The 230,686-nt window shown below is 58.2% G+C and carries 205 protein-coding genes and 1 pseudogene (2 of these 206 running past the window's edge); 101 read left to right on the top strand and 105 right to left on the bottom strand.

Annotated features, from left to right (window positions below; all coding sequences use genetic code 11):
• On the bottom strand, nucleotides 1-201 hold the 5' portion of the coding sequence (locus tag DFT_RS04265; RefSeq protein WP_054029975.1) for a THUMP domain-containing class I SAM-dependent RNA methyltransferase. Its footprint begins 990 nt before the window's first position; 201 of the gene's 1,191 nt are visible here — the first part of the coding sequence; it begins with the start codon at nucleotides 199-201; the stop codon falls past the left edge of the window.
• Nucleotides 202-305: 104 nt separating this feature from the next.
• On the opposite strand from DFT_RS04265, the gene DFT_RS27440 reads away from it, so the two are divergent.
• The 7 genes from DFT_RS27440 to DFT_RS04230 all read left to right on the top strand — a co-directional run bounded on the left by DFT_RS27440 (nucleotide 306) and on the right by DFT_RS04230 (nucleotide 7,465).
• Nucleotides 306-1,511, top strand: coding sequence for a DUF362 domain-containing protein (locus tag DFT_RS27440; RefSeq protein WP_083453310.1), 1,206 nt, complete (start codon nucleotides 306-308; stop codon nucleotides 1,509-1,511).
• Nucleotides 1,512-1,759: 248 nt separating this feature from the next.
• Complete coding sequence (ssb, locus tag DFT_RS04255) at nucleotides 1,760-2,206, top strand: single-stranded DNA-binding protein (RefSeq protein WP_054029973.1); 447 nt, start codon at nucleotides 1,760-1,762, stop codon at nucleotides 2,204-2,206.
• A gap of 566 nt (nucleotides 2,207-2,772) precedes the next feature.
• Nucleotides 2,773-4,035, top strand: a complete 1,263-nt coding sequence (locus tag DFT_RS04250; protein ID WP_054029972.1) for an ABC transporter substrate-binding protein — start codon at nucleotides 2,773-2,775, stop codon at nucleotides 4,033-4,035.
• 103 nt (nucleotides 4,036-4,138) lie between these two features.
• Nucleotides 4,139-5,002, top strand: coding sequence for a branched-chain amino acid ABC transporter permease (locus DFT_RS04245; protein WP_054029971.1), 864 nt, complete (start codon nucleotides 4,139-4,141; stop codon nucleotides 5,000-5,002).
• Between the two features lie 4 nt (nucleotides 5,003-5,006).
• Complete coding sequence (locus tag DFT_RS04240) at nucleotides 5,007-6,011, top strand: branched-chain amino acid ABC transporter permease (protein ID WP_054029970.1); 1,005 nt, start codon at nucleotides 5,007-5,009, stop codon at nucleotides 6,009-6,011.
• Nucleotides 5,998-6,762 (top strand): ABC transporter ATP-binding protein, encoded by a 765-nt coding sequence (locus DFT_RS04235; protein ID WP_054029969.1) that lies wholly within the window; start codon nucleotides 5,998-6,000, stop codon nucleotides 6,760-6,762. The genes DFT_RS04240 and DFT_RS04235 overlap by 14 nt, the downstream gene beginning before the upstream one ends.
• Nucleotides 6,755-7,465 (top strand): ABC transporter ATP-binding protein, encoded by a 711-nt coding sequence (locus DFT_RS04230; protein WP_054029968.1) that lies wholly within the window; start codon nucleotides 6,755-6,757, stop codon nucleotides 7,463-7,465. Before DFT_RS04235 ends, DFT_RS04230 begins: the two co-directional genes overlap by 8 nt.
• A gap of 37 nt (nucleotides 7,466-7,502) precedes the next feature.
• Here the strand turns inward: DFT_RS04230 and DFT_RS04225 are convergent, their stop codons facing one another.
• The 6 genes from DFT_RS04225 to DFT_RS04200 form a co-directional block, all read right to left on the bottom strand.
• On the bottom strand, nucleotides 7,503-8,444 hold the full coding sequence (locus DFT_RS04225) for a 5-oxoprolinase subunit C family protein (protein WP_054029967.1): 942 nt from the start codon (nucleotides 8,442-8,444) through the stop codon (nucleotides 7,503-7,505).
• The gene (pxpB, locus tag DFT_RS04220) at nucleotides 8,444-9,151 is read right to left on the bottom strand and encodes a 5-oxoprolinase subunit PxpB (protein ID WP_152971848.1); all 708 of its coding nucleotides are present in this window, start codon (nucleotides 9,149-9,151) and stop codon (nucleotides 8,444-8,446) included. Before pxpB ends, DFT_RS04225 begins: the two co-directional genes overlap by 1 nt.
• A gap of 12 nt (nucleotides 9,152-9,163) precedes the next feature.
• Nucleotides 9,164-9,955 carry a LamB/YcsF family protein gene (locus DFT_RS04215; protein WP_054030083.1) on the bottom strand — a complete coding sequence of 264 codons (792 nt, stop codon included), beginning with the start codon at nucleotides 9,953-9,955 and terminating at the stop codon, nucleotides 9,164-9,166.
• Nucleotides 9,956-9,972: 17 nt separating this feature from the next.
• Nucleotides 9,973-11,271, bottom strand: coding sequence for a TRAP transporter large permease (locus tag DFT_RS04210; RefSeq protein WP_054029965.1), 1,299 nt, complete (start codon nucleotides 11,269-11,271; stop codon nucleotides 9,973-9,975).
• Between the two features lie 39 nt (nucleotides 11,272-11,310).
• On the bottom strand, nucleotides 11,311-11,859 hold the full coding sequence (locus tag DFT_RS04205; RefSeq protein WP_054029964.1) for a TRAP transporter small permease subunit: 549 nt from the start codon (nucleotides 11,857-11,859) through the stop codon (nucleotides 11,311-11,313).
• 150 nt (nucleotides 11,860-12,009) lie between these two features.
• Complete coding sequence (locus tag DFT_RS04200) at nucleotides 12,010-13,002, bottom strand: TRAP transporter substrate-binding protein (protein ID WP_054029963.1); 993 nt, start codon at nucleotides 13,000-13,002, stop codon at nucleotides 12,010-12,012.
• A 401-nt stretch (nucleotides 13,003-13,403) separates the two neighbouring features.
• Between DFT_RS04200 and DFT_RS04195 the strand changes: the two genes are divergently transcribed.
• The 13 genes from DFT_RS04195 to DFT_RS04135 all read left to right on the top strand — a co-directional run bounded on the left by DFT_RS04195 (nucleotide 13,404) and on the right by DFT_RS04135 (nucleotide 33,239).
• Nucleotides 13,404-14,375, top strand: a complete 972-nt coding sequence (locus tag DFT_RS04195) for a hypothetical protein (protein WP_054029962.1) — start codon at nucleotides 13,404-13,406, stop codon at nucleotides 14,373-14,375.
• Between the two features lie 308 nt (nucleotides 14,376-14,683).
• On the top strand, nucleotides 14,684-15,199 hold the full coding sequence (gene tpx / locus DFT_RS04190; RefSeq protein WP_054029961.1) for a thiol peroxidase: 516 nt from the start codon (nucleotides 14,684-14,686) through the stop codon (nucleotides 15,197-15,199).
• 103 nt (nucleotides 15,200-15,302) lie between these two features.
• Complete coding sequence (locus DFT_RS04185; protein ID WP_054029960.1) at nucleotides 15,303-16,871, top strand: ATP-binding response regulator; 1,569 nt, start codon at nucleotides 15,303-15,305, stop codon at nucleotides 16,869-16,871.
• The gene (locus tag DFT_RS04180; RefSeq protein ID WP_054029959.1) at nucleotides 16,868-18,595 is read left to right on the top strand and encodes a sigma-54-dependent Fis family transcriptional regulator; all 1,728 of its coding nucleotides are present in this window, start codon (nucleotides 16,868-16,870) and stop codon (nucleotides 18,593-18,595) included. Before DFT_RS04185 ends, DFT_RS04180 begins: the two co-directional genes overlap by 4 nt.
• 335 nt (nucleotides 18,596-18,930) lie before the next feature.
• Nucleotides 18,931-19,365: a response regulator gene (locus DFT_RS04175; protein WP_054029958.1), complete on the top strand. Its 435-nt coding sequence runs from the start codon at nucleotides 18,931-18,933 to the stop codon at nucleotides 19,363-19,365.
• 2 nt (nucleotides 19,366-19,367) lie between these two features.
• Nucleotides 19,368-22,817, top strand: coding sequence for an FAD-dependent oxidoreductase (locus DFT_RS04170; protein WP_054029957.1), 3,450 nt, complete (start codon nucleotides 19,368-19,370; stop codon nucleotides 22,815-22,817).
• 183 nt (nucleotides 22,818-23,000) lie between these two features.
• Nucleotides 23,001-23,423: a hydrogenase iron-sulfur subunit gene (locus DFT_RS04165; RefSeq protein WP_054029956.1), complete on the top strand. Its 423-nt coding sequence runs from the start codon at nucleotides 23,001-23,003 to the stop codon at nucleotides 23,421-23,423.
• A gap of 34 nt (nucleotides 23,424-23,457) precedes the next feature.
• Nucleotides 23,458-24,597: a 4Fe-4S binding protein gene (locus DFT_RS04160; RefSeq protein ID WP_054029955.1), complete on the top strand. Its 1,140-nt coding sequence runs from the start codon at nucleotides 23,458-23,460 to the stop codon at nucleotides 24,595-24,597.
• A complete protein-coding gene (locus DFT_RS04155) occupies nucleotides 24,597-28,037 on the top strand; it encodes a response regulator (protein WP_083453309.1) in 3,441 nt (1,146 codons plus the stop codon). Before DFT_RS04160 ends, DFT_RS04155 begins: the two co-directional genes overlap by 1 nt.
• A 48-nt stretch (nucleotides 28,038-28,085) precedes the next feature.
• Nucleotides 28,086-28,661 carry a 4Fe-4S dicluster domain-containing protein gene (locus DFT_RS04150; protein WP_054029954.1) on the top strand — a complete coding sequence of 192 codons (576 nt, stop codon included), beginning with the start codon at nucleotides 28,086-28,088 and terminating at the stop codon, nucleotides 28,659-28,661.
• 71 nt (nucleotides 28,662-28,732) lie between these two features.
• The gene (locus DFT_RS04145) at nucleotides 28,733-29,722 is read left to right on the top strand and encodes a CoB--CoM heterodisulfide reductase iron-sulfur subunit B family protein (protein ID WP_076750334.1); all 990 of its coding nucleotides are present in this window, start codon (nucleotides 28,733-28,735) and stop codon (nucleotides 29,720-29,722) included.
• A 21-nt stretch (nucleotides 29,723-29,743) separates the two neighbouring features.
• The gene (locus DFT_RS04140; protein WP_054029953.1) at nucleotides 29,744-32,044 is read left to right on the top strand and encodes a PAS domain S-box protein; all 2,301 of its coding nucleotides are present in this window, start codon (nucleotides 29,744-29,746) and stop codon (nucleotides 32,042-32,044) included.
• 49 nt (nucleotides 32,045-32,093) lie between these two features.
• Nucleotides 32,094-33,239, top strand: coding sequence for a sensor histidine kinase (locus DFT_RS04135; RefSeq protein WP_054029952.1), 1,146 nt, complete (start codon nucleotides 32,094-32,096; stop codon nucleotides 33,237-33,239).
• A 61-nt stretch (nucleotides 33,240-33,300) separates the two neighbouring features.
• On the opposite strand, the gene DFT_RS26680 is transcribed toward DFT_RS04135, so the two are convergent.
• Together DFT_RS26680 and DFT_RS04125 are read right to left on the bottom strand one after the other, a co-directional pair.
• Nucleotides 33,301-34,074: a lytic transglycosylase domain-containing protein gene (locus DFT_RS26680; protein WP_235506166.1), complete on the bottom strand. Its 774-nt coding sequence runs from the start codon at nucleotides 34,072-34,074 to the stop codon at nucleotides 33,301-33,303.
• A gap of 220 nt (nucleotides 34,075-34,294) precedes the next feature.
• A complete protein-coding gene (locus DFT_RS04125; protein ID WP_054029950.1) occupies nucleotides 34,295-35,839 on the bottom strand; it encodes a methylenetetrahydrofolate reductase C-terminal domain-containing protein in 1,545 nt (514 codons plus the stop codon).
• Nucleotides 35,840-36,163: 324 nt separating this feature from the next.
• On the opposite strand from DFT_RS04125, the gene DFT_RS04120 reads away from it, so the two are divergent.
• Nucleotides 36,164-37,108, top strand: coding sequence for a DNA polymerase beta superfamily protein (locus tag DFT_RS04120; RefSeq protein ID WP_076750376.1), 945 nt, complete (start codon nucleotides 36,164-36,166; stop codon nucleotides 37,106-37,108).
• 354 nt (nucleotides 37,109-37,462) lie between these two features.
• On the top strand, nucleotides 37,463-37,645 hold the full coding sequence (locus tag DFT_RS04115) for a hypothetical protein (protein WP_054029948.1): 183 nt from the start codon (nucleotides 37,463-37,465) through the stop codon (nucleotides 37,643-37,645).
• 93 nt (nucleotides 37,646-37,738) lie between these two features.
• Here the strand turns inward: DFT_RS04115 and DFT_RS04110 are convergent, their stop codons facing one another.
• Nucleotides 37,739-38,638, bottom strand: coding sequence for a hypothetical protein (locus tag DFT_RS04110; RefSeq protein ID WP_054029947.1), 900 nt, complete (start codon nucleotides 38,636-38,638; stop codon nucleotides 37,739-37,741).
• Nucleotides 38,639-38,697: 59 nt separating this feature from the next.
• Nucleotides 38,698-39,432, bottom strand: coding sequence for a rhomboid family intramembrane serine protease (locus tag DFT_RS04105; RefSeq protein ID WP_054029946.1), 735 nt, complete (start codon nucleotides 39,430-39,432; stop codon nucleotides 38,698-38,700).
• Nucleotides 39,433-39,782: 350 nt separating this feature from the next.
• On the opposite strand from DFT_RS04105, the gene DFT_RS04100 reads away from it, so the two are divergent.
• Both DFT_RS04100 and DFT_RS26115 read left to right on the top strand, forming a co-directional pair.
• On the top strand, nucleotides 39,783-42,296 hold the full coding sequence (locus DFT_RS04100) for a RecQ family ATP-dependent DNA helicase (protein ID WP_083453307.1): 2,514 nt from the start codon (nucleotides 39,783-39,785) through the stop codon (nucleotides 42,294-42,296).
• Nucleotides 42,193-42,711, top strand: coding sequence for a hypothetical protein (locus tag DFT_RS26115; RefSeq protein ID WP_235506165.1), 519 nt, complete (start codon nucleotides 42,193-42,195; stop codon nucleotides 42,709-42,711). Before DFT_RS04100 ends, DFT_RS26115 begins: the two co-directional genes overlap by 104 nt.
• A 46-nt stretch (nucleotides 42,712-42,757) precedes the next feature.
• Here DFT_RS26115 and DFT_RS04090 read toward each other — a convergent pair whose 3' ends face one another.
• Nucleotides 42,758-43,027, bottom strand: a complete 270-nt coding sequence (locus DFT_RS04090; protein ID WP_054029943.1) for a hypothetical protein — start codon at nucleotides 43,025-43,027, stop codon at nucleotides 42,758-42,760.
• Between the two features lie 131 nt (nucleotides 43,028-43,158).
• Here DFT_RS04090 and DFT_RS04085 point away from each other — a divergent pair, with 131 nt between their 5' ends.
• Nucleotides 43,159-43,422: a hypothetical protein gene (locus DFT_RS04085; RefSeq protein WP_054029942.1), complete on the top strand. Its 264-nt coding sequence runs from the start codon at nucleotides 43,159-43,161 to the stop codon at nucleotides 43,420-43,422.
• Between the two features lie 55 nt (nucleotides 43,423-43,477).
• Here DFT_RS04085 and DFT_RS04080 read toward each other — a convergent pair whose 3' ends face one another.
• From DFT_RS04080 to DFT_RS04060, 5 genes are all read right to left on the bottom strand, one after another.
• Nucleotides 43,478-45,040, bottom strand: coding sequence for a B12-binding domain-containing radical SAM protein (locus DFT_RS04080; RefSeq protein ID WP_200907008.1), 1,563 nt, complete (start codon nucleotides 45,038-45,040; stop codon nucleotides 43,478-43,480).
• Between the two features lie 12 nt (nucleotides 45,041-45,052).
• Nucleotides 45,053-46,348 carry an MFS transporter gene (locus tag DFT_RS04075; protein ID WP_054029941.1) on the bottom strand — a complete coding sequence of 432 codons (1,296 nt, stop codon included), beginning with the start codon at nucleotides 46,346-46,348 and terminating at the stop codon, nucleotides 45,053-45,055.
• Nucleotides 46,349-46,742: 394 nt separating this feature from the next.
• On the bottom strand, nucleotides 46,743-47,879 hold the full coding sequence (locus DFT_RS04070) for a hypothetical protein (protein ID WP_054029940.1): 1,137 nt from the start codon (nucleotides 47,877-47,879) through the stop codon (nucleotides 46,743-46,745).
• A gap of 355 nt (nucleotides 47,880-48,234) precedes the next feature.
• Nucleotides 48,235-49,137 (bottom strand): ATP-grasp domain-containing protein, encoded by a 903-nt coding sequence (locus tag DFT_RS04065; RefSeq protein WP_054029939.1) that lies wholly within the window; start codon nucleotides 49,135-49,137, stop codon nucleotides 48,235-48,237.
• Between the two features lie 137 nt (nucleotides 49,138-49,274).
• Complete coding sequence (locus DFT_RS04060) at nucleotides 49,275-51,098, bottom strand: GNAT family N-acetyltransferase (protein ID WP_054029938.1); 1,824 nt, start codon at nucleotides 51,096-51,098, stop codon at nucleotides 49,275-49,277.
• 238 nt (nucleotides 51,099-51,336) lie between these two features.
• Between DFT_RS04060 and DFT_RS04055 the strand changes: the two genes are divergently transcribed.
• Both DFT_RS04055 and DFT_RS04050 read left to right on the top strand, forming a co-directional pair.
• On the top strand, nucleotides 51,337-52,080 hold the full coding sequence (locus DFT_RS04055) for a formylglycine-generating enzyme family protein (RefSeq protein ID WP_161807072.1): 744 nt from the start codon (nucleotides 51,337-51,339) through the stop codon (nucleotides 52,078-52,080).
• A gap of 12 nt (nucleotides 52,081-52,092) precedes the next feature.
• Complete coding sequence (locus DFT_RS04050; RefSeq protein WP_054029936.1) at nucleotides 52,093-55,299, top strand: Npt1/Npt2 family nucleotide transporter; 3,207 nt, start codon at nucleotides 52,093-52,095, stop codon at nucleotides 55,297-55,299.
• Between the two features lie 37 nt (nucleotides 55,300-55,336).
• Here the strand turns inward: DFT_RS04050 and DFT_RS04045 are convergent, their stop codons facing one another.
• The 9 genes from DFT_RS04045 to DFT_RS04000 all read right to left on the bottom strand — a co-directional run bounded on the left by DFT_RS04045 (nucleotide 55,337) and on the right by DFT_RS04000 (nucleotide 63,357).
• Nucleotides 55,337-55,987, bottom strand: coding sequence for a PAS domain S-box protein (locus tag DFT_RS04045; protein ID WP_161807071.1), 651 nt, complete (start codon nucleotides 55,985-55,987; stop codon nucleotides 55,337-55,339).
• A complete protein-coding gene (locus DFT_RS04040; protein ID WP_161807070.1) occupies nucleotides 55,954-56,466 on the bottom strand; it encodes a PAS domain-containing protein in 513 nt (170 codons plus the stop codon). Before DFT_RS04040 ends, DFT_RS04045 begins: the two co-directional genes overlap by 34 nt.
• Before the next feature lie 23 nt (nucleotides 56,467-56,489).
• The gene (locus DFT_RS04035) at nucleotides 56,490-56,780 is read right to left on the bottom strand and encodes a hypothetical protein (RefSeq protein ID WP_054029933.1); all 291 of its coding nucleotides are present in this window, start codon (nucleotides 56,778-56,780) and stop codon (nucleotides 56,490-56,492) included.
• Nucleotides 56,781-56,954: 174 nt separating this feature from the next.
• The gene (locus tag DFT_RS04030; protein ID WP_054029932.1) at nucleotides 56,955-57,290 is read right to left on the bottom strand and encodes a DUF5320 domain-containing protein; all 336 of its coding nucleotides are present in this window, start codon (nucleotides 57,288-57,290) and stop codon (nucleotides 56,955-56,957) included.
• A gap of 3 nt (nucleotides 57,291-57,293) precedes the next feature.
• Nucleotides 57,294-57,923, bottom strand: a complete 630-nt coding sequence (locus DFT_RS25405) for a NifB/NifX family molybdenum-iron cluster-binding protein (RefSeq protein WP_152971847.1) — start codon at nucleotides 57,921-57,923, stop codon at nucleotides 57,294-57,296.
• A gap of 333 nt (nucleotides 57,924-58,256) precedes the next feature.
• The gene (locus tag DFT_RS04020; protein ID WP_054029930.1) at nucleotides 58,257-58,619 is read right to left on the bottom strand and encodes a hypothetical protein; all 363 of its coding nucleotides are present in this window, start codon (nucleotides 58,617-58,619) and stop codon (nucleotides 58,257-58,259) included.
• A gap of 140 nt (nucleotides 58,620-58,759) precedes the next feature.
• Nucleotides 58,760-60,079, bottom strand: coding sequence for a (Fe-S)-binding protein (locus DFT_RS24785; protein WP_083453306.1), 1,320 nt, complete (start codon nucleotides 60,077-60,079; stop codon nucleotides 58,760-58,762).
• Between the two features lie 284 nt (nucleotides 60,080-60,363).
• Complete coding sequence (locus DFT_RS04005; protein WP_054029927.1) at nucleotides 60,364-61,755, bottom strand: sigma-54 interaction domain-containing protein; 1,392 nt, start codon at nucleotides 61,753-61,755, stop codon at nucleotides 60,364-60,366.
• 240 nt (nucleotides 61,756-61,995) lie between these two features.
• Nucleotides 61,996-63,357: a sigma-54 interaction domain-containing protein gene (locus tag DFT_RS04000; RefSeq protein WP_054029926.1), complete on the bottom strand. Its 1,362-nt coding sequence runs from the start codon at nucleotides 63,355-63,357 to the stop codon at nucleotides 61,996-61,998.
• A gap of 174 nt (nucleotides 63,358-63,531) precedes the next feature.
• On the opposite strand from DFT_RS04000, the gene DFT_RS03995 reads away from it, so the two are divergent.
• The 9 genes from DFT_RS03995 to DFT_RS03960 all read left to right on the top strand — a co-directional run bounded on the left by DFT_RS03995 (nucleotide 63,532) and on the right by DFT_RS03960 (nucleotide 69,203).
• Nucleotides 63,532-63,909 (top strand): NifB/NifX family molybdenum-iron cluster-binding protein, encoded by a 378-nt coding sequence (locus DFT_RS03995; protein WP_054029925.1) that lies wholly within the window; start codon nucleotides 63,532-63,534, stop codon nucleotides 63,907-63,909.
• Between the two features lie 60 nt (nucleotides 63,910-63,969).
• Complete coding sequence (locus tag DFT_RS03990) at nucleotides 63,970-64,899, top strand: Mrp/NBP35 family ATP-binding protein (RefSeq protein WP_054029924.1); 930 nt, start codon at nucleotides 63,970-63,972, stop codon at nucleotides 64,897-64,899.
• Nucleotides 64,900-64,955: 56 nt separating this feature from the next.
• On the top strand, nucleotides 64,956-65,534 hold the full coding sequence (locus DFT_RS03985) for a class I SAM-dependent methyltransferase (protein WP_054029923.1): 579 nt from the start codon (nucleotides 64,956-64,958) through the stop codon (nucleotides 65,532-65,534).
• Nucleotides 65,535-65,550: 16 nt separating this feature from the next.
• A complete protein-coding gene (locus DFT_RS03980) occupies nucleotides 65,551-65,961 on the top strand; it encodes a pyridoxamine 5'-phosphate oxidase family protein (protein ID WP_054029922.1) in 411 nt (136 codons plus the stop codon).
• A 75-nt stretch (nucleotides 65,962-66,036) separates the two neighbouring features.
• The gene (locus tag DFT_RS03975; protein WP_054029921.1) at nucleotides 66,037-66,387 is read left to right on the top strand and encodes a DsrE family protein; all 351 of its coding nucleotides are present in this window, start codon (nucleotides 66,037-66,039) and stop codon (nucleotides 66,385-66,387) included.
• Nucleotides 66,388-66,436: 49 nt separating this feature from the next.
• Nucleotides 66,437-66,571, top strand: a complete 135-nt coding sequence (locus DFT_RS26925; protein WP_268750661.1) for a hypothetical protein — start codon at nucleotides 66,437-66,439, stop codon at nucleotides 66,569-66,571.
• A gap of 45 nt (nucleotides 66,572-66,616) precedes the next feature.
• Nucleotides 66,617-67,792: an FAD-dependent oxidoreductase gene (locus DFT_RS03970; RefSeq protein ID WP_235506164.1), complete on the top strand. Its 1,176-nt coding sequence runs from the start codon at nucleotides 66,617-66,619 to the stop codon at nucleotides 67,790-67,792.
• A gap of 16 nt (nucleotides 67,793-67,808) precedes the next feature.
• Nucleotides 67,809-68,222: a tRNA (N6-threonylcarbamoyladenosine(37)-N6)-methyltransferase TrmO gene (gene tsaA / locus DFT_RS03965; RefSeq protein ID WP_054029919.1), complete on the top strand. Its 414-nt coding sequence runs from the start codon at nucleotides 67,809-67,811 to the stop codon at nucleotides 68,220-68,222.
• A gap of 15 nt (nucleotides 68,223-68,237) precedes the next feature.
• Entirely contained in the window at nucleotides 68,238-69,203 is a 966-nt protein-coding gene (locus DFT_RS03960; protein ID WP_054029918.1) for an MBL fold metallo-hydrolase, read from the top strand.
• Nucleotides 69,204-69,377: 174 nt separating this feature from the next.
• On the opposite strand, the gene DFT_RS03955 is transcribed toward DFT_RS03960, so the two are convergent.
• Together DFT_RS03955 and mutY are read right to left on the bottom strand one after the other, a co-directional pair.
• On the bottom strand, nucleotides 69,378-70,784 hold the full coding sequence (locus DFT_RS03955; RefSeq protein ID WP_161807069.1) for a YncE family protein: 1,407 nt from the start codon (nucleotides 70,782-70,784) through the stop codon (nucleotides 69,378-69,380).
• Nucleotides 70,785-70,816: 32 nt separating this feature from the next.
• Complete coding sequence (gene mutY / locus DFT_RS03950; protein ID WP_083453332.1) at nucleotides 70,817-71,932, bottom strand: A/G-specific adenine glycosylase; 1,116 nt, start codon at nucleotides 71,930-71,932, stop codon at nucleotides 70,817-70,819.
• 349 nt (nucleotides 71,933-72,281) lie between these two features.
• Between mutY and DFT_RS03945 the strand changes: the two genes are divergently transcribed.
• Nucleotides 72,282-73,922, top strand: a complete 1,641-nt coding sequence (locus DFT_RS03945; RefSeq protein ID WP_054029916.1) for a HEAT repeat domain-containing protein — start codon at nucleotides 72,282-72,284, stop codon at nucleotides 73,920-73,922.
• A gap of 7 nt (nucleotides 73,923-73,929) precedes the next feature.
• Here the strand turns inward: DFT_RS03945 and DFT_RS03940 are convergent, their stop codons facing one another.
• The 10 genes from DFT_RS03940 to DFT_RS03895 all read right to left on the bottom strand — a co-directional run bounded on the left by DFT_RS03940 (nucleotide 73,930) and on the right by DFT_RS03895 (nucleotide 82,781).
• Nucleotides 73,930-74,736 carry a rhodanese-like domain-containing protein gene (locus DFT_RS03940; RefSeq protein ID WP_054029915.1) on the bottom strand — a complete coding sequence of 269 codons (807 nt, stop codon included), beginning with the start codon at nucleotides 74,734-74,736 and terminating at the stop codon, nucleotides 73,930-73,932.
• A 24-nt stretch (nucleotides 74,737-74,760) separates the two neighbouring features.
• Nucleotides 74,761-76,611, bottom strand: coding sequence for a thioredoxin domain-containing protein (locus tag DFT_RS03935; RefSeq protein ID WP_054029914.1), 1,851 nt, complete (start codon nucleotides 76,609-76,611; stop codon nucleotides 74,761-74,763).
• Nucleotides 76,612-76,793: 182 nt separating this feature from the next.
• Nucleotides 76,794-78,419, bottom strand: a complete 1,626-nt coding sequence (locus DFT_RS03930; RefSeq protein WP_076750371.1) for a SagB family peptide dehydrogenase — start codon at nucleotides 78,417-78,419, stop codon at nucleotides 76,794-76,796.
• Nucleotides 78,420-78,539: 120 nt separating this feature from the next.
• A complete protein-coding gene (locus tag DFT_RS03925) occupies nucleotides 78,540-79,085 on the bottom strand; it encodes a nitroreductase family protein (RefSeq protein ID WP_054029912.1) in 546 nt (181 codons plus the stop codon).
• A gap of 53 nt (nucleotides 79,086-79,138) precedes the next feature.
• Nucleotides 79,139-79,318, bottom strand: coding sequence for a hypothetical protein (locus DFT_RS03920; RefSeq protein WP_054029911.1), 180 nt, complete (start codon nucleotides 79,316-79,318; stop codon nucleotides 79,139-79,141).
• 80 nt (nucleotides 79,319-79,398) lie between these two features.
• Nucleotides 79,399-80,307 carry a TIGR01777 family oxidoreductase gene (locus DFT_RS03915; protein WP_054029910.1) on the bottom strand — a complete coding sequence of 303 codons (909 nt, stop codon included), beginning with the start codon at nucleotides 80,305-80,307 and terminating at the stop codon, nucleotides 79,399-79,401.
• 35 nt (nucleotides 80,308-80,342) lie between these two features.
• Nucleotides 80,343-81,062 (bottom strand): enoyl-CoA hydratase/isomerase family protein, encoded by a 720-nt coding sequence (locus tag DFT_RS03910; protein WP_054029909.1) that lies wholly within the window; start codon nucleotides 81,060-81,062, stop codon nucleotides 80,343-80,345.
• 158 nt (nucleotides 81,063-81,220) lie between these two features.
• Complete coding sequence (locus DFT_RS25400; RefSeq protein ID WP_054029908.1) at nucleotides 81,221-81,424, bottom strand: hypothetical protein; 204 nt, start codon at nucleotides 81,422-81,424, stop codon at nucleotides 81,221-81,223.
• Nucleotides 81,425-81,710: 286 nt separating this feature from the next.
• Nucleotides 81,711-82,241 carry an O-acetyl-ADP-ribose deacetylase gene (locus DFT_RS03900; RefSeq protein ID WP_054029907.1) on the bottom strand — a complete coding sequence of 177 codons (531 nt, stop codon included), beginning with the start codon at nucleotides 82,239-82,241 and terminating at the stop codon, nucleotides 81,711-81,713.
• A gap of 48 nt (nucleotides 82,242-82,289) precedes the next feature.
• Complete coding sequence (locus DFT_RS03895; protein ID WP_054029906.1) at nucleotides 82,290-82,781, bottom strand: FmdB family zinc ribbon protein; 492 nt, start codon at nucleotides 82,779-82,781, stop codon at nucleotides 82,290-82,292.
• 562 nt (nucleotides 82,782-83,343) lie between these two features.
• Here DFT_RS03895 and ndk point away from each other — a divergent pair.
• The 8 genes from ndk to DFT_RS03855 all read left to right on the top strand — a co-directional run bounded on the left by ndk (nucleotide 83,344) and on the right by DFT_RS03855 (nucleotide 90,516).
• Entirely contained in the window at nucleotides 83,344-83,757 is a 414-nt protein-coding gene (ndk, locus tag DFT_RS03890) for a nucleoside-diphosphate kinase (RefSeq protein ID WP_054029905.1), read from the top strand.
• Nucleotides 83,757-84,539, top strand: coding sequence for an RNA methyltransferase (locus DFT_RS03885; protein WP_054029904.1), 783 nt, complete (start codon nucleotides 83,757-83,759; stop codon nucleotides 84,537-84,539). The genes ndk and DFT_RS03885 overlap by 1 nt, the downstream gene beginning before the upstream one ends.
• Before the next feature lie 257 nt (nucleotides 84,540-84,796).
• Nucleotides 84,797-85,192 carry a phage holin family protein gene (locus DFT_RS03880; RefSeq protein WP_054029903.1) on the top strand — a complete coding sequence of 132 codons (396 nt, stop codon included), beginning with the start codon at nucleotides 84,797-84,799 and terminating at the stop codon, nucleotides 85,190-85,192.
• Nucleotides 85,193-85,378: 186 nt separating this feature from the next.
• Nucleotides 85,379-85,798 carry a DnaJ domain-containing protein gene (locus DFT_RS03875; RefSeq protein WP_054029902.1) on the top strand — a complete coding sequence of 140 codons (420 nt, stop codon included), beginning with the start codon at nucleotides 85,379-85,381 and terminating at the stop codon, nucleotides 85,796-85,798.
• Nucleotides 85,799-85,809: 11 nt separating this feature from the next.
• Nucleotides 85,810-86,199 (top strand): YajD family HNH nuclease, encoded by a 390-nt coding sequence (locus DFT_RS03870; RefSeq protein ID WP_054030079.1) that lies wholly within the window; start codon nucleotides 85,810-85,812, stop codon nucleotides 86,197-86,199.
• Nucleotides 86,200-86,290: 91 nt separating this feature from the next.
• The gene (locus DFT_RS03865; protein ID WP_054029901.1) at nucleotides 86,291-86,647 is read left to right on the top strand and encodes a hypothetical protein; all 357 of its coding nucleotides are present in this window, start codon (nucleotides 86,291-86,293) and stop codon (nucleotides 86,645-86,647) included.
• A gap of 310 nt (nucleotides 86,648-86,957) precedes the next feature.
• Nucleotides 86,958-89,129, top strand: a complete 2,172-nt coding sequence (locus DFT_RS03860) for an acetyl-CoA hydrolase/transferase C-terminal domain-containing protein (RefSeq protein ID WP_054029900.1) — start codon at nucleotides 86,958-86,960, stop codon at nucleotides 89,127-89,129.
• A 199-nt stretch (nucleotides 89,130-89,328) separates the two neighbouring features.
• Nucleotides 89,329-90,516 carry a trans-sulfuration enzyme family protein gene (locus tag DFT_RS03855; RefSeq protein ID WP_054029899.1) on the top strand — a complete coding sequence of 396 codons (1,188 nt, stop codon included), beginning with the start codon at nucleotides 89,329-89,331 and terminating at the stop codon, nucleotides 90,514-90,516.
• On the opposite strand, the gene DFT_RS03850 is transcribed toward DFT_RS03855, so the two are convergent.
• From DFT_RS03850 to DFT_RS03830, 5 genes are all read right to left on the bottom strand, one after another.
• A complete protein-coding gene (locus DFT_RS03850; protein WP_054030078.1) occupies nucleotides 90,513-91,745 on the bottom strand; it encodes an aldo/keto reductase in 1,233 nt (410 codons plus the stop codon). The genes DFT_RS03855 and DFT_RS03850 overlap by 4 nt on opposite strands.
• A 97-nt stretch (nucleotides 91,746-91,842) precedes the next feature.
• On the bottom strand, nucleotides 91,843-93,777 hold the full coding sequence (locus tag DFT_RS03845) for a 4Fe-4S binding protein (protein ID WP_054029898.1): 1,935 nt from the start codon (nucleotides 93,775-93,777) through the stop codon (nucleotides 91,843-91,845).
• Between the two features lie 25 nt (nucleotides 93,778-93,802).
• A complete protein-coding gene (locus DFT_RS03840) occupies nucleotides 93,803-94,798 on the bottom strand; it encodes a DUF362 domain-containing protein (protein WP_054029897.1) in 996 nt (331 codons plus the stop codon).
• Nucleotides 94,788-95,831: a DUF6599 family protein gene (locus DFT_RS03835; RefSeq protein ID WP_054029896.1), complete on the bottom strand. Its 1,044-nt coding sequence runs from the start codon at nucleotides 95,829-95,831 to the stop codon at nucleotides 94,788-94,790. Before DFT_RS03835 ends, DFT_RS03840 begins: the two co-directional genes overlap by 11 nt.
• Before the next feature lies 1 nt (nucleotide 95,832).
• Entirely contained in the window at nucleotides 95,833-96,771 is a 939-nt protein-coding gene (locus DFT_RS03830; RefSeq protein WP_054029895.1) for a GGDEF domain-containing response regulator, read from the bottom strand.
• 269 nt (nucleotides 96,772-97,040) lie between these two features.
• Here DFT_RS03830 and lepA point away from each other — a divergent pair, with 269 nt between their 5' ends.
• The 3 genes from lepA to DFT_RS03815 are packed head-to-tail and all read left to right on the top strand — an operon-like array spanning nucleotide 97,041 to nucleotide 100,708.
• The gene (gene lepA / locus DFT_RS03825) at nucleotides 97,041-98,837 is read left to right on the top strand and encodes a translation elongation factor 4 (protein ID WP_054029894.1); all 1,797 of its coding nucleotides are present in this window, start codon (nucleotides 97,041-97,043) and stop codon (nucleotides 98,835-98,837) included.
• Between the two features lie 11 nt (nucleotides 98,838-98,848).
• Nucleotides 98,849-100,138 (top strand): 3-isopropylmalate dehydratase large subunit, encoded by a 1,290-nt coding sequence (locus DFT_RS03820; RefSeq protein ID WP_054029893.1) that lies wholly within the window; start codon nucleotides 98,849-98,851, stop codon nucleotides 100,136-100,138.
• Between the two features lie 45 nt (nucleotides 100,139-100,183).
• On the top strand, nucleotides 100,184-100,708 hold the full coding sequence (locus DFT_RS03815; RefSeq protein ID WP_054029892.1) for a 3-isopropylmalate dehydratase small subunit: 525 nt from the start codon (nucleotides 100,184-100,186) through the stop codon (nucleotides 100,706-100,708).
• A 172-nt stretch (nucleotides 100,709-100,880) separates the two neighbouring features.
• Here the strand turns inward: DFT_RS03815 and DFT_RS03810 are convergent, their stop codons facing one another.
• The 6 genes from DFT_RS03810 to hcp form a co-directional block, all read right to left on the bottom strand.
• Nucleotides 100,881-101,327, bottom strand: coding sequence for a periplasmic heavy metal sensor (locus tag DFT_RS03810; RefSeq protein ID WP_054029891.1), 447 nt, complete (start codon nucleotides 101,325-101,327; stop codon nucleotides 100,881-100,883).
• A gap of 16 nt (nucleotides 101,328-101,343) precedes the next feature.
• Entirely contained in the window at nucleotides 101,344-101,883 is a 540-nt protein-coding gene (locus DFT_RS26110) for an anti-sigma factor (RefSeq protein WP_054029890.1), read from the bottom strand.
• Nucleotides 101,880-102,512 (bottom strand): RNA polymerase sigma factor, encoded by a 633-nt coding sequence (locus tag DFT_RS03800; RefSeq protein WP_054029889.1) that lies wholly within the window; start codon nucleotides 102,510-102,512, stop codon nucleotides 101,880-101,882. Before DFT_RS03800 ends, DFT_RS26110 begins: the two co-directional genes overlap by 4 nt.
• 283 nt (nucleotides 102,513-102,795) lie before the next feature.
• Nucleotides 102,796-103,539, bottom strand: coding sequence for an ATP-binding protein (locus DFT_RS03795; protein ID WP_054029888.1), 744 nt, complete (start codon nucleotides 103,537-103,539; stop codon nucleotides 102,796-102,798).
• A gap of 22 nt (nucleotides 103,540-103,561) precedes the next feature.
• Nucleotides 103,562-104,263 (bottom strand): hypothetical protein, encoded by a 702-nt coding sequence (locus DFT_RS03790; protein ID WP_054029887.1) that lies wholly within the window; start codon nucleotides 104,261-104,263, stop codon nucleotides 103,562-103,564.
• Between the two features lie 160 nt (nucleotides 104,264-104,423).
• On the bottom strand, nucleotides 104,424-106,049 hold the full coding sequence (gene hcp / locus DFT_RS03785) for a hydroxylamine reductase (protein ID WP_054029886.1): 1,626 nt from the start codon (nucleotides 106,047-106,049) through the stop codon (nucleotides 104,424-104,426).
• A gap of 349 nt (nucleotides 106,050-106,398) precedes the next feature.
• On the opposite strand from hcp, the gene DFT_RS03780 reads away from it, so the two are divergent.
• Complete coding sequence (locus DFT_RS03780) at nucleotides 106,399-107,106, top strand: Crp/Fnr family transcriptional regulator (protein WP_054029885.1); 708 nt, start codon at nucleotides 106,399-106,401, stop codon at nucleotides 107,104-107,106.
• Between the two features lie 162 nt (nucleotides 107,107-107,268).
• Here the strand turns inward: DFT_RS03780 and DFT_RS03775 are convergent, their stop codons facing one another.
• The 4 genes from DFT_RS03775 to DFT_RS03760 all read right to left on the bottom strand — a co-directional run bounded on the left by DFT_RS03775 (nucleotide 107,269) and on the right by DFT_RS03760 (nucleotide 109,945).
• On the bottom strand, nucleotides 107,269-107,745 hold the full coding sequence (locus DFT_RS03775) for a ferritin family protein (protein ID WP_054029884.1): 477 nt from the start codon (nucleotides 107,743-107,745) through the stop codon (nucleotides 107,269-107,271).
• Nucleotides 107,746-107,805: 60 nt separating this feature from the next.
• Nucleotides 107,806-108,015 (bottom strand): hypothetical protein, encoded by a 210-nt coding sequence (locus DFT_RS26430; protein ID WP_054029883.1) that lies wholly within the window; start codon nucleotides 108,013-108,015, stop codon nucleotides 107,806-107,808.
• A gap of 77 nt (nucleotides 108,016-108,092) precedes the next feature.
• Nucleotides 108,093-109,478, bottom strand: coding sequence for a class II fumarate hydratase (locus DFT_RS03765; protein ID WP_054029882.1), 1,386 nt, complete (start codon nucleotides 109,476-109,478; stop codon nucleotides 108,093-108,095).
• A 197-nt stretch (nucleotides 109,479-109,675) separates the two neighbouring features.
• A complete protein-coding gene (locus tag DFT_RS03760; protein WP_054029881.1) occupies nucleotides 109,676-109,945 on the bottom strand; it encodes a hypothetical protein in 270 nt (89 codons plus the stop codon).
• Between the two features lie 317 nt (nucleotides 109,946-110,262).
• Between DFT_RS03760 and DFT_RS03755 the strand changes: the two genes are divergently transcribed.
• From DFT_RS03755 to mltF, 4 genes are all read left to right on the top strand, one after another.
• Nucleotides 110,263-111,990 carry an adenylate/guanylate cyclase domain-containing protein gene (locus DFT_RS03755; protein ID WP_054029880.1) on the top strand — a complete coding sequence of 576 codons (1,728 nt, stop codon included), beginning with the start codon at nucleotides 110,263-110,265 and terminating at the stop codon, nucleotides 111,988-111,990.
• Nucleotides 111,983-112,987, top strand: coding sequence for a polysaccharide deacetylase family protein (locus DFT_RS03750; RefSeq protein WP_083453299.1), 1,005 nt, complete (start codon nucleotides 111,983-111,985; stop codon nucleotides 112,985-112,987). Before DFT_RS03755 ends, DFT_RS03750 begins: the two co-directional genes overlap by 8 nt.
• On the top strand, nucleotides 112,984-114,309 hold the full coding sequence (locus DFT_RS03745) for a hypothetical protein (RefSeq protein WP_054029878.1): 1,326 nt from the start codon (nucleotides 112,984-112,986) through the stop codon (nucleotides 114,307-114,309). Before DFT_RS03750 ends, DFT_RS03745 begins: the two co-directional genes overlap by 4 nt.
• A 138-nt stretch (nucleotides 114,310-114,447) precedes the next feature.
• On the top strand, nucleotides 114,448-116,082 hold the full coding sequence (gene mltF / locus DFT_RS03740) for a membrane-bound lytic murein transglycosylase MltF (protein WP_083453298.1): 1,635 nt from the start codon (nucleotides 114,448-114,450) through the stop codon (nucleotides 116,080-116,082).
• Nucleotides 116,083-116,163: 81 nt separating this feature from the next.
• Here mltF and DFT_RS03735 read toward each other — a convergent pair whose 3' ends face one another.
• Nucleotides 116,164-116,967: a crotonase/enoyl-CoA hydratase family protein gene (locus tag DFT_RS03735; protein WP_054029876.1), complete on the bottom strand. Its 804-nt coding sequence runs from the start codon at nucleotides 116,965-116,967 to the stop codon at nucleotides 116,164-116,166.
• Nucleotides 116,968-117,260: 293 nt separating this feature from the next.
• Here DFT_RS03735 and DFT_RS03730 point away from each other — a divergent pair, with 293 nt between their 5' ends.
• From DFT_RS03730 to DFT_RS03715, 4 genes are all read left to right on the top strand, one after another.
• On the top strand, nucleotides 117,261-118,397 hold the full coding sequence (locus tag DFT_RS03730) for an NADH:flavin oxidoreductase (protein ID WP_054029875.1): 1,137 nt from the start codon (nucleotides 117,261-117,263) through the stop codon (nucleotides 118,395-118,397).
• Nucleotides 118,394-119,938, top strand: a complete 1,545-nt coding sequence (locus tag DFT_RS03725) for an acetolactate synthase large subunit (protein ID WP_054029874.1) — start codon at nucleotides 118,394-118,396, stop codon at nucleotides 119,936-119,938. The genes DFT_RS03730 and DFT_RS03725 overlap by 4 nt, the downstream gene beginning before the upstream one ends.
• 61 nt (nucleotides 119,939-119,999) lie before the next feature.
• Nucleotides 120,000-122,222 (top strand): molybdopterin-dependent oxidoreductase, encoded by a 2,223-nt coding sequence (locus tag DFT_RS03720; protein ID WP_054029873.1) that lies wholly within the window; start codon nucleotides 120,000-120,002, stop codon nucleotides 122,220-122,222.
• Nucleotides 122,219-122,785, top strand: coding sequence for a 4Fe-4S dicluster domain-containing protein (locus tag DFT_RS03715; protein ID WP_054029872.1), 567 nt, complete (start codon nucleotides 122,219-122,221; stop codon nucleotides 122,783-122,785). The genes DFT_RS03720 and DFT_RS03715 overlap by 4 nt, the downstream gene beginning before the upstream one ends.
• Before the next feature lie 128 nt (nucleotides 122,786-122,913).
• On the opposite strand, the gene DFT_RS03710 is transcribed toward DFT_RS03715, so the two are convergent.
• The 18 genes from DFT_RS03710 to mraZ form a co-directional block, all read right to left on the bottom strand.
• Nucleotides 122,914-124,614 (bottom strand): acyl-CoA dehydrogenase family protein, encoded by a 1,701-nt coding sequence (locus DFT_RS03710; protein WP_054029871.1) that lies wholly within the window; start codon nucleotides 124,612-124,614, stop codon nucleotides 122,914-122,916.
• A gap of 124 nt (nucleotides 124,615-124,738) precedes the next feature.
• Nucleotides 124,739-125,161 carry a MarR family winged helix-turn-helix transcriptional regulator gene (locus DFT_RS03705; protein ID WP_054029870.1) on the bottom strand — a complete coding sequence of 141 codons (423 nt, stop codon included), beginning with the start codon at nucleotides 125,159-125,161 and terminating at the stop codon, nucleotides 124,739-124,741.
• Between the two features lie 163 nt (nucleotides 125,162-125,324).
• Nucleotides 125,325-125,765 carry an Hsp20/alpha crystallin family protein gene (locus tag DFT_RS03700; protein ID WP_054029869.1) on the bottom strand — a complete coding sequence of 147 codons (441 nt, stop codon included), beginning with the start codon at nucleotides 125,763-125,765 and terminating at the stop codon, nucleotides 125,325-125,327.
• Between the two features lie 509 nt (nucleotides 125,766-126,274).
• Nucleotides 126,275-127,999, bottom strand: coding sequence for a radical SAM protein (locus DFT_RS03695; protein ID WP_054029868.1), 1,725 nt, complete (start codon nucleotides 127,997-127,999; stop codon nucleotides 126,275-126,277).
• Between the two features lie 131 nt (nucleotides 128,000-128,130).
• Nucleotides 128,131-129,336, bottom strand: coding sequence for a cell division protein FtsZ (ftsZ, locus tag DFT_RS03690; RefSeq protein WP_054029867.1), 1,206 nt, complete (start codon nucleotides 129,334-129,336; stop codon nucleotides 128,131-128,133).
• An 81-nt stretch (nucleotides 129,337-129,417) separates the two neighbouring features.
• Nucleotides 129,418-130,647 carry a cell division protein FtsA gene (gene ftsA, locus DFT_RS03685; protein WP_054029866.1) on the bottom strand — a complete coding sequence of 410 codons (1,230 nt, stop codon included), beginning with the start codon at nucleotides 130,645-130,647 and terminating at the stop codon, nucleotides 129,418-129,420.
• An 8-nt stretch (nucleotides 130,648-130,655) separates the two neighbouring features.
• The gene (locus tag DFT_RS03680) at nucleotides 130,656-131,525 is read right to left on the bottom strand and encodes a cell division protein FtsQ/DivIB (RefSeq protein WP_054029865.1); all 870 of its coding nucleotides are present in this window, start codon (nucleotides 131,523-131,525) and stop codon (nucleotides 130,656-130,658) included.
• Between the two features lie 64 nt (nucleotides 131,526-131,589).
• Nucleotides 131,590-133,002 (bottom strand): UDP-N-acetylmuramate--L-alanine ligase, encoded by a 1,413-nt coding sequence (gene murC / locus DFT_RS03675; protein ID WP_054029864.1) that lies wholly within the window; start codon nucleotides 133,000-133,002, stop codon nucleotides 131,590-131,592.
• Nucleotides 133,003-133,043: 41 nt separating this feature from the next.
• The gene (gene murG / locus DFT_RS03670) at nucleotides 133,044-134,162 is read right to left on the bottom strand and encodes an undecaprenyldiphospho-muramoylpentapeptide beta-N-acetylglucosaminyltransferase (protein WP_076750331.1); all 1,119 of its coding nucleotides are present in this window, start codon (nucleotides 134,160-134,162) and stop codon (nucleotides 133,044-133,046) included.
• Nucleotides 134,146-135,270, bottom strand: coding sequence for a putative lipid II flippase FtsW (gene ftsW / locus DFT_RS03665; RefSeq protein ID WP_054029862.1), 1,125 nt, complete (start codon nucleotides 135,268-135,270; stop codon nucleotides 134,146-134,148). Before ftsW ends, murG begins: the two co-directional genes overlap by 17 nt.
• Nucleotides 135,267-136,634 (bottom strand): UDP-N-acetylmuramoyl-L-alanine--D-glutamate ligase, encoded by a 1,368-nt coding sequence (gene murD / locus DFT_RS03660; RefSeq protein ID WP_054029861.1) that lies wholly within the window; start codon nucleotides 136,632-136,634, stop codon nucleotides 135,267-135,269. The genes ftsW and murD overlap by 4 nt, the downstream gene beginning before the upstream one ends.
• A gap of 5 nt (nucleotides 136,635-136,639) precedes the next feature.
• A complete protein-coding gene (gene mraY, locus DFT_RS03655; RefSeq protein WP_054029860.1) occupies nucleotides 136,640-137,719 on the bottom strand; it encodes a phospho-N-acetylmuramoyl-pentapeptide-transferase in 1,080 nt (359 codons plus the stop codon).
• An 88-nt stretch (nucleotides 137,720-137,807) separates the two neighbouring features.
• Nucleotides 137,808-139,223 (bottom strand): UDP-N-acetylmuramoyl-tripeptide--D-alanyl-D-alanine ligase, encoded by a 1,416-nt coding sequence (locus DFT_RS03650; RefSeq protein WP_054029859.1) that lies wholly within the window; start codon nucleotides 139,221-139,223, stop codon nucleotides 137,808-137,810.
• 9 nt (nucleotides 139,224-139,232) lie between these two features.
• Nucleotides 139,233-140,807, bottom strand: coding sequence for a UDP-N-acetylmuramoyl-L-alanyl-D-glutamate--2,6-diaminopimelate ligase (locus DFT_RS03645; protein WP_054029858.1), 1,575 nt, complete (start codon nucleotides 140,805-140,807; stop codon nucleotides 139,233-139,235).
• Nucleotides 140,804-142,534, bottom strand: a complete 1,731-nt coding sequence (locus tag DFT_RS03640; RefSeq protein WP_054029857.1) for a peptidoglycan D,D-transpeptidase FtsI family protein — start codon at nucleotides 142,532-142,534, stop codon at nucleotides 140,804-140,806. The genes DFT_RS03645 and DFT_RS03640 overlap by 4 nt, the downstream gene beginning before the upstream one ends.
• Nucleotides 142,524-142,805, bottom strand: a complete 282-nt coding sequence (locus DFT_RS03635) for a cell division protein FtsL (RefSeq protein ID WP_054029856.1) — start codon at nucleotides 142,803-142,805, stop codon at nucleotides 142,524-142,526. The genes DFT_RS03640 and DFT_RS03635 overlap by 11 nt, the downstream gene beginning before the upstream one ends.
• A 50-nt stretch (nucleotides 142,806-142,855) precedes the next feature.
• Entirely contained in the window at nucleotides 142,856-143,797 is a 942-nt protein-coding gene (gene rsmH / locus DFT_RS03630) for a 16S rRNA (cytosine(1402)-N(4))-methyltransferase RsmH (RefSeq protein WP_054029855.1), read from the bottom strand.
• Nucleotides 143,798-143,799: 2 nt separating this feature from the next.
• The gene (gene mraZ, locus DFT_RS03625) at nucleotides 143,800-144,246 is read right to left on the bottom strand and encodes a division/cell wall cluster transcriptional repressor MraZ (RefSeq protein ID WP_054029854.1); all 447 of its coding nucleotides are present in this window, start codon (nucleotides 144,244-144,246) and stop codon (nucleotides 143,800-143,802) included.
• A 276-nt stretch (nucleotides 144,247-144,522) separates the two neighbouring features.
• Between mraZ and DFT_RS03620 the strand changes: the two genes are divergently transcribed.
• The 3 genes from DFT_RS03620 (at nucleotide 144,523) to DFT_RS03610 (ending at nucleotide 147,646) form a co-directional block, all read left to right on the top strand.
• Nucleotides 144,523-145,233 carry an HD domain-containing protein gene (locus tag DFT_RS03620; protein ID WP_235506163.1) on the top strand — a complete coding sequence of 237 codons (711 nt, stop codon included), beginning with the start codon at nucleotides 144,523-144,525 and terminating at the stop codon, nucleotides 145,231-145,233.
• 468 nt (nucleotides 145,234-145,701) lie between these two features.
• Nucleotides 145,702-146,382 (top strand): hypothetical protein, encoded by a 681-nt coding sequence (locus DFT_RS03615; RefSeq protein WP_054029853.1) that lies wholly within the window; start codon nucleotides 145,702-145,704, stop codon nucleotides 146,380-146,382.
• A 13-nt stretch (nucleotides 146,383-146,395) separates the two neighbouring features.
• Nucleotides 146,396-147,646 carry an IMP cyclohydrolase gene (locus DFT_RS03610; RefSeq protein ID WP_054029852.1) on the top strand — a complete coding sequence of 417 codons (1,251 nt, stop codon included), beginning with the start codon at nucleotides 146,396-146,398 and terminating at the stop codon, nucleotides 147,644-147,646.
• Between the two features lie 6 nt (nucleotides 147,647-147,652).
• Here the strand turns inward: DFT_RS03610 and DFT_RS03605 are convergent, their stop codons facing one another.
• The 3 genes from DFT_RS03605 to DFT_RS03595 all read right to left on the bottom strand — a co-directional run bounded on the left by DFT_RS03605 (nucleotide 147,653) and on the right by DFT_RS03595 (nucleotide 151,603).
• On the bottom strand, nucleotides 147,653-148,582 hold the full coding sequence (locus DFT_RS03605) for a calcium/sodium antiporter (protein WP_200907007.1): 930 nt from the start codon (nucleotides 148,580-148,582) through the stop codon (nucleotides 147,653-147,655).
• A gap of 549 nt (nucleotides 148,583-149,131) precedes the next feature.
• Nucleotides 149,132-150,352, bottom strand: a complete 1,221-nt coding sequence (locus DFT_RS03600) for a GNAT family N-acetyltransferase (protein ID WP_083453296.1) — start codon at nucleotides 150,350-150,352, stop codon at nucleotides 149,132-149,134.
• A gap of 249 nt (nucleotides 150,353-150,601) precedes the next feature.
• On the bottom strand, nucleotides 150,602-151,603 hold the full coding sequence (locus DFT_RS03595) for an amidohydrolase family protein (protein ID WP_054029850.1): 1,002 nt from the start codon (nucleotides 151,601-151,603) through the stop codon (nucleotides 150,602-150,604).
• Between the two features lie 314 nt (nucleotides 151,604-151,917).
• Here DFT_RS03595 and DFT_RS03590 point away from each other — a divergent pair, with 314 nt between their 5' ends.
• The 4 genes from DFT_RS03590 (at nucleotide 151,918) to DFT_RS03575 (ending at nucleotide 156,089) form a co-directional block, all read left to right on the top strand.
• The gene (locus DFT_RS03590) at nucleotides 151,918-153,228 is read left to right on the top strand and encodes an MFS transporter (protein WP_054029849.1); all 1,311 of its coding nucleotides are present in this window, start codon (nucleotides 151,918-151,920) and stop codon (nucleotides 153,226-153,228) included.
• A gap of 49 nt (nucleotides 153,229-153,277) precedes the next feature.
• Nucleotides 153,278-153,991 carry a DUF1847 domain-containing protein gene (locus DFT_RS03585; RefSeq protein ID WP_054029848.1) on the top strand — a complete coding sequence of 238 codons (714 nt, stop codon included), beginning with the start codon at nucleotides 153,278-153,280 and terminating at the stop codon, nucleotides 153,989-153,991.
• A gap of 107 nt (nucleotides 153,992-154,098) precedes the next feature.
• Nucleotides 154,099-155,817 (top strand): aldehyde ferredoxin oxidoreductase family protein, encoded by a 1,719-nt coding sequence (locus tag DFT_RS03580; protein ID WP_054029847.1) that lies wholly within the window; start codon nucleotides 154,099-154,101, stop codon nucleotides 155,815-155,817.
• Nucleotides 155,818-155,819: 2 nt separating this feature from the next.
• The gene (locus tag DFT_RS03575) at nucleotides 155,820-156,089 is read left to right on the top strand and encodes a ubiquitin family protein (protein WP_054029846.1); all 270 of its coding nucleotides are present in this window, start codon (nucleotides 155,820-155,822) and stop codon (nucleotides 156,087-156,089) included.
• Nucleotides 156,090-156,162: 73 nt separating this feature from the next.
• Here DFT_RS03575 and DFT_RS03570 read toward each other — a convergent pair whose 3' ends face one another.
• Together DFT_RS03570 and DFT_RS03565 are read right to left on the bottom strand one after the other, a co-directional pair.
• A complete protein-coding gene (locus DFT_RS03570) occupies nucleotides 156,163-156,984 on the bottom strand; it encodes a class I SAM-dependent methyltransferase (protein WP_054029845.1) in 822 nt (273 codons plus the stop codon).
• 115 nt (nucleotides 156,985-157,099) lie between these two features.
• Nucleotides 157,100-157,570 (bottom strand): HAD family hydrolase, encoded by a 471-nt coding sequence (locus tag DFT_RS03565; protein ID WP_054029844.1) that lies wholly within the window; start codon nucleotides 157,568-157,570, stop codon nucleotides 157,100-157,102.
• Between the two features lie 263 nt (nucleotides 157,571-157,833).
• Here DFT_RS03565 and tsaA (DFT_RS03560) point away from each other — a divergent pair, with 263 nt between their 5' ends.
• Nucleotides 157,834-158,550 (top strand): tRNA (N6-threonylcarbamoyladenosine(37)-N6)-methyltransferase TrmO, encoded by a 717-nt coding sequence (gene tsaA, locus DFT_RS03560; RefSeq protein WP_054029843.1) that lies wholly within the window; start codon nucleotides 157,834-157,836, stop codon nucleotides 158,548-158,550.
• A 1-nt stretch (nucleotide 158,551) separates the two neighbouring features.
• On the opposite strand, the gene DFT_RS03555 is transcribed toward tsaA (DFT_RS03560), so the two are convergent.
• Nucleotides 158,552-159,703 (bottom strand): PQQ-dependent sugar dehydrogenase, encoded by a 1,152-nt coding sequence (locus tag DFT_RS03555; protein ID WP_200907006.1) that lies wholly within the window; start codon nucleotides 159,701-159,703, stop codon nucleotides 158,552-158,554.
• Between the two features lie 137 nt (nucleotides 159,704-159,840).
• Between DFT_RS03555 and DFT_RS03550 the strand changes: the two genes are divergently transcribed.
• Nucleotides 159,841-160,815, top strand: coding sequence for a thioredoxin family protein (locus DFT_RS03550; RefSeq protein ID WP_054029841.1), 975 nt, complete (start codon nucleotides 159,841-159,843; stop codon nucleotides 160,813-160,815).
• Between the two features lie 12 nt (nucleotides 160,816-160,827).
• On the opposite strand, the gene DFT_RS03545 is transcribed toward DFT_RS03550, so the two are convergent.
• From DFT_RS03545 to DFT_RS03530, 4 genes are all read right to left on the bottom strand, one after another.
• Nucleotides 160,828-162,468 (bottom strand): DNA recombination protein RmuC, encoded by a 1,641-nt coding sequence (locus DFT_RS03545; RefSeq protein WP_083453295.1) that lies wholly within the window; start codon nucleotides 162,466-162,468, stop codon nucleotides 160,828-160,830.
• A gap of 139 nt (nucleotides 162,469-162,607) precedes the next feature.
• The gene (locus tag DFT_RS03540; RefSeq protein WP_054029839.1) at nucleotides 162,608-163,762 is read right to left on the bottom strand and encodes a TRAP transporter substrate-binding protein; all 1,155 of its coding nucleotides are present in this window, start codon (nucleotides 163,760-163,762) and stop codon (nucleotides 162,608-162,610) included.
• A 138-nt stretch (nucleotides 163,763-163,900) separates the two neighbouring features.
• Complete coding sequence (locus DFT_RS03535) at nucleotides 163,901-165,226, bottom strand: TRAP transporter large permease (protein WP_054029838.1); 1,326 nt, start codon at nucleotides 165,224-165,226, stop codon at nucleotides 163,901-163,903.
• A complete protein-coding gene (locus tag DFT_RS03530) occupies nucleotides 165,226-165,765 on the bottom strand; it encodes a TRAP transporter small permease subunit (RefSeq protein ID WP_054029837.1) in 540 nt (179 codons plus the stop codon). The genes DFT_RS03535 and DFT_RS03530 overlap by 1 nt, the downstream gene beginning before the upstream one ends.
• Nucleotides 165,766-166,644: 879 nt before the next feature.
• On the opposite strand from DFT_RS03530, the gene DFT_RS03525 reads away from it, so the two are divergent.
• The 5 genes from DFT_RS03525 (at nucleotide 166,645) to DFT_RS03505 (ending at nucleotide 175,057) form a co-directional block, all read left to right on the top strand.
• Nucleotides 166,645-168,222, top strand: a complete 1,578-nt coding sequence (locus tag DFT_RS03525; RefSeq protein WP_054029836.1) for an acetyl-CoA decarbonylase/synthase complex subunit delta — start codon at nucleotides 166,645-166,647, stop codon at nucleotides 168,220-168,222.
• 68 nt (nucleotides 168,223-168,290) lie between these two features.
• Nucleotides 168,291-170,309 carry an anaerobic carbon-monoxide dehydrogenase catalytic subunit gene (gene cooS / locus DFT_RS03520; protein WP_054029835.1) on the top strand — a complete coding sequence of 673 codons (2,019 nt, stop codon included), beginning with the start codon at nucleotides 168,291-168,293 and terminating at the stop codon, nucleotides 170,307-170,309.
• Between the two features lie 35 nt (nucleotides 170,310-170,344).
• Nucleotides 170,345-172,558: an acetyl-CoA decarbonylase/synthase complex subunit alpha/beta gene (acsB, locus tag DFT_RS03515; RefSeq protein ID WP_054029834.1), complete on the top strand. Its 2,214-nt coding sequence runs from the start codon at nucleotides 170,345-170,347 to the stop codon at nucleotides 172,556-172,558.
• Nucleotides 172,559-172,633: 75 nt separating this feature from the next.
• Complete coding sequence (acsC, locus tag DFT_RS03510) at nucleotides 172,634-173,980, top strand: acetyl-CoA decarbonylase/synthase complex subunit gamma (RefSeq protein ID WP_054029833.1); 1,347 nt, start codon at nucleotides 172,634-172,636, stop codon at nucleotides 173,978-173,980.
• 180 nt (nucleotides 173,981-174,160) lie between these two features.
• Entirely contained in the window at nucleotides 174,161-175,057 is an 897-nt protein-coding gene (locus DFT_RS03505; protein ID WP_054029832.1) for a dihydropteroate synthase, read from the top strand.
• 274 nt (nucleotides 175,058-175,331) lie between these two features.
• On the opposite strand, the gene DFT_RS03500 is transcribed toward DFT_RS03505, so the two are convergent.
• The 11 genes from DFT_RS03500 to DFT_RS03450 all read right to left on the bottom strand — a co-directional run bounded on the left by DFT_RS03500 (nucleotide 175,332) and on the right by DFT_RS03450 (nucleotide 182,700).
• Nucleotides 175,332-175,757: a DUF3617 domain-containing protein gene (locus tag DFT_RS03500; protein ID WP_054029831.1), complete on the bottom strand. Its 426-nt coding sequence runs from the start codon at nucleotides 175,755-175,757 to the stop codon at nucleotides 175,332-175,334.
• 83 nt (nucleotides 175,758-175,840) lie between these two features.
• Nucleotides 175,841-176,437 (bottom strand): sulfurtransferase-like selenium metabolism protein YedF, encoded by a 597-nt coding sequence (yedF, locus tag DFT_RS03495; protein ID WP_054029830.1) that lies wholly within the window; start codon nucleotides 176,435-176,437, stop codon nucleotides 175,841-175,843.
• Between the two features lie 33 nt (nucleotides 176,438-176,470).
• Nucleotides 176,471-177,517 carry a selenide, water dikinase SelD gene (gene selD, locus DFT_RS03490; protein WP_083453294.1) on the bottom strand — a complete coding sequence of 349 codons (1,047 nt, stop codon included), beginning with the start codon at nucleotides 177,515-177,517 and terminating at the stop codon, nucleotides 176,471-176,473.
• 5 nt (nucleotides 177,518-177,522) lie between these two features.
• Nucleotides 177,523-177,768: a hypothetical protein gene (locus DFT_RS03485; RefSeq protein WP_054029828.1), complete on the bottom strand. Its 246-nt coding sequence runs from the start codon at nucleotides 177,766-177,768 to the stop codon at nucleotides 177,523-177,525.
• 171 nt (nucleotides 177,769-177,939) lie between these two features.
• Nucleotides 177,940-179,172 (bottom strand): DEAD/DEAH box helicase, encoded by a 1,233-nt coding sequence (locus DFT_RS03480; protein ID WP_054029827.1) that lies wholly within the window; start codon nucleotides 179,170-179,172, stop codon nucleotides 177,940-177,942.
• A gap of 93 nt (nucleotides 179,173-179,265) precedes the next feature.
• Nucleotides 179,266-179,550, bottom strand: a complete 285-nt coding sequence (locus DFT_RS03475; protein ID WP_054029826.1) for an RNA recognition motif domain-containing protein — start codon at nucleotides 179,548-179,550, stop codon at nucleotides 179,266-179,268.
• A gap of 242 nt (nucleotides 179,551-179,792) precedes the next feature.
• Nucleotides 179,793-179,993 (bottom strand): cold-shock protein, encoded by a 201-nt coding sequence (locus tag DFT_RS03470; protein ID WP_054029825.1) that lies wholly within the window; start codon nucleotides 179,991-179,993, stop codon nucleotides 179,793-179,795.
• A gap of 200 nt (nucleotides 179,994-180,193) precedes the next feature.
• Complete coding sequence (locus DFT_RS03465) at nucleotides 180,194-180,850, bottom strand: outer membrane beta-barrel protein (protein WP_076750330.1); 657 nt, start codon at nucleotides 180,848-180,850, stop codon at nucleotides 180,194-180,196.
• Nucleotides 180,851-180,979: 129 nt separating this feature from the next.
• On the bottom strand, nucleotides 180,980-181,555 hold the full coding sequence (gene rbr, locus DFT_RS03460; RefSeq protein WP_054029823.1) for a rubrerythrin: 576 nt from the start codon (nucleotides 181,553-181,555) through the stop codon (nucleotides 180,980-180,982).
• A 15-nt stretch (nucleotides 181,556-181,570) separates the two neighbouring features.
• A complete protein-coding gene (locus DFT_RS03455; protein ID WP_054029822.1) occupies nucleotides 181,571-181,762 on the bottom strand; it encodes a ferredoxin in 192 nt (63 codons plus the stop codon).
• A 278-nt stretch (nucleotides 181,763-182,040) separates the two neighbouring features.
• On the bottom strand, nucleotides 182,041-182,700 hold the full coding sequence (locus DFT_RS03450; protein ID WP_054029821.1) for an HAD family hydrolase: 660 nt from the start codon (nucleotides 182,698-182,700) through the stop codon (nucleotides 182,041-182,043).
• Between the two features lie 137 nt (nucleotides 182,701-182,837).
• Here DFT_RS03450 and DFT_RS03445 point away from each other — a divergent pair, with 137 nt between their 5' ends.
• The 3 genes from DFT_RS03445 to DFT_RS03435 all read left to right on the top strand — a co-directional run bounded on the left by DFT_RS03445 (nucleotide 182,838) and on the right by DFT_RS03435 (nucleotide 184,728).
• Nucleotides 182,838-183,308, top strand: a complete 471-nt coding sequence (locus DFT_RS03445; RefSeq protein WP_054029820.1) for a universal stress protein — start codon at nucleotides 182,838-182,840, stop codon at nucleotides 183,306-183,308.
• A gap of 176 nt (nucleotides 183,309-183,484) precedes the next feature.
• The gene (locus DFT_RS03440) at nucleotides 183,485-184,360 is read left to right on the top strand and encodes a glycerophosphodiester phosphodiesterase (protein ID WP_161807068.1); all 876 of its coding nucleotides are present in this window, start codon (nucleotides 183,485-183,487) and stop codon (nucleotides 184,358-184,360) included.
• Nucleotides 184,357-184,728: a hypothetical protein gene (locus DFT_RS03435; protein ID WP_054029818.1), complete on the top strand. Its 372-nt coding sequence runs from the start codon at nucleotides 184,357-184,359 to the stop codon at nucleotides 184,726-184,728. Before DFT_RS03440 ends, DFT_RS03435 begins: the two co-directional genes overlap by 4 nt.
• A gap of 120 nt (nucleotides 184,729-184,848) precedes the next feature.
• On the opposite strand, the gene DFT_RS03430 is transcribed toward DFT_RS03435, so the two are convergent.
• The 3 genes from DFT_RS03430 to argJ all read right to left on the bottom strand — a co-directional run bounded on the left by DFT_RS03430 (nucleotide 184,849) and on the right by argJ (nucleotide 188,175).
• A complete protein-coding gene (locus tag DFT_RS03430; RefSeq protein ID WP_083453292.1) occupies nucleotides 184,849-186,159 on the bottom strand; it encodes a nucleotide sugar dehydrogenase in 1,311 nt (436 codons plus the stop codon).
• An 84-nt stretch (nucleotides 186,160-186,243) separates the two neighbouring features.
• Nucleotides 186,244-186,972, bottom strand: coding sequence for a pseudouridine synthase (locus DFT_RS03425; RefSeq protein WP_054029816.1), 729 nt, complete (start codon nucleotides 186,970-186,972; stop codon nucleotides 186,244-186,246).
• Between the two features lie 15 nt (nucleotides 186,973-186,987).
• Nucleotides 186,988-188,175 carry a bifunctional glutamate N-acetyltransferase/amino-acid acetyltransferase ArgJ gene (argJ, locus tag DFT_RS03420; protein WP_054029815.1) on the bottom strand — a complete coding sequence of 396 codons (1,188 nt, stop codon included), beginning with the start codon at nucleotides 188,173-188,175 and terminating at the stop codon, nucleotides 186,988-186,990.
• A gap of 257 nt (nucleotides 188,176-188,432) precedes the next feature.
• Between argJ and DFT_RS27175 the strand changes: the two are divergent.
• From DFT_RS27175 to DFT_RS03405, 4 genes and pseudogenes are all read left to right on the top strand, one after another.
• A pseudogene (locus DFT_RS27175) lies at nucleotides 188,433-188,540 on the top strand (hypothetical protein); the annotation flags it as partial.
• A gap of 206 nt (nucleotides 188,541-188,746) precedes the next feature.
• Nucleotides 188,747-189,691, top strand: coding sequence for an AEC family transporter (locus DFT_RS03415; protein WP_054029814.1), 945 nt, complete (start codon nucleotides 188,747-188,749; stop codon nucleotides 189,689-189,691).
• 9 nt (nucleotides 189,692-189,700) lie between these two features.
• Nucleotides 189,701-190,444 (top strand): tRNA pseudouridine(38-40) synthase TruA, encoded by a 744-nt coding sequence (gene truA / locus DFT_RS03410; protein WP_054029813.1) that lies wholly within the window; start codon nucleotides 189,701-189,703, stop codon nucleotides 190,442-190,444.
• A gap of 305 nt (nucleotides 190,445-190,749) precedes the next feature.
• The gene (locus DFT_RS03405; protein WP_054029812.1) at nucleotides 190,750-191,241 is read left to right on the top strand and encodes a Crp/Fnr family transcriptional regulator; all 492 of its coding nucleotides are present in this window, start codon (nucleotides 190,750-190,752) and stop codon (nucleotides 191,239-191,241) included.
• A 40-nt stretch (nucleotides 191,242-191,281) separates the two neighbouring features.
• Here the strand turns inward: DFT_RS03405 and DFT_RS03400 are convergent, their stop codons facing one another.
• Nucleotides 191,282-192,595 carry an aminotransferase class I/II-fold pyridoxal phosphate-dependent enzyme gene (locus DFT_RS03400; protein ID WP_054029811.1) on the bottom strand — a complete coding sequence of 438 codons (1,314 nt, stop codon included), beginning with the start codon at nucleotides 192,593-192,595 and terminating at the stop codon, nucleotides 191,282-191,284.
• A gap of 88 nt (nucleotides 192,596-192,683) precedes the next feature.
• Nucleotides 192,684-192,962, bottom strand: coding sequence for a PxxKW family cysteine-rich protein (locus DFT_RS03395; protein WP_054029810.1), 279 nt, complete (start codon nucleotides 192,960-192,962; stop codon nucleotides 192,684-192,686).
• A gap of 205 nt (nucleotides 192,963-193,167) precedes the next feature.
• On the opposite strand from DFT_RS03395, the gene DFT_RS03390 reads away from it, so the two are divergent.
• Both DFT_RS03390 and DFT_RS03385 read left to right on the top strand, forming a co-directional pair.
• Nucleotides 193,168-194,166: a KpsF/GutQ family sugar-phosphate isomerase gene (locus DFT_RS03390; RefSeq protein WP_054030075.1), complete on the top strand. Its 999-nt coding sequence runs from the start codon at nucleotides 193,168-193,170 to the stop codon at nucleotides 194,164-194,166.
• 23 nt (nucleotides 194,167-194,189) lie between these two features.
• Complete coding sequence (locus tag DFT_RS03385; protein ID WP_054029809.1) at nucleotides 194,190-195,512, top strand: ATP-dependent 6-phosphofructokinase; 1,323 nt, start codon at nucleotides 194,190-194,192, stop codon at nucleotides 195,510-195,512.
• 15 nt (nucleotides 195,513-195,527) lie between these two features.
• Here the strand turns inward: DFT_RS03385 and DFT_RS03380 are convergent, their stop codons facing one another.
• A complete protein-coding gene (locus DFT_RS03380; RefSeq protein ID WP_054029808.1) occupies nucleotides 195,528-196,835 on the bottom strand; it encodes a 3-deoxy-D-manno-octulosonic acid transferase in 1,308 nt (435 codons plus the stop codon).
• The gene (locus DFT_RS03375; protein WP_054029807.1) at nucleotides 196,832-198,916 is read right to left on the bottom strand and encodes an ABC transporter substrate-binding protein; all 2,085 of its coding nucleotides are present in this window, start codon (nucleotides 198,914-198,916) and stop codon (nucleotides 196,832-196,834) included. The genes DFT_RS03380 and DFT_RS03375 overlap by 4 nt, the downstream gene beginning before the upstream one ends.
• A gap of 267 nt (nucleotides 198,917-199,183) precedes the next feature.
• Here DFT_RS03375 and DFT_RS03370 point away from each other — a divergent pair, with 267 nt between their 5' ends.
• The 4 genes from DFT_RS03370 (at nucleotide 199,184) to DFT_RS03355 (ending at nucleotide 202,031) form a co-directional block, all read left to right on the top strand.
• Nucleotides 199,184-199,699, top strand: coding sequence for a DUF4124 domain-containing protein (locus DFT_RS03370; RefSeq protein ID WP_054029806.1), 516 nt, complete (start codon nucleotides 199,184-199,186; stop codon nucleotides 199,697-199,699).
• Between the two features lie 12 nt (nucleotides 199,700-199,711).
• Nucleotides 199,712-200,998, top strand: a complete 1,287-nt coding sequence (locus DFT_RS03365) for a class II fructose-bisphosphate aldolase (protein ID WP_054029805.1) — start codon at nucleotides 199,712-199,714, stop codon at nucleotides 200,996-200,998.
• A gap of 192 nt (nucleotides 200,999-201,190) precedes the next feature.
• Nucleotides 201,191-201,616, top strand: coding sequence for a DVU0524 family FlgM-associated protein (locus DFT_RS03360; RefSeq protein ID WP_054029804.1), 426 nt, complete (start codon nucleotides 201,191-201,193; stop codon nucleotides 201,614-201,616).
• A gap of 124 nt (nucleotides 201,617-201,740) precedes the next feature.
• The gene (locus DFT_RS03355; RefSeq protein WP_054029803.1) at nucleotides 201,741-202,031 is read left to right on the top strand and encodes a hypothetical protein; all 291 of its coding nucleotides are present in this window, start codon (nucleotides 201,741-201,743) and stop codon (nucleotides 202,029-202,031) included.
• Between the two features lie 18 nt (nucleotides 202,032-202,049).
• Here DFT_RS03355 and mazG read toward each other — a convergent pair whose 3' ends face one another.
• The gene (gene mazG / locus DFT_RS03350; RefSeq protein WP_235506162.1) at nucleotides 202,050-202,910 is read right to left on the bottom strand and encodes a nucleoside triphosphate pyrophosphohydrolase; all 861 of its coding nucleotides are present in this window, start codon (nucleotides 202,908-202,910) and stop codon (nucleotides 202,050-202,052) included.
• Complete coding sequence (locus DFT_RS03345; protein WP_054029802.1) at nucleotides 202,889-203,419, bottom strand: CvpA family protein; 531 nt, start codon at nucleotides 203,417-203,419, stop codon at nucleotides 202,889-202,891. Before DFT_RS03345 ends, mazG begins: the two co-directional genes overlap by 22 nt.
• Before the next feature lie 294 nt (nucleotides 203,420-203,713).
• On the opposite strand from DFT_RS03345, the gene DFT_RS03340 reads away from it, so the two are divergent.
• From DFT_RS03340 to DFT_RS03315, 6 genes are read left to right on the top strand one after another with little or no spacing between them, the layout of a single operon-like run.
• Nucleotides 203,714-204,841: a PhoH family protein gene (locus DFT_RS03340; RefSeq protein WP_083453289.1), complete on the top strand. Its 1,128-nt coding sequence runs from the start codon at nucleotides 203,714-203,716 to the stop codon at nucleotides 204,839-204,841.
• A gap of 14 nt (nucleotides 204,842-204,855) precedes the next feature.
• Nucleotides 204,856-207,273, top strand: a complete 2,418-nt coding sequence (locus DFT_RS03335; protein WP_054029801.1) for an HD family phosphohydrolase — start codon at nucleotides 204,856-204,858, stop codon at nucleotides 207,271-207,273.
• Nucleotides 207,173-207,625, top strand: a complete 453-nt coding sequence (gene ybeY / locus DFT_RS03330) for an rRNA maturation RNase YbeY (protein WP_054029800.1) — start codon at nucleotides 207,173-207,175, stop codon at nucleotides 207,623-207,625. Before DFT_RS03335 ends, ybeY begins: the two co-directional genes overlap by 101 nt.
• Nucleotides 207,626-207,654: 29 nt before the next feature.
• Complete coding sequence (locus DFT_RS03325; protein ID WP_054029799.1) at nucleotides 207,655-208,374, top strand: pyridoxine 5'-phosphate synthase; 720 nt, start codon at nucleotides 207,655-207,657, stop codon at nucleotides 208,372-208,374.
• Between the two features lie 22 nt (nucleotides 208,375-208,396).
• Nucleotides 208,397-209,977: a bifunctional ADP-dependent NAD(P)H-hydrate dehydratase/NAD(P)H-hydrate epimerase gene (locus DFT_RS03320; RefSeq protein ID WP_054029798.1), complete on the top strand. Its 1,581-nt coding sequence runs from the start codon at nucleotides 208,397-208,399 to the stop codon at nucleotides 209,975-209,977.
• Between the two features lie 13 nt (nucleotides 209,978-209,990).
• On the top strand, nucleotides 209,991-211,763 hold the full coding sequence (locus DFT_RS03315) for an aspartate kinase (RefSeq protein WP_083453288.1): 1,773 nt from the start codon (nucleotides 209,991-209,993) through the stop codon (nucleotides 211,761-211,763).
• A 236-nt stretch (nucleotides 211,764-211,999) separates the two neighbouring features.
• Here DFT_RS03315 and pyrF read toward each other — a convergent pair whose 3' ends face one another.
• Nucleotides 212,000-212,743: an orotidine-5'-phosphate decarboxylase gene (gene pyrF, locus DFT_RS03310; protein WP_054029797.1), complete on the bottom strand. Its 744-nt coding sequence runs from the start codon at nucleotides 212,741-212,743 to the stop codon at nucleotides 212,000-212,002.
• A 291-nt stretch (nucleotides 212,744-213,034) separates the two neighbouring features.
• Between pyrF and DFT_RS03305 the strand changes: the two genes are divergently transcribed.
• The 9 genes from DFT_RS03305 (at nucleotide 213,035) to DFT_RS03265 (ending at nucleotide 225,176) form a co-directional block, all read left to right on the top strand.
• On the top strand, nucleotides 213,035-214,393 hold the full coding sequence (locus tag DFT_RS03305) for an HDOD domain-containing protein (RefSeq protein ID WP_076750328.1): 1,359 nt from the start codon (nucleotides 213,035-213,037) through the stop codon (nucleotides 214,391-214,393).
• A 22-nt stretch (nucleotides 214,394-214,415) separates the two neighbouring features.
• Nucleotides 214,416-215,870: an L-seryl-tRNA(Sec) selenium transferase gene (gene selA / locus DFT_RS03300; RefSeq protein WP_054029795.1), complete on the top strand. Its 1,455-nt coding sequence runs from the start codon at nucleotides 214,416-214,418 to the stop codon at nucleotides 215,868-215,870.
• Entirely contained in the window at nucleotides 215,870-217,198 is a 1,329-nt protein-coding gene (locus tag DFT_RS03295; RefSeq protein ID WP_054029794.1) for a tetratricopeptide repeat protein, read from the top strand. The genes selA and DFT_RS03295 overlap by 1 nt, the downstream gene beginning before the upstream one ends.
• A gap of 456 nt (nucleotides 217,199-217,654) precedes the next feature.
• Entirely contained in the window at nucleotides 217,655-217,885 is a 231-nt protein-coding gene (locus DFT_RS03290) for an FmdB family zinc ribbon protein (protein WP_054029793.1), read from the top strand.
• The gene (gene hemC / locus DFT_RS03285) at nucleotides 217,885-218,814 is read left to right on the top strand and encodes a hydroxymethylbilane synthase (protein ID WP_054029792.1); all 930 of its coding nucleotides are present in this window, start codon (nucleotides 217,885-217,887) and stop codon (nucleotides 218,812-218,814) included. The genes DFT_RS03290 and hemC overlap by 1 nt, the downstream gene beginning before the upstream one ends.
• Nucleotides 218,807-220,351: a uroporphyrinogen-III C-methyltransferase gene (gene cobA / locus DFT_RS03280; protein WP_054029791.1), complete on the top strand. Its 1,545-nt coding sequence runs from the start codon at nucleotides 218,807-218,809 to the stop codon at nucleotides 220,349-220,351. Before hemC ends, cobA begins: the two co-directional genes overlap by 8 nt.
• A gap of 366 nt (nucleotides 220,352-220,717) precedes the next feature.
• On the top strand, nucleotides 220,718-221,875 hold the full coding sequence (locus DFT_RS03275; RefSeq protein ID WP_054029790.1) for a M28 family peptidase: 1,158 nt from the start codon (nucleotides 220,718-220,720) through the stop codon (nucleotides 221,873-221,875).
• 29 nt (nucleotides 221,876-221,904) lie between these two features.
• Nucleotides 221,905-222,891 carry a glucosyl-3-phosphoglycerate synthase gene (locus tag DFT_RS03270; RefSeq protein WP_054029789.1) on the top strand — a complete coding sequence of 329 codons (987 nt, stop codon included), beginning with the start codon at nucleotides 221,905-221,907 and terminating at the stop codon, nucleotides 222,889-222,891.
• A 257-nt stretch (nucleotides 222,892-223,148) separates the two neighbouring features.
• Nucleotides 223,149-225,176, top strand: coding sequence for a PilZ domain-containing protein (locus DFT_RS03265; protein WP_076750367.1), 2,028 nt, complete (start codon nucleotides 223,149-223,151; stop codon nucleotides 225,174-225,176).
• A 61-nt stretch (nucleotides 225,177-225,237) separates the two neighbouring features.
• Here DFT_RS03265 and DFT_RS03260 read toward each other — a convergent pair whose 3' ends face one another.
• Together DFT_RS03260 and DFT_RS03255 are read right to left on the bottom strand one after the other, a co-directional pair.
• Nucleotides 225,238-227,694 carry a glycosyltransferase gene (locus DFT_RS03260; RefSeq protein ID WP_054029787.1) on the bottom strand — a complete coding sequence of 819 codons (2,457 nt, stop codon included), beginning with the start codon at nucleotides 227,692-227,694 and terminating at the stop codon, nucleotides 225,238-225,240.
• 96 nt (nucleotides 227,695-227,790) lie between these two features.
• The gene (locus DFT_RS03255; protein ID WP_054029786.1) at nucleotides 227,791-229,083 is read right to left on the bottom strand and encodes a radical SAM protein; all 1,293 of its coding nucleotides are present in this window, start codon (nucleotides 229,081-229,083) and stop codon (nucleotides 227,791-227,793) included.
• 318 nt (nucleotides 229,084-229,401) lie between these two features.
• On the opposite strand from DFT_RS03255, the gene DFT_RS03250 reads away from it, so the two are divergent.
• Both DFT_RS03250 and DFT_RS03245 read left to right on the top strand, forming a co-directional pair.
• Complete coding sequence (locus DFT_RS03250) at nucleotides 229,402-229,668, top strand: hypothetical protein (RefSeq protein WP_152971844.1); 267 nt, start codon at nucleotides 229,402-229,404, stop codon at nucleotides 229,666-229,668.
• Between the two features lie 305 nt (nucleotides 229,669-229,973).
• A protein-coding gene (locus DFT_RS03245; protein WP_054029784.1) for a bifunctional lysophospholipid acyltransferase family protein/GNAT family N-acetyltransferase crosses the window boundary here: on the top strand, nucleotides 229,974-230,686 show its start. The gene runs 1,168 nt beyond the window's last position; only the first 713 of its 1,881 coding nucleotides appear in the window; it begins with the start codon at nucleotides 229,974-229,976; its stop codon lies off the right edge, out of view.

Raw genomic sequence — 230,686 nt, 5'->3', positions numbered from 1 at the left:
CATCAGGTCCTCCAGCCGTCCGCTGAATCCGACGCCGCCCGGGGTCACCGATAGCACGGCGATCGTGTCCGACAAACGCGCCACCTCCCGGGCGCACATCTCCTCGAGGCCGGGCGTGCACATCGCGTAAAAATCGTGCGATCGGCCGATCACATGGCGTTTGATCTGTTTTTCCAGATTGGCGGGTGGTACCGTATCCATTGGCATTTCCCAGAAAGCCCTTGATAACGACGGGTATCAATAATAAGGTGCCCCGAAATCGCCGGAGCTCTATCAGCCGCCCAAACAATTGTAAACGGGATTGAATGGCTCGCAATGAAAAGGCGTCACCCTGTAACAGAGCCGCCTCGGTTCCGACACCGGACAACATGACCAAAGTCTTCGTCAAAAAATCGGCCTACGATTCCGCCCGGATTCGATCCCAGGTCACGGAAATGCTCGACAGCATGGGGGCGGATTGGATCGCTCCAGGCGCCCGCGTGCTGATCAAGCCCAATCTTCTTCTTCCGGCCGCACCGGACAAGGGCATCGTCACGCACCCCATGATCTGCCGGGCCGTGGTGGAATACCTGCTCGACCGGGGCGCCAAGGTCCAGGTGTCCGACAGCCCCGGCGTCGGCAGCTTCCGCAAGGTCATCACCGAAACCGGCTACAAGGCGGCCCTCGAAGGGCTGGATGTCGAGCTGAAACCTTTCGAGGAATCGATCGACGTGGACATTGGCGAACCGTTCGGTCGCATCCCCATCGCCCGAGACGCGGTCGAGGCCGATCGGGTCATCAACCTGGCCAAACTCAAAACCCATGCCCAGATGTATCTTACCCTGGGCGCCAAAAACCTTTTCGGTTGCATCGTCGGCCTGCGCAAGCCCGAATGGCATATGCGCTCCGGCGTCGACCGCCAGCTGTTCGCCCGACTGCTGGTGCAGATCTGCCAGGCGGTTCGTCCGGCGTTTACCATCGTCGACGGCATATTGGCTCTGGAGGGCCAGGGGCCGGGCAAGAGCGGTACACCGCGTGAACTGGACCTGCTGGTAGGCGGTACCGATCCACATGCGGTGGACAAGACCATTTGCACGCTGCTCGGTCTCAATCCCGGCCAGCTGCTGACCAATGCCATCGCACGCGACATGGGGTTCTTCGACGGCCACGTCCACGTCAACGGGGATTTGCGTATCGTCGAGGACTTCAAATTTCCCGAACTCAACTCGCTGAGCCTGGGCCCCGAGTCGTTCAGCCGCTTCATGCGGCGTTACATGCTCCAGAAACCGGTGGTGGACAACAAAAAAATGCAAATTGTGCGGAGAGTGCTGGAGGATTTGCCCGGCCAAAGCCATCAGTCACGACACCCGGGGCATCCAATTCGATTACGATCTTTGTATCCGTTGTTATTGCTGCCTCGAAGTGTGCCTGCACGGCGCGATCCGCGCCAAAGAGCCTGTTCTGGGCCGATTGCGGCGGCGCCTGATCCGCTGATTTTTCAAGGGCAACACATCAAGCTCGACCACAATTAGGGGTTGACAAAAAGGCCCCATCCAATAAAACATGGGCCTGACAACCATTCGGTCGAACCGTTTCATTTCAACCCGAATCCCATCCGGTTGCATTCTATAAAAAAAAGCAGTAGGTTCGGCAATCCACATCCTTTGCCGAAACACCCAAGGCGCACCCGAAAGAGCCACTCGCGGCTTCGGCCCAGACCCTGCGGCCGAAAATCGGGCTACACCAAGGATCTTCAATCAACAGGAAAGGAAGGCATTTCATGGCAGGCATTAACAAAGTCATACTGGTTGGCAATTTGGGACAAGATCCCGAAATCCGCTACATGCCCGACGGCACGGCCGTGGCATCTTTCACCATCGCCACCTCGGAAACCTGGAAGGACAAGCAGACCGGCGAGAAAAAAGAGCAAACCGAGTGGCACCGTATCAAAGCCTGGCGCCGGCTCGGGGAAATCTGCGGTGAATATCTCTCCAAAGGCAGCCAGGTCTATGTCGAAGGCAAACTGCAGACCCGTTCGTGGGAAAAAGACGGAGTCACGCGCTACACCACGGAAATCGTCGCCTCCACCGTACAGTTTCTCGGCGGCCGCGGCGATTCGGGCGGGCGGCCCAAACCAGGCGGCAACCGCGGAAATTTTCCAGCGGAAGACCAGGGCTATCCCGAACCGCCCATGCAGGATGTGCCCGAGGACGATATCCCCTTCTAGCCACTCCTCGACTATTGGCGTTCAATTGACCGGTTCCATCGCATCGGCCAACGTATTGATGATTCAATGCCCCCAGTCCGCAAGTCGGTGGGGGCATTGTTCTGTTAGCCCAACCCCTATCCCGGGATCGGCCATTAAGACAACTCCCCCCTCTGTATCAACCGTCGCTCAAGGGCGAACGAACGCTCGTTTTTGGGGTTGACAGGCTTCCAGTTTTTAATTACCGTTCAGTACTGAACCCGGATTAAAAAGATAGAACATTTTGCAGTAACGCACTGCTTGGCAATCGACAACTGCATGGGACACATCACAGGAATGCTGCATCAAGGATCACATCCTGCCATAACGCCTGCCTTTTCTGTTGCAGGCGGGCCTGAAAGCGACAACCTGATATCCAAGAGATTGAGTACCATGGTACCATAACCCGAGCTATTGCCGGGGGCGCCGTTGGATCGGAGCTGCCCGACAAAAATAGTGCGACGCTGGTATGGCAAGCCGCAGCCGAAGATAACTGCAGGGGCGATCACCGGTCGCCGCACATCTCACACCAACAGGAGGGCAAGGTTATGAAAAAAATGAGGAAGTTTTCAGTGGGGCTGGGGTTGGGCATACTGGCGCTGGCGATCCTTTGCTCGGGCGCCTATGCCAAGGATGTGGTCATCGGATTCACCGGCCCGTTGAGCGGGCCTGGCGCCGGCTATGGGCGGGACAATCTCAACGGACTGCTCATGGCGGCCGACGACATCAACAAGGCCGGCGGTCTGACGATCAAGGGTAAAAAATACAAAGTCAAAATCGAAAGCTACGACGATATGATCGACCCCACCGCGGCGGTCAACAATGCCCGTCGGCTGGCGGCCCGATCCGGAGCGGTCGTGATCTTCAATCCGGTCTTCAACACCATCGCGCCGTTGATGCAGATCAACGAGCAGCCCGGCTCCGAATTCCTTATGATGGCATACAGCTCCACGCCCAAAATCGAGGAGATCCCCAACAAGCTGGCGTCCTCCATCCCGCCGCCGTTTACCGCCTATGTGCAAGCGTTCGCCGACACGGCCTGGCAGATGGGTTGGCGCAAGGGTGCCATGATGGTCACCCTGGGCGCCTACGGCGACGAGTGGCGTGAGGCCTGGAAACACCACTGGACGGAAAAGGGCGGGGAGATCCTGGCCGACAAACCGGCCAACTACTACACCGAAACCGATTTTTCGGCCCAGTTGAGCGCGGTTTTAGCCACCAATCCCGAATACCTGCTCATCGGCGGGCCCTCCGAACCCACCGGCCTGGTCATCGAGCAGGCGCGCAACCTCGGTTTCAAAGGCGGCTTCGTCCTGGTCGACCAGGCCAAGATGGATTACGTCGCCGACGTGGTTTTCAAGGGCGATCTTTCCAAGATGGACAGCGTCATCGGCGTATGCCGAGTGCTGGATTTGCCCTCCCCCGTGATCAAAAAATTCAACACCGAATACGAAACAAAATACAAGGTGCACAACACCTTTGAAGCCATGCTGAACTACTCGGCCGTGCACATCATTTTCGCGGCTATGGAAAAGGCCGGCACCATCGATGATCCCAGGGCCATCAAGGCCGCCATTCCCAGCGTGCTGCCCCAGAGCGAGTCTCAAGTGCCCACTCCCTATGTCGGTACGCTGAATCAGAAGCTGCTTGTCGCGGCCACCGTGGGCGTGATCCAGGACGGCGCCTACAAACACGCCTACCAGTACATCTGGTGGGCCAAAGACGAAGCCGCTTTTGAAAAGGCCAAAAAGATGCTGGCCGAAGGCATCGAAATCCGCTGGATGCCCATCAAGGGGTATCTGCAGGAGTAGTTTTCACCATCTGTTCGCATTCTGACACCCACCGCCGGGGAGGCATGCGCAGTCAGCGCGCCTCCCCGGCGCATTACACTGATTTCAACGAGGTGATCGTTACATGGAGCTTTTTCTGCAACAAGTGTTCAACGGCATCATGTTCGGCAGCACCTATGCCATCGTGGCGCTGGGGTTGACCCTGGTCATGGGAATCCTGAACATTCCCAACTTCGCCCACGGCCATCTCTACATGCTGGGGGGATACATCACCTATTTCTTCATGAGCAACATCGGCCTCGGCTACTGGGGCGCGCTGCTGCTCTCGGTGATCGTCCTGGGCCTGATCGGCGCTGTCATGGAGCGAATCGTCTACCGTCCCTTGAGCGACGGCCCGCACATCAACGCCTTCATCGCGGCCATCGGCGCCCTGCTGTTCCTCGAATCTCTGGCCCTGGTGGTGTGGGGCCCCCAGGGATTGCGCATCGCCAATCCGCACCCCCAGATCTACAATGTCATGGGTATTACAGTGGGGTTGCAGCGTCTGATCGTCATCGTCGGCGCCGCGGCGCTCATCGTCCTGCTGCACCTGTTCCTTAAAAAGACCCTGATGGGCACCACCATCGAAGCCGTGGCACAGAACCGGGAAGGCGCCATGCTCAACGGCATCAATGTGAACCGGGTTTCGGCCATCACCTTTTTCATATCTTCGGCCACCGCAGCGGTGGCGGCCAGTTTTCTCTCCCCTATCTTCATGCTCTCGCCAGCCATGGGGGCGATCCTGGGCATGAAAGCCTTCATCATCGTGATCCTCGGCGGCATGGGCAGCATTCCTGGCGCGATCCTCGGCGGCTACATCCTCGGCCTGATCGAAGCGCTGGGCGGCGGCTACATCTCGGCGGAATACAAGGACGTGTTCGCCTTCGGCGCCCTGATCGTGATTCTATCCATCAAGCCGACCGGCATCTTTGGCAAAAGGGAGGGATAAGACCGTGTTCACCAAGCCGATCCACACCAAGATACTCTACCTGGTTCTCCTCGTCGCGGCCCTGCTTCTGCCCTTTTATGTGCCGGACCGCTACCTGTTCCAGATCGTCATCATGAGCATTCTGTTCGCCATCGCCACGGCCTCCATGAACCTGATCATCGGTTATACCGGCCAGGCGTCCCTTGCCCACGGCGCCTTTTTCGGCATCGGGGCCTATGGCGTGGCCATCATGACCAAGGCCGGCCTCTCCTTCTGGCTGGCACTGCCCCTGTCCGCCGTCATCACCGCCTTTGCCGGGCTTTTGATCGGCGCGCTGTCCTTGCGCACGCGGGGGCACTATTTCGCCATCGTCACCCTATGCTTTGGGGTCATCCTCTGGATCGTGGCCGGCAACTGGATCGAGCTGACCGGCGGTCACAACGGCATCTTCGGCATCGCGCGCCCATCGCCCATCACCATACCGTTCGTCGGGCAGATCGAATTCAACAGCCAGACCGCCCAGTTCTACCTGGCCCTGGCCTTTCTGCTGCTCACCCTGTTCGCCCTCAATCGCATCGTCTATTCGATCCTGGGCCTCACCTTCATGGCCGTGCGCAACAACGAGCCGCTGGCCGATGCGGTCGGGATCAACACCTTCGCCACCAAACTGCTCTCGTTCGTGGTGTCCAACTTCATCGCCGGCATGGCGGGCGGCATCTACGCCAGCATCATCGGCGCGGTGGGGCCCAGCGCGGCCAGCCACATGGTCACCTTCAACTTCCTGATCTACCTGATCCTGGGCGGCATCGCCACCTTGCCCGGCGCGGTCATCGGGGCCTTCGCCATCCCCATCATCATGGAGTTCATGCAGTTCCTCGGAGATTATCGCATGCTGATTTTCGGTCTCCTGCTCGTGGTGGTCATCATTTACTTCCCCCAGGGATTTGTCGGCGGCCTGCGTTTGCTGAACCAGAAGATCGCCGCCTGGCGTCAATCCAGATCAACGGAGGCCGGCCATGTTAAGCGTTAAATATCTCACCAAACGGTTCTCCGGCCTCACGGCGGTCCAGGACCTGAGCTTCGAGGTCGCCCAGGGACAGATCCTGGCCATCATCGGCCCCAACGGCGCCGGAAAATCCACTGCCTTCAACCTGATCACCGGCACGCTGCCGCCCACTTCCGGCAAGGTGTTCATCGACGACCAGGACATCACCGCCATGAAACCCTACCGCATCGTCACCAAGGGCGTGGCGCGGACCTTTCAGACCACCAGTCTCTTCGATCAACTGCGCGTCATCGACAATCTGATGATCGCTTATAAATGGCGCACCCGGCTCGGTTTCTGGAACACCTTGCTGCACACGCCCAAGTGGAAGGACTTTCAGACCGAAGCCTTCCTGCGCGCCATGGAGGTCCTCGAATTTCTCGGCCTGACCGACAAGGCCGAGCACTTCATCCCCACCCTCTCCCAGGAGGAGCAGAAACGACTGGCCATCGGCATCGCCATTGTCAGCAAACCCCGACTCCTGCTGCTCGACGAACCCACCGGCGGCCTGATCCATGAAGAGACCGATCGCATCACCCAGTTGATCCATCGCATCCGCGACGAGCACGGCATTACGGTGATCATCATCGAACACAAGATGCAGATGATCATGGGCATGGCCGACCGTATCGTCGTACTCAACTTCGGAAAGAAGATCGCCGAGGGAACCCCCGAGGAAATCAAGACCAACCCGGCGGTGATCGAAGCCTACCTGGGAGGTGAAGCGAATGCTTAAGCTGGAGCGTGTGCATACCAAAATCGGCGACCTGCAGATCATTCACGGCGTCTCCCTGGAGATCCAGAAAGGCGAGTTTGTCGCATTGCTGGGCAGCAACGGCGCCGGCAAGACCACCCTGTTCCGCACCATCGCCGGTGTGCTCAAACCCACCACCGGCACCGTGACGTTCAACGGCGCCCCCATCCACCGGCTGCCGGTGCACAAGATCGTGGCGCAGGGCCTGGTGCTCTGCCCCCAGGGCCGCCAGCTCTTCCCCGAACTGTCGGTACGCAAGAACCTGCTGCTCGGCGCCTACCCGCTGCGCAACGACAAGAAGAAAATTCAGAAAAACATGGATCGCGTCTACGAGCTTTTCCCCATTCTCAGGGAGCGAAGCCAACAGGCCGCCGGCACCTTCAGCGGCGGCGAGCAGCAGATGCTGGCCATCGGCCGCGCTTTGATGAGCGAGCCGAGCATGCTGCTGCTCGACGAGCCCTCGGTGGGATTGGCGCCGCTGATCGTCCAGCAGATCGCCGAGATCATCTCCAACGTCAACCGCGAGATGGACACCACCATCTTCCTCTCCGAGCAGAACGCCAACATGGCCCTGCACATCACCGAGCGCGGTTACGTGCTCGAGAGCGGGTGCTGTGTTCTCACTGGCGAGTGCCAACAGCTGAAAAATGACGAAAAGGTTCGCAAGGCCTACATCGGCGCCTGATGGGAAACTGCTGATCGAAGTCTTCCTGATCGAAGTCTTATAGCTCGTCCAGAACGTCCCGCATGTTTTGCAGGTAGGCGGCCCACTCCCGGTAGAGGGTGTGGGCCCTTTCCAGGGTGACCGGGTGAAAACGGATCTGGTCGCCCGGACCGACCTGGGCGATTTTGAAGAGATCGGCGGTGACCACCGTGGCGATTTTGGTGTAGCCGCCGATGGTCTGTTCGACCATCAGGATGATCGGCTGGCCGTCGGGCGGCACTTGGACATTGCCGGGAATGCTCGGTTCCGAGATGATGCTCTGGGGCGCGCCGCCATCGCGCGCCACCGCCGGCCCGGTCAGGCGGTAGCCCATGCGGTTGGCCTTGTCGCTCACCGTGTAGACCGATGAAAAGAAGGTCTCCAGACCTTCGGTGAAACAATCGTCCTGGGGGCCGGGAACGGCCCGCAGGTGGATCAGGGTGTCATAGAGCGGTACCCAGGGCAGCCGCCGCGGCCGTGCCAGCAGCCGGACGGGTCCGCGCGGTAGCAGGTCGCCGGCTTTCAGTGCGCGGCCTTCGATTCCGCCCAGCCCGGCGCTGACCAGAGTGGAACGGCTGCCCATCTCCGGGGTCACATCGAAGCCGCCGCTGACCGCCAGATAGGCGCGGCAGCCCCGCTCGGCCTGCCCCACCTGGATGCGATCCCCCTTCCGTACCCTTACCGAAGCCCACTGGGGCACCGGTCGGTCGTTCACGCGCAGGGGCATCTGCGCGCCGCTGAGGGCGATGTCGGCCGTGCCGAGGGCTTCGAGCAGCGGCCCCAGGAAAGCGATCTCCAGGGTGGCGCAATCGGGCTCGTTGCCCACCAGCAGGTTGGCGGCAGTGTGCGCCATGGGGTCCAGGGCCCCGGAAGGGGGCACGCCCATGTGCTGAAAGCCGAATCGTCCCAGGTCTTGAATGGTCGTATAGGGACCAGGCGCATGGACGCGAAACATCTCCATCAGGCCCCCTCCTTTTCCCGAATCCGGTGGTACGCATCCGCGGAGATGGCCACAAACCGCAGGCTGTCGCCGGTTTGATAGAGAAAAGGCGACGGCCGGCGGGCGTCGAAAATCTTCAGGGGGGTGCGCCCGATCAGGCGCCATCCGCCCGGACTCTCCAGGGGATAGATGCCGGTCTGGGCCTCGGCGATGCCCACCGAACCGGCCGGCACCGCGGTGCGCGGGGTGGCCAGGCGTGGGGTGTGCAGCCGCTCGTCGAGCCCGCCCAGGTAGCAGAATCCCGGCGCGAAGCCGATCGTGTAGATGTGGTAAGGCCGTGCCGTGTGGATGGCGATGACCTGCGCCACGTCGATGCCGTTGTGGTCGGCCACCTGGCCGATGTCCGGGCCGAAGTCGCCGCCGTAGCAGACCGGTATCTCTACGGTACGCGGAGCCGGCACCTCCACCGCGTTCAGCTTCTCTTCCAGACGGTTCAAACTCTCCTGCAGGACGGTCGGCGACGTGACCAACGGATCGTAGACCACGGCCAGCGATCGATAGGCGGGAAGCACCAGTTCGACGCCCACGGGCTGCGCCTGGCGCAGCAGCTCGGTCATGGCACGCACCTTTTCGTTGATGCGCAGATCCACCCGATCGCCGTACTCCACCAGCAGCACCCGGTCGCCGCTGTTCCGAAAACGCGCCTCCATGAACAATCCTTCAACCATGGAATCGACGCCTCACACCGCCTGCCGGCGCAGCACCTCGGCCATGGAGACCACCTCCACGCCGCCGCCGGCCAGTTTCCTCCGGATGTGCGCAGCCAGATCCACGGCCGCCGGCGTGTCGCCGTGCACGCAAAGGGTGTCAGCCGCAAGGTCCAGGACCGAGCCGTCCTCGGCGATGATCCGCCCCTCGGCGGCCATCATCAAGGCGCGGTCGGCCACGAGTGCCGGGTCTTTGATCACCGCGCCCGGTTTGCGGCGCGACACCAGGGTGCCCTCGGCTGTGTAGGCACGGTCCGGAAAGGCTTCCAGCGCCACCCGCAACCCCGTTTCGGCGGCGATCTCGCGCAACCGGACCCCGTTGCGGCCGGCCAGGCCCACCAGGATCAACGCCCGGTCGATGGCGGCCACGGCCTCGGCGATGGTGCGGGCCAGGGCCTCGTCGCCCACGGCCAGGTTGTAGAGGGCGCCATGGGGTTTGACATGCTGCAACTGGACCCCGGCCGCATCGCAAAAGGCGCGCACGGCGCCCACTTGGTAGATGATGTAACTTCGGATCTCATCCAGGGTGCAGTCGAGGTTGCGCCGGCCGAAGCCCATCAGGTCCGGAAAGCCGGGATGGGCGCCCACCGCCACCCGATTTTCACCGGCCAGACGCACCGTACGGCCGAGCACCATGGGGTCGCCCGCGTGAAACCCGCAGGCGATGTTGGCCGAAGTAATGTGGGCGATCACGTCGTCGTCCCGGCCCACGGTGTAGGCCCCGAAGCTCTCGCCCATGTCGCAGTTGATATCCACGTACTTCATGATCATTTTCTCTTTCTCTACTTCATCATCTCCGGCAATACCAGCACGATCTTGGGAAATAAGGTCACCATGGCCGTCGTCATGCACATCAGCATGAAAAAGGGAAAGGCCGCTTTGGCGATGGTCAGAATGTCCTCCGCAGTCAATCCGCTGATGACAAACAAATTGAAACCCACCGGTGGGGTGATCTGGGCCAGTTCGATCATCAACACCAGGTAGATGCCGAACCAGATCGGATCGAACCCCACCACCTGGATCAACGGCAGCACGATGGGCGTGGTCATGACGATCATGGAGAACCCGTCGAGCAGGCATCCCAGCACCAGGTAGAGCAGGGTCAGGATCAGTACCAGCATGTAGGCCGACAATCCCAGCTGGGTAACGAACATGGTCAGTTCGCGGGTGATGCCCAGGTAGCCGATGGCCACGGAAAGATAGCCCGCGCCCATGACGATCATCATGATCATGCAGCTGGTGCGGACTGCGCCGGTGAGACTGTCGACAAACACCTGCCGGTTCATGCTGCGCGTCAGCAAGGCGAAAAAGAAGGCCCCCACGACGCCCACGACCCCGGCCTCGGTGGGCGTGGCCCAGCCCTGGTAGAGGCTACCCAGCACCACCAGGATCAGCAACGCGACCGGGGCGATCTCCTTGAGCCCCAGCAGGCGACGCTTCCAGCTGTAGCGATCGGCGGCGGCCGGCGCCAGCCGCTTGTTCAGCAGGCAACGGATCATGATATAACTGCTGAACAGCCCGGCGATCAAGATGCCCGGTATGATGCCGGCGATGAACAATTTTCCGATGCTCACATCCCCGATGATCCCGTAGACCAGCATCATCATGCTCGGCGGGATCAAAAACCCCAGGGTGCCGGCCCCGGCCAGGGAGCCGACCGCAAGCGGGCCGTTGTAACCGCGGCTCCTCAACTCGGGTACCGTAATCTGGCCGACCGTGGCCGTGGTGGCCGCCGACGACCCGCTGACCGCCGCGAAAAAGGTGCAGGCGATGATATTGACATGCAGCAACCGGCCGGGGATGGCATCCATCCACGGCGCCAGCCCGTTGAACAAGTTCTGGGAAATACGGCTGCGGAACAGGATTTCGCCCATCCAGACGAACATGGGCAGTGCAAGCATGGCCGATCCGCTGGTGTTGTTCCACACCGTGTTGCTCAAAATCAGCCCGAAAGGCACATCGGTAAACAGCACCAGACCGCCCATGCCGATCAGGAAAAGCGAAATGCCGATCCAGACCGTGCCGCCGAGAAAAACCACCAGCAGGATGAATAAAGTCAAAGAAACCGTTGCCAGATCCAAAACAGCGCTCCTTATTTATCGCCGCCACCCGAGGCCCGTCTAACGCCCCAGGTCGCCGAGATCTTCTCTCAATACGATGCCCGTGGTATCGCCGCGCAGCATCAGGATGCTTCTGAGAAACTCGCCCACGAACTGCAAGGTGAATATCAATGCCCCGAGCGGTAAAAACGCCTGGGGGATGGCGAGATAGGTCTGGGAAATCTGCATGGAGCGCGATCCGGAGACCACCGAATCCCAGAAGAAAATCCAGGTGTAGTACGTCAGGATCAGGCAGAACCCGAAGGCGATCAGATAGCAGGCCATGTCCAGATAGATCCGCGCCCTTCCGGTCACCGCGCGGTGCAGAAAGGTCATGCGGATGTGGCCGCGCTCGCGCAGGGTGAACCCAAGGGCGCAAAAGGTGAGCATGGCCATCAGGTAGCCCGCATACTCCTCGGTGACGTAAAGGGTTTTGCTGAACAAGCTGCGCAACAGGATCTCACACGTGATCATCACCACGCCCAGGCACATCATGATGCCCGAAAGGACCCCGCCGACTGCGGAAAGCCGGTCGAAAGCGCGGACCAGCCATTTGAAAAATGCGTTCATGAAAACTCCCTGGTGTCGTCCCGGTCGGATCGATCCGCAACGCCCAATAGAACAGATTGCCGGCGGACAAGGCGCTTGACCGCCGGCAATCTTCTACATCGTTCAACATGCATTAAGGACAGGTGTTAAATAGACCCGGGGGAAGCCTCTCTAACGGCCGACCTTTTTCAGAAAGGCCGCCACGATCTCGCGTGCTTCCGGCGGTGCGCTCTTCAAATAGTCCTCGCGGATGCCCTTGGTGACGTCGGTCAGCGCATTCATCAACTCATCCGAAGGCGGCACGGTTTCGATGCCGTTGCTGTTGCAAAGGCTCTCTTTTTCCTTGTCCAACGCCGCCACTTGCGCCCAGACCGACGCTTCCATCTCCTTGGCCACGGCCAGCACGGCCTTGCGGCTCTTCTCGTCCAGCTTGTTGAAGGCCTTGAGGTTCACGTTGATCATGTCCACGGCGATGGTGATGTTCAGGGGCTCATAGAATTTGAGAACTTCCCAGAATTTGGCATCCACGGCCGTGGGGGTCGACGTGATGACCGAATCGATCAGGCCGGTGGCCAATGAAGAATAGACCTCGCTGAAGGGCAGCGCATAGGGCGTGCCGCCGGTGGCCTCGACCACCAGGGCGCCGTTTTTGTCGTAGGTGCGCGTCTTGAGCCCCTTCATATCGTCGACGCTCTGCACCTTCTTGGTGGTCCATAAGCCGGCGCCGGGCCATGGCGAAACAAACAGGATTTTTTGTTTCCATTTTTCGGCCACCTTATCGAAGTAGGGCCGGGCGATGTCGTTGAGGAGGCGCGCCTCTTCCAGATTACGGCACAGGAACGGCAAGGTCACCACCTGGAAGATGGCTTCGTCGCCGGCCACGCCGCTGATCAGGATGTCGGACAACGGCACCAGGCCATCCCGCACGGTCTTGAGCAACTCCGGTCCCTTGTATCCGAGCGCGCCTCCGCTGAGCACCACGATCTCCAGTTCGCCGCCGGTCATCTCCTTGACTTTCTTGGCAAACGTTTCGAGCGCGATGGTCTGGTGGTTGTTGGGCGGCCAGACCGAGTTGGCGTTCCATTTGGTCTTGGCCTGCAACGACGTCGCCGAAAAACAGAGAATCATGGCAAAAACCAGGCAGGACAGGATTCGCTTTTTCATGGTCAACTCCTTATTTATAAGGTTTTTGAAAGATGGTGTTCTGAGGGTTTGCAAAATCGCGCCCCCATACTATGCAAGAATGCGACTTTACGCAATGGGGTTGTCAAAAAAACAACCCCGACTATGACCCTCGCGTCCGATGGCAGTGCCGGTAAAAATCGATGAATTCGTAAAAAATCGTTGTCGGACGGTGCCAAAAGAAGTTCAAGATCAAGGCGCGCGAAATTCCGTGTCCGGAGGCGTACTGGTCCTACGCCGCAAGGACGACGGGATGAGCGCAACGCCGATTTTGGACTTCTTACAGCGCCGTTAAAATTTTAATTGTCAAAAGCAGACAGATATGATCCCAATCCGCAGACCGTCATAAACTTTCAAAACCGGTTGAACGGATGGAGAACCCTTTGGAAACCGATCCGACCGCCCGCCGCCCGGTCTGGCCCGGCACCCTCAAACGGTGCGTGGTCGAGGCCGTGCCGCCGGCCCTGCGCACCGGCCGCTGGCTGCTCTCCATCACAGTCCCGGTCTCTTTCGCCGTACTGCTGCTCAAGACCACGGGCGCCCTCTCCCTGCTGGCCAAACTCTTCGCGCCGATCTTCGCCCTGCTGGGCCTGCCCGGCGAATCCGCCATCGTATTCGCCACGGCCTGCCTTCTCAACATCTACTCGTGCATCGCCGTCATCGAGACCCTGGGCATGACCGGCCGCGCCGTCACTATCCTGGCCCTGATGTGCCTGATCTCCCACAACCTGCCGGTGGAAAGCACGGTGCAGAAGAAGACCGGCTCGTCGCTGCTGCTCATGCTCGCCGTCCGCCTGACCGCCAGCTTTGCCGGCGGCTTCGCCCTGCATCTGCTGCTGCCGCCGGACAGCGTCCCGTCCGCGGCCCTTGCCGCCGGCAAGGTGCTCGCCACGCCCGGCTTCTTCGCCGAGCTGCAGGCCTGGGCGGTGAGCATGGCCTATCTGTGCGTCAAGATCATGGTGCTGGTGCTCCTGCTCATGATCCTGCAGCGCATCCTCGAAGCTTTCGGCATCACTGGTCGGATCTCGCGCTGGCTCAAGTATCCCCTCACCCTTCTCGGGGTCCCGCCCCGGGCCGCCTTCCTGTGGGTGGTGGCCAACACCCTGGGCCTGGCCTACGGCGCCGGCGTCATTCTCGACCACGTGAGCCGCGGCCAATTGACCCGCGCCGAAGCCGACCTGCTCAACCACCACATCGCCATCTCCCACTCCCTGCTCGAAGACACGCTGCTCTTCGTGGCCATCGGCGTCTCTGTGTGGTGGATCACCATCCCCCGCCTGATCCTGGCCGGTATCGCCGTGTGGCTCAAACGTTTGGCGGATGGGCTGCCACGCAGGCGATCCCTGGTGTCATGAACGTCATTCATCGGATGGTTTGACAAATCGACGATTGGATCGTAAATCAGCCAAACAAACACGTGGCGGCTATTATCCTGCCTCGTGTTCATCCACAACCAGGTAAATCGGTCATTTTCAAAAGCCGCGTGAAGCAAATTCCAGACTCACCCCCTCCTTCTGCCCGGTAGCGCTTGCATTCGCCCTGCCTGGCATTATCGTTGTTCAATTATGGAATCATCAGCCGACGATGATCCTGTAACCGAAAGATAACCCTTTCGACACCCGCCGGTTCAATCCGGAGGCGACATATTTCAAAAGGAGGCATCATGGACGCGAGACCCAATGCTGTTACCCTGCACGGCAACCCGTTGACCCTGCTGGGCAGTGAAATCAAGATCGGTCAGAAGCTGCCCGATGCGGAGCTGTTGAACAATGACCTAAAGCCGGTGAGATTATCCGATTACAAGGGCAAAATCGTGGTGGTATCGGTGGTCCCCTCTTTGGACACCCCGGTGTGCGACATGCAAACGCGCCGCTTCAACTCCGAGGCCGCCAACCTCAGCCAGGACGTGACGATTCTCACCATCAGCATGGACCTGCCCTTTGCGCAGAAGCGATGGTGTGGCGCGGCCGGCGTGGATCGAGTCACCACCCTATCGGATCACCGCGCGGCGGCCTTCGGCGAAGCGGCCGGACTGTTGATCAAGGAGCTGCGTTTGCTGGCCCGGGCGGTCCTGGTGGTCGACCGGGAAGGAGTGGTACGCTACTACCAGCTGGTCAAGGAGGTTGGCGAGGAGCCCAATTACGATACGGCCCTGTCTGCTGTCAAGGAACTGGTGTAAAGGCCGGAGTGCCGCATTGACGCCGTCAACGCGTTTACCTATAATCTGGATAATCATCCTGGTTCTTTAACCCGCCCACACCCAACATCGACAGGGGACCGGCATGGGGCAAAACGCAGACTGGCGCATTCTGGTCGTGGACGACGAAAAAGACGTTCGCGAGGTGTTGGCCCTTACCCTGAGCGACGCGGGCTACACGATCGCCACGGCCTCCGACGGTCAGGCGGCGCTCGAGCAATGCGAACGGTATGATCCACACATCGTGCTCACGGACATTCGCATGCCGCGCCTGGACGGCCTCGCGCTGCTGGAAAAAATCAAGCAGCACCATCCCGATATCGAGGTGATCGTGGCCACGGCCTTCGGGGATATCGCCTCGGCGGTGCGCGCCCTGCATCTGGATGCATCCGATTTCATCACCAAGCCCATCGACAGCAATGTGCTGATGGTGTCGCTCGAGCGCGCCCGGCAGCGTGTCACGACCCGCCGGCAGCTCAAGGCGTACACCCGCCACCTCGAAGAGGGCTGGGACGATACCACCCAACAGCTGCTGGAAACCTTCGCCTACCAGCGCAAGCTGATCGAAAGCTCCATCGATGGCATCCTGGGATGCGACGGGAACGAACGGGTGGTCACCTACAATGCGAGCCTGGAAGCGATGCTGGGCTGTCCCAAGCAGGAAGTCCTGCAGCGCATGCGGCTGAGCCAATTCTTCGCACCGGCGGAATACGACGCCTTCAAGAAGGCACTGGCAGAAAATTGCCACGGTGGTCCCAACCGCCTCTATCTTTACGAAAGCTGCTTACGCGCGAGCGACGGAAAAGCCATTCCGGTCCAATTGTCCGCAGCACCCATCGGCGACCGGGAGCATGCCGAGGGCCTGGTCTGTTTTGTCCGGGATCTCCGCAAAATCCGCCAACTCGAACAGCAGATGGCCGATCAGGCGCGCATCCTGCACCAGGACAAGATGATCTCCCTGGGGCGGCTGGCGGCCAGCGTGGCCCACGAGATAAACAACCCGCTGGCCGGCGTGCTCAACTATCTGCGCCTCATGCTGCACACTTCCGAGCGGCCGCCGCTCAACGCCGATCGCGTGGCTCAATTCCGCCGCTACACCACGATCTGCGAACAGGAGATCGCGCGCTGCGCCCGCATCGTGGGCAACCTGCTCACCTTCGCCCGCAGCTCGCCGACCGATTTTCAACCGGTGGCCATGACACCGCTGTTGCAGCGCTGTGTGGATCTGAGCCGCCACCGGCTCGACCTCCAACACATCGAGCTGATCCATCGATGGCCGGAATCGCTGCCCACGGTCATCGGCGATGCGAACCAGCTGCAACAGTGCCTGCTCAACCTGATCTTCAACGCCATCGATGCCATGCCCAACGGGGGGCGGTTGGAGATCATCGCCCGGGGCGACCATCGCCGAGCGACATTGGAGATCGCGGTCAGCGACACGGGCTGCGGGATCGCCCCGGAAGTCGCACCCCACGTGTTCGAACCTTTTTTCACGACCAAACAGGACGGGGGCGGCACCGGGCTGGGACTGGCCACGACCTACGGCATCATCGAGCGCCACAGGGGAACGATCGATTTTGAGAGTCTCCCGGGCCAGGGAACGACCTTCACGATTCGTTTGCCGGCAGGCACCCAAGGAGATAACGCCGCATGACCGCGATTCGCAAACATTCCAATCTGGCCTCCAATCCGGCCTGTGATCAATGGCTGGCCGTTCTGGACGAACTGAACATCGGCGCCTTCACCGTCAACCTCGACCATGAAATCACGGCCATCAACCAATGCGCCCAAGCCCTGATCGGGCTGCGCGCCAACGAAGTGTTGCGCAAGGATTGTCGCGAAGTTTTCACCGGCGTGCCCTGCATGGTCAACTGCATCGTGGGCGGCGGGGACGGCCAATCCCGGAAGTCGACGGTGAACGTCGCCGACGAGGAGATGCGACAGCACCTGATCAGCCGCATGGCCATCCCGATTTACGCCGCAGACCACACGGTGATCGGCTGCCTGACCATCCTCCAGGACCATTCGCCCATCAGCGATCTCATCGAGCGGCTGCGCTACGAGGAACGCAGCCTGAAAAACATCCTCGACAGCCTCGACGTGGGTGTTTTTACGACCAACCGGGGCGGACTGATCACCTTCTTCAACACCGCGGCCGAACGTATTTCCGGTTACGAACGCACCACCCTGCTCGGCCGGCCCAGCACCGACATCTTTGTCGAACCGGGACCCGATGCGCCCTCGCCCATAGAGACGGCCATCCGGAAAAACACGGTCTACCGGGGATTGGAGGGGCGCCTGCGGGACAGCGAAGGGGGCATCGTTCCCATCCGGGCCAACTACGCGGCCCTGCGTGACGAGCGCGAAGCCGTGGTGGGCGGTCTGGTCACCTTCCAGGACATGACACTGGTACACCAGCTCAACCAGGCCATCCGGGGCCGCTACACTTGCCGCGACATGATCGGCAAGAGCCCGCCCATGCAGAAGATCTTTGCCATGATCCCGGCCGTGGCGGCCAGCGACGCCACGGTCCTGATCCAGGGCGCCACCGGCACGGGCAAGGATATACTGGCCAAGATTCTCCATGACGCCGGTCCCCGGGCATCCAAGCCCTGGGTCAAGGTCAACTGTGCGGCGATCCCCGACAGCCTGATCGAATCGGAGATCTTCGGGTATGTCAAAGGGGCCTTCACCGGTGCGGACCGCGACAAACCGGGCCGGTTCCAGGAGGCGGACGGCGGCACCATTTTCCTGGACGAAATCGGCGACCTGCCGCTGAGCCTGCAGGCCAAGCTGCTGCGGGTGCTCGAAGAACAGGAGTTCTACCCCTTGGGCAGCCGGCGCACCCAGCGGGTGAATGTGCGCATCATCTCGGCCACCAACCGCCGGCTGGAGCAACTGGTCAAGGACGGCCTGTTTCGGGAAGACCTGTTTTACCGCTTGAAAGTCCTGCGCATCGAGCTGCCTGCCCTGGAGGAGCGGCGCGACGACCTGCCGTTGCTGATCCGCCACGTAATGCGCAAGCTCTGCGCGGCCCAGGGGGCGCCGCCGCCCGCCATATCCGACCAAGCCATGGCGATCCTGCTCAATTACAAGTATCCCGGCAACGTGCGCGAACTGGAGAATATCATCGAACATGCTCTGATCCTGTGCGGCACGGGCCCTATCCGTAAATGCCATCTGCCCGAAGACCTTCTCGCTCCTTTTCCGGCGCCTGTATGCCCACCGAGCGGGCAGAAGGCGCCGCCTGCGGACGAGGCCGGACAGATCGCCGCCACTCTGGCCAAATATTACGGCCACCGGGGCCGAACCGCCAGGAGCCTGGGCATGGACCGCACCACCCTCTGGCGCAAGATCAAGCGCTACGGGTTGGCGTAAGTGTTTCACCCCGGTGCAACATGCAAATGGATCTCACCCGTGAAAGTGAGGCGCAGGAGACGACTTGTGAAACATTTTTGTTTCATTCTATTATGATATTAATGTTTAAATTTAGTAGATTATTGTTGTACTCAACGCTTTTGTTCCATTATTGCAACATATCCCCGTTCCAGAATCGCCCTTTACCTCCCGCGTAAAATTCGGCATAGCCGTATAATTTCATGCCGTTATATGCCTTCACACGGTCATGGCACATCCTGTGCGTATACCTCCCTTCAATCGGATTGGCCGAACGCACCACCCTTTTTAACCATAGAGGTCGAAAAGGAGAGATCGTGCCGGCAACCCAACTCAAGATTCTCGTCATCGAGAACGAGCCCGATCGTCTGATCTATATTACCAATCTCCTCAAGGCCCACGGGTTCGATCCACTGACCGCCGACAATTCCAGCGAGGCGTTGTCAAAGGCACGCACGCGCAATCTCTCCCTCATCGTCCTGGACGCCATGCTGCCGGCGGAGCAGATTCAATCGATATATGGCCGGCTCAAAGCAGACCCGGCGCTTTGCCGGCTGCCGGTGGTCATGCTCTCCAACCTGACACGGCGCACAGGGGGGCCCTATCAGACACAACCCTATGCTCCTACCATCGGGCGGCTGCCGTCCCCCGAGGCATTCTTGCCCAATCCCCCCGAAGCCGAGGATTTCATAGCAGTGGTGCGGCGCCTGACAGGCACGTCCAAAAACAGCCGCAACACGGAAAGGGTCTGACCATGCGAATCGGTGTATATGTCTGCCATTGCGGCATCAACATCTCCCACCGGGTGGATGTGGCGGCCGTAGCCGAATTTGCCAAACAGCTCGAGGGAGTGGTCGCGGCCCGGGACTACCGGTTTATGTGTTCCGATCCCGGACAGGCCATGATCGAGGCCGACATCGCCGAGTATCATCTCGACCGCGTGGTGGTGGCCTCCTGTTCGCCTCGCCTGCACGGCACCACCTTTATGAACGTTTGCCGGCGCTCGGGCTTGAATCCCTATTATTTCCAGATGGCCTCGGTTCGCGAGCAGGTCTCCTGGGTCACCGAGGATGCCATCCTCGCCACGGCCAAGGCCAAGACCCTGGTGGCGGCCGCTGTGCACCGCGTGCGGGGCCATGAATCCCTGCAGAGCCGATGGGCCGACGTGCACCCGGTGATGATGGTGGTCGGTGCCGGCATCGCCGGCATGCAGGCGGCCCTGGACATGGCCGACGCCGGCCACACGGTTCATCTGATCGAGGCCGGATCCACCATCGGCGGCCACATGCTGCAGTTCGACAAGACCTTCCCCACCCTGGACTGCGCGGCGTGCATCGGCACGCCAAAGATGGTCGACGTGGGGCAGCATCCCAATATCCGGCTGCACACCCTCAGTCAGGTAACCGATGTATCGGGTTTCGTGGGCAACTTCAGCGTCACGGTCCATCAGCAAGCGCGTTATGTCAAGGAGGGGGTCTGCACCGGCTGCGGCGAGTGCGCCAAGGTGTGTCCAGTGTCGATTCCCAATGACTGGGACCAGGGCCTGGGCGAGCGCCGGGCCATCGGCCGATCTTTTCCCCAGGCGGTGCCCATCGCCTTTCAGATCGAAAAGCGCGACACCGCTCCCTGTACGCGCACCTGTCCGGCCGGGGTCAATGTGCAGGGGTATGTCCAGCTCATCGCCCAGGGCAAATACGAACAGGCCGTATCCCTGATCATGGAACAGCTGCCCCTGCCCGGCACCCTGGGCCGTATCTGCCCCCACCCGTGCGAATCCCAGTGCCGCCGCGCCCAGGTGGAAGCACCGGTGGCGATCCGGGCATTGAAGCGGTTTGCGGCCGACCAGGTGTCGCTGGTGGGGCGGGCCGTGCCGCCCATCGACGAACGGCCTGAAAAAATCGCCGTGATCGGCAGCGGTCCGGCCGGCCTCACGGTCGCCTACTACATGCGTCTGAAAGGATTCCAGATCGTTCTTTATGAAGCGCTGGACCGGTTGGGCGGCATGCTGCGGGCCGGCATTCCCGACTACCGGCTGCCGCCCGAGGTGCTGGACCGGGAGATCGATCACATCCTGAGATTGGGCGTCGAAGTGCATACCGGTCGTCGCCTGGGGCGTGATTTTACTTTGTCCAACCTGAAGGAACAGGGGTTTGCGGCCATCTTCCTCGGGATCGGGGCCCACAAGGCCATGCAGCTGAACATCGAGGGCGAATCGGACGGTGACGGCGTCGTCGACGGCGTTCGTTTCCTGCGCGCGGTGAATATGGGAACGCCCATCGCGCCGGTCGGCCCGGTGGCGGTGGTCGGCGGCGGCAATGTGGCCATCGATGCGGCCCGCACCGCCCGCCGACTGAGCGATGCGCCGGTGACCGTGGTCTATCGCCGCAGCGAGCAGGAGATGCCGGCTTATCGCGAGGAGATCGAGCAGGCCAAGATCGAGGGTATCCGGTTCGAATTTCTGGCCACCCCCCTGCGAGTCGAAAGGGAAGACGGACGGGTGGTCGCACTGACCTGCGTGCGCAACCGATTGGGACCGCCCGACCGCAGCGGCCGACGCCGCCCGGAACCCATCGAGGGCGCCGAGTTCCGCGTGCCGTGTGGCACGATCATTCCGGCCATCGGGCAACTCACCGATACCGCCTGGGCAGCGTCGGTGCCGGAACTGCAATGGGACCGCCGCGGCCTGCTCCTGGCCGACCCGGTCACCGGGCAGTCCAGCCTGCCGTATGTATTTGCCGCCGGCGACATGGTGAGCGGCCCGGCCACGGCCATCGAAGCCGTTGGGGCGGCCCATCGGACGGTGGCGGCCATGGACCTGTTCTTGCGCGGTGAACCCTTGACCGACCTCCCGGAAAGGCCGCCCCGGCCCGATGCGGAGACGGCCGACTGGGCCCCGATTCCTGATGACGTCCACCCTGAAAAGCGTGTCGAACCGCCCTTTGTACCGTTCATCGCCGGAGCCGAACCCTTTGCGGAAGTCGAAAAGCCCCTCTCCGAGGCCGAGGCACGCGCCGAAGCCGAACGCTGTCTCAACTGCGGCGTCTGCTGCGAATGCATGCAGTGCGTGTCCGCCTGCGAGGCCCATGCCATCGACCACCTGATGCAACCGACCGATCTCCATCTCCAGGTGGGCAGTATCATCCTGGCCACCGGTTATGACACGCTCGATCCCACCCCCATGACCCAGTATGGCTACGGTCGTTTCCAGAATGTTTTCACCGCCCTGGAATTCGAGCGACTGAGCAATGCCACCGGCCCAACTGGCGGCCGGATTCTCATGCGCGGCGACAGCGGTCGTTTCGAACGGCCGCCGCGGAGCGTGGCCCTGCTGCACTGCATCGGCAGCCGCGATGTCAACTATCATGAATACTGCTCGCGGGTCTGCTGCATGTATGCCCTCAAGTACACCCACCTGATCAAGGAGAAGGTCGGCCATGATACCGATGTGTATGATTTTTACATCGACATGCGCTGCTTCGGCGAAGGATACGAAGAGTTCTACCGGCGCTGCCAGGAGGAAGGCACCACCTTCATCCGCGGCAAGGTGGCCGAAATCACCGACGAAGCGACATCCGAAGCGGAACAGGGCAAATTGATCCTGCTGGCCGAAGACACATTACTGGGCGAAAACCTGCGTGTTCCCGTGGACATGGTGGTGCTCTGCACGGCCATGGAGGCCCGCAGCGATGCGCTGCAGGTCGGCCGGGTCTTCGGCGTCAACCAGGGGGCCGACGGCTTCTTCCTGGAGGCCCATCCCAAGCTGGGGCCGCTCAACACGGCCACCGACGGCCTCTTTCTGGCCGGCTGCTGCCAGAAGCCCATGGACATCCCGGATGCCGTGTCCCACGCGTCGGGCGCGGCGGCCAAGGCCCTGGCCCTGGCGGCCCGGGGCCGGGTGGAGATCGCCCCCACCATCTCCTACATCGATCCGGATATCTGCGCCGGATGCCAGATCTGCATCGGCCTGTGTCCATACAGCGCCATCTCGTTCAACGAACTCAAACAGGTCAGCGAGGTCAACCCTTTGATATGCAAAGGGTGCGGCAGCTGTTCGGGTTTCTGTCCCAGCGGCGCCGCCAGCAGCCGGCACTTCAAGAGTCAGCAGATCTTCTCTGAAATCGACGGCATTTTCGATTCGATCGATGTTCTGGAACATCTGGAGAAGATCGAGGGTTCGGACACGTCGACCTCGGCCGCCGCTTAGGTTGATAACGATAAGGCGTATGAAAGCAGGAAAGTCAGAAAGTATGAAAGTTAAGGAATTCTGCCATCTTATATATAGGAGCAATCAAATTGATGGAACACCTTCGCTTTCATGCTTTTTTACTTTTGAAGTCATCGACATCAGTACCGCCTAAACCCTTAACCGGCTTAAAAGGATAAACTCATGCAATCTTTCGAGCCATTGATCATCGCCTTTGTCTGCAACTGGTGCACTTACACGGCCGCTGATCTCGCCGGCACCTCGCGGCTCACCTATCCACCGAACGTGCGGCTGATCCGCGTCATGTGCACGGGCATGGTGGACCCCCAGTACATCATCAAGGCCTTTCTGGAGGGGGCCGACGCGGTGCTGGTCAGCGGCTGCCACCCGGGCGATTGCCACTATATCAACGGCAACTACAAGGCCCGGCGCCGCATCCGGTTGCTAAAGGAGATCCTGCCCCAGTTCGGCTTTGAAGCCGACCGGCTGCAGCTCACCTGGATCGGTGCCAGCGACGGCATCCAGTTCACCCAGACCATGCGAGAACTGACCGAGCGCACGAGGGAACTTGGGCCGGTGGCCTCCAGAAGTCAAATGGTGCTCTAACAACTCGAAACCCGAAGCATTGCGAAGGCAGCCTATGCAGACCGTTACGATGGAAGTGAAAAACGAAGATGTCGCGGACGCGATCCGGACGTTACTCGGCCGCATCCTGGCCCTGGAGGAAATCGACGCTGTCATGGTGCCCGGTCGGCTTCCGGGCAGTCGTGCCGTGATGCCCCTTTTGATCCATGATCCGGATCAGCTCGATAACTCCGATCCCCTCTCGCCGGCGTTTGCGCTCAATGCCGCCAAGCAGGTGTGCCGCCTGACGCGCACCGCGACCCCCAATCGGGTGGCCGCCGTCCTGCGCCCCTGCGAAATCCGGGCGTTTATCGAATTGGTCAAACTCAAACAGGGATTGCGGGAGCAGGTGATCATCATCGGCAGCGATTGTCCGGGGGCGTATCCCAACAAGGTCTTCGATGCCCTTACGCACGGGGGAGACGAATCAGGAGCGGATCAAGGCTACATCAAACGCCCATCAGTCGACGAAGGCTCGCTGTCAAAGGCCTGCCGCGCCTGCGAACATCCCATGCCCACGGGCGCCGACCTGGCCGTCTGCCTGTGGGGCGTTGACACCGGCCGGGAGGTGATGGTGGACGCCCAGACCGATGCCGGCCGGGAGATCCTCGACCGGCTGGGACTGAAGGCGGCCCCATTGCCGGACGAACGGGCGGCTGCCGTGGAAACGGTGGTGGCCGAACGCACCCGGTTCCGGGACAGCATGTTTGCAGAGACCGCCGCGGCCACCGACAGCCTGGAAAAACTGGATCACTATTTCGCCCATTGCGTCAATTGCTACAACTGCCGCACGGCCTGCCCGGTCTGTTACTGCCGACAGTGCGTCTTCGAGACCAATCTCTTCGACCACGACCCGCTGCAATATCTCTCCTGGACGCGGCGCAAGGGCATGATCAAAATGCCCACCGACACCATCTTCTACCATCTGACCCGCCTGGCCCATATGAGCACGGCCTGCGTGGGATGCGGCCAGTGCAGCAATGCCTGCCCCAACGACATCGACGTCATGTCGTTGTTCCGCACCGTGGCCCATCGCACCCAGGCCGCCTTCGACTACCAGGCCGGACGGGATGCGGCGGAACGACCCCCGTTGAGCGAATTTCGTGAACACGAGTTCGCGGATACGGCAGGATTGCATTGGCGTAAGGAGGCCTGATGCTGCGAGAAAACTATCACGCCGTTATTATCGGCGCCGGTATCGCCGGCATCCGTTCGGCGCTCGACCTGGCCGAAACGGGATCCGATGTGCTGCTCATCGACCGGGCGGCCCACCCCGGCGGGTTGCTGAGCCGCCTGGACGCCCAATTCCCAACCGATGGCTGCGGCATGTGCAAGATGCTGCCGCTGCTCGAACGCGATTCGGCCGAAGCAACCTGCCTGCGCAAAGGCTTTTTCCATGAACGCATCGATTTCCTGCCGGCCACCGAGTTGTCGAACGTGGAAGGCGGTCCCGGCCGGTTCCTCGTGCGGCTCAAACAGACGCTCCAGGGCGTGGACCCGCAATTGTGCATCGGCTGCGGCGCCTGTGAGACGGTCTGCCCGGTGGACATGCCCGACGATTTCAACAGCGGGTTGAGCCGCAGCAAGGCCATACACCGGGTCGTGCCCCATGCCGTCGTCGGCGCCTATGTCATCGATGCGGCGGCCTGCACCCGCTGCGGCGCATGTGTACCGATCTGCCCCACGGGCGCCATCGACCTTGCCTTCGACCGGCGCAAAGAATTTTCGATCCTGGTGGTGGATGACGAGCTGTCGGTGCGCGATTCACTCAAGGAGTGGCTGCTCGCCGAAGGCTTCATGAATGTGCAGACGGCCGAATCCGGCGCCGAGGCCCTGACGCTGCTCGAGCAATCGGATGTCAAACTGCTGCTCATCGATGTCAAGATGCCCGGCATGGACGGCGTCGACCTGCTCAAACGGGCCAAGGCGGATCACCCCGATCGGGTGGCCGTGATGATGACCGCCTATGCCACCGTGGATACGGCCGTGGAGGCGATGAAATCCGGCGCCCTCGACTATCTCATCAAACCCTTCGACCCCCAGTCCATGCTGGCCATGGTCAACCGGGTATTTCAGGCGACCGTCTCGGTGCAGGAGCGTCAAGTGGCGGCCGGCGCCGTGATCCTGGCCGGCGGCATGACGCTCTTCGACCCCAGCGAAGGGGTCAACCCATACGGGTATGGCACGAATCCCCACGTGATCACGAGTCTGGCTTTCGAACGCGTGTTGAGCGGCTGCGGTCCCAGCCAGGGCCGTCTGGTGCGGCCGGCTGACGGCAAACCGCTGCAGCGGATCGCCTGGCTGCAGTGTGTGGGCTCGCGAGATTACCAAATCTCGGCCGACTTCTGCTCGCGCATCTGCTGCATGATCTCCCTCAAGGAAGCGGTCCTGGCCAAGACAAAAAGCAGCGGCGCGGTCGAAACGACGATTTTTTACACCGACATGCGCACCTTCGGAAAAAGCTTCGAACCCTACCGCCGGCAGGCCGAGGAGGAGCGCGGCGTCCACCTGGTGCGGGCCAGGGTTCACTCGGTGACCACCTCGCCCGAGAGCGGCGATCCGCTGTTGCGCTATGCCGGCCTGGACGGACGGATGCACGAGACGGAGGTGGACCTGGTCGTCCTGGCCGCCGGTTTTCGGCCGTCTCCCGAAACCGAAGCCCTGGCCGAATTGACCCAGGCCGAACGCAACGCCTGGGGATTTTTCCAACCCCAGCCGTTCGCAGCGGCATGCTCCAGCGCCGAGGGTATTTTCCTTTCCGGGGCCTGCACCGAACCGGTGGAAATCAACGCCGCCTTGATCCAGGCATCGGCCGCGGCCCTTGAGGCAGGACGCACGCTGCGCCGCAGCGGCAGCCAACTGGCCCTGGCCGAAGGGCCGGCCGCAAAGGGGGTCGCCCCCGATGCGCCACCGAGAATCCTGGCAGCCATTTGTACTTGCCATGGTTGCCTGGCAGAGGCCCGGAACACCGAGAAGCTGATTTCCGAGCTGACTCGGGACCCGGCCGTGGTTCAGGTGTTATTCGTGGATCAGTTGTGCGGTGCGGACGGCTGGGGGCCGCTCGAGGCGGCCATCAAGGATCTGGCCCCCAACCGTCTGCTCGTGGCCGCCTGTCATCCACTGCGGCACAGCACACACCGTCGCACCCTGTCCCAGCGCACCGGTCTGCCGGAAAACCTGATGACCATCGTCGATATGAAAATCGAACCGACGGAGCCACAGGCCGACACGACTGAGCGGTCGCTGCGGAGTGCTTTGGGCGAACGCGTCCTTTCGGCGTCGTTGCAAATGGGTCTGGCGTTTCTCAAACACACCGAACCTACGGCCCCCGACCGGGAACAGGTGCAACGAAAGGCGCTGGTGATCGGCGGTGGCACGGCCGGCATGCATGCCGCGCTGGCCATAGCGGACATGGGCTACGGAGTCGACCTGGTCGAAAAAGAGAACCGACTGGGGGGAAATCTCGCCTGGTTGCACCACACCCTCGAAGGTCACGCCGTGAAGCCGTTGCTCGATCAACTCGACGACCGCGTGATCCAGCACCCCAAGATCACCCTGCACTTGGAACACGAAGTGATCAACGCCGTGGGCCGGGTGGGAGATTTCCGCACCACGCTGCAAAATGCCCAGGGCCGGACCGAAACCTTGCGCCATGGGGTCACCATCCTGGCCACCGGCGGTTTGGAGGCGGAAGCCACGGCTTACGGCTATGGCACCCATCCGGCCATCGTCACCCAGCAGGCCCTGGAGCGCAACATCGGTTCGGGCGAAGCGGATGCGGCCGCATGGGATGTCGTGGCCATGATTCAATGCGTGGGCAGCCGCGAACCATCGCGCGACTATTGCAGCCGGGTCTGCTGCCCCACGGCCATCAAGCATGCGCTCTATCTCAAGGAGAAAAATTCCCGCGTTCAAATTTACATCCTCTACCGCGATGTCATGATGACCGGCTTCAGCGAAAGCTACTACACCGAGGCGCGTCGGGCCGGCGTGGTCTTTATCCCTTACCGTCCCCAGCAACTTCCCGGCGTCGAAACATCGCCGGATGGCATCGTAACCCTTTCGGTGCACGATCCCATCGCCGAGGTGGACCTGAAGATCGAAGCCAACCTGCTGGTGCTTGCCACCGGCGTAGTGCCCCGCCTGCCGGCCAAACTGGCGGCGTTTTACGGCGCCACGCTGGATTCCGCAGGATTCTTCCAGGAGGCCGACAGCAAATGGCGGCCCGTGGACGGACTGCGCGAAGGCGTTTTCGCCTGCGGCCTGGCGCTGGCGCCGCAGACCATCACCGAAGCGGCGGCGGCCGGTCAGGCCGCGGCCCAGCGGGCCTTGCGCATCCTGTGCCATGAAAGTCTCTCGGCAGGCCATCCCACGGCCGCGGTGCGTCACAGCCTGTGTGTGTTGTGCCAGCGCTGCATCGATGCCTGCCCCTACGGCGCACGCAGCGTCGATCTGGATCAGCGGCGCCTGGTCGTCGATCCGGCCATGTGCCAAGGCTGCGGTGCCTGCGCGGCCGTGTGTCTCAATGGGGCGGCGATATTGAATCACCATGGTGCCCACCAGATGTTGGCGATGATCGATGCGGCGGTAGAATAGGCAGGAAAGCGGACAGTACGAAAGCATGAAAGCAAAAGGAGAGTGCTTATGAGCACCGCAGCGACACACCATGCTTCTACAACCGAAGAACGAGAAGCCAATCCCCTTTCGGTCGTTCAGGAGATGATGCGGGCCTGTATTCAGTGCGGAACCTGCAGCGCTTCTTGCCCCAACGCCTCGGCCATGGACCTGACCCCTCGTCATCTGTGGCGCCTCGTTCAGCTGGGACGCATGGAGAAAATCTTCCAAAGCCACACGTTCACCCTGTGTTCGGCATGCTATTACTGCTCGCTGCGCTGCCCACGCGGTTTGAATCCGTCCGACGCCATGGCCGAACTCAAGCAGATAGCGGCTCGAGGGCATATACGGCAATATGGGGACACCATCTATTTTTGCCGGGATTTCGTCGACAATGTCCGCCGTAACGGCCGGCTGCAGGAGATGACGTTGATGGCCGCCTACTTCATGCATATGAGACGCCCAACCCTGCCGCTGCGGTTCGCATCCCTGGGATGGAAGCTGCAAAGCAAAGCCAAGGTGTCGTTGCCAACGCTGCGCCGTGGGGCCCCCAAGCTGGAGGCGCTCTTCCGCAGGGTCGAGGAGATGGAGGGCGATGGGACCTGATGCCTGCAAACCGTGTCGAGATGGATTGAACGGATTGAACGGATTGAACGGTTGACCCGAGGGAGACTATCATGCAATATCTTTACTATCCGGGCTGCTCTTTGGAAGGCACGGCAAAGGAATACGACCAGGCCACGCGCGCGTTGCTCCAGCGCTTGGAGGTCCGCCTGACCGAGGTGGAAGATTGGACCTGTTGCGGCGCATCGGCCGCACCCGGGATCAGCCGGCTGCTGGCCCTGGCACTGGCCGGCCGAAACCTGGCAATGGCCGAACGGGCCAAGATCAAGGCGGATCTTCTGGTTCCTTGCAGCGCCTGCTATCTCAACTTGAAAAAGACCGCCGAAACACTGCGGGCAGATCCGCAGGCGATGCGGGATACCAACGAAGTCCTGGCCGAGGAGGAACTTTCCATCAGCGGAAAGATCCGGGTGCGCCACCTGCTCGATGTACTGGCCACCGATCTCGGACCGTCGGCCATCGCCGGCAAGATCGCTTTTCCGCTCAAAGATCTGGTGGTGGCCCCCTATTACGGATGCCAGTGCCTGCGGCCCTATCCGATGTTCGACGATCCCCAGAAGCCCACCAGCATGGAGGGTCTGATTCGCGCCACGGGGGCCGAGGTGCTCTCCTGGAGCATGGGGCCGCGCTGCTGCGGCGCATCCCATATGACGACCCACATGGATCAGGGGATGCAGCTGAGCGGCGCCATTCTGGCGGCGGCTCGGGACGCCGATGTCATTGCGACGGTCTGCCCCATGTGCCAGCTCAATCTGGAGGGATTTCAAAAGCAGATTTCCAGGCGAACGGGCCAGGGGGAAGCCATAACCGTGCTCTATCTGCCCCAATTGCTGGGTATCGCCCTTGGTATCCCGCCAAAGGAACTTGGATTGACGTTGAACCTGGCCGTCACCGAGGCATTCAAAAAACGAATCGCCATGAATGAAGATCTTCCGGTGTTGGCAGTCCAACGTCCTGAGACCGGCCGGCAACCACCATGCGAAAACTTGAACGACGATGAACCGATATCTCAACGGCGGACCATGGGCGCACATTCTCACTGAAGACGGGAGCAATGAAATCACATGGGCCGTTCCATCATCCCCCTCCATCAGAGTCTGGTCACGCGACTCATCCTCACCGTCGGTCTCGTGCTGCTGGCTTCGCTTTCGGTATGGGCCTACCTGCATATCGAAGATCAGAAAAGCCGGCTCATGGAGCATATCGTCGCCGGCACGGATCGACTGACCAACACCATCCGCCTGGGCACCCATTACGCCATGATGCTCAATTCGCGTGACGACATCACCCAGATCATCACCAATGTGGGCCGCCAGAAAAGAATCGCGAACATTCGCATCTACAACAAGCAGGGGCAGATCAAATTCTCGAACCGCAACGAAGAGGTGGAGCAGGTCACCAATATCGAGGACGAAGCCTGCTATGTCTGCCACCGCACCGATCCCCCCTTGGACCACCTGAACTTGGACCAGCGCATGCGCATTTACCGCGTCCCTGAAGGGCACCGCATGCTTGGCATCCTCACTCCCATCGCCAATGAACCGGGGTGCAACAACAGCGCCTGCCACTTTCACCCGGAAGATAAAAAAATCCTCGGCGCACTGGACCTGGTCGTTTCCCTGGCCGACACCGACAAGGAGATCGCGGCAATCGAGCGCAACATCATCACCTTTACCGCATCGATCTTCCTGGTCACCTCGGCTATCATCCTCGTGTTTCTTCTGCGATTCGTCAACCGTCCGATCCGGCGCATGGTCGACGGCACACTTCGCATCTCCAGGGGGGACTACACGACCCGCATCGGCATGCGGCGAAAAGACGAAATGGGGTTTTTGGCCGGCGCCATCGATCGCATGGGCGAGGCCATCGCCGAGCAGCAGGCCGCCCTGAACAAGCAGCGCGACGAGTACCAAGAGTTGTTCGAACGGGTGCCTTGCCTGATCACCGTGCAGGACCGGGATTTCAACCTGCTGCGCTACAACCGGGAATTTGCCAAAAGATTTGCCCCCCAGCCGGGAGACAAATGCTACCGTGCCTATAAAAACCGCGAATGCAAATGTGAACCCTGCCCGGTGGAGAAAACTTTCCTCGACGGCAAATCTTACTATACCGAGGAAAAAGGGGTCAACAAGGACGGCACCCAATCCTATTGGATCGTGCGCACCTCTCCCATCCGTGACGCGGAAGGGAATATCGTGGCTGCCATGGAGATCTCCCACGATATCACGGAACGACGCCAACTCGAGGTCGAGCTGGAGAAGTCTGAAAATAAGTATCACGCCATCTTCAGCAACATTCCCAATCCGGTTTTCGTGCTCGAGCCCGACACCTTCACGATTCTGGACTGCAACATGAATGTCGCCGATGTATACGGCTATGCGGTCGACGAACTTGTCGGCACCTCTTTTCTTCGCCTGTTTGCCGAGCAGGAGCACCTGCGCCTCGGATCGGTCATGGCCGATGCGCTGGCCATGCACCAACTGCGGCAGACCCACAAAAGCGGACGCACGATTTATGTCAACATGCATGTATCTCCGTCGGAGTATTCAGGAAAAAAGGTACTGCTGGTCACCACCAACGACATCACCCAGCGTCTGGAAGCCGAGCAGCAATTGATCCAGACCAGCAAGATGGCCACCCTCGGCGAGATGGCCACAGGCGTGGCCCACGAGCTCAACCAACCCCTTTCGGTAATCAAGACCACTTCGAGTTTTTTCATGCGCAAGATAGCGCGGGACGAACCGATCGATGCGCAGACGCTGGCCACCATGTTGATCAAGGTGGACAACAACGTGGATCGGGCCACGCGCATCATCGATCACATGTGTCAATTTGCGCGCAAGTCGGACATGGCCCTGCAAAAGGTGTGCGTCAACGCGGTCCTGCAGAGTGCATTTGAAATCTTCAGCCAGCAGCTCAAGGTTCGCGGGATCGCCGTCAACTGGACGCTGGCCGAGACACTGCCCCGGATCGAAGCCGATGCCCAACGCCTCGAACAGGTGTTTATCAATCTGCTGATCAATGCCCGCGATGCCATCGAAGAAAAATGGCAAAGCATGGGGAAACCGGGTGAAGGCGACCACATCACCATCTCGAGCCGGCAGGAGGGGGAGCGGGTGGTCTGCCTGATCTGTGACACCGGTGTGGGGATCAGCCAGGGAATGGAAGAGAAGATCTTCGAACCTTTCTTTACCACCAAAGAGGTTGGGAAAGGCACGGGCCTGGGGCTCTCCATCAGCTACGGCATCGTTCAAGAGTGCCGGGGAACGATCCGGTGTCTCCCCGGAAGAGAAAACGGGACCTGCTTCGAGCTGACCTTCCCGTTGGCCGGCGAAGGGGAAGGCAGGGAAGCAGGCACAGCATAAATCGATACAGATTGGTTTTTCTTTTTCACCAGGGAAAGGAATTGGCGGTATGGCGCTGAATGCGGAACAACTGGATATCTTGTTGGTCGATGACGAGCAGGACATCCGCGATGTTCTCGAAGTCGCCCTGGCCGACGAAGGCCACGTCGTCTTTACCGCAGAAAATGGGCAACAGGCCCTGGCCGTTTTTCAGGAAAAGCATCCGGCCATCGTCATCACCGATATCAAGATGCCGGTAATGGACGGCATCGAATTGCTTCAGCGCATCAAGCGGGACGCGCCGGACACCGAAGTGATTATGATCACAGGTCACGGTGACATGGACCTGGCCGTCAAGAGCCTCAAGCACCAGGCCACCGATTTCATCACCAAGCCGATCAACGTCGAAGCCCTGGATATCGCCTTGCAGCGCACCCAGGAACGGATCATCATGCGCCGCAAACTCCAGGACTACACCACCCATCTGGAAGCGCTCATCCGCGAAAAGACCGAACTGCAGGACCATCTCTCTTCTTTGGGCCTGATGATCGGCTCCATCTCCCACGGCATCAAGGGTCTTCTGACCGGACTGGACGGGGGCATGTACCTGCTGGAAAAGGGGCTGAAAAACCAGGACACCCAATGCCTCGAGGAGGGTTGGCAAACCGTCAAACTTCTCGTGGAACGGATCCGCAAACTGGTGATGGATATCCTCTTCTACGCCAAAAAACGGGACTTGAACTGGGAACGCGTGGACCTGAGCAATTTCGCCGAAGAGTTGGCGCGCATCATGGAGAATCGTCTGGATCAGACCGGCATTGCCTTCGAACGAAAGTTCAGCGGCCTGCCGGCATCCTGCACCATCGATCCCGGTTACCTTCATGCGGCCCTGATGAACCTGTTCGAAAATGCCATCGACGCCTGTCAACGCAGCGCCACGCCCCATGAGTGCATCATCACCTTCGGTGTGGCCCTCGACGATGCGAACATCATCTTCACCGTATCGGACAGCGGTGTTGGGATGGATGCCCAGACCCAGGAGAAGCTCTTCACCCTCTTCTTCTCTTCAAAAGGCCGCAAGGGGACCGGTCTCGGGTTGTTCATCACCAAAAACATCGTGGAGCAGCATGGCGGAACGATCAGCGTCTCGTCGGCACCCGGACGCGGCAGCCGCTTTACCATCAAACTGCCGATCCGGCCGGACGTCGAGCCGTAGCAGTTAGAATCGGCGAAACCCCTTAACTTTCACACTTTCCTACTTTCCAACCTTTCTGCTTTCATACTTTCATACTTATGAAATCCATCACCTTACGGACGTAATCTCGGGTCTCTCGATACGGCACATCGCCGTTGTACCGCATAACGGTCCCCGGACCTGCGTTGTAGGCGGACAGGGCTGTTTGGAGATTGCCGTCGAACATATCGAGCATCTGCCGCAGGTAGCGCGCACCGCCATCGATGTTCTGCTCGATATCGAAAGGATCTTCAACGCCCAATTCCCTGGCCGTGGCCGGCATGAGCTGCATCAACCCGCAAGCCCCTGCCGGAGAGACGGCATCGGGTTGGAAGTTGGACTCGGCGCGGATCACGCTGCGAATCAAGTCCACCGGAAGATCGTATCTTTCTGCAGCCGACCGGATGCCCGCCTCGATTCGTGAATCGGTCGAGGGCCATGCCGGTTCACCTGGCCCCACCGGCGCAGAAGATTCTGCGGCGGCCAACGAAGTGGGCGGACCGGCCGGAAGCATGGATCGGGACCCTGATCCGCATGTAAGATCGTCTCCCCAGGCAGTTGAGATGGGACCGATGGCAGGTTGCAGGGGTGCTTTGGCTGCGACAGGAGACTTCCAGTAATCGGCCATGCGCATCCCCCCGGCCGGGGCTGGTAATACGGCTGCCGGTCCGGAGGATGCCATACCCTCCAACACCTGCCGGAAACGGTCCTGTTGCCCGTCCGGGCCGATTCTGGGCGGCCGTCGGGAAGCCTTCCCGTCCCCATAACCCGCCCTCCGGAAATAGTCTTGTATGGTGAGGCGGCCAGCTGCCACCATTTGCGATCCCTCCCTGACGCGTATACATGGCGGCACCGGCCGCCCGAAAGGAACCAAGCAATTCCTGTTCCAGCATCCCGGTTTTTAAAATATCATTGAATATCTGATAGATATAGAGCAGGCAATGCGGCATGGCCGGTCGTTGCGGGTCAAGTTTGCCGTTGAGCCGGCAAAAAAATGACAGACCAAGGCGGTATCAGAAGGCGGGCTCGAAGGCGTTCTATAATGTGCAGCTTCGCGCTCGGCAACGCAGGGCGATGGTATGGGTGCTGCCTTGATGGTCGCGCTGCAGATGATAATTGAGCCACGAGGAGGTCTTGTTCAGCTCCCACATCCTCGGCGGCACGCATCTTTTGACCATCTCAACCGTTTCGCCGGCGTGGGAAAGACGCAGGTATGCGCGGTACCATACGCAGTAGCGCTCCGGGAAGACTTCGCACCGGCCGTCGCAGCTGCCCCCGCAGGCCCCGTTGCGGGTATGCTTGGGGCACTGGGATTCAGGACACAGGAACCCAACGTGCTGAATGGCGCAGTCCCCGCACTTCTGGCAATCGAGGAGAAGCTGCTTGGCGGGATCTTCCACCAGTTCGGTCAAGAGCTGCCGTCCGATGCGGCCGTCCAGGCGCCGGCACAACCGTTCGAACATCGGCGCCCAGGGATGTTCGCGGTTAAACACGATGTCGTGCATGCCGCTGAGTAGATTGAACGCGAATCGTTCGCGCAACGGCACGCGCAGGGGGCGCCGGCCGAATTTCGGCGGCCCCCAGTTGGCGGCACGATCCTTGGGGAAGGCATAAAAGCCGCCGGCCTGGGGATAATCGAAATCGGCGAGGAACGCCTGCCACTGCCCCTGGATCTGCTCCAGGCGGTCCAGAATGCGCCCCACCTCGTCAAAACTGCCGTGGATACCGCCGATATGAATGCCGCCATACCCCAGCCCCTTGAGCACTGCCGCCAAACGGGCGGCGCGCTCGATGGCCGCCGCCCGGCCGGCCGCTTTGTCTCGCCATTCCGTCCGAATCCGCTCGAGGAGCGCATCGGTGACCACTGCTCCGGGCACCCGGCCCGCGTTCATGATGGCCGCGGCCTTGGGCTTGAGCACATAGACCGAGCCGATCAGGGGCGCTTCCAGGTTCATGTAGTCGCAGATCTGAACCAGTTCCTTGAATTTACGGGCATCATATCCGAGCTGGGTGATGATGAAACGGGCGCCGGCCGACACCTTGCGGCACAGCTTGGCATATTGGGCGAATGTCTCGGCCTCGGTCTGTTTGAACGGCGATACGGCACAACCGGCAAAAAAGGGATCCGGATCGCCGGCCGCATGGAGCCGGTCGCTGAGCATGTCGAGCATGATCTGCAACTGCACCGAATCGAGGTCGAACACCGGCGCACCCTGACCGCCGAATCCCTGGCCCGAAAAATCGCCGTTGAGCGCCAGGATATTTTTCATGCCCATGCGGGCCAACTGCAGGGCCCGGCTCTCCATGCCCACCCGGTTCATGTCACGGCAGGTGAAGTGCACGATCACATCCATGCCGATGTTGAAAATCTCGTACCCCAGGACGTCCGGGCTCAGGGACGGGTTGCCGCCCGGATTGTCGGTGATCGACACCGCCGAAACGCGCCCATCCGCGAACGCCTCCCGGGCGATGCCCATGACCGCGTCCACGGCCCGGCCGGTGGCCTCGCGTCCGGGTACCAACTCCAGGGTGACGACAAAATGACCGGGTTCGTAGAGATCGTTCTGGAAAACGCGCAGCATGACGCCATCCTTTCAAGAAATACCCTTGCCGCTGGAATTGACGGCCAAACCGTTCAACCATACGTTGAACGCACGAAAAACGAGATTCGAAGATCCACAGCAGAAAAAAACAACCACGCAAGGACTGAAGGTGAGCGTTCCATGGAGAGGGGTTGGAAGTCAAGCTTCAAAACAGCAGCCATTCTAACTGAATGCTATTCATTAATCCCGGCTGGGTGGAGCAGGTGGCCGATGCCACCTTTTTGGCCTTGGTTTGAGGAGGGATTTATGACAAAGAAGGGGCAGCATACTTCGCAAACCGCTTAACCGGTGATGCTTCGATCCATGGACCTGCTCGTCAAGATGATATTCGGCGCGCCGCTTTACGGGACGGCCACCCCCCAATCGGACATCGATTACAAGGGCGTTTTTCTGCCGTCCCGTGAGGAGGTTCTGCTGGGACGAATTCCCAAATGCCGCCGCTACGCCACCGGAGACAACCACTGCAAGAACAAGCCCGGGGATGTCGACCAGGATCTTTACAGCCTGCACCACTTCATCGACCTGGCCTGCCAGGGAGAGATCGTGGCCATGGACATGCTTCACGCCCCCCCCAACGCCTGGATCGTGGCCAGCGAGGTTTGGAAAGAGATCGTCCGCCATCGGCATCGCTTCTACTCCAAAAAGCTGATGACCTTTTTAGCGTATGCCCGACGCCAGACGGCCAAATACGGCATCCAGGGATCGCGCCTCCATGCGGCGGCCACCCTTCTCGAGGTGCTGAAACAAAAAGATCCCAAGCTGAGGTTGGCGCACGTCTGGAGCGACCTGCCGCGCATGGATCATTGTGGAGAAGCCGACCCTGACCCCAACGGCATCCGCCAATACCAGGTGTGCGGTAAAACATTTCAGGCAACGGTCGCTATCGGCCAGGTGGTACCGGTCGTGCAAAAATTTCTGGACACTTTCGGGCAACGGGCCAGGCTTGCGGCCGACAACAAGGCCATTGATTGGAAAGCAGTCTCACATGCCATGCGGGCCGCGATTCAGACCCGGGAAATAATCGTCAACGGAGAGATCGTCTATCCCCTTCGGGATGCGGCCTACCTGCAGGAGATCAAAGCCGGCCGGCTCGACTATTATAAAGAGGTAGCCCCTGCCCTGGAAAACATGATGGCCGAGGTGGCCCGGCTCATCACAGGCAGCAACCTCCCCGATCAGCCGGACCGGCAGTTTTGGGACGATTTTATCTGCAAGACCGTGGAAACCTATCGATTCAGCATCCAATAAGATCTGGAAAGACCCGCATGGGGTTTTTTTTCAAAATGGCCGAAAATTGAATCGAAATCTCTTGCAAAAGCAATTGGGCTAACATATAGACCCAATTTCGAACTGCTGTTCGTCATAACCTATGGGATCTGGATTCCCACCTTGGGAACTTGCCGTCCGGATCTTTTTTCCTGATTTTTTTTTCGCATCAATCATGCCGCCGCTATTAAAAACGGCTTAATGCTGAGACGAAAAGACCGATAATATGCTTGACGACCGCACGACCACCGGTTGGGTATGATCCCCAGCGTGGGGAGATGATCGACCGGAACACCCCGATGAACGGGTATTCAATAATTTTCAAAAGGATTTTCAATGGATGAGTCAAAAAGAAAGCAACTCGAAATGCAGCTGCGCCAATTGATCAGCGCAGCGGCGAACGAAAACAAGTCGGAACGCACCGACAACCGGCCGGTGAGCGGCCGTATCCAGGTGATTCGGCGCCGCAAAGGGAGGCCCGATCGTCTGATTCTGGACGCTCAGGGTATTTCGGAGTAGATACACCGGGAGTGTTTCGGCATGGACAGATGTGAATTCTTTGCCGAAACTGAACACCCTTCAGAAAAAAAGCACTTCTATTCAACATCACCCTTAACGGGCCGATTCCAAACCGTTTCGAAATTTGAAGTCCCGATAAAAGAGCCGCTCTTTTTCCGAGACGCGCCCCATGCGTTCCGGATTTAAGAAAAAGCGATACACCTTTTCGGTGGGATCGATGGTGTTTCCGAGCAATTTAGCTTCCAAATGGGCAAGGGCTTCGATCGACTTGTCGCACACCGGGTAGCCTTTGTCATCCAGATCGATCTCCGTTGTGAAGGCCACCTGCGCGATATTGTTGATGTCGACCAGTTTGATGCCCCCCGAGGGGACGATCACGAGATTCCCCATGCCTGCCAGATCCGGAACGTGACCGGTTTCGATGATCATCTGCTTGATGCGCCCTATGAACCGGGCGCCCTCGGCACGCACCGTCTCTGCCCATCGGGATCGATGGGAAGGCTGCTCCTGCGGTGGGAAAAGGTGGTCGTAAAGAGTTTCGATCAACCTGTCGCCACTCAACATGCCCCATGGATTGAGAATTTCCCCGCTCACATATTCTTGAAGACCGCAGAGCAGAATCCCCCTGCCGCCCGCCGTCACATACTCGACGATGAATTCATTGGAACGGGCCAAAAAATCGGGTGCCAGATAGCGTTCCACCAGTTTGACCCGCCGGATCTCGTCGAGTGCATCCTGAAGGTCCGCCAATCGGGTCCTGAAGAGCCTCAGGATGCGAAGGGGTCTGGCTCGGGGATAGCGCCGGATACCATCGCAATCGATCCCGAATTTCTCCGCATCGATGTCGGGCCCGCGCAACACCTCGATGACGTGCGAACGCAGGCCCTGCCGGAAATGGCGTCTGAAGTGATAGCCGCCATCGCTCTTTATGAAATTCAGCCGCACGACATCGCCGTGGGTGATGAAAAGTTTTGTGCGGATGTCGTCAAGCATGGCGCCCTCCTCCCTGCATGACCGCCACCACCCCTCGATTCAGGCGGGTCATCGGGATCTCAATGAATGGTGGGAGGGTTGTCGTCGTCGCTGCTTTTGCCGTCGATGACCGTGAAGCGCGATCGGCGCCGTTTCTGTTTCGATTCAAAGTACTTCCAGCGCCAGTAATTGATGCTCCACCAAGGACCGGACGGCCTGACATAGAGGAATCCACAAAGAATCCCCCCCAGATGAAACGCCCCGTGCACATTGGCCTTGGCCAAAAAGGTGAGAAACGTGATGATCACCGTGCCGTAACTGATGTATTTGGCCTTGACCGGCAGGACGAACATGAGCAGCACGACCGCCTCGGGCCTCAACAGGCCGAAGACCACGATGAGGGTCAGCAGGCTGGGCAGCATGCCGGCAAACGGAGCGCCGAAAGCTGTGAGCAGACCGAAGATCAGGCCGATCAGCGCCCCGCCGTATGCAGCCACCGCATAGAGGGTGATGAAACGCCGGGTTCCCAGGGATGCTTCGATGGTGCCGGCAAAAAAGTAGAACACGAGGCAGTTGATCAGAAAGCCGATGGGCGCGCCTGGGTCGTGGAGAAGGGGATGGGTGATCAGCTGCCAGAGATGGAAGCCGCCGCCGATGGGCCACAGGGCCAGCCAACGATAGACGGGTACGGCCATCCAATGCTCACAAATCAACTCCACGACATAGATGGCGGCGTAGATGATCAGCATTTTTTTGCCGATGGCGGTCAGCGGAGCGCCGAAGCCAAAGGTGGTCCGATGTCCTTGGGGAAACATGTCCATTCGATCCATTCACGTCTGACGTCACCGTAAAAAGCCCAAGATCTGCGTTGTGCTCATCCCGTCGTCCTTGCGGCGTACGGCAAAGTACGCCTCAGGACAAGGAATTTCGCACGTCTTGATCTTGAACTTTTTAAGGCGCCGTCCGGTAGTGACTTTTTACATAGTCATCAAGTCAGTCTCGTAAAACATCCGGATGTTGCTTTTACCGTCATCCGGGCGAAAGCCGGGATCCAGCATTTCAAGCGGCAACCTACCATCGGACCCAGAAAAATTGAACCGAAAAGTAGGGCGATGCCTCCTCGTTTTTCGTTTATTTTGTTCGTCATCTCTTTTAGACAAACCAAATGGCGCATGAAATCAAACAGTTTGCCGAACGAGGGATGCCCCGTTGCCTGGCCCTGGATCTGGAACTCACCCGCAAGAGCCGGACCTTGCGCAGCATCGGTGCTGTTTTGGGCGATCGCACGTTCGAATGGCACGGCGACACCACCATCGCGACGGCGCTGGCGGCGTTGGATGCATTCGGGCGCGGGGCCGAATATGTCCTGGGCCACAACATCTTCAACCACGATCTCCACTTCCTGCAGGCCCTCGCCCCAGACCTGAACCTGCTGGACCTGCCCGTGGTGGACACCCTCTATTTGTCCCCCCTGGCCTTTCCCCGCAACCCCTACCACCGTCTGGTCAAAGACTACAAACTCGTACGCTCGGGACTCAGCGACCCGGTGCAGGACGCGCGCCTGGCCCTGTCCATATTTCAGGATCAACTGGATAGTCTGGCCGCCCAGGCTGAAACGTGCCCCGAGATAGTCTCTTTTTACCGTTTCGCCATGGCCGCCGGCCGTTTCGGCGGATTCACGGGCCAGGGCCTGGCGACGGTTCTCGATCACGCCGGCGCTTTTCGGATTCAAACGTCGTCCCAGGCCGCCGACATCTTCGGGCAGTTGACCCGGGGCATCGCCTGCCGCATGGCCCTGGAACGGCGTTTCGGCGGAAGCGGCGATCCGGCCGAGGTCGATCCCGCGGCGGCGTATGCCCTGGCCTGGCTGCGCGTGGCCGGTGCCAATTCGGTACTGCCCCCCTGGGTGCGTCACCAGTTTCCCGGGGTGGTCCCCCTGCTCAAGCAACTGCGCGACATCCCTTGCGGCGATCCGGCCTGCGACTACTGCCGCCAGAACCACGACCCGGACCAGCAACTGAAACGCTTTTTCGGCTTCGACGGCTTCCGGCCCACGCCCGCCGGGCGCAACGGCAGCAGCCTGCAGCGCGACGTGGTGCTGCATGGACTTCGGGGCCAACCCCTGTTGGCCATCCTGCCCACCGGCGGCGGCAAATCGATCTGCTACCAGCTGCCGGCACTCGTGCGTCAGATGCGTCGCGGACTGCTCACCGTGGTCATCTCGCCCCTGCAGGCTTTGATGAAAGACCAGGTCGACAACCTGGTGAAGCATACGGGCACACCCTATGCCGCGGCCATCTATGGCCTGCTTGCACCTCCCGAACGGGGGGAAGTGATGGAGCGGGTGCGACTGGGCGATATCGCTATTCTCTACCTCTCGCCCGAACAGCTGCGCAGCCGATCGGTGCGCCAAGTGCTGGCCTTGCGCGAAATCGGGGCCTGGGTTTTCGACGAGGCGCACTGCCTCTCCAAGTGGGGTCACGATTTCCGGCCCGACTACCTCTATGCGGCCCGCTTTATCCGTGAATTCTCCCAGGAGCAGCAGTTGCCCATTCCGCCCATCGCCTGCTATACGGCCACGGCCAAGCTGGATGTCATTGAAGAGATCCGCAGTTGCTTCCAGGCCGAACTGAAGCAGGACCTGCTGTTGTTCGAAGGCGGCGTCGAACGCGAGAACCTGCACTTCGATATCTGGCCGGTCAGCGGAGCGGAAAAGCCGGCCTGGACGTACGAGATCGTCGCGCGATACACCGATATGGACGCCCCGGCCGGCGTGATTGTCTATTCGGCCAAACGCAAGACCACGGAAGCGATCCGCGATTACCTGGTCCAACGCGGGTTAGTGGCCGAAGCCTTTCACGCCGGACTCGAGGCCAATGAGAAACGACGCGTCATCGAATCCTTCGTGGCCGGAGAAACCCCGGTGATCTGTGCCACCAACGCCTTCGGCATGGGCATCGACAAGGAGAACATTCGCCTGGTGCTGCACTACGACATCTCCGGTTCACTGGAGAACTACCTGCAGGAGGGGGGCCGGGCCGGACGCGACCGTCAACCGGCGGATTGCATCCTGCTTTACGATCCGGAAGATGCCGAAACCCAATTCAAACTGGGGGCCCACTCGGAAATCAAAAAAGAGGAGATCCAGCGCATCCTCAAATGCCTGCGGCGCAGCAAGACCAACCCGGACGACGAGGTGGTCATCACCACCCAGGAACTGATCCGCGACGAGGAGATGTCGGAGGTGTTCGAGCGGGGCGATCCCGCCAACGACACCCGCGTGCGGACCGCGGTGTCGTGGCTGGAACGGGCCGACTTTCTGAAACGGGAGCACAACCTGACCCAAGTGTTCCAGGGGCGACCGCGGGTCAAGAACCTGGCCGAAGCCGATCCCCCTGATCCGGAGGCTGGGGCTTTCCGATACCATGGTGCGCCTGTGGCGCGGAATCCTGGGCATTATCTTCAATGCGCCTGCCGACCATGGACTGAGCGCCGACGATATCGCCGAACGTCTCTACTCTTCGGCCGCGGAGCTCCGGCAACTCGAACTGGACCACGGCCTGAAACCCGCCCAGATGGTCATCTACGCCATTCACGACATGGCGGCCGCCGGCCTTCTGGACAAAGGCATGATCCTGTCGGCTTATATACGGTCCCAAGGCCGGAACAGCGCCCGTAAACTGCTGGCCCGGGTGTGCGATCTGGAAACGCACTTTTTAAGACTGCTGCAGGAAGAGGCGCCCGATGCCGAGGCGGGCGGCTGGATGGACCTGGATATCAGCCGCGCCAACCAACGGCTGCAAAACGCGGGCGATAAAAGCAATCCCGTGACCCTGTGCAACCTGCTCAAAGGGCTGGCCTATGACGGCACCGGAATGGCCGGCTCGCACGGCAGCATCTACCTGAAGCATATGGGCCGCCACCGCTGCTGCGTGGCGCGACTTTCACAGGAAGGTTTCCGCACCTGGGGGAGCCGACTGGCATCGGTGGTCGAGGCGCGAATCGTGGGGATGCTCCAATGGTATGCCGACGACGGCCAGCCGGAATATCACCGCTATGCCAAGGTAGCGTCCTGGGAGGTGCCGCTTGTGTAAATCGTCACGACGAACGATTTTAAGCCGCATGCAATGCCACCACATGCTAGGCCAATCGATTGTGGATGACCATGGCAGTGAACAACACCACCCCGAATAGAGAGAAGTAAAGACCGTTGAGGGTCTGCTGGTATTTGACTTTGATCTTCTGGTCCGTTTCGGACCGGATCATTGCCTTGAATTGGCGGAGGTCCCTCATCCAGCCCGAGAGCATCTCGACGGCGTGCCCCTTTTCCTTCAATGCAATTTTGATCTGCTGAAGATTGTACATGAAAATAATGGCCGATAGGATCAAAGCGACTTCGAGCAACGTCATGGCGACTGTTCTCCCTCTGCATTTTTTGATGGATGCCTGCGGGACGGCTGTTTTTTCATTTACCAACAATAGCACCTTAGTTAAAATGAGAACAGCTTTCCAACCCGGTTGACAAACCAAGGAGGTGTGAGATGTTTGCACTGATCTACGACACCCATAAATTGGACAAGCCGAAAAAATTTGTCATTTCCGTTCACAAAAGCCGCGAAACCGCCGAAAAGGCCCTGGAAAAGCGAAAAAAAAAGTTGGGGCGAACCACCGAGGAATTCAACACCCGCGTCGTCTGGGTCCAACGCAAGATAAAACCCGGCGATCCGCTGATCGAAAGGGACTTTTCCACCTGGAAACCCGGTGAAAAGATTCCTTACGGCGAGACCCATTCGGACACCGACTGAATTCCCGGCGATCGGTGCCCGTCCTCACACGGCCGATTGGCCCGGATGACCCTGATCAAGGGCGTACGCCGGCGCCTCGCGAGCAGCGGAAAAACGCGGCGTGATTGGACGTGAAAACAGGCGGGTCGTTTCTCAAGATCGGCTGTATCGATGGATGTCGCTTGAAGGTCTTGTCAAGGAACTGCCGAACCGCGGTCCGCTCCCATCCGGCCGGATGTTCAAAATCGCTGTACAGGGCCAGATCCCCCTCGTAAAAATCCCTGAGCACCAACCCTTCGGCATCTGGGCTGCCCAGTGGCAGGTTGAAAACGGCCAGATTCAAAAACGAGATGCAGGGGTGATGCGCGGCGACGAAGGCAAGAGTTTTGTCGGCGGCCTTCCGATCCTCTGCGGGTGTTCCGAAAAGCAGGTAGACATAGGCGGCGATGCCGGCGGCATGCAGATTGTCCAGGACCTTGGCCGCCATGTCGAGACGGATGCCCTTTTCCAGCCGGTCGAGCACCGTCTGACTGCCCGACTCCAGTCCGATCTTGAGCATGGAACAGCCCGCCCCGGCCAATTGACGGCAAAACCCGGGATCGTCCAATGGTGGACCGATGCGCACGAATCCATACCACGGGGCACCGGGGGGGGACTTGACCAGGGTTTTGAGCAATGCCGGACTGATGGCGTTGTCGAGCAGATGAATCAGAACGGGCCGGGTCTGCGCATTCAACCGAAAGAGATGTTCAGCCGCCGTCCGGTGAGGCAATGGCCTAAACGGCCGGCGCTCGGCCCGTTCGGGACAAAAAGCGCAGCGCCGCCACCAGCAGCCGTCCGATGCGCTGAACGGCAAAATGAATCCGGGGCTCAAATAGGGAAGCGATAAAAAGTCGCTGTAATCGGGCAGCCATCCCTTCCCGGCCGCCGGACGGCCCATGGCGTCGAGCAGGGCCGATTCCCCCGGCCCGGCAATCATCTTGTCCACCCATTCGCCCAGGCAACGGATCCGTTCCGGACGCTGCATCCAGGAGGTGATCAATCCACCCCCGACGACGATTTTCAGATCCGCACCGGTCCGCCTGATCAGCCCGATCAGCGCAAAGGCGCACAGGGCCTGGGAGAGATAGTTGATGGAGATCCCCACCACGGCCGGACGCAACGCCAGGATGCGCGGGATCAGCCGCTCCTGGAAATATTCGAAGAAGGGGTTGCGTTCCGGGCGGCGGGCCGCGGCTATCAAATCGGCGCTGCGCAGCGGCGAAAGATGTGCATCCTTGTAATCCGCCAACCCGACCCGCACGGCCGACGCCTTCCCGGCCAGGGAGAGCAGGCGACCGATATCGGCCACGGCCCGACGATAAGTGTCTGGGCGGAGATAGGTGTCCGGGTCCCGCAGTGCGCTGATGTGACGGTGCACATGTCGCCAGGCCCGTTGCGACCAGGTATCGGCCGGCGGCGGATGACTGTCGGCCAGCAGGTGGTGGAGTCCTTCGATGCTGGCGTCGATCGCTGTGCATTCGACACCCTGGCTGCGCAAGGCTCCGGACAGCCTGGCGATGCCGGCCGGCGGTTCGCTGGGTTTGACCACCGGCGGATGGATCAGAACGATATGGGAGGCGATCGTCGTTTCGGTCATGATGGACCGCCGTCAGACGGTTTGCCGGCAGTGGGTTTCCCGGGTGAAGAAGAGCAGGATCAGGGCCAGGGCGATCCAGGCCAGCATCATGGAGAACCCGGCCTGATAGGCGGCCAGGTTGTATATCCGGACACCGGCCTGCGTCTGCCCCTGCCACTGCCGGTCCAGCATCCAGCCCACGGCCGGCTGCAACACCATGGGCCCGATCATCACCCCCATATTGATCACCCCCGAAACGGTTCCCGACAGACGGCCGGGCACCGACTCCTTGGCAAAGGCGAAGGTCAGAATCATGCTGCCCGAGCTGAAACCGGCAATCAGCAGAAGGACGACCAAAGCGGTAAGCGGCAGCGCCGTTGCAAAAAAGGCGATGGTAAAGGCAGTCAGGGTCAGGGCGCACCCGATGATGAAAAGCGGCTTGCGCTTGCCCCAGCGGTCGGACAGCCACCCGAAGATGGGGCCGGCCAGGGCCAGAGCCACGAGCACGGCAGAGGTCACCACCGCGGCGCGCGAGGTGGATAGATCATGATGGGTGACCAGGTAGGGCACGCCCCACAGGCCGCAGAAGGTGAGCACGCTGCCGGCCAGGGATCCGGGAATCACCAATAGTAGCAGGGTGTTGCGATTGCGGCACACTTCGAGAATGCCGGCCACAATGGGCGTGCGCCTCGTTTCGCTGCAGCCGATCCCGCAGGTGGCCAGGTCGGCATATCCCTTTTCGTGCGGGTAATCGCGCACGAAAAGCCGGATGGCGATGCCGATGGCAACGCTCAAGACCGCCACGAAAAGCATCACCGTCCGCCAACTGTAATGGTCCATGAGCAGGCGCAAGGGGTTGCCGGCGAACACGGCGCCGATGATGCCGAAGAAAAGCGCCATGCCCGATACCATGGCGTAGTACCGCGGTGGGAACCAGCTGTTGGCCAGCTTCAACAGCCCAACGAAGGCCACGGCCACGGAGCCGCCGATGAGCAGGCGCCCCATCCCGACCCAGAACATGGCCGGTGAGAGGGCGAACAGTATGGTGCCGACCGTTGCCACCCAGGCGCCGGTACTGAGCAGACGCCTCGGCCCCCAGGTATCGGCGATGATCCCGGTGGGGATCTGCATGGCCACATAGCTGTAAAAATAGAAGGCCGACAGTTGGCCCAGGGCGCCGGCGCTGATATCGAACTCCCGCATGAGCTCTTCGGTCATGACGGCCGGCGCCACCCGATGGAAAAAGCCCAGCAGGTAGAAAAAGGCACCCAGACTCCAGATGAACCAGGCGATGCGCAAGGGGGGCGGGGAGGCGGTGGTCACGTTCACGTCATTCCTTTTCCGAAGGCATTTGCAATGAGGTCTGGACTATAAAGTCACCGTGGGGTGCTGTCAACCGGTGAGCGTGGCTATCAGCTATCCCAACTGAATGTTATTCATTGAACCCGGCGTGAGTAAGACAGGTGGCCGATCCCACACGCCAATCGGTCAAGAGCCAGTAAGATGCACGGCGGGCGGCCCAGAAACTCGCTGCGCTCAAACAGCCTGGGCCGCTTGTCCCCCGCTTGCATTTAACTGGCTATGAGACCGCAGGCGCACCTGGCCCTGGCCACCTGCCCCACCCAGGCCTGCCATCGCCGTTGCCATGCGATTATTTTATCAAACAGATTCTGTAATGCATGCCCTTCAAGGTGAATCACGTTCAGTTAAAATTGCTGCGCGGCTATCCATTGGGCGGCTCGGCCAGCTTGGCTTGGATCAACTCGGCCAGATCGTCGCGGCCCTGATCCCGAAGTGGTTGCAGCATCTCTTCGTAGAAGGGTTCGCGGTGGCGGATGGTGATTTTGAAATTTTCGAAAAGGGCAGGATCCACATCGTTTTCCACGAAGGCGCGGCTCCGTTCGAGCGCGCCGATGGCGATCAACCCGGTCATGGTGCGCACGCACTTTTCGCAACGGCCGCAATTGAGACGATCGGGGACATTGGCCAGGCACACCCTGAAATTGTCCAAAGCGACCGGCCATTGGGCGATCAGGCGCAGTTTGTCGATGCGTGACAGCTCGAGATCGCAATGGCGAATCTGCACATCGGCGCTGCCGTAAGCCGGGTCCAACAGGGGATGCGAACCGCAGGGGACCAGATTGGGAATGTCGTAGGAGGCCGCCACGTTCATCGTTCCCACGCGCCGCCCAAACGCGTGAGCCACGGCCCCGAGGACCGCGCCGAAAAAGCGGTTGAGCCACAACTCCCGCTCATCACACAGGTGGCGGATATTGGTATACACCGGAATGAGCGTCACTCTTGCTTCGGCCGCAACGGGCGCCATGTGCGCCCTGGCCCGTTCGAAGACATGCAATTTGGCGCCCCTCTCGACCACACCGCCGATATCGAATCCGTGGACCATCAGGCCATCCTGCACTCGATACGGGTGACCGGACGGAAATTGCAGATGATTGCGGCGCAGTGTGGCCAGGGAATCGATCCCACCGGATAGAAACAATCCGGTCCGACGGGATATGTCTTCATACCGTGGCGCCGGCAGGCTTCGGGCCTCCAATCGCAGCGGCCGCATCTGGCCGTTGGACCAGTGCGCCATCAACCCCATGACTTTGGAGAGGCCCTCCTTGAGCACCGGGCAGATGGACGGGACCATGGCAATGCGCCGTTCGCCGAAGTGCAGGGCCGGGATGATGGCGCCCACCAGAAAGGCGTCAGGAACCGGTTCGATATCTGCCTCGAATGTACTCTCGGTGGCGATGTAGATCTCCCTGTCCGGCTGATCACAATCCTCCCAGCGGACCGTGGCCCGCACCCGCACCTGATCGCCATCGATCGTCTTCTCCAGGTCGGTAATGCGCATTGATTCAATCTCCCATCCGTCGAGCTGGCCGAAGGTTGATAGTAAATTGTAAACGTTTACAATCTTGACGGCGCCGTAAAAAGTAGCAGAGGTGTCATGCCGGCGAACGCCGGCATCCAGAAAATATTGAAAAATACTGGATCCCGGCTTCCGCCGGGATGACGGGAAAACCTGATTCCGGACTTTTTACGATTTCATCAAATCTTGATGAACTTGAAAAAAGTCGTTTTCGGACGGCGCCGTAAGAAGTTCAAGATCAAGGCGTGCGAAATTCTGTGTCCTGAGGCGTACTTGTCGTACGCCGCAAGGACCACGGGATGAGCACAACGCAGATATTGGACTTGTTACGGTGACGTCAAATGTTGGAACCCAACACGCGCAGCACATAGTCGATCATGGCGCCGGCGATATCCTTGCCCGTGGCCGCCTCCAGGCCCTTGAAGCCGGGCGCGTAATTCACCTCGTTGACCAGCACACGACCATCGGCCGCGACCATCAGGTCGACCCCGGCGATCTCCAATCCAACGGCGGCCGCGGCACGAATGGCGGTTTCCGCCAATGAAGCGGAAAGTTCCAGCACGCGGCCCTGCCCGCCCAGATGCACATTGGCGCGAAAATCCCCTTGAGCGGGCGCCAGCGCCATGGCCCCTGCCACCTTCCCGCCGATGACCAGCGCCCGCAGATCCTGCCGCCCTTCGGGTTCGATATACTGCTGTACCAGGACGCCGCGGCCGTTGTCGAGTTCGATCCGAATGTGGCGGGGCAGTACTTCCCCTGGATAGATTCTGCAAATGCCGCTGCCCTGTCGTCCGCTGACGGGTTTGAGCACCGCCCCGGGCGCCCCGAATTCATCCAGGGCCGCCTCGATGCCCTCGGCCGCGGAGACAAAGACGGTGCGGGCCACCGGTAGGGCGGCCCCTGCAAGAGCCTGCAACGTGAAGAACTTGTGCTTGGCCCTTTCGATGGCCGGCAACCGGTTGATCACCGCGACACCCATCTGGGCCATATGCGCGATGAGCGGCAGGGCGGCATCCTTGATTTCGGCCCCCTGGCGCGGCAGGACCGCATCCAGGTAGACGGCCCGCCGATCGCCGAGCAGCACGGCGCTCCCCTCGCGATAAGCGGGCCATACGCGATAGGGATTGATCGGCTCAAGATCGCATCCCCGTTCTCGAGCGGCTTCCGCAAGCCGCCGGGTTGGATGGTAGTCCGGGCCGCGCACGGTGATGACCCCGATCTGCTTCCGCTTCGAATCCATCAGCGCTCGCTTTTCTCCACTGCCGGTTGAATAATAATACCGATCGGTGCCATAGCTTCTCTTTCGACCTTCTCCTTTTTGAAATCAAAAAAAGATGAATTCTTAAAAAGCCGCTGGCAGAAGGTGCAGTAAAAAGATCAACTCAAATCGGGCTGCGGGGGCAGTTCAAAGTCCTCGGGAAGCATCCACTCGGGCACCCAGATGCCGATCTGCTTCCGGGTCCGTTCGCTGAAAAATGCGGCGACCTTTCGGGTCCTGTTGCGAATGGCCATCTTCTGGGTGGCCACGTTGTCTTCGGCGATGACCGAGTAAATCTTGTAGCTTCCGGCTCTCTCCGTCAAACCCTCCAGAAGCTTGGCACCGATTCCCAGGCTGCGGTACTCGGGTCGCACGGAGGTGTAGCCGCGCTCCAGGTAGTTGTGCAGGTCGATGCCGCATTGCGCGCTCACTGCGTCCACATACTCTTCCCGCGGCCGTTTCAGACTGGAATTGCCCGCGATCAAATCATCTTCTTCCGCATAGCCGATCAGGTACGCACGTTGCAGGTTATGGCGCAGCCACTGGCTGCCCACCGTGCCGCCGGCCTCGACCATGCGGCAAATTTCGTCGAAATATCCGGACGGCAACTGATCTGGCGGCAGGTAGCGATAGACCAGGCGGCTGCCCACTTCCGGCAGGAGACGACCGTCATCGCCCAAACGTTGGCGGGCCAAGCCTTTGGCTCCGTGCGTCCGGACACAGGTCTGAAGATAGACCGGGTCTTGCAGCCGCATCCACACCGGTCGTCCGGCCATGGGCCGCGTGGCGCCATAGGGTGGGCTCTCTTCCGGAAAATGCCACACCTCGTCGCTGTATCGCGAAAGGGGACTTTCATACCGGCACCAGGAGTGGATGATGTAAGGGTTTTCATTGGCAAACTGTTCGATCTGCGCCGTCAGCTCAGGATCATCCCCCGAAGTGAACACCAGGTGATTCCAATGCCCCTGTTTGGCCGACTGGAACAGCAGGCGGCTGATATCCGCCATCGGCCCGCTGGGCTTTTCCCAGACGATCACCCGCCCCCCGCTTTGCGCCGGAGATGGCGAAAGAGATGGCACCCCTGCCGACGCCAACCGGCGAACACTCCCCGCTTCGCTGCAAGGTCCCGCCCCCTGTATTGGCGTCGCCATCTCCGCAGCCGCTTGGTCCATGGCCCGATGCACCAATGCGGCGACCCGGTCTGCCGCCGGTTCGCGCAGTTGGGCCCAAAGCCGTTCGGCCGCCGTGCCCCAATCTTTCCAGGCGGCACAAACGGCAATTGCGACCGTCGGCCACCGCCGTTGCCACCGGCGCGCCAGGGTCAACGCCCCGACCATCTGGCCGGGTGCAGAGACCATCACTGCCACTGCGGCGCACCGGCCCGAAGCGATGTCCGGCACCTCTGCCTCGCCTGCATAGTCGAAAAATGGGTTGTGCTGCGAATCAACCAGATAGGCGGCCAAAGCCTGTTCGTCATCGAGCCCCGGCCAAACACAACCTCGGCGATCGATTCGGGCGGGATGGCAGGCGACCGATACCAGATCCAAAACCTTGTCGAGGCCATCCAACCGACGAACGCTTTCAGAGAGATCGGCCCAGTCAGGGTCGTCCGGCGATCCCTGCAAGAGAGCCGGATCCTCCCGAAAGGTTAAGCCGGCGACACAGATTTCCGTGGCACGGGATAGAACCTTTCGCCGGACCCCATCTTCCGCCCCCTGGTCATCGCCGCCCTGCAGACGCTCGGCGACCCGTGCCTGCAAATCGGCCTGCACACGGGCATTCCCCACTACATAGTTGAAATATCCCGCACCGGCATGGAAACGACGGATGGTATGACCGTCGCGCTGCAACACGGCCGCGACCCTCAGAAGGAGGGTCGAATAACATGCCGGATGGTGAACCGGCGGCTGCACCAGAAGAATATCGGCCTCGGGGTGGGGCATGGCGACGGAATCTCCTTTGATCTGACTTGTCTATATCATAAGTGGTGCGAGATCAAACAGTGTCTGCCCCTTGGCAATCGAGGGAAAAACCTTTATGATCGTTGAACTATCTGTAAGGCGATAAAACTATTGGAGATACACCATGATCTGCCCCTCTTTGAAGGTCCCAAGCCGATGGGTGCCGGCACTCATCCTCCTGATCTGCCTTTGGCCTTGCCTCGCCGCCGCCGGAAGCGCAATGAAAATGTTCGTCAATTCACTGGGTATGGAATTCGTGCAGATACCCGCAGGCGCTTTCACCATGGGCAGCCCTGCCGATGAACCCCATCGGAGCGACAACGAGCGGGAGCACCCGGTCGTCATCGACAAGCCGTTCTATCTGCAGACCAGCGAAGTCACCCTGGGCCAATGGCAGGCCATCATGGGCAGCGGTTTCTTTTTGCGCTGGCTGGGCGACAAAACCCTGCCGGCGACGAAAATCTCGTGGTTCGATGCCTGTAAATTCATCCAAAAGCTCAATGCGATGGGCAAAGGCACCTATCGATTGCCCACAGAGGCGGAATGGGAGTACGCCGCCCGCGCCGGGACCCGGAGCGCATATGCCTGGGGGGATCGCATCGACTGCTCGCGGGCCATGTATGCCGGCAGCTATTATGGGGAGAGCGGTTGCATAGAACAGCGCCCGGGGTTGCGAACCAGCCAGGAGAGCCCGGCGCCGGTCAAAAGCTTCGGCCCCAACGCCTGGGGGCTCTACGACATGCACGGAAATGTCTGGGAATGGGTCCAGGATTGGTTCGGCCCCTACCCTCAAACCCGGCAGTTCAACCCCCAGGGGCCTGTCAGCGGCAAGGATCGCGTGCGGCGCGGCGGCAGCTGGTTCGGTCCGGGACACGCCTGCCGATCGGCCAACCGCGCCCACGCCCATCCTGCCAGCCGACTTCACACGACGGGATTTCGCCTGGTTTTTACGCCCGAACCATAGGTTGGTTTGAACATGCTCAAGCGCATCGCCCATTGGCTCGACGTTTACGACAAGGAGATCGGCCTGTTCCTCTGGACCCTGGCCCTGCTCTTTCTCGTACGCACCTCGGGCATGCTGCTCAACAATTATGCCGAAACGGCCTTCCTGAAGCGTTACGGCGTCGAGTTCATGCCGGTCGTCAACATGCTCAACGCCATCGTCACCGTGGTGGCCATGGGGATCATGGCCGGTTTCATGCAGAGCTTTCCGGGCCCCAACCTGCTGGCCGGCACCTTTCTTTTCACAGGCGCAAGCGTCATGGGGATGCGCCTGCTGATCCCGCTGGGTATCGACCTGGTCTACCCGATCCTCTTCATGCTCAAAGCCTTGTACGAGGTGTTGCTGGCCATGCTCTTCTGGAACTTGGCCAACGACCTGTTCAATACCCGGCAATCCAAACGGCTCTTTCCGCTGATCACGGCCGGCGGGGTCATTGGCCAGATCCTGGGCAGCTTCGGCACCCCCTGGCTGGTGCGCTGGTTCAATGTCGACAATCTGCTGGTGATCTATCTGATCATCAGCATCATCGGCGCCGGCGCAGTACGCGGCATGATGGGCCGGTTCCCCTCCATATTGAACGTCGAACCCAAAACGGGTCGGTCGAAAGAAAAAAAATCCATGATTCAGGAGATCAAAGCCGTGGCCCCGATGATGAAAGAGTCTCTGCTGCTGCGGCTGATGATCCTGCTGACCCTTATGCCCAACGTGGTGATCCCCATCATCAATTACCAGTTCAACTTCGCCGTGGACCGCACCTTTGCCACCGAATCGGGACTCATTCAATTTTTCGGCTATTTCCGGGGCGTACAAAACATCATCAGTTTGATCATACTGCTCTTCGTCGGAAAGATATACGGCCGATGGGGCCTGCCCGTGGCCCTGATGTTCCACCCGCTCAACTACATTTTCGCCTTTACAGCATTTTTGCTGCGGTTCGATGTGTTCTCGGCCATCTACGCCCGGATGTCCACGCAGATCATTCGCACGACGATCAACATACCGGCCAACGCGGTGGTGATGGGGTTGTTTCCCGAATCTTACCGCGCGATGGTGCGTCCTTTCTTGCGCGGAACGGTGGTGCGCATCGGCCTCTTTGTCGGCTCCGGGCTGATTCTGATCGGTGATCGTCTCTTTCATCCGCGCTATCTCTCCCTGGTGGCCCTGCCCTTCGTCCTGGGCTGGCTCCTTGCCCCTATTCTTCTCAAATTGCGCTACGCTGGTATCCTGTCCAGTCTGATCAAGGACAACCAGTTGGACCTGAAATCCATGGAAGAGAAAGATTTGGCGCAGCTGTTTCGAGAGCGTTCCATTCAAAACGAGCTGGCGGAAACGTTCCGCAATGCCGAGGAACGCGAGGTCGTCTGGTATGCCCGGTTGATGCAGCGCCTGAACGTACCGGATACCGACCGCTTGCTGATCGAGCGCCTGCCGAAGCTAGCCCCCGAGACTCAAATGGCGCTACTGGAATTGCTGACCCCCAATGTCGGTGCCAATGCATCCGCGCTGCTCTTGGATCTGGCGAACCGCAACAACCCGACCCTGACCTTGGCCGTATTGAAAACTGTTTACCGTTTGGGCACCGGCGCCACGGCGGCCTTCGATCGAACGGTCTTCATGGATCACCCGGACCCCATGATTCGGGCCTATGCCGTAGCCGGTTTGATGGCCCAGGCCCAGGAAACGGCGCGGGCGCATATCAAGGCATGGCTCGATGCCGAAGATGCCGACATGCGCAAGGCCGGTATCATCGCGGCCGGACTCTCACGGGACAAACGATTCTTGCCGGCGCTGAAAACGCGCCTCGAAGACGAAAGGGATCAGGCCTTGCTGCCGGAGATCATCGATGCCATGCACGCGACGGGCGAACATGACCTGAACCCCATCTTGGCCTCTTTTCTCAGACACAACGATCAGCGCGTTCGGCTGGCGGCCCTGGGCGCTTTCCACGTGACCGACAAATCCAGTCTCAAAACGGTTGTCGCCCTGCTCGCCGACCCGCTATCGGAAATTCGACATACTGCCGCAGAACGCATCGAGAGCGCCAGTTTCCAGGATGGGAAGACACTCATAAAGGCCTTGAATACGCCAAGCAAGCCCTCCCGTGAGCTTCTCTTCGACTTGCTGGACCGGCTGCAGATCAAGGACCCGGACCTGTTCCGCTTCGCCCGCAACCAGATCGAAGGCGCCTATAAATCCCTTGCCGAAACCAAGAGTTTGTCCAACCTGCCTAAAACCCCGGCACGGGAACTGCTTCTGGAGCACCTCGCGCAGCAGCGGATGGAGCTGGTCGAGAATGTGCTGCGCGTGCTCAGCATCGAAGACCGCAGCGGGCGCATGCGGATCATCGCCCGCGGCCTGCTGTCGCCCGACGCCAGACAACGGGGCAACAGCCAGGAAGCCATCGATGACATGATCGACCGGTCCCTGACCCGCATTTTACTGCCGCTGATCGATGAAAGACCCGTGGAACAGGTGCTGGCCATCGGCCGCAAGACGTTCAAAATCAGAAAATTCTCCAAAGACGGAACTGATCTCGTCCGGCACCTGCTGGACCGCTACGATTGGATGGCCGTATTGTTGGCGTTACAGCTCAACGCCGAATCGGAAAAGCCTTATGTCGGCCGATCCGAAATCGAACCTCTGGCCAACCACCTCAACCCCCATGTGCGCCGGTTGGCACGCCAGATCCTGTCATCATCTCCAATCGCAGAACCCAAGGAGGAAGGTTCCATGACCGAATCCCTTACCTTGCCCAAAATCATTCTATGGCTGAAAAGAATCGAGATCTTTGAACAGCTGTCAGTCAACGAGCTCGCGGCGGTCGCCTCGGTCACCGAAGAGATCGATTTCGCGGAAAATCATGAAGTGATCAAGGAGAACGATCAGGGTGACACCCTCTACCTGATTATCGAGGGACGGGTGTCCGTTTTCAAGCGGCAGGAAGATGGCAAAGAGATCGAACTGGACTACATGGATGCCGGCGACTATTTCGGTGAAATGGCCCTTTTTGAAGACCTTCCCCGCACGGCTACGATCCGCACGACAACCCCGTGCCGCATGCTGATGCTGCACAAGCAGGAATTCAAAGAGATGGTGCGCGAATATCCCCAGATCGCCCTCGCGATCTGCAGGGTACTCAGCGCCCGCATCCGGAAGCTGCACGCCAGAATGACCCAATAGACCCACTGTCCCTTATGCGATCGAACAAGGAGCCCATTCAGCCAAGATCCGCAGGTATTTCGGAAGATGCCGCTTCGATATCGATAATTTTCTTATCGCCCACGTAATCCTTGGTGGCATATTGGGTGATATTTTGAAACTTGATTATTTTTTTCTTCATCTGCTCGATGTTGTCCTTGAGCAGGCGGAACAATTTCACGTCACGTGGATTGCCGACCGCGGCAGGGGCCAATTTTTCACTACAGGTCATGACGACTTGCAGTGGATTGTTAAGTTCATGGCCGACGGCACCCGCCAGCTCGAGGACCGACAATAATTTTTCCTTGGCCAGACGCTCTTTTTCAACCTCTTTGCTTTTGGAAATATCCATAAAATAGCACAGGGCGGCCCTTCGCCCCTGATATTGGATCGATGTCGCGGTTTCCAGAATCCATTTGGGGCGACCGGATTTATCGTCGATGCAAAATTCGTATGGGAAAAACCGTTCGCCTTTGAGCATCTGGATGCAACATTCCCGAACACGTGTCTTGTGATTCTCCTGAACGATTTTCAGCGGCCTGGTCCCGATCAACTCTTCTTCAGTGTACCCTGTGATGCGCATGAATTCCGGGTTGACATATTTAAATGCGCCGTCCTGCACGATGTAAGAGCCGATCAGGGAGTTACGAATCGACAATTCAAACTCCATCTCGGCTTGCCTGCGCCAGGTATTGTCGCGGATGAACCCCTGACGGCCATCGGAGTGCCGGAAGGATCCCGAACGACGGTCCATCGATCGTGCATCACCCGAACGGACCCGTCGTCTTGCAGGAGACGATACTCTATCTCTCCGATGGGATTGGGGGAATTGAGAGACGCGGCCCTGGCTGCCCTGGCCTTTTCACGGTCATCGGGATGGATGCGCTGAAAAACGCTGCCGGGCGACAGAATTTTGGCTCCATTTTCTTCGATGGCGTACAAAGATAGAAACTGTTTGTTGAAAAACGAGAACGTCCTGGATTCGATGTCGTACTGATAGACGGCATCCTGGGAACGATCGGCAAGTTGTTTGAAATCTTCGGAAAGCTGACGGATGACGGTATTGTCCTGCCGTCTGGACGCCGCCAGGGCGCTCTCCAGCGCTTTCACCCTGGCTTCCAATTCTTCATAGGTCGGCTTTGCTGCCATTGGAATGATCGGCCCCATCTCTTTTATTGGTCGGGAAAAATATTTCTGCCATCCAAAACGATCCCGATGCGATCGTCTTCCTGTATCAGCAACACATAGGCATCGCTTTGGCCGGCCAATGGCGCATGACGACTGCGAAGATATTTAAAATCAAGGGATTCAAGCGCGCGTCGGGTCACTTCGATGGTCTGTTCGAGGCTCTGGCGCGTTTCCGGATCTGAACGAAAATAGAGCGATACCGCGCGGTTGTGCAGCCGTTTGATCTCGGTTTGGATACAGTGTCCGGAAAGGTCAAGTTCAAGCGAAAACGCCATTTGCCGCTGTCCTTGGGATATCGTCTTGCAAGTTGTCGATCGACGAACGGACGATCGGCTGATCGCCCGCGGCAGAACAGCCGCAAATTACCTTAGCGCAATTGCGGGCGGGCGTAAAGCCCGCCCTTGCGGCCGGTGGGGGCCGATGTCATGGGGTCGTGTGAATCGAATGTTTTAACTCTCTTCTGCAGCTTCCAAATCGGCCAGGCGCTGCTGTATGCGCTGCAGTTCAGACTGTAACAGATCCGCCTGACGCTTCAACGACTGTCGTTCCAACTCGGAAGAAGCCCCTTGCGCGTAAGACCCGTATCCGCCCCAATTCATCCTGCCGGCTCCGCCGCCTTGCCAGTACCGCCAACCGCCTCTCCGGCCGCGCCCCTGGAACATACCGTAGCCCCGCTTGGGCGCCAAATTGCCGTATCCGGGGGCTACCTCTCCGCTGCAATATCCCAGACCGCGACCGGTCATGGGTCCCAATCCCATTGGTCCGCTGCCATTTCCAGCTGGCATGTGTCACCTCCTTGGTTTTGAACTGTGATAGGAGGAACTGACCATCGCAGTGCCGCACGTGCGGCACTGCAACATGGTACAGGGCATCCCTGTTTGGCGGGGTTCCCGTCGCCCACATTTCGGACATAGACATTCTTCGACGCCGCCCGCTGAACGCACCGATCTACCCTGGCCATGGGGCTGACCTCGTCTGCGACCTCCCCCCCTGGGATGCTGTGTCTCCTCAGGCGCAAGAACCCATGCTCCCATGCCGATTGGAGCAGCGCCGCCCATCTTGCGATGGCGCCGTCCGCCATACCCCGGCATGGCGAAAGCGGCGTCTTCGATGGAACCTTTGAGCCAGGCGCCGATCACCTCCTGCAGATCTCCGGCCACGAAAGGAATGACCCGTATGGCCTGAGCAGCTAAAATCAATTGCAGAGAGCGAGAGATGGCCCCGCAGACCAGGCTTTCAATTTTCCATTGAACCAGGCACAGTACCTTCTGGGCCGGCAAGTCATCCTTGAATGTCTCCATTCGCTGTGACACGCGTCCGTCTTGATCGACTTCGACAATGCAGGCCGTTCGCGCAACATCGAAAACAGGGGCGATCCGGCTATTCCATGTAGTGAAGGCGGCGTTCATGGGAATCAATCGAGTCCTCCGATAACACATTACTAGCACGGCACGTGCCAACCTTCAGAAGGCCGGTCCGCATGGCTTAAATTAACGGGATGATTTGATTTTTTGGTTTTGAAAAAAAGAAGAATTAAAAGACGGTCATTCCAGATCAGCGACCATGGCCGCTGGAAGAGACGCAGGCCCGCGACCGTCAATGCTCTACCTAGTGTCCGTCCACAAATAGACAGATTGGGTTGAGATCAAGACGTGCGAAAAATTTTGCCGCAGGCAGATAGTTGATATTCGGAGGATAAAATTTTGAGCAGAATGCAGATATCAGGCAAATTGGCCATTTGTGGATGGGCGCTACTTTACGATTCTAAGGCGGGATTTGCCGGCCCGCCAACGTTCGATATCCCTGACGTGTTCCTCCAAATCGAGGCAGGCCAGACGAAACCAGCGGGCGCGGCCTCCCTTGGCAGGGTCGACCTGGGTCGCAAAAAGTTGAAAAATATTTTGCCCGGGCCCTTCACTCATCTCTCTGAGCAGCATCGCCAGCCGGCTGGCGGTTCGGTAGTAATCCGATACATCCACCGGGCCGCTGTTGATATCCCTCAAGAGATGTTTTAACGCGCGGTAGGTATCGTGATGCCTGAGAATCGCGTGCTCAGATCCCACCAATGCCTCTACTCTCTTCTGCTTTAGTTCTTCGAGTGTATAGGTGATCATGGAGCAACCTGAAACAGAAGGTAAGGAAGGCTCGAAGTGAAAACCTTCGAGCCTTCCGATCGATACAATTACTTCTGCCCTGCAATTCTTCCGGCGTTTTTACGCCAGGGAGATAAAAACACGACCTTTGAAATCAAAGTCTACATCGCGGTTTCGGGATGAAAGACATTAACCTCTTTCAAGTCATCGCGCAGGTATTCTCGCTCGTTTGGCCCCAAAATTCCGAGAGACAGGCAAATCAGTGTCCACAAATGCACGACGCCGTAACCGGCGCCGTAATGCTCACTCAGTTCATGGATCTGGGCATGGCAGTTATGGCATCCGGCGATGCAGTAATCCGCACCGGTCGTTTGAATCTGCTGATCTTTCAGCCGACCATACTCCAGGCGCGCCTCCTTATAGCCGGATTGGAGGAACCCGCCGCCGCCGCCGCAGCAGTAATTGTTCGAGCGGTTGGGCTCCATGTCGATGAAGTTGTCTTCGCCGACCACGGACTTGACGACGAAGCGCAGATCTTCGGCAATGGGGTCGCCATAACTCTTGCGAACGATCTGACACGGATCTTGGACGGTGAACTTGATTTTCAGATCCTTGTTCCAGTCGGAATTGACCTTCAGTTTGCCCTCGCGAATCCACTTGGCGTAGTATTCGTAGATGTTCTTGACCTCGAACTTGTGAGGAATGTTGTATTTTTTCAGTCCTGCCAGGACCGAGAAGGTAACGTGCCCTCACTCGGTATTGAGAAAGACGCGACACCCCAGGTCGTCGGCCTGCTTGGCCGCAGTGCTGGTGATGTGCTTCCAGGCATCGTCATCGGCCAGGAACATGCAGTAGTTCTCGCCGCCCCATCCCTTGGACCCATAGGTCCAATCGGCGCCGGCCAGGTGCAGGATTTTCCACAGGGGCACCATCTCGTCCGGTTCCGTGACCGGTTCGCGTGAATTCTGGTTGAGGAAAAACTCGGCCCCCTCCTTGTCGATGGGCGCCTCCATTTCGGCAAATTCCGGCTGGTTTTCCCGATACTCTTCCAGTACGTCCTCGACCACGAACTGGAAGTCTTCAGGCGAGGTACCCATGGCGCTGCAGCTGTCGTTGCGCAATGCCATGTCGCAAGACCCGAGAATGCCCTTGGGGCGCTCTTCCCTGGGCCACAGGGCGCGCGCGTTGAAAACCAACTGAGGAATATTGATTTTCATCGGGCAGACGTAGATGCATCGCTGGCACATGGAGCACATCCACACCCAATCCGATTTCCGGATCTCCTCATCCATTCCCAGGGCGGCCATGCGCAAAAACTTGCGCGGATCCATATTGTCGAGCCCGGTGGCCGGGCAACCGGACGAACAGGCACCGCACGTCAGGCACAGGTTCAAGTTCCCGCCATCGGGCAGGATCTCCTTCACTTTTTCCAAAAAGGTCTGATTTTTTTTCACGCCGAGCGTGATCGGCTGTTGCGTCATGCGCTGATTTCCTCCTCCTTCGTAAGAAGTGTGATAAAGGTTGCCGCATTTATCTGCCAGGCGGTGCACTCCTATGCCTGATAGCGAGCGACGCTTATAGGTCTTTAAAGTGTTTAGCATTCGGCATGCCAAAGCGCGGCCTATTGCGTGATTTAATTTATCCAACTGTATTAATTATTTTTTGCATCGGCTGGAACTCTATGCAGGGAAGATCACGGTAGCAAAAAAGCGCCCTCCAACTTGGCGTACAGTCGCTGAAATAAGACTGTATCGACTCCCCGTTCTCATCCCTGTTTCTTGCTGCTCATGGAGCGGCCATCCTGCTCCGGCAGATTGATGCCGAGTCGCTTGATAATGCGAAAAAGGGTGCTTTTATGAATACCGAGGGCCCGGGCGGCGGCCAGGCGGTTGTAACCGTTTTGCTCCAATGCGGTTCGGACGGTCTGGCTGTCGATCAAATTGCGCGCCTCCTTTATGCCCGAAGGCAGCAGGCCGCCGGGTCTGCGGTGGGAGGTCAACTCGTCGGGCAGATGCTCCATGCCGATCACCTCCTTATTGCACAGGACGAACGCGCGCTCGATCACGTTTTCCAGCTCACGGACATTTCCAGGCCACTCGTGGGCCATCATGAGCGACAAGGCTTCGGGCGCGATCCCTTTGATCTCCTTGCGCTGCAGGCGGTTGAAACGCTCAACGAACTGTTCGGCCAGCAGGGGGATATCCTCCTTTCGGCGCCGCAGGGGGGGCAGTTCGACCCGTACCACGTTGACACGATAGTAGAGATCTTCCCGAAACGACCCCTGGCGCATCTCCATGGCCAGGTCCTTGTTGCTGGCGACGATAATGCGGACATCGGCCATTTCCGAGGCCGTCGCCCCGAGTGGCTCGAAGGTCCTCTCCTGCAAGACCCGCAGCAGGCGCACCTGCAGGGCCGGGCTCACTTCGCCGATTTCATCCAGCAGCAGGGTTCCCCCCTTGGCCATGGCGAATCGTCCAGGCTTGTCCTTGTTGGCACCGGTAAACGCACCGGCTTTGTAGCCGAAGAGCTCGGACTCCAGCAGCGTATCGGGAAGGGCGCCACAGTTGACGGCCACAAAGGGACCGTTGCGCCTGGGGCTGAGCGAGTGAATGGTACTGGCCATGAGTTCCTTGCCGGTTCCGGTTTCCCCGAGAATCAGGACCGTGCTCGGACTGGCGGCAATGGCCGGCAGCACTTCAAACACCCGCTGCATCAGCGGGCTGCGACTGACGATATCGCCCACTCTGGACCGTCCGGCGAGCTCCTGACGCAGGGTTTCGACTTCGCTCAAGTCCCGGAAGGTTTCGGCCCCCCCGACAATACGCCCCTCTGCATCGCGCAGAACGGCCGTGGAAACGCTGATCGGGATCCTGGCCTGGTTGGCATCGATGATATAGCCGGACTTTCCGATGATCGGTCTTTTGTTTTTCAGAGTCTGGAAAAGCGGGCACTCCGTTTCACACATGCTCGAGCGAAACACCTCGGAACAGCGCCGACCGATGGCCTGGGCGCGAGGAATTCCGGTAATGGCTTCTGCCGCGCTGTTAAACGAGGTAATCCGCCAATGCTCGTCCACCGTAAAGACGCCATCGGAGATGCTCTCAAGGATTGCATCGGTCATTGTCGCTGGAGCGACTTGCGCCTTGCGATTGGGCATAGGTCTAAAACTCCGTTGAAAGAACCGGCGAGCGTTCATCAACACGTTGGCTGCCGGATGGCACAAAGACCATCAGCAATTTGCATGCCTACTGCTAAACCAGATTTATCCATCTAATTTTATATTTAAAATTATTCATAGGAGCAAATTGGCAACCGTACCAGTATTGCAATTTGCAATTCTAAACCCACATCCTTGAAACAGGCAAACGGGTATGGAGAGGTTTCTTTAGGTTGGTGCTCAATTCCTTCTACTGCGACCATCGGTTTCCGGCACTTCGATACCCAGGGACTTGATTTTTCGATAGAGCGTGGAAACGTCGATGCCCAGGTCCTTGGCCGCTTCCCGGCGATTGCCGTTATGGTATTTCAAGGTCTGGCGAATGAACTGCCGCTCCATGCTCTTCAAGTTCACCGGGCCACCCGTATCTCTGCGGGCAAGGGTTTCGGACCGGAGTTCAGGCGGCAGATGATGCATCTCGATCATGCCGCCGCGACACAGCACGAAGGCCTGCTCGATGATGTTTTCCAGTTCGCGTACGTTTCCCGGGAAATCGTGTTCCATGAGCCGGGAGACCACCTCCACCGACACGCCGGCGATGTCCTTTCCCTGCAAACGGTTGTATTTTTTGACGAAATGATCGATCAAGAGGGGAATATCCTCCCGCCGCTGCCGGAGCATGGGCAACACCAGATGGATCACCCGGATTCGATAGTAGAGATCCTGGCGGAAAGCGCCGCTTTTAACCAGTCCGGCCAGGTCCTTATTGGTTGCGGCCAGCACTCGGATATCCACCGTTTTGGGCCGCACGGCACCCAATGGCTCAATGACATGGTTTTGAAGCACCCGCAGCAGCCGTGTCTGCATGGCCTGCGAGATGTCTCCGATCTCGTCGAGAAAAATGGTCCCCCCATCGGCCATCTCGAAACGGCCGGCCTTGTCGCGCCGGGCATCGGTGAAAGCACCGGCCTTATGCCCGAAAAGTTCGCTTTCCAGTAGCGTATCGGGCAGGGCAGCGCAATTGACGGCCACAAAACGATGCTTGGCGCGGGGCGACAAATTGTGAATGGCACGCGCAAAAAGCTCCTTGCCGGTACCGCTGGGGCCTTCGATCAAGACGGTGCTGCTGCTTTCGGCGATCTGTGGCAGAACCTTGAATACTTGCATCATGGCATCGCTGCGGCCGACAATATCCTCAAAGGTATAACGGCTTTCCAGCTCTTTCTGCAGTTCTTCGACCTGGCTCAGATCCTGGAAGGTTTCGACCCCGCCGATCACTCTTCCGCGCCGGTCCCTGAGAATGGCGGTGGATATGCGAATGGGTACCCGGCGCCCCTGGTTGGTCACGATATGCGCGGTGGCATTGACGATCGGTCGACCCGTATCGAAAGTCTGCCGCAAGGCACACGCCTTTTCACAAATATCGGCATGAAAAACGTCACAGCATGCCTTTCCTATGGCATCACTGCGCATGATGCCGGTAATCTGCTCTGCGGCCCGATTGAATGCGGTGATCCGCCACTGCGAATCCACCGTAAAAACACCCTCATTGACCGAATCGAGAATCACATCCCGATGATGCGCTTCCTTGTCATCGTGCATGGCACCTCCCTGAACCAATTAACTCATGCAATTTACCAGAATACCAGGTCGGCTAATGTTGCATATTGCATCGTTGTTTACAATCCATATTCTGCCTTGCAGCCTCCAAATCCACATGCCGCGGCCCAATTTCATCCGAACACCCCCTGGCACGCCTGTTGCTCCACCCACGCCATGCGAATTGCCGTATCACAATGGAATGGCCGCGTTTCACCGGTTTTCGATGTCTCCGAACGGCTCTTGCTGGTCGACACGGCGGAACATCAAGAAATCACGAGGGAAAGCGTCTACCTGACGAGCGTGGGGCCGTTTGGCCGGATCAAGGAGTTGGCGCAGATCGGCGTGAATATCCTGATCTGCGGCGCCATCAGTTTCGCCTTGGAAAGTGCGCTCAAGCATGCTGGCATCCGCGTTATCGGATTCACATGCGGCGAGGTGGATGCGGTGATCGCCGCGTTTCAAAAAGGCTGCCTGGGAAACGCCTGCTTTCGCATGCCGGGACTGACCGGCAATGCTCATGCTCAGAGCCAGAGTTCACATCCAGCCGGCTGATCAGACGGTTCAACCTGTTTTTTAATATAAATCATCTTACAAAAATGGAGTCATCGGCACGTGGAATCAACATCGCAAGACACAAAGAACAAAGACGCATCGGGCTGCAGCAGTTGTGGTGATAAAAGCTGCTCTGCGAAGAACCCCCAGAAAGGGGAAAGTGAAAAGGACTTCCAGGACCGGCAAAAATTGCAGTCACGGCTCTGTCGGATCCAACGCAAAATCGTGGTTCTCTCGGGCAAGGGCGGCGTCGGGAAAAGCACGGTCGCCGTCAACTTGGCCATGGCCCTGGTCATGGAAGGAAAGAAGGTCGGCCTGTTGGATGTGGACATTCACGGCCCCAGCGTTCCCACCATGCTCGGCATCGAGTTACAAGGAGTTCAGGGAGATGGCGAAAATCTCCTCCCGGTGAACGTAAAGGGCTTGAAAGTGATGAGTGCCGGCTTTTTTCTGCAAAAACAGGACGATGCCATTATCTGGCGTGGTCCCATGAAAATGATCGCCATCAAGCAGTTCCTAAAAGATGTGGCCTGGGGGGACCTGGACTATCTAATCATCGACTCGCCCCCGGGTACCGGTGACGAACCTCTTTCGGTCTGCCAACTGATCGGTCATCTGGATGGCGCCGTCGTCGTGACCACGCCCCAGAAGGTGTCGGCCGTGGATGTTCGCAAGTCGGTCACCTTCTGCCGTCAATTGAATGTGCCCGTATTGGGCATCGTCGAGAACATGAGCGGCTTTGTGTGCCCGAAGTGCGGTGAAGTCACGCACATTTTTTCTTCGGGCGGCGGCCGGAACATTGCCAGCAGCATGAACGTGCCTTTTCTGGGATCCATTCCCATCGATCCGCAAATCGCAATGGCCTGTGACAGCGGACAATCGTTTGTATCGGCTTTCGTCACATCGCCGACCGCAACCATCATGCGAGAGATCGTGCCGGCCATTGAGTTCCCCCGCCCTGCGGGTCATACCGCCCAGAAGGCCGTGTGATCCCAAAATGAAAAAACAGGGTTGCTTCAGAGGTTGGAAATTGGAAATAATGCACTATGCCGAACATTGATGGGGTGCCACCGGATCGACCCCTAAGAGTGATCATAGGTGCCGGAGGACAATCCTGGCCCGGCTGGATCGCTACCGACAAGACTTCGCTGGACCTGCTGCGCCCCGAGCTATGGAACTCGTTCTTCGGAGAGCGACGGGCCGAAGCGTTTTTATGCGAACACGTGTGGGAACACCTGACCGAGGATGAGGGCCGGGCAGCCGCGGAGTTGTGTTATTCTTGGCTCAAACCGGGAGGATATTTGCGTTGCGCCGTGCCTGACGGGAACTTTCCCGATCCCGACTACCAGCGCCATGCGAGGGTGGGAGGACCGGGGCCGGCCGATCATCCGGCCGCCGACCACAAGGTTCTGTATGACTACCACCGCTTTTCAAAGCTCTTCGAGCACGCCGGTTTTCAGGTGGATCTGTTGGAATATTGCGACGAACGGGGCCGCTTTCATTACCATCAGTGGTCCATCCAAGATGGCCCGGTCTACCGGTCCCTGCTTCTGGACCACCGCAACCGGGAAGGCAAAATCAACAACGTGTCGCTGATCGTCGATGCGTACAAACCACTGGAATAAAATGAGGAGAAGACACATGGCGAAAATGACCCAACGCATCCAGGAACTCTTCACGAAAGTCCGTACCGCGGTTCTCATCACGGCCACACCCGACGGCACCCCCAATGGGGTCCCGGTAGGTGCAAAGAAAATTCTCGATGATGAAACGGTTCTCATATCCGACCAGTTTTTCGGCAAGACCCTGCAAAACATGAAAAGCAACCCGCACGTTGCCGTCACGTTCTGGGAAGGCCACGAAGGCTACCAACTGAAGGGAAGCGTTACCATCGAAACTTCAGGCCCGCGTTTTGAAGAGACCGCCCGTTGGATCGAGGAAATGAGCAACAAAGCCGGTTTTCCCCTGAAATCCAAGGGAGCCGTCATCATGCAGGTCGAAGAAATCTACGCTGTGGCGCCGGGCCCAGGGGCCGGCAAGCGATTGGCCTGATCGTGCCCATTAGGTGAAATAGAAAAAAGCATTCGCAGATGACAAATCCTGAAGCCAAAGAAAGGAGCGCTTGAGATGGCCAATTTTCTATTTGTTTTGAGTAAAGACGACAACGAATCCGCCACCCGCTGCTTCCAATTTGCCAAAATCGCCCACTCCAAGGGGCATCATGTGGACCTTTTTTTCATCGACAGCGGCGTGATGTGGGCCAACCAGGAAAGGGAGCTCTCCCAAAGAACGGATACCGGGGACTGTCCGCAGGACTATCTGCCCTACCTCGTTGAAAATGAAGTTAAAATAGGCATTTGCACGCCGTGCGCCAAAAACCGCAAAGTCGATGAGGCCCTGTTTTATTCCAACATGCAGCTCGATGGTGGGCCGCATCTGATTGACATGGCGGCGGAGGCGAAAGTGTTCAATTTTTAATCACGGCCCATCTATGATTTTTGCTTAATCGGCCAAAAGGAGGCAACCTATGAAAAAAGGTGAAAGGCTCATCATCGTGGGATGCAGCGGCGCCGGGGGGCCGTGCGCCATGCTGGCTAAAAAACTGATGCCGGAGGTGGACGTCACCGTCATTCGCAAAGAGCAGTATTTCATCGTCAGGTGAGCGCTTCCCCATGTCGTGGCCGGTCTGGCCGCGGAAGACGCGATCGTGGTTCCCGATCAAAACCTGAGAAACGCCGGGATCGATGTGATCGAAGGCGAGGTGGTTCGGGTGGATGCATCCGGTCGCAAGGTGACGCTGGCCAATGGCGACACCCTTGACTATCACAAGCTGTTTCTCGCCACGGGGGCCAGCCCGATGGTGCCCCCCATCGAAGGCCGGGATCTCGAAGGGGTCATGACCTTGCGGGGCTTGCCGGACGCTTGCAGGATCAAAAATTACTTCCTGGAGAAAAAACCCAGGAGAATACTTTTCATCGGCGCCGGTTTTATCACCCTGGAGGTGGCCTCCCTGTTGGCCGCAACGGCCAAGGATAAAATGGACATCACCATCGTGGAACTGATGGACCGGCCGTTGCCGCTCATGCTGGACATGGATATGGCCTCCCTGGTCAAAACCCACCTGGAAGAAAAAGGGCTCAGGGTCATGACCGGCGAGAAGGTAGAAAAAATCATCGGCACGGCGGACAAGGTGTCTGGCGTGCTTCTTGCCTCCGGCAAAGAGCTGCCCGCCGACATGGTCTTCATGAACATCGGCACCCGGCCCAACGTGGAACTGGCCACGGAGATCGGCCTGGAGGTCGGCCGTTTCGGCATCAAGGTCAACCCGTACCAGGAGACTTCCGATCCGCACATTCTGGCGGGAGGCGATTGCGTGGAAAAATTTCACTTCATTACCGGCAAACCGGTGCCCGGTCAGTTGCGCGGTCCGGCCGTCATTCAGGGGCGGTTGGCCGCCAAACGGCTGGCCGGTTACGCCATTCCTTTTCCCGGCGTCCTGAATGCCGGCGGATGCCAGTTCTTCGAACGGGTGGCCACCTCCACGGGATTAACCGAAGAGGAGGCGAAGAGGGAAGGCTTCGATACCATTACGGCCACAGTGGATTCGAGAAGCAAGCACGGCATGATTCCCGGGGTGCAGCCTTGGCGCATCAAGCTGGTGTTCGATAAGAAGACCGAAAAATTGATCGGTGGCCAGATCGTGGCCCACACCGTTGCATCTGCCAAATCCATCGATACGGTCAACGCGCTGATCTGGGGGGGAAAAACCATGTCGGATCTGACCACCCACATGTGCGCCTGCAATCCGGACATCTCTTCCGAGCCTAGTTTGGAACCGATCTCCATAGCGGGCGAACAGGCCTTGCAGAAACTGAAGGCCTGAAGGATAGACCCACACCATGTCCATTGTCTTCAACGCCATCGGAACCATCGAACGGGATCCCGGAGAACAAGCCACCCCGCGGCATCACACCCTGTCGGATGTGGAGGGGTGGCTCAATATCCTTCCCGAATATGAAGCCGGCGTGAGCGACATCACTCCAGGCCAGCGCATCGTGGTGCTGTTTCACTTTGACCGCAGTCCCCCCTTCACGCCGGAGCTGCTCCGCCAGACGCCGCCCCATCGGGACGCCCCTCTTGGCGTCTTCAGTATCTGTTCCCCCAGGCGGCCCAATGCCATCGGCATGTCGATCGTGGAGGTATTGAAGGTCGATGGTTGCCGTATCCGGGTCAAGGGGCTCGATACGCTGGACGGCACGCCGATCCTGGACATCAAACCCTATTTCCCCTTGGAAGATGGTCAACGGCATTGATGAAAGGAGTCGCAAATGACGCAAATCCAACTGCCTGATATCGACCACGCCGAAGTCACGTTTCTCGTGGACAATTACACCGACCTGCTGGCCCCGGACACGGACAGCATCAAAAGAATGCGGCTCCCTCCGCCGAGTGCCCCCAAGGCGGAACATGGACTTTCCTACCTGGTGACCGTCCAGTCCGGCGAGCGGCGTCACACCATCATGATGGACGCCGGCATTTCCGGAGAGTGCCTCAATCACAACGCCGCCTTGCTGCCGTCAAGCCTGGCGGGCAGATTCGGTGTCGTCAAACACAGAATCGAAGATGTGGAGAGCATGGTTCTGAGCCACGGTCACTTCGACCATTTCGGTGGCTTAAGTCTGTTTTTCCAGAAACTCGGCCGGCGGCTGCCCCTGGTGCTGCATCCCGGCGCCTTCGTGGAACGCAGGATCAAGCTCGGGCCGGAAACCTATGTGCCCATGCCCTCGCTGAACGAAGCCGAGCTCAGGGAGGCCGGTGCAGATCTCGACATGCGCAGCGCCCCCTCCACGGTAGCCGGCGGCCTGATTCTGGTCTCCGGCACGGTGGAACGGACCACGGCTTTCGAGACCGGGTCGCCCGGTTTGGAATCGAAGCAGGATGGCGAATGGAAAGCGGACCTGTTCGAAGACGACCAGGCCATCGCGTTCCGATTGAAAAACAAGGGCCTGGTGGTGTTGGGCGGATGTTCACACTCGGGCATCATCAACACGGTCAAACACCTGGCCAAGACCAGTGGTACAGAGAAGATTCACGCCGTGCTCGGGGGATTTCATTTGAGCGGCATGAGCGAACCGCTGATCGAACCGACCGTGGCGGCCATGCAGGCCATTCAACCGGATTTGATCGTGCCCACGCACTGTACCGGCTGGAAGGCGATTAACGCATTTGAACGGGCCATGCCCGGTCGCTTCGTGCTCAATACCGTGGGGACGACGTTTCTGTTCGGACAATAGAGGACAATAGATAGATCCGCAAAAAACGAATTGCATGCCGCCGGGACACTCGATGGCCGGCTCGGCCACTGGCACCCCCCATTGGTCTCGTCATTCGGACAACCGGCGGCATGCTTTCCCACCGCAAGATTCAATTCCCGTGGATTCATATAAGGCCGTTTCCGGACGGCGCCGTCACTCTTGAAGCAGGACGCCGATGAAACACCATGAGAAGCTGTCCTCGGATGCGGTGGTTTCCGCACTCGCGGACGCAGAATCAGAGTCGGTGGTTTCATTGAATGCAGACAGGCGATAGGCGTAGATCGTTTCGCGGGAAAGCCCGATGTCGGTGTACGTGGTGGTGTTGGCCGGCAATTCCGCGATCTGCAGGAATGCGGTGTCCCCTTCCTTCCGACGTTCCAGCACGAACCCCAGTTCGTCCGCACTGTTGTCCGTCCAAGTCAGGTCGATCCGGCTGCCGGATATAGCCAGACCGCTCAATTCCGATGGCGCAGTGGGAGGCGTGCCGCCGATAAAAGCGCCCAGGGCTACGGCGAGGCTGGTCTGGCCCCTGATGAATTCGGTGACCGTATCCTGGCTCACGTCGATTTTCCGAATGGTGTCATCGATGTCCGTGCAGACCACATATGCGAAATCACCGTTGCGCGGCGCAGCGACGCCCAGCTGGCCGGAACCGACCGCATACGTGGCGTGAATGGCCTGTGCAATCGCATCGATCACGGTGACGGAGTTCCTGTTGCTGTTGGTCACGTAGACATAATCGCCTCTCGATCCGACAGCCACGCCCCAGGGCACGCCGATGATGCCGATTCGCTCGATGACCGAGCGATCGCTGGTCCGGATGACGGCCACGTTGGCGCTGCTCTGATTGGCCACATAGACATAGCGGCCGTCGGGGGTTCCTGCAATACCGGTCGGACCGCCGCTGAAGCCACCGCCCCCGATGGATGGGACGGTTTCCGTGGTGATGCCGTCCGCCGCCGAATCGACAATGACCGTCACGCTGCCATCCAAAAAGTTAGAGACGAAAACCAGGGTCCGATCAGAATCCGCATCGTGGACCGCATCGATTCCCCATGGTCCGTCGCCGACCGCGATGGCCGCGCCGACCACCTGAAACGTCGTCAAATCGATTTTGGAAACGGTGTCGTCCTCATAATTGGCCACATAGGCATAATCCCCGGAAGGTGCTATCGCGACGCCCTGGGGAAAGTCGCCGACTGGGATCGGCGCCCGGCTGTAGGTCAAGCCGGAGCCAAAATCCGCGTTGTTGATCCGCAGCACGCTGTCGTTCGACTCGCAGGTGACCAGGACAAAGCTGCCATCGGGCATCACCGCCGAACCGTGTGGATGGCAAACCGCGCCGGCCGGCAAGGCTGCGGAGATGTCGAGAGATGCCACAGCACCGTCGCTGGCCCGCACGCGGATGACCCGGTCATCGTCGTAGCTCGGAATATAGGCGTAGGTGACGGCCCCGGCTGCCGTGGCCGCCGACAGAACCAGCAGGAGTGAGAACAATTGTACTGTCAACGATAGAATCGTCTGTGGGATCATTCCTGTGATCAAAGGGGAGTGCTTCATGACCATGCCTCGACGAAAACGCCCGAATGGGGCTATTTAACTTTAAATCTGGTAAGATGATGCCGCAATGCGGGCAGTGCCTTGTGCACGGCCTTGTGCAGCGGATAGGATTCCAGCTGGGCGACCGACACCCACCGGAAAGCCGCCGGACCGTTCAAACGAACCCTCCCCTGCTGCCAGACGCACACGAACAGCTCCATGTGGATCTTGAAGTGTGTGTAAGCATGTCGAACGGCGGCAATGTGTCGTTCCACCCGCACCTTCAACCCGGTCGTTTCCTCGATCCGACTGGCACAGGCTGCAGCCGAATCCTCATCCACTCCCAGTAATCCGCCGGGAAACTCCCACAGGCCGGCCAAGAGCCCCTCACCGGGCCGCTGGGTCAACAAGAACCGACCGTTTTTCAGCACCACACCGGCGACAAGCTGTTTGTGCGGCACGCCGGCACGCCTGGTGCGCGTCGGGTAGCAGTGGGTCTGTCGGGTTCGACGGGCCTCACAAAAAGAGTGAACCGGGCATTGCCCGCAAGATGGCGTCTTCGGTGTACAGATCACGGCCCCCAGTTCCATCATGGCCTGGTTGTGTCGTCCGGGGTTCGAATGATCCAGCAACTGGTCGGCCATGGCCTGGTAGGCCTTGTGACCGGACGCTTGGTTGACAGGGACCGCCATTAACAAAAGGCGTGCCAAAACCCGTTTCACGTTCCCGTCCACGACGGCATAGGGTTGTCTATGAGCGATACTCAAAACGGCGGCGGCGATATAGTCGCCGACGCCTGGCAATTGCCGCAGGTCGTCCCACTGGCTGGGTATTTCACCGCCCGAAACCTTGACGATCTGTTGAGCCGCACGATGCAAGTTTCGGGCCCGGGTGTAATACCCAAGCCCTTCCCATACCTTCAATATCGTCATGTCGTTTGCCCGGGCCAGGTGCTGCACATCGGGAAACAGCGTCATGAACCGATGATAATAGGGAATGACGGTTTTGACCTGGGTCTGCTGCAACATCACTTCAGACACCCAGACGGCATATGGATCACCCGTTCGGCGCCATGGCAAATCGCGCTTGAGATCGTCGTACCAGGCGCCCAATTGTCGCCTGATGCCGTCGCACAGGTCTGGAGAAAGGGTCGCAACTTGTGCTGCCATGCGGGAGGTCAAAGCGTCGCCTTCCATGTCCGAGGTTCAGTTGGACACCAAATATACCCTGGCCCTGCGCCATGCACCAATCGGACGGTGCAAATCAACAAAAAAATACCATTGGCATACCAATGGCCGATGACCGGTCATCGTTTCTGCAGGATCACAAATAAAACGGATAATGACTCTCAAGCGACGGCTGCCGGGTGCCGATATGAAACTTGAAAAAATGAGGTCTGCGTTGCACCACCCCTTCGACTCTCCTGCGCCAATCTCCGAGGGCACCGCCGACCGTTCATCCCAAGCATACAAGAGCCTGCCCGGCGGGACATGCCAGGCCGCTCCAAGGAGGATATCCATGGCCCGTGTCGATCCAGGTCATTTTCTCGAAGAGTTGCGTTTTGATATCAAAACCAACGACTTGATCAAGGCCCGCCTGGTGATGGCCCACTATTCCCAGATGGAGGCCCAGATCCAGCGCAAGGCCTTGTACGAACTCAGCAAGGCACCGGACACGTTTGTCTTTCCGCTTCTGGTGGCGTGTCTGGCCCAACCCCACGCAGGCCATGAAGCCGACCCGGCCCTGAAGGAGCTTCTCTATTCCAGGGCCCTGGACAATCCACAAATGCTCAACCAGATGCTGATGCGCGAAGTCAAGCCCAGCCATCGCGTCATTCTGGCCGAAGTGGCCGGTGAGATCAAGCTGGAAGAGGCCACACCGGTGCTGCTGGGTATCCTCAACGAAGACCAGGACGAAAAGGCGTTGCGGGGGGCCATCGTCTCCCTGGGCATGATCGGCGATCCGTCGGCCACCACGCCGATTTCCGAATTCTTATACGCCGGCAGCGTCGAACTGGTCATCGCGGCCATCCAATCCCTGGGCACCCTTGGAACCCCCACCGCCATCCAGCGTCTGGCCGAAAAGCTGGGAGCCGACCCGGATCTCGATTATATGATTCTGGATCTGTTTGCCACCTCCCAGGAACCCGAAGCACTGGATCGTCTCAACGATACGCTCTCAGCCCAGATGGCGCACCTGCGCAACGCCGGCAAGCAGCGTCTGCTCGATATCGGACGCAAGGCCGTACCGGTATTGATCAACAACCTGCGCTACAACGACCCGGACCTGTTGATCCACACCTTAAATGTCCTGGGCGACATCGGCGATGAATCGGCCATTTCGCCGATCCGTAAACTGCTGCACAACGAACCCAAAGATGCCAATGTGCGCTTTGCCGCCTACGAGGCACTGGGCAAGCTGCCCATGGCCAAAGGGGCCTTTGCCCTGGCCCAGGGGCTCAACGATCCGGTGGACAATGTGCGCTCCGCCGCAGCCAGTGCCATCGATCACAACTACAACACCGTTCTGGCCGCCGGTGTGAAGAACATGATCCGCGACGAAGATCCGGCCGAGCGCCGCATCAGCCGCACGGTGATGGACACCGAGTGCGATACGATCTTCATGGACCTGATCCAGGAGGAAGTCTTCCGGCAGTTCGCCACCGAGTACCTTTGCCGTCAAGCCCACAGCGACATTCGTTCCCATTTCAGCGCCCTGCTCAAGGCCCATGGAGAGTCCGAAATGGCCGCGGCCATCGAAAGCCAGACCTGCACGGCCAGCCTGGATATCCTTAAGATTTTTGCCGTGGACGACTCCAAAATGATCCTCAACATCTATCGCAGCGTCCTGCACAATCTGGGTTGCGAACCCATCCTGTTCGAATTCCCGGCCCAGGCCATCGATCAGGTGCGCCGCATCAAGCCCGATTTGATCTTTACCGATCTGAACATGCCGGATATCAGCGGCGTGGATCTGACCCGGCAGATCCGTGCATGGTTCAGCAGGGAAGAGCTGCCCATCGTCATGGTCACCACCCAGAACGAATCCCAGGACAACGAGGCCGCCATGGCGGCCGGGGTCAATGCGATATTGCACAAACCGTTCAACGAAGAGACGCTGAGAGCGGTCCTGTCGGATTATTTCACAAAGCAGAAGTGAACCCGCTTCAGCACGCCTCGATGTCGCCGATCAGGGCCTCCATATGGGCCTTTTCCGCATGGGACAAGCCGAGAAACGCCTGGCGCCCCTCCTCGGTGTTAACCTCGTCGGCCAGGTTGCGGTAGAGATCGAAGGCGGCATATTCGATCTGCAGGGCCATTTCGATGAGGCGCAGGCAGGCCTCCTTCTTCACGCCGGACACCCTCTTCAGCGCCTCGTCGAGTGTCAGGCCGCCCTCCAGGACATCGCCTTTCATTCGCTCATAGATCGGCTCGAAAGAGTCGATCGTCTCGTCGATCTGGCGCCAGTATCCATGCGCCATACGGGCATGGGCAACTTCGGCCTTGGCGAGACGTGCGAAGGTCTGGGACCAATCCTGCCCGGCCCATTTCCGCGCCACGGATTCGTAAAACAGCTGCGCCCCCTTCTCCAGGTTCATGGCCGTTTGGAACCTTTCGGCCAATGATTGCCCGGCAAACAGGGCCACCTTGGGAAGGTCTTCAATTTTTGCGCCGTCCCAGCGCAGCATGCCCCCTTCCAGGTTGTATATCCGCTCGCCGAAACCCTCCTCCGCCACCATGGCCGCCGCGGCCATGGAACGTCCGCCGCTGTGGCAGTAGAAAAGCAGATCTTTTTGCGCCGGTAACTGATCCATGCCGCGCACCAGATCGGGAAGCGGCATGAGGCGCGCGCCGGGGATGTGGCCCATTCGATACTCCTGGGGTTGCCGTACGTCCACAAGCACATAGACGTTTTCATGGTGCGTGCGGATATACTCGCGTAAAGCCTCCGGTGTCAGATTTTTGATGCCCATGGCCAAATTCCTTTGTTGGGTTGATCAGTTTGAGGTGGGCCGCCGAGGATGGTTGCCCGACAGCAACTCCCACCCCGCCAAGGTATGCAGATAAGCCGACGGCTGCTTGCGCACCGAACCGCCGAAGGCCTGGATCAACCGACCGGCCTGCGACAACCAGGCGTCTTCGGATGTCAACCGGCTCAATCCGATCAAATTGTGCAAGGCCACGGCATTGGCCGAAGGGATTGCCCCGTCGTAGACCTCTTTGGGCCGCACCGGCAATTCGTGAACGGCGGCATCGGTCAGGTGGTATCCGCCCTGTTCCGGATCCCAGAAGGCGGCATCCATATGCCCCTGCAAGCGGACGGCCGCATCGACCCAATGGGGATTGCCAGAGGCGCGCGACAAACCGAGCAATCCCATGATGAAGAAGGCATAGTCATTCACCGTGGCAGTTATGGCGACCTGGCCGTTTCGAAAGCGATGTCGCAGACCGCCTCTCTCATCGGTCATGTTCTTGAGGACAAAATCGGCCGCCCGGCCCGCCGCGTCGAGATATTCGGATGTCTCGAGCACCATGGCCCCCTCGGCCAGGGCGGCGATCATCAGACCGTTCAAATCGGCCAGAATCTTGTCGTCCCTGAGCGGCGGCACGCGGCCGGCCCGCCGAATGAACAGCCGGCTGCGAAGGTCTTCCCATCGCCGCTCCAGTGTATCCTGGGAAACATTCAGCTGTTTCGCCCACTGGGACCAGGAACGGGCCATGTGCAGGATATTGGTGCCGGTCTTACGCCGAGTGGCCTCATCGAAAAAATTGCCTTCGGACTCGAGACGAAAAATCTCCGGCCATGGGATGCCATCGGCGTCTTCAACCGCCAATCGCTCGAACTCGCTCGATGACCAGAGGTAGAACTTGCCCTCCTCACCTTCGCTGTCTGCATCCTCGGCCGTATAGAAACCGCCGGCCGGATCGGTCATGTCGCGCAGCACATAGGTCAAAATTTCCCGGGCGGTTTGGGCAAAAAGCGGCTCACGGGTCAACACCCAGGCCTTGAGGTAGGCCTGGGCCAGCATGGCCTGGTCGTAGAGCATCTTTTCGAAGTGGGGCAGCAGCCATTGGCGATCCGTGGCATAGCGGTGAAACCCGAATCCCACGTGGTCCCATATCCCCCCTTGGCGCATGGCGACGAGGGTGTGGGAAACCATGTCGAGCAGTTTACGGTCTTCGGTGCGTTTGAAGACCTGCAGCAGAAAAAGCAGCCGGTGAGCCGACGGAAACTTGGGCGCGCCGTCGAAACCACCGAACTGGACGTCATAGCGCTGGGCCACACCGGCAGCGGCCGCGTCGATGACTGCCCGTTCGGGAGTCTCGGCCGCGTGCGGTTCGAAAGCAAAGGCACCGCCCAGGTGGCTGACCACCTCCTGGGCCGATTCGATCACGCGATCGGGGGATCGGGTCCACAGGTCATTGACCCGGACGCATAGATCGATGAGCCCCAGGCGGCCGGCGGTGCTGTGCTTGGGGATATAGGTGCCGGCAAAAAACGGCTTGCGGTCAGGCGTCATCATGACCGTCAGGGGCCAGCCGCCGCTGCCGGTGACCAGATGGCAGGCGGCCATGTAAACCGCGTCGATGTCCGGGCGCTCTTCCCGGTCGACCTTGATACATACGAAATTCCGGTTGAGTGCGGCCGCTGTCTCATCATCTTCGAAGGATTCGTGGGCCATGACATGGCACCAGTGGCAGGTGGCATATCCCACGGAGAGAAAAACCGGCTTGTTCTCCAGGCGGGCCCGTTCGAACGCCGCATCGCCCCAGGGATACCAATCCACCGGGTTGTGTGCGTGTTGAAGCAGATATGGGCTTTGTTCGTCTATTAATCGGTTGGGCATGGGTTTGCCTCCTGTCGCTTTTCGGGATTCAGTCCGAAGCCGCCAAAATAGAGATTCATGGGGCTGCGTGACCGGTGGCGGAGGTTCTTATCCTGCGCCCGCTTGGGGCTTCCACCGTTTCCATTCAATATAGGAACCCGGGTACCGGTTTGCAAATCAGCGGGATAAAAGCGGCTGGCGTGTCAGGCGGCGTGCAGGTGGTGATAGGCCGGTAGCGTGGTGATGCGGCGGTCCTCGATGGGATGGCCGATGGTGAAGTGGTAGAGGCTGTTCACGCTGCCGTCGGCGATGCCCATAAGATCTGCGACCGCGTCGTCGAAAAAGCAGCCGATGCCTGTACCGCGGATGCCGTGGGCTTCGGCTTCCAGGTAGAGCATCTGGCCGATCATGCCGCACTCCCAGTGCAGGTGGCGATACATGAACGGCCGTTCGGCAACCGTAGCCTTCAGAGGTGCCACCATGGCAACGGCGAAGGCCCCGTGGCCGGCGATCTCCTGGTGGCAACTCACCGCCATGGCGTCGTAGCTCATATCGGCGGTTTGGAGCAGAAAAAGGGGAAAGTCCGGCCGCACGGGCTGCCATGAAAACTCGGGCCGGCATCTGGACCGCCATTGCGACATGGTGTCGCGCGACGCCGAACGCGCCAGGAAATAGAGGCCCGGGGCGATATCCTCCACCCGTTGGACGAACAGCAGAAGATGAACGGCCGGCCCGGGAAGTCCGGCTTCAAACGGCGCGCGTGCGGCCCGGGGAAGCGTACGCTCGAGGATGGCGAAAAAAGTGTCCGCCGCGATGTGCTTGCCCGGATCGTAACTCACCGCGCTGCGGCGGTTGCGGATCACATCCGACGCACGCCTGGATCGGGGCCCGGGATAGGAATCGCCTTGGGGCATGGGATCGAAGACGAGCGCCGAAGTGGGCGCCTTCTCCGTTGCTGCCGCCGCACGTGGAATGATCGGCCATGGATTGGGTTTCCGGCTCAAAGGCTCGGGCCGGCCGCTGACCGGAAGGGTTGCCAACGATCGCACCAAGTCTTCGGGCAGGGACCGCAGTATGGCCGAGGCCTGCGGCACGGCGGAAATCCAGAAGATCATTTCCGGCCACTCCGATTCGAGAGGATGCCAGGTGGTTCGATCGAAACCCAGTATCGCGGCGATCTGGCGGTCGCCAGCCCCGGAGAGGCAATGCGCCTGCCAGCCGTTGAGGCGAGCGGCGATGGTGATGGCCGCCGCCGCGTGGCCGGCGTCCAGGAGACAGTATCGGAAGGCGCGTTCGCCATACTTCCAGGACTCCCGCCAGAAGATGGTGCTCAGTGCGAGTGCGAACCCGTCACCCGAAAAATGGTCGCGCCACGCAGAGCAGATCTCCGAGGGCAGGTCAATCCGCCGCGCGAGGGCGTGGCCCAAGGCATTGTAGTGATAGACACCCCCGGCCAATCCGTCGACGGCCGGCGCAACGAGGTAGCATTCGGTAGGGTGAAGATTGCCGGACGAGGGATGGACGCGGAGGGCCCAACGGCTTCCGCCCGCCGATTTCCAGGCGGAGATGGCAAGGCTGTGGTAAAAGAAATCCCCTAACGTGTGAATGTTCAACGCGCGGCGGGCCGTGGGCACAGCGACGTAAAGATCCGCATAGGGCAGATCCGGTCTATCATCGGGCAGGGGCAGGCGAACCATCTTCGCCCCTTCGAAAAACCGAAAGGGCTGGGGCTGGTTCTGCCAGTCCATGTACCCCGCCGACCTCGCGTAGCGATGGAAATGATGCTTGGTCGCTTCGTGGTAGTCCAGGATGGTCCAGTTCGTGCCCATGGCCTCACTATCCTCGCGGATGGTCACCCTGCCGATAAAAGGATGAACGGCCGGCATCGGATCGCCCAAGCCACCGGCGACCCCACGGCCGACACGGGCGACCCGACAGGCCCATTTAGTTTACCATTTCTCGTAATGGGTGAACGCGGCGGTCTCTTTACGCGGCGGGGCCGATCCGACCTTGGCCGGATATCCCACCGGGATCATGGTGACCAGTTCATACCCGTCGGGCACCTTCATGGCCTGCGCCGCCTTGTCGTGATCGAACAATCCGACGACGACCGTGCCCAGGCCGAGACTGTGGGCCGTCAGGCAAAGGTTCTGGGTCGCCAGCCCGAGGTCGTACATCATCCAATCCCCGAATTTGGTGGACGCCACATCTTTGTAATAACCCGAAACCTTGGCCTTGGCGCACATCACCAACACCACCGGGGCTTGCACCATGGCGTTGATGGCGGGATTGCCTTTAGGGGGCAGCGTGGCCTGGAGCTTTTCCTTGGCTGCGGCATCCTTGACGACGATCACCTCCCAACACTGGCAGTTGGTCCAGGAAGGGGACCATCGCACCGCATCCAGGAGTTGTTGCAAGATCGGGTCGGAAAGCGGCCGATCCTCGTATTTTCGAATACTGCGTCGCTCTTGAATCAGGTTCATCAGGTCGGTCATGTGGGATCCTCCTTGTCGGTGAAGTATTGAATGTCAAAAAACAGCGGCGTTTGCTAGAGATCTTCTTTTTTATGGCAATCGCATTGCTGGTCGTCGCATACCGGGCACACATAGGTTTCCGGAGGCTCACTTTCGGGTTCGGGTGCGGTCTCGGGTCTGGCAAAGGTCAAGAGTCGCCAAGCGATAAAAACAAACACGGCGATAAAAAGAAGAATGAGAAAGAAGTACATCATGATATCGCTCCAATTCGTCCCATTCAAATGGATCGATGATTCGTATTACCAGGATTGCCGGTAACAATTAAGAAGAAAGTTCAGATTGGCTTCAGTAAATCTTCAAGGGCTGCGTCCAGCCGGCCATACCGAAATTCAAAACCGGCCGCCTGCAGCGCGGCCGGGACGGCTCGTTGACCGGCCAGCAATGCCCCGGCCGCTTCGCCCAGGGCCAATTTGAGGGCCAGGAGCGGCACCGGAACGGCGGCGGGACGGCCGATGGCCTTTCCCAGCGCCTTTGCAAAATCGCGATTGCGCACCGGTTCCGGGCCGCACAAATTGAATGCTCCACTGAGATCGCTGCGTTCGATCAAAAATTGCATGGCGGCGATCAGGTCGCCGATGTGAATCCAGGGAAACCACTGGCGACCTGAGCCCAGAGGCCCTCCGGCAAACTTGCGAAAGGCCGGCAGCATGTTGGCCAGCGCGCCGCCATCCGTGCCCAGTACGATCCCCAGCCGCATCAACGCGACACGGACCCCCCTGTCGGCCGCCTTGCGTGCTTCGGCCTCCCAGTCCCTGGCCAGTGAAGCCAAAAAACCTTCTCCATTGGGGGACTGCTCGGTCAGGATCCGTTCCTCGCCATCGCCGTAATAGCCGACGGCGGAGGTACTGAGCAAAATCGCACGGCTCTTTTCCGGCAAAGCCGAGACCAGATGACGGGTCGTCAAAATGCGGCTGTCGTATATCTGTTCTTTATAGCGACGGGTCCAACGCTTGAAGATGGTTCGCCCGGTCAGGTTGACGATCAGATCGGATTGCGCAACGGCTTGTTGCCAGTCGCCTGGCTGAGTGGTATCCGCCGCAATGTACGTATATGGATCGGAACCGATCTCAGCATCAGATCTTCGGCGCGTCCCGATCACCGTCACACGATGACCCTGGTTCATGAGATGGGCGCATAGCGAGCGCCCCACGAAACCCGTTCCACCCGTGATCAACGTCTGCATAAGGGGCCTCCATAACGTCTCTTCAACCCATTCTTTCAGGGCTTGAGAAAGATAAATTGTCCGGATTCGATATAGGGCACATCGTCGACATCGAGTGCATGCAGGATGGATGCGTTTCGGCGTTTCTTGATCTCAGCCACCGTCTCCCGCTTTTTATCCATTTGACGGGCCAGCGACATGGCCGCCTCCATCAATCGGTCCAAGGGGCAGGCGGCCTTGATCACATGATGGGCGCATAGGGTCTCGGCTGTCAACCGCTCACCGGTGATCTGCATTTCGCGCAAGAGGTAGGGTGGAATGGCACTTTCCAGAAGTGCGTTCATCCCCGGCAAAAAGGCAAATTCTCGATCGACGGCCGGCAAACAGAAATAGCCTCTGTCCGATCGCATGAATCGAAAATCGAAGGCACAACTGAAAATGGCACCACCGGCAAAGGCATGTCCATTGATCGCAGCAATGGTCACCAGGGGAAAATTGAGAACCCGCTTGAACATTCGGTTCAATTGATAAAAGAGGCGCTTCACCGCAGGCAGGTCGCGTTCGATCCGCTGCGCCACCCACGCCAGGTCGATGCCATTGCTGAAAATCTTTTCATGGCTGCTGGTGACCACGAGCGTGGTGGCGGCGGTTTCGGCCTCGATGGCGTCCATCGCCTGTTGAAGAGAATCGAGAAACGGTGGATTGAACCAGTTTTCACCATCATTCATGGTGACCACGGCCACATGACCGTCCAACTTAACATCGACCAGGGCCATCCTTTACTCCCAACTGTTTCCGAACCCGCTTTCCATCACTATAAGGGCAAACCGGCGGGCAACGCAACGCTACGATTTGACAGGTCACGCCCATTCCCAAAAAAGAAAGCGGGAGCATGGCATCCCGCTTTCCTGTTTAAAACCCGATCAAAAAAATGTCAGCAACTGCAAGAGCTGGATCCGGAGCTGCATCCCGAACATCCGCCGGCGCCAAAATCCACGCCGCAATCCAACTTGAAACCATACATGTGAAAATCGACCTTGATGGGTTGAACCCGATCCAGGAACGACTTGTTCACCACGTACTTGAAACCGTCCACATCAAACTCCTGATCCTGATCATTGGGCTCATCCAGAGCCATGGCCAAGCCCGGTCCGCCTCACCCGCCTTCATTCAAAAAGATGCGGATGGGTTTGACCTCTTTACCGTTAAAATAGGCCGCGATCTGTTCCGTGGCCGCAGGTGTTACTTCGAACATGATTGCCTCCTTCAATAATATGCATCGCCGCTGGGCGCAGATTTTTGCGCGCCTTTTGCGACGCGCAAGCCAACCTAACCATAACCGGTCTCAATGTCAAATCCAGATGCCATCGACATCGAAATTTGATCAGCTATCCGATCCTGTTGCGGTTGTCAAAATCAGTTTGTCATTTATCGGACAGGGCCTTGAATCGTTCGATGTATACCTCGCGGTCCCCTGACGAAAAGAGGACGAAAATGATTTTTTCCAACTCGGGATGACCCTCCAGAAAGGTCGATGCCGTTTCCAAGGCGATGCGGCAGGCGGCATGGATGGGGTAGCCGTACACTCCGCAACTGATGGCCGGGAATGCAATAGTTCGCACCTGATGGGCCACCGCCAGTGCCAGGCTGTTCTGATAGCAGTCTTTGAGCAGGTGCGCGTCCTTGGGTCTGCCGCTGTACACCGGCCCGACCGTGTGGATGACATATCTCGCCGGTAAATTGTAGCCACCGGTAATGCGCGCTTCACCGGTCGGACAACCACCGATGGTGCGGCACTCGGCCAGCAGCTGGGGGCCGGCGGCCCGATGAATGGCGCCGTCCACACCGCCCCCCCCCAATAAGGAGGTGTTGGCTGCATTGACAATCGCATCCACTTGCAAACGGGTGATGTCACCTTGCCGGATGTCGATTCTGTCGAGAACTGACGGGTCCATGTTCCCCTCCAATGTCATTCAACACTTTAAATTTTATTTAACCATTGTTTACAAATCGTAGAGCGTTTCATCCCTGCGAGGCGCTATCCGCCGGGAGGCGCGGGCAGCTTTTTTACCCGACAGTTGAAACGGATCTTCGTTTTCCAGGATATCGCCCATCTCCGCTTCGATCTGCTCCGGATCCTCGCCTCTTTCCATCCGGCTGAGGGCCTCCTGCATGCCGCTGCCCAACTCCATCCCGGTCATGTCGGTCAGTTTACGCATCAGATTGGCCGCCTGCCTGGGATCGTCCTCGTTGATCTTTTCCGCCTCGCCGGCCAGCATTTGCATGGCCTGTTCCATCTTGGTTTCATCGAACGGCAGGTCCTCCATGTCCCCTTCTTCCTTGGCCCGCCCAGTCACCGCGAAGGCCGACATCTGACGGGAGAGGGAGTGGGTTTTGCACCGGGGGCATTTTGGCCGTTTGGTCGTGTTGATGGATCTGGAGAAGAAGTTGAAAATAGTATGGCATCGATCGCAGTAGAATTCGTAGATGGGCATGGCATCACCTCATGTAGGAGTCTGTTCAGGCATATTCCATTGCACTGATTTCGTTCATCAAATTATGTTATTTGACACCAGTTGTCAACGATCGGCAGCGTCACTAAGGGAATGACATGCATGAGAACCGGCCCGGGTTTGCCGAACAGGATTCGGTTCAATCGTCGCCGTTCACCCAGCAATTCTAACTGAATGCGATTCACCTTGAAGGGCACGCTTTCAATAGTCTTTTGATATAAAAAATCGCATGGCAACGGAGATGGCAGGCGTGTGTGGGGCAGGAGGCCAGGGCCACGTGAGCCATGCGGTTTAGTGTCGATAGAATGCAAACGGCGGACAAGCGGTCCAGACTGTTTGAGCGCAGCGAGTTTCTGGGCCGCCCGCCGTGCATTTTAGCGACACTTGACCGCTTGGCGTGTGGCATCGGCCACCTGTTCCACACACGCCGGGTTTAATGAATAGCGTTCAGTCAGAATCCCTACCGCTTACTGGCGGTCGTTGACTTGACCATTACCTTCTGTTATGGCAGCCGCAACCTCCGAACAGAAAGGAAACTGATATCATGGAACAAACTTTGGCCATTATCAAACCCGATGGCGTTTCCCGCGGACTCATCGGCGAGGTGATCCTCCGCATCGAACGCAACAAGCTCAAAATCAAGGCCATGAAGCTGATTCAAATGTCCAAAACCCAGGCCCAGGGTTTTTATGCCGTGCATCGGGAACGTCCTTTTTTCCAAAGCCTGACCGATTTCATGTGTTCCGGTCCGGTCGTGGTGATGGTTCTGGAGGGCGAAAACGCCATCAAACGCTGGCGCGACATGATGGGTGCCACCAATTATAAAGATGCGGCCGAAGGTACGATCCGTCGCGACTTCGCCACCGACATTGAAAAAAACGTGGTCCACGGATCGGACGCGCCTGAAACCGCCGCCTTCGAAACCGGCTACTTTTTCAACGCCCTGGAACGTGTCTGATGATGACGGGCGTTCGCCTCGACAACATCACCGTCGTTTTGAACCGGCCCCGATATCCCGAAAATATCGGGGCCGCCGCACGCGCCCTCTGCAACATGGGCATGCGGCGGCTGGTGGTCGTCTCTCCCGAAAAATGCGACCTGACGCGGGTATTGCGCCTGGCGACCCATGCGGCCATCGAGGTGGTCGAACAGATGGGCTGTTTCGATGACCTCATGGAGGCTCTGGCGCCGTTCGGCTATGTCATCGGCACCACGGCCCGGCAAGGTCGCGAACGCCAATTCGTGATGCACCCGCAGCAGGCTGCCGAACATCTGGTGTCGATCTCACAGGAGAACGAGGTGGCCCTGCTCTTCGGCCCGGAAGACCGGGGCCTGACCAACGAAGAGCTGCGCCTCTGCCACCACCTGGTCACCATTCCCACCGATCAGTTCTCCTCGCTCAATCTGGCCCAGGCTGTCATGGTGATGTGCTATGAAATCTTCAAGACTGGCCGGCCGGAACCCAAGCATCAAACACCCCGATTGGCCACGAGGATCGAGCTGGACGGCATGTACGATCAGGTCAAAGACCTGCTGGTGCGCATCGACTATATTCTGCCGGACAACCCCGACTACTGGATGAACAAGCTGCGCCGCTTTTTCACCCGGCTTCAACTGCGCGCCGGCGAGGTGAGCATGATCCGCGGCATTTGCCGCCAAATCGATTGGTACGCCGGCAAATGTTACCGGGATGGCGCCTCGGGAACAGAGGCACCCAAAACCTATTCCCCACCCGAATAAGGCACTTATCGCGTGTCAATCCGCGGATGGCCGATTCGCGGGCGGATACCCTGAAAGTGATGACAAACCTCCGCCAACGAAACCCGGTACTTGATAACTCGAAACACACCTGCCAGCTTGCCAAGCTTGCAGAGACATCCTATCTTGTATGTCAATCAGAGGGCAGCTCCTCGGCATTTGTCTGGTTGGAACGATAGAAAGTGATTGCCGGACGTGGTTGCTATGTCTCAACTGACATATCTATAGGGAGGACATTCATGCGCGGCTTGGCGCTTCGATGGCTGACACTCACGTTTGCCATCGTGTTGGCTTCATATCTATTGGATGGCGTACGCGTCAGTGGTTTCTTTTCGGCCCTCGGGGCCGCTGCAATGTTGGGAATTCTTAACGCCTTTTTCAGGCCCATCGCCCTGATCCTGACCCTTCCGATCAATATCCTTACCTTTGGTCTCTTTACCTTCGTCATCAACGCCGTCATGTTGAAAATGGCCTCCGGCGTGATCAGTGGATTTGAAGTGCATGGTTTCTGGACGGCGGTATTCGGTGCGCTGATCATTGGACTGGTCAGCTTTGCCTTGAACACGCTGGTCGATGAAAGTGGACGGGTCGATATCATCGATCTCAAACACCGGGGCGGCAATCGCTGGGAGTAAGCCTCCCACATAGTGTCCGTCCACAAATAGGCAAATTTGGTTGAGATCAAGGCGTGCGAAAAATTTTACCGCAGGCATATAGTTGATATTCCGAGGATAAAATTTTGAGCAGAACGCAGATATTGGGCAAATTGGCCATTTGTGGATGGGCACTACCTATTTTCATTCTGCAGAGCGGATATGCCTATGGCATGGATCTGGATAATCCTGGCGCTAATCTATATCCTCTCGCCCTATGACCTGCTGCCGGATTTCATACCCTTGCGCGGCTGGCTCGATGACCTCGTGGTTCTCTTTCTGATGGTGCGCCAAATCATGCGGTTGCGGGGCACGAGACCATCGCAGCAGCAAAACCATCATGATCATGAGGATCAACAAAAGCAACGGGATGCAAACCAGTCAAATGGGAACGATCCAACTGATCCATACGAGATTCTGGGTGTCCGGCGCAACGCTGGAAAAGAGGAGATCCAAGCGGCTTACCGAAAATTGGCCAACCAGTATCATCCGGACAAGGTGGCCCATTTAGGCAAAGAGTTCCAGGAACTTGCCGAAAAGCGCTTTAAGGAAATCCAGGCCGCTTATGAAAAACTCTCCAGACAGTGAAGGTATTTCACATGACTTCCAAAAAGGGCTCGGCAGACCGTGAACGTCTGGCCAAAATCGTAGCGGAAGCACGACGGCACCGCGAGGAGCAGGAAAAAACTTACCGGGAGAGGGCCTTGAAGCTCTTTCCCTGGATCTGTGCACGATGCGGCCGCGAATTTTCAGGCAAACGCCTGCGCGAACTGACAGTGCACCACAAGGACCATAATCACGACAACAATCCTCCCGACGGCAGCAACTGGGAGTTGCTCTGCATCTACTGCCATGACAATGAGCACGATCGCATCGCGGTGGCCGAATCCTATGACAGCGGCCCGTCCGATGGCAGCCAACCTTCCGACTCGGGCAACACACCGTTTGCCGGGCTGTCTGACCTGCTGAAGAAAAAAGGGTTGATCTGAACATTCGATCCGAATTGACAAACCCTGTTTCTTGGACTATTTATTCGTAGTTTTTTCCATAAGTTGCTTGAAACCTCAAAAGGAGTCGAGAATGAACCTGAAGGCAAAAATCTATGAACAACTTCACAAGGATGCCGCCGCAGCCAGGATTTCCGCCCGAATCGGTCTCTTAAAAGAAAAGGGGATGGAAGCGGCGGTCATTGATAAGGACCCTGTGGTCAAAATGCTCAAGGCCTCGATGCGCCAAGCCAAGCGAAGATTGACCCGGGTGGCGGCCATGGAAAAGCTCGGCGCGCAAAAACGCGAGGAAAAGGAAAAGAAAGCCGCGTCCAAACGGGAAGCCCAAAGCCGGCCCACTGTAAAAGCCCCCAAGGCGACCGCTGCAAAAGGAACCAAGAAAGAAGCCAAGCCCAAAACCAAAAAAGCGGAAAGCGGGGCAGCCGATTAACCATCTCATTTATTTAACACCCACCATTACCCGGCCGTTTGGTTGTCCAAACGGCCGTTTCAGTTTCGCCGACAGGCCTATTTGAAATAAAATCAGTTCGTCACAACCCGCCCGTCGCATGCTTACCATCATCTATTTTCTGAACGTCAATTATTTATAATATTTTGAAATGATTAATTAAACCCAACAAAGTGCTGGCATGTCCACCCATTCGTTGATATAGCGTCGCGAATTTTACTCTGAATTTTGGGATGGCGCCCATCCAGCGCGATGGGGCCGGATAATCACTATCAGCTTCATGGGGATTGGAATGGAAAACAAACAGCCTTTGTACCTTGACGTGGAACAGACCGTCGATCACATCATCGATAATTTCGGCAACGATATCAAAATCGGTATGCCGCTCGGACTTGGAAAACCGGTACCCCTGATCAACGCCTTGTATCAGCGGGTGAAAAAGGACCCGGCGCTCAGACTGACAATCTATACGGCACTCTCCCTGGAAAAACCAGTATGGCACAGCGATCTCGAACGCCGGTTCCTGGAACCGGTCGTCAACCGTGCATGGGAAGGCGTCCCGGACCTGGACTACCTAATGGACTTGAGAAAAGGGGATCTGCCGACCAACGTCACCATCCGCGAACTCTTCTGCAAGGCCGGTGCATATCGACACAACCCGATAATGCAGCAGAACTTCATGAGCACCAACTACACCCACACGGTCCGGGATTGTGACGCCTATCAAAATGATATCTTCGCACAAATCATCGCCAAGAAAGACAAGGACGGCGACACGATTTACAGCACCAGTTGCAATGCGGATACCGCTTTGGAAACTCTGGGCAAGTTCAGACGATACAATCAAAAGGGCATCAAAAAGCTCTCCATCGGAATGGTCAATGCCAACCTGCCATTCATGCATGGCGATGCAGAAGTGCCCGCCGATATCTATGACATCATCATCGACGATCCCGATTTGAATTACCCGCTGTTCCAAACGCCGCGTCAGCCGGTTTCCGTGCCCGATTATATGATCGGTCTGCACGTCAGCACCCTGATCAAGGACGGCGGCACCCTGCAGATCGGCATCGGCGCCTTGGGCGACGCCATCGCCTATGGCTTGAATCTGCGTAACAACCAGAACGAAGCGTATCGAAAACTTCTCGACCACAGCGGCATCAGCGCCACCTACGGCGATTTGATCAACAGCGTCGGCGGGACAGGCACCTTCGAGGAGGGACTCTATGGATCGACCGAAATGCTGGTGGATGGTTTCCTGCAGCTGTACAAAGGGGGTGTTATCAAGCGCAAAGTCTATCACCATGCCGGCGTCCAGCGCCTGATCAACGAGGGCAAGCTGAAGGACCAGATTCCACCCGAGATCCTGGCGTGGATGATAGAACAGGAGACCCTTCATCCCTATTTGACGCGTAAAGATTTCGAAGCACTGCAGCATGTCGGCGTATTCAAAGCCGAGGCGGTCTATGCGAATGGAGAGATCATTTGCGATGGCCGACGCTTTTCGGCGCTGCTGGCGGACGCGGAAAACCTCAGAGCCGTCAGCGACAACTGCCTGGGATCGGCGTTGAAGAACGGCGTCGTGCTCACCGGCGCTTTTTTCATCGGTCCCAAGGATTTTTACGATACCCTCAACCACATGCCTGAAGAGGAGCAGAATCAATTTGAAATGACCGGCGTCGAGGTGGCCAACCAGTTGTATGGCAACGAAACCTTGCGGGCGTTGCAGAGAAAAGACGGCCGCTTCTGCAACACGGGCATGAAAGCGACCGTGCTGGGTCATGTCTCGTCGGACATGCTCGAGGATGGCACGGTGATCAGCGGTGTGGGCGGCCAGTACAACTTTGTTTCCATGGCCCACGCCCTGCCGGACGGCCGCCTGGTGATGATGATCAAAGGCACCCGTCAGGAGAAGGGCAAGACCCTCTCCAATATCGTTTACAACTACGGCAACGTGACCATCCCCAGGCACTTGAAAGATATTATCGTCACCGAATACGGCATCGCCGACCTGCGGGGCAAGTGCGATCAGGATGTGATCAAGGCCATGCTCAATATTACCGATGCCCGGTTTCAGGAAGCGCTTCTGTCCGAGGCCAAGAAAAACAACAAGATCCCCCAGGACTACGAAATCCCGGAGCAATTCCGGCACAACACCCCCGAACGCCTCGCCGAAACGCTCAAGGCGTTTAAGGCCATGGGGCTGTTCCCGGATTTTCCGTTCGGCTCCATGTTTACCGATGTCGAACTGATGATCGCCTACGCCCTGAAGGTCCTCAAGGCCAAGGCCGCCGGTCCCGATGCGGAGAGCTTTCCGGAAATCATGAAGCAACTGCCCATTGAAATACCAGACAACCTGCAACCCTTCATGGTGCGCATGGGTCTTGCCGCTCCTGCGACACCCGAAGAGATGCAAACCCACAAGATGTTGCTGCTGGCGTTCCGGCTGGCAGGGTTCTGCTGAAACCAGCCTAAAAAAAGACTCGACTGAATGGATCTGAAACGGCTCTTGAAATATCGGCTTAAACACACTATAGATCAGAATGTTCTTATTAATTTCAAAACATTATCCGCAACCGAGGCCAAGGCCGACGGCGAGTGCCTTGAGCCGGATCAAAACCGATATGATCAGCCAAGAAAAAAATTGTATGGGGTGACACTCTATGGAAACAGGATCCAAACAGGGACTGTCGACCCGATCCGTACACGCGGGCGAGGTGCGATATAATGAGTATGGTTCGGTAACGACCCCCATCGTTCAGACATCGACCTTTATTTTCAAGAATGTCGAGGAAATCAGAAAACTGGCCCAGGGGGCGGCAGGTCGGTTCGAATACGGCCGGTACGGCCATCCCACCCAGGTCGCCGCCGAAGGAAAACTGGCGGCCATCGAGGATGCGGAAGATGCCGTCCTCTTCTCCTCGGGGATGAGCGCCATTACGACAGCACTGTTCGCTCTTCTGAAAAGCGGCGACCACATCATCATCACCGATGATGCCTATAAACGTACGCTCGATTTCTGCCGCAGCTGTCTCAACCGATTTCAAATCGAATGCACGGTCGTAAGGATGTGCGACTACGAGGCCATGGAGCGGACCATCAAACCCAATACGCGCCTTTTTTTCTCCGAATCGCCGACCAACCCGTATCTGAATATCATGGATCTCGAACGGCTCGTGTCCCTTTTCAAGCCCAGGGGGATTCTGATCATCTCGGACAGCACGTTTGCCACCCCTTACAATCAGCGCCCCCTCGAGTATGGTATCGATCTCGTCGTCCACAGCGCCACCAAGTACCTCGGCGGCCACAACGATCTGCTCAGCGGCGTCGTGCTCGGCAAAAAAGAGCTGACCGCACCGATCCGCGAATACCTGAAGATCACCGGCGGGGTCATCGACCCCAACTCCGCGTATCTGTTGATCCGCGGCATAAAAACGTTCGAACTGCGCATGCAGCGCCTCAATGAAAACGGCCAGGCGGTGGCCGAATACCTCGAGCGGCATCCCAAAGTGCTGCGCGTCTACTATCCGGGCCTTCCCAGCCATCCGCACCATGATGTGGCCAAGCGTCAAATGAAGGGCTACGGCGCCGTGGTGACCTTCGAGGTCAAAGAGGACATCGACTATGTGCTGGATTTCCTCAGCCGGTTGACGATCGTCAACATCGGCCCGAGCCTGGGAGGCGTCGAATCGCTCATCACCCACCCGGCCACCATCAGCTACTATGATAAAACCCGGACTGAACGCCTCGAACTTGGCATCAAAGACGGCCTGATCCGTTTTGCCGTGGGCGTGGAAAATGTCGAAGACATCATCGCCGACATCGACCAGGCCCTGGCAAAAGCCGGTTAAGCGAAGTCCTCGATCGCATCACGCATCAGTCTTCCGATGGGCATGCCCTGGGGGCAGCGGGCTTCGGCAGCCGTAAAATCAGCCCTGGCCATTGCGGACTTGACGGCCTCCGGCAGGGCTGCGAACTGCTCCCGGGCCCAATCGGCCCGGCCGTAGCTGCGGCAATACATGTGGTAGCGCATCACGTCGCTGATCGGGATGTCCACCGTTTCGGCCATCTGGCAATGTCCACTGCAACCGGCGCAATAGTGGCCCGCCGTGGCAACGGCATAGCGCTGGAACATCTCCACCTCGGCCGAGGTCAGCGGCTCGGGATCCACCGCGACTTCCATGTTGGCTTTCAGCAGGCGCATGCTGTCCATCTGGGAACAGATGCTGGCGATGCGCGGCTCCTGCCAGACGGCCTTGAGCTTGGCCTGCTCCTCTGTCCATCCCTTTCGGTGGAAATGCTCGGCCAGGGCCCGGCCCTCAGGCTGCGAACGGCTCCAGTCGAACCACGATCCCCTGGCCTGGGTCTTCATGGCGACCAGCCCGACGCCGGCGTCGGCGCATGCCGATACGGCGTCCTGCATCTCCCGGGTATGCATATTGCGAAAGTTGTAGGTCGTCATGATGCCGTCCACCCACCCCAACCGGGCGGCCCCCTGCATCACCTCCGGCATGTTGCGATGGGTGCTGAACCCGAACAGCTTGATCCGGCCATCCTTTTTGGTTTCGTCGACCCAACGCCGGGTATGGTCATCGAGCTCATTGATGCGGCTGAGGCCGTGGATGAAATAGAGGTCGATATAGGTGGTTTTCATGCGCTCCAGAGAGCGTGCCAGCAACCGGTTCATCCCTTCCGGGTCGCGTGCGTCGGATTTTGTCACCAGGAATATTTTCTCCCGATCCTCGGGATACTTGCCGAAATATTTGCCGATCCCGTCCTCGCTGCCGGCCTGATAGCAATCGGCGGTGTCCCAGTAGGTCACGCCCCATTTAATGGCCTGCCGGAGCATCAGCTGATTGGCGCCGATATCGAACATGCCGCCCAGCGATAAAATGGAAACGTCCCGTCCGCTTCTTCCGAAAGGCCGGGTGGGCACCCGGTCCAGCAAGGCCTGCTTGGCAACGGGCGCATCGACCGGCGAAACGGCCGCCGCCCGGCCGGCCAGCAACGACCCGGCGCCGATGGCGCCGGCGGTCTTCAAAAATTGGCGTCTGGAAAAGCCTTCGTATTCTGTTTTCATGGTATCCTCCCCCATTTGTGCAATGCTAAAAGATTTTTTCTCTTCATTTTTTTAACGAATGCTGCCTACCCGCGCCTGCCATAGTGACCTGCGCCGGCTAGGACAACACCAGACGATGGGACGGGTTGCGCGATTCGTTTTCGGCGGTGACGCGAATCGCCCGGCGGCCCTGAACCGGACACTCATGTTCGCAGACACCGCAGCCGATGCACCGGGTCGGGTCCACATACGGCTGTTGCAACCGGATCAGCACCTCGATGGGTTGCCCAGGTTCGGGCCATCGGGACCAGACCGGTTGCGGCCCCAAGGTGAGTGAATCGTCGTTGCTGGCCGCAATAGGGCGAGGTGGCTCGTCTGCGTAACGGCAAAAGTAATCGCCGGTGGCGTACTGATCCTGGCGCAACGCCGTCGTTTGCAGAACAAGGGTATGGCCCTCGGCGGTCTTTACCATGTATAGACCGCCCCGTACCTGCCGGAACTCCTCGCGGGTAAAAATGGCCTTGGGACTCACCGGACAGTTTTCCTGGCAGACGATGCACGGGGTGTCCATGGCCCAAGGCAGGCAGCGGCCCCGATCGACGAAGGCCATGCCGATCCGCAAGGGACCGCTCCCGGCAAATGCCCCGCGCCCCATGCGCTCATCCACGCTGATGGGCCGCAGGGCTGCGGTCGGGCATACGAAACTGCAGGCCACGCAATTGTGCTGGCAGCCGCTGCTGCCCACGCGAAAGTTGAGCATGGGCGCCCACAGCCCCTCGAGCCCGCCTTGCAGCCCGGCGGGATGAATGACGTTGGTCGGGCAGATCCGCATACATTGGCCGCACTTGATGCAGCGGGCCAGAAAGGCCTCCTCTGACAGGGCGCCCGGCGGCCGGATCACACTTGGGTTCCAGTCAAGGCCGGCGCTGCCTTCGAGGCGCATCACCGGCGCGCCGACCAGGCCGGCAGCCAGCGCCACCACCACCTGGCGGCGGGTCAGATCCGGTGAAGCCGACTCTCCGGCCGCCGACGGCGTGAGATGGTATCCCATAACCCCGTGACCGCAGCGATCCAGGCAGTTGAGACACAGGACACATTCACTGATCCGGATGGTCTCCGCCGGTGCACAGGCCCCTTCGCAGTCCCGCTCGCACCGGAGACAATGAGTACAGCCGTCGCCCGCCTGGCCGATGCGCCAGATGCTCCACCGGCTGCAGAGCCCGAACAGCGCACCCAGCGGGCAGACGAAACGGCAGTAAAATCGCGGCACACGCAGGGACAACAACAAAAACAGCAGGAAAAGCAGGCCAATCAATAAGCTGCCCGGATAGACGCGCGGAAGGGCGGATGTAACCTTCAAGGGGGCATCCACTAGGGGCACCACCACCAGGTTGACCGAACGATGCATCAGGGCGATAGGATCGAGAAGCCCGGTTTGCAGCGAAGCGGCCAACCAGCGACTTTCGGGCGCCATCCATTCGAAGAGCAGCCCGCCGGTCAACAGCGCGGCCACAATGACGGCCACATCGCGGCGCATCCGTATCCATTGAAAAGCATGCAGAACGACCAACCCGACCACCGCTGCCGCCAATCCCCCCCAGAACACTAACGGCGACTGCCGGCTGGAAGACACAACGAAATTCATCATGTCCGCCGCCGCCAGCGCCAGCACGAAGAGGAGCAACCCATATTTGATCCATTGGGCCGCATGGGGCCGGTTGCGGGCGATTCGCTGCGCCGGTTTCAAACCCTGTTTGCCCAATACGCCCATCAGCTGCTGCAGCGCACCAAACGGGCAGATCCAGCCGCAAAAAAAACGTCCCAGAACAAAGGTGAGGGCCAGCGTCAGCACCCCCCACAGCATTCCCTTGTAAAGGGTATGGGTTGCGAGCCACAGCCCCAGGGCATGGAGCGGATCGAGCTGCAGCAGCCAGTTGACCGGCCAGCCGCGCAGCTGCCACCATCGCTCGCCCAGGGTGGCGGCCATGCAAAACCAGATGAACAGCAGAACGAAAAAAATCTGGCTGATTCTGCGCGCGGTGATGATTCTCATTCCCAATGTTCTCCGGTCGGTCCTGTCAAAGTGAGGGCGCACCTTTGGAAACGGACCGATAATCGACGGTGCCCAGACCGGCTTCGGCGGCCATTCGCAAGTAGGGCAGATCGTCCACCGATCTTCCCAGCAACCCGGCCCCGACACTGTCCACGGCCACCGCATCGGTGCCGGCGATCATGGTGTGGGTATCCTTCAAATCGTCCAGGGAACCGCCGGTAGGGCCATTGGTCATCATGCTGGTCGTGCCGTCGAGGATGACCAGGGTCGGCCTGGCCAGCATGGCCAGCTCGGTGATGACGGCATGAATCTGCTGGTGGAAGATATTCCGGCGTCCGCCCAGCAGGCCATACCAGTTCTTCATGGTCAGGCTGGCACCGCTGCGATGGTGGTCCTTGACCGGTGCCAGACCGATGAGTTTGTCCACCTCCCGCAAGGGCCGGGTCAAAACGGGCCAGCGGACGATCAGACGCCCGCCGGTCATCGAATAGGATTCGAAGCGATCCTCGGTGGGCAGCACCACTCGCGCCCCGGCCCTGCGGGCCGCCGGCCCGATGCCGGTCAGTTCGAAACAACTGGCCGGATCATTGATCGGGTTGTCGGTGACGTCCACTCGCCCAGCACCAGCCTCGAGGCAAAGGCGTATCATATGGGTCACCAGATCCGGATGGGTGGTGGCCCCCAGCATCGGAGGGGTGGCAAAAGCGGCGTTGACCTTCAACAATACCCGATCGCCGGGGCGGATGAAGCCGCCCAAGCCGCCCAGCGCATGGAGCGCGGCGGCGAGTGTTTGCCCGCGATCGGCGCCATGGACGATGGCCAGCCGGCCGCCTTTTTCAGGCAGCCTGAAGTCGGGCAGGGGGTCACTCGTCGGGGCGACAACGGCAGGCGATGGCCCCCGGCGGTCCCAGAAGGCCAGCCCCAGGGCGCCGGTGCCCAGGGCCCCCATCAGGCTGCACGTCAGACGGCGCAAAAAGGCCCTGCGAGATGGTTGTGCGATATGGGGCGTTTTACCTGGCACCCATGCCCTCCCCCAGGTTGCGATAGAGCCGATCGGCCAGCGCCAGGGCGACCTGCAGATCGGTGGCCTCATGCACGCCGCCTATCAGATCTCCCCGGCTGAAGACGATCTCGAAGCCGTCCAGGATTTCGATGATTGTCATGGGCGGCAGATCTGACGGCGCCGGCACCGCCACCCCGCCATATTCGAGCAGGAAAGCGCCATACGCCTCTGCCAGCACGGCGGCCTCATCCGTCGATTTTCGCCGGGAAAGGAATGCGGTGGCCGCATGTTCCCCCAATCGATACGGGGCCGAGAAGACCCGGTCAAAACGATCGAACCCAAACGCGTTGGCGGCCGTCAAGGTCACCTTTTCCGAAAGGCGGCCCTCTTCGGGAAACAAGTCCCGCTCGTCCGCCGCGCGCCCGCGCACAGGATGGGCATCCACGAAGTCCCTGGCCAGACCCAGGGCCGCCTGCATCACCGCCGCCGACGCGTCCGATGCGATCATCTCCACATAAAAAACGCCGTGGGCCATGAAGATGCCGTTGGCCGATCGATACGCATCGCCGGTCAAGTCCAGTGGCTCGGCCTTTGCCCGGCGCTGCTGGCTGTAAACGGCATAGGCGCTGGTGTCGCTCGCCATGGTGTAAACATAACGTTCGAGCCACGGTCCGGGGGGTGAGACCAGGGCGAAGCGCACGGTCTCTAGCGATTCGAATCCGGCGGCGAGATAGAGTTCCGCCTTGCCGTCGATCTTGTCCGACAAGGTGGCGGCATCGTATCGCTCCGGCGCGGAGATGGGACGGAGGTTGGCCACCTCAGGTTGCCCATCGGTGGACGAAACCGCGGTGGAGACCGATGGCGCCTCGTCCGTCGCCCGGGCACGCCATTGGCCGGGATCGAAACGATGGTGAACGGCATAAACGGCCATGCCGATCAGGCATATCAGCCCGATCAGCAGGAGACTGAGAAGACGCTCGCGCCGGGAAGGGGCATGCCTTGCCGCACGATCGATGGCGGGGGAGCGGTGAATGATACCTCCAAACGGCACATCACGACTTGCTGGTAAACAGACAGGAGACCCGGTTGCGACCGGCCTGTTTGGATTGGTACATGGCCTTGTCGGCCCGCTGGACGAAAAGGGCGACCTCTTCTTTGCGGTTGTATTCGGTCACCCCGATACTGATGGTAATCGATACCGGATCGCCGTCTTTGACAGGGGTAAAGCGCTCCATCTCCACCGCCGTCCGAATGCGCTCGGCCACGGTGGCCGCCTCGTCGCCTTCGGTTTCCGGCAGGATCACGGTAAACTCCTCGCCCCCGTAACGGTACGCCGAATCCATCTTTCGCAGACAGCTCCTGATGACCTGGCCCAACCGGATGAGCACCTGGTCTCCTTCCAGATGGCCGTAGGTGTCGTTATAATCTTTGAATTTATCGATATCCAGCAGGAGCAGGCTCAACGGCCGCTGGTAGCGTTCGGTGCGATCGATTTCGATTTTGAGTTGATTGTAGAAGTAGCGTGAGTTGTAGAGCTTGGTCAGTCCGTCGGTGATGGAGAGCCGTTTGAGTTTTTCGAGCATCTGGGTTCGTTCCTGGGTCAGACGCCGCTCTTTGAGCACCCGTTTGAGCCTGAGCAGCAGTTCTTCGAAACGCACCGGCTTGAACACAAAATCACTGGCGCCTTTGCTGATGGCCTCCTCGTAAGAGTAGTCGCCACTGTAACCGGTCATCACGATCACATCGATCTCATGCTTTTTTTTAATGCGATCGGTGAGTTCCAATCCATCCATGCCCGGAAGCATGATGTCCGTGATGACCACATCGAAGTAGTCATGGTCCAGGATGTCCAGGGCGTCTTCCGCGCTGGCCGCCGTGGACGATCGGAATCCCGCCATGCCGATAAACTCGTCCATCGACTCTCGGATGGCGGCATCGTCGTCCACGATCAAGATGTGGGCATCCAGCAAAGGGTGTGATTCTTCGCCCATAGACCTATCTTTATCAGTTGACACTCTTCGAAACAATCTGATACTAAAACAAATTTCATTAATTTGAGAAATATACCGGCTTGGTTTTGTGAAGTCAACCGGGATTTGGAAGAAAGATAATGGATGTCTTTCAGATCCTGAAGAAGATGCACCGCACCAAGCAGCGGTCGTGTGCGCGCCAAACGGTTTGATCGAAGTACCGGCGGATGCGCGCATCGGTCAAAGCGAAGACACCAGATAGACGACCCAGGCCACTGAATGAAGACCCCATGAAAGAAATCCGTAACTTCAGCATTATCGCCCATATCGATCACGGCAAGTCCACCCTTTCGGACCGCCTGATCCAGGCTGCCCATATCGTCGCGGATCGCGATTTCAAGGATCAGATCCTCGACACCATGGATATCGAACGCGAGCGCGGCATCACGATCAAGAGCCAGACCGTCTGCCTGCCTTACGAGGCGGCTAACGGCCGCACCTACACCCTCAACCTGATCGACACGCCGGGCCATGTGGACTTTTCCTACGAGGTCTCCCGGGCCCTGGCCTCCTGCGAAGGCGCCCTGCTGCTCGTCGATGCCAGCCAGGGCGTCGAAGCCCAGACCCTGGCCAACTTCCTTCTGGCCATGGACCACAACCTGGAGATCATCCCGGTCATCAACAAGATCGATCTGCCGTCGGCGGACATCGAACGGGTCAGGCATGAGATCGAAGAGGATCTCGGCCTGGACGCGGAAACCGCCGTCCTGGTCTCGGCCAAGGAGGGCACCGGCATCCCCGAACTGATGGAGACCATCGTCACCAAACTGCCGCCCCCCAAAGGCGATCCCGATGCACCGCTGCAGGCCCTGATTTTCGACTCCCACTATGATCCCTTCCGGGGGACCATCGTCCACTTCAGGGTTTTCCAGGGGACCCTCAAGGCCGGCGACCGCATCCGGTTCATGTCCAACCGCCAGACCTACAAGGTGGAAGAGGTGGGGTTGTTCCAGATCGTTCGCAAACCCCAGAAAGAACTGACCGCCGGAGAGGTGGGTTACATGATCGCCGGCATCAAGACCGTGAGCGACACGCGCTGCGGCGACACGATCACTTTGGACAGCCGGCCGTGCGACAAGCCCCTGCCCGGCTTCCGGGAAGCCAAACCGGTGGTGTTCGCCTCGATCTACCCGGTGGCGGCGGATGAGTACGACGAGCTGGCCATCGCCATCGAAAAACTCAAGCTCAACGACGCCTCCCTGATCTACGAAAAGGACAGCTCGGCGGCCTTGGGGTTCGGCTTCCGCTGCGGTTTCCTGGGACTGCTGCATCTGGAGGTGGTGCAGGAGCGCCTGGAGCGCGAATACGACCAATCGATCATCCTCACGGTGCCATCGGTGCAGTACAAGTTGATCCTCAACGACGGCACCGAGATGGTCATCGACAACCCGGCCCTGTATCCCGACCCCACGACCATCGAGCAGTCGCTGGAGCCCTTCATTCGTGCCAGCATCATCATTCCCGACCGCTACATGGGTGCGGTGATGAAGCTCTGCCTGGACCGGCGCGGCATCAACAAAAATTACCAGTATCTGACCAGCAACCGGCTGGAAATGATCTTCGAGCTGCCCCTCTCCGAAGTGATCTACGACTTTTACGACCGGCTCAAATCGGTCACCCAGGGCTATGGCTCGTTCGACTATGAAATCATCGACTACCGGCCGGGCAAGTTGGTCAAGCTGGACATCCTCATCAACGGCGAGCGGGTGGATGCCCTCTCCCAACTGGTGCACGAGGAGCGGGCCTACACGCGGGCCCGGGTGGCCTGTGACAAACTCAAGGAGGAGATCCCCCGCCAGATGTTCAAAATCGCCATCCAGGGCGCGGTGGGCGGCAAGATCCTCTCGCGCTCCACGGTCAACCCCTTCCGCAAGGACGTGACCGCCAAATGTTACGGGGGAGACATCACACGCAAACGCAAGCTGTTGGAAAAGCAGAAAAAGGGCAAAAAGCGCATGAAGATGGTGGGCCAGGTGATGCTGCCCCAGAGCGCCTTCCTCGCCGTTCTCAAGACCGACAGCGATTGATTGGAGACCGCATGGGAAAGACGATCGCCGAAAAGATTTTCGACGCCCACCTGGTGGACCGCCCCACGTTGGACCGCTACGTCCTGCGGCTGGACGCGGTCTTCTGTCATGAAATCACCACGCCCATGGCCATCAACGACCTGGTGGTACGGGGCAAGGACCGGGTCTTCGATGCGAGCCGCATCAAGGCGGTGATCGACCACGTCACCCCGGCCAAGGACGGCAAAACCGCCACCCAGGGCTTGATACTCCGGCAATGGGCCCGACGGCACGGCATCCGGGACTTCTTTGACATCGGCCGCAACGGGGTGTGCCATGCTCTTTTCCCCGAAAAAGGATTCGTGCGGCCCGGCTACACGATCATCATGGGTGACTCGCACACCTGTACCCACGGGGCCTTCGGCGCTTTCGCGGCCGGGGTGGGCACCACCGATCTGGAGGTGGGCATCTTAAAAGGCGTATGCGCCTTCCGCTTTCCGGCCACCATGCGCATCGAGGTGACCGGCACCCTGCAACCCGGCGTCTTCCCCAAGGACGTGATCCTGTCGATCATCGGCCGCATCGGGGTCAACGGCGCCACCGACCGGGTGATCGAGTTCCACGGTCCGACCGTCGCAGCCATGAGCATGGAAGAGCGCATGACCCTTTGCAACATGGCCATCGAGGCCGGCGCCACCTGCGGCATCTGCCCGCCCGACCGGGTGACGGTGGACTACTTGTGGCCGTTCATCCAAGACGAGTTCGACTCCCCCGAAGCGGCGCTGGCGGCCTATGCCCGGTTTGCACCCGACCCGGATGCGACCTATGAACAGACCATCGCGCACGACATCTCGGATTTGGCGCCCCAGGTGACCTTCGGCTACAGGCCTGACAATGTCAAGCCGGTGTCCGAAATGGCCGGCGCCCCTATCGATCAGGTCTATATCGGTTCGTGCACCAACGGCCGCATCGAGGATCTTCGCATCGCGGCCCGGGTACTCCAGGGCCACACCATCGACCCGGCCGTGCGCGGCATCGTTTCCCCGGCCACGCCCCAGATCTTTGCCCAGGCTTTGCGGGAAGGCATTATCGACATCTTCATGGCCGCCGGTTTCTGCGTCACCAACCCAACCTGCGGCGCCTGTCTGGGCATGAGCAACGGGGTGCTGGCCGAAGGCGAGGTATGCGCGGCCACCACCAATCGCAATTTCAGCGGCCGTATGGGTAAAGGCGGCATGGTGCATTTGATGAGCCCGGCCACGGCCGCGGCGTCGGCCATTGCCGGCAAGATCGTCAATTCAAAGCTCTATGAATCGTCATGATTCGTTTTTCTGAAAATCGACACAACAACACGCTGGATGGTATTCATGAAGGATTTTAAAGGCGAGGTGCTCTTTTTAGACCGCTCCGATATCAACACCGACGAGATCATTCCGGCCCGCTACCTGACCGAAATCACCAGGGAGGCCCTCAAGGCCCGTCTGCTCGAAGACCTCAATCTGGAGGAGTTCGATCCGTCCACCGATATTCAGGGCAAGCGCGTCGTCATCACCCGCAGCAATTTCGGATGCGGCTCTTCGCGTGAGCATGCACCCTGGGCCCTGGAAGTCAACGGCATCCATCTGGTGATCGCCGAGAGCTTCGCGCGCATTTTCCGTCAAAACATGTTCAACTGCGGCATGCTGGCCATCGAACTGGCGCCCGACATCATTGACGGGCTGTTCGGGCGTTTCGCCGGCCGGCAGACATTCGTGGAGGTGGATTTCGACAACAGCCGCCTGACGGTCCGCAGCGGCGATGAGGAGGAGACGGTTCCTTTCACGATCTCCGATTTCGACCGACGTCTGGTCGAGGCCGGGGGGTGGGTCGAGTTTGCCGATGCGCACTATTGACGACGCCCTAAAAAGCCCAATATCTGCGTTACGCTCATCCCGTGGTCCTTGCGGCGTATGACAGGTACGCCTCAGGAGACGGAATTTCGCGCGCCTTGATCTTGAACTTTTTAAGGCGCCGTCCACAGCCAGTGCCTCTAACGAATCTATCCCATCACTTTCAAAGCTGTCCTTAAGAAGGCTTCTCCCGGTCTTTTGAAAAACGACGTTTGCGGTGTTCATCCTGGATCTCCAAGAGCTGGACGAATCGATCGTGCCCGACGATCTTGCGGACTTCCAGCAGGAATCTGAACCGCTCTTCGGATAACCGCCTGCGCGCCGCCTCCTGATTCTGGTGCTGCGCCATCACCTCGTTTTCATCGAAATCCGGCTGTTCCATCAACGAACGGAGCTTGATCCGCTCGATCTCAACCTGGCTTCGAATTTCAATCATCCGAATAAGGGCGGCCTCGTAGGCGGCATCGAGCCGGCGGATCTCATCTTCGGGTAGCTGCAGCTGCCCGGCGATCTCTTCCACATGCCACCACCGGCCGCGGGTATCGCCGGCCAAGGCGGATCCTCCGATGACCACCAGCAAGAGAGCACTGACCCAGAGCAACGTGCGAAGGGGAGTTTGCATGAAACATCTCCTTGTCCTAAGATAAAAAATCATCATCTTCTTCATCTGTAGAAGGTACGATCCAGTCGAAAACATCCTGCTCATCGCTGGTGCTATCTGAAAAATCAGGCGTATTGAAGGACACCACCTGCTGATAGGCCTCGGGCAGGGCATTGTCCACGATGGCATCGATATCTTCCATCAAACGTCGATCCGCTGCCGCGTCGAACGCCACGGCCGGCACGGACCGGGGCGCTGTGAACCATGCTGGCCGCCACACCACCACGGCCAGCAGGACCATCCCCGAAAGCCCCATGGCCAGGATCGACTTGCGCTGCCACAGGGGTTCTTTTCGGTCGGGCCGAGTCAATCGAAAGGGGCGTGCCGGCAAGGGGGCCGAGCTTCGGGCCATTCGGCCCATGCCAGCCAGCCGGCTCTCGAAGCGCCTCAACCGTTCGGCGCAACTGGGACAGCCCGCCAGATGGGCGCTGAGACTGTCCGGCAGTGAATCCCTTTCCACGACCGCCTGGATGAAATCGTCTTCACTCAGGTGCCTTTCTTCTAATCGGTCGTTCATATCGACTCCCAAAAATCATCTTTGTCGGGCGTTTCGGCCATGGCAGCCTTGATCTTATTCAGGGCACGATACAGATGGGTCTTGACGGTACTCTCATTCTTGCCCATGGCAGTTGTCATCTCCTGGATGGAGAGCTGATCGAAAAATCGCAGCAAAAACGCCTCCCGCTCCTTTTTCGACAATCGCTCCAGCAATCCCTCCACGCGGTTCCAGAAATCCCGGCGATCCAATCGCTCCTCGGCATCGGGCGCCACAACCATCTCTTCGCTCTCCCGAAATCCTTCCTCGTCCATGGAGACCCATCCCACAAGGGATTTGATCCGTTGCCGGCGGTAAAAGTCCTTCACCCGGTTGACGGCGATCCGATAGAGCCAACTGCGAAAAAGCGCCGGTGATTCGATCCGGCCGATTTGTTTGTAGGCCCTGAGAAACACGTCCTGGGTCAAATCCTCAGCATCCATTCTGGAGCGGGTCCGGTAGTACATCATGCGGAAGATTTCCGGCTGATATCGATCCGCCAGGCGATGAAAAGCCGTGTGATCTCCATTTTGGGCCAGGGTCACCAGCCGGGCGGTCTGTTCGCCCCGGCCGGAAAGATTCGAATTGTCGTTTTCGTTGGATCCGCTCATAGCGTCTTTTCATTTCGAAGCCCCACGCCTCCCGGATTAACCCCTTGTTAACCATAAAGACGTCAGACATTTTCGATTTGTTTACACCAACGGTCTTTCATAGAAAAAAATAAAACCGGAACAAACGACGCGGCCAACTTAGGCGAGTTACAACGTATCGTCAAGCGATTCGGCGGGATAGGATGAAGAGAGGGTCTCATGAAGGCGACGGGCGGGCTTTAGGCCCGCCCGTCATGCATGGATGCCTGATCTCGAATCAAGAAAAAAGAGCCGGGCAAGGCCGTCAGGCCACCTTACGTGTTTCGAGGATGCGGCCACGGGTGCTGACCACCACCTGCTCGACAGGAATCTGTACGCCGGCCTTCTCCATCGCTTTTTGAACGATTCTGGGCATCCCGGCGCAACATGGCACCTCCATGATCACGATGGTGATACGTTTGATGCCGGCTGTCTTGAAGATGGCGGCGAACTTTTCCACATAGAGCTGGACGTCGTCGAACTTGGGGCATCCCAGCATCACTGTTTTGCCTTGCAGGAAATCCTGGTGAAACGACGGAAATGCCACTGGAACGCAATCGGCTGCGACCAGCAGGTCCGCGCCTTTCAGGAATGGAGCGTCGGGCGGCACCAGGCGGATCTGCACCGGCCAATGGGATAAGGTCGACTCATTTTCCGCGGTCTGGCGCACGGGCCGATTGGCTTTGGCGCACGGGCTGAAACTTTGGATCTGGGCCGAAGGACAGCCGCAGGCCATGGGTTTTTCTTTCGGAACGTCTTGCTGGCGGGTCGACAGGCGTGCCTCGACGGCCTCCTCATCGAACGCTTCGGCTTCCCGTTCGATGATTGTCAGCGCCCCTTGGGGGCATTCGCCGATACAGGCGCCCAAACCGTCGCAAAGGTTATCTGAAATGACTTTGGCTTTGCCGTCCACGATGGCCAGGGCCCCCTCGGCACAGCCGATCACGCAATTGCCGCAGCCGTCGCACTTCTCTTCGTCTATTTGAATGATTTTACGCTTTATCTTCATAACATACCTCACATTAGGTCGTTTATTCGGCACCCAACAACATCTTCCGGGCGTAGGCTCTACCCGTATCGGTCTTCAATTGGCGCTCGATCTGTTCCGCCATGCCGTCGCTCAGGGCCGGATCCTGCTTCAGCGCGTCCTCAAGGTTGACGATCGCGGCGGCATCTCCGGCCACCAGACGGTCTTTGTGTCCATCCCCGCTGGCACTGCTGGGATCACCGAGAATTCCCATCACTTTTTCGATCAACGGCGCCGGAGCCTTCAAATCGGCGAGCAAGGCGTGCGCCGGGCCGCCCTCTGCGCCGGCCTCCGGCGATGCGGCCCCGATGTCCCACAGATAGGCGGCGATCAGCACGGCGGCCGGGTTGGCCTGCTCCTCCCGACAGATCTGTTCGGCATGACGCGACCGGCGGGCCGCCCGACCGATTCGTTTGAAATCGGTCTTCAAGTGGCGCTTGACCGCAATGGCCACCCGGTCTTTGAAAAGCTCTTCTTTCTGGGCCACCAGTTCGGGGGGCAGCTGGCCGAGACACTGTTCGGCGAATTTGCAGTAGGCGGCACAACCGAAGTCCATCTTGGGGTTGACAAAGCGATGACCACAGTGGCCGCATCTACGGCTGGTGTCGTCCTTGAAGAACTCCACCGGACGGCCGCACTGCGGACAAGGGGCTTCGAATATGGATTTGGCATCCCAGAATTGGGTATCTTGTCCAGGACATTTCATTGTCGCACCTCCTTGATCTCGAACGGTCAGGTTCAGTCGTCTGATGGTCGGTCCCTCTCGATGCATGGGCGCAACCCGCCTAATCAGGGATCGACCACCAGAAGGCTAAACGGTTGCCTTCCCGGAGCGGACGAACCGCCCCGGGAAAGCATCTGGCACCCTATCCCAAAATCGCCTTCAAATCCTGTTCCGGCGTGCTGATCGGCATGATGTTGAAATTCTTTACCAGCACGTCGAGCACGTTGGGACTGATAAAAGCCGGCAGACTCGGACCCAGGCGGATGTTCTTGATACCCAGGTGGAGCAGGCTCAGCAAGATGACACACGCCTTCTGCTCGTACCACGAGAGGATCATGGAAAGCGGCAGGTCGTTGACGCCGCACCCAAAGGCATCGGCCAGGGCCGCCGCGATCTTGATGGCCGAGTAGGCATCATTGCACTGACCGATGTCCAGCAGGCGGGGAATGCCGCCGATATCACCCAACTCCTTGTCGAAAAAGCGGAATTTGCCGCAGGCCAGGGTCAGAATAACACAATCTTTGGGAATCTGTTCGACCAGCCGCGTGTAGTAGTCGCGGCCCGGCTTGGCGCCGTCGCAGCCGCCCACCAGGAAAAAGTGACGGATGGCTTTGTTTTTGACCGCTTCGATCACCTGGCCGGCCACGCCCAGCACCGCGTTGCGACCGAAACCGACCATGACCGATTTACCCGGTTCGTCGCTTTCGAACCCCGGCAGCGCCAGGGCTTTATCGATGGCCGGAGCGAAATTCTTGTCGGCGATGTGTTGGACACCCGGCCATCCCACCAACCCGGTGGTGAAGATATTGTCCTGATAGCTCTCTTTGGGCTTCTGAATGCAGTTGGTGGTCATGACGATGGCGCCCGGGAATGCCGCGAACTCCTTGGCCTGATTCTGCCAGGCCGTGCCGTAATGACCGTAGAAATGGCCATATTTTTTCAATCCCGGATATCCATGCGTGGGCAACATTTCGCCATGGGTGTAGACGTAAATGCCCTTGCCCTCGGTCTGCTGCAGGATCATCTCCAGATCCTTCAGGTCGTGGCCCGAAACGAGCAGCGCCTTGCCCTTCTTGTGTCCGAGGGGTACCGCGGTCGGCACCGGATGGCCGTATGTACCCGTGTTGCCGGCGTCGAGCAGCTCCATGGCCCGCAGATTGACTTCCCCGCATTTGAGCGCCAGCCCGACCAGGTCGTTGACTCCCAATGTATTGTCCAGGGTAGCGGCCATGGCCTCATTGACGAACCGATAGACCGCCTCATCTTCCTGCCCCAGGATCCGGGCATGGTCCGTGTAGGCCGCCAGCCCCTTGATGCCGTAGACCAGCAACTCCCGCAGGCTGCGAATATCCGGATCGAGCTCCTCGACCGAAGGGATCCCCACCTTTTCCCCCTGGGATACCATGGCCGCCCGGTCGGCTCCGGGCACAAACCCCACCGGTCCATCCGATCCGACTTGCGTACCGGCCGCCTCGACCGTGGCCTTTAGGTCGTCGCGCAGCCGCACACACTCGCGAATCATGGCCACGAAACGATCCGGATCGAAATCCACGTTGGTCAACGTGGAAAAAATCGCCTCGCAGGTGAACTTGTGCACCTGCGGGTCGCTGATGCCGGCCTTGCCCGCAGCCACCGCCACTTTGGAAAGCCCCTTGACCGCGTATATCAAAAGATCCTGAAGGGCAGCCGTATCGGGTTGCTTGCCGCATACGCCGATTTTGGTGCATCCTTCGCCTTTGGCTGTCTGTTCACATTGAAAACAAAACATGGTGTGCCTCCTTTTCTTTTTTTACGCCTCGACATGTTGAACCGAATCTTCGGCCTCGATTTTCCCCTACCCTAACCTCATCCGTTCGGGGATGGCATTGACCTAAGTCAAGCCCGGGTTGAATGATGCGTTTTTCCCTTCACCTGGGGCGAGGTGTAACCCATGGGCCGCCGAGACACCTTGACTTAAATCAAGTTATCGATCAAAGTGCCCTCAATTTCGGCGGGCAGCTGGTTGCACCGGTTCCGGACAAAGGCTCCTTTACAGAAGCTTCTGTATCGATCGCTCCCCCTGGTTTTGAAACGATTCATGCAACACTTCCGGGAAAGCCGGAAGGGACAGAGTTCACATGGCATCAGACACCGAAGGGTTCCGAAAACGTGATATTCTCAACCTGAGCCCCTTGTTCGGCGGCCTGGATAACGAACAGCTGGACCGGCTCGAGGAGATCAGCCGGGAAATGTCCTTTGATCGCAATGCCCCGATCTTCTGGGAAGGGGACGAGGGGAACGGCTTTTATATCGTTTCCACCGGAAAAATTAAGATCTTCAAGGTATCCCCGGAAGGCAAAGAACAGATCCTGCACATATACGGTCCGGGCCAGCCATTCGGGGAAGTACCGGTCTTCTCGGGGCAACATTTTCCAGCCAACGCCCAAGCCGTGGAAAAAAGCCGGTTGCTCTTTTTCCCCCGCCAGGTGTTCATCGATCTAATCACCGCCCATCCTTCCCTGGCGCTCAACATGCTGGCTATGCTCAGCATGCGGCTGCGCCAGTTTACGGTTCAGGTGGAGAATTTATCCCTGAAGGAGGTGCCGGGTCGATTGGCCTCCTATCTGCTTTACCTCTCCGAAGAGCTGGCGTCGGCAAATGACATCCGCCTGCCGATTTCCAAAGGGCAATTGGCCAGCCTGTTGGGGACCATTCCGGAAACGCTCTCGCGCATACTGGGCAAGATGTCCGCGCAGGGGATCATCACGGTGCAGGGAGCGGAGATCGCTATCAATGATCGAACCGCACTCGAAGATCTCGCAGAAAACGGCCGGCTGGCGGAGTAGCCGGGCGACGATCCATGTGATCGGTGGTGGTGTGGATGACCGATCCGGCAAGCGGTCCACCGCATCAGGAAATGGCCGGCGGACGGGGCTGCATCCTTCTATCGCAGCCCCGCGCCGAAGCCCCATCCAAAACACGACAGATCGCAGCGTGTGGGGGGAAAGCTATTTTTTCGAGGCCACCAGGGATTTGCTCAACAAGCGGATGTGCCCCATCTCTTCCTGAATCACGTCGTCCAGCCGATCGCGCCCCAGATCCGCCGGCACCGCTTCGCGCATCCCCAGGTAAAAAACAATGGAATCCTTTTCGGCCGTGATGGCATCTTTCAAAATTGCCTCCAGGGAAGAGGTGTCGATCGGTTTTTCGAAAAAAACACGCGTGTCTGCCAATGCCCTGAGATAGGCCACCGCATCGCCTTCCGGATCGAAAACGGTCGCCTTCTTCTCAGAGGCCTTGAGCTCGGATCTCATTTGGGCAAAAGTCTTCTCGTGATCATCTTCCATGGCAGCCAGTTTGAGCAACAGCTCGCGCGCATCCGAATCCTGGGTGGATCCGGCTGCGGTGCGGTAGAATTGGGCACCGTTTCGCTCCAGTTGTTCAGCAATTTCAAAAATGTCATCGGCGTTGAAATCGTACATCATCTTGGCAGGTTCCTTTCCCTCGTTCTCGTGTATCCAACTAAAATTATTTGTAAATAGGCACTATTTGGCTTTCAGTTTACACTCCTTGTCCCACTCCGGGCATGCCTCTGCCATGGTGGTGGTGTAATGGACCATGCATTCACCGCACTCCATCTCGATATTGGGCACATCGCCATAACGCCGCTTGAGCTCCTCTGCGGATAGGTTGGTGGCAAAGCTGCACCCGCATTGGGGGCAGGCGGATTTGATCTGATAGCGCTTTTCGGCCATGTTTACCTCCTTCATCGTTAAGGAATATTATCTGCGTCTACCATGACTTCGTGTCTCCGGGCCATGCGAATCGCACCTCAGCCCAGTAGCTCATCAATTCTTTTTTCAGGCAGCACCCTTGCCTCGGTGACCACCTGACGAATGGTTTTTCCGGTATCGTAGGCGCGCTTGGCCAATTCGGCGGCCCGGTCGTACCCGATGTCGGGAACAAGCCCGGTCACCAGCGCGAGGCTTTGTTCGATGAACTGTTCGCATCTTTTTTCGTCCGCTTCCAACTTTTGAACACACTTGTCGGCCAGCAGACGAGCGGCGACCGCTACCATGTCCAGAGACTGCAGCAGGTTGTGGGCCAGCAGCGGCAGGGTCACATTCAACTCGAAATTTCCGGACTGACCGGCGAGGGTAATCGTCGTATCGTTGCCCATCACCTGGTAGGCCATCTGGATCACCGCTTCCGGGATCACGGGGTTGACCTTGCCCGGCATGATAGACGAACCGGGCTGCAAGGCGGGCAGCCTGAGCTCACCGATACCGCAACGGGGGCCCGACCCCAGCCAACGGATGTCATTGGCGATTTTCACCAGACCGACCGCCACGGTCTTGAGTGCGCCGCTGGTTTCAACGACCGCATCGCGCGCACCCTGGGCCTCGAAATGGTTAGCCGCCTCGGTGAACCGGATCTTGGTCAGGTTGGATAGGCGCTCGATGGTCGCACCCGCAAACTGGGGATGGGCATTGAGACCACTGCCCACGGCCGTACCTCCCAACGCCAATTCGCACAACCTGGGCATGACCGCGTCCATACGCTCGATGGCCAGATCGATTTGGCGAACGAAACCCGAGAAGGCCTGGCCGAGCGTCATGGGAACGGCGTCCTGCAGGTGGGTTCTTCCGATTTTGCGCACATGATTGAAGGCGATCGACTTTTGGGCCAGCGACGCCCTCAGATGGTCGAGGGCCGGCCGCAGGGCCTGGTCGATATGCCGGGCCGCCGCGACATGCAACGCCGTCGGTATCGCATCGTTGCTCGACTGTCCCATGTTGACATGGTCGTTGGGGTGGACCGGCGACCTTCCGCCCCGTTGCCCGGTCAATATTTCGTTGGCCCGTGACGCCAGCACCTCGTTCATGTTCATGTTGGTGGAAGTGCCCGATCCGGTTTGAAACAGGTCCACCACGAATTGATCGTCGAAGGCACCGGTAAGAACCTCGTCGGCCGATGCGACAATGGCATCGGCCAGGCGGGTCTCCAAAATTCCCAATACGGCATTTGTCTGCGCCGCGCAGCGTTTTACCAGGGCCAGGGCGTGTAAAAAAGCCGTGGGAGGTTTGATCCCGCTGCCTGCGAAATTCTCTGCCGCCCGTTGGGTTTGAGAGCCATAGTACGCCTCTGCTGGAACACGCACGACGCCCATGCTGTCTTGTTCTTCACGAAATTCCCGGGAGGCGACGATCGAAGGCATGGTTGCCCCTCATAAGCAGTTAAAATAGGTTACAATACCACTAAACATAAGTATGAACCAGTCATTAAAGCCTCAAGCAAAAAAACAACACAACCCGCTCAGCGCTCGGGAAAGGCATCGTTCAAAGGGCGTTTACGACACCTTCCCCGAACAGCGTTGGGCGGGATAAGAGGCCACCTTTCGCCTGGTTCGGCCATTTATCCGGGCATTCTTTCAATATTGCCGACGAGCTGTGCGATCTCTATCCCCAGGCCAACACACTGTTTACCGGTCAAACAGAGCTCCGCGTCGCCATCTTCAAGATAGGTTTTCAGCTCATGGGCATCCTTTTTCAGGTCGACCACCCACCGTTGCTGCTCATCGCTGTAGTTGACGTCGATATCGATGCCGCATGTACCGATATCGGGGTATATCTCACGGATTTTCTCACAAAGTTCATTTTTATCGATGTCAGGTCTGTTGCTCATGTCATCCTCCTTTGGCTGGATGTAAAAGATTAACCACGACTATAATCATGGATCGGGATTGTAAAAGGGTACGGCAACGACTGAGCGTCCGAAATCGATCCGAAGCGGACCTGTCCAAGGACCGCACCCAATCCCTTTGACAACAGGGTGTTATGTCTCTATAGTGTCTCTCATGGTCAACGGCCGCCCACGGCACCCGTTTCGCAAAAATATGCTGGTTCTTCAGCATATTAGGACCGGAGGTCGACCGGGGACTCATTGAAAGTCGATCGATCCCGCTCGTTGCGTTACTGTTTGATGGAGGTAGGAACAAATAGATGCTGCCGTTTCTAAGGCCCATAGCCACCTTCCTCGGCCAGGTGCGCGGACGCCTGCGCCGGGGTCATGTGACACGCGACGACCTGTTTATTGGTGAGGTCCTCAAACGCAACGGCATCATTACCGAGTTCCAGCTTAAAAGCGCCCTGGACAGCCAACGCGAGATCCTGATCCAAAAGGGCCGCGCAGTCAGGCTTGGCCAAGTCATCGTGGAACTGGGTTTCGCGGAAGAATCGGCAATTATCCGAACGATCAACAGCGAATACCAGATCGAAGTCACCTCCCTGTCCGATGACATCCGGGAATTGCTGGCCTATAAGTACGGCAGCTATTTCGAACGACTGCCCCGTCCGCGCATCCCCATGTGGCTTCAGATGGCCGTGGCCACGACGTTCATCATCGTGTTGACCATCTTTACCCTCAGCATGGTGGTCCTGGGCCAACAAAAAGAGCGGCTCTACGAACAGACCGTGCGTCTGGGCATGGTCAGCCTCAACTATTTTGCCAACAATGCCCCCATCCCGCTGCTCGAAGATGATATTTTGAGACTCAACACCCTGATCAAGGAAGCGGCGCGTGTCGAGGGGTTGCGGTATGCACTAATCGTCGGTACCAACAACCTGATCAAAGCCCACACGGATATCAACCTGATCGGGGTCCCCTTCAAGCAATTCGCCGAAAACCCGGTCACCACCGAAAAAAGCGACGTCACCTACTACAGCTACGATCGGCCGGACGGAGAACGGCTCCTCGACCTTTACCGCAACATCAGCTTCAAAGACAAACTCCTGGGGCAGGTTCACGTAGGCATCTCATTGAATTTCATAGAAGATCTGGTACGACAAGAGCGCATCTCGGTGGTCTTGATCACCCTGGGCATTCTGGGCGTCGGGCTGCTCGTTGCGCTGCTCTACGGCTTTCGTTTTTCAAGACCGATCTCGGATCTGCTCAAAGCCACCCAGGAGATCGCCAAGGGCAACTATCAGTTCCGCGTACCGGTCAAACGCAATGACGAACTGGGGACGTTGGGCGCCTCTTTCAACAAGATGGGTCAGGAGCTGTGGAAAAATGCCATGACCCAGAAATCCTTTGGAAAATACGTGGGCAACGAAGTGCTGGACATGATCCTTGCCAATCCGGAAACCGAATGGTTAAAGGGAACCCGAAATGAGGCGACGATTCTGTTCGGCGATGTGCGGGGCTTCACCTCTTATGCCGAAAGCAAGGCCCCCGAACAGGTGGTCGAGGCGTTGAATGCCTATCTCGAGATGGCGACCCGGGTGATCATCAAATATGGCGGCTATATCGACAAGTTCATCGGTGACGCGGTGCTAGGGGTTTTTGGCGTTCCGGTCTTCCGACAGGATCATGTGGAGCGCGCGGTGCGTGCCGCCCTATACCTGCAGGAGGAGTTGCTCAAGGAGAGCCTGCACGGCAACAAGCTGCTGGCCTCGGTGGGCATCAGCATCCATACGGGCGAGGTGGTGGCCGGCAACGTCGGTTCCCAATCGAAGATGGAGTACACCGTCATCGGCGACAGCGTCAATCTGGCTTCCCGGCTCAACGCATTCGCCGGCGCCGGTGAAGTCATCGTCAGCCGGCAGGTTTGCGAGCGCCTGAGCGCATCCCTCGAGGCCGAACATTTGGGGCAAAAGGCCATCAAAGGCAAATCGGAACCCGTGGACATTTTCAGGGCCCTTCGAATCAAAAGTCGAATTCATGCTTAAAAAACTGAGACCCAAAATGATCATCTGGCTGATCGTCTGGTCCATCGTCCAGGCGACCGGGCCGATTTTGGTGTCTGCGGCGCCGAAGGATTCGGATGTCATCAATGACAGAGATTTCGTCATCGTGACCGTAAAATCCGAGGAGTCCCTGGCGAGCCTGGCCGGTCAGTACCTTGGCAGTATCCATAAGGCCTGGCAGATTGCCGATTATAACGGCATCTCGAGCGTTACCCCGGGACAACGCCTGGTCATTCCCCTCAGGCCGATCGCCTACGGCGGCCTCGACAAGAGGGGATTCCAGACGGTACCGATCCTTTATTATTCAAAACTCACCGCCGATCCTGACGATAAAAAGAGGGTATCCGCCGCCGACTTCGACACCCAACTGCAATTTCTTCGTGAACAAGGATATCGAACGGTATCGCTGGATCTGTTCGTCGCATTCCTTAATTTCGAAGAGCAACTGCCTCCCCGAACCGTGATCATCTCCTTCGACAGCACCGAGCGTTGGGTCTATGACATCGCCTATCCCATCCTGCTGCGCCATGGCTTTCAGGCCGCCCTCTTCGTGCGCACCGACCGCATGGATCAGCCGGGCCACCTCACGTGGCAGGAAATCGATAAACTGGCGGCCGCCGGGTTTGATATCGGCACGAGTGGTCTCTCCGCAAAGATTTTAACGCGCCTCCAATCCCAAAACGACCCCGAAGCGCATATCAAGGCGCTGGAATTGGAAATCGGTGAGCCCCGCAGGATCATCCACACCCATCTGAAACGGCCCTGCCACTACTTTGCCTATCCCGCCGGACTGACCGATGATCTGGTCGTTGCCCTGCTGAAAAAGCATGGATACAAAGCCGCATTCACACGCAGGGAGGGCGGCAACCCGTTCTTCGTCGATAACTATAAAATTCGAAGATCCATCATCCAGAAAGACAAAGACCCCCTGAAATTCCGGGAGCTTCTGACAACCTTCAATTCGATGGACCTGCGATGAACGCCATCCGACAGCTTCTTTTGTTTACCTGCTGCGTCATCGCTTTGAACGGCTGCGGTTCTTTCAAACAAATGGTTTCGACCCTTTTCCCAGACCCACTTCACGAGGTGTATCGAAAAAAGGCCGTGCAGCATGAAAACGAACAGGAACCCCAACAGGCGCTCTTCGCGTGGCGCGTGGCGGCACGATTGAATCCCGACGACAAAACGATACCAGACCAGATCAAGATCCTTGAGGAGCGCATCCTCAAGTCGGCGAATGAACACTATAAGAGAGGTGTCGATGACTATCACAACGGCCGGTTGAACAGTGCGCGCAGCCATTTTTTGATCGCCCTGCGCATCATGCCCAATCACAAAGGGGCCTTGAAGTATCTCAAAACCAGGCTGCCGAACAGCGAAACCCCCGTTTACAATGTGGTTCGGGGCGATTCGTACTCCAAAATTGCAACCGATGTGTATAACGACGCCGCCAAAGCCTCGATCATCGCCTATTTCAACGACTTGGATCCCCAGAAACCGCTTCTGATCGGGACCGATCTGATGCTGCCCGAGCTGTCTCCGAAGGTCACCTCGCCCCGCAATGACCTGGAAGCCCTGGTGCAGCGCGCAAAATCGGCCCTGGAGAATCGCCGCTACCGAGAAGTCCTTAAAATCGCATCTGAAATTGACCAACGGCAGCCCCACCACCCTGCCGCCAATGACCTCAGGGACGCAGTGTTCTTTCAACGTGGCATGGCACTGCTGGAGCAGCGGAAATATGTACCGGCCATGGCCCAACTGAAGAAGGTCAGTCCTCAATATCCCGGCAGAGCGAAAGCCATCGACAGGATCAGAAAACACCTTTCGGCAGAGGCGACCGTTGCGGAGCTGGCCCAGGCGCAACATTTCCTCGATGAAAAATCCTATGCCGAAGCGATCATCATCTGCGAAGAGATCCTCACCCAGGATCCGTTTAATAAAAAGGCAAAAGCCATTTTCAACGCATCTCACTATGCCTGGGGGAAAATGCTGCTCGAAGAGGGAAAAGAGGCCGAAGCCATAACGACATTAAACGCCCTCGATCAGGGATATCAGGACACCGCCCAACTGCTGGCCCAGGCTCGCGCCCAACTCAACGCCCGCTCGGAATCCCTCTATCGCAAAGGGGTCCGCCTTTTCCTGAACGAGGAACTCGAAAAAGCCATTGGGGCATGGGAGCAGACATTAGAGCTGAACCCGCATCATCCCAAGGCGAAGCAGGATATCGAGAACGCCATTCGTCTTCTGGATAAATGGCGTGATCTGGATCAAAAGGAGGATACAACGGCCCCTTTACATTAGCGACCGGGCCAAAAATCCGTCAAAATCGCTACATCTGATTGATATCTTAAAATTATTTACACCTTCGCCAATTCCTGTGCCTAAATCGAATTCCGGTTGAGCTCATTCCACCTCTTCTTTTTCCGCCGATTATGGTCCATGTGTGACAAAAATTGCCTGTGGCCTGCTCTGGGCAGTTACCCTTTTTTGCACGCTTCTAAAAAAGGGTCTGCGCCGTTTGCCTGGTTAATCGGACAAATCCAAGCAGATAGACCGACCAGTGGGTCAGCGGCCGTCATTGGCGTTCTTTTTGCTTGTCAGATCATAGACCAGAGGTTAGGTTCCCTTTTTCGGTCGGTAATTTGGAATGGGTGGCCATGGAGCTCATATTATATATTTTTTCAGATGCTTAAAAAATTAAAACATACCGCGGTATGCCTCGCCGCACTGGTCGGGTCCATCACCTTTACATCCTGTGATCGAACCCTGATGCTCAATGACCTCGAAGCGGTCGAGGACCGAGGGGAACTGGTGTTGCTGACCCGTAACAATTCCGCCTGCTACTTTGAGGCGGCCCACGGCTACGCCGGTTTCGAATTTGAATTGGCCCGGGCTTTTGCCCACCACCTGGGTGTAAAATTACGGACCGTCATTGTCGAAGAGGAAGCAGACATGGTCGAGCGTCTGCTTCGTGGCGAAGCCGACATCGCGGCGCCCGGCTTCCCCTTCGGCGCCCCCACCAACCGCATGGTCAACCTCGGCCCAGGATATCTCGAGGTGCACGAGCAAGTCGTGGGACGACGCGGCGGTCCCGCCATCCTCCGACCCGAGGACCTGAATCAGTTCCAGCTTTGGGTGACCCGCAACAGCGCGGGTTTGGAACAGCTCAAGGTGCTCAAGGACCGATACGACGATATTCGATGGCGTACCCTTGCCGATCGAACCAGTGAAGAGATGCTTCACATGGTCTGGAATGAATCTGTTCCATTAACCATCGTGGAATCCAATGTATTGACCCTGAACCAACGCTACTATCCGGAATTGGTGGTCCACATGAACCTGGGAGAGCCGCAACAACTGCGCTGGGCCATGCACCCCCAGAGCCGGCATCTTCATCGCGCCGTGGCCCAATGGTTCGCTCAAGCGGGCACCCAGGAGACGATCAAGGGCCTCGTCAGCCACTATTACAGTCATCTGGAAGATTTTGACTACGTCGATATCGCGCGTTATCGGCGTCGCATTTTCAATCTGCTGCCGAAATACAAGAACTACTTCGAAGGGGCGGCCGACCATTATGGATTGGACTGGCAACTGATTGCCGCTCAGTCGTATCAGGAGTCACACTGGAACCCGCGCGCCAAAAGTTTTACCGGCGTACGCGGCATGATGATGCTGACACTTGAAACCGCCAAAACCCTGGGCCTCAAGAATCGAATGGCGGTGGAGGATTCCATCTATGCCGGCACGCGTTATATGGCGCGCCTGCACCGCTTGGTGGGAACCGACGTGGCCGAACCCGATCGCACCTTGATAGCCCTGGCGGCCTACAATCTCGGATTTGGTCACCTGCAGGATGCACGACTGCTTGCCCGCAGGATGGGCAAACCAGACAACACCTGGCGAAGCCTCAGGGAAGTTTTACCGCTGCTGCAACAAAAAATATACTACCAGACGCTTCCCCATGGATATGCCCGCGGCACCGAAGCGGTCCAGTATGTCGACCGCATCCGCACCTACTACCAGGTGTTGAACATGGCCATGGCACCCGATGGGATGAAAGCCGTCGGGGGATAGTCCGCACCGCACCGTCCGGGAAACGACTCATTGCGGATCCACCGACCTGAATTCATTATATCTTGCACCCAGCTGCGTACGTCAATCCCTGTCCGCGAACTTGGGTGGCCGCTTTTCGAAGTTGGCTGTCACCGCCTCGATTTGATTGGGCGTTCCTATCAGGGAACGCTGTAGGGACTCTTCCAGCCACAGGCCCGCCTCGTCATCGCTATGCCATGCACGCTCCAACAAATGTTTCGCCGCTGATACGGCATGGGGGGATTTAGCCGCCAATTCGGCCGCCATGCGAAGGGCCTCTTCCAGGGGTTGATCGCATACGCCGGTGACCAGACCAAGCTTTTCAGCCTCGGCGGCCTCCACGATACGTCCGGAGAAGGTCAACTCCTTGGCCACATCGATGCGCACCAGATCGCGGAGGGTCTGCGTCAGGGACATGTCCGGGACCAACCCCCACTTGATCTCCATGACGGAAAATCGCGCATCGGGCGCAGCCAATCGAATGTCGGCCCCCAAAGCGATCTGAAGCCCGCCACCGAACGCCACGCCGTGGATCGCCGCAATCACCGGCACCGGCACCTGCTTCCAGACCATACCGGGCATCTGGGCATTGTTGGCCTTCTGGCCGGGTGTGCGTTCAAAAAGATCACTGCCTTTTTTGCGCCCGCCGCCCATTTCGGCAAAGCTCTGAAAATCGAGTCCGGCGCAAAACCCCCGTCCCTCTCCTGATATCACCACCGCCCGGACCGACCGATCGTTTGCCAGGGCCTTTCCCGTTTCGATGATCGCTGCAAACATCTCCGGACTCAGCGCATTGTATTTATCGGGACGATTGAGCCGTACATCCGCCACATGGTTGTCAATATTCACTTTCACCAACTCGGTCATAAGCTCTCCTCTTGAAATAGACGATGCGATGCAGGGCTATTCTATTAGACCTGACCTCTCTATTTGTCAACGCAACCGTAGCGATAAAGAGCGCTTGGGAATGAGTCAATTTTTCGATATTGTCATACATCTATCGGTTTCAACGAACAAAAGTGTTCTCGTCATTGCGAAAATGGATGGGACATAGTATCTTTAGTCAGTCTCAGACATGGCAGCATGGCAGTGACCGGCTTTCCCTCATCGAAAGCCATGAACCCGGATCACATCCATGATACAGCTCAAGGGGGGACACGATGCCAAAACTCTTCGAACCGACCACGATTCACCATCTTCCGCTGAAAAACCGTTTCGTGCGCTCGGCCACATGGGAAGGCATGGCCGAGGCAGACGGCACCTGCACCCCCCAGTTAACCAGGTTGTATGCCCAACTGGCCGACGGCCAGGTGGGGCTTATCATCAGCAGTCACGCCTACGTCACCCAGGAGGGTCAAGCCACGCCCTGGCAGCTGGGTCTGTACAAGGACGAACTGGTCGAGCCCCTTCGCCGATTGACGACGGCCGTGCATGATCGGAATGGTGCGATCGTGGCACAACTGGCCCATGCGGGCTGTTTTACGAACCAGAAACTGACCGGCAAGCCCCCCCTGGCCTTGTCGATCCTGGATTCAAAGGGCGCAAAATGGTATCGGGAGGCCAGCGCCTCAGACCTGGACGAGCTCCCCGCCCAGTTCGCACGGGCCGCAACCCGCGCGCAACAAGCAGGATTTGACGGCATTCAACTCCATGCCGCCCATGGCTATCTGCTCTCCCAATCGCTCTCCCCCGCTTTCAACCAGAGGAATGATCGATATGGCGGATCGCTTCAACATCGGGCGCGCCTGATGCTCGCGGTGTTGTCCGCCGTGCGCCAGGCCGTGGGCCGGAACTATCCCGTGCTGGCCAAGGTCAACTGCGCCGACTTTGTCGACGGCGGCCTGGAAATCGATGAGGCGCTCCAAGTCGGCCGCATGCTCCAGGACGGGGGCGTCGATGCCATCGAAGTGAGCGGCGGTACGCTTGTCTCCGGTGCACTCAGCCCGATCCGTCAAAACATCACCGCCGAAGAAAAAGAGGGCTATTTCAGACAGGCCGCCAGCCGTTTCAAAGAAGCGCTCTCGGTCCCGATTATGCTGGTGGGCGGCATTCGCTCTTTGTACCTGGCCGAAAAGCTCCTGGCCGAGGGAGTAGCGGATTACTTCTCCATGGCGAGGCCCTTTATCCGCGAACCGCACTTGATCAAACGCTGGCAAGCCGGAGACAGGCGCAAATCGACCTGCCTTTCGGATAACCTGTGCAACCAGGCGGCCAGGGCGGGCGAGGGCCTCTACTGCGTGGTAGAGAGAAAATTGAGCGAAAACAAGAGATCATCCAAGGAGAAAGGAGCTCTATGAACGGGGCTGAATGTTTGATGCGCGCACTGGCCGATGCCGGCATGACGCTTTGTTTCACCAATCCGGGAACGACCGAAATTCATCTGGTGGCGGCCTTGGAACAGGAACCGCGCATCCGGACGGTGCTCGCTCTTTTCGAAGGAGTCGGTTCGGGCGCCGCCGATGGCTTCGCCCGCATGACCGGGCGGCCTGCCGCCACACTGCTTCATTTGGGCCCCGGACTATCCAACGCCATGGCCAACTTCCACAATGCGCGCCGAGCGCAATCACCGATCGTCAATCTCGTGGGCGACCATCCCTGGCCGCACCGCAAAAACGACCCACCGCTGGCCTCGGACATCGCGACCATGGCCAAGCCCGTGTCCGGATGGGTACGCGAAGCCACGGATGCCAGGCGTCTGCCCTCGCAAGGCATCGCCGCCCTCCAAGCCGCCATGTCCCCGCCCGGACAAGTGGCCACGCTGGTCATCCCCGCCGACTGCGCCTGGGGGGAATCGTCGCCGTACGAGGAGAGAATCGTTCTTCCCGAAGCTGCCAAAGTCTCCGAGCATGCCGTAGATAAAGCGCTTCAGCTGCTGCTCAACGGCAAACCCACCGCGCTGATCATCGGCGGCAAGGCCCTGCTGGAACCCGGATTGAAAGCCGCGGCGCGCATCGCCCAAAAAACCGGGGCCGTGGTCATGTCCCAAACCTTCGATGCCCGTTTTGAGCGAGGCGCAGGATTGCCGGTGGTCAAACGGTTGCCCTACTTTCCGGAACGGGCCAGAAAGCGGCTCTCCGGTTATCCCCAGGTCATCCTTGCGGGGACCAAAGCCCCTACTGCATTTTTTGGTTATCCGGATCAATCCACGCGGGTCTTGCCCGATGAGTGTGACGTGCACAAGCTGGCCGAACCGTTCCAGGACGCCACTGCCGCCCTGGAAGCCCTGGCCAGGTCCATCGGTGCCGGCAGGATAGAACCGGCTTTGCAGCAGGTAGAGCGCCCGGATTTGCCGAGCGGCCCCCTGACCATCGAATCGGCCGGCGCCGCAATAGCCGCCCTTCTGCCGGAAAACGCCATCGTCTCAGATGAAGCGGGTACTTCCGGCGGCCATGCCTACCTGTTTAGTGCCGGCGCACCGCGTCATGACTGGCTATGCCTCACCGGCGGCTCGATCGGTCAGGGGGTGCCCCTGGCTACCGGCGCGGCATTGGCCTGTCCGGACCGCAAGGTCATCTGTCTCCAGGGCGACGGCGGGGCCATGTACACCCTGCAGGCCCTCTGGACCCAGGCCCGGGAAGGGTTGGACATCACCACCGTGATCTTCTCCAACCGCAAATATCAAATTCTCCAGGCAGAGCTGAGCCGTCTGGGATTCAAGGCCCCTGGTAAGGCCACCCTGAGCACGATGGACTTGAGCCGGCCGGATCTGGATTGGGTCAAATTGGCCCAGGGAATGGGCGTCAGCGCCACACGCGCCGAAGATACCGATTCTTTCATTAAAATGTTCGCCCGTGCATTGCAGTCGCCGGGTCCTCACCTGATCGAGGCCCGGTTGTAGAAGACACGCCCCGGGAAGACAGTAAGGCCCACAGCCAAACAACGGAAAAAATGGAGGTCCCATGCCACAATCAAGCGCTTCCGATAAAAACGTCCGCATCGTCAGGGCGACCTCGGCGTTTGACTGCGGCGGTCGCTGCCCGCTCAGGCTGCACGTCAAAGACAATGTCATCGTGCGGATCGAAGGAGACGATGCAGAAGAGCCCGATCAACTGAGGACCTGCCTACGCTGCCGGGCCTATCGCCAGTATATTCACCATCCCGAACGGCTCATGTATCCACAGAAGCGGGTCGGCCGGCGCGGTGACGGTCAATTCGAGCGCATCTCCTGGGATGAAGCCCTGGACACCCTGGCCAATCAGCTCAAACGGGTCAAAAAAATCTACGGCAACGGTGCTATTCTTCTGATGACCGGTGGCGGTTACCTGGCCAGCCTGCATCGCGGCGGTGCGGCGGCCCAGAGACTTCTCAACATGTTCGGCGGCTATGTGACCCATTACGGCAATATCTCATCCGAGGGGGCCGTATGGGCCTCCCTGACCCAATACGGCTCGGTCATGGTGGGGCATAGCCGCGAAGACATGCTCAACTCGAGGCTGATACTGCTGTGGGGCTGGGACCCGGCACGCATGATATCGGGAACCAACACCATGTACCATCTCATCCACGCCAAGGAGAACGGCGCACGCGTCATTGCCATCGACCCCCGTTATCACGATACGGCCGCCACCGTGGCCGACCAGTGGGTTCCCATCCGGCCGGGCACCGATACCGCCGTGATGGCGGCCATGGCCAACGTGATGATTCGCGAAAAGCTCCAGGACCAGGCCTTCCTGGATCGCTATACCGTGGGTTTCGATCGATTCAAATCCTATCTGCTCGGCGAGGAAGACGGCGTTGAGAAAACGCCGGAGTGGGCGGCCGGCATCTCCGGTGTGCCGGCCGACATCATCGCCAGTCTCGCAAGGGAGTACGCCACGACCCGGCCGGCGGCCCTCATGGATTGCCAGGGACCGGCCCGTAGCGCCATGGGCGAGCAGTACAACCGCTGCGCAGCCACCTTGTGCGCCATGACCGGCAACGTGGGCCGTCCGGGCGGCAGCGCCGGCGGGGGCTTGATGGGCATTCCCGTCGCCCACATGTTCCGCAGCCCAGGCATCCCGGCAGGGAAAAATCCTTTCGAGCTGGAGGGCCCCAAAGTCAAAGGGACCCTGGACATCCGCGAACGTGTGATCAAGCGGATCCACATCAACACCCTTTTCGATGCCATTTTGAAGGGCAAAAAGGGCGGCTATCCGTCGGACATCCGAATGGCCTGGTCCATGTGCAACAACTACCTCAACCAGACCGGCAACAGCAACAAAGCGGCCAAAGCACTCCAGAGCCTTGAGTTTTTCGCGACCCAGGAGCTCTTCATGACACCCCAGGCACGCTATGCCGATATTCTTCTGCCGGTCACCAGCACGGCCGAACGCAGTGACCTGATGCGCCCCTGGCCGTCTGGGCCTTATTTCATGTTCAGCAACCGGGCGCTCGAACCCCTGGGCGAATGTAAGGACGATCTTGAAATTGCCACTGAATTGGCTGCAAAACTCGACATTAAGGATTTCGAAACACATTCCGAAGAGGCGTGGCTGCGGCGCCTTTATGAACGGAGCACTGACCTGAAGCATCACATTCGAGACTTTGATCGATTCAGGCAGGAAGGCATCCATCGCATCGAGCTGGAAACCCCGGTGGTGGCTTTTCGCAAACAGATCGAGGACCCCGAAAACCATCCGTTCGATACGCCTTCCGGAAAAATCGAGATCTACTCCCAGCGCGTGGCAGACATTGTCGACGGCTTGTGTCCGCCAATCCCCAAATATCTGCCAACATCTGAAGATCGTAACGACCCGCTCTCCCGAAAATATCCCCTGCAGCTGATCACCCCCCACCCCCGCAACCGGGTTCACTCGGAGATGTACAAAGTCGAGTGGCTGCGCGAGACCGAACCCCATCGGGTATGGATCAATCCGGTGGATGCAACGCCGAGAGGCATTGAAGATGGCGACGAAGTACATGTTTTCAACGATCGGGGCACCATTGCCATCATTGCCTGGGTCACCGAGCGTATCATCCCCGGTGTCGTCTCGGTCACCGAAGGGGCCTGGTACGCGCCGGACGCAAACGGCATCGACCGCGGCGGATGCGCCAACACACTGACCCGCGACGCCTACTCGGGTGGCGGTGCTGCCGTGCTCAATACGTCGCTCGTCGAAGTCATGAAGGGGAAACGGTCATGAATCAATTCGGATTCTATTTCGACCAGACACGCTGCACGGGTTGCAGCGCGTGTCGCGTAGCCTGCAAGGATTGGAACGACATTCCGGCCGGACCGGAAAACTGGATGCGCATTACTTATACCGAGAAGGGAAAGTGTCCCGACGTCTTCGTCAGCTATCTGGCCTCACCCTGCTGGCACTGCGACAATCCTATGTGCGCAGCCGCCTGCCCGGTCGATGCCATTCACAAAAGAGAAGAAGACGGCATCGTCGTCGTCGATCGCGACCGCTGTTTGGGCAATTCGGCCTGCGACGAAAAATGCCGTAAGGCCTGCCCCTATCATGCGCCTCAATTTGGCCCTGAGCCGGGCGCCAAGATGGGGAAGTGCAACCTTTGTCTGGACCGCATCCAAGCAGGGAAAAAACCCATCTGTGTGGATGCCTGCCCGGTCCGGGCAATCGACGCCGGGCCATTGGACAGCCTCGAAAAACAATACGGTCGGGCCCGAACCGCAGCAGGGTTCACCTATGCCAAACGGGTCAGGCCCGCCGTCGTTTTCAAACCCAAACCCACGTCGCCCTGAGCAAGTCCGAGGGGGGACGTTCTGGCAGGCCCGGGCGACATAAGAATACCCATTTTCGATCCTAGTCGGAGCTGACCAAGGATCTGATGTGTGACCTGAAAAATAGAACCCGTTTGACCAAGCCGGCCTTATGGATGTTGTTCGAATGCATCCACCAGCGGGGTGATGTGGTTATCCCAGACCCGCCGGTAGCGCGCCTGGTCCCCGGCTGGATTTCTGATCATCTTCAAGCAATGGGCCGCCTGCACGTCCGTAACCCCAGGTTTCTGGGACAGCTGCAGGGCAAACTTCGAGAAGTCCCGAATCATGAAGTCGAATATCTGATCGAGAACGTCTTTGTCCACTTCCTCCAGGTTGGCCTCTTCGATAATCAACTGGCCATATGCCACTAAGGTGAAAAGCTCTCCCAGGGAGAGAAGAAAGTCGATGTCCTTGGACTGATCCTTGCTCGGCGGGGCGGACATGAGCAAGTCGCGCAGCAGGTTGACCTGCTCCTTGAAGATGGCCGTGTTGGGGAGATCGACCGAGTCGTAAGCGATCTTGTAGTCGTGGAATTTGATCTTGCCCAGACCTCGCGTCGGTCCCTGGTCGAAGAGAAACGTGTCGTCGACCGGATCGGTGCGTCTGGGAATGTTCGGAAATTCGCCCGGACTGAAGAAATAATTGGCCATGAACTTGACGACGAGGGCCATGTTCACATGCACGGTGCCCTCCAGTTTGGGCAGTGTGCGGATGTCGCGGGTGGCGTTTTCGAAATACATGTCCTTTTCAAAACCACGCGCCGCGATCACGTCCCAAAGCAGGTTGATAACCTCCTCGCCCTCGCAGGTGACCTTCATTTTGACCAGGGGATTGTAAAGCAGGTAACGGCGGTCATCTGCCGAAGCCGAACGCATGTAGTCCGCCGCCCGCCTTGCGAAAAGCTTCATGGCCACCAGCTTGGAGAAGGCGTCGGTGAACAGTCGACGGATGTGGGGGAAGTCGGTGACAAAGCGCCCGTACAAGTTGCGATGGGCCGCATGGTTGATGGCTTCGTAAAAGCAGTGTTCACCGATGCCTAACGATGCCCACCCCAGATTGAACTTGCCGACGTTGACCGTGTTCAGGGCCGCGTCCCAGGCATCCTGGCCGGTGGACAGGATCTCATCGTCCGTCAGCGGATAGCCATTGAGGGCATATTCGGCCACGTAGCCGCTCCAATCGACGGTGTTCTTGACCAGATCGTAGTTCGGTGCTTTGGGATCGGCCACGAAAAATACGTATTCCCCGGTTTCGGAATTTTTCGCGAATGTAGAAACATAGGCCGCTTTGTTGGCATTACCGATGTAATATTTGCCGCCATCGGCCACGTAGCGCCCCTGGGCCAGCGGAGTGACCATCATTTCCGACGAATAGAGATCAGCGCCGTGCGTCCTTTCGGACAAGCCGAAGGCGAAAATGCCCCCTTGGGCGAGCAAATCAGCGGTCTTTTGTTTTACCTTTTCGTTGGCACTCATCCAAATCGGACCCAATCCCAGGATGCTCACCTGCCAGGCATACCAGTAGGACAAGCCATAGAAACCAAGGATCTCGTTGAAGTCGCAAATCCGGGTGGTGTCCCAGCGGGCGTCCTTATGAGCTCCGGCGTACCGGGACGGGGTCAGCAGATCGGCGAAAATGCGATTCTCTTTGATAAAGTCGAAAAAGTCCTGATGCCAGACACGCCCGCGCAAGTCCTCCTTGCACCTCTCCTTGCCCTTGGCTTCGAAAAACGCGATGGTCTTTAACATGATCTCCCTGGAACGTTCGTCCAGATGTTCATACTTTTCGGTCTTGGGATTGAGTAACATGTCGCTACGCCTTTCCGTTTTGGGTTTTCTGCAACCACTTTGCCAAATGCCCTGACGCGAACGTAAGCTGTGCAGGCCCCCAGCATAGTTCGCATACGAACCATCAGCACAAAAAAAACACGCCTCAAACAAAATCCATTAAAAAACGCTTGAACAGCACCCGTTCCTCGGCGGAAAAGCCGGCCAGCAGATCGTCGTTGACCGCCTGCCTCAACCTGATCAACTCTTCCTTCATCTCGTTGGCCTTGAGCGATGGATAGAGCCTTTGGACACGGCCGTCTTCAGGATCAGGCCGCCTTTCCAGCCAGCCCGCCTCGTTCAGACGATCGATCACTCCCGACATGGTCGCCTTGTCCAGAATGAGGTTTTTGCCCAGCTCCGCAGCGGTGAACCCCTCCTGGTACCAGAGCGCTTCCATCACAAGATGTTGCATGTTGGTCAACCCGTGAGGCTTCAGGCGCTCCTTGAAACGGCCATGGGCCTTCTGGTAAGCCTTGGCCAGAAAAAAAACAATGCAATCGGGCAAATTGTCACGGTCCCACTTCATCACACAACTCCTTCGGATGCGAACTATCTCAACCCGACGAGCCTGTCAACCGATATCGTGATTGAATCTTGGAGGGAAACGGATCGGATGACGGCTTCACGCAAAAGGCAGCCCCCTGGGCCGCCTTTTGCATTGAGCCGTCCGTCAGCGGGTGGATGGAAGGCTATTTGATCTTCACATCGATGGCTTTGGGTTTGGCTTCCGCAGATTTGGGAACATGCAGGTTGAGCATACCGTCCTTGAACGTGGCCTCGATCTTGGTCTCATCCACATTGTCCGGCAGGGTGAAGCTGCGCATGAAGGTACCGAAATATCTTTCGACGCGATGGAACTTCTTGTTTTTCTCTTCCTTTTCTTGTTTTCTCTCCCCTCGAATGGTCAAGACGCCATTGTCCACTGTCACGGAGACATCCTCTTTCTTCACTTCCGGAATTTCCGCCTTGATCATGAACTCCTTTTCCGTTTCCGAAATATCCACCCGAGGCGCCCAATCACCGGTGGCCATCATCTGCTGGCTGGACCTGCGCGGCCAATCCAGCGCCCGGGTATAGCGATCGAACACATCCTCCATCTCCTTGAAAGGGTCCCATTTGGTCAATTGCATGGTTCTGCCTCCTTTCTGAATGGGTTGTCGAAATCTGACTTGTTTTTAAAGACGCAAAAGACATGCCGGGACAGGATCTGTCACATGACAGGCATCTATCTAAAACTGTTGAAATTATATACCTGACCGGAGGATGGCCCAACACTTGGTGGGAGAGAACTGTCAAAGATTTTTACGAATTGTCATCGATTCGAACGTACGGTGATCGCCAGGCCACTTCGCAGAGGCCCAGCAACTCTAACTGAAGACTATTCATTAAACCCGGCGTGGGCAGGGCAGGTGGCCGATGCCACACGCCTAGCGGTCAAGTGTCGCTAAAATGCACGGCGGGCGGCCCAGAAACTCGCTGCGCTCAGACAGTCTGGGCCGCTTGTCCGCCGTTTGCATTCAAGCGACACTAAGCCGCATGGCTCATGTGGCCCTGCCCACGCCTGCCTTCTAAGTTGCCATGCGATTTTTTTATCAAACAGCTTTTGTCAAGCCTGTCCTTCAGGGTGGAACACATTCGACTAGAATTTCTTGCAGACACCACAGATCTGACAGTTCTCAGGGTCGGCGGGACAGGGCGGGGTTTCCTTGGCCTGCAAAGCGCGCTGATACTCATTCCAGAGAAAGCGCTTGTTCAAGCCTTGATCGATGAAGTCCCAAGGCAGACGTTCATCCCGAGGACGTTCGCGGTAAACATAAAAATCCGGGTTGAGGGAGGAAGATTTGAAGGTCCGGGGCCAGTTGCCCTCGTTCTCATGAGCCGACAGCAACAATTGAGCCACGCGCCGATCACCGCGTGACAACAGGGCCTGAATGTAAGCCCAGCGCGGCACGTCGGCATGGACACGCACGTTGGCCACCTTTTTTAGGTCCATCTTGATCTGTTTGATTTTCTGTTTGAGGTGGACGACATCATCCATGGCCGTCCATTGAAACGGTGTAAACGGTTTGGGTATGAAGGAGTTGAGACTGACGGTGATGGTGCCCATGTGGCCGCGCGCGCGACTCGATCCCAGGAAACGATGTTTTATCTTTTTGACGAGAGTGACGATGGCCGCGACATCCTCGTCCGTCTCTGTGGGAAGACCGACCATGAAATAGAGCTTCAGGTTGGGAATACCGTTGGCCACCAGCCGTTCGGCCGCATCGAGGATGACCGCTTCGCTCATCCCTTTGTTGATCACCCGACGCATGCGCTCCGAGCCTGTCTCGGGTGCGATGGTGGCGGTTTTAAGGCGACCGCTCTTCATGGCCGCGATCAGCCCGTCGTCCAGGGCATCGGCCCGCAGCGAACTGAAAGCGAGCTGCAATGCATGTCGGCTTCCGAAATCACACAGTGCTTTCAGATCGGGAAGGTCGGATACCGCCGCACCCAGGAGGCCGACCTTTCCAGTCTGGTCGGCCCCCTGTTGCAGGGCATGAAGCAGCCGGGGCAAGGGACGATATCGCGGGGGACGGTACACATAGCCGGCGGCGCAAAAACGGCAGCCATGAGGGCATCCCCGGCTCACTTCGATGAGGAAAGCGTCTTCAAATGTCGTGTGCGGCGTCACCACCGTGCTGGTCGTATCGAACTGGCCGATATCGGCGGCATAGACCCGCGTTATTCTTTCAGGGACCTCGGCCAGTGGCGTAAAACCGGCCAGGGTCCCATCCGGATGGTGGCTGTCCTCGTAGAAGGAAGGCACGTAAACGCCGGGCAGATCCCGGGCAGCCTTCAACAAAAACTCGCGACGATCCATTCCCGGATGAAAACACTCGAAAAAATCTGATAGCAGGGCTTCGGCTTCGCCGATCAGAAAGCAGTCTATGAACGGCGCGAGGGGTTCTGGATTGAGAGAAGCGGAGACTCCCCCTGCCAAAATTAGGGGGAGGGAGGCGCCACGATGGGCGGATGACAGGGGGAGCTCCGCTTTTTGCAGGATGGTCAGTACATTGGCAAAATCATTTTCGAATGAGAGCGAAAAAGCCAAACCATCGAACTCACGCAACCTGCGCCCCGATTCGAGGGAAACCAACGGCCGGTCGGCGTGATTCGTTTCAGGGAGAAACGCACGCTCGCAAACCACATGATCCATTGCATTGAGTAACCGGTAAACCGTTTGGAATCCCAGACTGGCCATGCCCACGGCATAGTGATTGGGATAGATGAGCGCCACACGCACGCGATCATGCCACGATTTATGGGTTGTACCGACCTCTGCATCGAGCCTTTCTTTACGCTGTTTGTCTGTTCCGGGTGCCATCAAACACTCCGTTTAAAAAAAATTGATCCTGAAACCGGATCGCCCTGACCGTTTGGATGGCACCCATTGATCCACAAAAACGCATTCAACCTTGCCTGTCTTTCCCAGCAGGACCGCTTGACACCAAATCCCTAATCCGCCTTGCGTCTCAGGAATGTCGGCACATCCAGGTCATTGCTGTCGATGACCATGCCCTTGTAGCCTTTATAGAGCGACCCGGAGGATTCGTTGGCCGCCAGCTGCTGCCGGCGGACCCGCCGGAAGGTGGGCTCGTCCAGATCATCGCCGGCTGCCAGATCCGCCGGCGTGATATCGCGCACCTTCCCGCCATAGGTCGGATCGGAGACCGGGGCCTGGGCCGGGGCCGGCTCCTTTTTATCCTTCTCGACACCGATGCCGGTGGCAATGACCGTGACCCGCATCTCATCGCCCATATCGTCATCGATGACCGCGCCCCAGATAATATCGGCATCATCGCCGACTTCGTTGTATATACGGTCGGATGCCTCGGTCATCTCTTCCATGGTGATATCGCTGCTGCTGGTGATGTTCATGAGCACACCCTTTGCGCCGGAAATATTGATGTCCTCGAGCAACGGATGGGAAATGGCGCGTTCCGCGGCTTCCACGGCCCGGTTCTCTCCACTGGCCACACCGATACCCATGATGGCCATGCCGGCCTTGGACATGGTGGTCTTGACATCGGCGAAATCGAGGTTGACCAACCCCGGCCGGATGATCAGATCGGTAATGCCTTTCACCGAATGGAGCAGTATTTCATCGGCCTTGCGGAACATGTCGATCATGCGGGCATTTTTGGAAGCCAGACCGCGCAGCCGGTCATTGGGAATGGTGATGACCGTGTCGGCCACCCGCTTGAGCTCTTCCAGGCCTTCGTCCGCGGCGCGCGCGCGTTTTTTACCCTCAAAAGAAAAAGGACGCGTGACCACGGCCACGGTGAGGATCCCCAGCTCCTTGCACAACCCTGCGATGACCGGAGCGGCGCCCGTTCCGGTGCCGCCTCCGAAACCGGCGGTAATAAACACCATGTGGCTGTCAGTCAGCGACGCCTTCACCGCCTCGCCGCTTTCCAGGGCGGCATCCCTGCCGATCTGCGGATTGGCCCCTGCGCCCAGTCCTTCGGTCAGCTTCTCTCCCAGCTGGATTTTGATTTCCGCCTTGGAAACCTCCAGGGCCTGGACATCGGTGTTGGCGGCAATGAATTTTACGCCATGCAGATTGCTGGTGATCATGTTGTTGATGGCATTGCCGCCCGCCCCGCCAACGCCGATCACCTTGATTTTTGCCGAATTTTCCTGCTCGATGTAACTAAACATAGTCTCCCCCTTTTTGTATGTTAAAGGTTTCCCCCTATATCCTTCTCTTTTAAGCAGACAGGTGAATACCCGAACGATTCTTCATATTACTTCCTTGAACCATTTCTTCATCCGCTGCACGATGCTGTTGAAAATATTCTTATCGCGAATGCGGAACTTCTTGACCGGCTGTTTGCGTGCCCCATACATCACAAGCCCCACGCCCGTGGCATACATGGGATTGTTCACCACATCGGTCAGACCCGTGATCCCTTGGGGCTTTCCGAGTCGGGCCGGAAGCCCCAATACGGATTCGGCGATGTCCGTTACCCCATCGAGCAGTGCCGTTCCGCCGGTGACCACCACGCCCGACGTCACGTAGTGCTCCATCTCCGCACGATAGATTTCCCGTTTGAGCAAGGTAAAGATCTCTTCCATGCGAGGTTCCAAAATCTCTCCGAGGATCTGGCGCGGCAACTTGCGGGCTTTTCGCCCACCCATACCCGGCACTTCGATAGTATCTTCCGTGTTGATGTTCTCCGACAGGCAACTGCCGTACTTCTTCTTTATCTTCTCCGCCTCGGCCAATGGCGCCCGCAGGCCGATGGCGATATCGTTGGTCAGGTTGTCTCCGCCCAGGGCCAGCACAAAGGTGTGCTTGATGTTCTGACCGGAGAAAATCGCCAAATCCGAGGTGCCGCCGCCCAGATCGATCAGGGCTGTCCCCAGTTGCTTTTCTTCCCCCGTCAATACGGCCTCTCCCGAAGCCAGCGATTCCAGGACGATGTCGCACACATCCAGCCCCGCCCGGTTGGCGCACTTGACGATGTTGTGGGCCGAGGTCACCGCGCCGGTCACGATATGGATTTTGGCTTCGAGGCGCACACCGGCCATGCCCACTGGATTCTGGATGCCGGTCTGGTCGTCCACGATATACTCCTGAGGCAGGACGTGGATCACTTCCCGATCCATGGGAATGGCCACGGCGCGCGCGGCGTCGATCACCCGGTCCACATCCAGGGGCGTAATCTCGGGCCCCTTGATGGCCACGATGCCGCGGCTGTTGAAACCGGTGATGTGGCCTCCGGCGATGCCGGCATAGACCGAGGAGATTTCGCAGCCGGCCATGAGTTCGGCCTCCTCGACGGCCTTTTTGATCGACTCCACCGTCGATTCGATGTTGACCACAACGCCCTTGCGCAGCCCTACCGAAGGATGGGTGCCGATTCCGATGACATTGACTTCCGGTCCCCGGACTTCACCGACGACGCAGCAAATTTTGGTCGTCCCGATATCCAGTCCCACGACGATGTTCTCGTTGCCCTGCGCCATAACTCTCCTTAAGCTCCCTGCGCGTCGGATGCGTTGAGCCGCACCACGACCCGATCCGGGTTGTTCAGGTCCACCATTTGAAAGCTGCGCCACTTGCCGTTCCCTTGCAGAACCGGCCGTAACCGCTTGAATCGCTCCAGTTTGGTGTCCAGGTCGCCAAAACCCAACTGGATCATCCGCTCTTGGTCCTTGAGCACGATCGTGATGCCCATCTCCTTATCCAACCGCAATTCCTGAATTTCGGTGTAAGGGATAACGCTCACCGGTTTGCGGCACGATTGCAGCACATCGACCACCGCCGCCATCGGAGGGTTGAGTGCGTCTTCGCCGAGGCTGATGTCCCCGTATTCGATGCCCTGTATCAGGGGCAGCCCCGAGGCTTCAGCGTCCTGAACCTCCTTGAAAATCTTTCCATCCGTATTGATCAAGAACCGGCGGCCAAGATCGATCTGCGCCAACGCCTCGTGTTCGACAAGCCGGATGGTGATCGTTTCCGGAATTTCTCTTGCCACCCGGGCATCGGCGACCCATGGATGGGCGATCAACCGCTTGCGGACCAGGCTCAGGTTGAGGGCCAGCAGATTGTTTCCGATATCGATACCGGCCTGGGCGAGGACCTGTTCTTCGGAAAGCCTCTGGTTGCCGCCGATGCGGATCTTCTCGGTCCGGAAGTAATCGGAGCAAGTGACAGCCGCATAGACATACATGAACCCGGCGGACGCCATCAACAGACCAGCGATGATACCGCAGAGCTTCACGCCGGTAAGCGTCCTCGCCATCCAGCGTCGCCGCAGTTGGCCCAAGTCTTTCTTGCGTCGGTTCTTTCTCGTCTTGCGGTTTTTGGAATTGCCCAGCACCGTGACCGTCCCTTGAATCATGTCGTCAAAAAATCCTTCGCTCCCCTGCCTTCCGGCGATCGAAAGCGCCTGTCCATCGACCGCTTTAATCTTCTAACTTCCCGGTCTCTTTTTTCGGCACGCCGGTCGTCTTCAACCGATCGAGCAACCTCTCGCCGACCTGATACACATTGCCAGCCCCCAGGGTGAGCACCACGTCCCCGGTCGTGACCCATTGGGCCAAGTCAGATACCGCTTCTTCCAGGCCCTCGGCAAAGCGTACGTCCTTGTGGCCGTGAGCCCGGATGCTCTCGCACAGGCCGCGACTGTCGATTCCCTCGATGGGCCGCTCGCTGGCCGCGTAAATGGGAAGCACCATGAGCACCTCCGAGCGGTAAAAGCTGCGGGCAAAATCATCGTACAACGCCCGGGTCCGGCTGAACCTGTGCGGCTGGAAAACGACCACTTTGCGCCGTCCCGGCCATCCCAGCTCCATGGCTTCGAGGGTGGTTTTAATTTCGGTGGGATGATGACCGTAATCATCCACCACCGTGATGCCCCCGATCTCCCCCTTGATCTCCATTCGACGCTGGACGCCCTCCACATTTCCCAGGGCCTTCTTGATCCGCCCGAATTCGATACCCAGCTCCAACCCGACGGCAATGGCAGCCAGGGCATTATGCACGTTGTGCATACCGGCCAGACTCAGGGCGATCCGGCCCAGCGGGGTGCCTTGAAAAACGACCTCAAACTGGCTGGCCAGACCCCGGCACACCACGTCGCGCGCCTGCAAATCGGCCTGAGCATTGGTGCCGTAGGTGACATAGCGTTTACGGATATGGGGAATGAGATCCTGAACCGCATCGTTGTCCAGACACAACACCGCCAGGCCATAAAAGGGGATTCGGTCGATAAAATTGAGAAACACCCGCTTGATGTCCTCCAGGTCCTTGTAGAAGTCGAGGTGCTCCCGATCGATATTGGTCACCACGGCGATGGCCGGCGAATATTTCAAGAAAGAGCCGTCGCTCTCATCGGCCTCGGCGACGATGTAATCGCCCTTGCCCAGGACGGCGTTGGAGCCGATCCCCTTGAGCTTACCGCCGATCACCACGGTGGGATCGAGCCCGCCGGCGGCCAATATGGAGGCTACCAACGATGTGGTGGATGTTTTGCCATGGGCGCCGGCCACCGCGATGCTGTATTTGAGGCGCATCAACTCGGCCAGCATTTCGGCCCGCGGAATCACCGGCACTGAATGCTGGATGGCGGCGCTCACCTCCGGATTGGATGGATCGATGGCCGACGAGACCACCACCACATCGGCGCCGGCAATTTGGTCGGCCTCGTGACCTTCGTATATTCTGGCGCCCAGGTGGGACAGGCGTTCAGTGATATCCGATGATTTCAGGTCTGATCCGGAAACCTCGTAATGCAGATTCAACAGCAGTTCGGCAATGCCGCTCATGCCGATGCCGCCGATGCCTACGAAGTGAATGTGATATTTTTTTCGATACATATTTTCCGCCTATGCCTAATCCCCTTGCGGTATGGAACCGCCTATCCACCGATGAGCTTGTAGATGTCACCGATGATCATCAGGGTGGCGTCGGGGCGCCCCAACGAAAGCGCCTTGGCTGCCATCTCCGACAATCGCGAACGATGATCCATCAAATCGAGAATTTTTTCCGCCAGCCCCTTTCCCTCGAGTTGGGATTCCGGCACCATCTCCGCGGCACCGGCGTCGACCAGGGCGCGCGCATTGCACGTCTGGTGATCGTCGGCCGCAAACGGATACGGTACGAATATGGCGGCGCGGCCCACGGCCGTGATCTCGGCGACGGTGGTGGCCCCGGCGCGGCAGATGATCAGGTCCGACTGCTGATACTGCTCGGCCACATTGTTGAAAAAAGCCTGCACCCTGGCCCGCATTCCCGCGCGGTTATAGGCCTCTGCCACGACGGTTTCCTCTTCGCGACCGGTCTGGTGAACCACCATCAGCTCCCGCCGGTCTGCCAGGTAGGGCAACGCCGCCACCATGGCCTGGTTAATGGCCCGGGCGCCCTGACTGCCACCCAGCACCAACACCGTGAAACGCTCTTCGTGCTGCGGTCTGGGCATCTCGCCCAGCACCAGGATCTCATCTCTGACCGGATTGCCGGTGACAAGGGTCTTGGTCGCATCGAACCGCCCTGCCTCGTCGGGAAAGGTCAGATAGATACGCTTCACGATTCGCCGCAGCAGACGATTGGTCATACCCGGCAACTGGTTCTGCTCGTGGAGCACGGTAGCCACGCCGCTGAGCCATGCCGCCAGCACCACCGGACCCGCCGAATAGCCCCCCACACCCAGCACGACGTGAGGATCGAAGGATTTGATCAGACGCCGCGATTGCAGGACCGCTTTGGGCATCTTGATCAGAGACCGGAACTGGTTCCAAAGCCCACGGCCCTTCAGACCTTCCACCCGGATCACCTCGTGCGGCCAACCCAAGCGTGAGAGGACCTCCACTTCCAGCGGACGACCGGCATTGACGAACAACACCTGATTCTTGCTGTGACGGGCAAGAAATGCCTGGGCAACGGCGATGCCGGGAAACAGATGCCCGCCCGTGCCCCCGCCGGCGACGATCATGCGGAAACTTTGCGCCGATCCGTATGGTTCAAACACGCTTGGCATGATGCGATCCGATGTTCATCAAGATGCCGATCCCGACCATGTTGAGCAGCAACGAGCTTCCGCCATAACTCAAAAACGGAAGCGTCAGCCCTTTGGTCGGCAAAAGCCCCAGGCAAACGCCCATGTTAATCGATACCTGCACGGCCAGGGCGAACGCGATGCCCGTGGCCATGAGCATGCCGAAATCATCTTCGCAGCGACACGCGATGTGAACGCTGCGCCACAGGACCAGACCGTACAGCCCAAGTATGAAAAGCACGCCCAGAAATCCCAACTCCTCTCCGATGACGGCAAAAATAAAGTCGGTATGCGGTTCAGGCAGATAAAAGAGTTTTTGATAGCCCTTGCCGATGCCGGCCCCCCAAAATCCGCCTGTACCAAAGGCCATCAGCGAATGGATGATCTGATAACCTTCGTCGGCGGGATATTGCCAGGGATCGAGGAAGCTGACCAATCGTTTGATGCGGTATGCGGCATTGGTCATCAGGAGGTAGGCCATCGGCAGCAACAACAAAGAGGCGGAGAGCAGATGCCGCAGCGGCACCCCGCCCACGAACATCATCAGCCACGCGATGAGGCCGAAAATGACCACCGAACCGAAATCGGGCTGAATCACCAATGGAATGCTCAGCAAGAGCAGGATCAGCAGATGCGGCACGAATCCCACCCAAACATCCTTGAGCAACGGCTGCTTTTTGCTCAGGGAGTAAGCCAGGTAGACGATCAAGGCCAGGCGCGCCGCCTCCACCGGCTGAAACGTGACCGGACCGATCCGCATCCAACGCAACGCCCCGCCTGCCGCCAACCCCAACCCGGGAACCTGCACCAGGCTCAACGACAGCAAGGCCATGGCCAACAGCGGATAGGCCAGGGAACGGTAAATCCTGAACGGGACATGGCTGAACACGACCAGCGCGACGATGCCGATCAGGGAGTAGGCCGCCTGCCGTTTTAAAAAATAGGTCCCGCTGCCGAACTTCTCCAAAGCCACGGCCGAACTGGCGCTGTAGACCATGACGATGCCGATGCCCACCAGGAAAAGGACGGCGAACAAAAGGCGTACGTCGTAGGTCGTTTGAGACACGGCGTCGGTTTGGGTTCGGGTCATGCCAACTCTCCCACAGACCGCCGAAACACATCGCCCCGCTCGGCATAATTGGCAAACATGTCGAAACTGGCACAAGCCGGCGACAGTAGAACCGTATCGCCGGGGTCGGCCGCGGCATAGGCGCGGCGCACCGCATCGGCCATGTCGGCGGCCGTCTCGCAGCCCTGCGACGGCGCCGTCTGTAGCGCCTCCAATACCTCATCGCGGGATTCGCCGATGGCGATCAGGCGTTTCACCCTGGCCTGGACATGCGCATACAGCGCTGAAAAGTCATATCCCTTGTTGCGTCCACCCAGGATCAGGATCACCGGATTCTTGAAACACTCCAAGGCGCGGATCACCGCATCCACATTGGTCGCCTTGGAGTCGTTGATGAATGTCACGCCGTTGACCTCCCCCACCGGCTCCAGACGATGCGGCAGGGCCTGAAACTCGTCCAAGGCCTTCTGGACCGCCTGCAGATCGACCCCCACCGCCAATGCGGCCAGGCATGCGGCCGCGATATTCTCCCGGTTGTGCGGTCCTATCAAGGTGGTGCGCACCAACTCGATGCGACCATCGACCAACTCCGGGATCACCACGGCGATCTGACGGGGGGTGATGATCGCCCCCTGGCCCGGCCCGCCGCAAAGGCACGGCCGGCTGTAAAAGTTGAGCAGGCGGCTTTTCACCGATCCGCATTGGCCCTGAACCAGATCGTCTCCGCCGTTGCAGACGGCGAAGTCTCCGCTCTCCTGGTTCATGAAGAGCCGCCCCTTGGAGGCGGCATAGGCCTCCATGGAGTCGTAGCGGTCCAGATGGTCCGGTGTGATATTGAGCAGGACCGCGACGTGCGGCCTGAAGGTCACAATGGTGTCGAGCTGGAAGCTGCTGATTTCGGCCACCACCGCGTCGAGTTCGTCGTCGCGGCCGGCGATGTCGATCAACGGACGGCCGATATTGCCGCCCACGTACACCCGCCTGCCGCCTGCGGCCAGCATGCCACCCAACAGCTCGGTGGTGGTGGTCTTGCCGTTGGTGCCGCTCACCGCCAGGATCGGTTTACGGATGAAGCGCGCCGCCAGCTCGATCTCCCCGATGACCGGAATGCCCTTCTGCCTGGCCCTGTTCAGGGGCTCGATGGTGTGGGGCACTCCGGGACTGATCACGATCAACTCGGCCGCCTCGAAGGTGGTCGTGCGATGGCCGCCCAGTTCCAGGTCCGCCGGCAACCGGCGGGCCTCCTCGGCAAAGGCGCCCAGCTGCTGCTCGCCGGCCCGGTCCGTCACGGTGACCCGGGCGCCGCGGGCCGCCAGGAAACGCGCGACAGCCAATCCCGAACGCGCCAGCCCTACCACGACCGTCTTTTTACCCATCAGATGCATACGACCTACCGCAATTTAAGGGTACTCATGCTCAACAACGCCAGCGCAATGGCGATGATCCAAAACCGGACGATGACCTTGGGCTCGGGCCACCCCTTCAATTCAAAATGGTGATGCAGAGGCGCCATGCGGAAAATGCGCCGCCCCTTGGTCAGTTTGAAATAGCCGACCTGAAAAATCACGGACAGGGCCTCCATGACGAACAATCCCCCGACCAGGGCCAGGACAATCTCCTGTTTGGTGATCAATGCCACCACCCCCAGACTCCCGCCCAACGACAGGGACCCCACATCTCCCATGAATACCTGGGCCGGATAGGCATTGAACCAGAGAAACCCAAGACCGGCCCCGATGAGCGCGCCACAGAATATGGTCACTTCGCCGCAACCGGAAACGAAATGGATCTGCAAGTACTCGGCGATTTTGATGTGACCGGCCACATAAGCGAAAATCATGTACGCCACGGCCGCGACCGTCACCGGCCCGATGGCAAGACCGTCCAGACCATCGGTCAAATTGACGGCGTTGGACGCGCCCACGATGACGAAGGCGGCGAAAACGACATACCACCACCCCAGGTCAGGAGAGACGTTCTTGAAAAAGGGCATGGTCACATGGGTATCGAATCCGGCGTGCAAGACCAGCAGGATCCCGATGACCAGCGCCAGAACGGTCTGCAGGATCAGTTTGCCGCGGCCGCTCAATCCCTTGCTGCGCTTTTTCACCTGCATGAGGTAGTCATCGACGAAACCGATCAACCCGAAGCCGATCAGCACCAGCAAGACGATCCAGATGAAAAAATTGGTCAGGTCGGCCCAGAGCAGGGTGGCGCCGGCCACGGCGATGATGATCAACACCCCTCCCATGGTGGGCGTTCCCGCCTTCTGAAGATGGCTCTGGGGGCCGTCTTCGCGAATATATTGCCCCACCTGCAGATAGCTCAGCCTGCGAATCACCCAGGGGCCCAACAGAAAACAGATCAAAAAGGCCGTCAGGATGGCGTAGATGCTCCGGAAGGTGATATAGCGGAACACATTGAAGGCCGAGATGGTCGTGTGCAGTGGATAGAGCAGGTGATAGAGCATTCAGGCCTCTTTTCGGGGTTTATCCGCAAGCGACGTGCTGCGTCCTGTTCGGTACCGGATTCCCCCATCCGTACCCTTTAATTGTGATTCAAACCGGCTTCGGATCGTCGCCCCGTGACCGAAGCGCCTCGACCACGCTTTCCATGGCCATGCCGCGGGAGCCTTTTACCAGGACCCAATCGCCAGTCGTCAGACGATCGCGCAAATCGGCGACGATCGCGCTCTTTTCCCCGATGAAGACGGCATCGGGCGCCATGCCTTCGGATTGGGCGCCTTGGCGCACGGCCTCGGCAAAATGGCCATAGATGTACAACCTGGATATGCCCGATTGGGCCGCCCGCGCGCCCATCTCGCGGTGCAGGCGCTCGGCATGATCACCCAATTCGAGCATGTCGCCCACCACGATGATTCCGGTGTCTCCTTGACGCAGTGCGCGCAACGTATCGAAGGCCGCCGCCATGGATTCCGGGTTGGCATTGTAGGTGTCGTCGATGACGTGAAAGCCCAGCGCCGTCTCCAGCACCTGGAGTCGCCCCCGGGTCGGTACGAAGGCCTCCAAGCCATTCTTGATCTCGGCCGCCGTCAGCGCCAGGACATGGCCGACGGCTGCGGCGGCCAAAGCATTGGCGACCATGAAACGTCCCGGCGTGCCCAGATGGATCATGATGGTCTCATCGGGCAACACCAGTTCGAAGGTGATGCCCCGGTCGGCCAGCCGGATGTCCCGGGCCCGGACCTGGGCCTCCGGGCCAAAGCCGAAAAAGACCACCTTCCGATTGGCCCCGGCGGCCAATGCGGCCACATGGGCATCGTCCCGATTCAAAACGACCGTTCCCCGAACGTCAACATGGGCGATCAATTCCCCCTTGGCCCGCGCCACACCCTCCAGGGAACCCAGAAATTCCAGATGGGCCGGCCCCACATTGGTAATCACCGCGATGGTCGGCCGGCAGATGGCGCCCAACCGGGACATTTCGCCCGCATGGTTCATCCCCAGTTCCAGGACCGCCGCCTCGTGGTTCGGCGACAACTGGAACAGGGTCAGGGGCAGACCGATTTCATTGTTGAAATTGCCCTGGGTGGTCAGCGTACGGTACCGTTGACCGACGACCAGGGCGGTCATTTGGCGCGTCGAGGTCTTGCCGTTGGAGCCGGTGATGGCCACCACCGGAATGGCGGCCCGGCCGCGCTGATAGGCAGCCAGGGCGCCCAGGGCGCCGATCGTATCCGGCACTTCGATACAGGTGACCCCCTGGGCTTGCCACCGATCGTGGGCCAGTGCCACCGACGTCCCCGCCTGCACGACCACCCCCCGAGCGCCCTTGTCGATGACCTGGTCGATGAAGGTGTGTCCGTCATGGCGCTCGCCGCGAATGGCAACGAAAAGCTGACCGGCATGGGCAGACCGCGAATCGATGGTCACGCCATCGAAGCCGGCCCCCGCAACGCCATAACGCAGCTGTCCCCCGGTGGCTTTCATGATGTGCTCAACGGTCCACTGCATGGCGCTCCTTCATTCTGCCGGCGATTCGGCGGATAAAGCTTCCAAGGCTTTTCGGGCCTCTACGCGATCATCGAAGGACAATCGCCGCGCGCCCACGATCTGATAAGGTTCATGCCCTTTTCCGGCGATCAAGACCGTATCTCCGGTTCGGGCGGCCGCGATACCGAGCCCGATGGCCCTGCGTCGATCCGGTTCGATCACGTACCCCCTGCGGTCAAACCCATCCGCCAATTCAACGGACGAATAGGCGTGATCGCACGTCTGGCGCACACCCGCCACGATCTGATCGATGATCTGCAGGGGCGGTTCGCTGCGCGGGTTGTCCGACGTCACCACCGTCAAATCGCTCAGCCTGGCCGCTATGGCGCCCATAAGCGAACGCTTGGCGCGGTCCCGATCCCCGCCGCATCCAAACACACAGATCATCCGTCCGTGACAAACCGCCCGCAGCGATTGGAGTGCTTTTTCCAGGGCGTCGGGTTTGTGCGCATAATCGATATAGACGAAACGGTGTCCGGCCGGATCGACCACCCGCTCCAGTCGGCCCGGCACATGTCCCAGAGATGCCACTCCGAGCTGGATCGTATCCAGTTCGACTCCCAGCGCCAGGGCGGTGCCTGCGGCATTGAGAATGTTTTCCAGGTTATGGCGACCCACCAAGGCCGATCGGATGGAAAGCGTCCCCTTGGGGGTGTCAACCACGGCTGACAGTCCGGTCAAATCGGCCCGGGACGATTCGACCCGGATGTCGGCCTTGCCGCCCTGGGCGGTGGTCAAGTGCGCCATCTCCAAGCCGGCCGCCAGTTCCGCGCCTTTTGGGTCATCGATGTTGATGACGGCCCGCACATCGCATTTGCCCCGGGAAGCCGGCAGAAATTGGGTAAACAGCTTGCGTTTGCTGTCCCAGTAGGCCGCCATGGTATGGTGAAAGTCGAGATGGTCCTGGGACAGATTGGTGAAAACGGCCACATCCACATCGCAGGCGTGAATCCGCTGGAGATCCAAGGCGTGGGAGGACACCTCCATGACCACATGAGAGGTGCCCGCATCGGCCATCTGCGCCAGAATGCGTTGCAGGTCCAAGGATTCAGGCGTGGTGATCGGGTTGTCGAAGCTGTGGCCGCCGAACCGGTAGTTGATCGTACCGATGACCCCTACGGCCATGCCGGCCGTCTTGAGGATGCTCTCTATCAGGTAGCTGGTGGTGGTCTTGCCGCTGGTGCCGGTGATGCCGATCACCGTCATCCGTCGCGACGGGTGGCCGTAGAATTCCGCGGCCATGGCCGCCATGGCCTTACGGCCGTCGAGGACCGGTATGCTCTCGCTTTCCCGCCCCGGCATGACACGCTCGCAAAACACGGCCACGGCACCGCGCTCAACGGCCTCGTCGATATAGCGATGGCCATCGGCCGAAAAACCTTTAATGGCGACAAACACCCCACCCGGTTGTACCTCTTGCGCGCGATAAAAAAGACCGCTCACCGGCCGCTCGCCGTGGACGGACAGCACTGCCGCCTCGCCGGCGGTCAAGTCTATACCGCCGCCGTCGACCTCCACCGCATGTATAAGACGCGCCAATTTCATCCGCTTACCTTGACGTCCCTGGAAACCCTCAACTTCTCCCAATCGGGCGATGGCACCACGTTCAGATAGCCCATGGTCTCCTTGACGATCCGCGCAAATGCCGGAGCGGCGACCGATCCGCCGTGGACATCTTCCTTGGGTTCGTCCACGACCACGAGAACCGCGATCAACGGTCGCTGAGTAGGGGCGAACCCGATGAACGACGCCGTGTAGAGCTCTCGGGAGTATTTCCCCTGGGCATCGATCTTCTGCGCGGTACCGGTTTTCCCGCACACTTCGTAGCCGGCCACCGCGGCCTTGACCCCCGTACCGCCCTCGGTAATCACGCTGCGCATGATGCGTCGCACGGTCACCGCGGTCTGAGCCGAAACCACCTGCCGCACGGCCTTGGGTGTCACGGTCCGCACCGGTCGGCCGTTGGCATCGGTAACGGCCTGGACCACATGGGGCTGCATCATTAAACCATCGTTGGCCAGAGCGCCTGCCGAGGCGATGAGCTGCATGGCTGTGACCGAGATGCCCTGGCCAAAGGAGATGGCGCCGGTATCCACCGTGGTCCATCGTTTGTAATTGGACAGACTGCCCGAGGATTCCCCCGGGAAATCGATCCCGGTGCGCTGTCCGAAACCAAATCCGTGCAACGATTCGTGCAGCCGGCGGGCACCGAGCTGCTCGGCCACCTTGACCGTCCCGATGTTGCTGGAATATTTTACGATTTGCTGCAAAGAAAGCCATCCATGAGGCTTGGTGTCATGCAGCGTGTGCCCCCCAATCACATAAGCGCCGTTTTCGCAGAAAAAAATGGAAGCAGGGCCGCTCTGGCCGCTTTCAAGGGCCGCCGCAGCGCTGAAAATCTTCATGGTCGAACCCGGCTCGAAGGGATCGGTGATCGCCCGGTTCCGCCATGTCTTGCGATCGGAACGACCAAAGGCATTGGGATTGAAAAACGGATAATGGGCAATGGCCAGCATGGCCCCGGTCTGGGTCTCCATCACCAAAGCGATGCCCGACCGGGCCTTGGATTGGGTCACGGCTTCGGCAAGCGCGCTTTCGGCAATAAATTGCACCTGGCGATCGATGGTCAAAATCAAATTTTGACCGGCCTGCTGCCCTGCGGCCCATTGATCGGCGTCGAATCCTCGCCCCAGGGCATCCTTCAAGATTTTAACGGTGTTGGCCTCACCCTTGAGTTCTTCATTGTAGTAGAATTCGAGGCCTTCCAGCCCTTGACCGTCGATGCCCGTGAAACCAAGAACCTGGGCCGCCAGGGTGGTGTTGGGATAAAAACGGCTATGCTCCGGCAACAAGGCGATGCCCGGCAATCCCAGTTTCTTGACCGCCGCGACCTCCTTGGGGGTGGCCTGACGCTTGATCCAGGCGAAGGAGCGTTTGCCGGCCAGTTGTTTACGCACCGCGCTGGATTTCAGATGCAGCGCCTTGGCCAGCTTGACCGCCGCCTGTTCTCTGTTGGCCAGCAAGGTGGGATTCACCGCCACCGACGTGGTCTCGATGCTCACCGCCATGGCTTCGTGACGGCGATCGTAAATGGCACCCCGTTTTCCCCTGAGGGTCAACTCACGCTCGTACTGCCCGGCCGCCTTGTCCGAAAGCCAACTCCCTTTGTGAATCTGCAAATAGGCCGACCTGGCGCCTACAACGGTCAACCAGAACATGAAAAGCGTGCAAACCAGGGCCGCTCTGAAATTTTTGGGCTTCTTAATCTTCATGTAAAGGCACCACGACGATCTGTCCGGGCTCCGGAACGGCCAGGGCCAGCCGTTCACGCGCAACACGCGAAACGTGTTCCGGTGCTTTTAAATGGGCCAGTTCAATCTTCAAACTGTTTTGCAGCAGCTGAAGCTCCTTTTGTTTACGACGCTCAGCGGTGATGACATACCCGGTCTGTACGCACTCCACGCGACACCATGTGTAAAGCAGCAGCTCTCCCAGAAAAATCGTCAGCATCGCCACCCCGATCACGCCGGTACGGCTCTTCATCCGTCTTTCGGTTTGGGGGGCTCTTGCCGGCATATGTTACCTTTTCACCCTCAATCGATCCGCTCCGCGCAACGCAATCGCGTGCTGCGGGCCATGGGGTTCCGCGATATTTCCTCCTGGGACGGACGCACCACCTTTTTGGTGATCAATCGCACCTGGGGCCGGGCCCCGCAAACACACCGCGGCAGATCCGGAGGACAGGTGCACGGATCGGCCCATTGCCGGAAGCGCTGCTTGACCATGCGATCCTCCAGGCTGTGAAACGAAAGGATGCACATCCGTCCGTTGGGTCGCAACAAATCGACCGATGTATCGAGAAATCGATCGAGACATGCCAACTCTTCGTTCACGGCAATGCGCAAGGCCATGAAGATGCGGGTGGCCGGGTGGATCTTCTGCCCTGCGGCTGCGCGGGCGGGAACCGCCTGGCGTACCAGCTCGACCAGTTGGCCGGTGGTGCGAATCGGATCGCGATCACGCGTGGCAACGATGGCCCGTGCAATGCGCTTGGACCAGCGTTCCTCTCCGAAGCGTTGGAATATATGCGTCAATTCGGCCTCTGAAAGCCGATTGACCAGATCCTCGGCACGTTTGTCCCCCCGCTCGTCCATGCGCATATCGAGCGGCTCGTCTTTTTGGAACGTAAACCCGCGGCCGCTCGCCTCGAGTTGATGTTGGGAAAGACCCAGATCTAGAAGAATGCCATCCACGGCCGCTATGCCCAATTGGGCCAGGTATTCTGGCAACCCGGTAAAATTGCCGTGGAAAAGATTGATGTTGGCGACAAAAGGAGCTAAAATTTTTTCGGCGTTGGCAATCGCATCACGGTCCTGATCGATACCGATCAGCCTCCCTTCGGAGCCGATCTTTTCACAAATCGCTTTCGCATGCCCGGATCCACCCAAGGTGCAATCGACGTAGGTCCCGCCAGCCCGGCAGGCCAGACATTCCATCACCTCGTGCATCATGGCGCTCACATGCTGAAAAGCCATTGTTACAGCCTTAACTTGGCGATCTCGTTACGCACCTCCGCCTGTTGCAGGTCGATTTCCATTTTCTCGACTTCCTCGGCATACTTGCCCTGAGACCAGATCTCAAAATGGTTCAGCACGCCGACCAGCATGATTTCCTTTTCCAGGGCCGCCTTGGAGCGCAAATCCGGTGGGATCAGCACCCTGCCCTGCTTGTCGCACGGGCATTCGTGTGCACCGCCCACGAACAATCTACGAAATCGTCGCATGCTCTCGCTCTTTTCGGACAACGAGAGAATGTGTTCCTCTATTTTGAACCACTCTTCGAGCGGATAGGCCACCAAACAGCCATCCAGTGAGCTGATCATCAGCGCATCGCTTCCGCTGGCCCGAATATCCTCCTTGAATCGGGCCGGAATGCTGAAGCGTCCCTTGTTGTCAAGGGTATGTGAGGAGCTACCTCGGAACATTATTCACCATAATTATCCACTTTGATCCACCTTAAATACATCATGAAGATCAAGTCAAGCGAAAAGTGATGTTGGATTTTAAATTTATATAATAATTCATTCGATTTAAACCCACATTTACATTGTGGTGCAAAGTGGAACAATAAAATTCCGCAGCGCTGTGTTTTGCCTGTTTTAAATTTGACAACGAGCCCCGGCCTGCACTATTTCAAGGAACGGCCCGGCGATGGGCGGCCGACAATGCTGAAAATAAAAATAGGCTAAAATAACAAAGTCTTGAAAACGTTCCAGTCAAACATAAAGAGCGATGCGCGGCGCGCAGGGATCGATCCGAATCCCACCACGCCCATCGATCCACGCCTGGCGGTGCGTCAGGCCGCCCAGCATCTGTTCGCCGATGCCCGCGGAAGTCACGACTGGGAACACACCCTGAGGGTGCATCGTCTCTGTCTGCACATCGGGCCCAAAGAAGGCGCCGACATGGAGGTGCTCGAATGCGCCGCCTATCTGCATGATATCGGCCGGGCAACCCAGGATGCGGCCAACGGCGGCGTCTGCCATGCCATCAAGGGGGCCGAGATGGCCCGAGAGATTTTGGCCCCCCTGTCCATCACCGAGGCCGGCAAGGCCAACATCGTCCATTGTGTGCGGGCCCACCGTTTCAGGAGCGACTATCCACCCGGAACGATAGAGGCCCGGGTACTGTTCGACGCGGATAAACTCGACGCCATCGGTGCCGTGGGTGTGGCCCGGGCCTATCTGTTTGCCGGTGAATTGGGGGCCTGCCTGCACAACCCCGATGTTCCCCCGGAAATGACGCACCCCTATTCCCGTGACGATACCGGTTACCGGGAGTTCGTGGTAAAACTTTGCAAAATCAAAGACCGGGTTCTCACGGTCGAAGGCCGGCGGCTGGCCGAAGAGCGGCATGTTTTCATGACCCTGTTTTTCCAACGTTTTCTGGAAGAATACGAGGGGATTCGATAGGCTTGACGAGATCCACGTCGATCGGGTCAGGCTGGTGGTGGGGAGCGGCGGGTTGGAGTTCGAAGTTTAAAGTTTAAAGCGAAGGAATTCTGTCGATTCATTTCTGATGGCGTCGCCAGATGTTGCAAATCACCACAGAGATCGCAGAGGTATTTATTTGAATAACAATCTCTTCTCTGCGCACTCCGTACCTCTGCGGTGAAAAAGAATTTTAACGCAGCCATCAATCTTGATGGCGTCGTGGCAAGTGAGTAATTCGGGTTTACCGTCACCCCCGGCGAACGCAGGGGGGCCATTATTTTCATCGTGTACGTCCAGAAATAGGCAAATTGGGTCGAGATCAATGCATGCGAAAAATTTTACCGCAGGCATATGTCGAATATGCCGAGGATAAAATTTTGAGCAGAACGCCGATGTCGGGCCAATGGGCCATTTATGGATGGACACGGAAAGGGTTGAGGTGAACATATGAGCATAAATGTTGTGGATACCATCGATGACAGGGTCAAGGTGCGCCACGTATTGATCAGCGTCTCGGACAAGACTGGCCTGGGCATGTTCGTGCCCGAATTGCGGAAAATCAATCCGGAGGTTCGTTTCTTCTCCACCGGGGGCACCTATGCACGCCTCAAAGAGTTGCTCGACGCCGATGCCGACAGGTGTTTGACCCAAGTCTCCGATTACACCGGTCAGCCGGAGACCCAAGGCGGCCTGGTCAAAACCCTGGATTTTAAAATTTACCTGGGATTGCTCACCGAAACCTATAACGACGCCCATCAGGCCGATCTGCAGCGCACCGGCAGCGTACCCATCGACATGGTGGTCGTCAACCTCTATCCATTCCGAGCCACCATCGCCCAGGCGGGGGTGACCGTCGAGCAGGCCCGCGGCAACATCGATATCGGCGGCCCCTGCATGATACGGGCGGCGGCCAAGAATTTCATCCGCGTGGCCAGCGTCGTGGATCCCGGCGACTATGAACGCATCATCAACGAACTGGCGGTTCGGGAGGGTTGCACCTCCTTGAACCTGCGATATGAACTGGCCGGCAAGGCATTCGGCCATACGGCGGAATACGATCGCACCATCGCCGAATTTATGGCCACCCAATCCATTCAATCTGTTACAACGTGCTATACCCAAAAATAGGAAGGAGTGCGCCATGGCCGAAGATCTCAAAAAAATGTATCGCACCATCGTCGAGGATCACTTTCCATCAAACATGGAAATCAGTTTTGTCGATGGCAACCGGCGGCAAACCCTTTTTTATGAAAAGGTGCTGTGGACCATCGACCAGGTCCAAAAGGGATTGCGATATGGTGAGAATCCGGGTCAGGAAGCGGCTCTCTACAAGTTGATCAACGGAAATCTCGTTCTTGGAGAGACCCAGACCCTGCAACCGGGACGCTATCTGGTGTCGGACATCGAACTGCTCCAATCCGGCAAGCATCCCGGCAAAACCAATTTGACCGATGCCGACAACGCTTTGAATATCCTGCGCTATTTTTCCGACCGGCCCACCGCCATCATCGTCAAGCACAACAACCCTTGCGGCGTGGCACGCGCGGATTCACTCGAACAGGCCTATGTCAAGGCCGACCTGGCCGACCGGGTTGCGGCCTTCGGCGGTTGCATCGCCCTGAACCGTCCGGTGGACACGGCCACCGCAGAAGCCATTGCCGCCCACTATGCGGAGGTGGTCGTGGCGCCCGATTTTGAGGACGGCGTCATGAAGATCTTCGGTGCCAAACCCAACTTGCGCGTCATCCGTATTCAAGACATGGAAAAACTGCACAATTTCGTGGGCGAGCGCTGCGTGGAGTTCAAAAGTCTCATCGACGGCGGGATCATCACCCAGTGGTCCTTCGTGCCTGCGTCGCGCACCCAGAAGGACCTGAAACTGGCCGAATGCGTTTACAAAGACAAAACCTACAAAGTGAAGCGGCAGCCCACGGAAGCGGAATACCGCGACCTGCTCTTCGGCTGGTTGGTGGAATCGGGGGTCACCTCCAATTCGGTGATCTATGTCAAAGACGAAACCACCGTGGGCATCGGCACCGGTGAGCAGGACCGGGTGGGGGTGGCCCAGATCGCTCGCGATAAAGCTTATCGCAAACTGGCCGACCGCTATTGCTTCGAGGATCACGGCATCGCTTACAACGACCTCAAAGACCGAGACATTCGGACATCCATAGATGCCCGCGTGGCTGCAGAGAAAGGCGGTCTGCCAGGCGCCGCCATGGTGAGCGACGCCTTCTTCCCGTTCCGCGACGGCATCGATGTCGGCCTGCGCGAAGGGGTGACGGCTGTCATCCAGCCAGGCGGCTCCAACAACGATTACCAGTCCATCGAGGCGTGCAACGAAGTGGGCGCCACCATGGTCTACACGGGACAACGCAGCTTCAAGCATTAAAACGCACTATTTCAGAAAATCGAAGGTCCAGAGGAAGAGCCCTGAAAGCACGAGCAGGACCCCTTCCGCGCGGGAGACCCGCCAGCCGGTGCGCATGAAGACGACGGCCAGCATCACCATGAGGGTCAGCAGGAGGAGAGAATAATAAGAACTCTGTAAAATCGTCAGCGGCCTGAGCATGCCGGCCAGGCCGAGCACGCCCATGATGTTGAACAGGTTGCTGCCGACCAGGTTTCCGGCCGAAATGCCATGTTTTCCCTTGATCACCGCGGCCAGGGAAGTGGCCATTTCGGGGGCCGATGTGCCTGCGGCCACAATGGTCACGCCGATGACCCACTCGGATATGCCGATCCCTCGGGCGATGTCACTGGCCGACTCGACCAGGAGCTGGCCGCCCAGGACCACCACGGCGATGCTCGCCGGCAGCAGGAGCCAATCCTTCCAGGTCGCCCGCTGGGCGGTCCCAGCATCCTCGTCTATTTCGGGCGGTTCTTTTTTGACAAGCAAATAGCACAGATAGAGGGCCAACAGCAGGACCAGAGCGAGTCCTTCGGCGAAGGTCAAGACGAGATCCCTGAAAAAAAGCAACAGGATCAAGGTGGATACGATCATCGAGGTGCCGTCGCGCTGAACCAGTTTGCGCGACACATGAACGCTGCGCACGATGGCCACGGTGCCGAGGATAAAGCCGAGATTGAAGATGTTGGACCCGACGATGTTACCCACCGAAATACTGGCATAGCCCTTGAGCGCCGCCGTGAGTGTCACGGCGAATTCCGGGGCCGAGGTACCGAAGGCGACGATGGTCAGGCCGATGACCAGTTCGGAAACGCCGATGGTTTCGGCAATGCGGCTCGCGGACGCCACCAGCTTGTCCGAACCGATCCACAGAAACGCAATGGCGACAAACAGCAAAAGCAGATTCAATAGCATCATTTACAGCCGATCTTCTGTATACCCTCCGCCGTCCCATCGGCGAACACGACGCCCGGTGTCGAGGGGACCTTGGGCCACACCATACAGGCCGATATCTTATCGGCATGGCAGCGCGTTCACTTAAGTGCGGCACTGGCGCACCCTGCCCGCCGATGAAAGTGTTGCATCTTCTATCGTTCTCGGTCGAAAAAGGCAATGTGTGTCGGGCCCCAACGAGGATTCTAACTGAACGCTATTCATTAAACCCGGCGTGTGTGGAACAGGTGGCCGATGCCACACGCCAAGCGGTCAAGTGCCGGTAAAATGCACGGCGGGCGGCCCAGAAACTCGCTGCGCTCAAACAGTCTGGGCCGCTTGTCCGCCGTTTGCATTCAATCGGCACTATTGACCGTAAGCTCACGTGGCCCTGGCCACCTGCTCCACACACGCCTGCCATCTCCGTTGCGATGCGATTTTTTATCAAAAACCATTTGGAAGGCAGGCCCTTCAGGGTGAATCACATTCAGTTAGAATCGCTGGGTCCCCAAATAGGCGAAGGATGGACACGCGTTAGAAGAAATCAGGGCAGAAAGCCTTGTGGCGGGTTTGCATGACACGGTCCCAGTGGGCGAGGTCGCCTGTTCCGACCGCCGCTGCACGTCCCATGCGGACCGCTTCGCTGGGGCGGATCTGGCCGAAAAGCAACATGGAGAGGGTATCGACCGGCATGACCAGATCGGCCGGACAGGCGCTGCGCGTCACCCGGGCCCCATCCGGTGATGTTTCCAATTGCCAGCGTCCCTCGTTCCACGGACAAAGCGAATCGGTCAGGTCGAAAACAAACCGGCCCTTTTCATCGTAACGCCGCTGTGACATGGCCCCCGCGACATCCACCACTCGTGCCAGCAGGCCATCGCCGGCGCCGATATTCAGCCGTCTCGGCTCGAGCAGCAGGTGCGGCAGCGGATCATCCTGGGGGACACGCTGCCAAGCGACTTCGAAGGCCAGACCGGCACCCGAGAGATGGTGCCAGATGGCCCGGTAGGCCCGGGGTGTCATCCATGCCAGATCATTGATTTCAATGTGCTGCCAGGGCTGGCCATGGGGGACCTTGCGACCTGTCAGGGCGTAGATCACATAGCCCAACGGCGTGCCGTTTTCCTCGTAGACGATTCGGTACAACGACACGTCGACAGAGGGTTGCCACAACACCCCGCTCTTCCAGGTGGCGGCGCCTCGATGGAGGTATCCGGTACGCGGCCCGCTGAAAGCGCGGTAAAGGGTTTGGAGAAGGTCCATCTCATCGTCCGCCAGCTGCCTCAGGGTGCCACTCGGGCGGTTTCCAAGATCGGCATGGGCGAAAACCAGATCGCGGGGCGCCACGCTGTATCGGTGGTGCGTCGAGACGATGCCATATCCAAAACGCTGGTATATGGCGGCCTGGGAGGCGTAAAGGACGGCCATGCTCGGACCGCCGGCCTCATACAGCGTTTTGAAATGGTGGGTGACCACCTGCCGCAGGTAGCCCTTGCGGCGGCACTCCGGCCGGGTACCAACAAAAGTAACGCCGGCCACCGGCATGCCGGTCCCGTTGAAACGCATCTTTAACGGCCAGACGGCATAGGTCGTGGCGATGCGTCCCTTTTCGAAGGCGCACAGCGTCATTTCCGGACGAATGGCGTGAATCGCTTCGGGAGGGTACAATCCTGCCGGCGCCATCAGCGCATTGCGGGCCACTCGCCTGAAATCATCCATTTCATCGGTTGTGGCCGGTCGAATATTCATTGTCATCGATGTCCCTCGGTTAAATGTTGACGCCACCGTAAAAAGCCCAATATCCGTGTTGTGCTCATCCCGTCGTCCTTGCGGCGTAAGACAAGTACGCCTCAGGACACGGAATTTCGCACGCCTTGATCTTGAACTTTTTACGGCGCCGTCCGACAGCGGCTTCTTACATAGTCATCAAATGTTGATACGGCTCCGACGCCGAATGCCACCATCGACCTGACCCGTGCCCCGGACTCACGCGAGCCAGCCGATTCAATCCAGACGATAGATCCGTGCGGCATTGTCATGAAACAAAGCGGTGCGCTCGTCGATGCTCAGGTCCGAAGTGATGCGCTTGAAGGCGTTCCAGAGCACGGTATAGGCGCACGACGGTTTATCCACCGGGAAATTGCTTTCAAACATGCAACGCCCCACGCCAAAAGTGTCGATGCAGGATGTGATATAGGGCCCGAAAGCTCGGGCCAGGTCTTCGGATGTGGGGGGGGTTGGCTGCCGATGCCAATCGAAACCGCACAACTTCATTCCCAGACCGCCCAACTTGACCGTCACGTTTTCACACTGCGCCAATTGCGCCATATCTTTCTGCCATTGGGCGAAGACTTGCTCGCGTTGGCCGGCGAACGGCCCGATGCCCAACACGCCGCCGACATGGTCCAGGATGATCCGGGTATCGGGAAAGGCGCGCGCCAGATCTGTCAACTCCGGAATCTGGGGATGGTACAACCAGGCATCGAAACTCAGATCGTAGGTTTTGAGACAGGCGAATCCTTCCCTGAAGCGGCTGTCCAGGAGCAGACCGCGGGGTGGGTGAGTATGGGCGTTGTTGATCTGCTCGCTATCGACCCAACTGACCGCATGGCGGATGCCGCGGAACCGACCGTCGCCGGCATCGATGTGGGCTTCCAGCACCGGTCGTACCACGGTCCCTAAAGTCAGATCGGCAAATCCCACGATGCCGGCCGCCACCCGGGTCGCCCCGCTCCCTTTTTTAATCTGAGGCTCGGTGATATGGCGAACGAACTCGGTTTCGCCGACCGGCCGCATCTCGGTCGGCCCGTCCAGGCGATATTGGGAAAGGCATTCCACGAACACGGTCTGAACGATGCGGTGGCCGCTGCCGGTATCGGCCAGCAGATCGTCCACCATGTAGCGGCTCTTGGGATAGTCCCACAGGTGGTGATGGGGATCGATGATGGGCATTTCCGGTTCGATGGGGTCTTCGATGACCTGTGCCAGCCAGGTATCATGGTCCATGGCCGAATCTCCTCCTGTCCCAGCGGGTTCAATCGTCGATGAGGTCGGAAGTCAAGGTTGGCCTTGTCTATCCCAGCCGAATTTGAATTCCGATCGAATCATGAGCGGTTTGAATTGCTTATCAGAATCCGTAATACGGATCAAACAAAACCCTCATCCTCGGTCGTACGACAATATCATACATTATTTTGCATTACTGAATCATACGGCTTTTCTGTTGCCTTGGTCCGAATCAATATGCTAGTACTCGAAGAACTGTCGATTCCCATGACCGCAACCGACATGATCTGCGCTGAATTTAAAAGGAGTCCTGTGTGACATCCACTCCGGCGATACCGCAAACGCCTCGAAAACCCCTGTTTTTTTACGGTTGGATCATCGTCCTGATCGGATTCATCACCTTGGGGGCCGCCTTCGGGGTGTGGTACTCCTACTCGGTTTTTATCATCGCCGTGATCCAGGAGTTCGGCTGGAGTCGCGCGGCGGCGTCGAGCATTTTCTCCATCTTCATCATTACACAGGCCCTGATGAACCTGGCGACCGGTTACCTGCAGGACCGCTGCGGTCCCCGGATCGTCGTTCCAGCCGGGGCGTTGGTGCTGGCAATGGCCCTGGCCATGACCAGCGTGTGCCGGAACTTGTGGCAATTTTCCATTGCCTACGGGGTCTTTGCCGGCATAGGAGTGAGCCTCATCGGATTCGCCTCCCATGCCGCCTTCATTCCCAAGTGGTTTGAACGTCAACGGGGATTGGCCGTGGGTGTCACCATGTCGGGCATCGGATTCGGGATGCTCCTGTTGATTCCAATGGTGGAAACCGCCATCCGCCACTTTGGGTGGCGCACCACCTATCTGATCCTCGCCGGTCTGATTCTGGTGCTGGTGGTCCCGCTGAACCTGATCTTCAGCCGTCGCAGTCCTCAAGATATCGGCCTGTTCCCGGACGGTGACGACAGCGTTGACCACGTGTCGCCCAAACGGCGTGCGTTTCGAGTCAAGCTGATCGACACCCGGTGGACGGCCCAGCACTGGACACTGGGCAAGGCTATGCGCACCGCGCGTTTCTGGCTGCTGGCATTCGCCTTTTTTTGCCTCTCATTTGCCTACCAGGGCGTCCTGTTGCATGCCGTTTCGGCCATGGTGGACCAGGGCCTGAAAAGAGATACCGCCGCTTATTTTTTCGGCATATTGGGAATTGCAGGATCGGCCGGAAAGATTCTGTTCGGGTATCTTTCCGATCTATATGGACGCGAACGCATCAATAACCTTGGCGTTGCAGTGGCCGCCCTCGGCATTTTTTCTCTGATGCGTGTCGGATATGCGCCATCCCTGTTGCCATTGCTCTTTGCCATCCTGTTCGGACTGGGATATGGCGCGGCCGCGCCGCTGCTGCCCGCTTTGAGCGCCGATATTTTCCAAGGCAGTTCGTTCGGATTGATCTTCGCCATGATCGCCATCGGCGGCGGTGCCGGCGGCGCTGCGGGCTCGTTCATGGCCGGACTGCTCTACGACCTCTCCCAGACCTATGCGGTGCCGTTTCTGGTCTTTTTGAGCTCCCTGGTAGTCAGTTGCGTGCTCATATGGCTGGCCGCTCCGAGCAAAGTCAGAAAGCTGGTGCGGCTATAGCCTGGCTCGGTGGAATGGGTTCCACCATCGGACAAAAGGAGTCGACATCATGAATGACCGTCTTCAAGACGATACCCCTGGGTATGATCATCCAGCCTGTGCGGCCTGCAAGCTGCCCCTTGCCAAACGCATCTGCATGAATCCGAAGGGCACAGGACCCAAAACGTGTCCCACCCTGAATCGCCAGGCCGTGCTGGCAAATGCCAATCGCGCCTTCGAGGATCCCTACATCTATGAATTCGCACGGCAGGCTTCCCGCCAGGAAGCCGAGTGCTATGCCAATCGCGACCAGAAACCGTATGTCCTGCAACCCACCAAGACGCGTATCGTTGAGATATGTGAGTTTGCCGACAAGATGAACTATCACCGGTTGGGCCTGGCCTTTTGCGTCGGCTTGAGCAACGAAGCCATGATGGTCGAAAAAGTCCTGAGCACTCGCGGCTTCGAAGTCGTTTCGGTGTCGTGCAAGGCCGGACGCACATCCAAGGCCATTATCGGCATCCCCGACGAAGAGCAGGTCATCCGGGGACGCGAGGAGGCCATGTGCAATCCCATTTTCCAGGCCGAGCTTTTCAACCAAGAAAAGACCGATCTCAACGTTTTGCTGGGTTTGTGCGTGGGACATGATTCCCTCTTTTTCAAATATGCCCAGGCACCGACCACCGTGCTGGCGGTCAAGGACCGCGTTACCGGCCACAACCCCCTGGCCGCGGTCTATCTGTCCGGCTCCTATTATCGAAAAATAACCTTCCCCGACAAATAGGCACGTCTTCACCTTGGTGAATATCGAGTTTTGTGTTATCTGAAAACAAAACACGTTTATGTTAACTTTATTCCACTTCCGGCGAAGCCGGGCCAGGAGACGTCACGATGAAATGGATCAGAGTCAATATGGCCAATCAAAGCATCCAGGTTGAAACTGTGCCCGAGGCCTATACCGGTCTTGGCGGGCGCGGCCTCAGCGCGGCGGTAATCCATGCGGAGGTGCCGCCCACGTGCGATGCGTTGGGGCCTGAAAACAAATTGGTCATCGCCCCGGGGCTGCTCAGCGGCACCCCCCTCGTCAATACCAGCCGCATCTCCATCGGCGCCAAGAGCCCGTTGACCGGCACCATCAAAGAGAGCAATTCCGGCGGCAAGATCGCAGCCAGCCTGGGAAAATTGGGTATCACGGCCATTGTCATAGAAGGCCGGGCGCCGGCAGGCCATATCTATCTGCTCAGCGTCGATGCCAACGGGGATGCCCGGCTCGAAGCCGCTGACCCATACAAGGGCATGCGCACCTATGCCCTGACGGCCAGGTTATTGGAGTCTTACGGTTCTAAAAACACCATCGCCTGCATCGGTCCGGCCGGCGAATATCAACTCAAATCGGCCAGCATCCAGACCACGGATGTCGATGATCGGCCATGCCGTGCCGCCGGCCGGGGCGGCCTGGGTGCCGTCATGGGCTCCAAGGGTCTGAAGGCGATCGTGGTAAGCACCGAGGGCAGCAACCCGGATGTCATCTCCGACCCGGAGTCCTTCAAAGAGTCGGCCAAGACATTCGCCCAGGAATTGCGCAAGAATCCGTTCACTGGCAAGGTGTTGCCCAACTTCGGGACCGCATCCACCGTCAGCGCCGTCAACTCGCTGGGGGCGTTTCCCTGCTACAACGCCACCAGGGGCGTTTTCGACGGATGGGAAAAGATCAGCGGCGAGGCCCTGGCGAAACTGATCAAAACACGCGGCGGCAAAACCCAGCACATGGGTTGCGCCCAGTGCATCGTGCACTGCTCCAACGAATTTGTGGACGAGCAGGGAAAATATGTCACCTCGTCGCTGGAATACGAAACCATCTGGTCCATGGGCGGCATGCTCGGCATCGATGATCTGGACACCATCGCCCGGCTCGACTTTTTATGCGACGACATCGGCCTGGACACGATCAACACCGGCGTGGCCATGGCCGTGGCCATGGACGCCGGATACAAATCGTTCGGCGATGGACGGGCCGCCGTCGATATGGTCGAGGAGGTGGCCCGCGGAACGGAGATGGGCCGACTGATCGGCAATGGGCCGGATGCGGTGGGCAAACACTTCAACCACCATCGCGTGCCGACCGTCAAGGGTCAGAGCATTGCGGCCTATGATCCCAGGGGCATGCAGGGCAATGGCGTCACCTACGCCACCTCCACCATGGGGGCGGACCACACCGCCGGCAACATGCTCGGCCACTATCTCAGCGGAGCGCTGAAACCACTGGCGGCCGAAGGGCAGGTGGATGCCTCGCGAAAGGTCCAGATCGGTATGGCGGCCATGGATTGCACGGGCATGTGCATCCTGGCCGGCGTGGGCATGGCCACCAAAGAGGCATCGGGCGCCATGTTCGCCATGCTCTCCGCCAAGCTGGGTCAGGCCATCGGTCCCAAGGAGTATGCCCAGATGGGCATGCGCACCCTGAAACTCGAACGAGATTTCAATCAGAAGGCCGGGCTTACCAACAAGGACGATCGCCTGCCACGATTCTTCTGTGAGGAGCCCTTGCCGCCCCACAACCAGGTGTTCGTGGTCAGCGACGAGGCGTTGGATCAACTTTACAATTTCTGACCATGTCCAGCCGATCCGATTCCCCGCCAACGATCCAGGTCGTGGTCAAATTGTACGGCGCCCTGCCCTGGCGTTTTCAAGAGTATGATCCTGAAAAGGGGATACTGCTTGAATTCGCCAGGGGCGCACGGGTCGCGGACCTGAGATCCCGCCTGAGCCTGACGGCTCAGGACAGCGGCGTGGTCGCCCTGGACGGCCGGGTGGCCACTCCTGGCGATAGGCTCTATGACGGTGCCCAGGTCCGCATCTTCCAGATGGCCTACGGCGGCTGATCCAAAGCCGGATTGCGGCGTCGCGACATCCAATCGACACCCTACCTTCACTTAAAACTTTACACTTAAAACTTTAGAGTTCCTCCTTAAGAGGCTTGCGTCCCCGGCAGGCGATCAGCGGAGTATAGGTAAAGCGGCGGGGATCGGAAAAAAACGCATGAAACTCTTCGGCAAACTCGGCATAACCACCAGAATATTCGCTGAATGCGTAACCTGATCCCTGACCGGCCACCTCGATCTTCTTGGTCCAGTTAAACGCATCGACATCTTTCAGTTGACCGAAAATCAGGTGGTGGGAGGCGAGCATGGCGTCGATCTCCTCAAACCCCAAATCGTAGAGAAACGAATAGAGCTTGATGCCCGCGTGGGGATCGAAATCGGCTTCCTGTTCCAATTTCCGCATCACCCCTTGCAGGGCCGCGGCCAATCGATCGGGCATACTGAAGTGGCTCAGGCAGTTGTAGTCCAGGTCCACCAGGCAGACGATGCCGCCTGGTTTGGTGATGCGGGCCAGATTCTGAACGATCTCGAAAGCCCGGCTGCGGTGATACTCCAGGAAGAACCTCACCCAGATAAAGTCAAAAAGCCCCATGCCGTTCAACGGCGCCAATGCATTCCGGCATTCGAACGTCACCCCCGGCCGGCCGTATTTGGACTGGGCGAACGCCAGTCGCTCCTCTGACATATCGACGCCCACGGCCTCCCCCCCGGGCTGCACGAGATCATACAACGCCCGGGTGGTGATCCCCGAACCGCAACCGATGTCGGCTACCCGCATACCGGGCTGAATGCCGGCCCACAGGGCCTGTTCGTGAACAATACGGACGTCGGTCTTCTTTTCGAGGCGATCGATCTCTTCTTCGTTCTCCATCAAGTAACGGGGGCTCTCTTTCATCTCATTCTTTCTACCTCTGGATATGATCCATAACCCGAGCGCCGATGAGAACAAGGTATCCCATCAGCGCCGCCTTTTCCGGCTTGCATGGTGAAACGGGTCAACATCGTTTGGGTCAGGCGCGCAAGGTGGCGGTCAATCGCAAAGGGTGGGTCAACAGGTCCAAGGCATCTCCGATCGAGGTGCATACCACGTCCGCGGCCGCCAGGGTCAGGCTCGATGCGCCTTCGCCAAGAATAACGCCGATACCCAGGGCGGCCGCTTCGAGCATCAAACGGTCGTTGCGACCGTTTCCCACGGCCACGGTCCGGTCGGCGCCCAATTGGCGCACATAGTTCAATTTGGCCTCATCCTGCCGCGCCACCGGCAAGACGGTCACCGTCGCCTGCAAACTGGACATGGCGGAGCGGACGCGTCCAAAGGTGTCGGCCGTGACGACGTGGATGCCAAGCTGCCGGCTCAGGGCCGAAAGCCGATCGAACACGCCCGGCAACAGCTCTCCATCGACCGCCAGGGTACCGTTATAATCGAGCACCAGATGGGCCAGGTGCAACTCTCCAAATCCTGGAATGTCCACATCGATCATGACAGCTCCTTGTGCCGGCGTTAAACCGCCGGAGGTGTGCCGTTCGCCGGCCTCCCCGCCCAGCGGGTTCACCGGCAAACCCGAGTCGGCATGCCCTTGACCAACACGCCTGCCATCGGGGGTGACGGCTTTTCACATTCACGGTTTACAATTACCGCCATCTGCCATATCGCAGTGGCAGTGTCTTCGGCCGACGCTTTTCTGCCGCTCGATCGACACCAGGGATTTTAAATGAACACCGCTGCAAGTCAAGGGAGATGTCGATGACCGCCTATCACTTCGAACCCATCGGCCGGATTCACTCCTGCTTCACCGAAAAATTCGGCATTCCCCGGCAACCCAATCTGGTTCCCGAAGCGTGTGCGACGCTCGACATTTTACCGGCGTTTCAGATGGTGGAAGCCTTTCGGGAGTTGGATGAATTTTCCCACGTCTGGATCGTGTTCGTTTTTCATCGCTGTTATGGGCGGCCATGGAAGGCCACCGTCCGGCCGCCGCGTCTGGGCGGTAACCGGCGGGTGGGCGTCTTTGCCAGCCGTTCAGGATTCCGTCCCAATGCCATCGGCCAATCGGTGGTGACCTTGCGACGGATCGAACGAGAAAAAGGACGGCTCCGGCTGCATCTCGGCGGTGTCGACCTGCTCGACGGCACCCCGGTGCTGGACCTCAAGCCCTATTTACCTTATGCCGATTGCATTCCCGATGCACGTGCCGGGTATGCATCAGACGCACCCGCGCACGACCGACCCATCACATTTTCACCAGATGCCGAACGACGGATCGCGATCCTCGATGCGGCAAGGTATCCCAACCTGAAGGCGCTCATCACCGGCCTGCTTTCCCAGGATCCGCGACCGGCCTACAAGGGCACCGGGGATCAAGCCGCTTTCGGCATGCGTCTTTGGGACCTGAATATCAAATTCGAAATGCAGGCAAATGGCATGGTCGTGACCGACATTGAAACGATTTGCGGAAAATGATCTATTTTTGGGTCTGATTTTGGGTCTGACGGTACGAGATGCGATAGATCACCCCGTTTTTATCATCGGATACCAACAGGCTTCCATCGCGCATGATCTCAACGTCCACCGGCCGGCCCCATGCCGCTCCGCCAACCAACCACCCGGTGGCAAACGGTTCGTAGGAGACCACACGATCGCCGCGCAAGCGAGCCACCATCACCCGGTAGCCGATTTTTTCTCTGCGATTCCACGAACCATGCTCAGCGATGAAAATCTGACCGCGGTAGCTATCCGGAAACATCCGACCAACGTAAAAACGCATCCCCAAAGCCGCCACGTGCGGTCCCAATGCGGCCGCCGGTGGCGTGAACTGCTCGCAGGATTGACTGCTGCCGAATTGCGGGTCGGCCAGGGTGCCGCCATGGCAGTGGGGAAATCCAAAATGAAGGCCCGGCATGGTCGCCCGGTTCAGTTCGTCCGGGGGCTGGTCGTCACCCATCCAGTCGCGGCCATTATCGGTGAACCACAAATCTCCGCTGACCGGATGCCAATCAAATCCGACGGTGTTGCGTACGCCCCGGGCATAGATTTCCAAGCCGCTGCCATCGCGGTTGATACGGGTGATACTGGCATAAATGGGTTCGTCGCGCAGGCATACATTGCAGGGGGCGCCCACCGGCACATAGAGTTTTCCATCCGGTCCAAAGCGGATGAACTTCCAGCCATGATGATCGTCCGTTGGATAGTCATCGAATACGATCTCCGGCGTCAGCGGCTTTTCCAGATGCGCCTCGATCTGCCGGAACCTCAAGATGCGATGGACCTCGGACACATACAAATCGCCGTTCCACAACGCCACGCCGTTGGGCATGGTGAGGCCGTCTGCGATGGTGAAGACCCGGTCTGCCTGCAGATCGCCATTGCTGTCGACCACCGCGTAGACCTTGCCTTCGATCCGCGTGCCGACAAACAGGGTGCCGGACGGACTCAGGGCCATGGACCGGGCATTGGGCACCTGGTCGGTGTAAAGATGGATGTCGAAGCCGGCCGGCAGCTGGACGGCCGTCATCAGGGTACGCTCTTTCAAGCCGGCCGACACCATTGGGGGCACGGCAGTCCATGAGATGAACAGGGCCAGGATCACGATGGACGACAACACGCTTTTTTTCACGGCGGGCCTCCGGGGGTTGAACGAAGCTCTTTTCATTGAAGCATCGAAGCGTAATGTGGTAATGGCTGATACGGCGTCAATAGAGATAATGCAGCATATGAATTGTTGGAACAGATGTCAAAACAGGAGTGCATCCCATGACACCCCATGACGAACAGCGCATCGTCGAGCGGATGAAAGCACTGAAATCGCCCGTCCAAATTGCGCTGACCGGTGGATCGGACCAAGCCGGCCGGCGATTGGCCGACTTTTTCGACCGGCTGCGGTCCATTGCACCGATCGTCGAAAAGCGCCCCGCCCCCGAAGAGCCTTTCCGCTCTCCTGCCCTGATCCTGGGGCGTCATGCCAACATCGCCTATCAGGCCGTGCCCGAAGGCCCTGAAATCGACCCCTTCCTCAAGGCCTTGGGGGTTGCCGGCGAAACGGAATTGGGGATTTCGACCGAACTCAGAACACAAGCCGGCAGCATCGAATTGCCGGCCGACCTCGTCTTGTTCATCTCCATGCAATGTCCCCATTGCCCGGTGGTGGCCGCTCAATTGATCGAGATGGCCGATGCCTCCCCCCGCCTCCGGCTCACGGTCATCGATGCCCTGCTGTTCACCGAACCGGCGGGAGCCCATGACATTCGGTCGGTGCCGACCCTGATCCTGGACGAACGCATTCGCTGGACCGGCCAGATCCAGGCGGCCGAGGTCCTTCGTCAATGTATCCAGCGCGATCCGTCCCAGCTTTCAGCCTCGTCGCTGCGCCAGATCATCGAATCGGGTGAAGCGGCAAGGCTGGCCGGCATGATGGCGACGCATGGCAGCTGTTTCCCGGCCATGCTCGATCTGCTCACCAGCGAACGCTGGTCCGTCCGCCTGGGCGCCATGGTCACTGTCGAGTATCTGGTCGACGAGGCGCCCGACCTGGCCGCCGACCTGGTCGCGCCGTTATGGCGTCGATTCGACCGGCTGAGCGAGCCGATCCAGGGGGATGTGGTCCAGGTCATCGGGCAAATCGGAGATGACGAAGCCGTTGCCTGCCTGCAGAAGATCGTGTCTGCCGATTACGCCGAGAGTGTCAGGGAAGCCGCCGCCGAGGAGATCGCAAACCGTTCAACCAACTGAAACCGAGACGCGTCACCCCTGCTGGTCGTCTTCGAGATCAGCCATGTCAGTGTCGTCTGGTGCCGCCATCCCGGCCGGCAACGCCTTGGCGGCTTTGGCACCTAAAATTTTGAGCTGCTCGGCCCGGCGGATGAGATTGCCCCGACCGCTCACCAGACGGTCATATGCGGACTGGTAGGCACCGCGGGCACGTTCCAGTTGAAGCCCGACCTCCTCCAACGCCGCCACGAACCCCACGAATTTGTCATAGAGGCCACCGGCCTTGGTGGCAATCTCCAGCGCATGACGATTTTGATATTCATGGCGCCAGATGTTCTGAATGGTTCGTAAGGTGACCAGCAAGGTCGACGGGCTCACCAGGACGATATTCTGCTCGAATGCCTCGATAAAAAGCTCCCCCTGGCGTTCCACAGCGGCCAGGAACGCCGCCTCGACGGGGACGAACATGAGCGTGAAATCGGGGCTGCGCACCCCTTCCAGTGAATCGTAACGTTTGCCGGCCAGGGAACGGATGTGATGGCGCAGCGCATCGATGTGAGCGCCAAGGAACTGCTCCCGCTCCTGCGGCGCCTCGGCATTGAAATAGGCCTCATACGCCTTGAGGGATACCTTGGCGTCCACGATCACATCCTTGCCCTCGGGCAGCCTGACGATGGCGTCGGGCTGATACCGGCGACCGGTCTGGTCGTGAAGTCCCGCCTGCACCTCGTACTCGCGACCCTTTTGCAGTCCCGATGCCTCCAGCACCCGTTCCAGGACCACCTCGCCCCAGTTGCCGCGCGCCTTGCTGTCCCCCTTGAGCGCCCGGGTCAGGTTGACGGCCTCCTTGCTGATCCTCTGATTCAACTCCTTGAGGTGATGAATTTCCGCCTGGAGGGCCGTGCGGTCGCGGGTCTCTTTGTCGTAGACATCTTCGACCCGCCGTTTGAATTCGCCGATCTGATCGCGCAGGGGACCGATGAGCTGATCCACGGCGGTGCGGTTCTGATCGACAAATTTATGGCTTTTCTCTTCGAATATCTGCTGGGCCAGGTTTTCGAATTCGTTTTTGAGCTGGTCGCGGGCCTGGTGGATCAGGGCGATCTTTTCGGCCGCCTGTTTGCGTTCCTCATCGAGAATGGCAGTGAGCTCGGAAATGTGCGCCTTGGAATTGGAGAGTTGCTGCTGAAGCGCCGCCATTTGGGTCTCTTTTCGGGCCAGATCTTCCTCGACCCGGACCAGCCGGTCGCCCTTCTCCTGTGCTTTGGCCAGTGCCGCCGACTCCCGGCGCAACTCCGCCTGGAATCGATCCGACTGGTTCCGCACTTCGTCCAGCGTTTTCTCCAACGCCGGGATCTGCTGCAGATGCGCCTCGAGAGCCGCATTGGCGGTCTGCAGCGTCTCTTTTTCCTGCTGCCGACGCCGGGATTCGGCCTCGCATTCAATGACCTGGATGCGTAACTGATCGGTCATCTCCTGGAGCGTCAGTTGCCTTTCCTGCAGAAGGCGCTGTTCGGTAGTCGCGTCGGCCAGCAGCCGCTCGAAGCGGTTTTTCAATCGGCTGCGCACCAGCCATCCAGCCATCAGACCACCGCCCAGAAGACCCAATGCGGCCGCCAACAAAATAGAAAAATGATCGTTGAAAAATGCGGTCAATGTCCAATTCCCATCCATCGCGTCAAGGCAACCTACCTGTTCAGGGTTTGGAAATCAATGCCGGCAAAAAAACGCCCGCGGCCACATCAAAGTGGTCCGCAGGCGTACCTTTTTGAATGGAAGACGATGGCCGCCAGGGTAGCGGCATCGGTATCGACTATGATTTGAGTTTGTACTTGTCGGCGATCACGTTAAAGTAAGCGTCGTCGGCCACCGTACCCCATATGCCGACCTGCTCCTTGAACTTCTTGAAGGCCTCGTGCACCTTGCGCGAGGGGGCATCCTTGTCGGCTTCCTCCTCCAGGGTCTCCATGGCCAGCTTGCGCAAGTCGTCCATCAAGGGCGCCGGGAATTGGACCAGATTGACCTTATGTTGGGTGATCAACTCCTGCAAGGCCGCGCCGTTGCCCGCCTCGAACTGGCAGAGGCTCCACAGGTTGGTCTCGGCGGCGACGGCATCGAGAATCATGCGCAGCTCGCCGGGCAGATCGTCGTAGACCTTCTTGTTGAAGATGACCTCGAGGGTCGTGCCCGGTTCGTGCCAGCCCGGATAGTAGTAATATTGAGCGGCCTTGTAGAACCCCATACGCAGGTCATGCAGCGGCCCGACCCATTCGGTGGCGTCGATGACGCCGCGTTCCAATGAGGTGAATATTTCACCCGCCGGTAACAGCACCACCGTTCCGCCCGCTTTGGCGATCACCTTGCCGCCCAATCCGGGAATACGCATCTTCAGCCCTTTGTAATCCGCCAGCGTATTCATCTCCTTACGAAACCAACCGCCCATCTGAACCCCGGTGTTACCCTGGGGCCGCGGCACCACGTTGAAGGGGGCATACACCTCTTCCCACAACTCGAGCCCGCCCCCACCGTAGAACCATGCATTGATCCCCTGGGGATTTAAACCAAATGGCACCGAGGAGAACCATTGGGCCGAGGGCACCTTGCCGGCCCAGTAGTAGGATGCGCCGCTGCCGCATTCGACCGTACCCGCCGATACGGCGTCAAATGTGTTGAGCGCCGGAACCAGTTCTCCGGCCGCAAACACCTTGATCGTGATGCGACCGTTGGTGGCCTCGGCCACCCGCTTGGCGAAGCGTTCGGCACCGGTCTGAAGAACCGGAAGGTTGGGCGGCCAGGTGGTGACCATGCGCCACTCGTACTTCTTCTCGGCAATGACCGCCGGGGCTTTGGTCTCTTCGGTTTTCGGGGTCTCCTCCTTTTTCTGCCCGCACGCTGCGAGCCCTGCCGCCGCCGTCACTGCGCCGGCCGCCACCAAACCCGATTTCTTCAGAAAATCCCGTCTCTCCATCGTGACATTCCCCTTTCGTTGTTTGATTTGTTCGTCGATCCGCTTATCCCCCGAATCGTCGGCGCGAAATGCCCATAACAGATTTCCTGCCCACGCACTCTAAAGACTTACGACCCGTTATTCTCATCCAACGAATCCCTAATTGGAAAAGACCACTTTCGGCAGCCAGGTGACCAGTTTTGGATAGAGCACCACGATCACCAGGCCGAGCAATTGTATGAACACATACGGAATGATACCGCGGTAAATATGTTCCGTTCTGATTTCCGGCGGCGTCACCGCTTTGAGGTAGAACAGGGAAAATCCGAACGGCGGCGTCATGAAGGAGGTTTGCAGATTCACGGCAATCAGGATGCAAAACCAGGCCGGGTCAAACCCGAACTCGAGCATGATGGGGGCCAATACCGGCACGTGGATGAAAGTAATCTCGATGAAATCGAGGAAGAACCCGATGACGAAGATCAACCCCATGACCACGGCCAGCACGAACCACTGACCGTGCTGATCGGCCAGTCCACCGAGGAAATGACGCACCAGCTCATCGCCGCCCATGCCTCGGAATACCAACCCGAAAGAGGCGGCGCCGACCAGAATGATAAACACCATGCAGGTCAGCTGGGTGGTCGCGTGCATGACCTCACGAAGGGTGGTCATGTTGAACCTGCGATTCAGGATCGTGAGCACTGTGGCGCCAACGGCACCTACGGCTGCCGCCTCGGTGGGCGAGGCCACCCCGGCAAAGATCGACCCCAACACGGCGATCATCAAAAAGAGCGGAGGGAAAAGGGCGCGCATCACCTTGCCGGCCATGATGCGCGGGGTTAGAGCGGCCAGTTCGGCGCGGGGTATGGGAGGCGCCAGCTTGGGACGAATAAAGGAAATGATGATGATATACACGGCGTAGAGCCCCACCAGCAGCATGCCCGGCAAGACCGCCCCCATGAAGAGGTCACCGACCGGGACCCCGACGATATCGCCGATGAGGACCAGCACGATACTGGGCGGTATGATCTGTCCGAGGGTTCCCGAAGCCGAAACCGTTCCGGTGATCAGCTCCTTCTGATAGCCGCGTTTGAGCATGGTCGGCACGGCCAGCAGGCCCATGGTGACCACCGTGGCGCCGACGATGCCTGTGGATGCGCCCAACAATGCTCCGACGGCCACCACCGACACGGCCAGACCGCCGCGGATTCGGCCGAACAGCAACCCCATGGTGTCGAGCAACTCCTCGGCCAGGCCGGAACGCTCCAGCATCACCCCCATGAAGACGAACAACGGCACGGCCAGCAAGGTGACGTTGGTCATCACGCCCCAGATACGCAGGGGCAGCAGGTCGAAAAAAGACCAGCCGAAACCGATCAGTCCAAAGGTCAGGGCCGTGCCCATGAGGGTGAATGTCACCGGAAAACCACCCATCAGCAGAACCGTCAGCGCCAGAAACATCCAGGCCGGCAGGTAGTTCATTACTTCTTGTTTCCTTCTATCTCATTGGGAATGGGTGTATTGCAGATGGTGAGAAGGCTCTTGAACCCCATGGAAATGCCCTGGAGCAGCACCAGGGAAAAACCGGCCGGGATGCATGCTTTGATCACCCAGCGGTAGGGGATGCCCCCCGGGTCAGGAGATCCCTCCATGATGGCAAAACTGTTTTGGACAAAATTCAAGGAGGTCACAATGATCATCAGACAACCGGGAATGAGAAAAAACAAAACTCCAACCAGATTGACCCAGGCCTGGGCCTTGGGAGTCAACTTCTGGTAAATGATGTCCACCCGCACATGGCCGTCTTTGAGCAGGGTGTAGCCGGCGCCGATGAGGAAGATAAAAGCGAAAAGATGCCACTCCAGTTCCTGGGTAAAAACAAAACTCGTATTGAAAAGGTAGCGCATGACCACATCGACAAACACCACAGCCACGACCAGAGCCGTGGTCCAGGCCACAAAACGCCCCACCCAGGAATTGATCGCATCGATCCAGAGACAAAAACGCTTGATCCACTCCATACCGATTGTGCTTTCCTTGTATGCCGGTTCCGGAAACTCTTAAAGTGAACGATAGCCCTGCATCCTCACCCAATTCAAGGGGCACCTGGCATCCATCTCCTCCTGAATAGCATTCATTTGATTATAAAAAATCAATAATTTAAAGTTCAACTACCACAAGTGTTCTTTCAGGACAAGCGAAAAGCTTGACCGTTGGAGATCCGTATCCTATGGGAACCGGCAAGGGCCCTTATCGGCACCTGAGGTAAACGTCACGCGCCTTTCCGATGAAAATAGACACGCGTTCCTTTTTTCAGGCCATAGTGCACCTATATCTATTGACAATAAAAAGGCCTCTATATTAATGTGAACCCTTGGTTTTACATCGGCCGCGATAATCTTTTTAACATATTGATATTATTTATAATTGCAACGCCGTTAAAACAGTGCACCATCTTAACCAACGGACCGAGGCAAACACAGCCGACATGAGTATGTCGTTGAACCGATACGATGTGACGATCAGCCGATCCAGCTTCTCATCCGGCTGTGCCTCGACGCCCGCCCCACACCTGCTTTCAAACACGTTTATTTTAATTTTAAACCGGATAAGAAACCAACCGAACCAATTAAAATTTAAAAAAGGAAAGGAGGAAATTTCTGCAAGAGAACATGAAAGCGATCGCCTTGCACTCTACCTGAGCCGATCGAAGACCTGCATCAGCCGCCCATCATCGAAAACCACGCCCCGGATAATCAGCCCCCGTGCATCGATGAGACCATCGAACGGGCAAGCTTCGTTCGGGACTCAGGGCCGGTCCTATGCAGGCCATACGGCCACGCAAGGCGGGATTTCTCACAGAATGCAACTTTTAACCGGTATCGCATAAGGAGGTAACTTTGGCTTTCGAATTCTACAAAGAAAGTTATGCCGGCAGCGTCCAAGCGGTCACCCTGGGCAAAGGGGACAAGGCCGTGACTGTTGGCGGAGAAACTGGCTATCCGTTCTATCATTTCGAAGGCGAGATGCCCAACAAGCCTAAGATTGCAATGGAAATTTGGGACACAACGCCGACGGACTGGGCCGAAGCCGCCCTGGCGCCGTACAAGGACGTGGTCAACGACCCGGCCGCCTGGGCCAAAAAATGTGTCGACACCTACGGCGCCGAACTGATCGTGCTGCAATTGAAAAGCATCGATCCCAACGGCGACAACGCGTCCCCGGAGTCGGCCTCTGCGACGGTCGGAAAGGTGCTGGGCGCCATCAATGTACCGCTGATCATCTGGGGATGCGCCAACCCGGCCAAGGACGAAGCGACCTTGAAAAAAATCGCCGAGGATCACCAGGGCGCGAATCTCATCCTGGGACCGGTGGAAGACAAGAATCACAAAGGCATCGGGGCCGCGGCCATGGCGTACGGCCATACGCTGATCTCTTCCAGCCCCATCGATGTCAACCTGGCCAAGCAGGTCAACATTCTGCTGGAAAACCTGGGCATGCCCTTGAAGAGGGTCATTATCGATCCGACCACCGGCGGCCTGGGTTACGGCATGGAATACAGCTATTCGGTCATGGAGCGTCTGCGCATGGCCGCATTGGCCCAGGGCGACGACAAGCTGCAGTTGCCGGTCATCAACAACCTGGGAAACGAAGTATGGAAATGCAAGGAAGCCAAGCAGCCGGTCGATGAGGCCCCCACACTGGGCGACCCCGAAAAGCGCGGCATTCTGATGGAAGCGGTCGGTGCTGTCACCTATCTGCTCGCGGGCAGCGACGTGGTGATCATGCGCCATCCGGAATCGATCCGCCTGGCCAAAAGCTACATCGATCTGTTGATCGACGGCGGCAGCGCCAAGGATGTGGCCGCCATCACCAAGATGCTTGAGGCCAAACCGGTCGACCTGGCCGCCATCGCTCCCGAGCCTGACCTGAAAATCGAAGAAGAAAAGAAGGCCGCTCCGGCCGCTGCCAAGAAGGCGGCACCCAAGGCTGAAGCGCCCAAGGCAGCACCGGCTGCAGCCAAACCGGCCGCTCCGAAGGCAGAGGCACCCAAAGCCGAGGCGCCCAAACCGGCCGCCGCTGCCGCTCCGGCGGTAGATGCCCCCAAGGCCGAAGCCGACACCAAGGCCAAGGCCGAGGCGGGTGCCAAAGCCAAGGCCGAAGCCGAAGCAGCGGCAAAAGCCAAGGCCGAGGCGGATGCCAAGGCCAAAGCCGAAGCAGCGGCAAAGGCCAAGGCCGACGCCGAAGCCAAAGCCAAGGCCGAAGCCGAAGCCAAAGCCAAAGCCGAAGTGGCCAAGCGTGAGGCCGAGGAAGACGCCCTGCGTCAGAAGCGGGCCGCCGAACGCGAAGCCCAGATGAAAAAACGCATGGCCGAAGAGACAGAGGAAGCCGTTTCCAAGACAGCCGCGGCCATTCAAGCCGACGCGCTGGAAAAAATGACGGCGCTGCTGGACCGCATCCATCGCCGCGGCGCCTAACCCAGGCCGACGCGGTCCGATGCATTCGGAACCATATATTCTTATAAACAATCGAGGAGGAACCTCTAATGGCAGAAGAAGCGAAAGCCAAAGCACCCAAATTGGCGGACCCCATTGCCGCGACCATCGACCCCGCCAGCCAGGAAATGATCCGGCGGGCGCAAGAATTGAACATCGACACGGTCTTCGACCGTGCCGAACAAATGAAACCCTGTGCCATTGGCGTTCAGGGGATCTGCTGCAAAAACTGCTCGATGGGTCCCTGCCGCCTGCCGTTGCCCAAGGGCGGCATCGTAGGCGAAGACACCCGCAAGGGCCTTTGCGGCGCCACGGCCAACACCATTGCTGCGCGTAACTTCATTCGCATGATCGCCGGCGGCGCGTCCGCTCACTCGGATCACGGCCGCAGCGTGGCCGAGGTGTTCATGACGGCCGCCCGCAAGGAGACCGACGCCTATAGGATCAAAGACACCAATAAACTCCTGGCCGTGGCCGAGGCCCTGCAAGTGGACACCACGGTCGAGGTGGACGGCGAGACCAAGGACCGCGACATCGATGAAATCGCCCTCGAAGTGGCCAAGAAAGCCATGAACGAGTGGGGCAAGCCCGAAGGCGAACTGCTCTACCTGAAACGCGCTCCCCAGGCCCTTTATGACAAATGGACCAAGGCCGGCGTCAAGCCGCGCAACATCGACCGTGAAATCGTCGAGATCATGCACCGCACCCACATGGGCGTGGACCAGGACTACAAGAACCTGATCAAACAGGGCAGCCGGGCGGCCATCGCCGACGGCTGGGGCGGCTCCATGCTGGCCACCGATCTGCAGGACATCCTGTTCGGCACTCCCTATCCCCTGCAGTCCGAGGCCAACCTGGGCGTCATGAAGGAAGACCACGTCAACCTGATCATCCACGGGCATGAACCGGTCCTGTCGGAAATCATCGTGGCCGTGGCCCAACGCCCGGAAATCATCGAGTATGCCAAGTCCAAGGGCGCCAAAGGCATTCAACTCAGCGGCATCTGCTGCACGGCCAACGAAATCCTGCAGCGTCACGGCGTGCCCTCGGCCGCCACCTTCCTGCAGCAGGAACTGGCCATCATCACCGGCGCCTGTGATGCCATGGTGGTGGACATCCAATGTATCATGCAGAACCTGGCCAACGTGGCCAAGTGTTTCCACACCAAGCTGATCACCACCCACCCCATCGCCAAGATGGAGCAGGACAACGTGCTCCACATCGAATTCGACGAGCACCATGCCGTCGAGGACGCCGAAAAAATCGTCAAAATTGCCATCGACAACTTCCAGAACCGCAGAACGGAAGTGATGATTCCGCGCCAGAAAGCCACCCAGATTGCCGGCTTCGGCGTCGAGTCGATCCAGTACCACCTGGGCGGCACCTTCCGCGGCACCTACTACACTTTGAATGACAACATCATCAACGGCCGTATCCGCGGCATCGCCGGCGTGGTCGGCTGCAACAACGCCCGTACCCGTCACAACGAAGCCCACATCACCGTGGTGAAGGAGCTGATCAAAAACGACGTGATCGTTCTGACCACCGGCTGCAACGCCATCGCCTGCGCCATGGCGGGCCTGCTCACCCCGGAAAGCGCCGGCGTCTATTGCGGCCCGGGCCTCAAGGAAGTGTGCGAGACCGTGGGTATTCCGCCGGTCCTGCATTTGGGTTCCTGCGTGGACAACAGCCGCATCCTGCTGGCCGCCACAGAAGTGGTCAAGGCCGGCGGCCTGGGCAAGGACATCAGCGATCTGCCGGCAGCGGGCAGCGCACCCGAATGGATGAGTGAAAAGGCCATCAGCATCGGCCATTACTTCGTCTGCTCGGGCTTCTACACGGTGTTCGGCGTCACCCTGCCGACCTCCGGCGCGCCGGTGTTCCATGATTACATCAGCAAAGAGCTTGAAAAGCAGTTCGGCGGCATGTGGGACATCGAACCCGATCCCATCAAGCATGCCCAATTGATGATCGCCCACATCGACAGAAAACGCAAAGAGCTGGGCATCGACAAGGCCAGGGACCGCGTCCTGATGGATATGGCGGACCGCCAGAAGCTTGAGGCTTAATTCATTAACCCATATCCTCAACGAAGGAGGAATTCATGTCTAAACTCGTAGCATTTGCCGCCATTCAAGGCGGATACAATATCGTATCCAAAGTCGAGGGAAAATATAAAAGAGCCTTGCAGACTTACAGTGCCGACACCAAGGTGGGCTTCCCCAATACCGCCTACTTTCTGCCGGTGATCTACTCCCTGTTGGGTATCAAGGTCGAAACCTTGGAAGACATGCAGAAACCGTTGGCATTCGCCCGCAAACTGCTGCCGCCGCATGTGAAGGGTCAGAACCACCTCCCCTACCTGGGACCCCTTCTGGACGCCGGCATGGCCGCGCTGTTCGCCTTTGAGCTCGAAGAAGCCCTGCGTTACCTGGAAGATCCCGACTTCTACCTGCCCACCGAAGAGGTGGACGAAGAGGCCGGCAAGATCTGGCTGGGTGCCGCCGACGACACCATCCTGCGCAAACGCGGCGTGGAGTTCGTGGACGGTTCGGCTCCCGGATTCGCCGCCATCGTCGGATCCGCACCGACGCCCGATATCGCCAAAATGATCGTGGAAGAGTACCAGCGCCGCAACCTGTATATTTTCTGCGCGGCCAACCAGAACGGCACCACGGTGATCGACCAGTTGCGCGAAGCGAAAGTGCAGGTCGGCTGGAACACCCGTATCGTCCCGTTCGGTCCGGACATCAGTTCGGCCATCTTTGCCCTGGGCTTCGCCAACCGTGCCGCCATGTCCTTCGGCGGTGTGCAGCCGGGCGACTACAAGAAGATCCTCAAATACAACAAAGACCGTATTTTCGCCTTCGTCAACGCCCTGGGCGATGTCAACGCCGAATGGGCCGCAGCGGCGGCCGGATGTGTGAACTGGGGCTTCCCCACCATCGCCGATACCGACATTCCGGAAATTCTGCCCACCGGTATCTGCACCTACGAACACGTGGTGGCCAATGTCAAACACGACGAGATGGTTCAAAAGTCGGTTGAGGTGCGCGGCCTGAAGACCACGGTCAGCAAGATCGACATCCCCTGCGCCTTCGGCCCGGCCTTTGAGGGCGAACGCGTGCGCGGTGCCGACCTGCACTGCCAAGCCGGCGGCGGCAAGACCCAATGCACCGAATATCTGAAGATGGCCCAGATGAACGAAATCGAAGACGGCAAAGTGGTCGTGGTCGGTCCGGACATCCCGGAAATGAAAGAGGGCAGCGCCTTCCCGCTGGCCATCCTGATGCAGGTGGCCGGCCGCGAGTTCCAGGAGGATTTCGAGCCGATCCTCGAGCGTCAGACCCACCACCTGGTCAACTATATCCAGGGCATCATGCACATGGGCCAGCGCGACATCGCCTGGGTGCGCATCAGCAAAGCCGCTGTTGAAAAGGGTTTCACGCTGAAAGACATCGGCGTGGTGCTGCATGCCAAGTTCCACCAGGATTTCGGCAAGATTCTGGACAAGGTCCAGGTCACCCTCTACACCAAGAAGGAAGACGTGGACAAGATCACCGCCGAAGCCCGCGCCGCTTACAAGCACAGAGACGAACGCGTCGAAAAAATGACCGACGAGGATGTGGAGATCTTTTACTCCTGCACCCTGTGCCAGTCGTTTGCCCCGACCCACGTTTGCGCCGTGAGCCCGGAGCGTACCGGTCTGTGCGGTGCCTATAACTGGATGGACTGCAAGGCCTCCTTCGAAATCAACCCCACCGGCCCCAACCAACCCATCGAGAAGGGCGAAGTGCTCGATCCCAAGCTGGGCCGCTTCAAAGGGGTGGACGAGTTCGTTAAAAAGGCCTCCCGCGGCGCCATCGAAGGTTACAACTTCTACTCCATGGTGATCGACCCCATGACCACCTGCGGCTGCTGCGAATGCATCGCCGCCATGCTGCCCGCCTGCAACGGGGTGATGACCGTCAACCGTGAATTCGCGGGAGAGACGCCGTGCGGCATGAAGTTCACCACCCTGGCCGGTGTCATGGGCGGCGGCGCCCAGTCGCCGGGCTTCGTGGGTCATTCCAAATACAACATCATCCAGAAGAAATTCATCCTCGGTGACGGCGGCCTGCTGCGCATGGTGTGGATGCCCAAGATGCTCAAGGATGAGCTCAAGGACCGCATCAACAAACGTGGCGAGGAGATGGGCGTAAAGAACCTGTACGACATGATCGCCGACGAAACCGTGGGCACCAGCGAAGAGGAGATCATGCCCTTCCTGAAGGAAAAGGGGCATCCCGCTCTTTCCATGGAACCTCTGGTCGGCTAATAAGAACAATGGTTGCCCGGGAGATTCAACAACCGAAGCTCCCGGGCGACATTCAATAAGGATAAGGAGAAACCAATGGCATTAACCGGTATTCAGATTTTCAAGCTCCTGCCGAAAACCAACTGCAAGGAGTGCGGGGTACCCACCTGCCTGGCCTTTGCCATGAACCTGGCATCGGGCAAGGCAGAGTTGGACGCATGCCCTTACGTCTCGGATGAAGCCCGCGCACAGCTGGCCGAGGCCTCCGCACCCCCCATTCGCCCGGTCGTCATCGGCAAAGGCGTACGTAAAGCGACCACCGGCGGTGAAACCGTCCAGTATCGCCATGAGAAAACCTTTTACAACCCCACCCTCCTGGCCACATTGGTCAATTCGGACATCTCCTCCGCCGACCTGGCCACCAAGCTCAAGGGGTGGAATGCCCTGCAGTTTGAACGCGTCGGACTGAACCTGCGTCCCGAACTGGTGGCCTTGAAAGATGTCAATGGCGATGCGAAAGCATTTGCCGCAGCCGCTAAACAGATCGCCGAAACGTCCGAATTCAACGTCATCCTGATGACCGAAAACGTCGATGTGATGAAAGCCGGTGTCGAAGCTGCCGGTTTCAAACGGCCCCTGTTGTACGCCGCCACGGCCGACAACGCCGATGCCATGGGCCAGTTGGCCAAGGAAAGCGGTCTTCCCCTGGCCGTCAAGGCCGACTCGGTGGAAGCGTTGCTTCCGCTGAACGAAAAACTCATGGGCATGGGACTCAAGGACCTGGTCATCGACCCGGGCAGCCGGGAACCCAAACAGGCCAACCTGGATCAAATCGCCATCCGCCGCGCCGCGCTGAAGAACAGCAATCGCACGATCGGCTTCCCCACCATCACCTTCCCCTGCGAGATGGCATCCAATCTCGAGGTGGAGACCCTGATCGCCGCCATGTTCATCGCCAAATACGGCGGCATCGTGGTGTTGTCTGACTTTGCCGGCGAAAGCATTTTCCCGCTGCTGCTCGAGCGGCTCAACATCTACACCGACCCGCAACGGCCCATGACGGTGACCGAAGGCATCTACGAGATCGGCAACCCCGATGAGAACTCGCCGGTGCTGGTGACCACCAACTTCGCGCTCACCTACTTTATCGTCTCCGGTGAGATCGAGGGCAGCCGCGTACCGGCCTGGCTGTTGATCAAGGATTCCGAAGGTCTCTCCGTTCTGACCGCCTGGGCGGCCGGCAAATTCGCCGGTGACGACGTGGGCATGTTCGTGAAGAAGTCCGGCATCATGGAAAAGGTCAAACACACCGAGTTGATCATCCCCGGTTACGCTGCGGCCATCGTCGGCGATATCGAAGAAGAGCTGCCCGGATGGACCGTTACCGTCGGTCCGCGTGAAGCGGCCCATATTCCTGGTTTCCTCAGAGAACGCAACGCCTAATTGAACGTACGGGGGTCGGTCAAACATCAGCCGCCCCCGTTCTGTTTCGATGCAACAAAGCGTTTGCAACCCATGCCAAACTTTAGTAGGAACAGTCGTAACAACCAACCACAAGTTGCTGCGACGGCCATCGCCCGTTTTCCAACACCAATGTGAACGCTACATATTAAGGGAGGAGATATGTTACTCATCGGCGAAAGCTTGAATGTTATTTCCAAAAAGATCGGTCGTGCTTTTAAAGAGCGTGATGCCAAGCCGATCCAGGAAGAGGCGCTGTTTCAGAAAGAAAAAAGAATGGACTACATCGATATCAACCTCGGGCCGGCTAAAAAAGACGGCCACGAGTTGATGCCGTGGGTGGTTCAGGTGGTACAGGAGGTCGTGCCCGACGTTCCCCTGGCTCTGGACACCTCCAATATCGACGCCATCGAGGCGGCCTTGAAGGTGATCAAGCAGGTTCCAAGCGGCACCCCGCACATCATCAACTCCATCATGTGCCGTCCGGAGCGCTATGAGCGCATGGTTCCCATGGCCGCCGAATACAATGCCGATTTCATCGCACTCATGTGGGGTCCGGAAGGATTGCCGCGCGACGAGAACGAACGCGCCGCCCTGTGCGTCGAATTGCTCTACTTTGCCAACGAAGCGGGCATCCCCAACGAAAAGATCTGGGTGGACGGCATCGTGACCCCGGTGAACATCCAACAGCCCCAGGCCATCAGCCTGATGGAGTTCCAGAAGATGCTCCCCGACATGTGCCCCGGTGCCAAGAGCACCTGCGGCCTGTCCAACATCTCCAACGGGCCTCCCGATCACCTGCGCCCCATTTTGAATCAGACCTACATGGTTATGCTTCAAAAATGCGGGATGTTCTCGGTCATTTCAGATCCCCGCGACGAACAGCTGACTGCCATCGCCAAGGGCGAGCGCCAGGACATCGTCGACCTGATTTACGGCATCATGGACGGCAATCAGCCTAACATGGCCAGCCTCTCCAAGGAGCTGCAGGATTACGCCAAGACCGTCAACGTCATCCTGGGCAACACGCTATATTCCGACTCCTGGCTGGAGGTTTGATCGCTTTCGGCTTGCTCAAAAAGTAGAAAAGCCCTGCTTGCGGTATTCACAAGCAGGGCTTTTTCATTTCCGGGTCTTTAAGACCGCAAGATCGCATCAAGTGCTCGCCGCAGGTTTTTGGCTCGCTCTATTCAGGGTCCATCCAGAAATAGGCAAATTTGGTCGCGATCAAGACGCGCGCAAAATTTAACCGCAGGCATATGGTCGATATTCCGAGGATTAAATTTTTCGCGCAACGCCGATATCGGGCCAATTGGCCATTTGTGGATGGGCACTATTTGCAGTTGCCGATGCGCTTGCCTGTTATATGCACCGTCACGGTGGTATTTCCCATCTCCGGCCCCATCTTGGTCTTAACGGTGCCCTCGAAACGATCCCCTTTGTAGGTCATGCTGCCGGTGCTTTCGGTTCGGGTCCCGTCTTGATCGCAGACCATGCGCCAAGTGACCGTGTTGCCTTTGGTTTTCGTGTCCAACACCTCGCAGTTCTGATTCTCGGCATTGGGATCGGGAAGCGGATCACTCTTCGTCAGGCACTGAATGGTCGTCTGCGGGGGCATCGGCATGGGCATGCCCGGCATTTCGACCTTGCTGGTCACTTCATATTCACCCGGCTGAAAATCCAGTCCCCAGACCGGCAAGACCAAAAAGCAACTCAACAGCATCAAAACAAAACCAATTCCACCTGTCTTGGCCACCATCGTTTTCTCCCCTTTTGAATAGATAGAATTTCTTTGCTTTAACCTTTTCACTTTCGACTTTGACCTCTACCGTGAAGCGGCAACTAAATGCTGATCACCTTATCCGCCAGTTGCATGGCCGTTACGATATCGAGCATGTTGGTGGTGATACCGACCTGCTTTCTCTCCAACAGCTTGAAATGCTCCAGGCAGGTACCGCAGACCAGAATTGTTATACCCTCTTTTTCATAGGCCTGCAATTCCGACAACACGGCCGAGCCCTCGATGGTCAGTTTGACACCGTTGTTGACCAGCACCAGTCGCCACAGATCCGGCCCCATCTCCTTGAGGGTCCGAATGAAATTCACCATCAGCTTGAGCCCCAGTTCATCATCACCGAATCCCATCCGGTCCGTCGTGCACATCACCATGATCTGCTGCCCGCCACCCGTTGATGTGGGTGCCGGTGCCGCCTGCGGAGCGGTTTTGGCGCCGCTTTTCCCGACGATGGTAAAATCGTCTCCCTCTTTGGACAAGGTCGTTTTGAACCCCTGAGACTTGAGAAAACGCTCTACATTCTGTTGAGAGGCCGCATTGTCCACAATCACCTTGATCGTATCCAACGGCTCCTGCTCCAGAATGGCTTTCGTTTGCAATACCGGTGCAGGGCATGACAGCCCGCGGGCGTCCACTTCTTTCATTGAATGCGCTCCTTTGATAATCCCTCGATGTTGCTATTGAACGAAAATCTTCTCGGACGGATCCGCGACCACGCTTCCAATGACGGCGGCCTGATCGATGCCCTTTGCCATGAGGTCGGCAACCAGCTCCTCGGCCCGTTCGAGGGCGACACTGATCAACAGTCCACCGGAGGTCTGCGGATCGAACAGGATATCACGCATCAAGGCATCGACACTTGTCTCGAAAGAGACCATATGCTCGCGAAAGGTCTTGTTGTGATAGGCACCGGCCGGCACCAACCCCATGGCGGCATATTCCGAGGCCTCGGGGAGAATGGGCACTTTCGGCGATTGGACGAGCAGACTGTGGCCCGAACCGCACACCATCTCGGCCAGATGGCCGAGCAGACCGAACCCGGTGATGTCGGTGCAGGCGTGGACCGGATAGGCGGCCATGACGTCGGCGGCACTTCGATTCAGCGCAGCCATTAGGCGGGTAACCCGTTCGATCAACTCGTCGGATGCCAGCCCCCCTTTGATAGCCGTGTTGATGATGCCGGTACCGAGCGGTTTGGTCAGAATCAGGGCGTCTCCCTGTTTGAGGTTTTTCTTCACGAGGAACCGCTCGGGATGAACGAAACCGGTCACGGACAGGCCATATTTCAATTCGCTGTCTTCGACGCTGTGGCCGCCAACCAAAACCACTTCGGCTTCGACCATCTTGTCGATGCCGCCCTGGATGACCTGCCTTAAGATAGAGATATCCATCGTCTTGAGCGGAAATCCGACCAGATTCATGGCGGTTTTGGGCACCCCGCCCATGGCATAGACGTCGCTCAAGGCATTGGCGGCCGCAATCTGTCCGAACCAGTATGGATCATCCACGATGGGCGTAAAAAAATCCACTGTTTGAATCAGCGCCAGATCGTCGGACAACCGGTACACCCCGGCGTCGTCGGCGCGTTCCAACCCGACCAAAACGTTTTCATCCGTGGGAAACGTCATCCCGCAAAGTGCCTGGTCCAGGTCCCCTGGAGAGAGCTTGGAGGCTCAACCGGCACCCTTGACCGTCTGCGTCAATCTGATCTCATTGGCTGCCATCGCTGTCATTCCTGTTCCGTCCCGATAGCGCCGGATCCATCACCGCCGTTCTGCCCAAACGGGCAGGCCAGTTCATCGGCGCTGTAAACGTGTTGCGCGCCACAAAAAGGGCACGGGATATCCACCCGCACCTTGGCATCGAGGTGTTTGTGTCCTTTTGCGTCGGTCCGGACGCCATGGTGGTCCACGATGCTGAAGGCATCGGTTTGGAAGGTCTGGTGTGTGACCGGGCACATGAAAACCAGTTCCATTTGGATCCTCTATCTGACTTCACTTTTGCATTGAATATTCGTATCAGCTTGATTTTCATTACAAATATAAGTAGCAGACTCCGAAATCAAATGGAAGAACGAAAATGGGCCCCCTTAAAGAAATTCAGGTTTCCCTAATGATTTTCACGTGAAATTGCGGGCAACGCAGATTCAGGCAAAGACGCCACTTGCGTCCCGACGGTGCGAATTGCGACCCGCCCGGACTTTTGTGTGTCGCACTCGAACCTGGTCCGTACGCCGATCGCCGGCGGGCGAAGGAGGAGGCAATTGGTAATCGAAACCGGAAAGTGTGCGCCGTTCGATATGGCCCAGGACCCGATGGATGGCCTTGACCATCTGTCGATCTTCGTCGGTAATCAGGCTATAGGCCTCACCGTTGCGCTCGGCCCTGCCGGTGCGGCCGATGCGGTGAATATAGAGTTCTGGGGTAGCAGGCATGTCAAAGTTAATGACATGGGAGATGTTGGCGACGTCGATGCCGCGGGATGCGATATCGGTAGCGACCAGCACCTGATATTTGCCGGATTTGAATCCGCTCATGGCGTCCTGACGCTTGGATTGGGACAAATTTCCCTGTAACGAGGTCGAAAGGAAACCGGCTCTGGCCAATTTAACACAGAGTTGCTTGGCGCGATGCTTGGTTCGCGTGAAAACCAGAACGGCGTCGGTCTTGGTGTTGCCGAGCAACTTGAGCAACAGCGACGTCTTTAAATGCTGGGCCACAGGGAAAAATGCGTGTGTAACGGTTTCCGCCGGCGCTTCCTGCCCTACTGCCACACGGATTGGTTTTTTGAGGATCTCATCGGCCAGACGACCGATTTCAGCGGGCATGGTGGCCGAAAAAAGCAGGTTCTGGCGATCCGATGCCGGCAGATGGGCGATGATCCGACGGATATCGGGCATAAAGCCCATGTCGAACATCTGGTCCGCCTCGTCGAGGACAAGCACTTCCACGCGGGAAAGATTAACCGTCCCTCGCTGGATGTGGTCGAGGAGGCGCCCGGGACATGCAACGACGATATCGGCGCGCTTCAACGACTTCATCTGCGGTTGAATGCCCACGCCACCATAAATGGCAACGCTACGCAAACCCGTTTTATTCCCCAAGGTTTCGAACGATTCATGGATCTGTTCGGCCAGTTCGCGGGTGGGGGCGACGACGAGTGCGCGAACGCCATTTTGCCGCTCTTTAAGGAGCCGGTGCAAGATCGGCAGTGCAAATGCGGCCGTCTTGCCGGTGCCGGTTTGTGCCAAGCCCATGACATCACAGCCTTGCATGACTTTGGGAATGGCTTGGATTTGAATGGGGGTCGGGGTGATATAGCCGGCAGCTGAGATCCCTGCTGTCAGTTTGGGGTTCAACGAAAATGATTCAAAGTTCAAATGATAAAATTCCTTACCTTAATGAGTGTCCATTCGGAAATCGGCAAATTGGCCATTTGCGGATGGGCACGAATGAGTTGATGGGTTGTTTCTTCAATAGCCCCTTCTTCGAAGGGGTTTTTTCTGGCGTCGTTTTCCGCCCGGGTCGGCAGGCCTAACTTTTATAAAGTTGCCATCGACGCGGTTTCCGTTCAACGCCTTGATAGCCTGATCTGCTTCAGAATTGCTGGGCATCTCAATAAAACCGAAGCCGTTGGCACTTCCGGAGAATCTGCCCTTGAACACTTTGACGCTTGCGATTTCTCCGTATGCCGCAAACAGAGACCTTAAATTGTCTTCGGTCATGCTGTCAGACAAATTTCCGATGTAGATATTCATATCAATACCTTTCGCCCTTTACTGTTATGCCTATCATTCGATTGAGAAACGGTTTTGCCCTCATCGATGGCGATGGTAAGATTCACAAGCAAGGGGAACACCAGGTCAAACAACGCGTTGCCCGATGTCATGATACAGGAAAACGAGCGCGGAGATGTGGCTTTTCCCGGGGATCATCCTAAAACGGCAAGGGGCACAGCCCTAAATGTAAAGGCGTGCCCCTTGTTTTTAGGTCGCGAAACTTAGCTTACAGTGACATTTAAAGCAGAGGGACCTTTTTTCCCTTGCTCAACGTCAAAGGAAACGCGGTCGCCTTCTTTAAGGCTTTTGAACCCGCTGGCGTTGATCGCTGAATGATGAACGAATACGTCGGGACCGTCTTCCTGCTCGATGAAGCCGAACCCTTTTTGGTCGTTAAACCACTTGACTGTTCCATTGGCCATGTTGACATCCTCCTTTCTGTAAATTGCTCAAGATTTTAAACTGGAGGATGTAACTTGCGAATGGTTTGTTCCTTCAGAGAAAAACCGCCCCGCCGATTGCTGGCGGAGCCATGTTGAATGCACGTAAGATAACAGGTTTGCGAAAGAAAGCAAGCGATTTGTTGTTGATTTAGTGTTCACGGCACAATGCGGGTCTCAAATTAAAATCGGAAACCGGCGGTGAGATTGACCACGTAGCCGCTCAAATCTCCTTCCAGACGGATGGGAACCGTTGCCACCCTTTCGTCGATGTCGATATCGTCGGTCCAGCGATACATACCTTGCAATCCGGCAAAAAAACGCTTGGTAATGTCGACGTTGACGCCCGCCACGACATGAGCACCGAACACGCTGTCACTTTCATCTTCGTCAAAATCACCGAGATAGGCCGTGTCGATATCCGAATTGAGGGCAACGACATAATACCCCACCCCGCCGCCACCGAAAATCCTTGCCCGGCCCACGGGAAATTCACCTTTGATCGTGGCCAGAACGGCCATAACCCCGAGGGTGTCGTCGATATCGTAACTGCCGGCCGTTCCGTTGTAACCCCGCACATCCCTGTCAGATGCAAAAAAATCGATCGCAGCTTCAAGCACCAGGTTAGGCGTCAGATAACGGCCATATGCGGCACCCAGATCGACACCGGTATCCATGCCGGCATCGTCCATATCATCTGTGAACTCGTTCACACCCAAACGAATCTGCCCATAATTCCGGAACGCTTCCGATGTCGCCGAGGCGCCGGCCGGGAATCCGACGCTTAAACCACATAGTGTAAGAGTAGCCAACACCATTAAATTATTGAACCATTTCATGGCTTATCTCTCCTCATCGTTCAGCCGGATTGAGTGATATGGCATACTCCTTCAATCGGTCCGAACGGCAACTCTTTTATTCGTTCTTCATCGACAGGGTACATAAAGGTCCTGTGTCGCGTTTGCCTTCTACCAGTTTTCAGCCAGCAGCTCGAAATAGCCCTGGGGCATGACACATGCAGGACATTTTAGCGGCGCCTCGTTACCGGTGTGCAGATAGCCGCAATTCCGGCAGCGCCACACAGCCTGTTCCTTTCGGGCAAACACCCGGTCGGCCAGTAGATTGGCGGCCAATTCCCGGTAGCGTTTTTCATGCTGGCGCTCGGAAACGCTGATGGCATCCCAGGTGTCGGCTGCCCGCTCGAATCCCTCTTCACGGGCGACTTGAGCAAAGCCGGGATAAAGCTGGCTGTGCTCGAAACGCTCGCCGTCCGCCGCGGCGACCAAATTGTCGTAGGTGGATTGGATCGCGCCGGAGGGAAAGCTGCCGGTGATTTCGAGTTCACCCCCATTGAAAAATTTAAAAAAGCGCAAGGCGTGCTCGCACTCCTGGTTGGCGGTTTCTTCGAAGATGTCGGCAATTTGAACGAAGCCTTCCTCGAAGGCCCGGCGCGAAAAATAGGTGTAGCGATTTCGCGCCTGGGACTCACCGGCAAAGGAGAGCATTAAATTTCGGGCCGTTTGGCTATCACGGAATTTTCCCATCGCGGCGCCTCTGATTTACTCTTCGATCTCGATCGCGTCAGCGCCGCACTCGGCGGCCGCCTGGCGAACCAGATCCTCGTATTTTTCCGGTATCACGTCAAATTGAACGACGGAGAGCAATTGATCCTCATCATACTTGAATACTTCGGGGCACAATTTATTGCAGTTCCGATCTCCCATACACTGTTTGGTGACGCGTGCCTTCATAAAATCCTCCTCTATCTGTTTGCGGAATGGATGGATTGACCCGTCGGTACGCCCATGCAGCATCTGCTGCGAGAAGAGACAGTAACTGCCCCACTCGCTGCGGCCGACGTGTCGGTATTGTGGTAGGCGATTCTAATGCCGAAAAGACGTCTTCACAGTAATGTCATTTTGCTGGGTATGTCAAGCCGGTGCAGAAAAGTCCAGCTATTCTAATTGAATGACATTCATCAGATCCAGCCCTGGTGGCTGTTTCATCTGACTGTTGTTCGAATAAAGGGTTAAGGGAATTGAGATGCGGCGATCAGGCTTTTAATCTCCATCAATCGACCGATGCGATAGTCGCACTCGGCCGCGCGCAAACGCGGGTTGTTGTCCGGATCCAGCAGCACGGTGGTTGCACCGGCGGCACGGCCGGCCTGGCAATCGAACAGGTAGTCGCCAACCATCATAATTTCACGTGGCCGGGCGTTCAGCCGGCGGGCCGCCCAGAAAACGCCTTCGGCGCTCGGTTTGGGTGCGGGCGGATCTTCCCGTGTGACGAGCAGGTCGAAATCTCCAGGCCCGAGGGGATCGAACTTTTCCAAGGCGCACAACACCGATGCCCTGCTGTTGCGGGTGATAATACCGCAGGCCAGACGGCGCTGTTTGATCCAGGCCACTGTGTCGACCGCACCGTGATTCGGTATCGATTGCCGCGCCGCCTCGATTTCAAATGCGATGAGTTTTTCCATTGCGGCTCGCCTCAGACGCGGCGTGGCCATGGATTGGATGTACTCCAGAACGGGAATTTCGAGCGGGCAACCCAGCGCGCCCTTGATGGCAGAAAAATCCAGAGCGCCCGGCGCGGTGAGGGTCCCGTCAAAATCAAACAATACCGCCTTGATCTGAATGGGTCCGCTCGGATCGCCTGCCGGCCCGTCATAGGTCCTGGATATCACCGTCTTTGTTCCTGCTTTCTGCACTCCGCCATTCCGAATATGATGGACATCTTAAGCAAAACTACCTATAAATATATAAATTTTGTTTCTTTTCAAAGAGAAAAGAGTTGATCGGACCGTATGCAAAGGAGGAAAACATGGCCAAAAAAATACTCATTGCCCTCGACGATTCCGAAAATGCATTTCGGGCGGCTGAATTCGTCGCCCAGAACTTTTCAAAAGACAACCTGGTCACCCTGCTCAGCGTCATGCTGGACACGGCAGCGCTGTGCAAGATGGACAGCCCTGAGTTGATCCCGCTGTTTAAATCCCAGCAGACCAGCTTTTGTGCACTGGAAGACAAGAAGAGGGAACTGATGCGCGAGGCAATGAAAAAGGCTAAAAACGCATTGGTCGCAGCCGGTTTTCCCCCAGAACATGTGACGACCAAAATCGAGGATAAAAAACACGGCGTGGCGCGCGACATTCTGGCGGAAGCGGAAAAGGATTACCAGCTGATCGTCATGGGGCGCCGCGGCATTTCGGGCGTAAAGGAGCTGTTCCTCGGAAGTGTCTCTCAAAAGGTGTTCAACGGCGCCAAAGACATATCGGTGCTCATCGTCAATTAGCGCCCACCCACTAATTAGTGCCCGTCCACAAATAGGCAAATTGGGTCGAGATCAAGGCGCACGAAAAATTTAACCGCAGGATTATGGTCGATATTCCGAGGATTAAATTTTTCGCGCAACACCGATATCGGGCCAATTGGACATTTGTGGATGGGCACTATGCAGAATCTCGATCCATGTCGATACTGCCCCTGATCGAAGGGTACTACATGCGCATGATGGATGCCTATTTTGCGCACAAACCCCAACCCACGCCGCCGGTTTCGGTGTTAAAGGCCTGCCGACTCATCGCCCACCGCGGTGAACACGACAACCGGATGGTCCTCGAAAACAGCCTGGCGGCCTTTCAACGCGCTGCCGATGCCGGCCTTTGGGGCATCGAGCTGGATGTGCGCTGGACCCGCGACCTCGTGCCGGTCGTGTTTCACGATCCCGATCTCAACCGACTTTTTTCCCGATCGGAACGAATCGACCGACTCACCTTCAGACAACTGCGAGCCTGCGCCGAACCGATCCCCAGCTTGACGGAAGTGGTCGAAAGATTCGGCAAACGGTTGCATCTGATGATCGAGATCAAACGCGGCGAATGGTCTGATATCCGAAACCAGAGCCGCACCCTGCGCGAAGCCCTGGCCCCATTGCGGCCGGTTGTGGATTACCATCTGATGGTCCTCGACCCCTCGATCATGGCTCCTTTGTCGGGCCTGGCGCCCTCTTGTATGATTGCCATCGCCTACCATTGGCCCTATCGTCTCAGCCGGTGGGTGCTGGAACATCGATGGGGCGGATTGGCCACCCATTACAGCATGTTGAGACGCACCTTAATCCGGCGCCACCACACTCATGGCCAAGGTGTCGGCTGTGCATTCCCGGCATCGCGCAACAGCCTGTTTCGGGAGTTGAATCGTGGTGTGGATTTTATCTTCTCAAACTGTGCCGGCAGACTGCAGAAAATGTTGGTAGAAGCATTGATCCAAGCGCAGTTGCACTGTCCATCGGGTCAAACCGTTTGTCTAAAGGACGAAAACTTCACCTCATCGAACACGAGATGATCGTCGGACGGTCTGCTCACGGCCTCCTGAATACCGATGGTGTGCTCGATCAAACGCCGGGTATCCATTTGCATACATTCATCGCACAGGCACACCTGAACGGCCATCTCGCCGATTTTGTACCGGCAAAGGTGGGTGGCAGGACGGATGTTGCACGCGTAACAGTGCATGCCGAGGTCGGCAGGCAAGGGTTTGGGGGATTCAGCAATCATATCTTTATCCTTAATGTCGGCGGAATGGATCGTATGGCGCGACGGAACGAAGAAGCGGCCGCCATCGCCAGCGGATTAAGCAACAGATGTGCCATACCACCAAAAAACGAGATAACCGATATGAATTATTGTATCATTTTAATGGACAAGGAATAATCCACAAAGACAACTGGATATTTTTTGATAGTCTGCCGTACACGCCTCTATCAATCTGATAGGCACAGGCGGATAGGCATCGATCACCATGATTCCCATTATGCGGGTGAATGGCGATGATCAAAGCCGCCAGTAGGTCACCCCCAACCGATCGGCCTGCTCCTGGTCAAAGAGGCTTTTCACATCCACCACGATCGGATGGCTGTTCGTACACAGGGCCGCCACGCCGGCCAATCCCATGGTGCGGTAAGCCTTGTGCATGACGCCCAGCACGACGGCGTCCACACCGCTCAGCGCCTCCATGGGACGCAATTCCAGACCATAATGCTCGCGGGACTCGGTTGGATCGGCCAGGGGATCGTGGACCAGCACGTCGATCCCGTAATCTTCAAGCTCCTTGACGATGTCGACGATGCGGGTGTTGCGCAAATCGGGCACATCCTCCTTGAAGGTGATCCCCAGGACCCCCACCTTGGCGCCTTTTACGGCCTTGCCGCTGTGAATCAGCAGCTTGACGGTGCGCTCGGCGATATATTTGCCCATCCCGTCGTTCACGCGCCGGCCGGCCAGGATCATCTCGGGGTGGTAGCCGAGGGATTCGGCCTTGAAGGTCAGATAGTAGGGGTCCACGCCGATACAGTGGCCGCCGACCAGTCCGGGGCGGAATGGCAGAAAGTTCCATTTGCTGCCGGCGGCTTCCAGCACCTCCAAGGTATCGATGCCGATGATATCGAAGATCATGGCCAATTCATTCATCAAGGCAATGTTCAGGTCCCGCTGGGTGTTCTCGATCACCTTGGCCGCTTCCGCCACTTTGATGCTCGAGGCCCTGTGCAGACCGGCCTTGACCACCCGGCCGTAGACGTTCATGAGGAGATCGGCGCTGGCCGCGTCTGAGCCGGATACGATCTTGACCACGCTCTCCAGGGTATGCACCTTGTCCCCCGGATTGATGCGCTCCGGTGAATAACCCACCGTGAAATCGCGCCCGAAGGTCAGCCCGGAGGTCTTCTCCAGGATCGGCACGCAGACCTCCTCGGTAGCGCCGGGATAGACCGTGGACTCGAAGACGACACAGGCCCCCCGCTGAAGATGGCGGCCGACGGCTTCCGAGGCACCGCGCAGCGGGCTCAAGTCTGGAATATTGTAAGCGTCGATGGGCGTCGGCACGGCAATGATCATCAAACGGCACAGCGCCAGATCCTCGGCCCTGCTGGTGTAGGTGATGGCGGCCCGGGCGAGCCGTTCATCCTCAACCTCCAGGGTGCGGTCATGGCCGTCTCGAAGTTCGGCGATGCGCGCCTCTTTCATGTCATACCCGACCACGTCGAAATGATCGGCCAGATGAACCGCCAGGGGTAATCCGACATATCCCAATCCCACCACCGCGATTTTATCCTGCCGTGCCTGCAACGACTCGAACGTCACCATCTGTGCGATCCTTTTCCTTGTTGGTTTGTGATGTCAACCTTATACCCTGAAATTACGTCAAAAACAAGATCGAGCCGATAGGTTTCAGGTCGGGTTTTCTTGTCCCGACCGCCGTTTACCAGCCACTTGCGCCAATAAGCGCCGGGTTTCCGCAGCGGTCAAATGCCGCCAGGCCCCTTCGGGCAGATTCCCCAGGTGAATATGCGCCATTCGGATCCGTTTGAGGCGCTTGACCTGGTAGCCAAGCTGCTTGACCATCCTGCGGATCTGGCGGTTTCGACCTTCCAGCAGGACGATGCGGAAACGGCGTCCGGCAAGACGCCGCACCCTGGCCGGGCGGGTCATGCTGCCCAGAATGGGCAGCCCATCGGACAGTTGTTTCAAGTCCCCGTCGCCGATGGGGCGATCCACCGTTACGTCGTACTCCTTTTCGTGGTCGAACGAAGGGTGGGACAGTCGATGGTGCAGGCGGCCATCGTTGGTCAACAGCAAGAGTCCCGTGGAATCCTTGTCGAGACGCCCCACCGGATAGATGCGCTCCTTGATATCGATGAGATCGACGACAAGGGGCTGACCGGGGTGGTCGCAGCTGGTCACATACCCCCTGGGTTTGTGCAAAGCCACATAAATCTTCTGCGACTGCGCCTGAACCGGCTGTCCGTCGACCTCGACCCGATCCTTGTCGGGGTCGACCTTGGTGCCCAGGGTGGTCACCACCGCGCCGTTGACCCGCACCTTGCCGGCCCGGATAAGATTCTCGCCGTGACGCCGTGAGCACACTCCGGCGTCGGAGAGCCATTTCTGCAATCGCATGACACCCATTGCTTTTCAGGACCGATAATCCGCATTGATCTTCACGTAGTCGATGGAAAAGTCGCACGTGATGATCGATGCCTCGCCTTCTCCCAGGTGCAGATCGATGGTGACCGCGAACTCGGGCCGCTTCATGACCGCGGTGACCTCGTCTTCGCGGGCCTGGCCACACCCCACCCCGGCCGCGACCATCTGCACCGTGTCGAAGTAAATGTCGACGCGGTCAGGTGCCAGCGCCGCCCCGGCCCTGCCCAGGGCACCCATGATGCGCCCCCAATTGGCATCCTCACCGAAAAAGGCGGTCTTGACCAGCGGTGAATGAGCCACACAATCGGCCAAACGCAAAGCATCGGCATCCGATGCCGCACCCTTCACCTTGACGTCTACCACCTTGGTGACGCCCTCGCCATCTTTGACCAGCCTGCGGGCGATATCGAGCAACATGTCATCGAGCAATCCCTGGAAAATCCGGCGCTGGGCGCCGCTCCGGATGTCGACACCGGACATGCCGTTGGCCATCAGGAGCACCGTATCGTTGGTACTCGTGTCGCCATCGATGGTGATGCGGTTCAGGGAGCGTTCCACGGCCGGGGCCAGCATCTGTTTCAGGAGGTCGGCCGGAATGTCGGCATCGGTGCAAATGAAACAGAGCATGGTGGCCATGTCGGGCCGGATCATGCCGGCACCCTTGGCCACCGCCACGATGGAAAAGGCGCGGCCGTCGATCTCCCCCCGCCGAACCACCAGTTTGGGCACCGTGTCCGTGGTCATGATGGCGCGGGCCGCATCTTCGAAGCCGTCGGGGCGGAGCCCGGCGACCAGGTCCGGCAATGCCGCCTCCACCTTTTCAATGGGAAGCGGCGCGCCGATCACGCCGGTGGAGGCGACGAGCACCTGGGCATCGTCCAGACTCAGTCGAGACGCCACACCGGCTGTCATGGCACGGGCATGCGCCAATCCCCGGGGCCCGGTGCAGCAATTGGCGTTACCGGCATTGGCCACGATCGCCCGGGCCACACCGCCTGCCACCCGTTCTTTGGAAAGCAGCACCGGTGCTGCGGCCACCCGATTGCGGGTAAACATACCGGCCACGGTGGCCGGCACCTCTGAATAGATAAGGGCCAGATCACGCCCTTTGTTTTTCTTGATCCCGGCCGCAAGACCGGACGCGGAAAAACCTTTGCATTGGACTGCGTCGACCATTTTTGGCCTCCTTGTTGCAGACTCGCTTCAAAACGTTTTTTGGCGAAATAATGCCCATCAAAAAGCACTTCATGGGACAAATGCCGTCAAATGTCAATTTTCGTTTTGGGTTGCCAAAACACCCGGATTTAAATAGATAGGAAGACCTTTTGATTCGACCATAGGAAGAGATGGATATGCGACCCGATACACTGACTTTCGAATGCCCTCATTGTCATACGGCGATGATTTTTCGACGGACCTGACGCGAGGTTCGCTGGCACTGCGGGGACTGCGGTAAAAATTACGAACTGTCCGATTTGCTCGATCAGTTGGACGAAAGAATGGAAACGGCGCTGGGCGGTCTGTGGTGCGACCGGTTCTGACCATCCGGCCCACGCCTTTTTAGTGTCCGTCCACAAGTAGGCAAACTGGTTCGAGATCAAGGCGTGCGAAAAATTTAACCGCAGGCATATGGTCGATATTCCGAGGATTAAATTTTTCGCGCAACACCGATATCGGGCCAATTGGCCATTTGTGGATGGGCACTATTTAGATGCCGACCCCAAGATCTGGAACGACGCACCCCCCCATGATCATTCAACACCTCTTCCCCGTATTTGCGCTGATTGCGCTGGGCTCCGCCCTCAAGCGCTTCGGGCTGACCAACCCGGCCTTCCTGGCGGTTACCGACCGTCTCATCTATTTCATCTTTTTCCCCATCCTGCTCTTCTGGAAAATCGGCGCCGCCGAACAGGCTTTCAATGCCGAGGCGGGCCGCTTTTACCTCGCCGTCATCGGAACGGTGATTTGCATCTATATGGTCAGCACGCTCTATATCCTGATTTTCAAGATCCCGGCATTCCAAGCCGGCACCTTCTCCCAAAGCTGTTATCGCTTCAACAGCTATGTCGGCCTGGCGGTGATTCTCAGCGTTCTCGGCGAACCGGCCGTGGCCCGCTTCGGCGTCCTGATCGGGCTGGTGATCCCATTGATCAATGTCTTGTCCGTCACCACCCTGATCTGGTTCTCGGCAACCCCCGGGCGTGTGGAGCAGCGTCTGCAAAAAACTCTCGTCTCGATTCTGACCAACCCCCTCGTGATCGGCTGTGCGGCCGGATTGCTTTATGCAGCCTGGATCAACCGCTTTCCGCTTTTTATCGAAAACACGTTACGGTTGGGCGCGTCGATCACGCTGCCGTTGGCCCTGCTCTCGATCGGCGGCAGTCTGACCCCGCAGACGCTCAAGCGCCATTTTCCCCTCGCGGCCGTCGGCGCCGGATTCAAACTGGTCCTGTTGCCGGCAATCGGCTTTGCCATCCTGCAACTGGCGGGGATCTCCGGCGACGATTTCGCCCTGGGGGTCATTTTTTTCGCACTGCCCACGTCCACAGCCATCTATGTGCTCTCGGCCCAGTTGAAGAGTGACACCGAACTGGCTTCGGCCACCATCGTGCTCTCCACGGCACTCTCTTTTTTCACCCTGTCGGCCGTTTTGTGGCTGTTGAAAGCGCAGTCGTTGCTCAATCCCATTTAAGGTCATGACATGGCGACAAAAAACTTCAAACTGGTGATCGAATATGATGGCAGCGCCTATTGCGGATGGCAGCGACAGCCCAACGGTCCCACCATCCAGGCCCGCATCGAGGAGGCGCTCGAACGCATGACCCGCAGTGACATCAAACTGATCGGTTCGGGCCGCACCGATGCAGGTGTTCATGCCCTGGGCCAATGCGCCAATTTCACTTGTGACACCGCCATCGATGCCCAGGCCTTCCGGAACGGTCTCAACAGCCTGCTTCCCGACGACATCGTCATCCGATCCTGTGAAGAGGTGCATGCCGGTTTTCACGCCCGCTTCGATGTCCAATCCAAAACCTATCGCTACCGAATTCTCAACAGCCCCCTGCCAGCGGCAATCGGGCGGCAATATCAATGGTGGATCCGCACGCCGCTCGATATCGCCGCCATGCGCGAAGCGGCCGGCCACCTCATCGGAGAAAAGGATTTCAAGGCCTTCGAAGCCGCCGGCAGTCCGCGCGCCCATACGATCCGCCACGTCATGCGCGCCGAAATTCGAATGGAGGACGAATCCCACCTTCTCTTTGAAATCCGGGCACAGGGTTTTTTGCGCTATATGGTCCGCAACATCACCGGCACCCTTGTCCAGGTGGGCAAGGGACGAATGGCACCCCACGAAGTTGCCGTGATCCTGGACGCCCGCGACCGCGCCCAGGCGGGCATGACCGCCCCGGCCCACGGATTATGCCTGGTCGAAGTGTTCTATTGATCTGTTTGGAATCCACCCGGGAAAGGATCCACCCGGGTGATTCAACTCCGCTATCCCTGAGCATGCATAAAGATATAAACCCAGTATCCTTTTTTACACCCCCCATTGGCCAAGCAGGGCAACACCGAAGGCACCCACCTTGTTCCATACCGGTTTGCCAGATGGCACCCAAATTGCAAAATCCGGAAAAGCTATCCCCATGAATGCGCCCTTAACGCTTTCTGGATCAAGGAACTCATGTTAACCCACAAGCGGCCGATATTGATGAGCGAGGCTCCACATTACCTTTTACGAGGGGATGACGCATGCAGGAAACAACATTTCTGGAAAACAATGAAACCATGATGGAGAACCTGAAAAATATTCCGGTCCTGGAGAAATTTGACGATCAGGAACTGAACAGATTGCTGGAGATGAGCAAAATTCGAAAATACAAGGCCGGGGAATGTATCGTAGAAGAGGGGCTCTCCGATACCTGGCTCTATTTCTTGATGTACGGTCGGATCAAAATCACCAAACAGGGCAAAGAAATTGCCCTTCTATCGCGCAGAGGAGAGGTTTTTGGCGAAATGGGCGCTCTGGACAGCTCCCGGCGCTCGGCCTCAGCCCATGCAGTGACCGACACCGTCTGCCTGGCCACGGATATTTTCTATCTTGAAAAACTGACCGGCAACGAAAAGCTCGCTTTCGGCTATGTGTTCTATCGGCTGATGTCGGAAATCCTTTCCCGTCGCCTGCGTCAAACCACCGAGGCTTTCATTCAGGCCAAGGGCCGCATCAATCTGAAGTTCTGGTAACCGTCAAACCGGTCGCCTTCGGCCAGGCGACCGGCCGGTATCACACCGCTTCCAGGTCCCGGACACCTTGCAAAACGGTATCGAACAATTCCTGGATCTGCTCTTCGTCCACGCAGGAAAAAGCCACCCGCAAATCATACTTGCCCAAAGCGATGAGTCCCACCCCGTACCGATCCAGCAGATGCACCCGCAACGGTTCGGCCTCGACCGTTTTCAACTTGAGGCACATAAAATAACCTGAATTGAAAGGATAAACCGACCAGGCCGATGCGTACCGCTCATCGGCCAATACCGCTTTGACCCTTAAGGCACGCGCCTTGAGGATTTCGAACTTTTCAACCATTTCGTCCTGGATTCGCGGGTCCTGCATGGCCTTGAGCAACAACGTCTGGCCCAAATGAGACGCATTGGATATGTTCCCGCGCACGCATCCGGCCGTTTTACGCTCCAGGGCGTCATAGACCGGCAGTGGGTCACCGCTGCAAGTGAGGCCATATGTGATGAACCCGATGCGCAAACCCCACACGAAATACTCTTTGGTGGCTCCGTCCAGTTTCACGGCCAGAAGGTTCGCGTGTCGACCGCACAGCTTGGCGAAGAGGGATTCTTTCTGGATCTGATCGTCGTAAAACAAGCCGAAATAGGCGTCATCGAGCACCACCAGCAAGCGAGTCCCTTTGGCCGCGGCCCGGGCAAGGATCTCCGCAATGCCATCGGATTCCGCCCCTGTAACGGTGTATCCCGTTGGATTTTGAGGAAAGTTCAGCAAAACGACGATCTTCTCATGCGTCTTGGATTCTTTGGCGATGGCCGCTTCGAAGGCGGTCAAGTTGAAGCCGCCGTTTTCGTCGAAAAGCGCGTAATGGCTCAACCGCGCGCCCTTGCGCACGCCGAAGATCATGTTGTAATTGCCCCACATCATATCGGGCATCAAAATTACATCTCCCGGATCGACCCATACGTCCGCAAACGTACTGATCGCATGGGTGATGCCACAGGTGACCACCGGCAAACTGATCTTCCGGTCGGCCAGCGTCGGATTTTTACGGCGCAAATCCTCCTGCCAGCGCTTGCGCAATGCCGGTAGTCCAAATGAAGGCGCATAGGTGAGCGCTTCGCTCGGCGCAATACCGTCCAGCGGATCCATGATGCTTCGGAAGCACATGGTGTGACCGGATTCTTTGGCGATTCCGATCGTCGCGTTGATTCGATGCGCCTTTTCCTTTGCCTCTGCGCTCTGGCTCAGGATGCCTTTCGGGAAAAACAGCTGTCGGCCCACATTGGACAGCATTTTCCAGACGGGGGTGCTGTCCTGTCGAATGATCTGATTAAGTTCCTCGGCAAGCGGATTCATCTTACGGCTACTCCCGGTGTTCCGTTGGTCAATAAAAAAACCCCGCCCAATGCCTCAGGGCGGGGTCAATGGATTGCGCCTGAGGGCATTAGCGGCTTGCGCGCTTGGATGCTTTCAGCGGATTGATTTTCGCTTTGGCGGTCACAACGGTGTTGGTCACATGGGTGGCCAGGTTGCAATTGCCTCTTTTCCACTTATGGGCCGGCTCCGGGCATGCCGTACAATACCAGCCGGTGCTCAGCTGGACAGCGCGGCTGCAACCCTGGCAGGCCTCCACGATTTCATAACAATGCCCGCCATTGTATCCGCGCCCCTTGGCAGTCATGAAGGCACATTCGGAACCCTTACGGATGGTTTCACAAATCATTACAATCACCTCGTTTATACGAAATTTAAACAAAAAAAAGCCGGATAAGCGCTCATCCGGCTATTTTTCCAGAATTACGTCCGGATGCCCTATAGTCAAGGCTGACAACCTTGTCAAGGAATATTTTAATGTTACCAAGCCGGCATTGCAAAAAAGGTGATGTTGTTATACATCCGGCTTGCCGAAGGACAAATGTGAAAAAAAGATGACCCCAAAACCCGATACCCAACATATACTCAACGAGGCCGCGGCCGTTCTCGAATTGGAGGCCGAGGGCATCCTGGCCATGAGCCGCCGGATCGACCATCGGTTCGTCCAAATGGTCGACCTGATTTGCAACTCCAAGGGCCGTGTCATCATCGCGGGGATTGGCAAATCAGGTATCATCGCCCGAAAAATTGTCGCTACCCTCAACAGCACAGGCACTCGCGCCCTGTTTCTGCATCCGGTGGAAGCCATGCATGGCGATCTGGGCATGGTCAGCCCGGAGGACGTCTTTATCGCCCTATCCTCTAGCGGGGAGACGGATGAGCTCAACATTCTGCTCCCCCGCATCCGCTCGGAAGGTTGCCCGATTATCGCCTTCACCGGTAACGGCAAATCGACCCTTGCCCGCCACAGCGACTTCATTATCGATGTGGCGGTGGAAAAGGAGGCCTGCCCGCTGGGGCTGGCGCCCACCAGCTCGACCACCGCCATGCTGGCCATGGGAGACGCCCTGGCCGTCGTGCTGATCAACCGCAAGCATTTCAAGCCCGACGACTTCAAGCGGTTTCATCCTGGCGGCGCACTGGGACAGCGGCTGGCACGCAATATCGGCGACCTCATGCTCACCGGCGAGGCGGTGCCCGCGATTCGTGCGGGGGCATCCATGAGCGCGGCCATAGAAGAGATCAACCGCCACAGCTTGGGCGTTATCCTGATCACCGATGCCTCTGAACGCCTGGTCGGCATCATCACCGATGGCGACATTCGGCGCGCCCTGGCGGACCAAAAAGCCCTGGCGACCATGACCGTCGACCAAATCATGAGCACCAGGCCCCACAGTGCCCAGGAGGACATCCCGGCCTACGATGCCCTCAACATCATGGAACGTCACCAGATCACCGTTCTACCGATCACCGATGACCAAAAAAGGGTCAAGGGCGTCCTGCATTTGCACGATATACTGGGAAAAGGCGAATTTAAATTCAACGGCACGTGAACCGACGGCCGAGGAGAAATCGGATGACCATAGAATTGATCGACACCACCATCACCAAGCTGGGGAAGGCCGGCATCACTTCCCCTTTGTTCAATCGGGGCGGTACATCACCCGCCTTCGTGCGTGACGAGAACCAGGTGCTGGTGCATATTCATGCATCGGAAATTGAAGAACTTTTCAAGGATCAAAAGACCCCGCCGACCTTTGAATTAGCGGGCCCCCGCGAAAAAATCTACTTCGATCCCAGCAAATTGCGCTGTGCCCTGGTCACCTGCGGCGGCTTGTGCCCGGGCCTCAACGACATCATCCGTTCTGTGGTCCTGGAGCTCTACTACCATTATGGTGTTCGTAACATCTATGGCATGCGCTACGGTCTGCAGGGATTTATCCCCAAATACGGTCACGAAGTGATCGACCTGGAGCCCAGCGCGGTCACCAATATCCTCGATCGGGGAGGTTCGATCCTCGGCTCTTCACGAGGACCCCAGGATATCGATGAAATTATCGACTGCCTGGAACGGATGAATATCGGCATTCTTTTCATGATCGGGGGAGATGGCACGCTCAGGGCCGCGGTAAAAATCGCCGACGCCATCCTGGCGCGCAACCTGAAAATCAGTGTCGTGGGCATTCCCAAAACCATCGACAACGACATCTACCTCATCGCCAGATCCTTTGGCTTCGATACGGCGGTGGAAGTCTCCACCCAGGCGATCATCGGCGCCCACAACGAGGCGGCCGGCTACCCCAATGGCATCGGGCTGATCAAGTTGATGGGCCGTCATTCCGGGTTCATTGCCGCAACGGCCGCCCTGGCCCAACAGGACGTCAATTTTGTCCTGATTCCGGAAGTGGATTTCGATCTGGAAGGACCCGAGGGATTTTTGGCGGCCGTCGAGAAACGGCTGGAATCCAGAGGTCATGCCGTCATTGTGGCCGCAGAGGGTGCGGGACAGAAATTTTTTGAGAGCCTACCCGAAGAACGCGATGAATCGGGCAACATTCGTCTCAACGATATCGGTATCTATCTGAAAAATCAGATCTTGAAATATTTCAAGGCCAAGGATATCGACATCAACATCAAATATATCGATCCGAGCTACATGATCCGCAGCCTGCCGGCCAATGCCAACGACAGTGTATTTTGCGGGTTTTTGGGTCGCAATGCCGTACATGCCGGAATGGCCGGTAAAACCAAACTGGTCATCGGACGTTGGAACAATCACTTCGTCCACATTCCCATGGAGGCAGCCACCAGCCAACGCAAACAAGTCACCCCAAAAGGCGAACTATGGTCGGCGGTCCTGTCGGCCACCGGTCAGGGGTCCCTGAAGAATCCGGAGTAACGACCGCCAGCCGCTTTAAAGATCTCCTAATAGCCGGGAAATGACGGCGGCATGCTTTGCAGCCGCCCCGCGATGGGCCAGAATAGCGCGACGAGCGGCTTTGCCCGCAGCATCCGCTTTGAATGGATGGCGCAACCAATCGCTGGCGACCTCGGCCAATTCACCGACATGCTGAACGGTCACCCCTCCACCAGCTTTTTCGATGAGCGTCCGCGCATCGGCGAAATCCTCCATGGAGGGGCCGAAAAGCACTGGTTTGGACCACATGGCCGGCTCCAGCACATTCTGTCCCCCCTTGGGCACCAGGCTGCCGCCGCAAAAGACCAGGCTGGCCACACTGTAAATCGCCGCCAGCTCACCGATCGTATCGAGCAAGACGACTTGAGCGCTTCTCTCGCATCGGGGCGGATCGAGCGTGGTGCGGCGTTGGCAGGGAAAACCAGCCGCCTTGATGCATTCTTCGATGTCGTCGATATGGTTGAGGTGGCGCGGCGCAAGAATCAGGATCGCTTCGGGGCAGCTTTGCAAAATGCGGGCATACGCCTCCAATACGATTTTTTCCTCGTGGTGGCGGGTACTTCCGGCGACAATGACCGGCGCCGTATCGGCCAGGTTTAAGAGCCTACGGGCCCATTGTCTTGCAGCGTCACCCGCTGCCTGGGGATCCGGGCTGTCGAATTTGGCATTGCCATGGACCTGAATTCGTCTCCGATCCGCGCCCATGGATTCGATGCGGACCGCGTCGGCCGACGAAATCATGCTGAAACGATCGATACGGGAAAGGGCATGGCGCATGAGGGGTTTTATTTTTCGATAATTGTGGATGGACCGTACGGAAATCCGGCCATTCACCATGGCGATACGGATCCCTTTTCGATGGGCACGCTCGATCCAGTTGGGCCAGATTTCGGTTTCGAGGAAGACCAGCACATCCGGACGCACCATTGTCAGCGCCTGGTCGACCGGCCAGGCCAGATCGATGGGTGCGTAAAAGAATTCGACCCGATCACCCAGTTGAGACCTGGCGCGTGCGAGTCCCTGCTTGGTCGTACAAGAAAGTGTCACATGGCAATCGGGTCTGAGCTCCCACAGCGGCTTTAAAATGGCTGCGGCCGCCCCCACTTCTCCGACCGACACGGCGTGCAACCAAACCCTGGGTCGCGCCTCGTGTGCCACCCGCAACGACTGCGGATATCGCCCCATGCGTTGGCGAAACCGCTCGTTTTCCTCGCTTTTATTTCGGTAATAGAGCCATAACAGCGGCGCCAGGGTGAGACCGGCGCCCGTACCGACGAGGTTGTAAAGAAAAAAAGAAGGCGTCATGGCAACGCGACTTCGACAAACTTGTCGCCCTTGATCCTGAGCAGGCTGAGACGCTTGATCGCTTCGCCATTGCCCGAAAAGGCCGTCGCACCGGTCACCCCCCGTGCCAGATAGATGTCCTTCATGGCATCCCGCAACTCTTGGCGCATCTCTATCTTGCCCCTGGCCATTAAGGTCAGAATCAGGTTCGTCGTGTCGAATGCAAACGCCTCCATCACGCCAGGTTCATGACCGTAAATGCTGCGATAGGTGTCGACAAACCCGCGCACTGCTTCCGAGGAGCTCTCCTTGAAAAATCCGTCGACCATGACCGCATCCTGGGCATATTGCCAGGACATATCGATAAGCTGTTGCGAGTGCCACAGGTTGGTACCCACCAGGTAGATATCTTCCACATCATGGTAGGCCAATTGGGGTAAAATCAACCCCGTCGCTTTTGGGGCATCGGGAATGAACAAGACATCGAAATCGACATTGGATTTCTTTCGATCTTCTGGTGTTATGCGACCAATGGCCGGACCTTTAACGCGATCCTGATCGGGGTCTTGAAAAAACAACCCGGTCATCCGCGTCACCGGATCGGAAAGGACATCGGCCAGGTTTTCGGTATTCACCGAACGCCGGTGGTAATATGGATTGGATTCCACCTGGACAACGGGTTTTGCACGCAAATCCGAAGGCACCTCATAATGGGTGCCCACCAGTTTTTGGATCGTGACCGCAAAATCGGTCTGCTGGGGATCATATCCCTCGGCACCGACCACCCGTCCGCCCTGCCGGTTCACCTCATCCCAGAACAACCTCATGAAAGTGGTGCCATAGGATTCGCGAGGGTACATGATGGCAAAACTGCGCAGGTAAAGATGGTGCACGAAATAGTCGACAAGGGTCCTCACCTGATCGTGAGGGGAAATAAAATGACGAAATACAAAATCTCCGACCTCCGTGATTCCCGTCTTTTGGGTAAATGTCACTATGGGGATGTTCAAGCGCTGGGCTTCGCTCGCGGCGGCCGATGCGGCGGCAATGGGACCGATGATCACCCCGGCACCTGCCTGCACCAATTCCCTGACGCCCTGAACGGCGATGTCATCCTCGGAAGCTGTGTCTTTAACGACCAGTCGCACGGGCAGTGCGGTTTCTCCGGTTTGAAGCAGACTCAACGCCATTTCCACCGCATTGAGTGCACGCCGCCCATAGGTTTCGTAAGGGCCGCTCAACGGCAGGAGGCATCCGACCGTATAGGGTTCAAAATGAAGTCGTTCGGTAAGCTGTCGAATCCATTCGGCGGCGGCTTGATCGAACGGATGGCCTGGAAAGGCAACTCTAAAGGCCGATAACACTTCCAGGGCGGTGGTGTAGTTGTGACGCTCAATTTCGGCCGTTGCGTATCGATAAATCAAAAAACTACGTATCTGGCGATCCTCTATACGGTCCCAAACCGCATCGATGGCTTGGGGATCCAGTCGGGCAATCGACTCCTGAAGGTGCGCCCGCCACATCTCGTCCTCGGGCGGGGGTATATTTTTATAGATCAAATAGGCATACAGCGTCGCGTCCGCCGAATCACCCACCACCTGATAGAGATGGGCCAATCGCTTCCAGATGTCGATGCTCAGGTTCATTTCAGGCCCGTTGGACAAAGCCTCATGACAGAGAGCGATGGCCTCGGGGATCCGGTTGGATTTCACGTACAGGTCCGCGATGCCCAAACGGGCGCGGTCGGCCGCCGGACTTTGGGGAAACAGCGCCATTGCACGCCGATAAAAGGCCTCCGCCGGGCCATCCTCTCCCCTTTGAGCATAAATACTGCCGATCAGCTGCCAGGCATTCGGCGCAAACCTTCCCTCGGGATACTGACCGAGATAATTTGTAAAAATCGTTTGGGCGCGATCCAGATCATTTCTGGATAGGGCCTCCTCGCCCTCGAGGAAGAGAGAATCGCCGGCTTCCATGGGGCGCATGGTCGGCTCGGGTGCCGTCGTTGGCTGAGAGACGCATGCGCCGAGCATCATGGACAGAAAGATGAGCCGAAGCCAGTTGTGGATTGCTTTATGATGATGCAAATACTTCTGTTGCACGCCGTCACCCGATCCCTTGAAAGAAGCCTTCTTTGAGAGCCAACATACACCAAAAACAAAAATTTTCAAATAGTTGATCGAATTTTACCCATATAGATCAGCAACCTTGACAGAGCACTTTGTAAAACAATATAGTGGCCGAATCAATACATCAAAGAACAAAAGGGCCCCCGATTCAATACAAAGTAGGTCTCGAACAAAAAGCAATCTGTCAGGGCACTGTCGGTCCTGAAGCCGACGCAAGCATGGACACAAAGGCGGATGATCATGAAAATGAGATTTTGGATAGTGGTTTGGCTTTTTCTGGCGATTGCAGTACCCCATGTCGAAGCCGATTTCTATCGTTACGTCGACGAACATGGCAATGTCCTTTACACCGACGATTTGAGTAAAGTACCCGTCGAGCAGCGGGACAAAGCCCAGAGTTATGAGGACTCCCGGAGTGCAGCCCCTGCAGCCGTGACAGAGACGAAAACGGACGAGAGTCAACATGACGCCTCATGGGCAGTGGGCAGCAGCCTCGAAAATGAACGCCAGTCCATCCAGGCCCGGGAAAAAGCCCTGAACGACGAATACAACATTCTGATGAAAGAGCGCGCCGCCCTCGACCAGGAAAAGCAAGACGCCGTCACACCGGACCAAATCAAAGCCTACAACCAAAAAATCGTCGAATTCAATGCCCGTATCCAGGCCTATGAGGAAAAGCGTGCCGTTTACGCCGATCAAGTGGCTGCGTTTAATGAAAAATTAAAGTCGGGACAGCAGGAATCCCAGAATCCATAAGGAGGTGAACCCATGGCGCGTATCGCCCCATCGGACTTCAAAAAGGCATTGGCTGTCGGACGCCCGCCCAACATTCAAGCGTTGTTTCCCAACTCCAATGCACTGCTGGTCAGTGGCAAGTTCATCGACCTGGCCATGCTGGCCAAAGGCAAAAGCATCTGCATGGCGGCCAACGGCCGTAACACCTTCGTCATTCGTGGGGCGCTGCGTGCCGCACAACGCGCCAATGCCACGCTCATCATCGAAATCGCCAAATCCGAGGGCGGTATCGATGCTTACTGCCCGATAAACTATTGGAACATGGCACGAACGGTCGACGCACTGTGCAACGAAATGGACATCAGCGTACCGGTAGCCATCCACGCCGATCATTATGGGATCAAAAATCAAAAGGATATTCTGACGGCCAAGACAGAGATCCCCTCGATGTTTGACGCAGGCATTACTTCGATCGCCATCGACGCCTCCCACATGCCCGACGCCGACAACCTCCTGGCCAGTCTTGAGCTCAATCCATTTGTACCCGAGTGGGCCGGTCTCGAAACGGAAGTTGGTGAAATAAAGGGCAAAGAGGGCCTATCTACCAAGGAGGAAGCCCTATTTCTGATCCAGGGGCTCAATGCCCACGGCGTTTTCCCCAACTGGATCGCCCTGAATAACGGCACCACCCATGGCATTGAAGCCAGTGACCAGGGGATCCAGGTCGAACTCACCGCGGAAATCCATGAAGCCCTCACCCCGTACCATGTGTCCGGTGCGCAGCATGGCACTTCGGGTAACAGCTCGGATCGCCTGCGCCAGATTGCCCAGAAGACCCGTACGACCAAAGCCAATGTGGCCACCGCCCTGCAGATGATCTCCTGGGGAGTGGAGGTCAACGACTACGGCAACGCCATTCTGGATGCCAACGGTGGCTTCATCAAGGTCAAGGACCAGGGCATGAGCGAGGAGATGTGGACCGAGATGCAAGCTTACGCCGAATCCAAAGGCTGGAAGGGAGGCAACTACAAAAAGCTCAATCTGCCCTTCGAAAGCAGACTTCTGGCGCAACCCAAGGAAATCCGGGAGCGAATGGCCGACCGCGTCGAGCAATTCGTCTATAATATGCTGGTCAACGTCCTCAATGCCCAGGATACCGCTGAACTGGCCATCGACCAGATCCTGAAAACAGCAAGCCATGACCCCGGTCCCAAGGCTAAACGCATCGAAGATCCTACCGAGTGGACCCCTGCAAAAATTGTGGAACGCGCCAAATCCATCGACGCCGATAAAGGACCTAAAGGTAATTTCGAAGATTGATCGACGATCAAAAAAATTAGCGAGGAAACGGGGGCACGCATGGCGTGCCCCCGTTTTTTCGGCGCGTCGGAATTCCCACGCCAGTTAATTAATCTAATACTTTCTGGATGTTATAAAATTCCAAGATAGAAGTTCTATTTTTTTCTTAAGTCCCAACCGCTAATGCCGATATCCATACCGGAGGGACTTAAAATGTATATTCAAAGTTATCAAATCCACAACGTCCTCGATGTCTATCGCAAGCGACTCAGCCGGTGTTCGGGTCAGAAGGCGCCTTCACTGTCAGGGGATTCATCTGCCCGTGATCGCGTCGAATTATCGGGCAACGGCCAACGGCAGGCCTTGATCGACCAGGTAGCAACCGAAATCGTGGATCGCATTGCCCAAAACGGTCCCCAAAATCGATTCGAGGAAACCCTGCTACGAAACATGGACCGCCCCCGCGTCAACGGATCGGTACGATCGGCAGAAAGAGACATTGAGTTTACCTACACGACGATTGACGAAAACGATCAAAAAACGATTAACTCCCTTCCGGTCAGACACTTCAATCCACTGATCGATAAACAACTGGCCCGGCAAGCCGGGGCTGATCCGACGGGAAACGAATTGGCATGAAATGCGTGCGTGAGATAACGGGAAAGCGATGGTCCGATGACTGCTTGACCGCAAATGGCGGCTGTTAAGGGGAAGCCGGAAAAGTTGGATACGCGCGAAGGACACGTGCAAAAGGGGGACCACCATGATTGACCAGATTAATGAAGGATCGTTGCGAACGGCTGTCAAAATCGAATCCATTGGTTCGGCTTATGACAAGCAAACCGCGCAACAACAAGCGGCAGAGACCAGGCAGGTCAGACCGGTCGAAAACTCAGAGGCCGGCGCTAAAACCGATAGCAAGACCTCGCAGAAGGAAGACCAAACCAAATATGTGATGGAAGACGACACCCTGGTGTTCGAAAAGTACAACCAGAAAGGCGACCTCATCTTCCGACTGCCGCCGGATTACAAACCGGTTGATGAACACGCCTGATCCCTTCTGGCCATGATCTCATCCCCCGCTTTTTTCCTCTGCCGTGGACAGGTGGCATGACGTTTCATCCCCCTCTTTCGCGGCCGACCACAAGCATTCCATCTCTTGCCTGGGAACCTCGCCGAGCTGTTTGCCCTGATCGGACGCCATCTTTTCCATCTTTTTGAATCTCTGGATAAATTTTGAGGTGGACGCGGAGAGCGCGCTCTCGGGGTGAACGCCGAGCAATCGCGCGACGTTGATCATCGTGAAAAGAACATCGCCGAATTCCATCCTGACCCGGTCGAGATTCCCGGATGGTTCTTCGGGCAACTGGTGCACCTCCTCCTTGAACTCCTGCCATTCGGCTTCGGTCTGATCCATGACACCCGCAGGGGTATCCCAATCGAAGCCGATACCAGCCGCCCTTTCGGAGATGCGGTAGGCCCGCATCAGGGCAGGCAATCCCGACGGCACCGAATCCAGGATGGAGCCCGCATCCTTGCCCTTCTCCTGCTGTTTAAGCTCGCGCCAGCGCTCCTTCACCTGGGCGGCGTTCTCCAATTTGTCCGATCCGAAGACATGCGGGTGCCGGTGAATCATTTTCGCCAAATTTCGGGCCAGGACATCGGTGGGCGAAAACCGCCCTGCCTGCTGGTAGAGATACATCAGAAAAATCACCTGAAACAGGACGTCGCCCAACTCTTCGAGAATCGCCGGCGTGTCGTCGGACTCGATGGCCTCGACCAGTTCGAAGGCCTCTTCGATGAGATAGACGGTCATGCTGCGGGGTGTCTGTTTTCGGTCCCAGGGGCAGCCATTATCCCCACGCAAGGTCGCAATCAGCTCGAATAAGGCGGCAAAAGTCGGGGTGGGCGTCAACTCTTTTTGCGTTGCCACGATTGTTTCAATTCCTTTAAATGTTCGCTGAATAGCTTTTTCATGTCCACGGAGGCGACCCGAACCATGGTCGTACTGATCACCATGGTGTGCCTCACGATCAGGGAATCTCTCAGCAAGCTGGAATTTTTAGGTAAAAATGCAGTCAGCAGGATCACGATGACCGACACGATGAGAACCCCTTTGAGGGTTCCGAAAACCAGTCCGCACAGCCGGTCGGTCCATCCCAGAAAAACGATATTCATCAGGTACTTGATAATCACACCGACGGCACTGACCGCCAGATAGATCCCCACGAAGAGGATCAGACATCCGAGGATATTGGCATAGCTCGGGTCATCGATCCATCGCCGGAGAAATTTTGCAAGCCACGGATAATAACTATAGGCCGCGTAAAATCCGGCCACCACGCCGACGATCGATGACAGTTCCTTGATCAACCCTCTGAAAATTCCACGAACGAGGCAGAATCCGATGATGGTTGCCAGGACAATGTCGAGCAGGTTCACGGGTCACCTGAGTATCTTTGGCTGTTTCGCGAATCACCGGCGAAGCCGGCAGTTAAAGAAAAGGGAAACGCTAACAGAGGCCATGGCATTGGTCAAGTAGCTTGCGCTCAAAACAGGGACTCTAACTGAATGCTATTCATTAGATCCGGCCCGGCTTTCATTAAAAATTGAAATGCTGTTTGCATTCAGCAATGAAGTTTTATATTCTCCACAGTTATCTCATGCCGATCATGGCAGGGTGACATCTGATTCAAGTCAGCAAGACCAAAGGAGCGAGTCGAACCAAGGCGGCCCATGAGCGTTTCCGACTACCAAACCAAGATCACGTTCAGTGACGTAGAACTGTCGCGACAGCTGTTCGGCGAGCACAACGGCCATCTGCAACGCATCGCCCAGGCGCTCTCCATAACGATCCAGGCGCGCGGCAGCACGGCCCATTTGCAGGGCGAGGAAATTTCCGTTCGATTGGCCCAAAACCTGATGACCCAGCTGTATGGATTGCTCAAAGCGGGTTACCCGATTTATGCCACGGATATCGACTACGCGATACGCGTTCTCAGTGCGGACGATCGGGCCAGGTTGAAGGACATTTTTCTCGACACGGTTTACATTACGGCCAAAAAACTGGCCATCACGCCCAAAAGCCGGGCCCAAAAAGAGTACATCGATGCCATCCGTCAGCACGATATCGTTTTCGGCATCGGACCGGCCGGCACCGGCAAGACCTACCTGGCCATGGCCATGGCCGTGGCGTCGCTGTCCAAGGGCCAGGTGAGCCGGATCATCCTGACCCGCCCGGCAGTGGAAGCCGGCGAGGCTCTGGGTTTTCTGCCCGGAGACCTGGCCGAGAAGGTCGATCCCTACTTGCGCCCCCTGTATGATGCCCTGCACGACATGCTGCGTTTTGAGAAGGTCACCAGTCTGATGCAGCAAGGCGCCATCGAGGTAGCCCCCATCGCCTTCATGCGCGGGCGAACCTTGAACGATTCGTTCATCATTCTGGACGAGGCTCAAAACACCACCTCGGAACAGATGAAAATGTTTCTCACCCGCATCGGATTCAGCTCCAAGGCGGTCATCACCGGAGACATCACCCAGATCGATCTCCCTCCCCACAAGACATCGGGATTGATCGAAGCCAAGGATATTCTGGCCGATATCGAGGGGATCCGAATGGTCTTTTTTTCCCAGCGGGATGTCGTACGCCATCGGCTGGTACAAGAGATTATCCAGGCTTACGAGTCAGCGACGGACCGCAAAGCGCTGACCCCAAACGGCGTCTATCAACGCCAACCCATCGGCCAACCCATGGATAGACCGGAGCCATCGAAAATCGATCGGTCCCAAACTGGTCCATCGAAAATGAGTCCACCAGAGATGGGCCAGATAGACCAAACGCTCCATTCGATCCTGGACAAATAGGCAGACGCATCGCCATGAGTGCCGACCCCAAGCGCATAAAAATCTCTCCCGACACCCTGGAAAAACGCCTCAAGTGGTTGATGCTGGTCCTGGTGACTGTGATTTTCTTAATCCTGTTGGCACCCAATCTTGTGGTTCATCGACAATCCTATGACCTCGGGGATATCGCTGATCGCGACATCAAAGCATCGCGCGACTTCTTCGTCGAAGACCGGGCCGCCACCGAAGCCAACCGTCAACACATCATCGAACAGATTTTGACGGTCTACGACCACGATCCTCGGATTGCCGACCAGCTGACCGAAAAGGTGCGCACCGCCTTCGCCAGGATGCGCAAATCCCTTACAGAGCTCGAGAGCACGATCATAACCCCACCGGCCGACAGCACCGATGAGACTCCGGCGACGCCACCCACGGTCGATACCGCCAGCCAGCGCCTTGAAAATGCGATGATGGTGCAAAAAGAGACCTTCGCGACCCTGCTCGGCATCGACATCAGCCGGGGCGCTTTCCGGTTGTTGATCAGCGAGGGGTTCGCGCCGCCCATTGCCGAGACCATCATCCGCATCGTCACCGATATTTTGAACAACGGCGTGGTGGCCAACAAGGAAATCCTGCTCAAAGAGGTCGACAAGGGCATCCTCCTGCGCGATGTGGTCTCCCAAAAAGAGACGACCGTCTATTCACTGCGACAATATTACGGTCCGGACCAGGCCAAAACCATGGTGCGCATCATTGCCGAGCCACTGGTCAAAAATTTCAATTACAATGTGATCAACCTGATCGTCGATGTCAGTCAACAACTGCTCTACCCCAATATCACCCTGAATCATAACGAAACCGAGGCCCGCAAAAAGAAAGCCCTGGCCGATATCAAGCCGATCATGTACAAAATCAAGGCCGGCGAAATGCTGCTGCGCGAAGGCGAACGGGTATCGGCGGTCCAACTGCTCAAATTGCGGGCCATGGAGGACCAGCACGAATACCGGCACGTCTTCACCAGTGCCCTGGGTGCCGCCCTCGCCCTGATCACGCTGATCCTGGTGCTGTACGTGCTCTATTTTCATCAACCTCGATATGCGCGTCACAACACGACGAAAAACCTGCTTTTCATGTCCCTGATGCTGGTGTTCGTCATGGTGATGGTGAAAATCGGAGTCGTCCTCTCGACGGCACAGTTGTTCGGCGGCATCTTCTCCATCCCAAGCAGTTCGGTCGTCTATGCCATACCTGTTTCGGCCGTCAGCATGCTGGTGTGCCTGGTCCTCGGATTCGAAATGGCCATCCCTTTCGCGCTGGTTTCGGCCGTCTGCACCAGTCTGTTGTTTGGCGGCCGCTTCGACGTGTTCCTATTCTTCGTGATCCCCAATGCCATGGCCGCCTATTGGGTCCAACGCTGCCGGGAGCGTAAAGTCGTCATATCGGCGGGTACCAAGGTGGGATTGATCAATGTATTGCTGGCCATTGCCTTTGGCTTCTATAATTCGAGTTACGGCGGCATTAACCTCCTGTGGGACGGCGCGTTCGCGTTCGTCGGCGGCATCACCGCCAGCGTCATCACCTTGGGTGTCGCGCCGTTGGTGGAGATGCTTTTTCGCTATACCACGGATATCACGTTGCTCGAGCTGGCCAACCTGGACCGCCCCATCCTGAGGCGGTTGATGATCGAGGCGCCGGGCACCTATCATCACTCGGTCATTGTGGGATCGATGGTCGAAGCGGCCGCCGCCGAAATCGGTGCCAATCCGCTTCTGGCCAAGGTATGCGGGTACTATCACGACATCGGAAAGGTCAAGAAGCCGCTGTACTTCATCGAGAATCAAACCGACGGACGCAACAAGCACGACAAGCTGGCCCCTTCCATGTCGAGCCTGATTCTGATCGCTCATGTCAAAGACGGCATCGAGATCGCTCAAAAACAGAAACTGGGCCAGATCATCATCGATACGATCCAGCAGCACCACGGCACCAGCCTCATCCACTATTTCTTTGAAAAGGCCAAACAGCTCAAGGGGGAAGACGCCGTAAAGATCAACGACTTCCGCTATCCCGGTCCCAAACCGCAAACCAAGGAGGTCGGGCTGGTCATGCTGGCCGACGTGGTCGAAGCCGCTTCCCGCACCCTGGAAAACCCGACCCCGGCCAGGATTCAAGGACTGGTGCAGCACTTGATCAACAAGGTCTTTTCAGACGGACAGCTGGACAACTGCGAGCTGACCCTCAAGGATTTGCACAGTATCGCAAAAAGTTTTAATAAAATATTGTACGGCATCCACCATCACCGCATCGAATATGCCGATTCCGGCGCCAAGGAGAGCAGCAAGGTCAAAAATGGCAGTACTGATCGACAACCAACAGGAAAAGCACCCAATAAAGATCAAAGCCGTTCAAAAGAGCGCCCGGGTCATCTTAAACGCCTTGGGCTGTCCTGACGGCGAACTGTCGCTGGTGTTGGTCGATGATGCGCAGATCGCCCGCCTCAACGAAATGTACCTTCAACACCAGGGTCCTACCAATGTCATCTCTTTTCCCATGCGGGAGGGTGAGCATACCAATATCCATCCAGAGCTGTTGGGGGACGTCGTCATATCCATGGACACATGCGCCGAAGAGGCCCTGGCGGCGGGCATGGACACGGAGCTACGCTTCTATGAACTTTTGATTCACGGCATCCTGCACCTGTTCGGCTACGACCATATTCATTCGGAGGATGAAGCCCGGGTGATGGAAGCCAAGAGCCGGGAACTTTTGGCGCTGATCGGGGCATCGCCGTCACCTGAATAATCCGAAAGCATTTACCAGGGGGGAATACTATGGCCGGGTTAACAGTATTGGTGGACCATATCGCCACCTTGCGCGAAACCATGCAATCGCCGCGCCCCGACCCCGCGGCGGCCGCACTCCTGGCCGATATCGGCGGTGCAGATGGCATCGGCGTGTATTTGCGAGAGGACAGGCGTTACGTCCAGGAAAAGGATGTGCGCCTCTTGCGCCAATCGATCCACAGTCGATTGGTGTTGTATATGTCGGCCAGCCCCGAGATGGTGGGCTTTGCCCTGGACGTCCGGCCCGAAAGGGTGGTGCTCATGCCGCCGATAGACGAGGAGGATCAAGGCGACAACGGCATGACGGTGCGCACCTATGACAAAAATCTCCTCGAGGTGGTCGACACCCTGCAGAGCAACGGCATCAGTGTGGGTATCACCGTCGCACCGGCACCGGAGCAGATCAAGGCCGTACACCAGGTGCATGCCAACTGGGTGCAGATCTTCAGCGGCCGACTTGGTGCGAGTAAATCTCCGGCCTCCCAAGGCCAGGAGTGGGACAAAATCGTCGATGCAGTCAAAATGGCCCATCGTCTGAGGCTTCACATCGCCGTGGGCGGCGGGCTCGATTACCGTCTGATCAAGCTCTTTTCCGGATTGTCCGAAATCGATGAATTCAGCCTGGGCCGCAGCATCATCGCCAAAGCCGTTCTGGTGGGCATGGAAAGGGCGGTGCGGGATATGGTGGCGTTAATTCGTTCATTATGACAAAAGGCGCAGGAGGGCTCCCATGCGAATTTTAACAGCGGCTGAGATGCAAACCATGGATCGCCTGACCATCGATGAGATCGGCATTCCCGGCCGATTGTTGATGGAAAGCGCCGGCCGTGGCGCCACCCGCTGTTTTCTCGAACGGATCTACCGTGCCAGGGGCCGGGTCGGGGTCGTGGCTGGAAGGGGCAACAATGGCGGTGACGGCTTCGTCATGGCGCGTCATCTCGCCCAGCGAGACATCGAGGTAGAGGTGTTTTTGCTGGCCTCGCGTGACCGCGTCGGCGGCGATGCCCAAACCAACCTCGCGTTGCTGCAGGATCTAGGGGTTCCCGTCATCGAGATGCCGGATGACGCCGCCTTGGCCGCTCATCAGCGTCGCATGCGCCACATCCATTACTGGATCGACGCGATCTTCGGCACCGGCCTGAACGCCGAAGTGCGGGATTATTTCCGTTCGGTGATCGACTTCATCAACAGCCTGAACCGCCCCGTGTTCGCGGTGGACGTGCCATCGGGTCTTCACGCCGACACCGGCCAGCCCTGCGGTATCTGCATTCGTGCCGCGGCCACGGCCACCTTCGGCTTTGCCAAAATCGGCCACGTCATCCAAGCCGGACAGAGCGCCTGCGGCGTGGTGGACATCATCGATATCGGTATCCCGAAGAAAGTCGCCGACAGAAGCACCCCGCGCCATCATCTGGTGACGGGCGATCTCGTTCAAACGATCCTTCCCCGGCGTCGACCCGACTGTCACAAGGGCGACACCGGCCATGCATTGGTCGTCGCCGCCTCCCCGGGCAAGACCGGCGCGGCGGCCATGGCCGCCACTTCCGCCCTGCGGGCCGGCGCCGGGCTGGTCACTCTGGGAATACCCCAACGGCTCAACCCGCTCTTGGAGACCATGGTGATCGAGGCCATGACCCTGCCGCTGCCCGACAACAGTGGCGGCGCCCTGACCGAAGCGGCCTTCGACGCCATTGTGGACATATCAAAAAACATGCGTTCCATCGCCATCGGCCCCGGCCTCGGAACCGACCCCGAAACCCGGGCTCTGGTCCATCGCATGGTGCGGCACGTGCCCCTTCCCATGGTCGTCGATGCCGACGGCCTCAACCATCTGGTGGGCCACCTGGAACTATTAAAAGAACGTGACGCAGCGACCATCCTCACGCCCCACCCGGGTGAAATGGCACGGTTGATCGGAACCACACCGGCCCGGGTTCAAGCGGACCGCATCGGTGCCGCACGCGATCTGGCCGTGCAATGCCGCATCCATGTCGTTTTAAAAGGCGCCCGTACCGTTATCGCCGATCCCGACGGCGTGGTGTGGATCAACCCCACGGGCAACCCGGGTATGGCCAGCGGCGGCATGGGAGACGTCCTCACGGGCGCCGCCGCCGGACTGCTGTCCCAGGGGTGCGCTCCCCTGGACGCCGCCATCTCCGCGGTTTATCTTCACGGGTTGGCGGCCGATTTGCTGGCCGCCGATGCCCGGCAGGGGTTCCTGGCCACGGATGTCATGAACGCCCTGCCCCGGGCCATCCAAACTGCCCTCGACGATCCCATGCCGCCCATCGTCAACGGCCCCTGGTTGTAAGGCGCCTGCCGCCATGAAATGGGACATCGTCACCCATTCACCGGAAGAGACCCGGGATTTCGGTTGCGCTCTGGGTCAGCGGATTCGACATGGCCTGACCATCCGACTCAACGGCGACCTGGGCAGTGGCAAGACCTGCCTCGTCCAGGGGCTGGCGCGTGGACTGGCCGTGCCCGAGGGATACGACATTACCAGCCCGACCTACACGCTGATCAACGAATACCCCGGACGCATGCGGTTCTACCACGCCGATCTGTACCGCCTCGAAGCCGGGGTGGACGCCGAATCCCTGGGTCTCGGCGAGCTGTTCGATACACCGAGCGTCCTGGCCGTGGAATGGGAAGAGCGACTGGATGAAAGCGAATGGCCCGACATCTCGCTGAAGATCGAATTGCTGACCCGGGACGACGAAACCCGCCGGATCCGCCTAATTGGATATGGACTTGAAACCGACAATTTGATAAGGGAGACGCTCGAAAATTGGAGCCCGACCGGTCTCAGGACACCGGCGTTTCGGTGTAACCCCCCATCAATACAACGTCTAAAAGGAAAGCGTATGGCGTTAGTCGTTCAGAAATACGGCGGCACCTCGGTGGCCAACATCGAGCGGATCAGCAATGTGGCACGTCGGGTTGCCAGGACCTACGACCAGGGCAACGACGTGATCGTCATCCTGTCGGCCATGGCCGGCGTCACCGACGGCTTGATCGCCCTGGCCCATCAAGCCGTCGAGGAACCGGACAAGCGGGAGATGGATGTCCTGCTGGCTACCGGGGAACAGACCACGGCGGCCCTTCTGGCCATGATGCTCAGGGCCAAAGGGTACCAGGCGCAATCCATGTTGGGTCACCAGGCCGATGTGGTCACCGACTCCGCTTACGGTAACGCACGCATCATAGAGATCGGTGCCAAGCCATTACGCAAACTGATCGATAGACACACGATCGTGGTGGTGGCCGGTTTTCAGGGGTATGACATCAAGGGTAACATCACGACCCTCGGCCGAGGCGGCTCGGACACTTCGGCCGTTGCCATTGCCGCAGCCGTCAAGGCGGACGTTTGCGAAATTTATACCGATGTGGACGGCATCTACACCGCCGATCCCAACATCTGCCCTAAAGCGCGCAAGCTCAAATCGATCTCCTATGACGAAATGCTCAACATGGCCAGCCTGGGGGCAAAAGTACTGCAGATCCGTTCAGTGGGATTTGCCAAAAAATATGATATTCCCGTGCATGTTCGTTCATCTTTCAGTGAGGAGGAAGGTACCATGGTGGTCAATGAAGATTCGGGCATGGAGCAGTTGTTGGTGTCCGCTGTGTCGCACGACAAGAATCAGGCCCGCATAACCATCACCAAGGTCCCTGATCAGCCTGGGATCGCGGCGAAAATCTTCTCCCCCATATCCGAGGAAGGCATCGTCGTGGACATGATCATACAGAACACCCGCCAGGGCGGAAAAACCGACATGACCTTCACGGTGCCCAAGGTGGATTTCAAGCGCACGATGCAGATTACCCAGAAAGTGGCCGGGGAGATCGGCGCCGAAGAGGTGATGGGCGATACCGACATCGCCATGGTCTCGGCCATCGGAGTCGGCATGAAAAACCATTCCGGCGTCGCCTCGGTGATGTTCAACACCCTGGCCCGGGAGAACATCAACATCCTGATGATCAGCACCTCAGAAATCCGCATCTCCTGCGTGATCGAAGAGAAATACACGGAACTGGCCGTGCGCGTGCTGCACACCGCCTTCGGCCTCGATGATGAAGAGACGCAGGTGTGACGGTGGCGTCCGGAAACGACTTATAAGGAACGATTTGACCAAAAACCGCAAACGCTCGGCCGTCCAATGAAGGTGCCCCGATTCAGTCCCGATCAATTGTTACTGGTCTTGCTGGTGGGTCTGGTCATTGCCGGACTGGGGGTGTGGCGCTACGTGACACTCCCATGACAGTCTCCCTGGATTAGATTTTCCGCGCAACTCGGATATCGGGTAAGTTGGCCATTTGTGGATGGGCGCTATAGGCGCTTGTCCGCCATCGCGGCCAGCGTGGCATCGATCTCCTCGCCAATGCGTTGAGCCGCTGCCACCGGATCGTCCGCATCCCTGATGGGACGCCCCACGACGATATAATCGGCCCCCCGGGCGACGGCCATGGCCGGGGTCACCACACGCCGTTGATCGTCCGCGGCACCCGATCCCCAATCCGGCCGAATCCCGGGCGTCACCGCCAGAAAGCCTTCGCCGAGCCGGGATTTGATCTCGGCGGCTTCAAGGCCGGAACACACCACACCGGCGCAACCGGCGGCTCTGGCCATCTCGGCCTTGAACATCACCATTCGCCGACTGTCATCGGCCAACTCCCCGCGATACCCGGCCCCACGTAAATCCTCGGAAGAGACGCTGGTCAATAGCGTCACGCCCAACACGTCCACTTTGCCCCGGCTTCCCCGCACGGCCGCCTCGAGCATGGAGAGACTTTCGCCACAGTGCACCGTGGCCAACTCCACACCCATCGCGGCGATGCGCGCCATGGCGCGTTCCACCGTGGTGGGAATATCGTGCAGCTTCAAATCCAGAAAAACAGCGACACCCGCACGGTTCGTCAACCAATCGACCAGGGCCGGGCCACTGCTGATGAACAACTCCAATCCGACCTTGAACATGCCCACGTGTCCACGCAATCGCGACACCAGTTTTTTGGCATCGGCGGCCGTGGGCACATCCAGGGGAAATACGATACGTTCCTTACCTTTTTTCATCGACCAAGCATCTTTCTGCCGTTCAATGCCCTTTTCGGATCCGGGCCCCGTACATCAGGGAAGACGAAAAGTCGATCACGGTCGATTTGAAACGCCCACCGATGGCGGCCGGGCCGGTCGGCAAGGCCGGCAACCCTGCGCAACGGCTAAAAAAAATTGAATATTCAATCGAAATTGTGATAATTAGCAATTTAACGGTTGAACTTCAAAGCATTTTTATATTGAGTGTCCATCCAGCCATGACCGTCACCCCATGTGGCGGTCTTGAATCCTTGAAGGTTGAACCCATCGATGACAACGTCACAGCGATACCATGTAGCTGCGGGGAGCTTTTACACCAGTGCATCGAAGCCGTTGCTCCTGCAGGCCTATCTGGGCACCTGTGTCGGTCTTGCACTCTACTGCAAAGAGACCGGCATCGGAGGCATGATTCACTTGCTGCTGCCCGAACCGGTATCTGTGTCAAGTATGGCCCAACCTGAAAAATATGCCTCCACCGGCGTTCCGATGCTCGTCGACGCAGTCCTGAAAATGGGCGCCAAAAGGGAAGCCATAATTGCCACTATCGCCGGTGGCGCACTGGTGGGGCCGCTGAGCGATCAGGACCTCGCCCTGGATATCGGCGGCCGCACCGCGGAAAAAACCCGCGACATCGTGGAAAAGCTGAAGATCGACATCCTGCGATCGGAAACCGGCGGCTTTTTCACCTGTTGCATGAGTCTGGACATGGCCAACGGCAATTGCACCATCGAGCCGGCGGGCCAGGCCAAATTGGTATGGGATGAAAAGGTTCATGTACCCACCGTGGCCGAAATCAAGGCGGCGGCCGAACATTTGCAGCCGATTCCACAGGTGGCCCTGAAGGTGCTGCGCATGATCGACGAGGGCACCCAGGGTATCGAACAGATCGCCGAAGAGATTCGCAAGGATCAGGTCATCACGGCGCGAACCCTCGGCCTGGCCAATTCGGCCCTGTTCACCAAAAAGAAGAACATCGAGTCTCTCGACCACGCGTTGGTCTTTCTGGGCCAGGACCAGTTGGTCAAATTGATCCTGTCGGCTGCAGTTCAAAGCTTTTTCGAACAATCGTCCATGGGGTATTCATTGTGCAAGGGCGGCCTCTACCATCACGCGGTCGGTTGTGCCCAGGTGGCCGAGGCGCTGGCCAAAAAGACCCAAAAGGTAACGCCCCAAAAGGCGTATACCGCCGGATTGCTGCATGACATCGGCAAAGTGGTCCTCGACCAATATATCGCTCCCATGTATCCGCTCTTTTACCGTCAAGCCATGGAAGGTCATCAAAATGTGCTGGACATCGAAAAGCGCGTTTTCGGCATCGACCACACTCAGGTGGGCTGGATGCTGGCCGAGCAATGGTCTTTACCTGAATCTCTGACGCATGCGGTGCGTTATCATCATGACCCGGACAAGGCGAGTCCCCATGCCCTGTTGACCATCGTGGTCTACCTGGCCGATCTGCTCCTGTCACGGTTCCAGATCGGCATAGAAATCGAACGGATCGATACCCGAACGCTGTCGACCCTCATGGCCCGACTCGACTTGAGTACCGGAAATTTCGCAGATCTGGTCGACCTGATTCCGAGCACTGTTTTTAACGACGCCGTGGAAGCCTGCGTCAAGGCCGCATAAAAGGGGAGTTACCGATACACCCATGTCCATCAGTGAAAAACAGCAAGAGTTGCTGCGCCGCCTGCCGGGAGTCGATCATCTGATCCACCTGGCGGAAAATGACCCCCGTCTTCAACCCCTTCCCAAATCGGTGCTGGTCCGTGCCATCAGGGAGACACTGGCCGAGTTGCGCCGGCAGATCCTGGAACAGCCCGCCACCGCCGACGATCGATGGGATGACTCGTTCGATATGATCGCCCGGATTGTCCAAAAAGCATCCGTCGTACAGGCCTATAATTTGAAGCGGACCGTCAACGCCACCGGTGTCGTCGTGCACACCAATCTGGGACGCTCGTGCCTGGCCCGGGAAGCGATCGACCACCTGGTCCAAATTGCCTCCTGCTATTCCAACCTCGAATTCGACCTGAAAGCCGGTCGGCGGGGTTCCCGCTACAGTGCGGTCGAAGATTTGCTGTGTGAATTGAGCGGCGCCGAAGCGGCCATGGCGGTCAACAACAACGCGGCCGCGGTACTGCTTTGCCTCGATACCATGGCGCGGGGCAAGGAGGTGATCATCTCCCGGGGAGAACTGGTGGAGATCGGCGGATCGTTCCGGATTCCCGACGTGATGGCCAGAAGCGGCGCCATCCTCAAGGAGGTGGGCACGACCAACCGCACGCATCTTCGGGATTACCAGCAGGCCATCTCCAACGATACCGGATTGCTGCTCAAGGTCCACACCAGCAATTACAGTATCGTCGGATTTACGGCCGCCGTAACTCTCGAACAGATGGTCACCCTGGGCAGGCAATTCAACCTGCCGGTGATGGAAGACCTGGGCAGCGGGAATTTGATCGATCTGACGCGCTACGGCCTGACCGCCGAGCCCACGGTGCAGGCCTCGGTGGCCGCCGGCATCGATGTGGTGACCTTCAGCGGCGACAAACTGCTCGGCGGACCCCAGGCCGGCCTCATCGTCGGCAAAACCGCCTTTCTCGACCGCATCAAGACCAATCCGCTGACCCGCGCCCTGCGCATCGACAAGATGACCCTGGCGGCCCTGGAGGCAACGTTGCGTTTATACCGGGACGAACGCCAGGCTGTATCCCGAATCCCGACCCTGAGAATGCTTTTCGCCCGGCGCCCGGAACTCGAGGGGCGCGCCAATCGCCTGGCAGAAGGCCTGCGTGCTCTCCCGGGGGATCGATTGGCTGTCGAACCGATCGACCTCTCCTCACGGGCCGGCGGCGGCGCGCTGCCCCTGCTGGACCTGCCCAGTTGCGGCCTGGCCGTTCGCGTTCAGGGTCTCTCGGCCAGCCGGATCGAATCCCATCTGCGGGCCAACACGCCGCCCATCATCGGGCGGATCGAAAATGACCGATTCATCCTGGACCCCCGAACCCTCCGGGACGATGAGCTTCAACTCATCGTAGATGCCTTCGAACACCTGTTAACCCACAGCACCACGACCCAAACGAATTCCCATGGAGATCATTGATGGCATGCCCACCGATCCAACAAGGCCAATCGACCGATATTCATGCCCTCCTGCGCATGGAACCGGAAACCGCGCTGACCGCCCGCATCAAATCAACTGCGGCCGGGGAGCCGCCCCATACCGACGCCCTATTTCCGCCGCCGCCCCTTGAGGCAGATTTCCTGTCCAAGACGGCTTCGTGGGAGCGCTTTGCGGCAATGGCCATTCATTTCGACCGCGCCGATGAGAACAACGATAATCAGTCCTTGCACAGCGCGATCCAGGAATCCCTGACCGCCCTCGCTCAAGGCCGCGCCATGCACTGGTTTCGTTGGGGCGCCACCCTTTACGGCTGCGCGATAAAAGATGCCGATGCATCAACGGCCGGCCGAATTGCGCAACAGATCCAACACAAGCTGGACGAAACCCTGCTGGCCACCGTGTCCATCGGTCTCTCAGAGTTTCCCCTCGACGATTTCAGCCGCGAGGCGGCTTTTGAAAATGCCTGCAAGGCCCTGGATCACGCCGCCTTCTTCGGCCCCGCCAGCACCGTCGTTTTCGATGCAGTCAGCCTGAACATCAGCGGCGATCATTTTTACCAGACTGGGAAGGTGTCCGAAGCCATGGCCGAATACCGCGCGGCCCTGCGGCTGGACGCCGATGATGTCAATGTCTATAACAGCCTGGGCGTGTGCCTGGCACAGACAGGGGAGATCGAGGAGGCCGCCGCCTGTTTTGAAAAGGCCCTGGCGATCGATCCCAAAGAGGCCATGGCCGCCTACAACCTCGGGGTACTGGACCTGCTCCGCAAAGCAGATGAACAGGCCCTGGCCCATTTTCAAAACGCCTACGCCCTGGACGACCGCACCTTCGACATTGCCTTTCAGATCGGCAAATTGCTCACCGAACATCATGCCTATGGCGAGGCCAAGCCCTACCTGGAAAAGGCGCTGTCGCTCAACAACACCTCGGCACCGGCCTGGAGTTACCTGGGGCAGTGTCTGCATGGCCTGGACCATATCAAGCAGGCGATCGACGCATTCAAGCGGGCGGTCAAAATCAACCCCAACGATGCGACAGCCCTATCCCGACTGGCCGTTCTCTATGACCTCAAAGGTGAAAATCCGGAGATCAGCCTGACCTTTGCCCGTCAGAGCGTTGCCCTGGCACCTGAAAACGGTGAATTCAGGATGCGTCTGGCCGAACTCTACCAGAAACACGATCGACTGGACCAGGCGCTTTCGGAATATCGATCCGCGGCCGCCTTAGGGCAAGACAGCACGGAACAGATCGCTCACGTTCAAGCTCAAATGGAAACTCCGGCGTCCAAAAAGCAACGGTGTGCCTGATCTTCCGTTGTCAGCAATTCTAACTGAATGCGATTCACCTTGAAAGGTGCGCTTTCCAAACGTTTTTTGATAAAAGAAATCCCATGGCAACGAAGATGGCAGGCGCGGGTGGAGCAGGTGGCCTAGACCACGTGAGCCTGCGGTCCTAGTGCCGGTTGAATGCAAACGGCGGACAAGCGGCCCAGACTGTTTGAGCGCAGCGAGTTTCTGGGCCGCCCGCCGTGCATTTTACCGGCACTTGACCGCTTGGCGTGTGGCATCGGCCACCTGTTTCACCCGCGCCGGGTCTAATGAACCAAGTTCAGTTATAATCCCGTTCCGTTTTTCCCCCGGCTTGCATTTTGACCGGACAATAGTTATAGATGGTGGGTTTTCGGCTCATTATCCGAATACGATAAATATCTGGGAAGGGGTTGCAGACGATCGCGGCCGAATTTCCACCAAGGAGTATTTCTGATGCCAATTTATGAATATCGATGTAAAAAATGCGGCCACGAATTTGAACAGCTGGTGATCGGCCAGGATTGCCCGGCATGCCCGGAATGTGAAAGCAAAGAGGTGTGCCGCCTGATGTCCTGTTGCGGGTTCGTGTCCAAAGGTGCCGGCGGCCAGACGATCACCTCCTCGGCCTCGGCCTCCTCCTGCAGCGGTTGTTCGGCCTCGAGCTGCGCAGGTTGCGGCCACTGATGAAATCCTCCCTGCGTATCGGGACCCGCGGGAGCCAGCTGGCACTTTGGCAGGCGCGCTGGGTCCAGGCGGCCATTACCCGCGACCAGCCGGACATCACCGTAGAGCTGGTCATCATCAAAACCCAGGGCGACAAGATTCTCGACGTGCCGCTGGCCCAGGTCGGAGGCAAGGGGCTTTTCGTCAAAGAGATCGAGGAGGCCCTCCTGGAGAACCGGATCGACCTGGCCGTGCACAGCATGAAGGATATGCCCGCCGAATTGCCGGCGGGACTTGTTATTGGTGCGATTCCGGCCAGGGAAAATGCTCACGACGCCTTCGTCTCCGTGCGACATGCAGCCCTGCACGATCTGCCCGATGGCGCCCGGTTGGGCACCAGCAGCTTGCGTCGGGCCGCCCAACTCAAACACCAGCGGCCGGACCTGACCATCGTACCCTTGCGCGGCAACCTGGACACGCGTCTGAAAAAGCTGGAAACCACGGACCTGGACGCCATCGTCCTGGCAGCGGCGGGGCTGCTGCGGCTCGGCCTGGGGGAACGGATTACCCGATATTTGAATTCCGAAGAAATGCTGCCGGCCGTTGGCCAGGGCGCCCTGTGTATCGAGACGCGCGATGACGATCCCCGTGTGGGGCCGATCGTGGTCAAACTCGACCATGCGGACACGCACCATGCCGTGCGGGCCGAACGCGCTTTCTTGAAGCGCCTGGAAGGCGGCTGCCAGGTTCCCATTGCCGGCCATGCGACGACCGACGGCAGCCGGGTCGATCTCTGCGGGTTGGTGGCCGATGTCGATGGCCGCCGCATCATCAAAAACACGCGCTCCGGTCCGGTCGAAATCGCGGAGCAACTGGGGCGCGCCCTGGCCGAAGATCTCCTGGCCAATGGCGCGGACCATATTTTGGAAAGTTTGCAATCCCATGGCTGACAACGCCCAATCCGGAAAGGTCTACCTCGTCGGTGCAGGCCCTGGTGATCCGGAACTGCTGACACTCAAAGGTCAACGGTGCATCGCCCACGCCGATGTGCTGATCTACGACTACCTGGCGGCCAGGACCTTGCTGGCCCATGCCCGTCCGGATTGCGAGTGCATCTATGTAGGCAAAAAAGGCGGGGACCACACCCTCGCCCAGGAGGGCATCAACGCCCTTCTGGTGGAAAAAGCGCAGTCCGGCCGCGTGGTCACCCGGCTGAAGGGCGGCGACCCCTTCATCTTCGGCCGTGGCGGTGAAGAGGCCGAAGTGCTTCAGGCCGCGGGCATCGATTTCGAAATCGTGCCCGGCGTCACCTCGGCCATCGCCGCGCCGGCCTATGCGGGCATTCCCTTGACCCACCGCCAGTTTACCAGCACCGTGGCCTTTGTGACCGGCCATGAAGATCCCACCAAGTCCGGTTCCGACATCGACTGGCCGTCCCTGGCAAAAGGGATCGGCACCCTGGTTTTTCTGATGGGCGTCAAGAACCTGCCCCATATCGTGGCGCAGCTGCGCCGGCACGGCCGGCCGGCCGACACCCCGGTTGCGCTGGTGCGGTGGGGCAGCACCACCCGTCAGCGCACCGTTACCGGCACCTTGGACGATATCGTCGAACGGGCGCGCGCTGCCGGCATGAAGGCCCCGGCCATCATCGTCGTCGGCCAGGTGGTGCGTCTGCGCGAGACGCTGCAATGGTTCGAAAAACGGCCGCTTTTGGGAAAAAGAATCGTCGTCACGCGCGCCCGGGCCCAGGCCAGCGACCTGGTGCAGCGGCTGAACGATCTGGGTGCCGACTGTATCGAATGCCCCACCATCCAGGTGGTGCCTCCGGAAAGCTGGACAGCATTGGATGCGGCCTTGGAACGACTGGCGCAATATGGCTGGCTGGTCTTTACCAGCGTCAACGGCGTCGACGCTTTTTTCCAGCGTCTCTTCGAAACCGGCCGGGATGTCCGTGTACTGGGTCACCTGCGCACGGCCGCGATCGGGCCGGCGACCGCCCAACGACTTCGGCGATACGGCCTGACCACCGATATTCTACCCGACACGTATCAGGCCGAGTCGGTGGTGGAGGCCTTTTCCCGACAGCCGATCGACGGCCAACGGATCCTATTGCCGCGCGCCATGGAAGCCCGCACCGTGCTGCCCGAATCCCTGACCGCCATGGGCGCCGTGGTGGATGAAATCGCGGTCTACCGAACCGTGCAATCCACCGAAAATGCTCCCCTTCTTTTGGAGGCACTCGAGGCGGGGAACGTCGACATGGTCACCTTCACCAGCTCTTCCACGGTCAGGAACTTCAAAGCCTTGCTGCCCGAAGGGCTCGATCCAGCCGTTCTGGAAAAGGTGGCCGTGGCCTGCATCGGCGACATCACAGCTGACACGGCCAAACGGCTCGGGTTCCGCGTCGATCTCGTCGCCCCGGTCTTCACCATCGAAGGCCTGAGCGACGCCATCCTGCACTATTATCATTCAGCGAAGACGGCTTAGGCGGTTCGAATCCTTTAATGGATTCAGCAGTTCCAACTGAATGCTATTCACCGTGGAGGGCACGCTTACCACAAGGCGATTGATAAAAAAATTCACATCGCAACGGAGATGGCAGGCGTGGGTGGAGCAGGTGGCCAGGGCCACGTGAGCCATGCGGTGTAGTGCCGGTTTAATGAATAACATTCAATTAGAAACCCTGTAATGAATTAAAACGGGTTGACCCTGCCCACCGTTAAATTATATTTTTAAACAACCCTTACGATCCGACTTCGTCTCGAACCGACACCTCGGGCGGCCCCTTTCCCCAGGCCGCCGCGTAACGGTTTCATAGCCAAACCAGAGCACTATTACAGGCTTGGAGAAGCCATGCATGCCTATACGGACAAACTGCCCGAATTCGTCGACGTGTTGCGCACGATGATGGATACCATTATCACCAATACCGTCCTCGTCGGCCAGGTGCCCGCCCCCACCTTTGAGGAGCAGGCCAGGGTCGACCTGTTTCTCGAACGCCTCTCGGAGTTTGGCGTCGACGAATGCACCACCGATGAGTTTTTCAACCCCATCGGGATCATTCAGGGCAGCTCCCGCAGCCAGCCGCCCATCTTTGTCGTGGCCCACATGGACTCGCCTTTCGGCAAAGAGGTGGATCATCACTACACGGTCGGCAAAAATACCATCACCGGTGCGGGTGTACTGGACAACGCCCTGGGCGTCGGTGTTCTCCTTTCCCTGCCTGAAATCTTTCGCAAACTTGATCTCCACTTCGAGTCGGACATCATTCTGGCCGGTGTCATCCAATCCATCGGCAAAGGCAACCTGCGAGGCATCCGCCACTTGCTCAAATCCTGGTCGACCCCCATCCGCGGTGCGGTCTGCGTCGAAAGCGGCGAATTGGGCCGCTTAAATTACTACTCGGACGGCATGATCCGATGCGAGATAACCTGCCATGTGGATCCGGCCCAGGAACGTTCCCAACGGTTCTTTCCCAATGCGATCTTGATTCTCAACGAGGTGATCAACCAGATCATGGCCCTGCGCCTGCCGCTGAAACCAAGGACCAAAATCATCTTCGGCACCATCCAGGGCGGCCTGAAACACGGTCAGATCGCTCACGAAGCCACCCTCGGACTGGAGATTAGAAGCGATGCGGACACCATGGTCAAGGAGATATACGGCGACATCCGTGATATCATCGACGGACTGCGCCATGAATACGAGGTGGAGCTGATTCTGGAAAGAGTCAGCAACCAACGAGCGGCCAGCCTCAGGTACAACCATCCGTTGGTAAAAGCCGTCGTGGGCATCATGAAAACCCTGGAGTTGGAACCTTTCAGCGAGCCCAGCGAATCCGAGCTTTCCATCTTTTTATCACGCCAGATCCCGGCCGTCACCCTCGGTGTCAGCCACGGCGAAGGCTACCAGCAGACAGATGCGACCATGCAGATCGAACCCATGTTCAAGGGGATCGCCCATATTCTCGGCGCGATCATGGCCATCGACGCTGGTGTGTGCGACGCATAGAGTGCCGGAGAATTCATCGAGAGAAGTATATGCAACACACCTGGATCAAAACCAACACCTTCCATCACAAGGATTTTTGCGACCTGAACCAACTTGTCGCGCTCAAACGACACAAAGGGTTGAAGATCTCCTTGTGTCTGCCGACACTCAACGAAGAAAAAACCATTGCCAAGGAGATCGTCATTTTCAAGTCCGAATTGATGTCGCGCCATCCGCTGCTCGATGAAATCGTCGTCGTGGATTCGGGCTCCACGGACGACACCCGAGATATCGCGCGTGCCTACGGCGCCGATGTCTACCGGGCCGCCGATATCCTGCCGCACCTGCCGCCCTACACCGGTAAAGGCGAGAACCTCTGGCGGGCCCTTTACGTCACCCAGGGAGATATCATCGTCTATCTGGATGCCGACATTAAAAACATTCACCACCGTTTCGCATATGGACTCATAGGGCCGCTCCTGGTGCATGATCATATCAAATACACCAAGGCGTTCTACGACCGTCCCATCGCATCGGTGGACAAAACAGTCCGGCCGACCGGCGGCGGCAGGGTGACCGAACTCGTCATTCGACCGCTCTTCTCCTTGTTCTTCCCTGAACTGACCCAAATTCTTCAGCCGCTTTCCGGAGAGTACGCCGGATTCCGGGAAGTATTCGAACAGCTTCCCTTTCCCATTGGATATGGCGTTGAAACCAGCATGATACTGGACATCTACGAAAAATGGGGTTTGGAGATCATGGCGCAAGTCGATCTGGAAAAGCGTATCCACCGCAACCAGGACACAAAGGCGCTCGGAAAGATGGCCTTCGCCATCCTGAAGACCTTCATCAACCGTAAAATCTCCTTGGGCATGATCGATCTGAAAGAGGAACTGCACGACGAGATGATTCAATATCGTCTCGTAAAGGGGGCCATCGAGCCGGACATCGTGCAAATCAAGGGGGTTGAACGACCACCGATCATCGAGCTGCCCGAATACCGTGCAAAACACCATCCGCCAGGGGCGGCTCGCTAAAAAATGGTCACTAAATCGAGCGATTATCGGCTTGCCTCACGGCAGAGAGTGTGTTAAATATCCTTGATAAAAGTAAAAATGTGACAATGGGGCCTATCAGTGGGTCGAGTTTGACTGTGCACTGAAGTGATGCTGGGGTTTTCCTGCGCTTCCAGTGATCCGAAGTTGAAATGACGAGGTTGTCCATGGAGCGGATCGTTGAATCAATCCCATCTCTCCCGCCAGATAGAGAAGCCGATCGTGAAGAAAATCGCCAAGTGGCGCGACCAGACTTTTTTGACGACCCCTTCGATGCGTCTCTGCCCGAAAAACAGATCAGCCGTCGGCAACTGATCAACAAACTGAACAGTCTCAATTTTCAGGACCGGGCCCTGAGCGTCGTTTTTCAACACCGCGAATACCCGAGGACCCTGACGCTTCAAGCCTATCCGCTGCCCTGCCAGGGCGCCCGCCTGGTGTGCCGGTGGGATAAGGAAATCGATTTCGACGTGCTCGCCGAGTCCTACCGCTTTCAGTGCCTGCACGTGTCCAAGGGCCAGCAACTGATCAAGGTGCAGGCACAGGTCAACGCCATCAACGAACGCCAGATCATTCTGACGCTGCCGGAAACCTGCATCGAAATCAGCACGCGGAAAATTCATCGCCATCAATGCCGCCAGGTAGCGGCCTATCTATTCCAAAACGGCGCAACTTATTACGGCAGTCTGTTGGATTACGGCGCCGCACAATTTCGGGTCAGCGTCACCACCACCCCGCCCCAAACCTTCGGGTGGATCGAAGTCGATCTGCCGGTCACCATCGTCTTCACAAAGAACAATCGAACGCTTTACTCGGGCGAATGCCGTATCGTCCGTCACGACGGAGGGGTGGATACCCGCCATTTTACCTTGGAGCCGATGCAGCGTCAGATGCGTCGTTTTCAGTGCCGGGAGTTTCGCAGCACCCGGCATCAGTTGACGCCCCCACCGGACGTCTCCTTCGAACACCCGCTGTTCGGCAAAACCATCGATTTGAAAGTTCATGACATCTCAGGCTCCGGTTTCTCTGTGGAAGAAGATGCGTCCTCCACCGTTCTCCTGCCGGGGCTCATCATCCCGGACATGAACTTGATCTTCAGCGACGGCAGCACCTTGCACTGTATCGCCCAGGTCGTCTATTGCCTGGCCCAGAACGGTGCCCGACATCCCGTGGTGCTCTCGGGCCTGACGATTCTGGACATGGCCGTCGAAGATCATATCCGGCTGCTGGGGTTGATGCACCAGGCCACCGATGCGCATGCCTATGTCTGCAAAAAGGTGGATATGGAGGCCTTATGGGATTTCTTCTTTGAAACCGGTTTCATTTATCCGGAAAAGTATGAATTCATCCAGGCCAACAAGGAAAAAATAAAAGCCACTTACGAAAAGCTCTATAATCAAAACCCGAGTGTGGCCAGCCACTTCATCTACCAGAAAGACGGCCGCATCCTGGCGCATACCGCCACCGTGCGCTTCTACGAATCTTCGTGGATGCAGCACCACCACGCGGCCATACGAAGTGCCGGCAACCGGGGCGGATTGATCGTTCTCAATCAGAGCGGCAGGTTCATCAACGAGTCCCATCGGCTCTATTCCATGCATATGGATTACGTGTTTTGTTACTTCCGACCGGACAACAAGTTTCCCTACCATGTCTTCGGCGGAGCGGCCCGCAACATTCGTGACCCCAAAATCTGTTCCCTTGATCCGTTCGCCTATTTTCACTACCGCAAGCAACCCGGCGCGCACACCGCGCTGCCCAGCCGCTGGCAGCTGACCCCGGTAAAAGAAGAAGACCTGAAAGACTTGCAGACCTTTTACGAGAATCATTCCGGCGGATTGATGTTGCAGACCCTGCACCTGAGTCCGGAACGTTTCGATTGCAGCGGAGTGGTCGAGACCTATCACCGTATCGGTTTGAAACGTGAGCGCCATCTGCTGGCCTTGCGCTGTCGGGATAAACTCAGCGCGATTATCATGGCCAATGTGACGGACCTCGGGTTGAACATGTCGGAACTGACCAATTCCATCAGTATCCTTGTCATCAACGGAAGATACTTGACGCAGGATATCATTCAGGCGATCGTCGACGAGCTGTCTCACCATTATGAAAGCAGTGAGATTCCCATTTTGTTATATCCCCTGCAGACGGCAGAGCAGATCGGCATCGATATGGAAAAGAACTACACGCTCTGGGCCTACGATACCCGGAACCTCGACCCCTATTTCAGATTTTTGAAACGCCTGCTGAAATACATCCAGCATTAGCGATTTCAGGCCCGAGCGGAAATTGCCTCTGATGGAAGAAGGCCGGATCTCAGAGGAAGGTTCAGGCGGCGTGATACTCCATCGACCGACCCGAATTCTGTTGAAGCTCCTGGGATTGGTAAAGCTCCCATAACTGCAGAAAGGCGTTTTCAAAGGAACGCGCCTCTACGTACTTTCGCGCTTCGGCCCCCATCTCCAGGCGCCGCTGACGGTCCCCCACCAGGGTCCGCATGGCGGCCATGAGGCTCTGCAGGTCGTCCGCCCTGCAGACCAGACCTGTCTTGCCATCGATGATATTCTCACACGGCCCGCCCTGGTCGCTCACCACCACGGGAAGACCCGATGCCTGGGCTTCGAGGACCACATTTCCGAATGTATCCGTGCTGCTGGGGAAGACAAAGAGGTCGGCCGAGGCATACACCGCGGCCAGGCTTTCGCCGCTCAGGTATCCGGTGAAACAGCACGGCAGTCCCTTTATTGCGGCCTGCATCTCCTTTAAGTAGGGACCGTCGCCGACCACGACCAGCTGTACCGGTTCGCCGTTTGCGACCATCCGCCTGAAAGCCTCGGCGAGAAGGTGCAAATTCTTCTCCTTGCTGACCCGGCCGACATAGAGCAACCGGGTGCCTTCGGGCAGTGGAAACCTCGTTTTGAAAATGCCGTTGCGCTTGACCGGATTGAATCGTTCGACATCGATCCCCCGCGGGTAGAGCTGGATCTTTCTGGGGTCGAGGCCTTTGGCGCACAATTCCTCTTTGGTGCTTTGGGACGGTGCGTAAATAACGTCGAGCTGATCGTAAAACCAGAGGACGTATTTCCATGCCAGGTCTTCGATGGCTTCGTCTCCGGTGAGGACCTGGGCATACTGGGGAATGGCCGTATGGTATGTGCCGCTGGTTGGCAGCTTGAGGATCTTGGCAATGGCCAAACCGGCCAGGCCCACCGGCCCCGGTGTGGCCAGGTGGATATGATCGATCTGCTCATCGTAGCAGAATGAGAGCATTTCCAGGAAAGGCGGATAAAAAATCTTCTGCTCGGGATATTCGGGCAATTCATAGGTCCCGATGGGGGTGAAATTGCGAACACCGGGCTGATCGATGTCTGCCTCCGCCGCATGGCAGGTGATCAATTTATAGATTTTGCCATGCTTCAATGCACAGTGCACCTGCTGTTGGAGGGTCTGGGCCACGCCATTGACCTCATAGAAGGTATCGGTGAAATGGGCGAACCGGAATGCTTCCCGGGCCTTTGCATCGGTCGAGGTAACGAATTGCCTGCGGATGCCCTCGCTGAAGGTCCGGTCCTTGGCGAACTGGGAATACGCCACGAAATAGGGCGCCAGCAGTGTGTACAGCCCCCCTGCCGAACCGATGGTCGAAAAAATGTTGAACACATTGGCCCCGGAGAGATGATCGAGCAGGTGGTTGCCGAAATGGAGCATGACGCCCTTGGATGCCCGATTGACGAAATCGAACCATCGCTTTTCGCGCGCAACGAAATCGTTGGATGAGGCATCCGTGTTGTAAAATTCCGGATCCTCGTGGATCAGCTGATGGGTTTCGTAGCGCAGCAGGGTCATCAACGAATCGCAAACCGGTATCCCGGCCCGCTTTTCGCGGCGATGCTGCCAAAGGAGATAGAGACGGGCCCAGAGACCCGGCTGGACATGCTCGTCCACCTGGAGGCTGCGATCGAGAAACTGCATGAGCACATCCTTACCCGCATAGCGTCCCAGGTTGAATTTGCTTCGGTAGTACTGATAGGCGATGCCATATAGGTTGTGTCCCATGGTCAGGGGCGTGGCCGGCTGGGTGACCACCTGGGTCTCGATGTCTTTCAATCCAGCCGATAGGTGTCGGGGCGAATCGATGCCTGTAATCCGGGTAAACGTCCTGGCGATATGGAGGGCGCTGTGGTCGTCCGAACCGCCCCACAGGCGCTTTTCCCAAGGTCTCGCATGCATGGGGGCCAGGTCGTGACGATCGGCCAGATCTTCCATGCGCCGGGGGGTCAATTGCTCGACAACTTCCCGGATACACTGGTTCTCGCGCGGATTGCGCGCGCCGTTGAGCTCGAAGTTCTCGAAAAGCAGCAGCATCTTCTCGAAGTGCCCGGCGGTGAGACGATCGTTGATGGCGTAAAGCGGATGGGCCGCGATGGCCAAAATGCTCTGCTCCTGTAAGTAACGCGCCAGATCGAAGATATTTTCGCGGACCTTCTGGATCTCCCGGTGCTGGACCTCGTCGATGTTGAGGGCGAGCACGTGCACCTTGCACTGATTGTCGGGAAAATAGGTGGTGATCTCCTCGCTGATGAACGTATCGTCCAGATGGGCGATCTCCAAGGCGCCGTCGATGGTATTGTGATCGCTGATGGTCACATGGCTCATGCCCCGGCTCTTGGCGATCTGGTAAAGTCGCAACGGTTCGGTGAAACTCTCCGGGCAGCCCAGTTTTTTCAAAATCCATTGGCTGGGTCTCTTCGAGAATTTGGAATGTACGTGCAGATCGATGCGCATGGTGTCTCTCCTTTTCCGATTCATCATGGCATCGCTTTTAGCGCCGCAATGGTTAAGGCAGGATTAGCGCTGTGATAGAATTTGATAAGCCGGCCGCTATTTGAAACGGCTGAGCCGTCGTGTATCCATCGGCTTGCGGCCGTCGAAAAGATCGCAGGCCAGATAATAGCGCATATCGCCTGCCCACAGGCGAGCATAGGCCCTGTCCGCTGCCATGGTCCGCACCAGCCGGATGGGGGCATGAAACGCCTGAAGCAGGGGTGCGCAAAGTTCAGACGGGTCCCGGAAGCACTCCCAATCGCACCGATGGCAATCCCGGTCCGGCCGCCGGGCCTTCATATCCAGCTCCCAGAACTTACCCAGATTTTCGTTGCCGCGGTATCCGCACGGATAGGTATCGCCGTCTTTTGCGTCGACGAAAAAGAAATCGACCCCGCCGCGACAGCCGGCGGCCCGCACCGCTCCATGACCGCCGTCATAGGCGCGATGCAGCATGGAGACGGCGCTCAAAGGCGAAAAGATGCGCAGGTGATGGCGATGACGCGGAATCGTATCGAGCAGCGCTTTGTACAAGGCGGCCTTCTCGTCGGCGGCATACCGCACGATATCTTCCGAGGTGGTGGCGGCATAAACGGCGCTCAGGCCTGTCTCCTGTTCGCGTGCGCTGATGCTCATGGGGTAGCAGGTGTTGACCGTGGTAAAACCCAACTTCCTGACCGAATGATAGAAGCGATCCAGGGCGCTGACATACGCATGGTAAAACGCGTTGAGATAGTCGGCTCGTCGTGAATAGTCGTCGGGACGCAGATTTGCCGTGTCCTCACCGCCGACCTGGCGGTTCAGGCCCAGGTTGGCCGATGGATAGATGCCGTGGGCATGGAAAATCGGCAGGGCCTTTTGGATCCCGGCCACCACGCCCGGCAGCCCCCTCATCCGCTCGTGAATGTCCGGTTCGGCGGAATCGAGGCTGATCCAGAAATTTCGCAGGGGCGTAGCGGCCAGCCGGTGCACCAGGCGTTCGATGCGTGCCTTGAACCCCGGCCGGTCGGCCCCGCAAAAGAGAAAGCCATTGGTGCCGGTACGGACATAGGGAATGCCCGCTCGTCCGGCGTGGCGGATCCATTCGACCAGGCGATCGAGCAGCATCAGCGGCTCGCCTCCGGTAAACGAAACGGCCTGGACCCCTCGCGCCGCGCATCCGTCCAAAATTCTCGTGATGGTCTCATCCGAGAGGGTGAACCGCTGCAACCGGGCCGTGCGGCGCATGCCGCACTGGGGGCAGGTGGCATTGCAGTGGTTGGTGGTCTGGATGACCAATTGGGTCGGAATGCGATTACGGCCCAATTGCGCCATCCGCCTGGCGATCGGGCGCCAGCCATTCTGTTGCATACTATTGTCCTTGAAATGGCGCATCCTTGAGCGCCGCTGTTTTCGACATTGCGTCAGGGATTGAACCCGTCGATGTGATCGGCGCACAATCCCTATCCTAATGTCCCGTTCATCGTACGCAATCGTTAGGGACGGATGAGCGTCAGGTTTGCTTTATGTGAGGAGGCACGCTGTCCTAACATTTTTCTAACATTGCCTTGGTATAGAGTCAGACATTCTGAGGAAATCACCGAATCGTCGTCTAATCAAGACGTTGGGAAAATTGCCAATGGACAGGCCTACCGGAAGTGACTCCGATCCGTTGGGGGAGATGTTGCTATGTTGTCGTCATCATTGAGTATCGCCGAGTTCTTTGAAAAAGCTATGGGCCACTCGTACCAGGAGATCATCCACATGGCCGACAGGGAAGCCACCGAGGTGGAACGTCTCTATTATAAAACGTGCCGCGACGATGAGTGTGAAGACATCATACAATATATCAAAAACTTGAAAGATTTTATCCTCTACATGCGCCACGGCGTTCGAACCCGTCGCACGCGTCACTTCAACCTGCAGCCCTTCAAGCGGGCTCGCTTGGAACAATAAAAACAGTTTCGCCCTTCCGGTCGCAACGCTTTATCCGACATCAGTGAATCTGGCTGGAACGCCGATGTGATTCGCCGGACCGCAGCGGACCGTTCCGTGGTCGCACTGCGCCCTATCCAGGCCGCCACTCGGGTCCCTTCTCACCAATAACTCATCCATTTCTCATCATTCCCACACCGCAGCCGCATACAAACACAACATAATTTTAAGGTCGGCCTGCGGCCCGAGGCGGACCGATCCGCCCACGGCCGAAGGGTCGGCGAATCCCGCTTTTAATCGATACCGTTGAAGGATAGGAGAGATTCATGGAGCGACACATCCGGGAACAGGATATATTTTCGATCTGCCCCGCCACCGCATTGAACAGGAAAAACAGCAACCGCTTCCATTTGGCCGGCGCCCTGGAACATCTACTCGGATTGCGGCGCTGCAGCGCCATATACCAATCCATCCGACACCATCGCGACCCCGCGGGGTTCATGCGCCACCTGCTGAAGGCGCTCGGAATTCGCTCCACCTGCGCATCGGCCGATACGCAAAAAATACCTCCCGGGGGCCCTTGCGTGGTGGTGTCCAATCACCCTTTCGGCGGGTTGGACGGTATCGTTCTGGCCGAGTTGTTGCTGACCATCCGCGCGGATGTCAAAATCCTGGCAAACTCAATATTAAACCGCATTCCCCAATTGCGCGAGATCACCATACCGGTGGACCCCTTCGAAACCAGGACAGCGTTGCGGTCCAACATCGGCCCGCTTCGCGAGGCGATGGCGTGGGTCGAAAGCGGGGGCCTTCTCCTGGTGTTTCCGGCCGGAGAAGTGTCCCATCCGACCCTGCGGTCCCCGGAAATCGCCGATCCGCCCTGGCATCGTTTCGTGGCCCGTATCATCCGCCGCACCGGCGCCAACGTGATACCGGTCTATTTCAAGGGATGCAACCGTTGGCCGTTCCATCTCGCCGGCCTGTTCCATCCCCGATTACGAACGGCCCTGCTGGCCCGGGAACTGCTGGCCCGGCAGGG

This window comes from Desulfatitalea tepidiphila (genome assembly GCF_001293685.1).
Classification (GTDB): Bacteria; Desulfobacterota; Desulfobacteria; order Desulfobacterales; family Desulfosarcinaceae; genus Desulfatitalea; species Desulfatitalea tepidiphila.
The sequence above is the reverse complement of the archived record's forward strand: the minus strand, read 5'-3'. Positions and strand labels throughout refer to the sequence as shown.

Bases quoted from the DNA above. Each gene is read 5' to 3' on its own strand.
- DFT_RS27440 (WP_083453310.1), top strand. From the start codon at position 306: ATGGCTCGCAATGAAAAGGCGTCACCCTGTAACAGAGCCGCCTCGGTT.
- ssb (WP_054029973.1), top strand. From the start codon at position 1,760: ATGGCAGGCATTAACAAAGTCATACTGGTTGGCAATTTGGGACAAGAT.
- DFT_RS04250 (WP_054029972.1), top strand. From the start codon at position 2,773: ATGAAAAAAATGAGGAAGTTTTCAGTGGGGCTGGGGTTGGGCATACTG.
- DFT_RS04245 (WP_054029971.1), top strand. From the start codon at position 4,139: ATGGAGCTTTTTCTGCAACAAGTGTTCAACGGCATCATGTTCGGCAGC.
- DFT_RS04235 (WP_054029969.1), top strand. From the start codon at position 5,998: ATGTTAAGCGTTAAATATCTCACCAAACGGTTCTCCGGCCTCACGGCG.
- DFT_RS04230 (WP_054029968.1), top strand. From the start codon at position 6,755: ATGCTTAAGCTGGAGCGTGTGCATACCAAAATCGGCGACCTGCAGATC.
- DFT_RS04225 (WP_054029967.1), bottom strand. From the start codon at position 8,444: ATGGAGATGTTTCGCGTCCATGCGCCTGGTCCCTATACGACCATTCAA.
- pxpB (WP_152971848.1), bottom strand. From the start codon at position 9,151: ATGGTTGAAGGATTGTTCATGGAGGCGCGTTTTCGGAACAGCGGCGAC.
- DFT_RS04215 (WP_054030083.1), bottom strand. From the start codon at position 9,955: ATGAAGTACGTGGATATCAACTGCGACATGGGCGAGAGCTTCGGGGCC.
- DFT_RS04205 (WP_054029964.1), bottom strand. From the start codon at position 11,859: ATGAACGCATTTTTCAAATGGCTGGTCCGCGCTTTCGACCGGCTTTCC.
- DFT_RS04200 (WP_054029963.1), bottom strand. From the start codon at position 13,002: ATGAAAAAGCGAATCCTGTCCTGCCTGGTTTTTGCCATGATTCTCTGT.
- tpx (WP_054029961.1), top strand. From the start codon at position 14,684: ATGGACGCGAGACCCAATGCTGTTACCCTGCACGGCAACCCGTTGACC.
- DFT_RS04185 (WP_054029960.1), top strand. From the start codon at position 15,303: ATGGGGCAAAACGCAGACTGGCGCATTCTGGTCGTGGACGACGAAAAA.
- DFT_RS04180 (WP_054029959.1), top strand. From the start codon at position 16,868: ATGACCGCGATTCGCAAACATTCCAATCTGGCCTCCAATCCGGCCTGT.
- DFT_RS04170 (WP_054029957.1), top strand. From the start codon at position 19,368: ATGCGAATCGGTGTATATGTCTGCCATTGCGGCATCAACATCTCCCAC.
- DFT_RS04165 (WP_054029956.1), top strand. From the start codon at position 23,001: ATGCAATCTTTCGAGCCATTGATCATCGCCTTTGTCTGCAACTGGTGC.
- DFT_RS04160 (WP_054029955.1), top strand. From the start codon at position 23,458: ATGCAGACCGTTACGATGGAAGTGAAAAACGAAGATGTCGCGGACGCG.
- DFT_RS04155 (WP_083453309.1), top strand. From the start codon at position 24,597: ATGCTGCGAGAAAACTATCACGCCGTTATTATCGGCGCCGGTATCGCC.
- DFT_RS04150 (WP_054029954.1), top strand. From the start codon at position 28,086: ATGAGCACCGCAGCGACACACCATGCTTCTACAACCGAAGAACGAGAA.
- DFT_RS04145 (WP_076750334.1), top strand. From the start codon at position 28,733: ATGCAATATCTTTACTATCCGGGCTGCTCTTTGGAAGGCACGGCAAAG.
- DFT_RS04140 (WP_054029953.1), top strand. From the start codon at position 29,744: ATGGGCCGTTCCATCATCCCCCTCCATCAGAGTCTGGTCACGCGACTC.
- DFT_RS04135 (WP_054029952.1), top strand. From the start codon at position 32,094: ATGGCGCTGAATGCGGAACAACTGGATATCTTGTTGGTCGATGACGAG.
- DFT_RS26680 (WP_235506166.1), bottom strand. From the start codon at position 34,074: ATGGTGGCAGCTGGCCGCCTCACCATACAAGACTATTTCCGGAGGGCG.
- DFT_RS04125 (WP_054029950.1), bottom strand. From the start codon at position 35,839: ATGCTGCGCGTTTTCCAGAACGATCTCTACGAACCCGGTCATTTTGTC.
- DFT_RS04120 (WP_076750376.1), top strand. From the start codon at position 36,164: ATGGACCTGCTCGTCAAGATGATATTCGGCGCGCCGCTTTACGGGACG.
- DFT_RS04115 (WP_054029948.1), top strand. From the start codon at position 37,463: ATGGATGAGTCAAAAAGAAAGCAACTCGAAATGCAGCTGCGCCAATTG.
- DFT_RS04110 (WP_054029947.1), bottom strand. From the start codon at position 38,638: ATGCTTGACGACATCCGCACAAAACTTTTCATCACCCACGGCGATGTC.
- DFT_RS04105 (WP_054029946.1), bottom strand. From the start codon at position 39,432: ATGTTTCCCCAAGGACATCGGACCACCTTTGGCTTCGGCGCTCCGCTG.
- DFT_RS04100 (WP_083453307.1), top strand. From the start codon at position 39,783: ATGGCGCATGAAATCAAACAGTTTGCCGAACGAGGGATGCCCCGTTGC.
- DFT_RS26115 (WP_235506165.1), top strand. From the start codon at position 42,193: ATGGTCATCTACGCCATTCACGACATGGCGGCCGCCGGCCTTCTGGAC.
- DFT_RS04090 (WP_054029943.1), bottom strand. From the start codon at position 43,027: ATGACGTTGCTCGAAGTCGCTTTGATCCTATCGGCCATTATTTTCATG.
- DFT_RS04085 (WP_054029942.1), top strand. From the start codon at position 43,159: ATGTTTGCACTGATCTACGACACCCATAAATTGGACAAGCCGAAAAAA.
- DFT_RS04080 (WP_200907008.1), bottom strand. From the start codon at position 45,040: ATGACCGAAACGACGATCGCCTCCCATATCGTTCTGATCCATCCGCCG.
- DFT_RS04070 (WP_054029940.1), bottom strand. From the start codon at position 47,879: ATGCGCATTACCGACCTGGAGAAGACGATCGATGGCGATCAGGTGCGG.
- DFT_RS04065 (WP_054029939.1), bottom strand. From the start codon at position 49,137: ATGGATTCGAAGCGGAAGCAGATCGGGGTCATCACCGTGCGCGGCCCG.
- DFT_RS04060 (WP_054029938.1), bottom strand. From the start codon at position 51,098: ATGCCCCACCCCGAGGCCGATATTCTTCTGGTGCAGCCGCCGGTTCAC.
- DFT_RS04055 (WP_161807072.1), top strand. From the start codon at position 51,337: ATGAAAATGTTCGTCAATTCACTGGGTATGGAATTCGTGCAGATACCC.
- DFT_RS04050 (WP_054029936.1), top strand. From the start codon at position 52,093: ATGCTCAAGCGCATCGCCCATTGGCTCGACGTTTACGACAAGGAGATC.
- DFT_RS04045 (WP_161807071.1), bottom strand. From the start codon at position 55,987: ATGGAGTTTGAATTGTCGATTCGTAACTCCCTGATCGGCTCTTACATC.
- DFT_RS04040 (WP_161807070.1), bottom strand. From the start codon at position 56,466: ATGGCAGCAAAGCCGACCTATGAAGAATTGGAAGCCAGGGTGAAAGCG.
- DFT_RS04035 (WP_054029933.1), bottom strand. From the start codon at position 56,780: ATGGCGTTTTCGCTTGAACTTGACCTTTCCGGACACTGTATCCAAACC.
- DFT_RS04030 (WP_054029932.1), bottom strand. From the start codon at position 57,290: ATGCCAGCTGGAAATGGCAGCGGACCAATGGGATTGGGACCCATGACC.
- DFT_RS04020 (WP_054029930.1), bottom strand. From the start codon at position 58,619: ATGATCACCTATACACTCGAAGAACTAAAGCAGAAGAGAGTAGAGGCA.
- DFT_RS04005 (WP_054029927.1), bottom strand. From the start codon at position 61,755: ATGCCCAATCGCAAGGCGCAAGTCGCTCCAGCGACAATGACCGATGCA.
- DFT_RS04000 (WP_054029926.1), bottom strand. From the start codon at position 63,357: ATGCACGATGACAAGGAAGCGCATCATCGGGATGTGATTCTCGATTCG.
- DFT_RS03995 (WP_054029925.1), top strand. From the start codon at position 63,532: ATGCGAATTGCCGTATCACAATGGAATGGCCGCGTTTCACCGGTTTTC.
- DFT_RS03985 (WP_054029923.1), top strand. From the start codon at position 64,956: ATGCCGAACATTGATGGGGTGCCACCGGATCGACCCCTAAGAGTGATC.
- DFT_RS03980 (WP_054029922.1), top strand. From the start codon at position 65,551: ATGGCGAAAATGACCCAACGCATCCAGGAACTCTTCACGAAAGTCCGT.
- DFT_RS03975 (WP_054029921.1), top strand. From the start codon at position 66,037: ATGGCCAATTTTCTATTTGTTTTGAGTAAAGACGACAACGAATCCGCC.
- DFT_RS26925 (WP_268750661.1), top strand. From the start codon at position 66,437: ATGAAAAAAGGTGAAAGGCTCATCATCGTGGGATGCAGCGGCGCCGGG.
- tsaA (WP_054029919.1), top strand. From the start codon at position 67,809: ATGTCCATTGTCTTCAACGCCATCGGAACCATCGAACGGGATCCCGGA.
- DFT_RS03960 (WP_054029918.1), top strand. From the start codon at position 68,238: ATGACGCAAATCCAACTGCCTGATATCGACCACGCCGAAGTCACGTTT.
- DFT_RS03955 (WP_161807069.1), bottom strand. From the start codon at position 70,784: ATGAAGCACTCCCCTTTGATCACAGGAATGATCCCACAGACGATTCTA.
- mutY (WP_083453332.1), bottom strand. From the start codon at position 71,932: ATGGCAGCACAAGTTGCGACCCTTTCTCCAGACCTGTGCGACGGCATC.
- DFT_RS03945 (WP_054029916.1), top strand. From the start codon at position 72,282: ATGGCCCGTGTCGATCCAGGTCATTTTCTCGAAGAGTTGCGTTTTGAT.
- DFT_RS03940 (WP_054029915.1), bottom strand. From the start codon at position 74,736: ATGGGCATCAAAAATCTGACACCGGAGGCTTTACGCGAGTATATCCGC.
- DFT_RS03935 (WP_054029914.1), bottom strand. From the start codon at position 76,611: ATGCCCAACCGATTAATAGACGAACAAAGCCCATATCTGCTTCAACAC.
- DFT_RS03930 (WP_076750371.1), bottom strand. From the start codon at position 78,419: ATGGGCACGAACTGGACCATCCTGGACTACCACGAAGCGACCAAGCAT.
- DFT_RS03925 (WP_054029912.1), bottom strand. From the start codon at position 79,085: ATGACCGACCTGATGAACCTGATTCAAGAGCGACGCAGTATTCGAAAA.
- DFT_RS03920 (WP_054029911.1), bottom strand. From the start codon at position 79,318: ATGATGTACTTCTTTCTCATTCTTCTTTTTATCGCCGTGTTTGTTTTT.
- DFT_RS03915 (WP_054029910.1), bottom strand. From the start codon at position 80,307: ATGCAGACGTTGATCACGGGTGGAACGGGTTTCGTGGGGCGCTCGCTA.
- DFT_RS03910 (WP_054029909.1), bottom strand. From the start codon at position 81,062: ATGGCCCTGGTCGATGTTAAGTTGGACGGTCATGTGGCCGTGGTCACC.
- DFT_RS25400 (WP_054029908.1), bottom strand. From the start codon at position 81,424: ATGGCTCTGGATGAGCCCAATGATCAGGATCAGGAGTTTGATGTGGAC.
- DFT_RS03900 (WP_054029907.1), bottom strand. From the start codon at position 82,241: ATGGACCCGTCAGTTCTCGACAGAATCGACATCCGGCAAGGTGACATC.
- DFT_RS03895 (WP_054029906.1), bottom strand. From the start codon at position 82,781: ATGCCCATCTACGAATTCTACTGCGATCGATGCCATACTATTTTCAAC.
- ndk (WP_054029905.1), top strand. From the start codon at position 83,344: ATGGAACAAACTTTGGCCATTATCAAACCCGATGGCGTTTCCCGCGGA.
- DFT_RS03885 (WP_054029904.1), top strand. From the start codon at position 83,757: ATGATGACGGGCGTTCGCCTCGACAACATCACCGTCGTTTTGAACCGG.
- DFT_RS03880 (WP_054029903.1), top strand. From the start codon at position 84,797: ATGCGCGGCTTGGCGCTTCGATGGCTGACACTCACGTTTGCCATCGTG.
- DFT_RS03875 (WP_054029902.1), top strand. From the start codon at position 85,379: ATGGCATGGATCTGGATAATCCTGGCGCTAATCTATATCCTCTCGCCC.
- DFT_RS03870 (WP_054030079.1), top strand. From the start codon at position 85,810: ATGACTTCCAAAAAGGGCTCGGCAGACCGTGAACGTCTGGCCAAAATC.
- DFT_RS03865 (WP_054029901.1), top strand. From the start codon at position 86,291: ATGAACCTGAAGGCAAAAATCTATGAACAACTTCACAAGGATGCCGCC.
- DFT_RS03860 (WP_054029900.1), top strand. From the start codon at position 86,958: ATGGAAAACAAACAGCCTTTGTACCTTGACGTGGAACAGACCGTCGAT.
- DFT_RS03855 (WP_054029899.1), top strand. From the start codon at position 89,329: ATGGAAACAGGATCCAAACAGGGACTGTCGACCCGATCCGTACACGCG.
- DFT_RS03850 (WP_054030078.1), bottom strand. From the start codon at position 91,745: ATGAAAACAGAATACGAAGGCTTTTCCAGACGCCAATTTTTGAAGACC.
- DFT_RS03845 (WP_054029898.1), bottom strand. From the start codon at position 93,777: ATGAGAATCATCACCGCGCGCAGAATCAGCCAGATTTTTTTCGTTCTG.
- DFT_RS03830 (WP_054029895.1), bottom strand. From the start codon at position 96,771: ATGGGCGAAGAATCACACCCTTTGCTGGATGCCCACATCTTGATCGTG.
- lepA (WP_054029894.1), top strand. From the start codon at position 97,041: ATGAAAGAAATCCGTAACTTCAGCATTATCGCCCATATCGATCACGGC.
- DFT_RS03820 (WP_054029893.1), top strand. From the start codon at position 98,849: ATGGGAAAGACGATCGCCGAAAAGATTTTCGACGCCCACCTGGTGGAC.
- DFT_RS03815 (WP_054029892.1), top strand. From the start codon at position 100,184: ATGAAGGATTTTAAAGGCGAGGTGCTCTTTTTAGACCGCTCCGATATC.
- DFT_RS03810 (WP_054029891.1), bottom strand. From the start codon at position 101,327: ATGCAAACTCCCCTTCGCACGTTGCTCTGGGTCAGTGCTCTCTTGCTG.
- DFT_RS26110 (WP_054029890.1), bottom strand. From the start codon at position 101,883: ATGAACGACCGATTAGAAGAAAGGCACCTGAGTGAAGACGATTTCATC.
- DFT_RS03800 (WP_054029889.1), bottom strand. From the start codon at position 102,512: ATGAGCGGATCCAACGAAAACGACAATTCGAATCTTTCCGGCCGGGGC.
- DFT_RS03795 (WP_054029888.1), bottom strand. From the start codon at position 103,539: ATGAAGATAAAGCGTAAAATCATTCAAATAGACGAAGAGAAGTGCGAC.
- DFT_RS03790 (WP_054029887.1), bottom strand. From the start codon at position 104,263: ATGAAATGTCCTGGACAAGATACCCAATTCTGGGATGCCAAATCCATA.
- hcp (WP_054029886.1), bottom strand. From the start codon at position 106,049: ATGTTTTGTTTTCAATGTGAACAGACAGCCAAAGGCGAAGGATGCACC.
- DFT_RS03780 (WP_054029885.1), top strand. From the start codon at position 106,399: ATGGCATCAGACACCGAAGGGTTCCGAAAACGTGATATTCTCAACCTG.
- DFT_RS03775 (WP_054029884.1), bottom strand. From the start codon at position 107,745: ATGATGTACGATTTCAACGCCGATGACATTTTTGAAATTGCTGAACAA.
- DFT_RS26430 (WP_054029883.1), bottom strand. From the start codon at position 108,015: ATGGCCGAAAAGCGCTATCAGATCAAATCCGCCTGCCCCCAATGCGGG.
- DFT_RS03765 (WP_054029882.1), bottom strand. From the start codon at position 109,478: ATGCCTTCGATCGTCGCCTCCCGGGAATTTCGTGAAGAACAAGACAGC.
- DFT_RS03760 (WP_054029881.1), bottom strand. From the start codon at position 109,945: ATGAGCAACAGACCTGACATCGATAAAAATGAACTTTGTGAGAAAATC.
- DFT_RS03755 (WP_054029880.1), top strand. From the start codon at position 110,263: ATGCTGCCGTTTCTAAGGCCCATAGCCACCTTCCTCGGCCAGGTGCGC.
- DFT_RS03750 (WP_083453299.1), top strand. From the start codon at position 111,983: ATGCTTAAAAAACTGAGACCCAAAATGATCATCTGGCTGATCGTCTGG.
- DFT_RS03745 (WP_054029878.1), top strand. From the start codon at position 112,984: ATGAACGCCATCCGACAGCTTCTTTTGTTTACCTGCTGCGTCATCGCT.
- mltF (WP_083453298.1), top strand. From the start codon at position 114,448: ATGTGTGACAAAAATTGCCTGTGGCCTGCTCTGGGCAGTTACCCTTTT.
- DFT_RS03735 (WP_054029876.1), bottom strand. From the start codon at position 116,967: ATGACCGAGTTGGTGAAAGTGAATATTGACAACCATGTGGCGGATGTA.
- DFT_RS03730 (WP_054029875.1), top strand. From the start codon at position 117,261: ATGCCAAAACTCTTCGAACCGACCACGATTCACCATCTTCCGCTGAAA.
- DFT_RS03725 (WP_054029874.1), top strand. From the start codon at position 118,394: ATGAACGGGGCTGAATGTTTGATGCGCGCACTGGCCGATGCCGGCATG.
- DFT_RS03720 (WP_054029873.1), top strand. From the start codon at position 120,000: ATGCCACAATCAAGCGCTTCCGATAAAAACGTCCGCATCGTCAGGGCG.
- DFT_RS03715 (WP_054029872.1), top strand. From the start codon at position 122,219: ATGAATCAATTCGGATTCTATTTCGACCAGACACGCTGCACGGGTTGC.
- DFT_RS03710 (WP_054029871.1), bottom strand. From the start codon at position 124,614: ATGTTACTCAATCCCAAGACCGAAAAGTATGAACATCTGGACGAACGT.
- DFT_RS03705 (WP_054029870.1), bottom strand. From the start codon at position 125,161: ATGAAGTGGGACCGTGACAATTTGCCCGATTGCATTGTTTTTTTTCTG.
- DFT_RS03700 (WP_054029869.1), bottom strand. From the start codon at position 125,765: ATGCAATTGACCAAATGGGACCCTTTCAAGGAGATGGAGGATGTGTTC.
- DFT_RS03695 (WP_054029868.1), bottom strand. From the start codon at position 127,999: ATGGCACCCGGAACAGACAAACAGCGTAAAGAAAGGCTCGATGCAGAG.
- ftsZ (WP_054029867.1), bottom strand. From the start codon at position 129,336: ATGTTTAGTTACATCGAGCAGGAAAATTCGGCAAAAATCAAGGTGATC.
- ftsA (WP_054029866.1), bottom strand. From the start codon at position 130,647: ATGGCGCAGGGCAACGAGAACATCGTCGTGGGACTGGATATCGGGACG.
- DFT_RS03680 (WP_054029865.1), bottom strand. From the start codon at position 131,525: ATGATTCAAGGGACGGTCACGGTGCTGGGCAATTCCAAAAACCGCAAG.
- murC (WP_054029864.1), bottom strand. From the start codon at position 133,002: ATGTATCGAAAAAAATATCACATTCACTTCGTAGGCATCGGCGGCATC.
- murG (WP_076750331.1), bottom strand. From the start codon at position 134,162: ATGCCAAGCGTGTTTGAACCATACGGATCGGCGCAAAGTTTCCGCATG.
- ftsW (WP_054029862.1), bottom strand. From the start codon at position 135,270: ATGACCCGAACCCAAACCGACGCCGTGTCTCAAACGACCTACGACGTA.
- murD (WP_054029861.1), bottom strand. From the start codon at position 136,634: ATGCATCTGATGGGTAAAAAGACGGTCGTGGTAGGGCTGGCGCGTTCG.
- mraY (WP_054029860.1), bottom strand. From the start codon at position 137,719: ATGCTCTATCACCTGCTCTATCCACTGCACACGACCATCTCGGCCTTC.
- DFT_RS03650 (WP_054029859.1), bottom strand. From the start codon at position 139,223: ATGCAGTGGACCGTTGAGCACATCATGAAAGCCACCGGGGGACAGCTG.
- DFT_RS03645 (WP_054029858.1), bottom strand. From the start codon at position 140,807: ATGAAATTGGCGCGTCTTATACATGCGGTGGAGGTCGACGGCGGCGGT.
- DFT_RS03640 (WP_054029857.1), bottom strand. From the start codon at position 142,534: ATGAAGATTAAGAAGCCCAAAAATTTCAGAGCGGCCCTGGTTTGCACG.
- DFT_RS03635 (WP_054029856.1), bottom strand. From the start codon at position 142,805: ATGAAGAGCCGTACCGGCGTGATCGGGGTGGCGATGCTGACGATTTTT.
- rsmH (WP_054029855.1), bottom strand. From the start codon at position 143,797: ATGGCTTTTCAGCATGTGAGCGCCATGATGCACGAGGTGATGGAATGT.
- mraZ (WP_054029854.1), bottom strand. From the start codon at position 144,246: ATGTTCCGAGGTAGCTCCTCACATACCCTTGACAACAAGGGACGCTTC.
- DFT_RS03615 (WP_054029853.1), top strand. From the start codon at position 145,702: ATGAGCATAAATGTTGTGGATACCATCGATGACAGGGTCAAGGTGCGC.
- DFT_RS03610 (WP_054029852.1), top strand. From the start codon at position 146,396: ATGGCCGAAGATCTCAAAAAAATGTATCGCACCATCGTCGAGGATCAC.
- DFT_RS03605 (WP_200907007.1), bottom strand. From the start codon at position 148,582: ATGATGCTATTGAATCTGCTTTTGCTGTTTGTCGCCATTGCGTTTCTG.
- DFT_RS03600 (WP_083453296.1), bottom strand. From the start codon at position 150,352: ATGACAATGAATATTCGACCGGCCACAACCGATGAAATGGATGATTTC.
- DFT_RS03595 (WP_054029850.1), bottom strand. From the start codon at position 151,603: ATGGACCATGATACCTGGCTGGCACAGGTCATCGAAGACCCCATCGAA.
- DFT_RS03585 (WP_054029848.1), top strand. From the start codon at position 153,278: ATGAATGACCGTCTTCAAGACGATACCCCTGGGTATGATCATCCAGCC.
- DFT_RS03580 (WP_054029847.1), top strand. From the start codon at position 154,099: ATGAAATGGATCAGAGTCAATATGGCCAATCAAAGCATCCAGGTTGAA.
- DFT_RS03575 (WP_054029846.1), top strand. From the start codon at position 155,820: ATGTCCAGCCGATCCGATTCCCCGCCAACGATCCAGGTCGTGGTCAAA.
- DFT_RS03570 (WP_054029845.1), bottom strand. From the start codon at position 156,984: ATGAAAGAGAGCCCCCGTTACTTGATGGAGAACGAAGAAGAGATCGAT.
- DFT_RS03565 (WP_054029844.1), bottom strand. From the start codon at position 157,570: ATGATCGATGTGGACATTCCAGGATTTGGAGAGTTGCACCTGGCCCAT.
- tsaA (WP_054029843.1), top strand. From the start codon at position 157,834: ATGACCGCCTATCACTTCGAACCCATCGGCCGGATTCACTCCTGCTTC.
- DFT_RS03550 (WP_054029841.1), top strand. From the start codon at position 159,841: ATGACACCCCATGACGAACAGCGCATCGTCGAGCGGATGAAAGCACTG.
- DFT_RS03545 (WP_083453295.1), bottom strand. From the start codon at position 162,468: ATGGATGGGAATTGGACATTGACCGCATTTTTCAACGATCATTTTTCT.
- DFT_RS03540 (WP_054029839.1), bottom strand. From the start codon at position 163,762: ATGGAGAGACGGGATTTTCTGAAGAAATCGGGTTTGGTGGCGGCCGGC.
- DFT_RS03535 (WP_054029838.1), bottom strand. From the start codon at position 165,226: ATGAACTACCTGCCGGCCTGGATGTTTCTGGCGCTGACGGTTCTGCTG.
- DFT_RS03530 (WP_054029837.1), bottom strand. From the start codon at position 165,765: ATGGAGTGGATCAAGCGTTTTTGTCTCTGGATCGATGCGATCAATTCC.
- cooS (WP_054029835.1), top strand. From the start codon at position 168,291: ATGGCAGAAGAAGCGAAAGCCAAAGCACCCAAATTGGCGGACCCCATT.
- acsB (WP_054029834.1), top strand. From the start codon at position 170,345: ATGTCTAAACTCGTAGCATTTGCCGCCATTCAAGGCGGATACAATATC.
- acsC (WP_054029833.1), top strand. From the start codon at position 172,634: ATGGCATTAACCGGTATTCAGATTTTCAAGCTCCTGCCGAAAACCAAC.
- DFT_RS03505 (WP_054029832.1), top strand. From the start codon at position 174,161: ATGTTACTCATCGGCGAAAGCTTGAATGTTATTTCCAAAAAGATCGGT.
- DFT_RS03500 (WP_054029831.1), bottom strand. From the start codon at position 175,757: ATGGTGGCCAAGACAGGTGGAATTGGTTTTGTTTTGATGCTGTTGAGT.
- yedF (WP_054029830.1), bottom strand. From the start codon at position 176,437: ATGAAAGAAGTGGACGCCCGCGGGCTGTCATGCCCTGCACCGGTATTG.
- DFT_RS03485 (WP_054029828.1), bottom strand. From the start codon at position 177,768: ATGGAACTGGTTTTCATGTGCCCGGTCACACACCAGACCTTCCAAACC.
- DFT_RS03475 (WP_054029826.1), bottom strand. From the start codon at position 179,550: ATGAATATCTACATCGGAAATTTGTCTGACAGCATGACCGAAGACAAT.
- DFT_RS03470 (WP_054029825.1), bottom strand. From the start codon at position 179,993: ATGGCCAATGGAACAGTCAAGTGGTTTAACGACCAAAAAGGGTTCGGC.
- DFT_RS03465 (WP_076750330.1), bottom strand. From the start codon at position 180,850: ATGAAATGGTTCAATAATTTAATGGTGTTGGCTACTCTTACACTATGT.
- rbr (WP_054029823.1), bottom strand. From the start codon at position 181,555: ATGGGAAAATTCCGTGATAGCCAAACGGCCCGAAATTTAATGCTCTCC.
- DFT_RS03455 (WP_054029822.1), bottom strand. From the start codon at position 181,762: ATGAAGGCACGCGTCACCAAACAGTGTATGGGAGATCGGAACTGCAAT.
- DFT_RS03445 (WP_054029820.1), top strand. From the start codon at position 182,838: ATGGCCAAAAAAATACTCATTGCCCTCGACGATTCCGAAAATGCATTT.
- DFT_RS03440 (WP_161807068.1), top strand. From the start codon at position 183,485: ATGTCGATACTGCCCCTGATCGAAGGGTACTACATGCGCATGATGGAT.
- DFT_RS03435 (WP_054029818.1), top strand. From the start codon at position 184,357: ATGATCGTCGGACGGTCTGCTCACGGCCTCCTGAATACCGATGGTGTG.
- DFT_RS03430 (WP_083453292.1), bottom strand. From the start codon at position 186,159: ATGGTGACGTTCGAGTCGTTGCAGGCACGGCAGGATAAAATCGCGGTG.
- DFT_RS03425 (WP_054029816.1), bottom strand. From the start codon at position 186,972: ATGCGATTGCAGAAATGGCTCTCCGACGCCGGAGTGTGCTCACGGCGT.
- argJ (WP_054029815.1), bottom strand. From the start codon at position 188,175: ATGGTCGACGCAGTCCAATGCAAAGGTTTTTCCGCGTCCGGTCTTGCG.
- DFT_RS03415 (WP_054029814.1), top strand. From the start codon at position 188,747: ATGATCATTCAACACCTCTTCCCCGTATTTGCGCTGATTGCGCTGGGC.
- truA (WP_054029813.1), top strand. From the start codon at position 189,701: ATGGCGACAAAAAACTTCAAACTGGTGATCGAATATGATGGCAGCGCC.
- DFT_RS03405 (WP_054029812.1), top strand. From the start codon at position 190,750: ATGCAGGAAACAACATTTCTGGAAAACAATGAAACCATGATGGAGAAC.
- DFT_RS03400 (WP_054029811.1), bottom strand. From the start codon at position 192,595: ATGAATCCGCTTGCCGAGGAACTTAATCAGATCATTCGACAGGACAGC.
- DFT_RS03395 (WP_054029810.1), bottom strand. From the start codon at position 192,962: ATGATTTGTGAAACCATCCGTAAGGGTTCCGAATGTGCCTTCATGACT.
- DFT_RS03390 (WP_054030075.1), top strand. From the start codon at position 193,168: ATGACCCCAAAACCCGATACCCAACATATACTCAACGAGGCCGCGGCC.
- DFT_RS03385 (WP_054029809.1), top strand. From the start codon at position 194,190: ATGACCATAGAATTGATCGACACCACCATCACCAAGCTGGGGAAGGCC.
- DFT_RS03380 (WP_054029808.1), bottom strand. From the start codon at position 196,835: ATGACGCCTTCTTTTTTTCTTTACAACCTCGTCGGTACGGGCGCCGGT.
- DFT_RS03370 (WP_054029806.1), top strand. From the start codon at position 199,184: ATGAAAATGAGATTTTGGATAGTGGTTTGGCTTTTTCTGGCGATTGCA.
- DFT_RS03365 (WP_054029805.1), top strand. From the start codon at position 199,712: ATGGCGCGTATCGCCCCATCGGACTTCAAAAAGGCATTGGCTGTCGGA.
- DFT_RS03360 (WP_054029804.1), top strand. From the start codon at position 201,191: ATGTATATTCAAAGTTATCAAATCCACAACGTCCTCGATGTCTATCGC.
- DFT_RS03355 (WP_054029803.1), top strand. From the start codon at position 201,741: ATGATTGACCAGATTAATGAAGGATCGTTGCGAACGGCTGTCAAAATC.
- DFT_RS03340 (WP_083453289.1), top strand. From the start codon at position 203,714: ATGAGCGTTTCCGACTACCAAACCAAGATCACGTTCAGTGACGTAGAA.
- DFT_RS03335 (WP_054029801.1), top strand. From the start codon at position 204,856: ATGAGTGCCGACCCCAAGCGCATAAAAATCTCTCCCGACACCCTGGAA.
- ybeY (WP_054029800.1), top strand. From the start codon at position 207,173: ATGGCAGTACTGATCGACAACCAACAGGAAAAGCACCCAATAAAGATC.
- DFT_RS03325 (WP_054029799.1), top strand. From the start codon at position 207,655: ATGGCCGGGTTAACAGTATTGGTGGACCATATCGCCACCTTGCGCGAA.
- DFT_RS03320 (WP_054029798.1), top strand. From the start codon at position 208,397: ATGCGAATTTTAACAGCGGCTGAGATGCAAACCATGGATCGCCTGACC.
- DFT_RS03315 (WP_083453288.1), top strand. From the start codon at position 209,991: ATGAAATGGGACATCGTCACCCATTCACCGGAAGAGACCCGGGATTTC.
- pyrF (WP_054029797.1), bottom strand. From the start codon at position 212,743: ATGAAAAAAGGTAAGGAACGTATCGTATTTCCCCTGGATGTGCCCACG.
- DFT_RS03305 (WP_076750328.1), top strand. From the start codon at position 213,035: ATGACAACGTCACAGCGATACCATGTAGCTGCGGGGAGCTTTTACACC.
- selA (WP_054029795.1), top strand. From the start codon at position 214,416: ATGTCCATCAGTGAAAAACAGCAAGAGTTGCTGCGCCGCCTGCCGGGA.
- DFT_RS03295 (WP_054029794.1), top strand. From the start codon at position 215,870: ATGGCATGCCCACCGATCCAACAAGGCCAATCGACCGATATTCATGCC.
- DFT_RS03290 (WP_054029793.1), top strand. From the start codon at position 217,655: ATGCCAATTTATGAATATCGATGTAAAAAATGCGGCCACGAATTTGAA.
- hemC (WP_054029792.1), top strand. From the start codon at position 217,885: ATGAAATCCTCCCTGCGTATCGGGACCCGCGGGAGCCAGCTGGCACTT.
- cobA (WP_054029791.1), top strand. From the start codon at position 218,807: ATGGCTGACAACGCCCAATCCGGAAAGGTCTACCTCGTCGGTGCAGGC.
- DFT_RS03275 (WP_054029790.1), top strand. From the start codon at position 220,718: ATGCATGCCTATACGGACAAACTGCCCGAATTCGTCGACGTGTTGCGC.
- DFT_RS03270 (WP_054029789.1), top strand. From the start codon at position 221,905: ATGCAACACACCTGGATCAAAACCAACACCTTCCATCACAAGGATTTT.
- DFT_RS03260 (WP_054029787.1), bottom strand. From the start codon at position 227,694: ATGCGCATCGATCTGCACGTACATTCCAAATTCTCGAAGAGACCCAGC.
- DFT_RS03255 (WP_054029786.1), bottom strand. From the start codon at position 229,083: ATGCAACAGAATGGCTGGCGCCCGATCGCCAGGCGGATGGCGCAATTG.
- DFT_RS03250 (WP_152971844.1), top strand. From the start codon at position 229,402: ATGTTGTCGTCATCATTGAGTATCGCCGAGTTCTTTGAAAAAGCTATG.